Origin of the sequence: Glacieibacterium frigidum (assembly GCF_007097155.1) — a bacterium.
Lineage (GTDB): Bacteria > Pseudomonadota > Alphaproteobacteria > Sphingomonadales > Sphingomonadaceae > Glacieibacterium > Glacieibacterium frigidum.
Window position 1 is genome coordinate 835172 of the sequence record NZ_VJWA01000001.1, and the last position, 223324, is coordinate 1058495.

General features: G+C 69.0%; 228 protein-coding genes, 6 tRNA genes, 1 other RNA gene and 1 riboswitch (2 of these 236 cut by a window edge). Of the genes, 127 read left to right on the forward strand and 108 right to left on the reverse strand.

What is annotated here, in order from left to right; genetic code table 11:
• A protein-coding gene (locus tag FMM06_RS03980) for a choice-of-anchor Q domain-containing protein (protein ID WP_143554887.1) crosses the window boundary here: on the forward strand, positions 1-1159 show its 3' portion. It extends 197 nt beyond the left edge of the window; the window shows 1159 of its 1356 coding nt (coding positions 198-1356); its start codon lies off the left edge, out of view; the stop codon is at positions 1157-1159.
• Between the two features lie 56 nt (positions 1160-1215).
• Here FMM06_RS03980 and FMM06_RS03985 read toward each other — a convergent pair whose 3' ends face one another.
• Complete coding sequence (locus tag FMM06_RS03985) at positions 1216-2883, reverse strand: MFS transporter (RefSeq protein ID WP_143554888.1); 1668 nt, start codon at positions 2881-2883, stop codon at positions 1216-1218.
• A 207-nt stretch (positions 2884-3090) separates the two neighbouring features.
• Between FMM06_RS03985 and FMM06_RS03990 the strand changes: the two genes are divergently transcribed.
• The 3 genes from FMM06_RS03990 to FMM06_RS04000 are packed head-to-tail and all read left to right on the forward strand — an operon-like array spanning position 3091 to position 7155.
• Positions 3091-4509, forward strand: a complete 1419-nt coding sequence (locus tag FMM06_RS03990; RefSeq protein WP_143554889.1) for a DcaP family trimeric outer membrane transporter — start codon at positions 3091-3093, stop codon at positions 4507-4509.
• A gap of 18 nt (positions 4510-4527) precedes the next feature.
• Positions 4528-6471: an acetate--CoA ligase gene (gene acs, locus FMM06_RS03995; protein ID WP_143554890.1), complete on the forward strand. Its 1944-nt coding sequence runs from the start codon at positions 4528-4530 to the stop codon at positions 6469-6471.
• A gap of 45 nt (positions 6472-6516) precedes the next feature.
• Positions 6517-7155, forward strand: a complete 639-nt coding sequence (locus FMM06_RS04000) for a response regulator transcription factor (protein ID WP_268900663.1) — start codon at positions 6517-6519, stop codon at positions 7153-7155.
• 83 nt (positions 7156-7238) lie between these two features.
• Here FMM06_RS04000 and FMM06_RS04005 read toward each other — a convergent pair whose 3' ends face one another.
• The 4 genes from FMM06_RS04005 to FMM06_RS04020 all read right to left on the reverse strand — a co-directional run bounded on the left by FMM06_RS04005 (position 7239) and on the right by FMM06_RS04020 (position 12824).
• A complete protein-coding gene (locus FMM06_RS04005; RefSeq protein ID WP_185965024.1) occupies positions 7239-7610 on the reverse strand; it encodes a nuclear transport factor 2 family protein in 372 nt (123 codons plus the stop codon).
• Positions 7611-7775: 165 nt separating this feature from the next.
• Positions 7776-8579 carry an imm11 family protein gene (locus tag FMM06_RS04010; RefSeq protein ID WP_143554892.1) on the reverse strand — a complete coding sequence of 268 codons (804 nt, stop codon included), beginning with the start codon at positions 8577-8579 and terminating at the stop codon, positions 7776-7778.
• A gap of 4 nt (positions 8580-8583) precedes the next feature.
• A complete protein-coding gene (locus FMM06_RS04015) occupies positions 8584-11946 on the reverse strand; it encodes a PAS-domain containing protein (RefSeq protein ID WP_143554893.1) in 3363 nt (1120 codons plus the stop codon).
• Between the two features lie 35 nt (positions 11947-11981).
• A complete protein-coding gene (locus FMM06_RS04020; RefSeq protein WP_143554894.1) occupies positions 11982-12824 on the reverse strand; it encodes an alpha/beta fold hydrolase in 843 nt (280 codons plus the stop codon).
• Positions 12825-12964: 140 nt separating this feature from the next.
• Between FMM06_RS04020 and FMM06_RS04025 the strand changes: the two genes are divergently transcribed.
• Positions 12965-15334: a TonB-dependent receptor gene (locus tag FMM06_RS04025; protein ID WP_185965025.1), complete on the forward strand. Its 2370-nt coding sequence runs from the start codon at positions 12965-12967 to the stop codon at positions 15332-15334.
• 33 nt (positions 15335-15367) lie between these two features.
• On the opposite strand, the gene FMM06_RS04030 is transcribed toward FMM06_RS04025, so the two are convergent.
• The 18 genes from FMM06_RS04030 to FMM06_RS04105 all read right to left on the reverse strand — a co-directional run bounded on the left by FMM06_RS04030 (position 15368) and on the right by FMM06_RS04105 (position 28770).
• A complete protein-coding gene (locus FMM06_RS04030; protein ID WP_143554896.1) occupies positions 15368-16180 on the reverse strand; it encodes a hypothetical protein in 813 nt (270 codons plus the stop codon).
• 25 nt (positions 16181-16205) lie between these two features.
• Positions 16206-17996 carry a LysM peptidoglycan-binding domain-containing protein gene (locus tag FMM06_RS04035; RefSeq protein WP_143554897.1) on the reverse strand — a complete coding sequence of 597 codons (1791 nt, stop codon included), beginning with the start codon at positions 17994-17996 and terminating at the stop codon, positions 16206-16208.
• Positions 17997-18067: 71 nt separating this feature from the next.
• On the reverse strand, positions 18068-18772 hold the full coding sequence (locus FMM06_RS04040) for a DUF6683 family protein (protein WP_143554898.1): 705 nt from the start codon (positions 18770-18772) through the stop codon (positions 18068-18070).
• A 23-nt stretch (positions 18773-18795) separates the two neighbouring features.
• A complete protein-coding gene (locus FMM06_RS04045) occupies positions 18796-19317 on the reverse strand; it encodes a hypothetical protein (protein ID WP_143554899.1) in 522 nt (173 codons plus the stop codon).
• 182 nt (positions 19318-19499) lie between these two features.
• Positions 19500-20069, reverse strand: coding sequence for a GNAT family N-acetyltransferase (locus FMM06_RS04050; protein ID WP_185965026.1), 570 nt, complete (start codon positions 20067-20069; stop codon positions 19500-19502).
• Entirely contained in the window at positions 20066-20776 is a 711-nt protein-coding gene (locus FMM06_RS16675) for a hypothetical protein (RefSeq protein WP_185965027.1), read from the reverse strand. The genes FMM06_RS04050 and FMM06_RS16675 overlap by 4 nt, the downstream gene beginning before the upstream one ends.
• Positions 20777-20805: 29 nt before the next feature.
• Positions 20806-21561 (reverse strand): hypothetical protein, encoded by a 756-nt coding sequence (locus FMM06_RS04055; protein ID WP_143554901.1) that lies wholly within the window; start codon positions 21559-21561, stop codon positions 20806-20808.
• A complete protein-coding gene (locus FMM06_RS16680; protein ID WP_185965028.1) occupies positions 21558-21716 on the reverse strand; it encodes a hypothetical protein in 159 nt (52 codons plus the stop codon). Before FMM06_RS16680 ends, FMM06_RS04055 begins: the two co-directional genes overlap by 4 nt.
• 105 nt (positions 21717-21821) lie before the next feature.
• Entirely contained in the window at positions 21822-22553 is a 732-nt protein-coding gene (locus FMM06_RS04060; protein ID WP_143554902.1) for a hypothetical protein, read from the reverse strand.
• A gap of 107 nt (positions 22554-22660) precedes the next feature.
• The gene (locus FMM06_RS04065; protein ID WP_143554903.1) at positions 22661-23413 is read right to left on the reverse strand and encodes a hypothetical protein; all 753 of its coding nucleotides are present in this window, start codon (positions 23411-23413) and stop codon (positions 22661-22663) included.
• A 71-nt stretch (positions 23414-23484) separates the two neighbouring features.
• Positions 23485-24195, reverse strand: coding sequence for a hypothetical protein (locus FMM06_RS04070; protein WP_143554904.1), 711 nt, complete (start codon positions 24193-24195; stop codon positions 23485-23487).
• Between the two features lie 147 nt (positions 24196-24342).
• Positions 24343-24693 carry a helix-turn-helix domain-containing protein gene (locus FMM06_RS04075; protein WP_143554905.1) on the reverse strand — a complete coding sequence of 117 codons (351 nt, stop codon included), beginning with the start codon at positions 24691-24693 and terminating at the stop codon, positions 24343-24345.
• Between the two features lie 3 nt (positions 24694-24696).
• The gene (gene sctT, locus FMM06_RS04080; protein ID WP_235889059.1) at positions 24697-25482 is read right to left on the reverse strand and encodes a type III secretion system export apparatus subunit SctT; all 786 of its coding nucleotides are present in this window, start codon (positions 25480-25482) and stop codon (positions 24697-24699) included.
• Between the two features lie 4 nt (positions 25483-25486).
• On the reverse strand, positions 25487-25759 hold the full coding sequence (sctS, locus tag FMM06_RS04085; RefSeq protein ID WP_143554906.1) for a type III secretion system export apparatus subunit SctS: 273 nt from the start codon (positions 25757-25759) through the stop codon (positions 25487-25489).
• Positions 25756-26427 carry a type III secretion system export apparatus subunit SctR gene (sctR, locus tag FMM06_RS04090; protein WP_143554907.1) on the reverse strand — a complete coding sequence of 224 codons (672 nt, stop codon included), beginning with the start codon at positions 26425-26427 and terminating at the stop codon, positions 25756-25758. Before sctR ends, sctS begins: the two co-directional genes overlap by 4 nt.
• Before the next feature lie 2 nt (positions 26428-26429).
• Positions 26430-27344, reverse strand: a complete 915-nt coding sequence (locus FMM06_RS04095) for a FliM/FliN family flagellar motor switch protein (protein WP_143554908.1) — start codon at positions 27342-27344, stop codon at positions 26430-26432.
• A complete protein-coding gene (locus FMM06_RS04100) occupies positions 27341-27655 on the reverse strand; it encodes a FliO/MopB family protein (protein ID WP_143554909.1) in 315 nt (104 codons plus the stop codon). Before FMM06_RS04100 ends, FMM06_RS04095 begins: the two co-directional genes overlap by 4 nt.
• Positions 27652-28770, reverse strand: a complete 1119-nt coding sequence (locus FMM06_RS04105; protein ID WP_143554910.1) for an EscU/YscU/HrcU family type III secretion system export apparatus switch protein — start codon at positions 28768-28770, stop codon at positions 27652-27654. Before FMM06_RS04105 ends, FMM06_RS04100 begins: the two co-directional genes overlap by 4 nt.
• A 382-nt stretch (positions 28771-29152) precedes the next feature.
• On the opposite strand from FMM06_RS04105, the gene FMM06_RS04110 reads away from it, so the two are divergent.
• From FMM06_RS04110 to FMM06_RS04165, 12 genes are read left to right on the forward strand one after another with little or no spacing between them, the layout of a single operon-like run.
• Positions 29153-29701, forward strand: a complete 549-nt coding sequence (locus tag FMM06_RS04110; RefSeq protein WP_185965029.1) for a lytic transglycosylase domain-containing protein — start codon at positions 29153-29155, stop codon at positions 29699-29701.
• Positions 29698-31680 carry a flagellar biosynthesis protein FlhA gene (locus FMM06_RS04115; protein ID WP_143554912.1) on the forward strand — a complete coding sequence of 661 codons (1983 nt, stop codon included), beginning with the start codon at positions 29698-29700 and terminating at the stop codon, positions 31678-31680. Before FMM06_RS04110 ends, FMM06_RS04115 begins: the two co-directional genes overlap by 4 nt.
• A 28-nt stretch (positions 31681-31708) precedes the next feature.
• Positions 31709-33487 carry a type III secretion system outer membrane ring subunit SctC gene (gene sctC, locus FMM06_RS04120; protein ID WP_143554913.1) on the forward strand — a complete coding sequence of 593 codons (1779 nt, stop codon included), beginning with the start codon at positions 31709-31711 and terminating at the stop codon, positions 33485-33487.
• Positions 33487-34599, forward strand: coding sequence for an EscD/YscD/HrpQ family type III secretion system periplasmic domain-containing protein (locus tag FMM06_RS04125; RefSeq protein WP_143554914.1), 1113 nt, complete (start codon positions 33487-33489; stop codon positions 34597-34599). Before sctC ends, FMM06_RS04125 begins: the two co-directional genes overlap by 1 nt.
• Before the next feature lie 42 nt (positions 34600-34641).
• On the forward strand, positions 34642-34956 hold the full coding sequence (locus tag FMM06_RS04130; RefSeq protein WP_143554915.1) for a hypothetical protein: 315 nt from the start codon (positions 34642-34644) through the stop codon (positions 34954-34956).
• A 59-nt stretch (positions 34957-35015) separates the two neighbouring features.
• Positions 35016-35420 carry a hypothetical protein gene (locus FMM06_RS04135; RefSeq protein ID WP_143554916.1) on the forward strand — a complete coding sequence of 135 codons (405 nt, stop codon included), beginning with the start codon at positions 35016-35018 and terminating at the stop codon, positions 35418-35420.
• Positions 35420-36151 carry a type III secretion system inner membrane ring lipoprotein SctJ gene (gene sctJ, locus FMM06_RS04140; RefSeq protein WP_144237077.1) on the forward strand — a complete coding sequence of 244 codons (732 nt, stop codon included), beginning with the start codon at positions 35420-35422 and terminating at the stop codon, positions 36149-36151. Before FMM06_RS04135 ends, sctJ begins: the two co-directional genes overlap by 1 nt.
• Positions 36148-36618 (forward strand): hypothetical protein, encoded by a 471-nt coding sequence (locus FMM06_RS04145; protein ID WP_143554917.1) that lies wholly within the window; start codon positions 36148-36150, stop codon positions 36616-36618. Before sctJ ends, FMM06_RS04145 begins: the two co-directional genes overlap by 4 nt.
• Positions 36606-37211: a hypothetical protein gene (locus FMM06_RS04150; protein WP_143554918.1), complete on the forward strand. Its 606-nt coding sequence runs from the start codon at positions 36606-36608 to the stop codon at positions 37209-37211. The genes FMM06_RS04145 and FMM06_RS04150 overlap by 13 nt, the downstream gene beginning before the upstream one ends.
• Positions 37201-38523, forward strand: a complete 1323-nt coding sequence (locus tag FMM06_RS04155) for a FliI/YscN family ATPase (protein WP_143554919.1) — start codon at positions 37201-37203, stop codon at positions 38521-38523. The genes FMM06_RS04150 and FMM06_RS04155 overlap by 11 nt, the downstream gene beginning before the upstream one ends.
• The gene (locus tag FMM06_RS04160) at positions 38520-38987 is read left to right on the forward strand and encodes a hypothetical protein (protein ID WP_143554920.1); all 468 of its coding nucleotides are present in this window, start codon (positions 38520-38522) and stop codon (positions 38985-38987) included. The genes FMM06_RS04155 and FMM06_RS04160 overlap by 4 nt, the downstream gene beginning before the upstream one ends.
• Positions 38984-39640 (forward strand): hypothetical protein, encoded by a 657-nt coding sequence (locus FMM06_RS04165; RefSeq protein ID WP_143554921.1) that lies wholly within the window; start codon positions 38984-38986, stop codon positions 39638-39640. Before FMM06_RS04160 ends, FMM06_RS04165 begins: the two co-directional genes overlap by 4 nt.
• A 79-nt stretch (positions 39641-39719) precedes the next feature.
• Here FMM06_RS04165 and FMM06_RS04170 read toward each other — a convergent pair whose 3' ends face one another.
• From FMM06_RS04170 to FMM06_RS04185, 3 genes are read right to left on the reverse strand one after another with little or no spacing between them, the layout of a single operon-like run.
• The gene (locus tag FMM06_RS04170) at positions 39720-40634 is read right to left on the reverse strand and encodes a hypothetical protein (protein ID WP_143554922.1); all 915 of its coding nucleotides are present in this window, start codon (positions 40632-40634) and stop codon (positions 39720-39722) included.
• Positions 40635-40693: 59 nt separating this feature from the next.
• Positions 40694-42178, reverse strand: a complete 1485-nt coding sequence (locus tag FMM06_RS16685; protein WP_185965030.1) for a VgrG-related protein — start codon at positions 42176-42178, stop codon at positions 40694-40696.
• Between the two features lie 16 nt (positions 42179-42194).
• Complete coding sequence (locus tag FMM06_RS04185) at positions 42195-42707, reverse strand: hypothetical protein (protein WP_143554925.1); 513 nt, start codon at positions 42705-42707, stop codon at positions 42195-42197.
• 151 nt (positions 42708-42858) lie between these two features.
• Between FMM06_RS04185 and FMM06_RS04190 the strand changes: the two genes are divergently transcribed.
• The 5 genes from FMM06_RS04190 to FMM06_RS04210 all read left to right on the forward strand — a co-directional run bounded on the left by FMM06_RS04190 (position 42859) and on the right by FMM06_RS04210 (position 48220).
• Positions 42859-43776: an alpha/beta hydrolase family protein gene (locus FMM06_RS04190; protein ID WP_185965031.1), complete on the forward strand. Its 918-nt coding sequence runs from the start codon at positions 42859-42861 to the stop codon at positions 43774-43776.
• A gap of 54 nt (positions 43777-43830) precedes the next feature.
• Entirely contained in the window at positions 43831-44649 is an 819-nt protein-coding gene (locus FMM06_RS04195) for an ankyrin repeat domain-containing protein (protein ID WP_143554927.1), read from the forward strand.
• Positions 44650-44746: 97 nt separating this feature from the next.
• Positions 44747-46138 carry a threonine synthase gene (thrC, locus tag FMM06_RS04200; protein WP_143554928.1) on the forward strand — a complete coding sequence of 464 codons (1392 nt, stop codon included), beginning with the start codon at positions 44747-44749 and terminating at the stop codon, positions 46136-46138.
• Complete coding sequence (locus tag FMM06_RS04205) at positions 46135-47361, forward strand: M16 family metallopeptidase (protein ID WP_235889060.1); 1227 nt, start codon at positions 46135-46137, stop codon at positions 47359-47361. The genes thrC and FMM06_RS04205 overlap by 4 nt, the downstream gene beginning before the upstream one ends.
• Position 47362: 1 nt before the next feature.
• Positions 47363-48220, forward strand: a complete 858-nt coding sequence (locus tag FMM06_RS04210; RefSeq protein ID WP_143554929.1) for a class I SAM-dependent methyltransferase — start codon at positions 47363-47365, stop codon at positions 48218-48220.
• Here the strand turns inward: FMM06_RS04210 and FMM06_RS04215 are convergent.
• The 3 genes from FMM06_RS04215 to FMM06_RS04225 form a co-directional block, all read right to left on the reverse strand.
• Positions 48217-49509, reverse strand: coding sequence for a M20/M25/M40 family metallo-hydrolase (locus FMM06_RS04215; RefSeq protein ID WP_143554930.1), 1293 nt, complete (start codon positions 49507-49509; stop codon positions 48217-48219). The two genes, FMM06_RS04210 and FMM06_RS04215, sit on opposite strands and share 4 nt — an antisense overlap.
• Before the next feature lie 584 nt (positions 49510-50093).
• Positions 50094-51143 (reverse strand): serine hydrolase domain-containing protein, encoded by a 1050-nt coding sequence (locus FMM06_RS04220; RefSeq protein ID WP_143554931.1) that lies wholly within the window; start codon positions 51141-51143, stop codon positions 50094-50096.
• Between the two features lie 51 nt (positions 51144-51194).
• Positions 51195-52937 carry an N-acyl-D-amino-acid deacylase family protein gene (locus tag FMM06_RS04225; RefSeq protein ID WP_143554932.1) on the reverse strand — a complete coding sequence of 581 codons (1743 nt, stop codon included), beginning with the start codon at positions 52935-52937 and terminating at the stop codon, positions 51195-51197.
• 77 nt (positions 52938-53014) lie between these two features.
• On the opposite strand from FMM06_RS04225, the gene FMM06_RS04230 reads away from it, so the two are divergent.
• On the forward strand, positions 53015-53455 hold the full coding sequence (locus tag FMM06_RS04230; protein WP_143554933.1) for a DUF3224 domain-containing protein: 441 nt from the start codon (positions 53015-53017) through the stop codon (positions 53453-53455).
• Position 53456: 1 nt separating this feature from the next.
• Here the strand turns inward: FMM06_RS04230 and FMM06_RS04235 are convergent, their stop codons facing one another.
• Together FMM06_RS04235 and FMM06_RS04240 are read right to left on the reverse strand one after the other, a co-directional pair.
• Positions 53457-54473 carry a zinc-dependent alcohol dehydrogenase gene (locus FMM06_RS04235; RefSeq protein ID WP_207790235.1) on the reverse strand — a complete coding sequence of 339 codons (1017 nt, stop codon included), beginning with the start codon at positions 54471-54473 and terminating at the stop codon, positions 53457-53459.
• Entirely contained in the window at positions 54470-54838 is a 369-nt protein-coding gene (locus FMM06_RS04240) for a hypothetical protein (protein ID WP_207790236.1), read from the reverse strand. Before FMM06_RS04240 ends, FMM06_RS04235 begins: the two co-directional genes overlap by 4 nt.
• Before the next feature lie 101 nt (positions 54839-54939).
• Here FMM06_RS04240 and FMM06_RS04245 point away from each other — a divergent pair, with 101 nt between their 5' ends.
• From FMM06_RS04245 to FMM06_RS04255, 3 genes are all read left to right on the forward strand, one after another.
• Entirely contained in the window at positions 54940-55806 is an 867-nt protein-coding gene (locus FMM06_RS04245; protein WP_185965032.1) for a LysR family transcriptional regulator, read from the forward strand.
• A 47-nt stretch (positions 55807-55853) separates the two neighbouring features.
• Positions 55854-57209 (forward strand): glutamate--cysteine ligase, encoded by a 1356-nt coding sequence (locus FMM06_RS04250; protein WP_143554935.1) that lies wholly within the window; start codon positions 55854-55856, stop codon positions 57207-57209.
• A 142-nt stretch (positions 57210-57351) separates the two neighbouring features.
• Entirely contained in the window at positions 57352-58242 is an 891-nt protein-coding gene (locus tag FMM06_RS04255) for a manganese catalase family protein (protein WP_235889061.1), read from the forward strand.
• A gap of 3 nt (positions 58243-58245) precedes the next feature.
• Here FMM06_RS04255 and rlmB read toward each other — a convergent pair whose 3' ends face one another.
• The gene (gene rlmB, locus FMM06_RS04260; RefSeq protein ID WP_143554937.1) at positions 58246-59007 is read right to left on the reverse strand and encodes a 23S rRNA (guanosine(2251)-2'-O)-methyltransferase RlmB; all 762 of its coding nucleotides are present in this window, start codon (positions 59005-59007) and stop codon (positions 58246-58248) included.
• Between the two features lie 87 nt (positions 59008-59094).
• On the opposite strand from rlmB, the gene FMM06_RS04265 reads away from it, so the two are divergent.
• A tRNA-Tyr gene (locus FMM06_RS04265) sits at positions 59095-59180 on the forward strand.
• An 8-nt stretch (positions 59181-59188) separates the two neighbouring features.
• Here the strand turns inward: FMM06_RS04265 and FMM06_RS04270 are convergent.
• The 3 genes from FMM06_RS04270 to FMM06_RS04280 form a co-directional block, all read right to left on the reverse strand.
• The gene (locus FMM06_RS04270) at positions 59189-60268 is read right to left on the reverse strand and encodes a GGDEF domain-containing protein (protein ID WP_143554938.1); all 1080 of its coding nucleotides are present in this window, start codon (positions 60266-60268) and stop codon (positions 59189-59191) included.
• Between the two features lie 58 nt (positions 60269-60326).
• A complete protein-coding gene (locus FMM06_RS04275; protein WP_143554939.1) occupies positions 60327-60539 on the reverse strand; it encodes a hypothetical protein in 213 nt (70 codons plus the stop codon).
• A 232-nt stretch (positions 60540-60771) separates the two neighbouring features.
• A tRNA-Gly gene (locus tag FMM06_RS04280) sits at positions 60772-60845 on the reverse strand.
• Between the two features lie 121 nt (positions 60846-60966).
• Here FMM06_RS04280 and FMM06_RS04285 point away from each other — a divergent pair.
• The 19 genes from FMM06_RS04285 to fumC all read left to right on the forward strand — a co-directional run bounded on the left by FMM06_RS04285 (position 60967) and on the right by fumC (position 81027).
• Positions 60967-61042, forward strand: a tRNA-Trp gene (locus FMM06_RS04285).
• Between the two features lie 114 nt (positions 61043-61156).
• Positions 61157-61354 (forward strand): preprotein translocase subunit SecE, encoded by a 198-nt coding sequence (secE, locus tag FMM06_RS04290; protein WP_143554940.1) that lies wholly within the window; start codon positions 61157-61159, stop codon positions 61352-61354.
• 8 nt (positions 61355-61362) lie between these two features.
• The gene (gene nusG, locus FMM06_RS04295) at positions 61363-61908 is read left to right on the forward strand and encodes a transcription termination/antitermination protein NusG (protein ID WP_143554941.1); all 546 of its coding nucleotides are present in this window, start codon (positions 61363-61365) and stop codon (positions 61906-61908) included.
• Between the two features lie 63 nt (positions 61909-61971).
• Complete coding sequence (gene rplK, locus FMM06_RS04300; protein ID WP_143554942.1) at positions 61972-62406, forward strand: 50S ribosomal protein L11; 435 nt, start codon at positions 61972-61974, stop codon at positions 62404-62406.
• A gap of 2 nt (positions 62407-62408) precedes the next feature.
• Positions 62409-63107 (forward strand): 50S ribosomal protein L1, encoded by a 699-nt coding sequence (gene rplA / locus FMM06_RS04305; protein ID WP_143554943.1) that lies wholly within the window; start codon positions 62409-62411, stop codon positions 63105-63107.
• Positions 63108-63257: 150 nt separating this feature from the next.
• The gene (locus FMM06_RS04310) at positions 63258-63860 is read left to right on the forward strand and encodes a hypothetical protein (protein ID WP_143554944.1); all 603 of its coding nucleotides are present in this window, start codon (positions 63258-63260) and stop codon (positions 63858-63860) included.
• Positions 63861-64094: 234 nt separating this feature from the next.
• On the forward strand, positions 64095-64610 hold the full coding sequence (rplJ, locus tag FMM06_RS04315; RefSeq protein ID WP_143554945.1) for a 50S ribosomal protein L10: 516 nt from the start codon (positions 64095-64097) through the stop codon (positions 64608-64610).
• Between the two features lie 48 nt (positions 64611-64658).
• Entirely contained in the window at positions 64659-65036 is a 378-nt protein-coding gene (gene rplL, locus FMM06_RS04320) for a 50S ribosomal protein L7/L12 (RefSeq protein ID WP_143554946.1), read from the forward strand.
• A gap of 301 nt (positions 65037-65337) precedes the next feature.
• The gene (locus tag FMM06_RS04325) at positions 65338-65922 is read left to right on the forward strand and encodes a helix-turn-helix domain-containing protein (protein ID WP_207790237.1); all 585 of its coding nucleotides are present in this window, start codon (positions 65338-65340) and stop codon (positions 65920-65922) included.
• Between the two features lie 70 nt (positions 65923-65992).
• Complete coding sequence (locus FMM06_RS04330; protein ID WP_185965033.1) at positions 65993-66370, forward strand: hypothetical protein; 378 nt, start codon at positions 65993-65995, stop codon at positions 66368-66370.
• Positions 66371-66428: 58 nt separating this feature from the next.
• A complete protein-coding gene (locus tag FMM06_RS04335; RefSeq protein WP_143554948.1) occupies positions 66429-66842 on the forward strand; it encodes a hypothetical protein in 414 nt (137 codons plus the stop codon).
• A gap of 247 nt (positions 66843-67089) precedes the next feature.
• Positions 67090-71238 (forward strand): DNA-directed RNA polymerase subunit beta, encoded by a 4149-nt coding sequence (gene rpoB, locus FMM06_RS04340; protein ID WP_143554949.1) that lies wholly within the window; start codon positions 67090-67092, stop codon positions 71236-71238.
• A gap of 85 nt (positions 71239-71323) precedes the next feature.
• Positions 71324-75511, forward strand: a complete 4188-nt coding sequence (gene rpoC / locus FMM06_RS04345) for a DNA-directed RNA polymerase subunit beta' (protein WP_143554950.1) — start codon at positions 71324-71326, stop codon at positions 75509-75511.
• A 74-nt stretch (positions 75512-75585) separates the two neighbouring features.
• Complete coding sequence (locus FMM06_RS04350; RefSeq protein WP_143554951.1) at positions 75586-76329, forward strand: tetratricopeptide repeat protein; 744 nt, start codon at positions 75586-75588, stop codon at positions 76327-76329.
• Between the two features lie 384 nt (positions 76330-76713).
• The gene (locus FMM06_RS04355) at positions 76714-77862 is read left to right on the forward strand and encodes a glycosyltransferase family 4 protein (RefSeq protein WP_185965034.1); all 1149 of its coding nucleotides are present in this window, start codon (positions 76714-76716) and stop codon (positions 77860-77862) included.
• Positions 77839-78182: a transfer-messenger RNA gene (gene ssrA / locus FMM06_RS04360) on the forward strand. Before FMM06_RS04355 ends, ssrA begins: the two co-directional genes overlap by 24 nt.
• A 96-nt stretch (positions 78183-78278) precedes the next feature.
• The gene (locus tag FMM06_RS04365; RefSeq protein ID WP_143554952.1) at positions 78279-78749 is read left to right on the forward strand and encodes an SspB family protein; all 471 of its coding nucleotides are present in this window, start codon (positions 78279-78281) and stop codon (positions 78747-78749) included.
• Between the two features lie 132 nt (positions 78750-78881).
• Positions 78882-79526 (forward strand): FxDxF family PEP-CTERM protein, encoded by a 645-nt coding sequence (locus tag FMM06_RS04370; RefSeq protein WP_185965035.1) that lies wholly within the window; start codon positions 78882-78884, stop codon positions 79524-79526.
• A 115-nt stretch (positions 79527-79641) separates the two neighbouring features.
• The gene (gene fumC / locus FMM06_RS04375; RefSeq protein ID WP_143554954.1) at positions 79642-81027 is read left to right on the forward strand and encodes a class II fumarate hydratase; all 1386 of its coding nucleotides are present in this window, start codon (positions 79642-79644) and stop codon (positions 81025-81027) included.
• Here the strand turns inward: fumC and FMM06_RS04380 are convergent.
• Positions 81024-82004 (reverse strand): CDP-alcohol phosphatidyltransferase family protein, encoded by a 981-nt coding sequence (locus tag FMM06_RS04380; protein ID WP_143554955.1) that lies wholly within the window; start codon positions 82002-82004, stop codon positions 81024-81026. The two genes, fumC and FMM06_RS04380, sit on opposite strands and share 4 nt — an antisense overlap.
• Before the next feature lie 41 nt (positions 82005-82045).
• Between FMM06_RS04380 and FMM06_RS04385 the strand changes: the two genes are divergently transcribed.
• Entirely contained in the window at positions 82046-82483 is a 438-nt protein-coding gene (locus tag FMM06_RS04385; RefSeq protein ID WP_143554956.1) for an HIT family protein, read from the forward strand.
• Here the strand turns inward: FMM06_RS04385 and FMM06_RS04390 are convergent.
• The 3 genes from FMM06_RS04390 to FMM06_RS04400 form a co-directional block, all read right to left on the reverse strand.
• Positions 82438-83220 carry a phosphocholine cytidylyltransferase family protein gene (locus FMM06_RS04390; RefSeq protein WP_143554957.1) on the reverse strand — a complete coding sequence of 261 codons (783 nt, stop codon included), beginning with the start codon at positions 83218-83220 and terminating at the stop codon, positions 82438-82440. The genes FMM06_RS04385 and FMM06_RS04390 overlap by 46 nt on opposite strands.
• An 85-nt stretch (positions 83221-83305) precedes the next feature.
• Complete coding sequence (locus FMM06_RS04395; protein ID WP_143554958.1) at positions 83306-83995, reverse strand: class I SAM-dependent methyltransferase; 690 nt, start codon at positions 83993-83995, stop codon at positions 83306-83308.
• Positions 83996-84034: 39 nt separating this feature from the next.
• A complete protein-coding gene (locus FMM06_RS04400) occupies positions 84035-85477 on the reverse strand; it encodes a M23 family metallopeptidase (protein WP_143554959.1) in 1443 nt (480 codons plus the stop codon).
• Between the two features lie 256 nt (positions 85478-85733).
• Between FMM06_RS04400 and FMM06_RS04405 the strand changes: the two genes are divergently transcribed.
• From FMM06_RS04405 to FMM06_RS04425, 5 genes are all read left to right on the forward strand, one after another.
• A complete protein-coding gene (locus FMM06_RS04405) occupies positions 85734-88250 on the forward strand; it encodes a helicase-related protein (protein ID WP_143554960.1) in 2517 nt (838 codons plus the stop codon).
• 3 nt (positions 88251-88253) lie between these two features.
• Positions 88254-88559 (forward strand): RNA-binding S4 domain-containing protein, encoded by a 306-nt coding sequence (locus FMM06_RS04410; protein WP_235889062.1) that lies wholly within the window; start codon positions 88254-88256, stop codon positions 88557-88559.
• Positions 88560-88589: 30 nt separating this feature from the next.
• Positions 88590-88925 (forward strand): ferredoxin FdxA, encoded by a 336-nt coding sequence (gene fdxA / locus FMM06_RS04415; protein ID WP_143554961.1) that lies wholly within the window; start codon positions 88590-88592, stop codon positions 88923-88925.
• A 241-nt stretch (positions 88926-89166) separates the two neighbouring features.
• Positions 89167-89673 carry a CarD family transcriptional regulator gene (locus tag FMM06_RS04420; protein WP_235889063.1) on the forward strand — a complete coding sequence of 169 codons (507 nt, stop codon included), beginning with the start codon at positions 89167-89169 and terminating at the stop codon, positions 89671-89673.
• A 179-nt stretch (positions 89674-89852) separates the two neighbouring features.
• Entirely contained in the window at positions 89853-90536 is a 684-nt protein-coding gene (locus FMM06_RS04425; RefSeq protein ID WP_143554962.1) for a head GIN domain-containing protein, read from the forward strand.
• Here the strand turns inward: FMM06_RS04425 and FMM06_RS04430 are convergent.
• Positions 90533-90943 carry a DUF1489 family protein gene (locus tag FMM06_RS04430; RefSeq protein WP_143554963.1) on the reverse strand — a complete coding sequence of 137 codons (411 nt, stop codon included), beginning with the start codon at positions 90941-90943 and terminating at the stop codon, positions 90533-90535. The genes FMM06_RS04425 and FMM06_RS04430 overlap by 4 nt on opposite strands.
• The gene (mgtE, locus tag FMM06_RS04435) at positions 90943-92334 is read right to left on the reverse strand and encodes a magnesium transporter (protein WP_143554964.1); all 1392 of its coding nucleotides are present in this window, start codon (positions 92332-92334) and stop codon (positions 90943-90945) included. Before mgtE ends, FMM06_RS04430 begins: the two co-directional genes overlap by 1 nt.
• Positions 92335-92417: 83 nt before the next feature.
• Between mgtE and FMM06_RS04440 the strand changes: the two genes are divergently transcribed.
• On the forward strand, positions 92418-93785 hold the full coding sequence (locus FMM06_RS04440) for an L-serine ammonia-lyase (protein WP_144237083.1): 1368 nt from the start codon (positions 92418-92420) through the stop codon (positions 93783-93785).
• 39 nt (positions 93786-93824) lie between these two features.
• On the opposite strand, the gene FMM06_RS04445 is transcribed toward FMM06_RS04440, so the two are convergent.
• A complete protein-coding gene (locus tag FMM06_RS04445; RefSeq protein WP_143554965.1) occupies positions 93825-94046 on the reverse strand; it encodes a hypothetical protein in 222 nt (73 codons plus the stop codon).
• A gap of 197 nt (positions 94047-94243) precedes the next feature.
• Here FMM06_RS04445 and FMM06_RS04450 point away from each other — a divergent pair, with 197 nt between their 5' ends.
• From FMM06_RS04450 to FMM06_RS04465, 4 genes are read left to right on the forward strand one after another with little or no spacing between them, the layout of a single operon-like run.
• Entirely contained in the window at positions 94244-94879 is a 636-nt protein-coding gene (locus tag FMM06_RS04450) for a PEPxxWA-CTERM sorting domain-containing protein (protein WP_143554966.1), read from the forward strand.
• Between the two features lie 19 nt (positions 94880-94898).
• Positions 94899-96311, forward strand: a complete 1413-nt coding sequence (leuC, locus tag FMM06_RS04455; protein WP_143554967.1) for a 3-isopropylmalate dehydratase large subunit — start codon at positions 94899-94901, stop codon at positions 96309-96311.
• Positions 96311-96916, forward strand: coding sequence for a 3-isopropylmalate dehydratase small subunit (gene leuD, locus FMM06_RS04460; protein WP_143554968.1), 606 nt, complete (start codon positions 96311-96313; stop codon positions 96914-96916). Before leuC ends, leuD begins: the two co-directional genes overlap by 1 nt.
• On the forward strand, positions 96913-97236 hold the full coding sequence (locus FMM06_RS04465) for a hypothetical protein (RefSeq protein WP_143554969.1): 324 nt from the start codon (positions 96913-96915) through the stop codon (positions 97234-97236). Before leuD ends, FMM06_RS04465 begins: the two co-directional genes overlap by 4 nt.
• A 20-nt stretch (positions 97237-97256) precedes the next feature.
• Here the strand turns inward: FMM06_RS04465 and FMM06_RS04470 are convergent, their stop codons facing one another.
• Complete coding sequence (locus FMM06_RS04470) at positions 97257-98042, reverse strand: hypothetical protein (protein WP_143554970.1); 786 nt, start codon at positions 98040-98042, stop codon at positions 97257-97259.
• A 118-nt stretch (positions 98043-98160) separates the two neighbouring features.
• Between FMM06_RS04470 and leuB the strand changes: the two genes are divergently transcribed.
• On the forward strand, positions 98161-99216 hold the full coding sequence (gene leuB / locus FMM06_RS04475) for a 3-isopropylmalate dehydrogenase (RefSeq protein WP_143554971.1): 1056 nt from the start codon (positions 98161-98163) through the stop codon (positions 99214-99216).
• Here the strand turns inward: leuB and FMM06_RS04480 are convergent.
• Positions 99211-100593 carry a pyridoxal phosphate-dependent decarboxylase family protein gene (locus FMM06_RS04480; RefSeq protein ID WP_143554972.1) on the reverse strand — a complete coding sequence of 461 codons (1383 nt, stop codon included), beginning with the start codon at positions 100591-100593 and terminating at the stop codon, positions 99211-99213. The genes leuB and FMM06_RS04480 overlap by 6 nt on opposite strands.
• Before the next feature lie 131 nt (positions 100594-100724).
• Here FMM06_RS04480 and FMM06_RS04485 point away from each other — a divergent pair, with 131 nt between their 5' ends.
• Together FMM06_RS04485 and FMM06_RS04490 are read left to right on the forward strand one after the other, a co-directional pair.
• Positions 100725-101978, forward strand: a complete 1254-nt coding sequence (locus tag FMM06_RS04485) for a dicarboxylate/amino acid:cation symporter (protein ID WP_143554973.1) — start codon at positions 100725-100727, stop codon at positions 101976-101978.
• 271 nt (positions 101979-102249) lie between these two features.
• A complete protein-coding gene (locus FMM06_RS04490) occupies positions 102250-102762 on the forward strand; it encodes a PEPxxWA-CTERM sorting domain-containing protein (protein ID WP_143554974.1) in 513 nt (170 codons plus the stop codon).
• Here FMM06_RS04490 and FMM06_RS04495 read toward each other — a convergent pair.
• Positions 102755-103516, reverse strand: coding sequence for a hypothetical protein (locus tag FMM06_RS04495; protein ID WP_143554975.1), 762 nt, complete (start codon positions 103514-103516; stop codon positions 102755-102757). The two genes, FMM06_RS04490 and FMM06_RS04495, sit on opposite strands and share 8 nt — an antisense overlap.
• A 95-nt stretch (positions 103517-103611) precedes the next feature.
• On the opposite strand from FMM06_RS04495, the gene FMM06_RS04500 reads away from it, so the two are divergent.
• The 5 genes from FMM06_RS04500 to FMM06_RS04520 all read left to right on the forward strand — a co-directional run bounded on the left by FMM06_RS04500 (position 103612) and on the right by FMM06_RS04520 (position 107726).
• Positions 103612-104640, forward strand: a complete 1029-nt coding sequence (locus tag FMM06_RS04500; protein ID WP_143554976.1) for an aspartate-semialdehyde dehydrogenase — start codon at positions 103612-103614, stop codon at positions 104638-104640.
• Positions 104637-105083: a GNAT family N-acetyltransferase gene (locus FMM06_RS04505; protein ID WP_185965036.1), complete on the forward strand. Its 447-nt coding sequence runs from the start codon at positions 104637-104639 to the stop codon at positions 105081-105083. The genes FMM06_RS04500 and FMM06_RS04505 overlap by 4 nt, the downstream gene beginning before the upstream one ends.
• A gap of 47 nt (positions 105084-105130) precedes the next feature.
• Positions 105131-106138 carry a helix-turn-helix domain-containing protein gene (locus FMM06_RS04510; RefSeq protein ID WP_143554978.1) on the forward strand — a complete coding sequence of 336 codons (1008 nt, stop codon included), beginning with the start codon at positions 105131-105133 and terminating at the stop codon, positions 106136-106138.
• 95 nt (positions 106139-106233) lie between these two features.
• Positions 106234-106965: a PEPxxWA-CTERM sorting domain-containing protein gene (locus tag FMM06_RS17120; RefSeq protein ID WP_235889066.1), complete on the forward strand. Its 732-nt coding sequence runs from the start codon at positions 106234-106236 to the stop codon at positions 106963-106965.
• Between the two features lie 65 nt (positions 106966-107030).
• Complete coding sequence (locus FMM06_RS04520) at positions 107031-107726, forward strand: PEPxxWA-CTERM sorting domain-containing protein (protein WP_235889068.1); 696 nt, start codon at positions 107031-107033, stop codon at positions 107724-107726.
• Here the strand turns inward: FMM06_RS04520 and FMM06_RS04525 are convergent.
• The 5 genes from FMM06_RS04525 to FMM06_RS04545 form a co-directional block, all read right to left on the reverse strand.
• On the reverse strand, positions 107723-108610 hold the full coding sequence (locus FMM06_RS04525; protein WP_185965037.1) for a nuclease-related domain-containing protein: 888 nt from the start codon (positions 108608-108610) through the stop codon (positions 107723-107725). The genes FMM06_RS04520 and FMM06_RS04525 overlap by 4 nt on opposite strands.
• A 262-nt stretch (positions 108611-108872) precedes the next feature.
• Positions 108873-109595 carry a PEPxxWA-CTERM sorting domain-containing protein gene (locus FMM06_RS17125; protein ID WP_143554980.1) on the reverse strand — a complete coding sequence of 241 codons (723 nt, stop codon included), beginning with the start codon at positions 109593-109595 and terminating at the stop codon, positions 108873-108875.
• A 94-nt stretch (positions 109596-109689) separates the two neighbouring features.
• Positions 109690-111150 carry an Asp-tRNA(Asn)/Glu-tRNA(Gln) amidotransferase subunit GatB gene (gene gatB / locus FMM06_RS04535; protein WP_143554981.1) on the reverse strand — a complete coding sequence of 487 codons (1461 nt, stop codon included), beginning with the start codon at positions 111148-111150 and terminating at the stop codon, positions 109690-109692.
• 37 nt (positions 111151-111187) lie between these two features.
• A complete protein-coding gene (locus FMM06_RS04540; RefSeq protein WP_143554982.1) occupies positions 111188-112342 on the reverse strand; it encodes an acyltransferase family protein in 1155 nt (384 codons plus the stop codon).
• Positions 112343-112766: 424 nt separating this feature from the next.
• Positions 112767-113174, reverse strand: a complete 408-nt coding sequence (locus FMM06_RS04545; protein ID WP_185965038.1) for a GtrA family protein — start codon at positions 113172-113174, stop codon at positions 112767-112769.
• A 325-nt stretch (positions 113175-113499) separates the two neighbouring features.
• On the opposite strand from FMM06_RS04545, the gene FMM06_RS04550 reads away from it, so the two are divergent.
• On the forward strand, positions 113500-114339 hold the full coding sequence (locus FMM06_RS04550; protein WP_185965039.1) for a class I SAM-dependent methyltransferase: 840 nt from the start codon (positions 113500-113502) through the stop codon (positions 114337-114339).
• 7 nt (positions 114340-114346) lie between these two features.
• On the opposite strand, the gene gatA is transcribed toward FMM06_RS04550, so the two are convergent.
• Both gatA and gatC read right to left on the reverse strand, forming a co-directional pair.
• Positions 114347-115816: an Asp-tRNA(Asn)/Glu-tRNA(Gln) amidotransferase subunit GatA gene (gatA, locus tag FMM06_RS04555; RefSeq protein WP_143554985.1), complete on the reverse strand. Its 1470-nt coding sequence runs from the start codon at positions 115814-115816 to the stop codon at positions 114347-114349.
• On the reverse strand, positions 115816-116103 hold the full coding sequence (gene gatC / locus FMM06_RS04560; RefSeq protein ID WP_143554986.1) for an Asp-tRNA(Asn)/Glu-tRNA(Gln) amidotransferase subunit GatC: 288 nt from the start codon (positions 116101-116103) through the stop codon (positions 115816-115818). Before gatC ends, gatA begins: the two co-directional genes overlap by 1 nt.
• Positions 116104-116205: 102 nt before the next feature.
• Between gatC and FMM06_RS04565 the strand changes: the two genes are divergently transcribed.
• A complete protein-coding gene (locus FMM06_RS04565) occupies positions 116206-117285 on the forward strand; it encodes an alpha/beta fold hydrolase (protein WP_143554987.1) in 1080 nt (359 codons plus the stop codon).
• On the opposite strand, the gene FMM06_RS04570 is transcribed toward FMM06_RS04565, so the two are convergent.
• The 9 genes from FMM06_RS04570 to FMM06_RS04605 all read right to left on the reverse strand — a co-directional run bounded on the left by FMM06_RS04570 (position 117282) and on the right by FMM06_RS04605 (position 122082).
• A complete protein-coding gene (locus FMM06_RS04570; RefSeq protein WP_143554988.1) occupies positions 117282-117860 on the reverse strand; it encodes a 2-hydroxychromene-2-carboxylate isomerase in 579 nt (192 codons plus the stop codon). The two genes, FMM06_RS04565 and FMM06_RS04570, sit on opposite strands and share 4 nt — an antisense overlap.
• On the reverse strand, positions 117854-118573 hold the full coding sequence (locus tag FMM06_RS04575; protein WP_143554989.1) for an SDR family NAD(P)-dependent oxidoreductase: 720 nt from the start codon (positions 118571-118573) through the stop codon (positions 117854-117856). Before FMM06_RS04575 ends, FMM06_RS04570 begins: the two co-directional genes overlap by 7 nt.
• Positions 118558-119568, reverse strand: coding sequence for a zinc-binding dehydrogenase (locus FMM06_RS04580; protein ID WP_143554990.1), 1011 nt, complete (start codon positions 119566-119568; stop codon positions 118558-118560). Before FMM06_RS04580 ends, FMM06_RS04575 begins: the two co-directional genes overlap by 16 nt.
• Positions 119569-119590: 22 nt before the next feature.
• Complete coding sequence (locus FMM06_RS04585) at positions 119591-120055, reverse strand: PaaI family thioesterase (RefSeq protein ID WP_207790238.1); 465 nt, start codon at positions 120053-120055, stop codon at positions 119591-119593.
• A complete protein-coding gene (locus tag FMM06_RS16690) occupies positions 120052-120354 on the reverse strand; it encodes a CC_3452 family protein (RefSeq protein WP_185965040.1) in 303 nt (100 codons plus the stop codon). Before FMM06_RS16690 ends, FMM06_RS04585 begins: the two co-directional genes overlap by 4 nt.
• Before the next feature lie 16 nt (positions 120355-120370).
• The gene (locus FMM06_RS04590; RefSeq protein ID WP_143554992.1) at positions 120371-120820 is read right to left on the reverse strand and encodes a MarR family winged helix-turn-helix transcriptional regulator; all 450 of its coding nucleotides are present in this window, start codon (positions 120818-120820) and stop codon (positions 120371-120373) included.
• 72 nt (positions 120821-120892) lie between these two features.
• Positions 120893-121096, reverse strand: coding sequence for a hypothetical protein (locus tag FMM06_RS04595; protein ID WP_143554993.1), 204 nt, complete (start codon positions 121094-121096; stop codon positions 120893-120895).
• 62 nt (positions 121097-121158) lie between these two features.
• Entirely contained in the window at positions 121159-121788 is a 630-nt protein-coding gene (locus FMM06_RS04600) for a glutathione S-transferase family protein (protein WP_143554994.1), read from the reverse strand.
• 15 nt (positions 121789-121803) lie between these two features.
• Positions 121804-122082, reverse strand: a complete 279-nt coding sequence (locus tag FMM06_RS04605) for a chorismate mutase (RefSeq protein ID WP_143554995.1) — start codon at positions 122080-122082, stop codon at positions 121804-121806.
• Between the two features lie 100 nt (positions 122083-122182).
• Here FMM06_RS04605 and FMM06_RS04610 point away from each other — a divergent pair, with 100 nt between their 5' ends.
• The 3 genes from FMM06_RS04610 to FMM06_RS04620 all read left to right on the forward strand — a co-directional run bounded on the left by FMM06_RS04610 (position 122183) and on the right by FMM06_RS04620 (position 123587).
• Complete coding sequence (locus FMM06_RS04610) at positions 122183-123199, forward strand: polyprenyl synthetase family protein (RefSeq protein ID WP_143554996.1); 1017 nt, start codon at positions 122183-122185, stop codon at positions 123197-123199.
• A gap of 19 nt (positions 123200-123218) precedes the next feature.
• Positions 123219-123497, forward strand: coding sequence for an NADH dehydrogenase ubiquinone Fe-S protein 4 (locus tag FMM06_RS04615; protein WP_143554997.1), 279 nt, complete (start codon positions 123219-123221; stop codon positions 123495-123497).
• 13 nt (positions 123498-123510) lie between these two features.
• Positions 123511-123587: transfer RNA gene (locus FMM06_RS04620), tRNA-Arg, on the forward strand.
• Between the two features lie 6 nt (positions 123588-123593).
• On the opposite strand, the gene FMM06_RS04625 is transcribed toward FMM06_RS04620, so the two are convergent.
• Genes FMM06_RS04625 through FMM06_RS04635 form a run of 3 tightly spaced genes read right to left on the reverse strand, consistent with a single transcriptional unit; the run spans position 123594 to position 125949 of the window.
• Positions 123594-124328, reverse strand: a complete 735-nt coding sequence (locus tag FMM06_RS04625; protein ID WP_143554998.1) for a DUF3011 domain-containing protein — start codon at positions 124326-124328, stop codon at positions 123594-123596.
• A 22-nt stretch (positions 124329-124350) separates the two neighbouring features.
• Positions 124351-125091, reverse strand: a complete 741-nt coding sequence (locus tag FMM06_RS04630) for a DUF3011 domain-containing protein (RefSeq protein ID WP_143554999.1) — start codon at positions 125089-125091, stop codon at positions 124351-124353.
• A 51-nt stretch (positions 125092-125142) separates the two neighbouring features.
• Positions 125143-125949 carry an ATP-binding protein gene (locus FMM06_RS04635; RefSeq protein ID WP_143555000.1) on the reverse strand — a complete coding sequence of 269 codons (807 nt, stop codon included), beginning with the start codon at positions 125947-125949 and terminating at the stop codon, positions 125143-125145.
• An 86-nt stretch (positions 125950-126035) separates the two neighbouring features.
• Here FMM06_RS04635 and yajC point away from each other — a divergent pair, with 86 nt between their 5' ends.
• The 7 genes from yajC (at position 126036) to FMM06_RS04670 (ending at position 134514) form a co-directional block, all read left to right on the forward strand.
• On the forward strand, positions 126036-126380 hold the full coding sequence (gene yajC / locus FMM06_RS04640; protein ID WP_143555001.1) for a preprotein translocase subunit YajC: 345 nt from the start codon (positions 126036-126038) through the stop codon (positions 126378-126380).
• Positions 126380-127969, forward strand: coding sequence for a protein translocase subunit SecD (gene secD / locus FMM06_RS04645; RefSeq protein WP_143555002.1), 1590 nt, complete (start codon positions 126380-126382; stop codon positions 127967-127969). The genes yajC and secD overlap by 1 nt, the downstream gene beginning before the upstream one ends.
• Before the next feature lies 1 nt (position 127970).
• Positions 127971-128915: a protein translocase subunit SecF gene (gene secF, locus FMM06_RS04650; RefSeq protein ID WP_143555003.1), complete on the forward strand. Its 945-nt coding sequence runs from the start codon at positions 127971-127973 to the stop codon at positions 128913-128915.
• Complete coding sequence (locus FMM06_RS04655) at positions 128916-129605, forward strand: phosphocholine cytidylyltransferase family protein (protein ID WP_143555004.1); 690 nt, start codon at positions 128916-128918, stop codon at positions 129603-129605. It begins immediately after the preceding gene.
• Positions 129606-129615: 10 nt separating this feature from the next.
• Entirely contained in the window at positions 129616-131088 is a 1473-nt protein-coding gene (locus FMM06_RS04660; RefSeq protein ID WP_143555005.1) for a capsule assembly Wzi family protein, read from the forward strand.
• A 70-nt stretch (positions 131089-131158) separates the two neighbouring features.
• Positions 131159-132787, forward strand: coding sequence for a CTP synthase (locus FMM06_RS04665; RefSeq protein ID WP_143555006.1), 1629 nt, complete (start codon positions 131159-131161; stop codon positions 132785-132787).
• Positions 132784-134514, forward strand: a complete 1731-nt coding sequence (locus tag FMM06_RS04670; protein WP_143555007.1) for a DUF4153 domain-containing protein — start codon at positions 132784-132786, stop codon at positions 134512-134514. The genes FMM06_RS04665 and FMM06_RS04670 overlap by 4 nt, the downstream gene beginning before the upstream one ends.
• A 28-nt stretch (positions 134515-134542) precedes the next feature.
• On the opposite strand, the gene FMM06_RS04675 is transcribed toward FMM06_RS04670, so the two are convergent.
• Complete coding sequence (locus tag FMM06_RS04675) at positions 134543-135145, reverse strand: glutathione S-transferase family protein (RefSeq protein ID WP_143555008.1); 603 nt, start codon at positions 135143-135145, stop codon at positions 134543-134545.
• Positions 135146-135484: 339 nt separating this feature from the next.
• Between FMM06_RS04675 and proS the strand changes: the two genes are divergently transcribed.
• The 4 genes from proS to FMM06_RS04695 all read left to right on the forward strand — a co-directional run bounded on the left by proS (position 135485) and on the right by FMM06_RS04695 (position 140046).
• The gene (gene proS, locus FMM06_RS04680) at positions 135485-136795 is read left to right on the forward strand and encodes a proline--tRNA ligase (protein ID WP_143555009.1); all 1311 of its coding nucleotides are present in this window, start codon (positions 135485-135487) and stop codon (positions 136793-136795) included.
• Positions 136792-138039: a lipoprotein-releasing ABC transporter permease subunit gene (locus FMM06_RS04685; RefSeq protein ID WP_235889069.1), complete on the forward strand. Its 1248-nt coding sequence runs from the start codon at positions 136792-136794 to the stop codon at positions 138037-138039. The genes proS and FMM06_RS04685 overlap by 4 nt, the downstream gene beginning before the upstream one ends.
• On the forward strand, positions 138032-138703 hold the full coding sequence (locus FMM06_RS04690) for an ABC transporter ATP-binding protein (protein WP_143555010.1): 672 nt from the start codon (positions 138032-138034) through the stop codon (positions 138701-138703). Before FMM06_RS04685 ends, FMM06_RS04690 begins: the two co-directional genes overlap by 8 nt.
• Positions 138704-138846: 143 nt before the next feature.
• A complete protein-coding gene (locus FMM06_RS04695) occupies positions 138847-140046 on the forward strand; it encodes a right-handed parallel beta-helix repeat-containing protein (RefSeq protein ID WP_143555011.1) in 1200 nt (399 codons plus the stop codon).
• A gap of 7 nt (positions 140047-140053) precedes the next feature.
• Here FMM06_RS04695 and FMM06_RS04700 read toward each other — a convergent pair whose 3' ends face one another.
• Complete coding sequence (locus FMM06_RS04700; protein ID WP_143555012.1) at positions 140054-140923, reverse strand: DUF817 domain-containing protein; 870 nt, start codon at positions 140921-140923, stop codon at positions 140054-140056.
• Positions 140924-141020: 97 nt separating this feature from the next.
• On the opposite strand from FMM06_RS04700, the gene FMM06_RS04705 reads away from it, so the two are divergent.
• Complete coding sequence (locus FMM06_RS04705) at positions 141021-142067, forward strand: hypothetical protein (protein WP_143555013.1); 1047 nt, start codon at positions 141021-141023, stop codon at positions 142065-142067.
• Here FMM06_RS04705 and FMM06_RS04710 read toward each other — a convergent pair.
• Positions 142064-142399 carry a DUF2794 domain-containing protein gene (locus FMM06_RS04710; protein ID WP_144237087.1) on the reverse strand — a complete coding sequence of 112 codons (336 nt, stop codon included), beginning with the start codon at positions 142397-142399 and terminating at the stop codon, positions 142064-142066. The two genes, FMM06_RS04705 and FMM06_RS04710, sit on opposite strands and share 4 nt — an antisense overlap.
• 2 nt (positions 142400-142401) lie before the next feature.
• Complete coding sequence (gene epsC / locus FMM06_RS04715; protein WP_143555014.1) at positions 142402-143070, reverse strand: serine O-acetyltransferase EpsC; 669 nt, start codon at positions 143068-143070, stop codon at positions 142402-142404.
• Between the two features lie 139 nt (positions 143071-143209).
• On the opposite strand from epsC, the gene FMM06_RS17365 reads away from it, so the two are divergent.
• The 3 genes from FMM06_RS17365 (at position 143210) to FMM06_RS04730 (ending at position 145462) form a co-directional block, all read left to right on the forward strand.
• Positions 143210-144013, forward strand: a complete 804-nt coding sequence (locus FMM06_RS17365; protein ID WP_328591547.1) for a PRC-barrel domain-containing protein — start codon at positions 143210-143212, stop codon at positions 144011-144013.
• Positions 144014-144118: 105 nt separating this feature from the next.
• Positions 144119-145096: an NADPH:quinone oxidoreductase family protein gene (locus FMM06_RS04725; RefSeq protein ID WP_143555015.1), complete on the forward strand. Its 978-nt coding sequence runs from the start codon at positions 144119-144121 to the stop codon at positions 145094-145096.
• Between the two features lie 9 nt (positions 145097-145105).
• On the forward strand, positions 145106-145462 hold the full coding sequence (locus FMM06_RS04730; protein ID WP_143555016.1) for a hypothetical protein: 357 nt from the start codon (positions 145106-145108) through the stop codon (positions 145460-145462).
• Here FMM06_RS04730 and FMM06_RS04735 read toward each other — a convergent pair.
• The 4 genes from FMM06_RS04735 to pgsA are packed head-to-tail and all read right to left on the reverse strand — an operon-like array spanning position 145459 to position 147073.
• Positions 145459-145794 carry a hypothetical protein gene (locus tag FMM06_RS04735; protein ID WP_143555017.1) on the reverse strand — a complete coding sequence of 112 codons (336 nt, stop codon included), beginning with the start codon at positions 145792-145794 and terminating at the stop codon, positions 145459-145461. The genes FMM06_RS04730 and FMM06_RS04735 overlap by 4 nt on opposite strands.
• Positions 145795-145818: 24 nt before the next feature.
• The gene (locus FMM06_RS04740) at positions 145819-146265 is read right to left on the reverse strand and encodes a molybdenum cofactor biosynthesis protein MoaE (protein ID WP_143555018.1); all 447 of its coding nucleotides are present in this window, start codon (positions 146263-146265) and stop codon (positions 145819-145821) included.
• A complete protein-coding gene (gene moaD / locus FMM06_RS04745) occupies positions 146262-146507 on the reverse strand; it encodes a molybdopterin converting factor subunit 1 (protein WP_144237089.1) in 246 nt (81 codons plus the stop codon). Before moaD ends, FMM06_RS04740 begins: the two co-directional genes overlap by 4 nt.
• Positions 146508-146512: 5 nt before the next feature.
• Positions 146513-147073: a CDP-diacylglycerol--glycerol-3-phosphate 3-phosphatidyltransferase gene (pgsA, locus tag FMM06_RS04750; RefSeq protein ID WP_144237090.1), complete on the reverse strand. Its 561-nt coding sequence runs from the start codon at positions 147071-147073 to the stop codon at positions 146513-146515.
• 59 nt (positions 147074-147132) lie between these two features.
• Here pgsA and FMM06_RS04755 point away from each other — a divergent pair, with 59 nt between their 5' ends.
• A complete protein-coding gene (locus FMM06_RS04755) occupies positions 147133-147489 on the forward strand; it encodes a DUF1428 domain-containing protein (protein ID WP_143555019.1) in 357 nt (118 codons plus the stop codon).
• A complete protein-coding gene (locus FMM06_RS04760) occupies positions 147486-148157 on the forward strand; it encodes a nitroreductase (RefSeq protein WP_143555020.1) in 672 nt (223 codons plus the stop codon). The genes FMM06_RS04755 and FMM06_RS04760 overlap by 4 nt, the downstream gene beginning before the upstream one ends.
• Here the strand turns inward: FMM06_RS04760 and FMM06_RS04765 are convergent.
• The 3 genes from FMM06_RS04765 to uvrC all read right to left on the reverse strand — a co-directional run bounded on the left by FMM06_RS04765 (position 148154) and on the right by uvrC (position 152644).
• Positions 148154-149971 carry an energy transducer TonB gene (locus FMM06_RS04765; RefSeq protein ID WP_143555021.1) on the reverse strand — a complete coding sequence of 606 codons (1818 nt, stop codon included), beginning with the start codon at positions 149969-149971 and terminating at the stop codon, positions 148154-148156. The genes FMM06_RS04760 and FMM06_RS04765 overlap by 4 nt on opposite strands.
• Entirely contained in the window at positions 149968-150657 is a 690-nt protein-coding gene (locus FMM06_RS04770; protein ID WP_207790239.1) for a glutathione S-transferase family protein, read from the reverse strand. Before FMM06_RS04770 ends, FMM06_RS04765 begins: the two co-directional genes overlap by 4 nt.
• A gap of 61 nt (positions 150658-150718) precedes the next feature.
• Positions 150719-152644: an excinuclease ABC subunit UvrC gene (uvrC, locus tag FMM06_RS04775; RefSeq protein ID WP_144237091.1), complete on the reverse strand. Its 1926-nt coding sequence runs from the start codon at positions 152642-152644 to the stop codon at positions 150719-150721.
• A gap of 173 nt (positions 152645-152817) precedes the next feature.
• Here uvrC and FMM06_RS04780 point away from each other — a divergent pair, with 173 nt between their 5' ends.
• Positions 152818-153558, forward strand: a complete 741-nt coding sequence (locus FMM06_RS04780; RefSeq protein ID WP_143555022.1) for an SDR family NAD(P)-dependent oxidoreductase — start codon at positions 152818-152820, stop codon at positions 153556-153558.
• A complete protein-coding gene (locus FMM06_RS04785; RefSeq protein WP_185965041.1) occupies positions 153555-153956 on the forward strand; it encodes a dihydroneopterin aldolase in 402 nt (133 codons plus the stop codon). Before FMM06_RS04780 ends, FMM06_RS04785 begins: the two co-directional genes overlap by 4 nt.
• On the opposite strand, the gene FMM06_RS04790 is transcribed toward FMM06_RS04785, so the two are convergent.
• A complete protein-coding gene (locus FMM06_RS04790; RefSeq protein ID WP_143555023.1) occupies positions 153953-154741 on the reverse strand; it encodes a hypothetical protein in 789 nt (262 codons plus the stop codon). The two genes, FMM06_RS04785 and FMM06_RS04790, sit on opposite strands and share 4 nt — an antisense overlap.
• Positions 154742-155022: 281 nt before the next feature.
• Here FMM06_RS04790 and FMM06_RS04795 point away from each other — a divergent pair, with 281 nt between their 5' ends.
• The 5 genes from FMM06_RS04795 (at position 155023) to FMM06_RS04815 (ending at position 158028) form a co-directional block, all read left to right on the forward strand.
• The gene (locus FMM06_RS04795; protein WP_235889073.1) at positions 155023-155667 is read left to right on the forward strand and encodes an energy transducer TonB; all 645 of its coding nucleotides are present in this window, start codon (positions 155023-155025) and stop codon (positions 155665-155667) included.
• A gap of 71 nt (positions 155668-155738) precedes the next feature.
• Positions 155739-156440 (forward strand): MotA/TolQ/ExbB proton channel family protein, encoded by a 702-nt coding sequence (locus FMM06_RS04800; protein ID WP_143555025.1) that lies wholly within the window; start codon positions 155739-155741, stop codon positions 156438-156440.
• 25 nt (positions 156441-156465) lie between these two features.
• Complete coding sequence (locus FMM06_RS04805) at positions 156466-156930, forward strand: ExbD/TolR family protein (RefSeq protein ID WP_143555026.1); 465 nt, start codon at positions 156466-156468, stop codon at positions 156928-156930.
• A gap of 57 nt (positions 156931-156987) precedes the next feature.
• The gene (locus tag FMM06_RS04810) at positions 156988-157404 is read left to right on the forward strand and encodes an ExbD/TolR family protein (RefSeq protein ID WP_407925194.1); all 417 of its coding nucleotides are present in this window, start codon (positions 156988-156990) and stop codon (positions 157402-157404) included.
• A 213-nt stretch (positions 157405-157617) separates the two neighbouring features.
• Entirely contained in the window at positions 157618-158028 is a 411-nt protein-coding gene (locus tag FMM06_RS04815) for an ExbD/TolR family protein (RefSeq protein WP_143555028.1), read from the forward strand.
• A 63-nt stretch (positions 158029-158091) separates the two neighbouring features.
• On the opposite strand, the gene FMM06_RS04820 is transcribed toward FMM06_RS04815, so the two are convergent.
• The 3 genes from FMM06_RS04820 to FMM06_RS04830 are packed head-to-tail and all read right to left on the reverse strand — an operon-like array spanning position 158092 to position 161939.
• Complete coding sequence (locus FMM06_RS04820) at positions 158092-159870, reverse strand: ABC transporter transmembrane domain-containing protein (RefSeq protein WP_143555029.1); 1779 nt, start codon at positions 159868-159870, stop codon at positions 158092-158094.
• A 30-nt stretch (positions 159871-159900) separates the two neighbouring features.
• Complete coding sequence (locus FMM06_RS04825; protein WP_143555030.1) at positions 159901-161562, reverse strand: M61 family metallopeptidase; 1662 nt, start codon at positions 161560-161562, stop codon at positions 159901-159903.
• The gene (locus FMM06_RS04830) at positions 161559-161939 is read right to left on the reverse strand and encodes a hypothetical protein (protein ID WP_143555031.1); all 381 of its coding nucleotides are present in this window, start codon (positions 161937-161939) and stop codon (positions 161559-161561) included. Before FMM06_RS04830 ends, FMM06_RS04825 begins: the two co-directional genes overlap by 4 nt.
• A 91-nt stretch (positions 161940-162030) precedes the next feature.
• On the opposite strand from FMM06_RS04830, the gene FMM06_RS04835 reads away from it, so the two are divergent.
• The 3 genes from FMM06_RS04835 (at position 162031) to FMM06_RS04845 (ending at position 165201) form a co-directional block, all read left to right on the forward strand.
• Positions 162031-163332: a polyhydroxyalkanoate depolymerase gene (locus FMM06_RS04835; protein ID WP_143555032.1), complete on the forward strand. Its 1302-nt coding sequence runs from the start codon at positions 162031-162033 to the stop codon at positions 163330-163332.
• Between the two features lie 43 nt (positions 163333-163375).
• Positions 163376-163466, forward strand: a riboswitch (yybP-ykoY riboswitch).
• 77 nt (positions 163467-163543) lie between these two features.
• A complete protein-coding gene (locus FMM06_RS04840; RefSeq protein ID WP_143555033.1) occupies positions 163544-164122 on the forward strand; it encodes a manganese efflux pump MntP in 579 nt (192 codons plus the stop codon).
• A gap of 5 nt (positions 164123-164127) precedes the next feature.
• Positions 164128-165201, forward strand: a complete 1074-nt coding sequence (locus FMM06_RS04845; RefSeq protein WP_143555034.1) for a calcium:proton antiporter — start codon at positions 164128-164130, stop codon at positions 165199-165201.
• Between the two features lies 1 nt (position 165202).
• On the opposite strand, the gene FMM06_RS04850 is transcribed toward FMM06_RS04845, so the two are convergent.
• The 6 genes from FMM06_RS04850 to FMM06_RS17135 form a co-directional block, all read right to left on the reverse strand.
• Complete coding sequence (locus tag FMM06_RS04850) at positions 165203-165949, reverse strand: hypothetical protein (protein WP_143555035.1); 747 nt, start codon at positions 165947-165949, stop codon at positions 165203-165205.
• 63 nt (positions 165950-166012) lie between these two features.
• On the reverse strand, positions 166013-167788 hold the full coding sequence (locus FMM06_RS04855) for an ABC-F family ATP-binding cassette domain-containing protein (RefSeq protein WP_143555036.1): 1776 nt from the start codon (positions 167786-167788) through the stop codon (positions 166013-166015).
• A gap of 302 nt (positions 167789-168090) precedes the next feature.
• Complete coding sequence (locus tag FMM06_RS04860) at positions 168091-169464, reverse strand: amidohydrolase family protein (RefSeq protein WP_143555037.1); 1374 nt, start codon at positions 169462-169464, stop codon at positions 168091-168093.
• Positions 169465-169586: 122 nt separating this feature from the next.
• Positions 169587-170297, reverse strand: a complete 711-nt coding sequence (locus FMM06_RS04865) for a PEPxxWA-CTERM sorting domain-containing protein (protein ID WP_143555038.1) — start codon at positions 170295-170297, stop codon at positions 169587-169589.
• A 49-nt stretch (positions 170298-170346) separates the two neighbouring features.
• Entirely contained in the window at positions 170347-171021 is a 675-nt protein-coding gene (locus tag FMM06_RS04870; RefSeq protein WP_185965042.1) for a PEPxxWA-CTERM sorting domain-containing protein, read from the reverse strand.
• 91 nt (positions 171022-171112) lie between these two features.
• Positions 171113-171724 carry a PEPxxWA-CTERM sorting domain-containing protein gene (locus FMM06_RS17135; RefSeq protein WP_185965043.1) on the reverse strand — a complete coding sequence of 204 codons (612 nt, stop codon included), beginning with the start codon at positions 171722-171724 and terminating at the stop codon, positions 171113-171115.
• A 170-nt stretch (positions 171725-171894) separates the two neighbouring features.
• Here FMM06_RS17135 and FMM06_RS04880 point away from each other — a divergent pair, with 170 nt between their 5' ends.
• The 4 genes from FMM06_RS04880 to FMM06_RS04895 all read left to right on the forward strand — a co-directional run bounded on the left by FMM06_RS04880 (position 171895) and on the right by FMM06_RS04895 (position 177288).
• On the forward strand, positions 171895-172449 hold the full coding sequence (locus FMM06_RS04880) for an ECF-type sigma factor (RefSeq protein WP_143555041.1): 555 nt from the start codon (positions 171895-171897) through the stop codon (positions 172447-172449).
• The gene (locus FMM06_RS04885) at positions 172446-174806 is read left to right on the forward strand and encodes a serine/threonine-protein kinase (RefSeq protein WP_143555042.1); all 2361 of its coding nucleotides are present in this window, start codon (positions 172446-172448) and stop codon (positions 174804-174806) included. Before FMM06_RS04880 ends, FMM06_RS04885 begins: the two co-directional genes overlap by 4 nt.
• A gap of 43 nt (positions 174807-174849) precedes the next feature.
• Positions 174850-176118 carry a CDP-alcohol phosphatidyltransferase family protein gene (locus FMM06_RS04890; RefSeq protein WP_143555043.1) on the forward strand — a complete coding sequence of 423 codons (1269 nt, stop codon included), beginning with the start codon at positions 174850-174852 and terminating at the stop codon, positions 176116-176118.
• Positions 176119-176184: 66 nt separating this feature from the next.
• Positions 176185-177288, forward strand: coding sequence for an inositol-3-phosphate synthase (locus tag FMM06_RS04895; RefSeq protein ID WP_143555044.1), 1104 nt, complete (start codon positions 176185-176187; stop codon positions 177286-177288).
• Between the two features lie 197 nt (positions 177289-177485).
• Here FMM06_RS04895 and FMM06_RS04900 read toward each other — a convergent pair whose 3' ends face one another.
• Positions 177486-178163, reverse strand: coding sequence for a S24 family peptidase (locus FMM06_RS04900; protein ID WP_143555045.1), 678 nt, complete (start codon positions 178161-178163; stop codon positions 177486-177488).
• Between the two features lie 136 nt (positions 178164-178299).
• On the opposite strand from FMM06_RS04900, the gene FMM06_RS04905 reads away from it, so the two are divergent.
• The 5 genes from FMM06_RS04905 to FMM06_RS04925 all read left to right on the forward strand — a co-directional run bounded on the left by FMM06_RS04905 (position 178300) and on the right by FMM06_RS04925 (position 184025).
• The gene (locus FMM06_RS04905) at positions 178300-178476 is read left to right on the forward strand and encodes a hypothetical protein (RefSeq protein WP_407925183.1); all 177 of its coding nucleotides are present in this window, start codon (positions 178300-178302) and stop codon (positions 178474-178476) included.
• Positions 178473-178841 carry a tail completion protein gp17 gene (gene gp17, locus FMM06_RS04910; protein WP_143555047.1) on the forward strand — a complete coding sequence of 123 codons (369 nt, stop codon included), beginning with the start codon at positions 178473-178475 and terminating at the stop codon, positions 178839-178841. The genes FMM06_RS04905 and gp17 overlap by 4 nt, the downstream gene beginning before the upstream one ends.
• Before the next feature lie 76 nt (positions 178842-178917).
• Positions 178918-179949 (forward strand): efflux RND transporter periplasmic adaptor subunit, encoded by a 1032-nt coding sequence (locus tag FMM06_RS04915; protein WP_185965044.1) that lies wholly within the window; start codon positions 178918-178920, stop codon positions 179947-179949.
• Positions 179950-179983: 34 nt separating this feature from the next.
• Entirely contained in the window at positions 179984-183043 is a 3060-nt protein-coding gene (locus FMM06_RS04920) for an efflux RND transporter permease subunit (protein ID WP_143555049.1), read from the forward strand.
• Positions 183044-183056: 13 nt separating this feature from the next.
• Complete coding sequence (locus FMM06_RS04925; protein WP_143555050.1) at positions 183057-184025, forward strand: DNA topoisomerase IB; 969 nt, start codon at positions 183057-183059, stop codon at positions 184023-184025.
• 58 nt (positions 184026-184083) lie between these two features.
• Here FMM06_RS04925 and FMM06_RS04930 read toward each other — a convergent pair whose 3' ends face one another.
• Together FMM06_RS04930 and dgcA are read right to left on the reverse strand one after the other, a co-directional pair.
• Positions 184084-184710, reverse strand: coding sequence for a PEPxxWA-CTERM sorting domain-containing protein (locus tag FMM06_RS04930; protein WP_185965045.1), 627 nt, complete (start codon positions 184708-184710; stop codon positions 184084-184086).
• A gap of 135 nt (positions 184711-184845) precedes the next feature.
• Complete coding sequence (gene dgcA, locus FMM06_RS04935; protein ID WP_143555052.1) at positions 184846-185826, reverse strand: N-acetyl-D-Glu racemase DgcA; 981 nt, start codon at positions 185824-185826, stop codon at positions 184846-184848.
• A 47-nt stretch (positions 185827-185873) separates the two neighbouring features.
• On the opposite strand from dgcA, the gene FMM06_RS04940 reads away from it, so the two are divergent.
• Positions 185874-186251: a YkvA family protein gene (locus tag FMM06_RS04940; RefSeq protein WP_143555053.1), complete on the forward strand. Its 378-nt coding sequence runs from the start codon at positions 185874-185876 to the stop codon at positions 186249-186251.
• A complete protein-coding gene (locus tag FMM06_RS04945) occupies positions 186245-186565 on the forward strand; it encodes a hypothetical protein (RefSeq protein ID WP_143555054.1) in 321 nt (106 codons plus the stop codon). The genes FMM06_RS04940 and FMM06_RS04945 overlap by 7 nt, the downstream gene beginning before the upstream one ends.
• Before the next feature lie 7 nt (positions 186566-186572).
• On the opposite strand, the gene FMM06_RS04950 is transcribed toward FMM06_RS04945, so the two are convergent.
• Positions 186573-186646, reverse strand: a tRNA-Cys gene (locus tag FMM06_RS04950).
• 154 nt (positions 186647-186800) lie between these two features.
• On the opposite strand from FMM06_RS04950, the gene FMM06_RS04955 reads away from it, so the two are divergent.
• The 3 genes from FMM06_RS04955 to FMM06_RS04965 are packed head-to-tail and all read left to right on the forward strand — an operon-like array spanning position 186801 to position 189114.
• A complete protein-coding gene (locus FMM06_RS04955; protein ID WP_143555055.1) occupies positions 186801-187433 on the forward strand; it encodes a protein-L-isoaspartate O-methyltransferase family protein in 633 nt (210 codons plus the stop codon).
• Positions 187434-187459: 26 nt separating this feature from the next.
• A complete protein-coding gene (locus tag FMM06_RS04960; RefSeq protein ID WP_185965046.1) occupies positions 187460-188869 on the forward strand; it encodes a TolC family outer membrane protein in 1410 nt (469 codons plus the stop codon).
• The gene (locus FMM06_RS04965; RefSeq protein WP_235889074.1) at positions 188866-189114 is read left to right on the forward strand and encodes a DUF2497 domain-containing protein; all 249 of its coding nucleotides are present in this window, start codon (positions 188866-188868) and stop codon (positions 189112-189114) included. Before FMM06_RS04960 ends, FMM06_RS04965 begins: the two co-directional genes overlap by 4 nt.
• Here the strand turns inward: FMM06_RS04965 and virB11 are convergent.
• The 9 genes from virB11 to FMM06_RS05010 are packed head-to-tail and all read right to left on the reverse strand — an operon-like array spanning position 189111 to position 197433.
• A complete protein-coding gene (gene virB11 / locus FMM06_RS04970) occupies positions 189111-190094 on the reverse strand; it encodes a P-type DNA transfer ATPase VirB11 (RefSeq protein ID WP_143555057.1) in 984 nt (327 codons plus the stop codon). The two genes, FMM06_RS04965 and virB11, sit on opposite strands and share 4 nt — an antisense overlap.
• Positions 190091-191161 (reverse strand): type IV secretion system protein VirB10, encoded by a 1071-nt coding sequence (gene virB10, locus FMM06_RS04975; protein ID WP_143555058.1) that lies wholly within the window; start codon positions 191159-191161, stop codon positions 190091-190093. The genes virB11 and virB10 overlap by 4 nt, the downstream gene beginning before the upstream one ends.
• The gene (virB9, locus tag FMM06_RS04980; protein ID WP_143555059.1) at positions 191158-191958 is read right to left on the reverse strand and encodes a P-type conjugative transfer protein VirB9; all 801 of its coding nucleotides are present in this window, start codon (positions 191956-191958) and stop codon (positions 191158-191160) included. Before virB9 ends, virB10 begins: the two co-directional genes overlap by 4 nt.
• Complete coding sequence (locus tag FMM06_RS04985; RefSeq protein WP_143555060.1) at positions 191955-192713, reverse strand: virB8 family protein; 759 nt, start codon at positions 192711-192713, stop codon at positions 191955-191957. Before FMM06_RS04985 ends, virB9 begins: the two co-directional genes overlap by 4 nt.
• A 3-nt stretch (positions 192714-192716) precedes the next feature.
• Complete coding sequence (locus FMM06_RS04990) at positions 192717-193931, reverse strand: type IV secretion system protein (RefSeq protein WP_143555061.1); 1215 nt, start codon at positions 193929-193931, stop codon at positions 192717-192719.
• The gene (locus FMM06_RS04995) at positions 193928-196312 is read right to left on the reverse strand and encodes a VirB4 family type IV secretion/conjugal transfer ATPase (protein WP_143555062.1); all 2385 of its coding nucleotides are present in this window, start codon (positions 196310-196312) and stop codon (positions 193928-193930) included. Before FMM06_RS04995 ends, FMM06_RS04990 begins: the two co-directional genes overlap by 4 nt.
• Before the next feature lies 1 nt (position 196313).
• On the reverse strand, positions 196314-196598 hold the full coding sequence (locus FMM06_RS05000; protein WP_143555063.1) for a type IV secretion system protein VirB3: 285 nt from the start codon (positions 196596-196598) through the stop codon (positions 196314-196316).
• On the reverse strand, positions 196595-196903 hold the full coding sequence (locus FMM06_RS05005; protein WP_407925184.1) for a TrbC/VirB2 family protein: 309 nt from the start codon (positions 196901-196903) through the stop codon (positions 196595-196597). The genes FMM06_RS05000 and FMM06_RS05005 overlap by 4 nt, the downstream gene beginning before the upstream one ends.
• Positions 196900-197433 (reverse strand): lytic transglycosylase domain-containing protein, encoded by a 534-nt coding sequence (locus FMM06_RS05010; RefSeq protein WP_143555064.1) that lies wholly within the window; start codon positions 197431-197433, stop codon positions 196900-196902. The genes FMM06_RS05005 and FMM06_RS05010 overlap by 4 nt, the downstream gene beginning before the upstream one ends.
• A gap of 129 nt (positions 197434-197562) precedes the next feature.
• Here FMM06_RS05010 and FMM06_RS05015 point away from each other — a divergent pair, with 129 nt between their 5' ends.
• Positions 197563-198417, forward strand: coding sequence for a helix-turn-helix domain-containing protein (locus tag FMM06_RS05015; protein ID WP_143555065.1), 855 nt, complete (start codon positions 197563-197565; stop codon positions 198415-198417).
• A gap of 211 nt (positions 198418-198628) precedes the next feature.
• On the opposite strand, the gene FMM06_RS16695 is transcribed toward FMM06_RS05015, so the two are convergent.
• The 5 genes from FMM06_RS16695 to FMM06_RS05035 all read right to left on the reverse strand — a co-directional run bounded on the left by FMM06_RS16695 (position 198629) and on the right by FMM06_RS05035 (position 202223).
• Complete coding sequence (locus FMM06_RS16695; RefSeq protein WP_185965047.1) at positions 198629-198796, reverse strand: hypothetical protein; 168 nt, start codon at positions 198794-198796, stop codon at positions 198629-198631.
• 68 nt (positions 198797-198864) lie between these two features.
• Positions 198865-198941: transfer RNA gene (locus tag FMM06_RS05020), tRNA-Pro, on the reverse strand.
• 44 nt (positions 198942-198985) lie between these two features.
• A complete protein-coding gene (locus tag FMM06_RS16700; protein WP_185965048.1) occupies positions 198986-200257 on the reverse strand; it encodes a hypothetical protein in 1272 nt (423 codons plus the stop codon).
• Positions 200254-201537, reverse strand: coding sequence for an FAD-dependent oxidoreductase (locus FMM06_RS05030; RefSeq protein ID WP_143555066.1), 1284 nt, complete (start codon positions 201535-201537; stop codon positions 200254-200256). The genes FMM06_RS16700 and FMM06_RS05030 overlap by 4 nt, the downstream gene beginning before the upstream one ends.
• 2 nt (positions 201538-201539) lie before the next feature.
• Positions 201540-202223 (reverse strand): peptidylprolyl isomerase, encoded by a 684-nt coding sequence (locus FMM06_RS05035; protein ID WP_143555067.1) that lies wholly within the window; start codon positions 202221-202223, stop codon positions 201540-201542.
• 74 nt (positions 202224-202297) lie between these two features.
• Here FMM06_RS05035 and lepA point away from each other — a divergent pair, with 74 nt between their 5' ends.
• Together lepA and FMM06_RS05045 are read left to right on the forward strand one after the other, a co-directional pair.
• Positions 202298-204091, forward strand: coding sequence for a translation elongation factor 4 (gene lepA, locus FMM06_RS05040; protein ID WP_143555068.1), 1794 nt, complete (start codon positions 202298-202300; stop codon positions 204089-204091).
• A gap of 36 nt (positions 204092-204127) precedes the next feature.
• Positions 204128-205354, forward strand: a complete 1227-nt coding sequence (locus tag FMM06_RS05045) for a sulfotransferase family protein (RefSeq protein ID WP_143555069.1) — start codon at positions 204128-204130, stop codon at positions 205352-205354.
• A gap of 4 nt (positions 205355-205358) precedes the next feature.
• Here the strand turns inward: FMM06_RS05045 and FMM06_RS05050 are convergent, their stop codons facing one another.
• The gene (locus FMM06_RS05050; RefSeq protein WP_143555070.1) at positions 205359-206195 is read right to left on the reverse strand and encodes a MurR/RpiR family transcriptional regulator; all 837 of its coding nucleotides are present in this window, start codon (positions 206193-206195) and stop codon (positions 205359-205361) included.
• A gap of 90 nt (positions 206196-206285) precedes the next feature.
• Here FMM06_RS05050 and FMM06_RS05055 point away from each other — a divergent pair, with 90 nt between their 5' ends.
• Both FMM06_RS05055 and FMM06_RS05060 read left to right on the forward strand, forming a co-directional pair.
• Positions 206286-207545, forward strand: a complete 1260-nt coding sequence (locus tag FMM06_RS05055) for a Xaa-Pro dipeptidase (protein WP_143555071.1) — start codon at positions 206286-206288, stop codon at positions 207543-207545.
• Positions 207542-208960, forward strand: a complete 1419-nt coding sequence (locus FMM06_RS05060) for an MATE family efflux transporter (RefSeq protein WP_235889076.1) — start codon at positions 207542-207544, stop codon at positions 208958-208960. The genes FMM06_RS05055 and FMM06_RS05060 overlap by 4 nt, the downstream gene beginning before the upstream one ends.
• 214 nt (positions 208961-209174) lie before the next feature.
• On the opposite strand, the gene FMM06_RS05065 is transcribed toward FMM06_RS05060, so the two are convergent.
• Complete coding sequence (locus FMM06_RS05065; protein ID WP_185965049.1) at positions 209175-211271, reverse strand: acylase; 2097 nt, start codon at positions 211269-211271, stop codon at positions 209175-209177.
• 95 nt (positions 211272-211366) lie between these two features.
• Here FMM06_RS05065 and FMM06_RS05070 point away from each other — a divergent pair, with 95 nt between their 5' ends.
• From FMM06_RS05070 to FMM06_RS05090, 5 genes are all read left to right on the forward strand, one after another.
• Complete coding sequence (locus FMM06_RS05070) at positions 211367-212266, forward strand: cation diffusion facilitator family transporter (RefSeq protein ID WP_143555072.1); 900 nt, start codon at positions 211367-211369, stop codon at positions 212264-212266.
• Complete coding sequence (locus FMM06_RS05075) at positions 212263-212934, forward strand: phosphatase PAP2 family protein (protein WP_207790241.1); 672 nt, start codon at positions 212263-212265, stop codon at positions 212932-212934. Before FMM06_RS05070 ends, FMM06_RS05075 begins: the two co-directional genes overlap by 4 nt.
• Positions 212931-214109, forward strand: a complete 1179-nt coding sequence (locus FMM06_RS05080; protein WP_143555073.1) for a hypothetical protein — start codon at positions 212931-212933, stop codon at positions 214107-214109. Before FMM06_RS05075 ends, FMM06_RS05080 begins: the two co-directional genes overlap by 4 nt.
• 112 nt (positions 214110-214221) lie before the next feature.
• On the forward strand, positions 214222-215517 hold the full coding sequence (locus FMM06_RS05085) for an NAD(P)/FAD-dependent oxidoreductase (RefSeq protein WP_143555074.1): 1296 nt from the start codon (positions 214222-214224) through the stop codon (positions 215515-215517).
• Between the two features lie 71 nt (positions 215518-215588).
• Positions 215589-216461 carry a LysR family transcriptional regulator gene (locus FMM06_RS05090; protein ID WP_143555075.1) on the forward strand — a complete coding sequence of 291 codons (873 nt, stop codon included), beginning with the start codon at positions 215589-215591 and terminating at the stop codon, positions 216459-216461.
• On the opposite strand, the gene FMM06_RS05095 is transcribed toward FMM06_RS05090, so the two are convergent.
• Positions 216439-217077: a peroxiredoxin-like family protein gene (locus FMM06_RS05095; RefSeq protein WP_185965050.1), complete on the reverse strand. Its 639-nt coding sequence runs from the start codon at positions 217075-217077 to the stop codon at positions 216439-216441. The genes FMM06_RS05090 and FMM06_RS05095 overlap by 23 nt on opposite strands.
• Before the next feature lie 217 nt (positions 217078-217294).
• On the opposite strand from FMM06_RS05095, the gene FMM06_RS05100 reads away from it, so the two are divergent.
• From FMM06_RS05100 to FMM06_RS05120, 6 genes are read left to right on the forward strand one after another with little or no spacing between them, the layout of a single operon-like run.
• On the forward strand, positions 217295-217744 hold the full coding sequence (locus FMM06_RS05100; RefSeq protein WP_143555077.1) for a YHS domain-containing (seleno)protein: 450 nt from the start codon (positions 217295-217297) through the stop codon (positions 217742-217744).
• A 37-nt stretch (positions 217745-217781) separates the two neighbouring features.
• A complete protein-coding gene (locus tag FMM06_RS05105) occupies positions 217782-218258 on the forward strand; it encodes a hypothetical protein (protein WP_143555078.1) in 477 nt (158 codons plus the stop codon).
• 24 nt (positions 218259-218282) lie between these two features.
• The gene (locus FMM06_RS05110; RefSeq protein ID WP_143555079.1) at positions 218283-218855 is read left to right on the forward strand and encodes a DedA family protein; all 573 of its coding nucleotides are present in this window, start codon (positions 218283-218285) and stop codon (positions 218853-218855) included.
• A gap of 14 nt (positions 218856-218869) precedes the next feature.
• Positions 218870-220126, forward strand: coding sequence for a tetratricopeptide repeat protein (locus FMM06_RS05115; protein WP_143555080.1), 1257 nt, complete (start codon positions 218870-218872; stop codon positions 220124-220126).
• Positions 220127-220175: 49 nt separating this feature from the next.
• Positions 220176-221276 carry a D-alanine--D-alanine ligase gene (locus FMM06_RS16705; protein ID WP_185965051.1) on the forward strand — a complete coding sequence of 367 codons (1101 nt, stop codon included), beginning with the start codon at positions 220176-220178 and terminating at the stop codon, positions 221274-221276.
• Positions 221273-222331: a serine hydrolase domain-containing protein gene (locus FMM06_RS05120; RefSeq protein ID WP_185965052.1), complete on the forward strand. Its 1059-nt coding sequence runs from the start codon at positions 221273-221275 to the stop codon at positions 222329-222331. The genes FMM06_RS16705 and FMM06_RS05120 overlap by 4 nt, the downstream gene beginning before the upstream one ends.
• On the opposite strand, the gene FMM06_RS05125 is transcribed toward FMM06_RS05120, so the two are convergent.
• Positions 222317-223114 carry a transporter gene (locus FMM06_RS05125; RefSeq protein ID WP_143555082.1) on the reverse strand — a complete coding sequence of 266 codons (798 nt, stop codon included), beginning with the start codon at positions 223112-223114 and terminating at the stop codon, positions 222317-222319. The genes FMM06_RS05120 and FMM06_RS05125 overlap by 15 nt on opposite strands.
• A 14-nt stretch (positions 223115-223128) precedes the next feature.
• A protein-coding gene (locus FMM06_RS05130; protein WP_143555083.1) for a hypothetical protein crosses the window boundary here: on the reverse strand, positions 223129-223324 show its 3' portion. It continues 1016 nt past the right edge of the window; 196 of the gene's 1212 nt are visible here — the last part of the coding sequence; its start codon lies off the right edge, out of view; it ends in the stop codon at positions 223129-223131.

Below are 223324 nucleotides of genomic sequence, written 5' to 3' on the forward strand. Positions count from 1 at the left end.
GGGCGACCCGAAGGCGCGGGGCGAAGGCTCGGCGCTGCTGACGATCCGGGCGTCGGGAAAGCCCGGCGCATGGATCACCTGGAAGGCGAAGGCAGGCGAGACGCCCGAACTGCGCCCGCGGCAATGGTCGGGTATCCAGATCCACGGCTCCTACCATGTCATCGAGGGGCTGACCCTGATCGGCGGCAACGACGAAGTCACGCTGGTCGAGGCGCTGGCGGCTGCCAGGGTTTCGCCCAAGCAGTCGCGGTACAACACCAACGGCATCTTCGTCGAAGGCCGGCCCAATGCGCCCGATGCCAAGCCGCACCACGTCATTATCCGGCGCAACACCGTCGGCAAGATGCCCGGCGCGGGGATCGTCGCGATCGAGGCCGATCACATCACCATCGAGGACAACAAGGTCTTCGAGAACGCCTGGTTCATGGAATATGGCGGCTCGGGCATCTCGCTGCTCAACAACTGGGCGGTCGACGATGCGCCGGGCTATCACGTCGTGATCCAGCGCAATCTCGTCTGGAACAACAAGACGATGGTGCCGTGGGAGAAGATCGGCAAACTGAGCGACGGCAACGGCATCATCCTCGACGTCACCGACCAGACGGTTGCGGGCGGGGCAACCAATCCGAATGCCGACGCGGTGGTCGGAGCCCCCGCGCCGGCAGCCGAGAAGCCGAAGCGCCCGATCTGGAAGGCGCGCTCGCTGATCGCCAACAACGTCAGCGCCTTCAACGGCGGGTCCGGCATCCACACCTTCCGCACCTCGCACGTCGATATCGTCAACAACACGACCTACTGGAACGGCGCGGTGGTCAATTACGAGGAGCTGTTCGCCAACCGCTCGACCGATATCGTCATCCTCAACAACATCATCGTGCCGCGACCCGGCGGGCGCGTGACCTCGAACAACCGCAACACGAATGTCCGCTGGGACTATAATCTCTACCCGAACGCGCAGAGCGTCGTCAGCGGGCCGAACGACATCGTCGCCGATCCGCGCCTTGTTCGCATCGACCGCGACATGCTGCGCGCCGACTTCCGCGTTGCGAAGGGCAGCGCAGCCCGGGATTCCGGGACTGACGAATTGGCGCAGCCGGCCGACCTGCGCGGCGTGCGCCGTCCGATCGGGCGCCGCGATCGGGGCGCCTACGAGCAGTAAACGAGAGGGGCCGGCGGCATCGCTGCCACCGGCCCCCTTTTCACATGCGCTGGAGCCTAGTCGGTCAGCGCGCGGTTCCGCGTCTCGGGCAGGAACAGGATGCCCGCGACCAGCGTGATGATCGCGACCACCACCGGGTACCACAGCCCGTAGTAGATATCGCCCGTGGCGGCGACCATCGCGAAGGCCGTCGTCGGCAGGAAGCCGCCGAACCAGCCGTTGCCGATGTGGTAGGGCAGCGACATCGAGGTGTAGCGGATCCGCGTCGGGAACAGCTCGACGAGCAGCGCCGCGATCGGCCCGTAGACCATCGTCACATAGGTCGCGAGGATGAACAGGATCAGCACGACCAGCGGCTTGTTGATCTGCTCCGGGTCGGCCTTGGCAGGGTAGCCGACCGCGGTCAGCGCCGCCTTGGTATTATCCTGGAACGCCGTGATCGCCGCCTTCTTCGCGTCGCCGGTCAGCGCCTTGGTGTCGACGCCCGGGATCACCGTGTCGCCGATCTTGATGCTGGCGATGGTCCCCGCCGGTGCCTCGACGTTGGTGTACGACACCGACGCCTTGGCGAGGTACGACTTGGCGACGTCGCACGACTGGGCGTCGAACTTGTTCTTGCCGACCGGATCGAACTGGAACGAGCAGTCGTCGCCGTGCGCGATGACCGACACCGGTGCCGTCGCCTGTGCCCGGGCGAGTGCCGGGTTGGCCGCCTCGGTCAGTGCGCCGAACAGCGGGAAGTAGGTCAGCGCCGCAAGCGCACAGCCCGCCATGATGATCGGCTTGCGGCCGATCTTGTCCGACAGCCAGCCGAAGAAAATGAACAGCGGCGTTGCGCAGGCCAGTGCGATGGCGATCAGGATGTTGGTCGTCGCGCCGTCGACCTTCAGCGTTTTTTCGAGGAAGAACAGCGCGTAGAACTGCCCCGTGTACCAGACCACCGCCTGGCCCGCGACAGCGCCGATCAGCGCGATGATGACGATCTTCAGGTTGGGCCACTTGCCGAACGCCTCGGTCAGCGGCGCCTTGGAGGTCTTGCCGGCGTCCTTCATCTCCTTGAACACCGGGCTCTCGGCGAGCTGCATGCGAATCCACATCGAGACGCCGAGCAGGATGATCGAGATCAGGAACGGCACGCGCCAGCCCCAGTCGAGGAAGGCTTCCTCGCCGAGATAGGTGCGGACGCCGATGACGACGAGCAGCGCCGCGAACAGGCCGAGCGTCGCGGTTGTCTGGATGAAGCTGGTGAATAGCCCGCGCTTACCTTCGGGCGCGTGCTCGGCGACGTAGGTCGCCGCGCCGCCATACTCGCCGCCGAGCGCGAGGCCCTGCAGCAGGCGCAGCACGACGAGGCAGATCGGCGCCGCGACGCCGATGCTGGCATAGTTCGGCAGCAGGCCGACGATGAAGGTCGACAGGCCCATGATGCCCATCGTCACGAGGAATGTGTTCTTGCGCCCGACGAGATCGCCGATGCGCCCGAAGAACAGCGCGCCGAACGGGCGCACGGCGAAGCCCGCAGCGAACGCTGCGAGCGCGAAGATGAAGCCCGTCGTCTCGTTGACGCCCGAGAAGAACTGCGCCGAGATGACGGTGGCGAGCAGGCCGTACAGATAAAAGTCGTACCACTCGAAGATCGTGCCCAGCGACGATGCGCCGATGACCATCGCGTGGCTTTGTTTGGCTTGGGGTACCGCGGCCCCCGCCGGTGCACTTGTCGCCATGTCCCTCTCCCCGTTTGGTGCAGCCACGACGCAGGCGCGCGCCAAGGCAGCGTTCGTTCGGGGCGGACACTAGAAGGCGCGGACGGCCGCGCCAGAGCGACTTTAGTCTTACGCGGGCACCACTACGACCAAAGCCCAATAGCGGCGCGCGCGCCGCCCGCGCTAATCCCGCCGCAATAACAAGGCTTCACAAAGGGGGAGGTTGGCATGGCCATCAACAGAATCGCGGCTGCGTTGCTGGCGACGAGCGCACTCGCTGCGCCGGCGTTCGCGCAGGCTCCCGCCCCCGCACCGCTCGAAAAGCGCGTCGAGCGCCTCGAGGCGCTGCTGCAGGGCGTCATCGACCGCCTCGACCGCCAGCAAGGCGCGACGCTGACCCCGGCCGAGGGCCAGGCGGTGCGCGAGGCGCAGGGCGTGCTCGCCGATCGCGGCGCGACCACCGGCGCCACCCCCGTCGCTGCCGACCAGCGCGCCGCAGCCAGCGCGAGCGGCCTCGCATCGCGACTCGACGCGATCGAGAAGGGCCAGGGCCTCGGCTTCCGCGTCGGTGCCAGCACGATCAAGATCGGCGGCTATTTCAAGTTCGACGCCAACGTCTCGAAATACAGCGGCGGTGACCCGACCCCGACCAACAGCGCGATCCGCTTCTACAACTCGCCCGCCGGCATCCCGGTCGGCGGGGCGAAGGAAGGCTATCAGCTCGCCTACAACGCCCGCGAGACGCGCTTCAGCATCAACACCGAAACCCCGATCGGCGACGAGAAGCTGACCGGCACGCTCGAGCTCGACTTCTTGGACACCCCGACACTCGGCAACGAGCGCGTCACCAGCTCCTACGTGCCGCGCATCCGTCAGGGCTTCATCACCTACGGCAAATGGACCTTCGGCCAGACCTGGTCGACCTTCCAGAACGTTGCCGTGCTGCCCGAGCGCACCGACTTCATCGGCCCGACCGAGGGTGTCGTTTTCGTCCGCCAGCCGATCGTGCGCTATACCAACGGCGGCTTCCAGATCGCCCTCGAACAGCCCGAGACGACGGTCCAGCAGGGCGCGACGAGCCTTGAGGCCGACGACGACAAGGCGCCCGATCTCGTCCTGCGCTACAATTTTAAGGGCGACTGGGGCACTGCGGCGGTGGCGGGCATCGGTCGTTACCTGCGCTACGACGCGAGCACCGCGGGCGGCGTCGACGACGAGGCGGTCGGCTACGGCGTCAGCGTCTCTGGCGTCATCAAGGTCGGGCCGAAGGATAACTTCAACTTCATGATCACCGGCGGCGAGGGCATCGGGCGCTACGTCGCCTTGAACGTCCGCGACGACGCGGTGGTCGATGTCCGCGGCCGGCTCGACACCGTCGGACTGATCGCCGGCTTCGCGTCGTTCCGCCACTTCTGGACCGACAAGTGGCGCTCGGTGCTGACCGGCGGCTATTACAAGGCGTACAACCCGTCGGCCGCCGGGCTGCTGGTGACCGACAATGTCGGCAGCGCGAGCTTCGAGACCTTCTATTCGCCCGCCAAGCCGCTGACCTTCGGCCTCGGCTATCGCTATGCGCGCCGCGAGCTCGAGAACGGCCTTTCCGGCAACCTGAATCGCGTGCAATTCTCGGCGCAGTATAATTTCTAAGTCCCCCGGGGAGCGAGCATGACCGATCTATATCCCGTGCCGCCGGCGTGGGCGGCGCGTGCGCGTGTCGATGCCGCGAAGTACGACGCGATGTACGCCGCAGCGCGCGACGACGGCGAGGCGTTCTGGGCCGAGCAGGCGCGCGCGCGGCTCGACTGGACGACGCCCTTCACCCGCGTCCGCGATGTCTCCTTCGACAAGCAGGATTTCCGCATCGAATGGTTCGGCGACGGCGCGCTCAACGTCTCCGCCAACTGCCTCGACCGCCATCTCGCGGCGCGCGGCAACGAGGTTGCGATCCTGTGGGAGGGCGACAACCCCAACGAGCAGCGCCGCATCACCTATCGCCAGCTGCACGAGATGGTGTGCCGCATGGCGAACGTGCTGCGCTCCTACGGCGTCGTGAAGGGCGACCGCGTCACCATCTATTTGCCGATGATCCCCGAGGCCGCGGTCGCGATGCTGGCGTGCGCGCGCATCGGTGCGATCCATTCGGTGGTGTTCGGCGGCTTCTCGCCCGACGCAATCGCCGGCCGCATCCAAGACTGCGATTCGAAGCTGGTGATCACCGCCGACGAGGGGATGCGCGCCGGCAAGGCGGTGCCGCTCAAGGCCAATGTCGACGAGGCATTGAAGCACTGCACGTCGGTCGAGACCGTACTGGTCATCGCGCGCACCGGCACCGCCGTACCGATGCAGGCGGGCCGCGACGTCGCCTATGCCGATGCCGCGACGAGCGCCTCGATCAGCTGCGCGTCTGTGCCGATGAGTGCCGAGGACCCGCTGTTCATCCTATACACCAGCGGCTCGACCGGCAAGCCCAAGGGCGTGCTGCACACCGGCGGCGGCTACCTGCTGTGGGCGGCGATGACCCATGAGCTGGTCTTCGACTATCGGCAGGGCGAGGTGTTCTGGTGCACCGCCGACGTCGGCTGGGTGACCGGGCACAGCTACGTCGTCTACGGCCCGCTGGCGAACGGTGCGACGGTGCTGATGTTCGAGGGCGTTCCCAACTGGCCGACGACGAGCCGGATGTGGGAGATCGTCGACCGCCACCAGGTCACCACCCTGTTCACCGCGCCGACCGCGTTGCGCGCCTTGATGCGCGAGGGCGACGGACCCGTGACGCGGACGTCGCGCAAGTCTTTGAAGCTGCTCGGGACAGTCGGCGAGCCCATCAACCCCGAGGCGTGGCGCTGGTACCATGACGTGGTGGGGGAGGGCCGCTGCCCGATCGTCGATACCTGGTGGCAGACTGAGACCGGCGGTGCGATGATCACCCCGCTGCCGGGTGCGCACGCGCTCAAGCCCGGCTCGGCGACGCGGCCGTTCTTCGGCGTCGCGCCCGAGATCGTCGATGCCGAAGGCGTCGTCCAGCACGGTGCGGCCGAGGGCAACCTCGTCATCGCCGATTCGTGGCCGGGGCAGATGCGCACCGTCTACGGCGACCATGCACGCTTCTTCGAGACCTATTTCACCACCTATCCGGGCAAGTATTTCACCGGCGACGGCGCGCGCCGCGATGCCGACGGCGATTATTGGATCACGGGCCGCGTCGACGACGTGATCAACGTCAGCGGCCACCGCATGGGCACCGCCGAGATCGAGAGCGCGCTGGTGCTCCACCACAAGGTCGCCGAGGCCGCCGTCGTCGGCATGCCGCACGACCTGAAGGGGCAGGGCATCTATGCCTATGTGACCCTGAACGCCGGGGTCGAGGCGACGCCCGAGCTGCGCGCCGAGCTGGTCAAATGGGTGCGCCACGAGATCGGGCCGATCGCGACCCCCGACGTCATCCAGTTCGCCCCCGGCCTGCCCAAGACGCGATCGGGCAAGATCATGCGCCGCATCCTGCGCAAGATCGCCGAGAACCAGGTCGACGCGCTGGGCGACACCTCGACGCTCGCCGATCCGGGGGTCGTCGACGATCTCGTCGCCAACCGCGTCCATGCGGCCACTTAACAGTCCCCCTGCCGCGGCCTAGGGTCGGCACGGGGAGAACGCTGAGTGGCCGACGAAGTCGTGCTCGTGGTCGATGACCATCCGCTGTTCCGCAGCGCGATGCGGGTGGCGACGCTGCGCGCCGCGCCGGGGGCGACGGTGATCGAGGCGGGCAGCATCGCCGCCGCGGTCGACCGGCTGCGCGGGACACCCCGCCTCGACCTGATCCTGCTCGACCTGCGCATGCCCGACGCCGTCGGCTTCTCGGGCGTCGCCACCGTCCACGCCGAGCGCCCCGACGTGCCCATCGTCGTAGTCTCCGCCGCCGACCCGAGCGAGGCCGCCGGTGCCCGCCGCTACGGCGCCGCGGGCTTCCTCGGCAAGGACGCCTCGCTCCCCGAGATCGAGGCGACGGTGCGCGCTGCACTCGGCGGCACCCGCGTCGTGCTGGAGCCGAGCAACGACGACGAGACCGACGCCATGGCCGCCTCGATCGCCTGCCTGACGCCGGCACAGCTGAAGGTGCTGATCGCCATGCTCGGCGGCCGCCTCAACAAGCAGATCGCCCACGACATCGGCATATCGGAAGCGACGGTGAAGGCGCACGTAACGGTGATCTTCCGCAAGCTTGGTGTGCAAAACCGCACGCAGGCGGTGATCGCGGCGCGGGCTTTGGGGCTGGAGGCGGTCGAGCAGGCGGCGTGACGAATGTGCGCTTCGGGTTGAAAGCGGACCATGATCGGTCGACAGGAAACCGCCGCCTCCAAGACAATCGAACCCGCTTTCCGCTACTTTGCCTCGGCGATGGTCGCTTGACGCGCTATGAGCTGCCAACCGACGCTGCGTTTCGTCCAGACATCGGTGAAGGGGCGCGTTACCTGCTTGCCGGCACCAGGACCCTTTAACGGGATCATCGTGTCGTAGCCCATGACTATAGTCACCTCCGGCTTTTCGCCAACAAAGGTGATGTGTTTCTGGAAGTCTCGATAGTCGAGAAAGTCTTGCTCCATGACGGCGATCACATCATCGCGGCGGAGCACCTCGTTATTGGGCGAATTGACCACGAAGTCTTCTGCCCAAACGGTTCTCACACCAGCTGCATCGCGAGCCATCATAGCCTTGCCAAGTCTCCCGTAAGCAGCCCCGATCTCGGGTGGCATCCTAACGCCTGGCGCAAGCTGCGCGAGTGTCGGTGCGGAGGCGAAAAGCGCGCCTACTATGAGCATCTTCCTTAGCACGAACCTTCGCCTCCGAAGTCAACAAGCGTCGTTAAGTTGCGCCGGATAGCTGCAGCTGGCAACGTCCGGTTTGGGGCGAGAGCGCACTCAGTACACGCCCTCATACAGTGGCACGAACTGTAGGTTTCGCAGCTTCGGTTTGAGCCGGTCGAGCCGGTGCTTCAGCGCCGCGCTGACGAAACAGCCGCGGGCCAGCCCTGCTCCGGGATCGCCGTGGCGGAAGATGTGCAGGTCGCCGTCGAGGTCACCCCGGAAGCGCGCCGATGGAACCGCTTGGACCCGGGCCGGGAGCCGCTCGCGGTCGTGCATCTCGGGGCCATAATACTCGACGACCGAGTTGGCGTAGTCGACGGCTGGCACCACGCGGACGATATCGACCAGGTGATGGTCGCGGTCGAAGACTTGGACGTCCGGCCCTCGCATCTCGATTGGGCGGTGCGCGACCGCGCCGGGGTCGGCGTCGAGGAGCATGTCGAGGAAGCGGCTGCTCAGCACCAGCAGTCCGGGCCCGCGCGCCTGCCAATGGTCGGGCGGGCCAAGCTTGCGCGGGCTCGGCTTGAAGCGATACTCGACGAGCGGCGGCACGCGGTCGAGGCCGTGGCCGAAGCCGACGACCGGCTGGCCCGGGCCGGGATCGTTCTTCCAGGCATTCAGCGTATCGGTGGGATGCTGGTTGTTCTCCGCCAGCTGCCAGTAGCGCGCATCGAACTGCGGGAACTCGTGCGGCGCCTTGCGCAGCCGGATTGCCTCGATCGTGTCGGGCCGCCACGGCGCGACGGGCGGCACGACCCTGACGATCTCGCCCTCGCCGATGTCGGCCGGAATGAGGGGCGCGGCGCTTGGCGGCAGAAGTCCGTCGCCCGGGGTCTGGATGATGCGGACCGATTTCACTCGCCTACTCCGCCGCCAGCGCCACCGGACCGCTCAGCACGCGGCGCAGGTGGGCGGGGTCGCCGGGCTTGCGGATGACCGTCGCGCCGAGGGCCGAGGCGGCCGCGGCGACGGCGGGGGAGGGGTCGGCGGTGACGAGCGCGAGGCGCATGTCGGGGTGATCGGCGCGCAGGACCCGAAGCAGGTCGAGGCCGTTCCGGCCGTCGCCGAGGTGATAGTCGACGAACGCCGCATCGAAAATGCCCGCGCGCGCTGCTACGGCCGCCTCGTCGTGGCTGCGCGCGGTCGTCGTCGCGCATTGCCAGCTAGTCAGCAGCGCAGCGACGCCCGCCAGGATCGCCGCGTCGTCGTCGACGCACAGCACCCGCGTTCCGCCGACCGGCAGGCGCGGGTCGGCGGGTGGGGGTACCGCCGCCAGCGCGGGGGCTAGCGCCACCGGCACCTCGACCGCGAACATCGAGCCGCGCCCAACGACCGAGCGCATGTCGAGCCTCGCGCCGAGCAGCCGCGCGATCCGGTCGACGATCGCGAGGCCCAGCCCGACGCCGGCCTCGTCGCCGCTGCTCGGCGCGAGGCGGTGGAATTCCTCGAACACCGCGGCGTGCTGCGCGGCGGAAATGCCGATGCCGGTGTCCCAGACCTCGATGCGCAGCCGGTCGCCGCGCCGCCGGCAGCCGATAAGCACGCTGCCCGACGCGGTGTAGCGCAGCGCATTGCCGAGGAAGTTCTGCAGGATCGAGCGCAGCAGGGTGCGGTCGGTGAACGCCGTGCCCTCCCGTCCGCCGACGCGCAGGCGCAGCCCCTTGTCGGCGGCCTGCGCGGCGAACTCGCTCGCCAGCTCGTCGATCAGCGCGGCGACCGCGAACACCTCGGGCACCGGCTTGACCCCGCCCGCATCAAGCTTCGAGATGTCGAGCAGCGCGCGCAGCAGCCGGTCGGCCGCGTTGATCGACCGGTCGATGTTCGCCACCAGCGGCTGCGCCGCCGCATCTACTCCGCCGTCGAGCGCCGCGCAGAACAGCCGCGCGGCGTGCAGCGGCTGGAGCAGGTCGTGGCTCGCCGCCGCGAGGAAGCGCGTCTTGTCGCGCGTCGCGTCCTCGGCGACCTGGCGGGCGTCGCGCAGCTCGCGGGTCCGCGCCTCGACCCGCGCCTCCAGCTGTTCGTTGGCGACCTCGAGCGCGCGCTTCGCCTGTTTCTCGGCGGTCACGTCGGTGAAGCACATGACATAGCCGCCGCCGGGCATCGGGCCGCCGACGGTCTTGAGCACCTTGCCGTCGGCGCGGTCGCGTTCGAAGCTGTGCGCGCGGCCTTTTCGCATATGGTCGAGGCGGCGCTCGACGTGCGCCTCGACCTCGCCGGGGCCGCACTCGCCGCGCTCGGCATTGTAGCGGATCAGCCCGGCGACCGGCGCGCCGACATAGACGAGGCCGGGCGGGTAGCCGAACAGGTCGAGGTAACGGCTGTTCCAGGCGACGAGGTTCAGGTCGCGGTCGACGACGCTGACCCCGGGGTCGATATTCTCGAGCGTCGCCGCCAGCAGCCCCTTCGAGAAGCGCAGGCTCTGCCCGGACTCGTCGAGCATGCGCGCGACATCGGCGAACTTCAGCGTCGTGCCCGACAGCGCCGACGCCATGATCGCGCGCGCCGAGGGGGCGCCGATGACCGAGGCGATCAGGCGCTCGGCGGTCTGCGCGCTGCGCCGGTCGACGGGGGCGGACGGCTGGACGGCGGCGGCCCCGAAGGCGTCGCGGACGACGCCGGCACCGACGAAACGCTCGACCATCGCCAGCAGCCCGCCGATGTCGCGCACCTCGGCGATGCGGGGCCCTCGCCACAGGTCGAGCGGCAGGGCGGGGGCACGCACCCGCCGCGCCGCGACCAACGCGAACGCCGCGAGATTGCCGCCGACGCTCCACAGCACGCCATGGGTCAGCGGGCTAAACCCCGTCACGCCGAACAGCGCCAGCGGGTCGGCGAGCGTGCCCGCCAGCGGCACGAGCATCGCGGGTGCGGCGATCGTCGGCCACAGCAAGGTGTAGAGCCACAGCACGAGCCCCGCGGTCAGCCCGGCCTTGGCGGCGGCCGCATCGCCGCCGGGGCGCTGCACCGCGAGCAGCAGGGCAGGGGCGAACTGCGCCATCGCCGCGAACGCCACCAGCCCGATCGACGCGAGGCGCTGGCTGGCGGGGATCAGCAGCGCATAGGCGAGCGCCGCACCCATCACGATGACGATCGCCGCGCGCCGCACCCACAGCAGCGCGGCGCCGAAATCCGCGCCCGCCGACAGGCGGCGGTGGCGCAGCAGCAGCGGCGCGATCAGGTCGTTCGACACCATCGTCGACAGCGCAATCGTCTCGACCACGACCATCCCCGTCGCTGCCGAGAAGCCGCCGATGAACACCACCATGGCGAGCAGGCTGGCGCCGTTCTCGAGCGGCAGGTCGAGCATGAACAGGTCGGGCACGCTGTCGGCGGGCAGCACGGTCAGCCCGGTCAACGTGATCGGCAGCACGACGATGGTGGTGATCAGCAGGTACCCGATGAAGGCGAAGCGCGACCGCGACACGTCGCTGGGCGCGCGCGCCTCGATGACACCGACGTAGAATTGGCGCGGCAGGCAGACGATCGCGGTCATCGCGAGCAGGGTGATGACGACGAAGTCGCCGTCGAGCTGGCCCAGATCGAAATTGTCGCGCAGCCGTGCCAGCCCCGCGACCTGCGCCGCCGGGGGTGCCGCGCCGTACAGCCAGATCGCGAAGCCGCAGACCGCGAGCAGCGCCGCAAGCTTAACCAGGGACTCGACCGCGACGGCGTAGAGGATCGCCTCGTTGCGCCCCGATGCCTCGAAACGTCGCGTGCCGAACAGCATCGCAAACAGCGCGAGCGCGATGGCCGTCAGCGTCATCGGCATCAGCGTGCCGCCGGTGCCGACGATCTCGGCATAGCTGGTGCCGACCGAACGCAGCTGGAGCGCAAGATAGGGGATGGTGCCGAACAGCGCGAGGGCGGTGACCAGCGCCGCGACCCCGCGCGACTTGCCGAAGCGCGACCCGATGAAGTCCGAGATCGACGTGGCGCCCTCCGCCTGCACCGCGGCGATCAGGCGGCGCAGGAAGCCAGGGGCGCAGAGATAGACGAGGATCGGGCCGAGGTAGATCGGCAGGTAGCTCCAGCCGTCGGCGGCGGCACTGCCGACCGCGCCGTAGAAGGTCCAGCTGGTGCAATAGACTGCGAGCGCCAGCGTATAGGCGGGCAGGCGGAAGCGCGGCTCGGCACCCAGATGACGGCGACGGTCGACCCATGCGGCGACCGCGAACAGTCCGGCCGCATAGGACAGCGCGACGACGAAGGGCAGCAGATCGTTCACGTCGCCGGCAGGTTAGCCCGGCGCAAGGTTTCGGCCTAGGCCCGCTGGCTGCTGTCCGGAACGGCGAGCGCGGCGAAGGGGTCGGCGGCGTCGAGGAAGCTCTCGACCAGCCGCGCCGCGTCGTCTGTGAAGCCGTCGAGGAAGCCGTGACCCCAGCCGGGCACCTCGAGGATGCGGCCATTGCGGATCAGCGGTGCGGCGCGGCGCGTCTCGACCTGCAGGTCGTCGTTCGGGTTGAGCACGAGCACCGGCTGCGCCACCTCGGGCAGGCGCATGTCGGGGGCGAAGGCGAAGGCCGCGCGGTGCCCCCACCAGCCGTCGGCGCGACCGAGCAGGCGTTCGGGGAACATGTCGGCGACATCGTCGAGGCTCAGCCCGCGGCCGAGGTTGTGGTGCACGAAGCTGTTCCAGCGCTCGACGAGGTGGCTGCCGTCGCGCCGCGGCGGGGTAGGGCCGTAGTGCGCGCGCATCGCCTCGCGCTCGGCCTCGGTGAAGATCGGTGTCGCGACGATGACCAGGCGGCGCACCCGATCGGGCCAGCCGGCGGCGAGGTCGGCGGCGATCATCGAGCCGGTGTGATAGCCCATCAGGTCGACCGGCCCGGCGATGCCGAGCGCGTCGATCGCGGCCAGCATCGCGCGGCTGTAGTCGGCGATCTCCGGCGGTCCGGGCGGCGCGTCCGACATGCCGAAACCCGGCGTATCGATGGCGATCGCGCGCCTGCCGGCACCCATGCGCGTGACGAACCGCTCGTAGATCCGGCTGCTCATCGGGCTCATGTGGAAGCAGATCAGCGGCGGGCGCGGGTCGCTATGCTCGCCCGCCATACGCAGGTGGATCTGGCCGAACGGGCCGTCGACATACAGGCGCCGCGCCATGGCTAAGCTTCCTAACGAACTGTTGCGCTGGCGCGACAATGCCGGGCTCACTGTCCCGAGTCCAAGAATTTGTCTGGACAAATTCTCGCCGTAGTGCTGCCCTCATACGCCTGATCGTTACACCTATGGGGGCGTGCGCCATGACGAAGTTTACCCGGGTCGGACTGCTGTGCGCGGTGTCGCTACTGCCGGCGATGGCGCTCGCGCAGGAGGTTGCGGCGACGCCGCCGGACAACAGCGCCGGCCTCGCCGCCGCGACCGACGCTGGCGTGCTGGAGGACATCGTCGTCACCGCGCGCAAGACGTCGGAGAAGCTGCAGGACGTCCCCGTCGCGATCACCGCGTTCAGCGCTGCCGAGATCAAGTCGGCGCGCATCGAGCGCCTGTCCGACGTCGCCAAGCTGACCCCGGGCCTGGTCTTCACGCCGCTGTTCGGGCGTCAGAACCAGCTGCCGATCATCCGCGGCGCGGCGCAGAGCCTGGGCGCGCTCAACGTCGGCGTGTTCATCGACGGCATCTATCTGTCGGGCAAGGGCGGCGTCGATACCGAGCTCAACGACCTCGAGCGCGTCGAGGTGGTCAAGGGCCCGCAGTCGGCGCTGTACGGCCGCAACACCTTCTCGGGCGCGATCAACTACGTCACTAAGCGCCCGGCCGACGAGTTCGGCGGTACTGCGGAGGCCACCGTCGGCACCGACGACCTGTACAAGGTGCAGGCCAGCCTGACCGGGCCGATCAGCGACAAGATCCGCTTCCGCGTCGGCGGCTTCTACCGCTCGTTCGACGGCTGGTACACGAGCGCCATCGATGGCGGGAAGGTCGATTTCGAGGAGAGCTACGGCGCAATCGCGACGGTCGAGTTCCAGCCGGTCGAGCAGTTCACCGCGACCTTCCGCGCCAGCTATTCGAAACAGGACGACGGCCAGCCGCCGTCCAACGTCGTGCGCACCAACGCCTTTTCGGGCACGCCGTCGGGCGGCTCGGCGACGCAGCCGCGCAACCTGCTGTACGTCGGCGAGCTGCCCTCGATCGCCAAGAACGGCGTCACGGTGAACACCCGCCCAGTGACCGGCCTGCCCGGTGGCAGCTACGGCGACCGCGAGAAGACCGTGCGCGCCAGCGCGACCTTCGAATACGACTTCGGCAACGTGCTGCTGACCTCGATCACTTCGTTCAGCCGCCGCGACGCTGAGTACACCTATGACGGCGACAACACCGTCTGCGACCGCACCGGCGGCTGCCCCAACTTCGGCTTTCCGTTCGCGCCGGCGATCGCGCAGGGCAAGAGCGACTTCGCGCTGTCGTCGAACGACGGCTACCTGCGCGACCTGAGCCAAGAACTGCGCCTCGCCTCGACGGGCAACGAAAGCTTCGACTGGCTGGTCGGCATCTTCCGCTACGACAACCGCACCACCGGCATCGACCGCGGCATCACGATTCCCAGTGCGCTGGCGATCACCGACTACACCGCCGCCGCGGCCGCCTACCGCTACCCGCGCTCGACCTTCGTGACCAAGAGCACCGCGGTGTTCGCCTCCACGACGTGGCACGCGACCGAGCGCTTCTCGGTGATCGGCGAGCTGCGCTACGAGTATGAGTCGCAGAAGTTCGAGCAGTTCCCGACGCGCACCGGCACCACCGGCTCGACCGCGGTGTTCGACCTCGAGCAGCATTTCGACTTCGTCACGCCGCGCCTGATCCTCAACTACAAGCCGAGCGAGGACGCGCTGGTCTATGCGAGCTATGCGCGCGGCGCGAAGACCGGCGGCTTCAACGGCGGGCTCAACATCTTCGCCAACCAGCGCACCTATGAGCCCGAGTATGCGAACAACTACGAGATCGGCCTAAAGAGCGACCTGCTCGACCAGAAGCTGCGCCTCAACATCGCGGCGTTCTACATCGACTGGAAGGACCAGCAGGCGGCGTGCCAGAACCCCGCCGCGCTGTTCCCGGGCGCCAGCTCGACCAACCGCACCTATCAGTGCAACGTCGCCGCCTCGACGATCTACGGCACCGAGGTCGAGGTCGCGGCGCGGTTCAGCGACTGGTTCTCGCTATCGGGGAACTACGCGTACACCCACGCCCGCTACGACCGGTTCGTCGACGACTCGCTGGCGTTGACGCTGGTCGCGCTCGGCCAGCCGGCAATCAACTTCGACGGCAAGCACCTGCCCTATGTCCCCGACCACAAGCTGGTCGTCACGCCGCGCTTCAACATTGACATGGGCGAGTTCGCGGTCGAGGCGCGCGCCGACCTGCAATACCAGTCGCGGACCTTCGTGCGTGCCGACAATCTGCAGAACTTCGGCGACAAGACCAACGTCGACCTGCGCCTGACGGTCACCCGCGACGCGCTGAGCCTGCAGCTGTGGGGGAACAACGTGTTCGACAGCAAGCGGCCGGTGGCTGCGGTGCGGTTCTTCGATTCCGTGAACTACTCGGTCGCGGCGCCGCTGGTGACGGGGGCGAACCGTCGGCAGATCGGTGCGACCTTGGGCTACCGCTTCTGACCTACCCCCCTCCCTGGAGAAGGGAGGGCAGGGTCAGCGCGCGGCGATGTAAGCCTTCATCTGGTCGCGGAAGCGCGCCGCCTGCTCGTCGCTCACCGCCAGCCGGTCGAGCGCGGCGAAGGCGTCCGCACCGTGGCGGCGGCTGGCGAACAGCGCGGCGGCCTGTTCGGGAACGAAGGGATCGCCGCCGATCTGCGCGGCGAGGCAGCTGAGGTCGGTGACGATGCGGGTCAGCGTCGCGGGCGCGATGCGTTGGCCCTCGACCAGAGCCGGGCTGACCAGCGGCTTCGGATATTCGGCCTCGAACTTCGCCAGCATCGCGTCGGCGGCAGCGGCGTCGACCAGCCCCTCGCAGCGGAAGGTCGGGGCATATGCCAGCGGCGCCGTGGTGGTGGCAGGCTGGGGGCTCGTCTCGTCGGTCGCGGTCATGCGATCTCCCTGCAGGCGAAAGGTCCGCGCCGGACCGGGCGCGCCGATATTGCTGAAGCCGGGCATGGTGACCACGACCTTGCCGTCCTGCGCCTTCAGGGCCGCGCGCGAGCTGCACGTTCCGAAGGGCGGAGTGGCAACCCCGCGCCCGGCTTTCACGGTCACCACGACATAGCGCATCGGGCACGCCGATCCGCCGCTGGGTGCCTCGATCAGATAGACTTGGCCCGTCGGTATGTCGGCCTGCGCGCCGACCCTGAAGCGCGCCGCCTCCTCGGCCTGCGCCGCTGTCAGCACGACCTGCCCCCCAACCAGCACGACCGGCGCGCCGTCGCGCACCGCAATCGTCGGGCGAACGACCGCGGGCGGCGCAGCCCCGGCCGCACCGCCCGCCGCGTCGCATCCCGCGACGCTCACTGCCGTCAATGCAAGAAACGCAACCCTAGCGAACAAGCGTCGAAACCGATGCCGGGCGCACGCTGCCGCTGTCGTTCATGAAGCGGGTCACGTCGATCCGCGCGTTGGTATAGTCGGTCAGCCAGGCGTGATAGGCCTGTGCCCGGTCGCCGCCCGACCGCGCCAGATAATCGGCACGCTGGCTGGCGGGGACGTTGCCGGCCCACTTCGAATCGACCGACACGATGTCGCCGCGGAAGAACGACCGCGCGCCGCCCAGCCCCTCGTGATGCGCGATGTACGCCACCTTCGCGGTCATCGCGGCGTCCAGGTTGCGCGGCACGACGCCGCTCGCCTGCAGGCTGGCGATATTGCTCGTTGCGTAGCTGACGCCCGCGACGATCGACAGGCGGGCATCGGTGCGCAGCGCCAGCAGCGCGCTGTCCGAGGTGTTCGCCGGGTCGATGCCGCGCGACTTCAGCTCGGCATTGAGCAGCGAGCTTCCGCTCCGCGCCTCGCCGAGCCAGGTGCCCGAGACGAACTGCGTCAGCCCGGTCGCGCCCGAATCGGCGTTGTAGCTGTCGGCACGCCACTGGCCGTTGCGATCGGCGGCGGCCTCGGCCGAGATCACCGCCGCCACCGTCTGCGGCGGCAGCCCCGACACCGTCGCGGCGTGCAGAATGTCGGCGCGATAGGTCTCGTTGACCCCCAGCGTCAGATTGGCCGCGGTCATTTCGCCGCTGCCGCCGGTGCGGGGCGGCGTGACGGGGGCGACCTGCGCGCCCGCATCGGGCTTGATGTAGACGCCGATCAGCACCCGGCCGCGTCCCTCCAGCCCGGCCTCAGCCGGACCAGTGCGCGCGCGCGCCGAGGCATAGTCGCTGGCGAAGCCGCTGTTGGTGCGGATCTCGATATGCCCATACTGCGCGTTGCGGTCGGTCGCGCCGGGTGCCGCGCCATAGACGAGCACCGCCCCGACGGGGGCGTCGTACGGCGAGCGAATATTGTGGCGCGGGTCGTTCAGCACGTTCTGGAAACCGCGCGCCTCGAGCGCCGGGCCGGCCCCCTTGGCGGCGACGCCGGGCATATAGTCGCGCGTCGCGCCGCTGTGCTGCAGCGCTTCCTTGACCCAGGCGTAGCAGCGCCCGATCGACGGATGGCCCGCCGCCTGCTGCTCGGCATAGCGTGCCGCCTCTACCGACGCGCGGCCGGGGGTGATGACGCCATCGGCCGGCGGTGCGCTGGGAGTGACCGCGGTCGTCTCGGGCACGCGTGTCGGCGCACGCGGCGCGGCGTCGGCACCCGCCGGCAGGCGCAGTACCGTACCGATCGACAGGCGGTCGGGGTCGGAAATACCGTTCAGCCGCGCCAGCGTCGGCCACTCGGTGCCGTGCCGCGACGCGATCCCCGACAGCGTATCGCCCGCGACGACGGTGTAGCTCGACGGCGACGCGGCCCCCAGGCGCACGACGTCGCCGGGCCGGATCAGGTCGGCGTGCTTCGCTAGCCCGGGGTTGTTCGCGAGCAGGGTCTCCAGCGACTGGCCGTTCCGCGCCGCGATCCCCGACAGCGTGTCGCCCGAGCGCACGGTGTAGGTCGACGGGGCAGGGCGGTACTGGTCGAGGCCGCCGGGGCTCGCGACGAGCCGGTCGACGGGGGAGGGCGAGCTGACCAACCGGTCGATCGACGACGGCGGCACCTCGATGCCGAACGTGCGCGCCACCGAACGCAACAGGCTCTCTCCCAGCGAACCGGCCGACGCCGCACGGTCGCCCGTGCCAGCGCCTGTCCCCGGATTGCCCGTCGTGGTCGTGCGCGATTCCTGAATTGCAGTCATGTCAGCTGCTCCTCAACTCGTTACACGACAACGATAAGCGCGACGCTTCTTTCCCGTAATAGTCGGAACGATTAGCCCAGCGGGCGCAGCCCCGCGGCGGTCAGCGACATCTTGCGCAGGTCGAACCCGAAGGTCGCGCGCGCGCCCTGTGCAGTGGCGGCGGCAACCTTCTCGCGCAGCGCCGGCGTCGCCTTGGCAGCGGTCGCGGACTGCGCGACGAGCATCGCCTGGACGAACATCACGTCGCTCAGCTCTTGCTTCGCCGCCGGGCTGGACGCGGCGATCGTCGGGCCGATCGAGCGCGCCAGCTGGTTGCGGACCCCGTTGATCTGGGCGCGCGACGGCGTGTCGTCGCGGCCGCGCGTCGCGAACCACGCGGTCGTCAGATAGGTCGTCGTCGCGTCGAGCGCGTCGTTGGTGCGCAGCCCCATCGGCGCCAGGTCCCGCTCGATCCCGGCGATCGGGTCGCGCGCGGCGAACATCTTCTGCAGTTCGTCGGCCGCTTTCGGATCGACGGCCCGCGTCTTGGCGACAATCGTCGCGAAGACGCGCTTGCGGACCGCCGGCGACGGGGTGAAGCGCGTGTCGGGCCGTGCCGCGGGCGACTTGGCGAGCGGATCGGGCTTGCCCTGCCGCTGCGCCCGCGCCCTCTCCGACTGGGTATTCGCATCCATCGACAGCGTGTTGGTCAGCGCACCCATGTCGAACACGCCCTGCGCCGACGCGGCGACGGGAAGGGCGAGCAGCAGGCCCGCGATCAGCCGGTTGAGTATCATTCTGCGCATTCCCCGTTCAAACTTCATCGCGGCCGGAAACCGGCACTGGTCAATCGCAGCGCGCGAAGGTCGGTCCCGGATCGCGCCTTGAACATCGCCGCGATGCTGTCGCTGTACGCCTTGGTCCTGCCCTCGCGGGTGGCGCTCTGCCAGCCGGCGTGGATCGTCACGCTGAGCAGCTTCATTTCCTCGCCGAGCGCGGTTCGCATCGCGGGCTGCAACAGGCGCGGGTCGGCCGACAGACGCGCGGTCAGCTGGTTGCGCAACGCCGCGACCGTAGCGTTGCCGATGTCGGTCGCGTCGCGGTTGGCGATCTGCCAGCTGAACAGGGTGTAGGCGGTGAAGACATCGCCCAGGTCGTCCGGCTGCAAGCCGCTGCCGCTCAACAAGGTCCGCATGATCAAAGTCGTGTCGTGCTTCGCGAGCTGAACGGCGAGCGTCTTCGCCGCTGCCGGGTTCGACTTGCCGAGTCTGGCGACAAAGGCGCCCTGCGCGGCCTTTGCAGATGCAGCAGTCGACCGGAAGCCCAGCCGGGGCGCCGTCACGCGCGACACTGTGGGTGACGGCGGCCTGGGGCGCACCTGAGGAGCACGCTCACCACTCGACATCATTTCGGAGCGGGTGTTGTCGTACAGCATGCTCATCGCGGAATCGGAGAGCTGGGCAGCCGCCGCCGCTGGCATCGTCCCTAGCAGCACGGCAGCTGCAATGTGTCTGGCATCCACGATCATCTCGCCTCCCCCATCCGTCCCCCGCCGCGCGACGGCGGCAGCGCCCGGCCGCCCAGCGCGCGCCATGTCGCGACGTCCAGCCGGTGCACAATCGCCGAACGCCCGAACACCGTTTCGGGTGCCGGATTGCCGAAGCCGAGCCGGGCCAGCGCGGCGGCGGCGGCGCGGTTGTCGGGGTGGTGTGCGCTGACCAGTTCGCGGCGCCCGAGGCCCTCGAACGCATGGTCGATCAGCGCTGCGCCGGCCTCGACCGACAGCCCGCCCGGCCACGCCGCGCGCGCCAGCCGCCCGCCGAACTCGAGCAAATCGTCGTCGCCGTCGTTGAAGGGGGTCAGCGTGTACAGCCCCAGGAAGCGCCCGTCGCCCTGCCGCCGCGCCGCCCACGGCCCGATGCCGCGCGCGTGCAGCTTTGCCGCCCAGTCGAGATAGATGCTGACCTTCCACGGCTCGTCGGGGATGCCGTCGATCAGCTGCGCGACGACCCGCGGATCGCGGTGCAGCGCGATGATGTCCCCGGCGTCGTGCACCCCGACCGGGGTCAGGACCGTGCGGCGGGACAGGATCACCTCCGCACGAACCCTCGCTCGGTCAGCCGCATGGCGCGGAGGTCGTTGCCGGTGAAGCGCTGGAACATGCGCGCCACGCCGTCGGCGTAGGGACGAAGATTTCCCTCCTTCCGGGCCGACTGCCAGCCGGCATGCAGTGTGACGAAGAGTAGCTTAATCTCTTCCGCCAGTTCGGCGCGGGTGCGTGGATCGCTGAAGCGGCGGTCGTTCGCGAGGCCGGCTGCGACCTGCGCACGCACGGCTGCCGCGTCGGCCCGGCTGGGATCGGGCGCGCCGTTGGCGATAAGCCAGCCTAGCAATGTATAGGCGGCCAGTGCGTCCACGGCGTCGTCCGTACGGTAACCGAACGGTGCGACGATACCTGCATAGACGCGGCTGTAGTCGTGCTGGGCGAGCTGGGCGGCGATTGCCTTTCCCGCTGCCGGGTCGCTCTTGGTCGTCCGCTGGATGAACGCGTCCGCCGCAGCCCGGCGCAGCGCGCTCGTCGAGCGATAGGGGAACGCCGTCGCGGCCATGCCCGGTGCTGCCGGTCGCGCCAGGTAATTGCCACCGGTGCGGGTGTCCGGAACAGACGGCCTGCCATAGGCCCGCCCGGAACTCGCTCCCGGCGCCACCGCTCCACGCATCAAGACCTGGAGATTGCTCGTTACGTTAACGGCGTTGTAGTCGATGTATTGCGCCCATGACGCCGACGGCGCGGCGAACATGGCTAAAATCATTCCGATTCGGACTACACTCATCGCCGCACGAATCCTGCGTCGGTCAGGCGCACGCGGCGGAGGTCGTCGCCGCCCTGCTGGGCGAACATACGCGCGACCCCGTCGCTGTATTGGGCGAGATTGCCTTCGCGGCGCGCCGACTGCCACCCTGCGTGCAGCGTGACGAACAGCAGTTTGAGCTCCTCGCCCAGCTTAGCGCGTCCGGTCGGTGAGCTCAGCCTCGTGTCGGCGGCGAGGCGGGGAGCGATCTGGTTGCGCAGCGCGCGCACCGCGGCCGGCGAAGGGTCGGCGTCCCCACTGCCGATCAGATAGCCGAGCGCCGTATAGGCAGTCAGGATGTCGGCGGTATCGTTGTCGCGCAGGCCGAAGGGGGCGACGACGCCGCGATATACCTTGCCGAAATTCACGCGCTGAAACTGCACCGCCAGGGTCCGGGCCGCCTCGGGATTCTTCGCGCGCAGTCGCGTGAGCATTTCAGACTGCGCCTGCTGTTGCAGCGCCGCCGTCGGCGTATAGGTCAGGCGCACCGCCTGTCCGTTCGCGACCGGCCGCGCACGGCTGAAAGCGATGCTCAGCGGATTGCTTGCATAGCTGGTGGTAGCGGCCGCCGGAGCGCGCCGCGAACTGCCACGTACTCCGGCAGCATTGTCGTAGCGCTCGCGGAGCATATCCGCCTGCACCTGCGCGCCCAAGTAATCGACGCTGTCCTGAGCGATCGCGGGCGCCGCGATAGCGAACACGGCTGCGATCAATACTGCACGCTTCACGGTCATCGTCGCCCCCGCACGAACCCGCGCTCGGTCAAGCGCATCGCCCGCAGGTCGTTGCCGGTGAACTGCTGGAACATCCGCGCCACGCCATCGATGTTTTGCGCCGCAGCAGGCGCGGCGGTCGATAGCAGACCGATGATCAGCGCCCTGCGATACATTCCCCACCTGCCCGTAAGCTCGAACCAACTGACCAACGTGCCGCGAAATCAGCAGCTTCTAACCGCATCGGCTGCGTTCCGGTTCCGCGCCCGACGACAGTTTCGCTACGCGGCGACCAACCCATCGGGCGTGAGCCGCAGCGCACGCAGGTCGGTGCCTTGCTGGGCAAACGTTGCAGCGACCCCGTCACTGTACTTGCGCAGATTGCCCTCGCGCCGGGCCGACTGCCAACCGGCATGGAGCGTCACGAACAACAACTTCAGTTCCTCACCGACTCTCGCGCGGTTGGCAGGCGTGCTCAGCGTTGGATTGGCCGCCATGCGTGCTCCCAGCTGCTGCCTGGCAGCAGCGACCGACGCATGTCCGGGATCGCCGGCACCCGTCGCGATCATCCAGCCAAGGACGGTATAGGCTGTGAGGGCGTCGGCGGCATTGTTATCGCGCAGCCCGAACGGTGCGACGATGCCGCGATAAATCGAGCCATAGTCGTGACGGCTAAACTGCTCGGCAACAGCCTGCGCCGCTGCGGGATCCTTGCCAAGTAGCCGGCTGACGAAGCCTTCGACGGTCTCCCGGGCGAGCGTCCGGCTGGGCTGGTAGGCCAGCGCCGCCGATGAAAAGGCGGCCGTCGACATAGCACCGCCCGCCGCGACCTGCCCGATTGTAGCCCCACCGGCCGCGCGCCGCGCCTTTGCACGGGCAAGGGCCGCCTGCTGCCGCACCGGCTGCATCGTCAGGTTAGACATCGCCTGTGTAGGCGCAAGGTTGAAATACATCTGCGCCGGCACCGCACTGGGCGTCAGCAGAAGCAGTACCGCACCGAGTCTACGCAGCATTCCGATTACCTCCGAACGCCCAAGCGCTGTCTTGAATCTAGGCTGCCTGCTGACGCACCGGTTGCATCGCCAACAAGGAAGTCGGCCCGATGGCATAGTGATTATTCTTATCTCCCCACGAATCCGCGCTCGGTGAGTCGCATCGCGCGCAAATCATTGCCGGTAAAACGCTTGAACATTGCGGCAACGCCGTCGGCATAAGTCCGCAGATTGCCCTCCTTCCGCGCCGACTGCCAACCGGCGTGAAGGGTGACAAAGAGCAGCTTCATCTCCTCCGCCAATTCGGCGCGCGTGCGGGGATTGGTGAACTTGGGGTCGTTGCTCAAGCCTTGCGCGACCTGTTCACGAACCGCGCGCGCTGCCGCCGGACTTGGGTCCGGCGACCCGGTGGCGATCAGCCAACCCAGCAGCGTATACGCGGCGACGGCATCTGCCGTATCATCGGCGCGATAACCAAACGGCGCAACGATCCCGGCGTAGATTCGGCTGAAGTTATTCTTGGAAACTTCCGCGGCAATCAGCTTCCCCGCCTGGGGATCACTTTGCATGACACGCTGCACATATGCATCTGCTGCGCTTTTCCGAAGTTCCGGCGTCGACCTATAGCGCAGATCGATAGCGGCCGCGCCGGGATTTGGTGGGCTTAGCAACGCGCCGCCTGCAGCAGCGTACGAAGATTTTAGCTGCGGCTGCTGCGCCGTTCGCGTCGAAGCGGCAATCTGATTGTCCCGGCGACGAAACATCTTCTTGTACATTTCGCCGGTTTGCATGCTCTGCGCATGCACGCCGATATAATCCATCTGGGCCACCGCGGCGCTTGGCAATGCAAGTGAAATCGCGAGTATAAAAGTCAGCCGCATCTTCAAACTCCCGACAACAAAAAATTGCCGGAGCAGGCAACGCCTGCTCCGGCCGTAATGTTCCGAAAGGCTTAGCTCTTACGGGCCAGCGTCTGGACAGCTTCGCCGATCGCCTTCATCGACGTGTTGAGCGCGTTGCTCATGATGCCGATCTCCTGACCCAGAGCCGTCAGCTTGGCACCATCGGTCGCAACCGTCGACTCGTTCCCGGAGCTCTTCTTGCCGTCGATCTCCTTGGCGAGGGCAAGCTGGTCCTCCATCTTGCCGTCGATGACGCCACCGAGTGCCACGGCGAGACGCATCAGGAAGCTCTCGCCGCTGCCACCGGCTGCCTTACCCATGGCGCGCTTGCCCTGGTTCGAGTTGCCGTCCTCGTCACGGCCGGCAAGACCTTCCTTGATGTACGCCGCCATCTGCTCCTGGGCGAGGGTCTTGAAGGCGTCAGCCTGGCTCTCGACTTCGCGCGTCGCCTGACCGATGGCGGCCGGGCTGGAGCCGAAGGCCTCGCCAGCCGACTGCATCAGACCACCGAAGCCACCGGCTGCTTCGCTATACTCCTGCGCGGCCTGACCGGGCTGGCCGGCAGCGGCGAACATCGCGCCCTGCGCCATGTCGATGATCGGCTGCGGCAGACCGAGCTGCTGACCGACCTGCTGGATCACTTGGCTCGCGATCTGCGTCGCGACCTGCATCGCGATCTGGGCGACGAGGCTGGTGCCGCCGGTCGCAACCGCGAGGGCTGCCTGCGAGACCAGATTAACGGGATTGAAACCACCGGACATTAAAATTCTCCCTCTGAGTAAAAAACCATCGTCAGGTCGGAGGGCGGTGAGGGCGCCGCCCTCGCTGTCCGACCGACACCAGAACAACTATCCTGTGTTGCGGCTCCACGCGCTCAGCGGAACGACTAGCCCGCCTAGTCGAAACGATTAGTCGGACGGGTAGAACAGCAGCCCCGCCAGCGCCGCGAGCTCGCGCATGCCGTCGAGTTCGAGCTTGCGGCAGACGTTGCCGAAGTGGACGCGCACGGTGTTCTCGCTGATCATCAGCAGCGTCGCGATGTCGGGGTTGGCGCGGCCCCAGCCGAGGAAGCGCATGCAGGTCAGCTCGGCGGGCGTCAGCTTGAGCAGCGCCTCGCGGTGGCGGGCGGGCACGCGCGCCGCCTCGACGATATGTTCGCCCAGCGTCACCGGCGCGGCGGCCGGCGCGGCGACGGCATCGGACGCCTTGAGCAGCGCAGCGATCGCCGCCAGCCGGGGGTCGACGGCGGTGTCGGTCATGGCCTAGCGCAGCGCGCCGAGCAGCCCGCGCAACGCCGCCGGCCGCGTGATGACGTCGTTCAGCACCGCCTGCACGAAACCGCCGAGCAGCAGCAAGATCATCGCGGTGCCGACGAACGACTTGATGCTGAGCGACAGCTGGAAGACGTTGAGCTGCTGCGCGAAGCGGTTGACGAGGCCCAGCCCCAGATCGATGACGAACAGCACCGCGAGGATCGGCGCCGAGAGCAGGGTCGCGAGCACCATCAGCCGCCCGAACTCGGCCTCGAACAGCTCCAGGCCTACCGGGGCAAGGCGCGGAAACACGTTGGCGATCGGCCAGATCGCATAGCTTTCGATTAGCACGCCGACGAGCAGCGACAGGCCGCCCGAGAAGATGAAGACGAAGTTCGCCAGCCGCCCGAGGAAGGCGCCGTTGAGCGAGGTTTGGTGCCCGGCGAGCGGATCGACGACCTGCGCCATCGTCGCGCCGATCTTGGCATCGATGATCTGCCCCGCAGCCTCGAGTGCATAGAGCACCGCGCCGAAGAAGAAGCCGATGACGAAGCCAACGAACGCCTCCTTCGCCAGGATCGCGATCCAGTCGAAGGCGGTGAAGCTGGCGAAATCGAACGCGGGCTGCAGCGCCAGGCTGACCAGCCCGAGCGAGATCAGGATCGAGTTGCGCACCATCGCCGGGATCGTCTCGGTCGAGAACAGCGGCAGCATCGCGAACGCCAGCGCGATTCGCATCGTCGAGATGCCGAGCAGCAGCAGCTGGTCCGCCCAGGGGCCGATCTCGAAGTTCACGGGGTCAGCGCCGGACCATCGCGGGGAATTCGGTGAAGATGCGGTCGGTGAACTGGTACAGCGACCCTGCGAGCAGCGACGCGGTGACGAAGATCGTGATGACGATCGCCACGAACTTCAGCGTGTACTGAAGCGTCTGTTCCTGCAGCTGGGTCGCGGCCTGGACGATCGCGACCGCAAGGCCGACGACCGATGCCGCGACGATCGGCGGCGCCGACAGGATCAGCACCAGCCACAGCGCGTCGATGGTCAGCGAGACGACGTCGGACCCGATCATGTGTAGCTCAACACGAGGCCGTGGGCGAGCTTCACCCAGCCGTCGACAAGGACGAACAGCAGCAGCTTGAAGGGCAGCGAGATCGTCGTCGGGGACAGCATCATCATGCCCATCGCGAGCAGGATGTTCGAGATCACGAGGTCGATGACGAGGAAGGGCAGGAAGATCAGGAAGCCGATCTGGAAGGCCACCGACAGCTCGTTGACCACGAAGGCGGGCACCACGATGACGAAGTCGCGCTCGGTCATGTCGGCGGACCGCGCCGGATCGACCTTCTGCGCGGTGCGGAGGAAGAAGGCGCGCTCGTTGGGGCGGCTGTGCTTGATCAGGAAGTCGCGCAGCGGCTCCTTCGCCAGATTGACCGAATTGAGCATCGAGTCGGTCGACTGCGACGCGCCCGCGATCGCGCCGATCGAGCCGCCGGGGCCGGCGACCGCCTCCGACATGCGCGCCGCGACGGGCTGCATGACGTACAGCGTCAGGACCAGCGCGAGGCCGTTCAGGACGATGTTCGGCGGCACCTGCTGCAGGCCGAGCGCGTTGCGGAGCAGGCTGAGCACGACGACGATCTTGGTGAAGGACGTCACCATGACCGCGAAGAACGGCGCGATCGCGAGCGCGATGACGACCGCGAGCGCGGAGCCGGGGGTGAAGGTCGAAAGATCCATCGTCAGTCGACCAGACGCCGGGTGATCAGCACGCCGTATGCGTCGCCGATCGCCACCAGTTCGCCGTGCGCCACCGCGCCGCCGCCGATCGACAGGGTGACCGGCAGGGTCGCCCCGGTGATGCCGAGCGGCACGACGCTGCCCGCGACGAGGCCCGACAATTCGCCGAGCGTCGCAGTGCCGCCGCCGATCTCGACGGTCAGCGGCAGGCGGAGATCGGGGTCGAGCGGTGTTTCGGCTTCGGACATGGGGTTGGGTCCTTGGATGGTCAGGGTGGCGTCGGCGGGCCGGAAATGCGCGGGGCGGGTCGTGCCGCCATAGTCGATGGTGCCTTGCAGGACCGCGCCGCCGAGCAGCACGACATCGCCGACCGCTAGGGCGGCGACGCGTGCGGGGCTCAGCGCCGGGCCGTCGGCGAGGAAGCGGAAAGGTGCGCGCAGGCGCGGCGCGAAGGCCGGTGCGACGGCGGGGGCGGGGGGCAGGCGCAGATCGTCGGCGATCCCGAGCAGCGCGACGTGGCGGACGATGCCTTCGGCGTCGCACGCCTCGACCCGCAGCCAGTGCGCGGCGGTCGCGGTGCCGACCCCGGTGGGGCGCAGCGCGAGGCGCAGCGCATGCTCGACCGCGGCGACCAGCGGCTCGAGCGCGGCGAGGGCGGCGACTGCAGCGACGGCATCGGGTGCGCCGTCGTCGGCGACGAGCGTCGGCACCGCGTCCGCCGCGATCACCGGCGAGATCTCGAAGCTCCCCGCGTCCGACGCCAGCACGATAACCGCGTGTGGGGCGTGGCCCGGCGCGACCGACAGGCGCAGGTCGCCCGCATGGTGCCCGTCGAGCAAGGGCAGCAAGCGCGACAGCAGCGCCGCCCGCGCCGGGTCGAGTGCGGGCAGGCGCTTGCGCAGCGGTTGAGTCGTCATGGCTGATCCCCCGGTAGCGTCGGCGGCACTGCGCCCGCTGGCCAGCGGGCGAGCAGGGTGATGCCGCCTGCGGTGACGCCGATCAGCAGCCGCTCGCCCTCGGCCTCGATCAGCATGACGCGCTCGCGCGTGCCGACTGGCAGGGCGCGCAGGAAGCGCAGCGCCTGCGTCTCCTCGCCCTTGACCCCGCCGATCTGGCGGTCCTGCATGTACTTGAGCAGACGCAGCGCCCCCCACGCCAGCGCCAGCACGATCAGCAGCGCGACGATGGTCGTGACGATGCTGGTCAGCACGCTGGTCTCGCCGGTCATTTGCGGCGTTCCATCATCGCGTCACGCTCCTTGCGCGCCCACAGGATGATCTCGGCGATCGCCTCGAACATGTCGCGCGGCACCAGGTCGTTGATCTGGCCGCGCTCGTACAGCGCGCGGGCTACGTCGATGTTCTGGATGATCGGCACGCCCGCCGCCTCGGCCGCCTCGCGCATCGCCTGCGCCAGCGGCCCCTCGCCCTTCGCGGCCAGGATCGGCACCGGGCAGGTCTCGGGGTCATAGTCGAGCGCAAGCGCGAGGTGGGTCGGGTTGATCACCAGCACGTTGGCGGTACGCGCCGCGCCGATGGCGTTCTGCTCGGCATATTCCTGGTGCATCGCCTTGCGCTGCTGGCGGATATACGGGTCACCCTCGTTCTCCTTCACCTCGTCGCGGATGTCGCGCAGGCTCATCTTCAGCTTCTTGGTATAGCTGTGCTTCTGCCAGGCCATGTCGACCGCGGCGACGACGACGAAGGCCGCCAGCGTCCACGCCAGCATGCGCGAGGTCAGCACCCCGGTCTCGCGCAGCGCCTCGGATGCGCCGGCGCGGCCGACACCCTGCATGGTCGGCAGGGCACCCGTCGGCAGCCCCGCCGCGATCTCGGGCAGCGAGGCGCGCAGCACCAGATAGGTGATCAGCAGCATCAGCGCCGCCTTGGCCACGGTCTTCACCAGCTCGGCGAGGTTGTCCATGCTGAACATCTTCTTCAAGCCCTCCATCGGATTGAGCTTGTCGAGCGAAGGTTTCATCTTTTCGAAGGTCAGGATCGCGCCGGTCTGGAGGAATTCGGCCGCGAGCCCGACCAGCGCGGCGGGGATCATCGCCAGCGCGGTGAGCAGGACGAACAGCCAGAACGCCGCCATGCCGACGTCGACCCACGCCTGCGCAAACGGCAGGCCGCGGGCGACCGCCTCGAAACTCGTGTTGAACAGCGCGGCGAGTCGGTCGCCTGCAAAACCGGCGCCGAAAGTCGCGAGCAGCAGCCAGACGAACAGACCGGCGACCGACGTCAGGTCCTTCGATTTGGCGACGTCGCCCTTCTTGCGGGCGTCACGAATCCGCTTCTGGGTAGGGGCTTCGGTCTTGTCGCCGCCGTCGTTCTTGTCGGCCATCTACCCCCCTTCCGACGTCGGGCTGGGCCGGCGTTCACCGGCGCGGTTGCACTGCTTTGGCCAGAGCGCGCAAGGCCGAAACTTGTTCCGCAGGCGAACCGTAACATACTGATCGGAATTAATAGTTCATCACTCGGGAGTCCCTGTTCGTTAACGCTTTCGGTCTAGCGGACAGGGAACCGGAGGGCCGTCCGGAGGTTCGTTGCAGTACCGTTTGCGTAATATTAGCGGGGCATACATCGTGCAGTACCGGGGTAAATCGGTCCTATTCGTCGTTGCGTTTCTGGGGTTTGCAGGTTCGGCGAACGCCGGCTGCGCAGGTCTGTCGTCGGGCGCAATCTCATCGAAGTTCAGCGAGGCGATGGGCGCCTGCGAACGCCCCGTGGTCGCTGTCGCCGCCCCGATCGCGATCACCCCCGACAGCAGCCCGATCGTCGTCGTGGCGCCGCCCGCCGACCTGCCGACATCGGTCGGCGTGCCTTTCTCGGTAACCCGGACGACGGCCCGCGCGGGCAAGCGGCGGCCCGGCAATTCGACCCTGCTCGCGGTCGCGGCGCGGCACCGGATCGACCCGCTGCTGCTCCACTCGATCGTCGCCAAGGAGTCGGCGTTCCGGCCCGGCGCGGTGTCGAACAAGGGTGCGCTCGGCCTCATGCAGATCATGCCCGGCACGGCGCGCGGCCTCGGCGTGCGCGATCCGTCGCGGCTGCTCGTCGACCAAGAGCTCAACCTGGTTACCGGCGCGACCTACCTGAAGCAGCTTCAGCGCCAGTTCGGCAACGACGTGCCTGCGGTGCTGGCAGCCTATAACGCCGGTCCCGGCGCGGTGAAGCGCTATCGCGGAACGCCGCCCTACGCCGAGACGCGCGATTACGTGAAGACGATCATGAAGCGCTACCGCGGCGCGCGTGGTGAACGGACGGCGCGATGAGCGCCCGCCGGTTCCTCGACCTGGCGCCGGGCGCGACGCGCTCGTCGAACGCGAGCCGCTTCGCCGACGTCATCTTGGTGGCGGGTGTCGTGTCGATTATCGGCATGATGATCCTGCCGCTGCCGGTGTGGCTGGTCGACACGCTGGTGGCGTTCAACATCACGTTCGGCGTGCTGCTGCTGCTGACCACGCTGTACGTGAAGACGCCGCTCGACTTCAGCTCCTTCCCGTCGATCTTGCTCGTCACGACGCTGTTCCGCCTCGCGCTCTCGGTCGCGACGACGCGCATGATCCTAATCGACGCGCACGCCGGCAAGATCATCGAGGCGTTCGGTACGATGGTCGCGGGCGGCAATCTCGTCGTCGGCCTCGTCGTCTATATCATCATCGTCGTCGTGCAGTTCATCGTCATCGCCAAGGGCGCCGAGCGCGTCGCCGAGGTCGCGGCGCGGTTCAGCCTCGACTCGATGCCCGGCAAGCAGCTGTCGATCGACAGCGACCTGCGCTCGGGCCTGATCGACAAGGACGAGGCGCGCCGCCGCCGCCGTACGCTGGAGCTCGAGTCCAAGCTCCACGGTTCGCTCGACGGTGCGATGAAGTTCGTGAAAGGCGACGCGATCGCCTCGATCATCATCGTCATCATCAACCTGATCGGCGGCATGGCGATCGGCGTGTTCCAGCGCGACATGGCGTTCGGCGACGCGGCGCGCACCTATTCGATCCTGACCATCGGCGAAGGCCTCGTCGCGCAGATCCCGGCACTGCTGTCCGCGATGGCGGCGGGCCTGCTGGTGACGCGCTCGACCGACGAGGAAAAGTCGCAGCATCTGGGCGAGGCGATCCGCTTCCAGCTGGCGGCGAACCCGCGCGTGCTGCTGTTCGTCGGCGGCATCGCGCTGCTGATGGCGCTGGTCCCGGGCTTCCCGAGTGCGGTCTTCGTCGGGCTGGGTGCGGCGCTGCTGATTGCGGGCGCGGCGACCCATCCCCGCCTCAAGCCGCGCTTCGACCAGTATACCGCGCCGCTGCGCGCGCAGATCCAGCGCGGGCCCGAGCCGGCGCCGGTTAGCCTGCTCGCCGCGCCTGCCGAGCCGCGGCCGCTGGTGCCGCTGCTGCTGCAGGTGACGATGCCGCCGAGCGCCGCCGAGGCGAACGCGCTGCGCACCGCGCTGACCGAGATGCTCGACACGCTGCAGTACCGCGTCGGCCTGCCGCTGCCGTCGATCTCGGTGCATTTCGAGCCCGGCGAGGCGCGCCACTGGGAGCTGCTGGCGTTCGAAAGCACGATCGGCGGCGGCGAGATGCCCGAGTCCGACGTCGCCGCGCTGGTCGCCGCGGTGCGCAGCGCGCTGCGCCACAATCTCGCGATGTTCATGGGCGTCCAGGAGACGACGGCGATCCTCAACAAGGTCGGCGCCGACTATCCGGAAGTCGTCAAGGAAGCGGTTCGTACCGTGCCGACCACGCGCATCGCCGAGGTGCTGCGCCGCCTGATGGAAGAGGAAGTGCCGCTGAGGAACATGCGCGATGTGCTCGAGGGCCTCGCCGAGGCGGGTGCGCAGGAGCGCGAGCCCGCACGCATCGCCGACCTGACGCGCGTCGCGCTCAAGCGCTACCTGATCGGCGCCTATGCCGAGCCCGACGGTTCGCTGAAGGCGCTGGTGGTCGCGTCGGAGCTCGAGGCGATGATCCGCGGCCAGGTGCAGACCGTCGACGGTGTCGAACGTGTGGCGTTTGAGCCCGACCAGGCGCGCGAACTCGTCGCCGCGGTCGCCGCGATGGCAGCCGAGACGGGGGCCAAGGTCGTGCTGACCGGGTTCGACATCCGCCGGGCGCTGCGCAAGCTCATCGAGCCCGACATCTTCGATCTGCCGGTGCTGGCCTTCAACGAACTGTCGAGCGCGACGCGCCTTGAGGTCGTCGGCCAGGTCCGACTGGGCGGCCGCACGCTGCCCAGCGCCGCCTCAATCGCCGCCGAATAAATCAGAAAAATAATCGGGAAGGGTAAACATGCTTAGAACGAGACTGTCTTTTGCGGCCGGCGTCCTGCTGGCGTCCGCCGCAGTCGCCGCACCGCTGCCGTCGGGCCTGCCGTCGGTGACGATCACCGCGCGCGACGAGCCGATCGCGGCGTTCCTGCGCAACCTGTTCAACCAGGCCGGGCGCTCGGTGATCACTGCGCCCAGTCTGACGGGCACCGTCAACGGCAGCTTTACCGGCCCCGCCGACAAGGTGTTCCGCGACATCAGCCGCGCGTTCAACTTGACCGGCTATTACGACGGCAGCGCGGTCTATATCTATCCGTCGACCGAGCTGACCTCGAAGAGCTTCGACGTCGGCACCGGCGGGTCGAGCCGGGTCATCAAGGGCGTCGCGGCGCTCGGCGTCACCGACGCGCAGAACTTCGTGCGCCCGACGGGGGCGGCGACCGTCGTCGCCACCGGCACCCCGCGCTTTGTCGAGCAGGTCGCCGACGTGGCCCGCGCCGGCGGGGCGCCGACGACCGGCGGCATCGCGTCGCTCAACCAGGCACCCGCTGAACCGCGGACCGTGCCGCTCGAATTCCGCGTCTTCTACCTGCGCTATGCGCGCGCCGAGGACACGATCGTCTACGCCGGCAACCGCGAAGTGCGCGTACCCGGAATCGCGACGATCATGCGCGGGCTGGTCGTCGACGAGCGCGGGCGCGGTGCCGCGACGAGCTATGGTTCGCGCCAGATCCGCAGCTCGGCGCAGCGCGTCGGCGGCACCGGGCTCGGTTCGGTCGCCCCCGACGACACCCAGTCGTCGGTCCTCGGCCTGCCGCCCGTCGGCAGCGTCGCGGCTGGCGGCGGCATGGGGGAAGAGGGCGGCGTCGTCCCTGCATCGACCGCCGATGTCGTCCGTATCGAGGCCAATCCATACATGAACGCGGTCATCATCCGCGACGCGCCGCAGCGCATGGCGGCGTACGAGAGCCTGATCCGCGCCATCGACGTCGAGCCGCAACTCGTCGAGATCGAGGCGACGATCATCGACATCAACACGACTCGGGCGCGTGAGCTGGGCATCGACTTCCGCTTCGGGTCGGGCGGCTTCGGCGCGCTGTTCGGGCGCGGCGACTCGAGCGACCTGCAGCTGCTGCCCAACACCGGCATCTCGCGCCAGCAGCAGGCGCAGGGCATCGCCCCGACCGCTCGCGGTCTCGCGATCTCGACGGTCATCGGCGCCGAGCGCGAGTTCCTGTCGCGCATCACCGCGCTTGAGACCAAGGGCGCGGCGCGGGTCGTGTCGCGGCCGCAGGTGATGACGCTGTCGAACATCGAAGCAGTATTCGACCGCACGCGCACCTTCTACGTCCGTGTCGCCGGGCGGCAGAACGTCGACCTGTTCAACGTCACCGCCGGCACGACGCTGCGCGTCAATCCGTCAGTGTTCCGCGACCAGGGCCAGACGCGCATCCGTGTGTTGATCGGCATCGAGGACGGCAGCATCAGCAGCCAGAGCGTCGATGCGATCCCGATCGTCGACCGCGCCAGCGTCAACACCCAGGCGCTGATCCTGGAGGGCGAATCGCTGCTGCTCGGCGGGCTGACCTCGGACGTCGATTCGAACTCGGAGGACAAGATTCCGCTGCTGGGCGACATCCCCGTGGTCGGCAACCTGTTCAAGAAGCAGCGGCGCCAGCGCGACCGGATCGAGCGGCTGTTCCTGATCACGCCGCGCCTCGCCTCGCTGACGCCGCGCCTGCCGACGTCCGCCACCCCCGCCGCACTCGCCGCGCCGCTGCCGATGCCGCGCAAGCCCTGATGTCGGGATCAGAGGACCTCGTCGTCCGTGTCCTGACGGGCACGCGCAGCGGTGCGGAGGCCGGCTTGCCGGCCAACGGCCGCGCGACCATCGGCCACGAATACTGGCACGACGTGGTGATTCGCGAGGATGCGACGCGCGGCTGCGCGCTCGAACTCAACCTGGGCGACGACGGCGTCGCGCGGCTGACGGTGCTCGAAGGCAGCGCGGTGCTGCTGGGCTCGACGCTGCAGGCGGGCGATACCGCGGTGCTGCCGCCGTTCGTGCCGGTCACCATCGGCGGCGTCGCGGTCGCCTTCGGGTCGGCCGAGTCCGATCGCTGGGCGGAAGCCGGCGCGATTGCCGGCAGTCGCGCGCCGGCAGAGGCCGATCCCGATGCCCCCGCCTCGCTTGCGGCGAGCTGGCGCGACGCGACCAAGGGCCGGCTGGGGCGCTCTCTCCGGCCCAAGGCGATCATCGGCGTCGTCGTGCTGGTGGCGCTGCTGCTGCTCGTCGGACCCGCGATCGAGGCGCTGCAGATCGGCGGCGGTCCCGCCGAGCGGACCGAGCGCGCGATCACCGCCGCAGGCTACGGCGCGGTCAAGGTCCGCGAGGCGCAGGATGGCACGCTGTTGCTCAGCGGCTATGTCGCGACCGACGCCGATCGCCAGCGCATCCGCGGGCTGGTCGAGGCGAAGGCGATGCGCGCCACGCTGGCGATCGAGACGGGCGAGGAGAATGCGCGCGGCGTCGCCGACGTGGCGCGGGTCAACGGCGTCGAGGCGCGCGCGCGGTCGATCCGCGCGGGTGTCGTCGAGCTGACCACCGCGCCGCTGACGCCCGAAGTGCGTGGCAAGGTTACCGCCCTGATCCGCCGCGACGTGCCCAGCCTTCGCCGCCTGATCTACAAGGACGATCCGTCGATGGACCGCGAAAGTGAGATCAAGACGATCGCCGACGCGACCAAGCGCGTGTCTTCGGTCGTCGCCGGCGACCCGGCCTATATCATCACCGCGGATGGGGCTCGTTACTTTCCCGGGGCGGTCATGCCGTCGGGGCACCGGCTCGTCGCGATCCAGGAACAAACTGTCGTTCTGGAGCGTAACGGTCGGCAGATCAGGCTGAAGTTCTGATACGGTTGAGAAGCGCGTAACTGTTTGTAAAGGGAGTACGACATGACCGACGCGATCAATACCACGACGCAGCAGCTGCAGGCTCTGGCGGGGTCGCCCGCATCGTCGCAGCGCCCCTCCAAGGAGAACGGCGGCAGCTGGTACGAGGCCATGGCGAACGCCTGGGGCCAGACGCTCGACAATCAGGCGAACACCATCTCGACGATGTCGGACTCGCTCGGCGAGGGCATGGATTCGCCGTCGCAGATCACCAAGCTGACTGCTGAGTCGATGCGCATGGGCTTCATGTCGAACGCCTCGCACTCGTCGCTCGATTCGGTCGGCAAGGCGCTCGAGACGATGGCCCGCAAGGGCTGACGACGCCGGGGGCGGTACGCCGCCCCCGCGTTCTCGAGAAGCAAACGGGGAGCCAATTTATGTCGATCGAAGCCGTCGCGGCAGCCGCGATGCCGCAGCAGATGCCCGTGCAGACCGTCCAGGCGGGCTATGGCGCGGGTGTATCGGACGTCAACAGTTTCGAGGGTGCGATGCGGACCGCCGCAAACCCCGGCGTCGGCAACGTCAATTCGGTGTCGGGCCCGCCCGAGATCAGCCCGGTCATGAAGTCGATGTTCGGCCAGCTCGAGAAGGTCAACGGCGAGGCCAAGTCGGTATCCGACTTCGCCAAGGCGTCGGAAGCCAAGGCCGGTGGCATGACGCCGGGCGAAATCGTTCAGCTGACCGTGCGCTGCCAGGAATTCATGTTCCACTGCCAGTTGACGTCGAACATCGCCAACCGTACGTCGGACGGCGTCCAGCAGCTGTTCCGCCAGCAGTCGTGATGTTCAAGCGGGGGCTGGCTATCGCCTTGCTGCTGCTGGTGACAGCATGCGGCAAGGCGGAGCTGTATGGAAAACTGACCGAGACGCAGGCGAACGAGATGGTCGCCGTGCTCCAGAACGCCGGCATCGACGCCGACAAGATCAGCGCGGGCGAGGCTGGATTTTCGATCGCCACGTCCAAGGAGGACTTCGGGCGCGCGGTGCAGCTGCTGCGCGCGCAGGGCTATCCCCGCGACGAGTTTGCGTCGCTCGGGACGGTCTTCAAGAAGGAAGGCTTCGTCTCGTCGCCGCTCGAGGAGCGCGCGCGGCTGGTCTATGGCTTGAGCCAGGAGCTATCGAATACCGTCAGCCAGATCGACGGCGTCGTGCAGGCGCGCGTCCAGCTCGCGATGCCCGAGGCCGATCCGCTGTCCGACAAGATCAAGCCGTCGTCGGCATCGGTCTTCATCAAGTACCGCCCCGGCTCCAGCCCTGAAAAGCAGGTCGGGCAGATCAAGTCGCTGATGGTCAACGCGGTCGAGGGGCTGACCTACGAGAACGTCACCGTCGCGATGTTCCCGGCGCAGCCGCTACCGCTGGCGGTACCGCCGTCGCCGGTCGAGCGCATTACCGGCAATGCTGCGCTGCTCGTCGTTCCGATCGTGCTGATCGGCGCGGTGTTCCTTGGCTGGCCGACCTTCCGCCGCTGGCAGATGCGCCGCCGTTCGCTCGTGCCGCGGACCCCCGAGTGACCCGCGCGACGCTCGGCGAGCGGGCGACCGCGATCCAGCGCAAGAGCGGGGGTCGCGCGGCGTCGCTGGAGCGGCTGCTCGCCGGGTCGCCGCGCAATGCGGCGCTGTTCGAGGATCTGATGAAGGCGCCGGATTGGCTCGGCTGGGAGAATGCGCGCCGCCAGCGGCTGGGTCGCGCTGCGGCACTCGCGGCGATCGCGCCGAAGCTTGCGGCGTCGGTCGACGGGCGCTGGCTTGGCGCCTTGGCCAAGACGGCGGGTGATGATCTGCTCGACTGGGCGCGGACCTTGCCCGCGCCGCACGCCGCGATCCCCGCGTTTGCGGCCGACGAGATTGATGCGGTGGGCGCCTCGGCTTTGCGCGATGCGGTGCCGGTTTCCTTGCGTGACCATGCCGCCCCACATGCGCCCGATGCCGGCGTGCCCGAGGCGGCGCTGACCGCGGCGCTCGTGCAATGCTCTATTTGATTTCCGCCAACCGCGCCGCGACGCTCGCGGCCGACGATGCCGTCATTTCCGCTGCTGCCGTCGCGCCGCTGCGCGAGGCGGCGAGTGTCCTGCAAACCGTCGAACGGCTGCGCAACGAGGTCGCCGGCGAGTGCGCCGCGGGCGTCGAGCGCGCTACTGCCGAGGGCTATGCGGCGGGCGAGGCAGAGGGCCGCGCCGCCGCCTCGGCAAGTGCTGCGCACTCGCTGTTCGATCTCAACGTCCGCGCCGCCGCCGAGCGCCAGGCGATGCGTGCCGATGTCAGCCGCCTCGCGCTTGAAGTCGTGCGCCGCATCACCAGCGATCTCGGCGACGATGCGACCGTCGCGGCGCTGGCGGACCGGGCGGCGCGCGACCTCGCGCCCGACACCGTCGCGGTGGTGCGCGTCGCGCCGGGCGCGGTCGAAGCGACCAGCGAGCGGCTGCGCGCCTATTCCGGCCTGACCGTCGTCGGCGACGCGGCACGCGGCCCCACCGACTGCATTATCGAGACGCCGCTCGGCGCGAGCCATGCGGGCCTCGACGTCCAGCTCGCCGCGGTCGAGCGCGCCTGGGGTCCGCCCGATGCGGACTGACGTATTCGACACCGACCGGCTTCTCGATGAGCTCCAGCGCTCGGTGACCATCGAGCGGCGCGGGCGCGTGGTCGCGGCGCTCGGCACGACGATCCGGGTGACGGGCATCGACGCGCGTATCGGCCAGAGCTGCGACCTGTACGAACCCTCAACCGGTCTGACCGTCTCGGCGGAGGTCGTCGGCCTGGCGGGCGACGCCGCAATCCTGACGCCGGTCGGCGAGTTGCGCGGCCTGTCGGCGGGTGCCGAGGTGATCGTCCGCGACTCCGAAACTCTGGTGCCGTTCGGCGACGCGCTGCTGGGCCGCATTCTCGACGGTCGTGGCCGCCCGATCGACGGGCAGGGGCCGCTGCCGACCGGCCTCGCGACGCGCCCGCTCTACGCCCCCGCACCCGACCCGATGACCCGCGCGACGATCGACGAGGCGCTGCCCACCGGCGTGCGCGTCATCGACGGTCTGCTGACCCTAGGCCTCGGCCAGCGCCTCGGCGTGTTCGCGGCGGCCGGCGGCGGCAAGTCGACCCTGATGGGCATGCTCGCTCAACGCGCGCAGGCCGACGTGATCGTCATCGCGCTGATCGGCGAGCGCGGCCGCGAGGTTCGCGAATTCGTCGAGGATGCGCTGGGTCTCGAGGGCCGCCGCCGCTCGATCGTCGTCTGCGCGACCTCCGACCGTTCGGCGATGGAGCGTGTCCGTGCCGCGCATCACGCGACCGCCATCGCCGAAGGATTTCGCGAGCAGGGCAAGCGCGTCCTGCTGCTGATGGATTCTGTGACCCGCTTCGCCCGCGCGCTGCGCGAGATCGGCCTTGCAGCGGGCGAGCCTGCGGTTAGGCGCGGCTTTCCGCCGTCGGTTTTCGCCGAACTGCCGCGCCTGTTCGAGCGTGCCGGCAGCGACGCCACCGGGTCGATCACCGCGATCTACACCGTGCTGCTCGAGGACGAGGAGGGCGGCGACCCGGTCGGCGAGGAGGTCCGCTCGATCCTCGACGGGCATATCGTGCTGTCGCGCAAGCTGGGCAGTGCGGGGCATTATCCGGCAGTCGACGCGCTCGCGAGCCTCAGCCGTCTGTTCACGCGCGTCGCGACGCCTGATCACCGCGCCGCGGCGACGCGGGTCCGCGCGCTGCTGGCGAAGCATGCCGAGATCGAATTCCTGGTGCAGGTCGGCGAGTACAAGCCGGGGAGCGACCCGCTCGCCGACGCCGCGCTGGCGGCCAAGCCCGGCATCGATGCACTGCTCAAGCAGGGATCGGACGAGCCCGCTGACTTCGCCGCGACGGTCGCGCGCCTGCGCGGGCTGGCGGCATGAGCCGCGACGACATCAAGCGCGCGCAGCGGCTGGTCCAGCTGCGCGATCTGGCGCTCGAGGCAGCGATGCGCCGCCTTGCCGAGGCGACCGCGGCAGCCGCCGATGCGGCAGCGGCCGAGGCGGCGGCGCTGAAGGTGCGCGACGACGGGATCGCCGCGCTCGCGCATTCACGCGCCACCCTGGTCGATGATCCGCGCGACGCGCCGACGGGGCTGGCGCGCATCGCCCTTGCCGACCAGCGGCTCGTTGCGGCGCGCGAGCGCCTTGCGGAGGCGGCCGGGATCCGTGCCGCCACCGACGCCGAAGTCATCGAGGCGCGTGCCGCCGCACGCCGGGCACAGGCGCGCCGCGATGCGATGTCCGACCGTGCCAACAGGCTGAAACGCGCCCACGCGACCGCGCAGGAAGAACGCGCGGCAATCGAGGCCGAAGAGGGAGCCGCAGCGATGCGGAAAGCAGCATGAGCGTCAACCCCGTCAGCGCACCGACGCGCACCGCCGATCCCGCCCCGTCACGGGGCGTCGACCGCGCACCGCCCGCCAGCCGCGACGCCAAGGCTCTTGCCGACGAATTCGCCGCTGCAGCACGCAAGGGCGCCTTGCCGATGGGCGGGCGCGATGCCAAGGCGCCGATGCAGGACGGCAAGGGCGTGAAGGGCATGCCGATGCCCGCCGAGGGCCGCGCGCCACCGCAGCTGGCGAACGCGCTCGCCCGCGGCGAGAAGATGAAGTCTTACGACGGGCAGAGCGAAGTCCGCCGCGACGACAGCCAGACCGCGATGCTGCAGATGCAGACCAACGGCCCGGGCCTCGCGCAGCCGATGCAGGCGCCCCCGCCGGTCGCCGCGCACGTCGATCCCGGCGCCTTTGCCGACATGCTGACTAAGCTGTGGACCCGCGAGCAGGGCCGCACGGCACGCGAGGTCCGCGTCAGCTTCGGCGACGCCGCGTGGCCGGCCACGGGCGCGCGACTGCTGCGGCTCGACGACGGCAGCCTGCAGGTCACGGTCTCGATGGGCCAGCGCGGCGGCGACATCGGCGGCGGCCTCGATGCCCTGCGCGAGCGGCTGACCGCGCGCGGGCTGAACGTCGCCGATATCGCGTACGAGGACGCCTGAGTTCACTCGTCATCCCGGCGAAAGCCGGGACCTATCACCCGATCCTGGAGATAGGTCCCGGCTTTCGCCAGGTCGGGCGTTACCGCAGGCGCGGATCGTCGATGCGGAAGCGCATCTGCGCGTGCAGTTGACGCGCGGCGGCCCGGATCGCGGGGTCGACCGTGCTGCCGCGCGCGACCTCGTCGAGCTGCTCGAACGCCGCGCGGCCGTGGCGGCGCGAGGCGAACAGCGGGCGCGCGGTCTCGATCACGACGCTCTCGCCGCCGGGCAGCGCCGACAGGCACGACAAGTCGGTGACCAGCGAGCGCAGCGCCGCAGTCTCGAACGGCTGGTCGCCGAGGCGGCCGCGGGTCTGCCAGTCGCGCGGCCAAGTGCGGCGAAGGTCGGCGAGATACACGTCGGCAGGCACGCCGGGCTCGGCCCGCGCGATCGCCGCGCAGGCGGGCGGCGCGGTCCAGGCGGTCACGCGGAAGCCGCGCCGGTCCTGCTTGACGACCTGCACGACGACGGGCGGGCGCGGCGGCTGGACCGCGGCAACCGCCTCCAGCCGTCCGGCGGCATAGCGATAGGCGATGGTCTCGGGGCGCGCCGGGCCGGCGGGCATCGTCACCACGACGCCGCCGTCGGCGAGCCTAGCGGTCGCGCCGTCGACGCAGCTGCCGAAGCGGCGGCTGAGACGCAGCGGCGCTGCGCCGCGTGCCTCGACGACCTGGTACTGGACCGGGCAGGCGGCATCGTTCGCGGCGACGGCGAGCAGCATGTAATCGACACCGGGCGCCTTGCACGCCGCGCGGATCGTTGCCGATGCGACGTCACGGCCCAGGGCCGTGGCACGTGCGCCGACTCGTACGATGCGGCGGCGCTCGGTGCCGGCGATGGTCGCGGTGCCGCCGGTCAGCAGCGTGCTGCCGACACCGCCCATCGGCAGCTCGGCACATCCGGCCTTGGCGGTAGCGTCGACACGGGCCACCTCGGCGGTGGCCGGCGCAAGCATCAAGGCGACAAGCGATCCGAAAACGAACGACATGTAATAAGCCCCCGAAAACTGGTTGGTCAGGCAGTAACGATCCGGCGCGCGGCTTGCTCCGCCTCATCGGTCAGGCGCGCGACGACGCGCTCCTGGTCGAAGGGCAGCACCTCCGGGTAGTGCGGCATGCCGCCGTCCTCGACGCGGCTGCGCTCGGCGAACAGCGCCGAGATGATCACCCCGTCGTCGGCGGTTGCAAGGTCGATCTGCGTGGCGACGAGGCTCAGCACATCGCTGCCGTCGGCGGCGGCGAATGGCCCGTGCTCCATCGCGGTCGCCCAGACGACATCGCGCAGCGCGGTCGAGCGTTCGAGCAGCGATACGCCCGCCGCCTCGAAGCGCAGCGCCAGAATGTCGTACCAGATCGCGTGGATATACGGCCGGTCGGACGCATCGGCATTGGGCGTCGCGTCGCCGAAGCCCTGGCGCGCCTCGCCCGGCACTGCCGGCTGGCCCGCGGGGATGTTCGAGCCGTCGGGCGGAGGGACGGCCTGCGCGCCGCCCGCATCGGCGGCGACGCGGCCTGCACCGGGGCCTTCACCGCCGGCCAGCATCGCGGCAGCACCGCCGGCGACGACGGGGACGGCAACCGCATGGGTGTCGGTGGGGACGAGCACGCCGGTCAGCGTCACGCCCTCACCCGCCCGGCCCGGCGCGACGCCGGTCAGCGGCAGGGCGCTCAGCGTCGTGGCATTGGCGAAGCCGCCCGCGACGCGCAGTTCAGCCGCGGTGCCCCCGTCGGCGCGCGCGTAGATCAGGATCGACCCGAGCGGCGCGTCGCGCGCGGTGGCAATCGGCGCGCCTGCCCGGTCGAGGACGTTGACGAGGCCGCCCAGCGAGACGTTGACCGTGGTCGCGGCAGCGACCGGCGTGCCGGCGACGGCCGAACCCGCCACAGCGCCCGGCGCAGTGCCGACCGTCGCGCCGACAGTTGCCGCGGGGGTGCCGACGTTCGCGGCAGTGTGCCCGCCACCCAGCCCCACGCTGACCCGCAGCCCACGGTCGCCGGCGCTCGCCCCGGCGGGTCCTTCGATCCGATGTGGCAGCGCCGCGCTCTCGGCCGCATTGCGCACCGCGCCGACCCCGCGCGTATCGGCGCCGATCGCGACGCGGGCGGTCAGCAGCGTGTCGTTCCCCGACGTCGTCGCGGTGCGCGTCGACCCGGTCTCAAGCGCGCGCATGCCGCCGATGTCATGGCGGGTCGCGATCTCGGCATGGATGTCGCCGACGCGCGCGGTCATTCCCTTGGTCATCACCGGCGACGGGTCGGCAGGTAAATTGCCGGCGCGAAACTTCGCCAATGGGTCAGGGCTGTGCAGCAGCCGGTCGATCGGGGAGGTGGAATGGAGCAGCCGGTCGAGCCCGAGGTGCAGCGTCACGCCCGCCACCGGGGTTGCGATCTGAAGGTCGACGCTCGACCGTGACAGGCCGACGTCGACGTCGGCGCCGCGGTCGCTCGTGCCGAGCTGGACCGTCCTGATATTCAGGTCGATGCCCGGCAGACTGACCATCGTCGACTATCCTGTTCTAGCGATTGAGCTTCTCAACCATCGTCGCCGCCGATTCGATCCGTGCCGTGACGCCGCCGATCCCATCGCCCGCGCCGCTCGCGACCGCCTGGTCGAGTGCGTCGAGGACGCCACCCAGCATCGTGTCGGTCGGCGCATCGGCGAGCGCGTTGAAGCGCAACGCGACCCCGCGCGCGAAATCCTCGATGGCACGGCCCAGCGCGCCCTCCTGCGCCGGCGTCGCACCGAAGCCCTGCGCCAGTTCGCCGGTCAGCGCGCGCAGCTGATACACATCGCCGCCCCGCGCCAGCTCGGCCCGGTCGGGCGTGAAGCTCGACGGCAGACCGGTGCGACCCTGCCAGGTCGCACCGGCCGCCCCGTCGCTCTTGAAGCTCTGCGCCGACCAGGCCAGGACGCGATCACCAATCGTCGCCATCGCGGTGCGCGCGGCGTTGCCCGCGTCACGCGGTCCGACAGCCGTCGTGGTGGCGGTGATTGGCGGTGTTCCGCCGATGCGTTCGAACCCGGTCATAGCCCTTGCCTCGTCTCGACACGGCCGAATGCCGCTCGATTGCGGTGCGTTATGCGCGTGTGTCCGCCCCGTCACCATAATCGGAACGACTATGGCTGGCCTCCGCCCGCGGTGCGACAAGGCTGCAAGGATACGCGCAAGGACCGTGGCAATGATCCAGTCGATTTCATCCAGTCGCCCGATCGAGGCGGGCTCGGTTCCCGAGCTGCGGCAGACCACCGCCGATCGCTTCGCCGCAGATTGGGCCGCTCCGAGTGCGACGCGCGCCGCATCGTCGGCGGCGCCGCAGGTCGCCGCGACCCGCGGTGCCGAGGGCGGCAGCATCCCCGCCTCGACGGTGCGCACGCAGGAGAGCGCGTTGCTTGCCGCCGACGTATATCGTGATACCCCCACGCCGCCCACGGGCTTCCGCGTCGCGAGCGCCGACGATCTGTCGCGTCTCGGCATCGCACCCGAGCAGCTCGAGCGGGCCGGGTCGAGCTTTCGCGCGCGCGTCTATGTCACGGGCAGCGGCGAGACCGAGCGCTTCGTGGTCGCCTTCCGCGGCTCGTCGAGCGGCGAGGACTGGCGCAACAACTTCCAGCAGGCAGCGGGAGCGAACTCGCAGAGCTACACCAAGGCACTGATCATCGGCGAAGCGCTCGCGCGCAGCGATGCCTCGGTAACCATCGCCGGGCACTCGCTTGGCGGCGGACTCGCCTCGGCGACGGCAGTCGCATCGGGGCGCGAGGCCGATACCTTCAATGCCGCCGGGCTGACCGACAAGACCATCGATCGCGCGCAGGCGATCAGTGCCGCCAACGGCCGCGGCGGTGGCGACGTCGCGGTGCAGGCCTACCAGGTCCCGGGCGAGATCCTGTCGTACCTGCAGGACGGCGGCGACCGGGTGCTCGGCGCGGTGCTGTTCGGTGTTCCCGGTGCGCTGCTCGCCGATGCGCCATCGGCCTATGGCAGCCGCCACGAGCTTCCCGATGTCGCGCCCGAGGGCAAGAACTGGTTCGAGCGGCACAGTCGCATCGATCGCCATATGATCGATTGGGTTGTCGCCGGGGCAGGCAGCTTGCGCTAGACCAGGTCAGGCAGCCGGTCGCGCGAGCGTCCGTGCATCAGGAAAGCCGCGCGTGTGCTTCGATACCCCGTTCTGCTCGGCCTGGTCCTGCTCATGACGAGCGGGTGCGCCGACGCCGGTGCCGGGTGCTTCATTCCCGAAACCGTGCTGCCCAAACGCGAGGCAGTGATGACGCGCGTCGATAACGGCCAGGCAGGGCGAGATCTGATGGCGGCGGTGTTTGACGGCGATACTGCGACGGTCGGGGCTATGCTGGCGCGCGACCCGCGATTGCGGAACACGCAAGGCGGTGTGCTCGGTGACCTGCTGAGCGTCGCCATCGCCCGATGCGACAAGCCGATGCTGACGCGGCTACTGGCCAGCGGTGTCCCCGCCGACGGCCCGCCCGCCAACGAGCCGCCGCTGACGCTGGCGTTGCGCGTTACCGAGCCGTGGTTTGCCGAAACGCTGTTGAAGGCCGGCGCGTCGGCCAACCGGCTGACTAAGGCGGGCGGTCGACCGCTCGACGATGCCATCGTCATCGGCTCAGCCGGTGCCGTGCGGATGCTGATCGAATATGGCGCGAAGCTCGACGATCGCAGCAGCACCGGGGCGACGCCGCTGCAGACGGCGCTCGACGGGCATCGTTTCGCGATTGCCGAGCTGTTGATCGCACGCGGCGCAGACCCCTGGGCGGTCGACAACAGTGGCGGCAATCTGGGCTGGGCGGTGTCGCGGCCGTCGCTTGCCCAGACGGCGGAGGACGATGCGGCGCACGCCCGGCTCGCGGCAAAACTACCCGCGATGGGCTGGCCCAGCCCCGCGCCTTCGCCAAAGGAAGTGCGTGCGCTCGTCGCGGCGGGCCGCTGGCCGCCGGCGCGGGCGCGCAATTGAAGCACTGATGCAGCGTCGCTTGCCGCTGGCCGCCGGCCCGCGCGCGACACTGACGTTGTTTGCGCTTCGGGCGGTCAGGCGTTAAGCCCCGCCTCCGATGCGCTATCTCAGCACGCGCGGCGCCGCGCCGATCCTCGATTTCGAAGCCGTGACGCTCGCCGGGCTCGCCAGCGACGGTGGCCTGTACGTGCCCGAAAGCTGGCCGCAATTCTCTGCCGACGAGATCGCGGCGCTTGCCGACCTGTCCTACGTCGAGACCGCAGTGCGGATCACCCTGCCATTCCTGGGCGGCGCGCTGACCGAGGACGAGCTGCGCAGCCTGCTGACCGAGGCGTATGCCAGCTTCGACCATGCCGCGGTGACGCCGCTGGTGCAGCTCGATGCGCGCCACTGGCTGCTCGAGCTGTTCCACGGCCCAACCTATGCCTTCAAGGATGTCGCGCTGCAGGCGATCGGCCTGTTGTTCGAGCGTTTCCTCGGCCGCCGCGACGAGCATCTGACGATCATCGGCGCGACCAGCGGCGATACCGGGTCGGCAGCGATCGCCGCACTTGCCGGGCGCGAGCGGCTCGACGTCTTCATGCTCCATCCCGAGGGGTTGGTCAGCGACGTCCAGCGCCGCCAGATGACGACGGTGATGGCGCCGAACGTCTACAACATCGCGGTTCAGGGCAATTTCGACGATTGCCAGGGCTTGGTGAAGGCGATGTTCAACGATCCCGCGTTCGCTAGCCGTTTCCACCTGTCGGCGGTGAATTCGATTAACTGGGCGCGGCTGCTGCTGCAGATCGTCTATTATTTCTACGCCGCCGTCCGCCTCGGCGCGCCCGGGCGGCGGGTCAGCTTTTCGGTGCCGACAGGCAATTTCGGCGATGTCTTTGCAGGGTACGCTGCGGCGAAGATGGGCCTTCCGATCGACCGGCTGATCGTCGCCACCAACGTCAACGACATCGTCGCGCGCGCGCTGGGGCACGGCGATTATTCGCGCGGGGTGGTGACCGCGACCTCGACGCCGTCGATGGATATCCAGGTCAGCTCGAACTTCGAGCGGCTGTTGTTCGACCTGCACGGGCGCGACGGGGCAGGGTGCGCCGCCGCAATGGCCGGGTTCGAGCGCGACGGGCGGCTGACGCTCGACGCGGCACAGCGCACGCAGGTCGCGACGCATTTCGACGCGGCGCGGATCGACGCCGATGAGCTCGCGCTGACCCTGCGCTGGGCGCACGACCGCGCCGGGCAGATCCTCGACCCCCACACCGGGATCGGACTAGCGGCGGCACGCGCCGCCCCCGGCGACGGGCCGGTGGTGACGCTGGCGACCGCGCACCCGGGCAAGTTCCGTGACGCCGTCGAGCGCGCCACAGGCGTCTGTCCGGGCCTGCCGCCGCGTGCGCAGGGGCTGTTCGACCGGGAGGAGCGCTACGACGTGCTGCCGAACGACCTGAGTGCCATCGAAGCGTTCGTCGCCGTGCGGGCGACACCGCGGTGACCCCGGTCACCACCCTCGCCAACGGCCTGCGCGTCGTCACCCGCGCGATGCCGCACGTCGAGACGGTCGCGGTCGCGCTGCACGTCGACGCGGGCGCGCGGCACGAGGGTGCGAACGTCAACGGCGTCGCGCATCTGTTCGAGCACATGGTGTTCAAGGGTACGCAGAGCCGTGACGCGCGTGCCATTGCCGAGCAGATCGAGGACGTCGGCGGGTCATTGAACGCTTACACCGCGCGCGACATGACGGTCTTCCACGCGCGGCTGCTCAAGGCCGATCTGGCGCTGGGGGTCGAGGTCATCGCCGACCTCGTGACCAACCCGCTGTTCGACGACGCCGAGACGGCGCGCGAGAAGCAGGTCGTGCTGCAGGAGCTCGGCGAGGCGCGCGACACGCCCGACGACATCGTCTTCGACCATCTGCAGGAGGCCGCATTCGCCGGCCAGGCGCTCGGCCGCTCGATCCTCGGGTCGGACGACAGCATCGCGGGGCTCGATGCCGGCGCGCTGCGCGACTGGCTCGCAGCGCAGTACCGCGGCGGCGGCTGTGTCCTCGTCGCGGCGGGCGCGGTCGAGCACGACGCAGTGGTGGCGCTGGCGGAGACCTGGCTCGGCGGGCTGCCGGCGGGAACGCGCGAGGCGACGACGGCGGCGACCTTTACCGGCACCGCGCACCACGACCGCCGCAAGTTCGAGCAGGCGCACCTGACCCTCGGCCTGTCGGCCCCCGGCCACGGCGACGCGAGCCATGATGCCGCGATGCTGTTCGCGCAGGCCGCAGGCGGCGGCGCCTCGTCGCGGCTGTTCCAGGAGGTGCGCGAGGCGCGCGGGCTGGCATATTCGGTATTCGCGAGCACGACGCCGTACGCCGACACCGGGCTGTTCTCGGTCTATCTCGCGACCGCCAAGCGCGACGCGGCGCGCGCGCTGAAATTGACCGAGGACGTGCTCGCGGCGACCGCGACCGGCCTCGAACAGCCCGAACTCGACCGGGCGCGCGCGCAGGTCCGTGCCGGGCTGCTGATGGCACTCGAATCGCCGGGCGGCTGGTCGGAATATCTGGCACGCTCGCTGCTGGTGCACGGGCGGGTCGTGCCCCCGGCGGAGGTCGTCGCGCGCCTCGACGCGGTGACCGTCGACCAGGTCCGCGCGGTCGGCACCGCAATGCTGAGCGGCCCCCGCGCGCGCGCCGATGTCGGGGCACCGCTGCTGAAGGCGGCGTGAGGTGCAACTCGAAACCCTCATCGCCGAACCTTGGGACGACTTCGAACTCCTCGACTCGGGCCACGGCCGCAAGTTCGAACGCTACGGCCCCTACCGCTTCATCCGCCCCGAGCCGCAGGCGCTCTGGGCCCCCGCGCTCGCCGACTGGCCGGCCGACGGCGAGTTCGTCGGCGGGTTGGAGGAGGACGGCGGCGGGCGCTGGAACCTCGCCCCCCACGTGCCGCCGTCGTGGCCGCTCGCGCGCGGGCCGCTCAAATTCCACGCCGCGAACACGAATTTCCGCCACCTCGCCTTCTTCCCCGACATGGCGGCGCACTGGGACTGGATGGCGGCGCGCCTTGGCCCCGACACGAGCGTCCTCAACGTCTTCGGCTACACCGGCGTCGGCAGCCTGGCGTGCGCGCAGGCGGGCGCCGCGGTGACCCACGTCGACGCGTCGAAGAAGGCGGTGGCCAGTGCCCAGGCGAACCAGCAGCTGTCGGGCATGGGAGCAGCACCCATCCGCTGGCTGACCGACGACGCGCTCAAGTTCATGCGGCGCGAGGTACGGCGCGGGCGGCGCTACGACGGCATCATCCTCGACCCGCCGAAATACGGCCGCGGCCCCGACGGCGAGGTGTGGGAGCTGTACCGCGACCTGCCCGAACTCGTGGGTTGCGCGCGGTCGCTGCTCGACGCCGACAGCCGCTACCTCGTGCTGACGGTCTACGCGATCCGACTGTCGGCGGTGGCGATCGCCGAGCTGGTGAAGGCGCATTTCGCCGACCTCGGCGGAACGATCAGCGCGGGCGAGATGACGATCCGCGAAGGCGGGGGGCGGCTGCTGCCGACCGCGATCTTCGTACGCTGGGAGCGCTAACGCCGCTCGCTCGCTAGCCGCGACATCAGGATCGCGGCGCGCTTCGCCTGGGTGAAGATGCTGGGGATGTCGACCGTCTCCTCGGGCGAATGGTCGCCGGTGCTCGTCGGCCCCAGCCCCACCAGCCCGTCGACGTCGGCCGCGACGAAGGCGATGTCCCCCGCGCCGCGCTTGAGCGGGTCGAGCTCGGGCATCTCGGGCAGGGTGAGGTCGCGGTTCACCACGTTGAGCTTCGCCAGCAGCGCGCGGTTGCCCGCCGTCGGCGCCATCGGCGGATAGCCTTCGTCGAAGTCGATCTCCGCCCCCGTCAGCGGTGCATGGCGCGCGACGATCGCGGTCATCTTGGCCTTCACCCGGTCGGTCTGCTCCTGCGAGAGCGTGCGGAAGTCGCCGCGCGCCACCCCCGTGCCGGGGATGATGTTGGGCTTGCCGGTCGCCGTCGCGCGTGTCTTCGCTTCGTCGAGCGCTGCGGTCGCGCCGCCGGCGATCAGTCCGACGTTGAAGGTCAGATTGGGCTCGGGCAGCTCGGCGCGGAAGGCGGCGACGATTCGTGCCAGCTCGTTGACCGCGCCGTCGCCATACTCGGCGTTGAAGATCAGGCTCGAATGGCCCGACTTGCCGGTGGTGCGGAGCGTCCAGCTGTTCGACGAGCGCCGCGCGATCGACCCCATGTCGCGCCCGTCGATGCGCACCAGCCCCTCGAAGTCGAGCGCCGCGTCGGCGCGCTTGCCCGCCGCGATCAGGTCGGCGCGCGCCGCCTCAATGGGCTTGCCGGTGCTCTCCTCGTCGCCGGTCAGCACGATCTCGAGGTTCGCGGTCTTGAGCGTCCCCGCCGCCTTCATCGCGGCGAGCGCGCCCAGCATCGTCACCATGCCGCCCTTGTCGTCGGCGACGCCGGGGCCCTGCGCCTTGTCGCCGTTGCGGACGTACTTCTGGAAGGGCGAGTCGGGTTCGAACACCGTGTCGAGGTGGCCGATCAGCAGCAGGTGCTTGGTCCCCGCCTTGCCCGCGTTGGTCGCGACCAGATGCCCGGCGCGCCCGGTCTGGGTCAGCGGGATCCAGCGAGTCTTGAGCCCCAGCGCATCGAGCTCGCGCCGCATGATGACCCCGACCGCGGTGACGCCCGCGATGTTGTTCGACCCCGAGTTCTGGTTGACCAGCTCCTCGAGCAGCGCCAGCGACTTCGCCTGTCCCGCATCCACGGCCGCGACCATCTTCGCCTCGGGCGGTGCCAGAACCGCAGCGGCAGGCGAGGCGAGTAGGGCGGCAAGCAGCAGGGTGCGGATCATGCGCGCCTTCTAGGTCGTGCGGGCTTGTATGGAAACGTCTGCTTTGGATGGATAGCGGACATGGCCCTCTGATCCGTCTTCCTGTAAGTTGGGACACAACGGCAGGAGAGGCGATGACTGAGCAGCGACTCCTTTCTTGGGTTCCATGCCCGCTCGTTAAAGGTAGGACATCGTCCTTCGGTGATATGAAGATCGAGAGCGCAAATAGTCAGACGATCGATCTCACCCTCCCATACGAGGAAGGCAAACTGATAATCCACTTCAATGATGTCAGAGCGTTCGCTACGAGTTGGGACGGCGACCCTAATCCGTTCGTAACTAACGAAGAAGCGATGCAGCGTCCAAGCGACTTGCTGCGCGTCGAGCGATCTCGCTGGTTAGCTTCCGAGCATTTCTGCTTAGATGTTGAAAGCAGCGTAGAGGTGCGTAACGATCCGTGGCAGCACTTTTACATTCTTGCGCAGGATCGTTGCGTCCATATCGCAGCACGGGATGACATCGTAGCGAATTGGTCCTCTGGGTCATGGATAGGTGGGGCGGGAAACTGGACATTCTGTCCCTCAGCATGATGTCGCACGTGGGCGCTAGCTGCCGCCACGCTCCGCCGCAGGGATGATCCCGTCGGCCAGCAGCCGGTGCAGCGACTGCACGTGCCCGCCGTCGCGTGCGGCGTTTGCGACCGAGGTCATGACGACCGTCAGTTGCAGGTCGGGCACGACATAGATCATCTGCCCCCCGTACCCCCAGGCGAAGCGGACCGGATGGCCGCGCATCTCGGTGAGGAACCAGCCATAGCCATAGCTCTGCCCGCTCCACGGCGAAACGGTGCGCGGCGTCCAGCTCTCGGTAATCCAGGCGGCGGGCAGGATGCGCCGGCCGTCGATCGCGCCGCCGCGCCGGTAGAGTTCGCCGAAGCGAGCCATGGCGCGCGGGCTGAGGCGCATCTCGTTCCCGCCGAAGTAGATGCCCTGCGGATCGGCCGACCAGCTCGGGATGGTGATCCCCAGCGGCTCGCCGAGCCAGGCCCGCGCGTTTGCCAGGGTGCTGCGGCCCGACGCGCGGGTCAGCAGCGCCGACAGGAGGTGGGTCGAGCCCGTCGAATACAGCATGGCACCGCCGGGCTCGTCGACGAAGGGGCGCGACAGCGCGTAGCGAACCCAGTTCGGGCTCGACACCCAGCGACCGTAATATTCGCCCGACGTGCGCTCCAGCCCGGCCTGCATCGACAGGAGGTTGCCGACGGTCAGGCGGGCAAGGCGCGGATCGGGATCGTGGGGAGCGTCGGCGCGCAGCACCGGCAGGACCGGCTGGCCCGCGCCTTCGAGGACGCCGCGGGAGATGGCAATGCCGACCATTGCTGAAATCACCGACTTCGACGCCGACTTGATGTTGACCGGCACGTCGAGCGCCGGCCCGCCGTTGAAGCGCGCCTCGGTGAGCGGGGTGCCGTCGCGCAGGACCACGAGCGACTGCAGGCGTGGCAACCGGCGTGCGGCCTCCAGCGTGGTCGCCATCGTCGCGGCGTCGAGTCCGCGGGTCGGCTGGGTGCGCGCCTGCGGCACGGCCACCTCGGCGCGAGGCTCGGCGGAGCCACAGGCCGACAGCAGCAGGAGAACGACGAAAATGACCCTCATCACGAGGATATAGGGTCGGGGCGCCGGGCGCGGAACCCGGCGGCCCCTGCGCTACTCCGCCGCGAGGGCCAGCGCGGGCGCCGCCTGCGGCCCGCGCACCAGCCCGCCGGGCAGCGCGCCGGTCGGCACGCCGTCACGGAAGGTGACCTCGCCGTTCTTGATCGTCAGGCGATAGCCTTCGGCGCGCTGCAGCAGGCGCTTGCCGCCGGCGGGCAGGTCGAACGCCATCCACGGGGCGCCCAGCTTCAGCGCGCCCATGTCGATCACGTTCAGGTCGGCGCGGTAGCCGGGCGCGATGCGGCCGCGGTCGTGCATGCCGTACAGGCGGGCGGTGTCGCTGCACTGGCGCTTGATCGCCTGTTCGAGGGTGATCGTCCCCCGCGCCCGGTCGCGCACCCAGTGCTGGAGCAGGTAGGTCGGCGACGCCGCGTCGCAGATCGTCCCGCAATGCGCTCCGCCGTCGCTGAGCGAGATCACCGTGTCGTCGCGCTCCAGCAGCCCCTTCACGAAATCGAGGTTGCCGTCGGCATAGTTGAGGATCGGGAAATAGATGAACCCGGTGCCGTCGCCCTCCATCAGCAGGTCGTAGGCATAGTCGGCCGGGTCGCGGCCTGCCGAAGCCGCAAGCGCGGCGATGGTGCGCGACTGCGGCGGCTCATAGTCGAAGCCCGGCTCCATCGCGAACTGCAGGCCGAAGCCCATCGCGACGGCATGAAGCAGCGGCAGCACGTCTGACTCGGGGAACACCGGTGCCTCGGCCAGCATCCGCGCCTTGAACTCAGGATCGCGCAGCCGGGCGAGCTGCTCGTCCCACGGCAGCGCCGCGATCTCCTGCCAGCCGGGCTTGAACAGGAAGGGGTGCACCGTGCCGCGCCAAGCCATCAGGATGCCGGTGCCGCGCAGCGCGATCTGCGCGACGATGTTCGCGCCTTTCGCGTTCCACTCAGCGGTCGCGGCCATCTGCTCCTGCCAGGTCATTTCCTTGGCGATCGACTGGAGCATCGCATAGGTCACCGGCAGGCCGGTCTCGCGGCTCAGCTCGCCCATCCAGCCGAACTCGTCCCATTCGTACTTCAGGTCCGACGCCATCTCGAACACGCCGTGCCCGGCGCGGCCCATCGCGCGGCCGATGCCGATCAGCTCCTCCTTGGTCGCCGTCGTGCCGGGCACGAGGACGCCGTCGACCGACTTGTGCAACACGGTGCGCGACGTCGAGAAGCCGAGCGCCCCGGCGCGCAGGCCCTCCTCGACGATGCGGCTCATCTGCGCGATCTCGTGCTCGGTCGGTGCCTCGTTGTTCGCGCCGCGCTCGCCCATCACATAGGCGCGCACCGCGCCGTGGGGGACGTGCGTCGCGACGTCGATGGTCCGCGGCCGCGCCTCGAGCGCGTCGAGATATTCGGGGAAGCTCTCCCAGTTCCACGCCATGCCCTCGGCGAGCGCCGTGCCGGGAATGTCCTCGACACCCTCCATCAGGCCGATCAGCCACTGGTGCTTGTTGGGCTTGGCGGGGGCGAAGCCGACGCCGCAATTGCCCATCACGACGGTGGTGACGCCGTGCCAAGCGGAGGGGGCCATCTCCGAATCCCACGTCGCCTGGCCGTCATAATGGGTGTGGATGTCGACGAAGCCCGGCGTGACGTGCAGGCCGGTCGCGTCGATTTCCTCGCGCCCCGCCTGGGTCACGATGCCGACTGCCGAGATGAGCCCCTTGTCGACCGCCACGTCGCCGACGAACGCGGGCCGTCCGCTGCCGTCGACGATCGTCCCGCCGCGGATCACCATGTCGTGCATCGTCGACTCTCCCCAGAGTTTCGAGGAGGCTAGCACAGGCCGCTTGACGCGCGAAACGACGCGCATAGAAAGAACAGATGCGAAACATCATTCTAGCGGCGGCGCTGATCGCCATGCCCGTGGAGGCAGCAGTGCAGCATGCGACGGGGACATTCGAGGTCAAGATGACGCCGCGGACGGGCGACCTGCCCGAGGGGCTGGCGCGCATGGTCAACATCAAGACCTTCGCAGGCGGCTTTGCCGGCGCGTCGTGCGGCGACATGCTGACGGCGATGGGCGGCGTCGAGGGGTCGGCGGCCTATGTGCTGATCGAGCGGCTGACGGGCACGCTCGATGGCAGGTCGGGCAGCTTCGTGCTGATGCACAGCGCGACGATGGACCGGGGCACGCCCGACCAGCGGATCACCGTCGTGCCCGACTCCGGGACGGGGGCGCTGACGGGGCTGAAAGGGGCGATGACGATCCGTATCGAGGACGGGAAACACTTCTACGACCTGGCGTACGAGTTGCCGAACTAACTCACGGCACGAACACCAGCTTCGGCCCCGGATCGGTCATCGCGTCGGCCGCGTCGTCGAAGCGCAGCGTCCGGTGGCGGACGAGGTCGGGCCTGAGCCGTCCTTGCGCGCAGCAGTCGAGGACTGCGGGCAGATGCGCGCGTGCGTCGGCGCGGCTCGTCTCGAAGCGCAGGCCCTTGTAATAGGCCTCGGTCAGCGGGACGGGCGTCGTCGCGCCAAGATGGATGGCGACGCTGGTCAGGCTGCCGTTGCGCGCGGTCGAGCGCACCGCGAAGGCCAGGGCGGCCGGGCTGCCCGCCGCCTCGCAGACGATCTCGAACTGCTCGACGGGGTCGCGGTCCGCCAGCGGCGCGGCGTCGGCGCCGAGCTCGACCGCTCGTGCGCGCCGGCCGGCATCGACGTCGAGATACAGCACGCGCCCCGCGCCGAGCGCCACTGCAGCACCCGCCGCGTACAGCCCGACGCTTTGCGCGAGGCCGCCGATCACCAGCACGCTCGCGCCCGGCCGGGCCGCGAGCTGCGGCGCGACGGCGCGCCAGCCATCGGGGATATTGTCGGCTGCACTCGCCGCAGCGACGGGGTCGAGGCCCTTGGGCAGCGGTACGAGCATGTGATCGGCGAAGGGCACGTGCATCAGGTCGCTCAGCGCGCCGCCGCGGTCAGGCCGCCCGGGCCGGCCGAGGCCGTAGGCGGTCAGCCAGGGATAGGCGTCGCACGTGCCGGTCAGCCCGCGCCGGCAGTTGTCGCAGCGCCCGCACGACAGCTGGAAGGGCACGACGACACGCTGGCCCGGCGCGACGCCGGCCGCATCGCCCGCCTCGACCACCTCGGCGACGGCCTCGTGCCCGAAGGCGAACGGCCCTGCGAACGGCACGACGCCGGTCGCGATGTACAGGTCGAGATCGCAGCGCGCGACGGCGATCGGCCGGACGATCGCGTCGGTGTCGGCGGCCAGTCGCGGCGCGGGCACGTCGCGCCATTCGAAAGCGCTGGGCTTCAGAAAGTGCAGCGACCTCACCGCGCGCCCGCCGCGGCGTTGGCGCCGTCGAGGACGATCGGCACATCGAAATAGCTGACACTGGCGGGCTGACCCCAGCGCTTCTGCACGCCGGCGCGCCACGCCTCGGTGTAGAAGGCCTCGGCTGCGGCGCGGCTGGTCCAGAGGTAGATGCCCCCGGCGCGCTTGTCGTCGCCGATGGTGTAATATTTGCGGATCAGGCCGGGGATGGCGCGGTACTGCGGCTGCGACGCGTCGAACAATTTCTCCAGCGCGGCGCGGTCGACCGACGGCGGCACGGGGATGGCGACGAGCGTCGCGACGGGCGCGGCGGCGGCGGCAGGGACAGCGAGCAAAGCGGCGATCAGGACGGGCAGGGCGCGCATGGCGGGTCTCCTCGGTTAGTGTCCGCACGCTAGCGCCGGCGCTCGAGCGCGCCACGGCGATTGACGCAAACCAGTTTGGCGCTCACGCAAAAGCGATGGATATGGACGCGGTCGCCACGCTGATCGGGGTCGGGCGCGGCGGCTCGCTGAGCGCCGCGGCGAAGCAGCAGGGAATCGCGGTCTCGACTGCCTCGCGGCGCATCGCGGGGCTCGAGGCGGCGCTGCACCTGACCTTGCTCGACCGCCGCGCCGATGGGGTGCGCCTGACCGCCGATGGCGCGCGGATCGCGGCGCTTGCCGAGCCGCTCGGCGACCAGCTCGCGGCGATCGAGCGCGCGGCAGCGGCCCTGCGTGCCGGCGGCGGCCCGGCGGTGGTGCGCGTCTCGGCGACCGAGTCGGTGATCGGCGACGTCCTCGCCCCGGCGCTGCCCGCGCTGTGGGCGGCGTCGCCAGGCATCGGCGTCCAGCTCCAGTCGCAGGCCGAGGTGGTCAGCCTCGCGGGGAGAGACGCCGATCTGGCGATCCGCATGAGCCGTCCGCAGGGGGCCAGCCTGCTCGCGCGGCGGCTCCCCGAACAGCGGCTCGGGCTGTACGCATCGCGCATCTGGCTGGCGGGGCGGGACCCGGCGTCGATCGATCTCGCGGCCAGTCCGCTGCTCGCCTACGACGACAGCTTCGGCCGCCTGCCCGAGCTCGCGTGGCTCGACCGGCTCGGCCTTACTCACGCCATCGCACTGCGCACCGGCAGCACGCGCGCGCTGGTCACCGCGACGGTCGCGGGGGCGGGCATCGGCCTGCTCGCGCCGCTGTTCATCCGGCCCGAGCATGAACTGGTCGAAATCCCGAGCGGCGGCGACGCGCCGGTGCGCACCCCCTGTCTGGTCAGCCACCGCGACGTGCGGCGCGTCCCCGCCGTCGCCGCGGTGCACCGCTGGATCGTCGCGACTTTCGCGGCAACGCGGGGTTAGAGTCGCGCTCAATTGCGCAGGCACGGCGGCAGGTCTAGGACGCCGGAATGACCACAGATCACGACCTTATCGAGACCCGCGCCCAGCTGATCGCGCCGTTCGAGGCGGGGTGCAAACCCGCCGACGCCTGGCGCATCGGCACCGAGCACGAGAAGTTCGTCTACCGGCTCAGCGACCATGCCGCGCCGTCGTACGATGAGCCCGGCGGCATCCGCGATCTCCTGACTGGCATGGAGGCGTTCGGCTGGGAGCCGGTACGCGAGGGCGACACGGTCATCGCGCTGAAAGGCCCCGACGGTGCGATCAGCCTCGAGCCCGCCGGACAGTTCGAGCTGTCGGGCGCACCGCTAGCCGACATCCATGCGACCTGCGCCGAATCGAATCGCCATTTGCGCCAGTGCCGCGAGGTCGGCGAGCGGCTGGGGCTGGGGTTCCTGGGCCTCGGCTTCTGGCCCGACAAGCGCCGCGACGAGCTGCCGGTGATGCCCAAGGGCCGGTACGAGATCATGCGCCGCCACATGCCGCGCGTCGGCGGGCTGGGCCTCGACATGATGCTGCGCACCTGCACGATCCAGACCAACCTCGACTATGCATCCGAGGCCGACATGGTGATGAAGTTCCGCGTCTCGATGGCGCTGCAGCCGCTCGCCACCGCGCTGTTCGCCAACTCGCCCTTCACCGAAGGCAGGCCGAACGGCTTCAAGAGCTTCCGCAGCCATATTTGGACCGACACCGACCCGGCGCGGACGGGCACCTTGCCCTTCGTGTTCGAGGACGGCTTCGGCTTCGAACGCTATGCCGATTATGCCCTCGACGTGCCGATGTACTTCGTCTTCCGCGACGGCAAGTACATCGACGCGGCGGGACTGAGCTTCCGCGACTTCCTCGCCGGCAAGCTGAGCGTGCTGCCCGGCGAATTGCCGCGTGCCAGCGACTGGGTCGACCATCTGTCGACGGCGTTCCCGGAGGTGCGGATGAAGTCCTACCTCGAGATGCGCGGCGCCGACGGCGGGCGCTGGGACCGGATCTGCGCGCTGCCCGCGCTGTGGGTCGGGCTGCTCTACGACGCCGATGCGATGGCGGCGGCGTGGGACGTCTGCAAGCGCTGGACGCCCGCCGACCACGACCGGCTGCGCGCCGAGGTGCCGCGCCTCGGGCTGCAGGCTGCGAGCCCCAATGGTGGCACGCTGCAGGATCTCGCGAAGCAGGTGCTCCACATCGCCGATGCCGGCCTCGCCCGCCGTGCCCGCCTCAACGGCGCGGGCGACAGCGAGCAGGGGTTCCTGGGCGTCCTGCACGAGATCGCCGACAGCGGCTGCACCAACGCCGACCGCATGCTGACCGCTTATGAGGGCGAGTGGGGCGGCGACGTCTCGCGGCTGTATGCGGCGGAGAGCTACTAATTCGCGTCGTCTTTTGGTGCGATAACAGACAAACCAAATAAATATTGATGCAAATCAGATAAAACGCGCACGTAACATCTAACTTTGTCGAAAAGCGCACGTTCAGTCCGGGTCATCCACTCAGGAGCCCAAGTCGATGTTCATGCATAACAAACGCCTGATGTACACGGTTCGCGTCAGCGAGCCCAATCCCGGCCTTGCGTCGATGATGCTCGAACAGTTCGGCGGCGCCGACGGCGAGCTTGCGGCAGCGATGCGCTATTTCACCCAGGCTCTCGGCGAGGAGGATGCCGGTCGCAAGGACCTGCTGATGGACATCGCCACCGAAGAGCTGAGCCATCTCGAGGTCATCGGGTCGATCGTCGCGATGCTCAACAGGGGGGCGAAGGCTCAGCTCGCCGAGGCGCAGCTCGAGGAGAACGAACTGTACCTGACGATGAACCAGGGCGGTGCCAGCCACATCTCGAACATCCTGTACGGCGGCGTGCCGCTGACCAACTCGGTCGGCCTGCCGTGGCGCGCCGAGTACATCGACTCGCGCGGTGATCCGACGTGCGACCTGCGCTCGAACATCGCCGCCGAGAGCCGCGCCAAGATCGTCTACGAGCGGCTGATCGCGATCACCGACGACCCCGGCATCAAGGACGCGTTGAGCTTCCTGATGACGCGCGAGATCGCCCACCAGAAGTCGTTCGAGAAGGCGCTCTATGCCATCGAGGACAACTTCCCGACCGGCAAGCTGCCGGGCATGCCCGCCTTCACCGACAAGTTCATGAACAGCTCGCAGGGTCCGGGCGACACCGAAGGTTCGTGGAACACGGGCCCCCAGTGGGAGCGGATCGACGACTATGATGACCAGATGGCGGTCGACGGCGGCGACGGCACGGCCAGCGTCAATCTCGGCGCCAGTGATCTGGCGGCAGTCGAGAAACTGGCACTGCGCACCAAGTCGATGCCGGACGAGGACCCGGTGACGGGTGTCGACCTCGGTGCGGGTCCCGGTGCGGGCGCCACCACCGCGATCCGCCACTGACCCCTAGCTGCGCCGCGCCGCGGCGTAGAGTGCGATCGCCGCGGCGTTGGAGACGTTCAAGCTCTCCATCGCCGCGCTGATCGGCAGGCGCGCGATCTGGTCGCAATGCTCGACCGTGTTGTGGCGCAGTCCCTCGCCCTCGGCACCGAGCACGAGGCAGGGCCGCGTGTCGGCGAGCGCCTCCTCGAGCGTCGCGGTTCCCTCGCCGTCGAGGCCGATGCGCCAATAGCCTGCATCCCCAATCTCTCCGAGCGCACGCGCGAGGTTGACCACCCGGCACCACGGCACGGTTTCGAGCGCGCCGCTCGCCGCACGCGCCAGCGAACCCGATTCGCTGGGCGAGTTGCGGTCCTGCGTGACCAGCGCCACCGCGCCGAAGGCCGCTGCCGAACGCAGGATCGCCCCGACGTTGTGCGGGTCGGTGACCTGATCGAGGACGATCAGCGGACGCTTGCCGGTGTCGGTGGCGAGGATGTCGCCGAGGTACGGGCCTTCGAGCGGCTCGACCTCCAGCACCAGCCCTTGGTGCGGCGCATCGGCGGGCACCAGCCGCCCCAGGTCGCCGTCGTCGCCGAACTGGACGTTGAAGCCCTTCGGCAGGTCGTAATCGGCCTGCAGCAGCTTCATCGCATTGTGCGTCGCGTGCAGCTTGCGGTGCACGCGCTCAGGGTTCGACAGCGCGGCGATGACCGCGTGGCGGCCGTAGATGCGCGGGTAGGGGCTGCGTTGTCCGGCAGCGTTGCGGGGGTGTGGTCTTCTGCCCATTGGCGGCGTGTAGCCTGCTAGCCGTTGACTATCCATCGGCCTTTCGCCACTAACCCGCCTCCGCGCATGCCAAGGCGCGGATCCCGTGGAGGGGTGGCCGAGCGGTCAATGGCAGCAGACTGTAAATCTGCCGGGTTTTCCCTACGTTGGTTCAAATCCAACCCCCTCCACCATTTGCCTCTCAATTCGCCGGAACGACGCGGTCGCGGCCCATGCGCTTGGCGGTGTACAGCGCGGCGTCGGCACGCTGGATGATCTCCGTCGGCGCTTCGTCGGCGCGGGCGAGCGCGGTGCCGGCTGAAAAGCTGATCCGCCCCATGCTGCTGCCGTCGTCGCTGCGCCGGATGATCCGCGCTGTCAGGCTGGCCCGCGCCCGGTCGACGATGCCGGTCGCGTCGGCCAGGCGCGTGTCGGGCAGCACGACGACGAACTCCTCGCCGCCCAGCCGCCCGACGACGCCGGCGGGCGCGACCGACTGGCTGAGATGCTGCGCGACGTAGCGCAGGACCTCGTCGCCCATGACATGGCCGTAGCGGTCGTTGACGCGCTTGAAATGGTCGATGTCGACCATCGCGATGCTCAGCGCCGAGGCGGCTGCGCTCGCCGCCGCCTGCGCCGCTTCGAGCCGTTTCAGCGCGCCGCGACGGTTGAGGACGCCGGTCAGCGGGTCGGTCACCGCGGCGGTCTCGGCGGCGCGCAGCCGGTCGTGCAGCCGGCCGGTCTCCTGCGCCGCGTCGGCGAGCTCGTGGTTCAGACGTGCGGTCGCCGCGATCATCGTCGCGGTCGCCGCGCCCAGCTGCTCGATCAGCCGCGCCAGCGCGACGACACCGAGTGGATCGGGCGCACCCAGCGCCACCTTGCCGGCAGCGAGCACGCCGCCATAGGTCGCCAGCTCGGTCACACCCGCGCTGAGCCGCGCGCCGAGCGCCTCGGCTTGGCAGTGTGCCGCCTCGACAAGTGCCGCGACCTCGCCGGTCGGCTGGTCGCCGCAATAGGCCTGGCGCAGCGCATAGACGGTCGCGAGGTCGAAGGTGCCGAGCGCCATCGCGGCCGCCACCGCTGCCGACAGCACGGGGTCGTCGCCCTCGACGTGGCGCAGCAGCAGGTCATAGACGGGCGTCTCGGGCGGCAGGCCGGTGGCGACGAGCAGGTCGCGGATGCGGTCGAACAGCGCCAGCCGCGGATGGCCGAGGCCGCTGCTGTCGCTCCCTTCCGCAAGCGCGGTGGCGCCGTCGCGCCCCGCCGTCCATGTCTGGTCCATTGCCGGTCCCTTCCCGCAGCCTGTGCTACGGCAGCGGGCAGGCGGGCTTAATCGGGTTTCAGCTGGTGACGACCTGGCCGCGCCGGCGGCGGCGCAGCGCGAGGCCGAGGATCGCGACGCCCAGGAACAGCCCCCAGCCGCCGCGCTCGCCCAAAGTCATCGAGGTGTCGGCCGAAACCGGCCGCTCGACGGCCGGCGTCTCGCCGCGCGGCGCGGCGGCCAGCGGCGCACCGGCCACCAGAACGGCGGCGATCGCAAGACGATGCAACATCGCGAGATCTCCCGAATGTTTCACACACGCGCACCAAAGCCCGCCAAAAAGGCACTAGCCATGCTGCAATGCAACAATTTCGAGACGCCCCCGCCGGCGCCCTGCAGACCCGGCAACGCACCGCCGGACCGCGACTCCGGTGTACCGCGCCCATGTTACCGTTGAGTTTAAGCCCAAAGATATATTCGGCATCGATACGCCGCCGCAGCAATCATGCTGCATCTGCGAAGGCTGGAGCGGGTAGAGGGAATCGAACCCTCGTATGAAGCTTGGAAGGCTACCGCTCTACCATTGAGCTATACCCGCGTGCGGGACGGGGTTAGCGGCGCGGGCGGCGGGGGACAAGCCCCCGGGCGTTCGGCCCGCGCGTCATAACGCTATTGCCGTGAACGCGCGCGATGCGTATAGCCGCCGGTCTCGGAACCGGAGGAGTGTAGCTCAGCTGGTAGAGCATCGGTCTCCAAAACCGAGGGCCGGGGGTTCGAGCCCCTCCACTCCTGCCAGCCGCAAGGTCGGCGGCGAAGGGTTCGAGAGTTTCTAGGGTCCAGCCGAAGGCTCCGGTTTTGCGGGGCAGGCGGCTGGCCCTTGGTGTTTGAGACGGGACGAATAGAGAGCCGATGGCGAGAGTTTCACCCGGGGAGTTCGTGCGGCAGGTTCGCGCCGAGACGGCGAAGATCGTCTGGCCGACGCGCCGTGAGACGCTGACCACGACGATCATGGTGCTGATCATGACGACGATCCTGGCGGTGTTCTTCCTGGGCGTCGACGCGGTGCTGGGCAGCGTCGTGAAGTTTCTGCTGTCGTTGGCGGGCTAAGGAGCGGCATGTCGCGCTGGTACATCATCCACGCCTATTCGGGTTTCGAGAACAAGGTTCGCGACGCGATCCTGACCGAGGCAACGCGCATGGGCCTCGACGCCTTCATCGACGCGGTCGAAGTGCCGGTCGAGAAGGTCACCGAGGTGCGCCGCGGCAAGAAGGTGGTCAGCGACCGCAAGCAGATGCCGGGCTATGTCCTCGCCAAGCTCGAGATGACGGACGACGTCTATCACCTCGTCAAGAACACCCCGAAGGTCACCGGCTTCCTGGGTCAGCAGGGCAAGCCGCAGCCGATCAGCGAGTCCGAGGCGAGCTTCATGCTCAACACCAAGGCGGAGGAGGCGGTTTCGCCGACCGCCAAGGTCAAGCTGAAGGTCAATTTCGAGATCGGCGACCAGGTTAAGGTGCTCGACGGTCCGTTCGCGTCGTTCAACGGCATGGTCGAGGAGCTCGATTTCGATCACGGCCGCGTCAAGGTCTCGGTCTCGATCTTCGGGCGCGCGACGCTCGTCGAACTCGGTTTCGAGCAGGTCGAGAAGCCGAAGAACTAAGCTTTTTGGAAGTGGGAGGCAGCCTTCGCGGCTGTCGTTCGAACCACATTTAGGAGTGCCGTCATGGCAAAGAAGATTACCGGATACATCAAGCTGCAGGTGAAGGCGGGTGCCGCCAACCCCTCGCCGCCGATCGGCCCTGCGCTCGGTCAGCGCGGCGTGAACATCATGGAGTTCTGCAAGGCGTTCAACGCCAAGACGTCGGAGCTCGAGAAGGGCATGCCGATCCCGACCGTCATCACGGTCTATGCCGATCGTTCGTTCAGCTTCGTCACCAAGACGGCGCCGGCGAGCTATCTGATCAAGCAGGCCGCGGGCCTCAAGGCCGGCAGCACGACGCCGGGCAAGGGCGCTTCGGTTGCGAAGATCAAGCAGTCGCAGCTTCGCGCAATCGCCGAAGCGAAGATGACCGACCTCAATGCCAACAGCATCGAGATGGCGATGAAGACGATCGAGGGCAGCGCGCGCTCGATGGGTCTCGAAGTGGTGGAGGGCTGATCATGGCCGACAGCAAGAAGCAGAAGGCCCAGAAGGCCGCCGTCGACCGTGAGAAGCTCTACGAGCTCGACACCGCGCTGGGCATGGTCAAGGCCAACGCCACCGCGAAGTTCGACGAGACGATCGAGGTCGCCATCGGCCTGAACGTCGATCCGCGCCACGCCGACCAGATGGTCCGCGGCGTCGTCACCCTGCCCAAGGGCACCGGCAAGGCCGTTCGCGTCGCGGTGTTCGCTCGCGGCGCCAAGGCCGACGAAGCCACGGCAGCGGGTGCCGACATCGTCGGTGCCGAGGACCTGCTGGAGATCGTCCAGGGCGGCAAGATCGATTTCGATCGCTGCATTGCGACGCCCGACCTGATGGGTCTGGTTGGCCGCCTCGGTAAGGTGCTGGGTCCCAAGGGCCTGATGCCGAACCCGAAGCTCGGCACGGTGACGATGAACGTCGCTGCTGCGGTCGAAGCCGCCAAGGGCGGTCAGGTCGAGTATCGCGTCGAGAAGGCCGGGATCATCCACGGCCGCCTCGGCAAGGCGAGCTTCCCGGCCGAAGACCTGCGCGCCAACTTCGACGCGCTGCTCGACGCGGTCGTCCGCGCCAAGCCGTCGGGTGCCAAGGGCAAGTACCTGCAGAAGGTCGCGCTCAGCTCGACGATGGGCGTCGGCGTCAAGGTCGACACCGAGACCGTCGGGCACAGCATCTAGTCTGCATCCTGCAATGACGTTTGAAAGGGCCGCGAGCGATCGCGGCCCTTTCTGCGTCTGGCGCCGGTTGACACGGGACGTGCGCGAAATGATCTAGGGCCGGGCTGCGGGAGGATCGGCGTGCGGACGGACGTGACCGGTAGGGCCGGCGTGACCTGGCGGTCCCTCCTCGAACTTGCGGCGATCACCGCCGCCACCACCGTCGCGGCAACCGTCCTGCACGAACTCGGCCATTGGCTGACGGGCGCGGCGCTGGGCTATAAGCCCGTGCTGCACGCCGGCAGCGTGAGCGGAGTTCCCGAACTCGAGGACCTTGCGACCACGCCGGGCTGGCATGTCGGCGCGATTGCCCTTGCCGGGCCCGCAGTTACAATCGCGCTGGCGGCTATTGCGGTCGCCACGCTGCGACGGCGGCCGTCGAGCCGCTGGGCGCTCGCCCTGGCGTGGGTCGCACCGGTGCGGATGGCGACCAATTTCGCTTATGCCCTGCACGTCATCATCGTCGCGGTCAGCGGGCTCAAGGCCGAATCACGGCCCAATTTCGACGAGTATGTCGGCGCGGTGGCGCTCGGCATCCCGCCTGGAGTGGTGTGTATCGTGGTCAGCGTCGCGGTGCTGGCGCTGTGGGGCTGGCTGTTGTTCAGGCAAATGGCCCGGGCAGGCCGCTGGCTGCGCCTGCTGGCGATCGTCATCGGCTTCGCCGTCGGGCAGTTCGGCTGGCTCGCGCTGCTCGGGCCGGCGCTGCTCGGCTGACCGAATTGATTGACGGCGCAGTGCCGCACGTGTAGGGGCCGCACCGTCAACCGTCCGAGACAGTGAGTGCGGCGCCCCGGCGTCGCTTGATTTCTCACCGAGACGGGGAAGTATTCGGCGTGGCCCCCGGTTCGGGTGTCCGCCCTCGGGGTGCCGCCTGGTGCCCGTCTCTCCCCATCGGAAACGACCGTGCGCGTGGAATGGTCCGCGCGCGCGCACCAATGAGGAGAGAGCATGGATCGGCTTGAAAAGACCGAGCAGGTTACCGCGCTCGCCAAGACGCTGTCGGAAACGGCGGTCGTCGTCGTCACCCGTAACCACGGGCTGACGGTCGCGCAGGTTACCGACCTGCGCAACCGCATGCGGGCGGCAGGCGCGACCTTCAAGGTCACCAAGAACCGGCTCGCGCGGATCGCTCTGGAGGGCACGCCCTACCAGCCGATCGGCGACCTGCTGACCGGACCGACGGGCTTTGCCACGTCGCCCGACCCCGTCGCCGCGGCGAAGGTCGCGGTCGATTTCGCGAAGACCACCGACAAGTTCGAGATCGTCGGGGGTGCCATGGGCGCCACCGTTCTCGACCCTGCCGGCATCAAGTCGCTGGCATCGCTGCCGTCGCTCGATGAGCTTCGCGGTCGGATCGTCGGGCTCGTCGCAGCGCCCGCGACCAAGCTCGCGCAGCTGGTCAATGCGCCTGCCGGCAAGCTGGCACGCGTGTTCGGGGCCTACGCCACCAAGGAAGCGGCATAACGCCGAAGCAACCCGGGCGAATGCCGCCCTATCACTGGAGATATTACCATGGCTGACCTGCAGAAGATCGTCGACGACCTGTCGGCACTGACCGTTCTCGAGGCCGCTGACCTCGCCAAGATGCTCGAAGAGAAGTGGGGCGTCTCGGCCGCCGCTGCCGTCGCCGTTGCCGGCCCGGCCGCTGGTGGCGCCGCTGCCCCCGCCGTCGAGGAGAAGACCGAGTTCGACGTCATCCTGACCGGCGACGGTGGCAAGAAGATCAACGTCATCAAGGAAGTCCGCGCCATCACCGGCCTGGGCCTGACCGAAGCCAAGTCGCTCGTCGAAGCCGCGCCGAAGCCCGTCAAGGAAGGCCTCAACAAGGCCGAGGCCGAGAAGCTGAAGGCTCAGCTCGAAGCCGCTGGCGCGACCGTCGAACTCAAGTAAACACGTCGCCTGTATCGGAAAGGGCGGTCCCGCCGGGGCCGCCCTTTTTGCTGCACGGCCGACCGCTTGCGGCATAGACGCCCGCAAAGCATTGCCGCCCTGTCCGTTATGTCATGATTAAGCTATAAGACGGGTCCGGGAGTGATCGGTTAGCCGGCGGTCGAGGATGAACGCCATGTCAGCTTTTGCCGGAACGGCCCGACTGCGCGGAGGCGCTGCGTATGACCGCACTAATACGGTTGACGCGGTCCGGCATTCGCCGCATGCGAATGCACGTGCCGATGTCGCCTCCCATGGATTCGTGAGCGACCTTGTCGCCCAGTTGACCGAGGGTCAGCGCGATTGCCTGCGCCTGGTCTATCGGCACATGACGTCGAAGGACATCGCGCGCGCCCTCGATATCTCGCCGCATACCGTCGACATGCGTCTGCGTACGGCGATGAAAACGCTCGCCGTTGCCAGCCGCATCGATGCGGCCCGCCTGCTCGTCGAGAGCGAGAGCCAGAACAGCGGCTATCAACCGTTGATATACCAGTCGTCGGATGTTGCCGGATCGATCGGCGAGGTGACAATTGCATCACCGGCCTCGACCACGAACGACGATGATGCTGACCAGCTGTTTTCGCCGCGGTCCAGTCCGGAAGACGAACCGCCCGCCGACGGCCCTCCCCGCTCGGCGGGCGCATCGTTCCGCTACGATGACGCCAGGTACGACAACTACGAACGCCAGCTTGGCGCTGCCAATCCGGAGCTTCTGCCCTGGGGCCGCCGCAACACTCTGTCGCCGGGTGCACGTCTCGCCTGGATCGCGGGCATAGCCATCGGCTCCGCCCTCGGCTTTGGGGCCATCGTCGGCGCGCTCGAGGCACTGAAGAACTTGTTATAGACCCTGTGGGCGCCGCCCTCAGGGGGGGTCGTCTGCAACCACGCGCATTGCCGCGAACGAAAGGGTCGTCATGCTCAAGGAACGCCGTGCCGCTGCTCAGCAGGTCGCCGATCAGCTGTTTGCCGCTGAAGCCGCCATCGATGCCGCCATCGCCGCGACCGCGACGCTCGCCGCGCTGATGCCGACCGTCCGCACCCAAGCGGGTGCCGGTGCCTGCATCGGCCAGGATGCGCTGCTCAAGGCCGTCGCCACGATCGGCAAGCTCAGCGACGCCCGTACCGAGATCGTCGCGACGCACGCCGCGCTGCGCGTCGCCCAGCGCCAGATCGGCCTCGACGCCGTCGCGTTCGGCGGCATGGTCGAGAAGATCGGCACGCCGCCCGGCGAGAACGGCCCGCAGGGTCGCCTCAAGGTCGTCGAGACGCAGCAGGCGCGGGTCGCGGCCTGACGCATCGTTCTGATCATTCCGGCGGGGCCTCGCCCCGCCGGTCATAAGGTCCTTTGCGATGCCCCATCAGTTCAATCAGATCATCTTCGACGTGTTTCTCGCGGTGACCTGCGGGACCGCGCTGTGGTTCGGCCGCGACAGCGAACGCTGGACGGCGGTCGTGCTCATCTCGGCGGCGGTCGCGTCGCTGCTGGCGCAGACCAGCCGGTTCTTCCAACCCGAATCGGGTATCCTGCTGATCGACCTGGCGCTGCTCGGCTACCTGATCTGGCTTGCCCTGCGCAGTGACCGGTTCTGGCCGCTCTACGCCGCCGGGTTCCAGATCATCGGAACGCTGATCCATGTCGCGCGGATCACCGACGATTCGATCTTCCAGACCGCCTATGCCACGGGCCAGGTCCTTTGGGCTTATCCGGTGCTGGCGACGCTGGCGATCGGCACCTGGTTCGAGGCGCGCCGCCGCGAGTGGTAAAAGGTTCCACAAAGGCCTTTGCCAAATCGCGTCCGGCGCCTATATAGCCGGTCACACGACATTCCGGCCCGCGTTCGCGCGGGCCACCTTTCCCGGCCTCGGGACACGGCGCGCGTCGCGAGCGCGCCGCGACGAATTGGGGCAGGGCGCTAGGGTTTCATCACGCTGACGCTGCGGTCCGGTCGCCCGGATACGCGGCTTTTCGCGTTTCGGGGCTGTCCCGGACGCGTCGGGAGCAGGGACTTAAATGGCTACACAGCTGTCGAGCTTCACCGCCAAGAAGCGCATCCGCAAGACCTTCGGCAAGATCCACGAGGTCGTGCAGATGCCGAACCTCATCGAGGTCCAGCGCGAATCCTACGAGCATTTCCTGCGCTCGCGCCCCCAGGACGGCTATGTCTCGGGCCTCGAGAAGACGCTGCGCAGTGTCTTCCCGATCCGCGACTTCGCCGGCACCGCCGAGCTCGACTTCGTCAATTACGAGCTCGAGGATCCGAAGTACGACACCGACGAGTGCCGCCAGCGTGGCATGACCTATGCCGCGCCGATGCGCGTCACGCTCCGCCTGATCGTGTTCGAGGTCGATGCCGACACCGAGGCGCGGTCGGTGCTCGATATCAAGGAGCAGGACGTCTACATGGGCGACATGCCCCTGATGACGGGCAACGGCACCTTCATCATCAACGGCACCGAGCGCGTCATCGTGTCGCAGATGCACCGTTCGCCGGGTGTCTTCTTCAACCACGACAGCGGCAAGACGCACGCGTCGGGCAAGTTCCTTTTCGTCGCGCGGGTCATCCCGTACCGCGGCAGCTGGCTCGACTTCGAGTTCGACGCCAAGGATATCGTCTACGTCCGCATCGACCGGAAGCGTAAGCTGCCCGTCACGACTTTGTTCTACGCGCTGAACTACAACAGCGAGGAAATCCTCAACGAGTTCTACAACCGCGTCACTTGGGTGCGCGGGTTCGGGTCGTCCAAGGGCGGTACGCAGGGCGAGGCCGGCTGGGTCGTGCCCTTCGTCGAGGCCAACTGGCGCGGCCAGAAGCCGTCGTTCGACATCGTCAACGGCGAGACCGGCGAAGTCGTCTTCCCGCTCGGCACCAAGATCACCCCGCGCGTCGCGCGCAAGGCGGTCACCGACGGCCTGAAGACGCTGCTGATCCCGACCGAGGAAATCTTCGGCCGCTATTCGGCGTACGACCTGATCAACGAGACGACGGGCGAGATTTACATTGAGGCCGGCGACGAGTTGACCGCCGAGAATCTCGAGAAGCTCGACGCCGCGGGTCACACCTCGATCGAGCTGCTCGACATCGATCACGTGTCGGTGGGTCCGTGGATCCGCAACACGCTGATGGCCGACAAGGTCGAGGAGCGCGACCATGCGCTCAGCGAGATCTATCGCGTCATGCGCCCCGGCGAGCCGCCGACGCGCGAGACCGCCGAGTCGATGTTCTACGGCCTGTTCTTCGATGCCGACCGCTACGACCTGTCGGCCGTCGGTCGCGTCAAGATGAACATGCGCATGGGCCTCGACGTCGCCGACGACATGACCGTGCTGCGCCGCGAGGACATCCTCGAGGTCGTCAAGACGCTCGTGAACCTGAAGGACGGCAAGGGCGAAATCGACGACATCGACAACCTCGGTAATCGTCGTGTCCGCTCGGTCGGCGAGCTGCTGGAGAACCAGTACCGCGTCGGGCTGCTGCGCATGGAGCGCGCGGTCAAGGAGCGCATGTCGTCGGTCGACATCGACACCGTCATGCCCAACGACCTGATCAACGCCAAGCCGGCGGTGGCCGCGGTGCGCGAGTTCTTCGGCTCGTCGCAGCTCAGCCAGTTCATGGATCAGACCAACCCGCTGTCGGAAGTCACGCACAAGCGTCGCGTCTCGGCCCTCGGGCCGGGCGGTCTGACGCGTGAGCGCGCGGGCTTCGAAGTCCGCGACGTCCACCCGACCCACTATGGCCGCATCTGCCCGATCGAGACGCCGGAAGGCCCGAACATCGGTCTGATCAACAGCCTCGCGACCTTCAGCCGCGTCAACAAGTACGGCTTCATCGAGACGCCGTACCGCAAGGTTGTCGACCACAAGCTGACCGACGACGTCGTCTATCTGTCGGCGATGGAGGAGGCCAAGCACACGATCGCGCAGGCCAACGCCGAGACGACCGCGGATGGCAGCTTTACCGAGGACCTGATCTCGTCGCGTGAGGCGGGCGAGTTCCTGATGAGCCCGAAGAACAACATCACGCTGATGGACGTCAGTCCCAAGCAGCTGGTGTCGGTCGCGGCGTCGCTGATCCCGTTCCTGGAAAACGATGACGCCAACCGCGCGTTGATGGGCTCGAACATGCAGCGACAGGCGGTGCCGCTGGTCAAGGCCGAGGCACCGTTCGTCGGCACCGGCATGGAGGGCACCGTTGCACGTGACTCCGGCGCCGCGATTGCCGCACGTCGCACGGGCATCATCGACCAGGTCGATGCGACGCGTATCGTCATTCGCGCCACCGAGGACGTGGCGGCGGGCAAGTCGGGCGTCGACATCTACACGCTGATGAAGTTCCAGCGCTCGAACCAGTCGACCTGCATCAACCAGCGTCCGCTGGTCACGGTCGGCGACATCGTGCGCAAGGGCGACATCATCGCCGACGGTCCGTCGACCGAGCTGGGCGAACTGGCGCTGGGCCGCAACGCCCTCGTCGCGTTCATGCCGTGGAACGGCTACAACTACGAGGACTCGATCCTCATCAACGAGAAGATCGTCAAGGAAGACGTCTTCACCTCGATCCACATCGAGGAGTTCGAGGTCATGGCCCGCGATACGAAGCTCGGGCCGGAGGACATCACGCGCGACATCCCGAACGTCGGCGAGGAAGCGCTGCGCAACCTCGACGAGGCGGGCATCGTGTACATCGGTGCCGAGGTCGAGCCGGGCGACATCCTGTGCGGCAAGATCACGCCGAAGGGCGAAAGCCCGATGACGCCGGAGGAGAAGCTCCTCCGCGCGATCTTCGGTGAGAAGGCGTCGGACGTGCGCGACACCTCGCTCAAGCTGCCCCCCGGCGTCGCCGGGACGGTGGTCGAGGTGCGCGTGTTCAACCGCCACGGCATCGACAAGGACGAGCGCGCGATCCAGATCGAGCGTGACGAGATCGACCGGCTCGACAAGGACGCCGCCGACGAAGCGGCGATCCTCGACCGTGCGACCTATGCCCGCCTGCGCACCGCGCTGCTCGGCCAGACGGCTGCGGCAGTACCCAAGGGCGGCAAGAAGGGCGCGGTCATCGACGACGAGACGCTCGAAGCCACGCCGCGCCGTGAATGGTGGAAGTTCGGTGTCACCGACGATGCCGTGCAGGCCGATCTCGAGGCCCTGAAGGGCCAGTGGGAAGAGGCGCAGGGCTCGATCGACGCGCGCCTCGACGACAAGAAGGGCAAGCTGCAGGCGGGCGACGAGCTGCCGCCGGGCGTGCTCAAGATGGTCAAGGTGTTCGTCGCGGTGAAGCGCAAGCTGCAGCCCGGCGACAAGATGGCCGGCCGCCACGGCAACAAGGGTGTCATCTCGCGCATCCTGCCGCAGGAGGACATGCCGTTCCTCGAGGACGGTACGCCGGTCGACATCGTGCTCAACCCGCTCGGCGTGCCGAGCCGGATGAACGTCGGGCAGATCTTCGAGACGCACCTTGGCTGGGCTGCGCGCGGTTTGGGCAAGCAGATCGGCGCAATGCTCGAGGACATCCACTCGAAGGCGAAGGGCCTGCACCCCGACAACACCGGCGAACTGCGCGACAAGCTCAAGTCGATCTACAACGGTCAGTACGAGAGCGACATCGCCGGGATGACCGAGGAGGAAGTCGGCGAGCTGGCGCAGAACCTGTCGCTCGGCGTGCCGATGGCGACCCCGGTGTTCGACGGCGCGCGCGAGGCCGACGTGTCGGGCATGCTGGAACTGGCCGGGCTCGATGCCTCGGGTCAGGTCGAGCTGTTCGACGGCCGTTCGGGCGAGATGTTCGATCGTAAGGTCACGGTCGGCTACATCTACATGCTGAAGCTACACCACCTGGTCGACGACAAGATCCACGCGCGTTCGATCGGGCCGTACAGCCTCGTCACCCAGCAGCCGCTGGGCGGTAAGGCGCAGTTCGGCGGGCAGCGTTTCGGCGAGATGGAGGTGTGGGCCTTGCAAGCTTACGGTGCCGCCTACACGTTGCAGGAAATGCTGACGGTGAAGTCCGACGACGTGATCGGGCGCACCAAGGTCTACGAGGCGATCGTCAAGGGCGACGACACGTTCGAGGCCGGCATCCCCGAGAGCTTCAACGTGCTCGTCAAGGAAATGCGGTCGCTGGGGCTCAACGTCGAGCTGCAGAACGCCGAGAAGGTCGAATAGCGGAAAGCGAGGGAGGGGCGCGGTTCAGGCCGCTGCCCCTCCGTTTTCCCGCCGCCGCGCGGCCTCGAATTAAAAGGATTGGTTTATGAACCAGGAACTGATGAACTTCTTCAACCCGGCCGCGAAGCCGGAGACGTTCGACCAGATCCAGATCACGCTCGCCAGCCCGGAGAAGATCCGCAGCTGGTCGTTCGGCGAGATCAAGAAGCCCGAAACGATCAACTACCGCACGTTCAAGCCCGAGCGCGACGGCCTGTTCTGCGCGCGCATCTTCGGTCCGATCAAGGACTACGAGTGCCTGTGCGGCAAGTACAAGCGCATGAAGTATAAGGGCATCGTCTGCGAGAAGTGCGGCGTCGAGGTTACCGTCTCGAAGGTCCGCCGTGAGCGCATGGGCCATATCGAGCTCGCCGCCCCGGTCGCGCACATCTGGTTCCTGAAGTCGTTGCCGAGCCGCATCGGCATGCTCCTCGACATGCCGCTCAAGAACCTCGAGCGCGTGCTGTACTTCGAGCAGTATGTCGTGCTCGAGCCCGGCATGACGCCGATGAAGAAGTTCGACCTCCTGACCGAGGACGAGCTGGCGACAGCGCAGGACGAGTATGGCGAGGACGGCTTCCGCGCCGGCATCGGCGCCGAGGCGATCCGCGAGCTGCTCGCCGAGATGGATCTCGAAGGCGAGATGGAGATCCTGCGCGAGGACCTGCGCACGACCAAGTCGGAGCTGAAGCCCAAGAAGATCATCAAGCGGATGAAGGTCGTCGAGAGCTTCATCCTGTCGGGCAACAAGCCCGAGTGGATGGTGCTGAACGTCGTGCCGGTCATCCCGCCCGAGCTGCGCCCGCTGGTGCCGCTGGACGGCGGCCGCTTCGCGACGTCGGATCTCAACGACCTGTATCGCCGCGTCATCAACCGCAACAACCGCCTGAAGCGGCTGATCGAGCTGCGCGCCCCCGACATCATCGTGCGCAACGAGAAGCGCATGCTGCAGGAGGCGGTCGACGCCCTGTTCGACAACGGCCGCCGCGGCCGCACGATCACGGGTGCCAACAAGCGTCCGCTGAAGTCGCTGTCCGACATGCTGAAGGGCAAGCAGGGGCGTTTCCGCCAGAACCTGCTCGGCAAGCGCGTCGACTATTCGGGCCGCTCGGTGATCGTCACCGGGCCGGAACTCAAGCTGCACCAGTGCGGCCTGCCGAAGAAGATGGCGCTCGAGCTGTTCAAGCCGTTCATCTACTCGCGCCTCGATGCCAAGGGTCTGTCGATGACCCTGAAGCAGGCGAAGAAGTGGGTCGAGAAGGAGCGCAAGGAAGTCTGGGACATCCTCGACGAGGTGATCCGCGAGCATCCCGTGCTGCTGAACCGCGCCCCGACGCTTCACCGCCTCGGCATCCAGGCGTTCGAGCCGGTTCTCATCGAGGGCAAGGCGATCCAGCTGCACCCGCTCGTCTGCTCGGCGTTCAACGCCGACTTCGACGGCGACCAGATGGCCGTCCACGTTCCGCTGTCGCTTGAAGCGCAGCTGGAAGCGCGCGTCCTGATGATGTCGACCAACAACATTCTGTCGCCCGCCAACGGCAAGCCGATCATCGTGCCGTCGCAAGACATGGTGCTGGGGCTGTACTATCTGTCGATGGACCGCGAAGGCGAGCCGGGCGCAGGCATGAAGTTCGCGAACATGGCGGAGGTCCACCAGGCCCTCCACGCCGGTGCCGTGACGCTGCACTCCAAGATCACCGCGCGCGTCGAGACGACCGACGAAGCCGGAAACATGGTGCTGCGCCGCGTCGAAACGACGCCGGGCCGCATGCTGCTGGGTGAGACTTTGCCCAAGAACCACCGCGTGCCGTTCGAGACGATCAATCGCCTGTTGACCAAGAAGGACATCGGCGACGTCATCGACGAGGTCTATCGCCACACCGGCCAGAAGGAGACCGTGCTGTTCGCCGACGCGATCATGGCGCTCGGCTTCCGTCACGCCTTCAAGGCCGGCATCAGCTTCGGCAAGGACGACATGGTCATCCCGGCTTCGAAGGAGAAGACGGTCAACGACACGCGCGCCTCGGTGAAGGACTTCGAGCAGCAGTATCAGGACGGCCTGATCACGCAGGGCGAAAAGTACAACAAGGTCGTCGACGCCTGGGCGCGTTGCGGTGACCAGGTCGCCGACGCGATGATGAAGGAGATCAGCTCCAAGAAGATGGGTGAGGGCGGCCGCGAGAAGCCGATCAACTCGATCTACATGATGGCGCACTCGGGTGCCCGTGGTTCGCAGGCGCAGATGAAGCAGCTCGCGGGCATGCGCGGCCTGATGGCCAAGCCGTCGGGCGAGATCATCGAAACGCCGATCATCTCGAACTTCAAGGAAGGCCTGACCGTCCTCGAGTACTTCAACTCGACCCATGGCGCCCGCAAGGGCCTCGCGGACACCGCGCTGAAGACCGCCAACTCGGGCTATCTGACGCGGCGTCTGGTCGACGTGTCGCAGGACTGCGTCGTCTTCGAGGACGACTGCAAGACCGAGCGCGGTATGATCATGAAGGCGATCGTCGAGGGCGGCAGCACCATCGTGTCGCTTTCGGAGCGTATCCTCGGTCGTACCGTGCTGCTCGATGTCGTCGACGCCAAGACCGGCGAGGTCATCGCTCCGGCGGGCATGCTGCTCAGCGAAGTCGATGTCGCGCGGATCGAGAAGGCGGCGGTGCCCGAAGTCAAGATCCGTTCGCCGCTGCTCTGCGAGACCAAGATCGGCGTCTGCGCCACCTGCTACGGCCGCGATCTCGCGCGCGGTACGCCGGTGAACACGGGCGAAGCGGTCGGCGTCATCGCGGCGCAGTCGATCGGCGAGCCCGGCACCCAGCTGACGATGCGAACCTTCCACATCGGCGGTGCGGCGCAGGTCAGCGAGCAGTCGACGCTGGATGCTCCGGTCGACGGCAAGGTCGTGCTGCGCAACCTCAACACGATCTCGGACAGCCGCGGGCGCAACATCTCGATGGCGCGCAACGGCGAACTCGTGCTGATGGACGAGGACGGCCGCGAGCGTTCGGTGCACCGTCTGCCTTATGGTGCGACGCTGCTCCATCTCGACGATGCGATCGTCGCGAAGGGCGATCGCCTGGCCGAGTGGGATCCGTACACGCTCCCCGTCATCACCGAGAAGTCGGGCCGGGTGAAGTACCAGGACCTGATCGAGGGTGTCTCGATGTCGGAGAACGTCGACGACGCGACCGGCATTGCCCAGAAGGTCGTGCAGGACTGGCGTCAGGTCAACAAGAAGGACGACCTGAAGCCGCGCATCACCCTGCTCGACGAGGGCTCGGGAGAGAGCGCGCGCTATCTGCTCGCGGTCGACGCCATTCTGTCGGTCAACGACGGGCAGGAGGTGTTCGCCGGCGACGTGATCGCGCGTATTCCGAAGGAAGCCGCCAAGACGCGCGACATCACCGGCGGTCTGCCGCGGGTGGCCGAGCTGTTCGAGGCGCGTATCCCCAAGGACAACGCGATCATCGCGCGCATCAACGGGCGGGTCGAGTTCGGCAAGGACTATAAGACCAAGCGCCGGATCAGCATCCGTCCCGAGGACGGGTCGGGTGAGGTCGCCGAGTATCTGGTGCCCAAGGGCCGCCACGTCTCGGTGCAGGAGGGCGATTATGTCCGCCGCGGCGACTACCTGATCGACGGCAACCCCAACCCGCACGACATTCTCGACGTGCTGGGGATCGAGCCGCTTGCCGAATATCTGTGCGCGGAGATCCAGGAGGTCTATCGTCTGCAGGGCGTGAAGATCAACGACAAGCACATCGAGGTGATCGTTCGCCAGATGCTGCAGAAGGTCGAGATCACCAAGTCGGGCGACACCACCATGCTGGTCGGCGAGCAGGTCGACCGGCTGGAGATGGAGGCCGAGAACGCCAAGCTCGACAAGAAGGGCGTGCCCGCCGAGGGCAAGCCCGTCCTGCTCGGGATCACCAAGGCGTCGCTGCAGACCAAGTCGTTCATCTCGGCGGCGTCGTTCCAGGAGACCACGCGGGTTCTCACGGAAGCGGCGGTGCAGGGCAAGATCGACACGCTGACGGGCCTCAAGGAGAACGTCATCGTCGGCCGCCTGATCCCGGCGGGCACGGGTGCGGCGATGGCGCGGATGCGCGTCACCGCCACCTCGCGCGACGCCGCGCTTCGTGCCAGCCAGGCGCAAAAGCTGGCTGCCTCGCAGCCGGTGCCGGTCGAGATGGCCCCGGTGCCGAGCCCGCTGGGCGAGGTTGCGGGCTGACGCAAGCCGCTGCATAAACTGACGAAGGGCCCCGCTGGAGCGATCCGGCGGGGCTTTTTGTTGGGGGCAGCAAAATGGGTTTCGTCGTTCTGTCGGTCCTCGCGCAGGTGCTGACCGTCGTTCACATCATTCGCACGGGCCGCAACCAGCTGTGGATCATGGCGGCGGTGTTCCTGTCGATCCCGGGCTGCATCGCCTATTTCATCGTCGAGGTCGGCCCCGAGATCTGGGGCGGCCGCGCAGCGCAGGGGGCGCGGACCAAGGCGATCAAGGCGATCGACCCGGAGCGCGAACTGCGCGCCGCGCGCGATGCGCTCGACCTGACCGACACCCCTGCCACTCACCGGCGCGTCGGCGACGCGCTGTGTGAGCTCGGCCGCCCGGCCGAGGCGGTGCCGCATCTCGAGGCGGCACTGACCGGCGTCCAGGCCGGCGACCCGCGCACCATCTACCGGCTCGCGAACGCGCTGCTCGCTGCGGGCAATGCGGCGCGCGCGCTGGCGGCGATCGAGCCGCTGCCGGTCGACGGATCGAGCGACGGCGACCGCGCCGGGGTGCTCCGCGCGCGCATCCTCGAAGCACTGGGCCGCGCGCCGGAGGCGATGACCCTGTATGCCGACCTCGTCAGCCGCGTCCCCGGCGAGGAAGTCCGCTGCCGCTACGCCAATCTGCTGATCGAGGCGGGCCGCGCCGACGAGGCACGCGTCCTGCTGACCGAGGTCGCCGCGCGGGCGCGCCGCCTGACGCGCCAGCAGCGCGCCGCCGACAAGCCCATGTACGACTGGGCCGCCGACCAGCTCCGCCAGCTCCAGGCTTGACATTACGAACCGTATCGGTTAGTAACTCATCATGCGCTGCGTGAGAGGCGGCGCTGTCCGGCCTGCAGGCGCGCTACCTGTAACCGGACTGGCGATCGATGCAGGGGCTTCACGGGATACGCGCCGCCGACCGGCACCAACCAGCTTCCGCGCCCGCCCTGGCAAGGCAGGCGCATCCGACGACCCGCCGCGAAGGCGTCCCGCCCCTGCATCATCGCCGCCGCATCGACTGTTTCGAGGCTCCCCATCCGAGTTAGCGCCGGACGGGAGATGGCCCTCGCAGGCGACGGACCGGACAGGTACTCCCGATGGCGCAGGATCGCCGGCGGGGGTTTCGGCGTACGCCCGAATGACAGCGGGGAAGGTGCCTGCTAAGCGACACGCGTGAACCCGCCTGAACTCCGCGTCGCGCTCTTCTCGGGCAACTACAACTATGTCCGCGACGGGGCGAACCAGGCGCTGAACAAGCTCGTCGACTATCTCGAGCGCCAGGGCGTCGCGGTACGCGTCTATTCGCCGACCAGCGAGCGGCCGGCGTTCGAGCCGTCGGGGACGTTAATCTCGGTGCCGTCGTTCCGCATTCCCGGCCGCTCCGAGTATCGCTTCGCAATGCCGCTGAACCCCGACACGCGGCGCGATCTGGAGGCGTTCGCGCCGAACCTCGTCCACCTGTCGGCACCCGATGCGCTGGGCAACAGCGTCAAGAAGTGGGCGAAGGAGGCGGGCGTGCCCGTCGTCGCATCGGTGCATACACGCTTCGAGACCTATTTCGCCTTCTACGGCCTCGGCTGGGTGCGGCGCTGGGCAGAGCGGCACCTGCGGCGCTTCTACGGCGACTTGGCCGAGATCTATGCGACGTCCGAAGGCTTCGCCGACGTGCTGCGCTCGCAGGGCATGTCGGACCGCATCCGCGTGTGGAGCCGCGGCATCGACCGTACGCGCTTCTTCCCCGGCCGCCGCGACCTGGCGTGGCGCAAGACGATGGGCATCGGCCGCAGCGAGATCGCGATCGCCTTCGTCGGGCGGCTGGTGCTGGAGAAGGGGCTCGACGTCGTCGCCGCGACGATGGCCGAACTCACCCGCCGCGACATACCGCACCGGCTGCTCGTCGTCGGCGATGGTCCCGCGCGGGCGAAGTTCGCGGCGCAGGTGCCCGAGGCGGTGTTCACCGGCTTCCTGGGCGGCGACGCGCTGCCGCGGGCCTATGCGAGCGCCGACATGATGATCAACCCGTCGACCACCGAGACCTTCGGCAACGTCACGCTGGAGGCGATGGCGAGCGGCCTGCCGGTGGTCGCGGCGCGCGCCACGGGCAACGACTGTCTGGTCGACGATGGGGTCACCGGGGCGCTGGTGCCGCCCGGCAATGCCAAGGCGTTCGCCGACGCGATCGCCACGCTGATTGCCGATCCGGTGGCGCGCGCGGCGGCGGGGCAGGCGGGTGTCGAGCGCGCCAGCACCTACGACTGGGACGCGATCAACGGCGCGCTGCTGGGCCATTACCGCGCCGTGGTTGCAAATTTCGCCAGTTAGCCTATCTTGTCGGGGCGGGCTTAGCGGCCCGATATGGCGATAAAGAGTGTCGTGAAATAGACGTTCGGACCCGGGGGCGGTACCCGGCGGCTCCACCAAATCTCTCCGTTGTCGGGGGAAGCGAGGGGCCGAAACAGGATCGACGTGCGTTCAAAGACGAAGACTTTTGCCCGGCCTGAATGAGCCGTAAAACCGTTCATAACTCTAAATGCCAACGACAACGAGGCATTCGCAATCGCAGCGTAACCCGGTCCTAACGGACTAAGTTACACTGGCCGAAAGCGCGGTAGGGACTGCACCGGGCAACAGAAGCAGAAACCGGCGGTACGGGGAGCACCGAGCAACAGAAGCTCCCCACTGGCTTCCCGTCCGTGGCGCCTTCAAGTAAGCAAGCCGCCAGTACCGGAGCCTGAGTCGTGAACGACACCACTGCCGACAGCCTGATCCCCTATGACGAGATCGTGCAGGACGCGCTGCGTTCGGTCGTCCGGCGCGTACTCGACCGCATCGATGCGGAGGGCGGGCTGCCCGGCGGCCACCACTTCTACATCGCCTTCCGCACGCGCTTTCCGGGTGTCGAGATGCCGCGCCACCTGCTCGAGCGCTATCCCGACGAGATGACCATCGTCATCCAGCACCGCTACTGGGACCTGCTGATCGACGACGTGCATTTCGAGATCGGGCTGAGCTTCAACCAGGTGCCCGCCAAGCTGAGCATCCCGTTCGACGCGGTGATCGGCTTCGTCGACCCGGCGGTCAATTTCGCGCTACAGTTCCAGCCCAAGGAGGGCGAGGCGGTGATCGTCCCCGAACCCGCCCCCGCGCCGCACGTGCCGATCGAGGACGGGTCGAACGTCGTCACGCTCGACCGCTTCCGAAAGAAGTAGCGAAACCGTTAACGCGAAACTGTCGGCAGGGTTTACAACCTCTGAGGTTTCGGCACCGTAACTCCACGGTACGCCCGCATGGCACGGCAATTGCATGACTTTCCATGTGTTTTGCTTCGTGGAGGGTGTAGCGTGAAATTCATTCAGATCTTGTCGGCTGTCGCATTGACGGCTTCGACTGCGGCCAGCGCAACGACGCTGATCGACGGCAGCTTCGAGACCAAGGGCGCCAGCACCCCGGTCACCGATTATTGCTACGACACCTTCCCGGCTGCCGGTAACCCGCAGTGCGCCCCCAGCGCCTGGACCGGCACCAGCGGCGTGATTATCTCGAACAGCGGCCCGTGGGGCAACACGGCCGCCGCCGACGGCAACTACTACGCCTTCGTCCAGGGCCTGAGCACGCTGTCGCAGTCGTTCACCGCGACGGCGACTTCGAGCCTGACCCTGTCGTGGCTCGACGCCAACCGCACGAACAACGGCGGGCAGCAGAGCTACACCGTGTCGATCAGCGGCGGCGCGTCGACCATCGACCTGGGCACCTACACCAGCGGCTTCGGCAGCTTCGTGGCGCGCACCTCGTCGCCGTTCCTGGCGGTGTCGGGCACGACCTACACGCTGACCTTCACGGGCCTCAGCGCCGAGGACCGCACGTCGTTCATCGACGGCGTCGCGCTCGCCGCCGTCCCCGAGCCGGCGACCTGGGGCCTGATGATCGTCGGCTTCGGCATGGTCGGCTTCGCCGCCCGCCGCCGCCGGACCAGCGTCGCCGCCTGAACGTCGACGACGGACTGAGACAAGGGCGCGCCTTCACCGGCGCGCCCTTTTTCGTTTCGCGGCGACCCCGCCTCCGGTAGACGCGCGGGCAACAGCGCACCGGAGACAGCTACCCATGACCACCCGCATCGAAACCGACAGCTTCGGGCCGCTCGAGGTCGACGCCGACCGCTACTGGGGCGCGCAGACGCAGCGCAGCATCGGCAACTTCCCGATCGGCGGGATCGGCGACCGCATGCCGCTGCCGCTGATCCACGCGTTCGGGTCGGTCAAGCTGGCGGCGTGCAAGGTCAACCGCCGCCACGGCCTCGACGCCAAGCTCGCCGACGCCATCGAAGCGGCTGCCACCGAAGTTGCCGAGGGCAAGCACGACGGCGAGTTCCCCCTCGTAGTCTGGCAGACGGGCAGCGGCACCCAGACCAACATGAACGCCAACGAAGTCATCGCGGGGCGCGCCAACGAGATGCTGACCGGCACGCGTGGCGGCAAGTCGCCCGTCCACCCCAACGACCACGTCAACATGAGCGCGTCGTCGAACGACACGTTCCCGACGGTCATGCATGTCGCGGTGGCGACCGAGGCGAAGCGCCGCTTGATCCCCGCGCTGCGCGCCTTGGCGGCGTCTTTCCGGAAGCACGAGGCCGACTGGTCGGGGATCGTCAAGATCGGCCGCACCCACATGCAGGACGCGACGCCTGTCACGCTGGGGCAGGAGATGTCGGCCTATGCGCAGACGCTGGAGGACGGTGCGCAGCGCGTCGTCGACCTGTGGCCGCGCCTCAGCCGCCTCGCGCAGGGCGGCACCGCGGTCGGCACGGGGCTGAACGCGCCCAAGGGTTTCGGCGAAGAATTCGTCGCGGCGCTCGCCGAAGTGACGGGCGGCGTGCCGTGGGTTTCGGCGCCCAACAAGTTCGAGGCGCTGGCGACGCACGATACGATGGTCGAAGTCTCGGGGGTGCTCAACACCATCGCGGTCGGGGTGACCAAGATCGCCAACGACCTGCGCCTGCTGGGGTCAGGCCCGCGCTCGGGGCTGGGCGAGCTCGCGCTGCCCGAGAACGAGCCCGGCAGCTCGATCATGCCCGGCAAGGTCAACCCGACGCAGGCGGAGGCGATCACCATGGTCGCGGCCCAGGTCATGGGCAATCACGTCGCGGTCACCGTCGGCGGCCTGCAGGGGCACATGGAGCTGAACGTCTTCAAGCCGGTGATGGTCTACAACGTGCTGCGGTCAATCGAATTGCTCAGCGACGCGATGGACAGTTTCCGCCTGCGCATGGTCGACGGCATGACCCCGAACCGCGAGCGCATTGCCGAACTGGTCGAACGCTCGCTGATGCTGGTCACCGCGCTGGCGCCCGAGATCGGCTACGACAATGCCGCGTCGATCGCCAAGCACGCGCACAAGCACGGCACCTCGCTGCTCGAGGCGGCACTGGCGCTGAAGCTGATCGACGAGGCGCGCTTCCGCGAGGTCGTGCGCGCGGACGCGATGGTCTAGGCTAGGTACGACACCAGCGGCCCGCGCCGCCGGGTCCATTCGCTCTCGACGAGGTTCCACAGCTGGATGACCGCGCACACCGCGCACCATCCAGCCATGACCAGGTACGACTCCGCCGCGACGTCGGTGACGGCGCCCGCGGTCAGGATGATCAGGTTCGGGTTGCGCCGCGCCAGCACGAGGCGGAAGCGGGCGTCGCGCGGGCGCCAGACGAACGGCACGAAGCGGTGGCGGAGCTCGAACACGCCCTCGCACAGGCGGCCGACCAGATAGGTCGCGATCACCACCCAGAAGGCGATGGTCAGCTCGTCCGCCAGTTCGGGCGCCGCGTCCCGCAGGCCGATCATCGCTGCCCACCACCAGAGCGGCGGGAAGACGAGATCGGGGATGTGGTCGAAATAGCTGCCGAACTTCGAATAGCTGACGGTGACGCGCGCCAGCTTGCCGTCGACGGTGTCGAGGAAGGTCATCCCCCACGCGCACGCCAGCCCCCAGCCGAACCAGCCGCCCGCGAACAGCGGCAGCGCGGCGATCGACAACAGGATCGAGACGAGCGTCACCATGTTCGGCGAGATGCGCAGCGCCACGCAAGCGCGCACCACCGCCAGCGCCGGCACCGGCCAGGCGTATTTGGTGACGATGTCGGTCACGCCCTTGTAGCTGGCGTAGTAGAATGCATCCTCGATCTCGCGCACCGGCGTCTTGTCGAGGGCGAAGGCGAGGAAGGTCTCGCGCTTCTTCAGGCTGGTGTTGAAGAATCCGGCGGTGCCCGCGACCACGGCCGTGCCGCCGCCATCCCATTCGATCAGCGTCGCGCCGCTTGCGTCGACCACCGTCGCGGGCGGCCCGGCAATGAGGTGCGCGAGTGCGGGCGTGTCGACGACGACCCCGTCCGCGACGCGCAGCCGTTCGGGCGCGGCGAGACGCAGGCGCGCCAGCTGGCGTGCCAGCCTCTCCGGCGCGCTCAGCCCAAACACTTGCGTTGCGCTCAAGCGGCGGCTCGGGCAGCGTGTCGGCCATGCACGCGACACTCGAGAAATTCGGCTACGGCCCCGGCACGGTGTTTGAGGACGAGCACTGGGCCGTCGTCGTGCGCCCCGCGCAGCCGACGTTGGGCAGCATGGTGCTGATCGCCAAGCGCGATATCGAGAGTTTCGGCGCGCTGACCGCGGAGGAGGGCGCGGCGCTGCCCGCCATGGTCGCGCGCATCGAGGCGGCGCTGGCGCGCGTCGTCACGCCCGAACGGGTCAACTACCTGATGCTGATGATGGTCGACCGCCACGTGCATTATCATGTCGTGCCGCGCTACGCCGAGCCACGCAACTGGGGAAACCATGAATTTATCGATACAGGCTGGCCAAGCGTGCCGGCGCTGAGCCCGGCAGTGGCGCTCGACCCTGCGGAGATCGCTCAGCTGCGCGCCGACCTGGCGAACGGCACGACGCGCGGGGGCTGAGCCCAGGGGGCGCTGCGCCAGCGTGCGGTGAGCGCCCGGGCGCGCGGCAGGTCGGCGGGAAAATCGACCTCGGCCGACGCATGGCCGGTCACGTCGGCCGCCCCGACCAGCCCCGACTGCGCGAGTTCGGACACCGCGCTGAGGTAATAATTGCCCGTGCCGCCGTCGCGCGCGATTGCGCTGTCGACCGCACCGGCGAAGCGTGCGCCGCCGTCGCGGCGGAACACCAGCATGCCGATCGACTCGGCATCGGTCTCGCCGGGGGGCAATTGCTTCGACACCGCGGTGACGCGGTCGCCGGCCAGCGTGACCTTCATGTCGTCGGCGTCATACTCGGCCTTGGTCGCGGTGGTAACATTGACCGGCGCGACCGCGTGGCGCAGCGCCGCCGCGATCAGCGCCGGGCCGACGAGCGTATCGCCGTTGAGGATCAGCGCGTCGCCGCCGAGCAGCGCGTCGCGCGCCAGCCAGACCGACGAGATATTGTCGGCGATGCGGAAGAACGGATTGTGCAGCGTCGCGACGTGCGGCCAGTGCCCGCGCTCCAGCCGATCGCGCACCTGCGCCGCCTCGAACCCCGTGACCACGGTGACCTGCGCGACGCCGGCATCGGCGAGTGCGGCAAGCTGCCATTCGAGCAGGGTGCGGCCCGAAAATTCGATCAGGCACTTGGGGACGCTGGCGGTCAGCGGTGCGAGACGCGAGCCCTGGCCGGCGGAGAGGATGACTGCGTGCAAGGGCTACTTTCGGAGACAAGGCGATGACGATTACGTGTCTGTAGCATGACAACGTAATAAAATCGCCAATCACTCGTCGTTTTTATCAGCCCGGGTCGCGCATCTTGCAGGCGCGGATCGCCGACGGCCGCGGCCGTTGCCCGACGGGCTCGAAAACCGCGAGGTAACCCCCCGCAGCGCCGAGATCGAGGTCGCCGATGCGGCGGTAGCCGACTGCCGCCAGCTCGCACGCCAGCAGCGCGCGCGGCGTGCCGTGCTGCGCGGTGGGGCGGTCGATGTCGACGATCGCCACCTTGCCGCCGGGCTTGAGCGCGGCGCGCAGATGCCAGAGCAGCGCAAACGGCTGGCTGATCTCGTGGTACATGTGGACCATCAGCGCGGTATCGACCGACCGCGCGCGCAGGCGCGGATCGTCGGCGCGGCCCAGCACGACCTCGACATTGGTCAGCCCCGCCTTACGGACGCGGGCGCGCAGCTGGCGCACCGTGGCGGGCACGATGTCCTCGGCGATGACCTTGCCGGTCGGCATCAGGCGGGGGGCGAGGCGGACAGTGTAATAGCCGCTGCCCGCACCGATGTCGGCGATCGTCATGCCGGGCCGCGCGCCGACGAAGACCATCACCTGCTCGGCCTCGCGGGCGTTGTCGCGGCTCTTCTCGTCCGACCATTCGGCCGACACGATGCTGGCGACGGGGCGATCGGGACGCGGAAAACCGGGCGCCGCGCTCAGCAGCGGCAGCAGGGCGAGGGCGGAGACGACGCGAACACGGGACATGCGCGCAGTCCTAGCGGGAAAGGCCCCGCGCCTCAAACCTCAACCGCGCAGGCGTGCCATCTGGGCCTTGAAGCGCGCGAGCTCGCTGCCGCCGAGCTGCGTGCCGCCGAGGAACTTGATCGTCATCGGGTTGACCGGGCGCTTGTTGAGCCAGACCTCGTAATGGAGGTGCGGCCCCGTCGACAGGCCGGTCGACCCGACATAGCCGATCACCTGGCCCTGGCTGACCGTCTGGCCGTTGCGCACCGCGAAGCGCGACATGTGGCCGTACGCGGTCGACAGCCCCTTGTTGTGCGCGATGCGGACATAGTTGCCGTGGCCGCCGTGATAGCCGGCGAAGTCGATCCGCCCCGACGCCGCCGCGACGATCGGCGCCCCCGACGGCGCGCCGAAGTCGACGCCCTGGTGCAGGCGCGAATAGTTGAGCAGCGGGTGGAAACGCATGCCGAAGCCGCTGGTCAGGCGCGCGCCGTCGACCGGCGTGCGCATCAGCCCCTTGCGCGCCGACTCGCCGTTGGCGCGGAAGAACTGCGGCCTGCCGGCATAATCCCAGCGCATCAGCTCGACCTTGCCGAGCGAGGCGTAGAGCAGCGCGCCGGTCTCGGTCTCGCCGGTCGCGGCGCGGCGGTGCTCGGCGACCAGCTCGAAGCGGTCGCTGCGGCGGACGCCGTGCTGGAAATCAACCGCATAGCCAAGCTGGCGGATCGCCTCGGCGACCAGCGGAGTGGGCAGGCCGGCGGCCTTTGCAGCGCGCGCCAGGCTGCCGCCGACGGTGCCCGATACGCGTAGCGGCGTCTCGTCGACCGCGATCGGCACGCGCTTCAAACGCAGCTCGCCGTCGACGCGCGCGAGTTCGAGGCGCAGGTCGAAGGCGGCGCGGAAGCCCAGCGCCTCGAGCGGGCGGGGCACGCGCTTGCTCTCGCGGCGGCCCATGACGAGGTCGAGGTCGGTGGCCTTGCGGATCTCGTCGAGGCGGATTTCGGAGCCGACGAGGCGCGCGGCGGCATTCGCATCGGTCGGGCCGACCCCGGCGCGGCGCAGCGCGCCCTCGAAGCTGTCGGTGGTGCGGTAGCGCGCAGTGAGTTCGACGCGCGGGCGCTCGGGAGCCTCGGCGAGCGGACGGGCGAAGCGGGTTGGGGCGGTGTCGCGGCCGCTCGTCGCGCCGAGCGCCAGCGGGGCGATGGCGTCGGGGGCGGCATCCTCGGCCTGCGCGGTGGTCAGCGGCGCGGCGACGGGTGCGACCAGGCGCGTGGGCGCGCTGCCGAGCAGCATGGCACCGCACAGGCAGACCAAAGTCGCGGCACCGCGCCACCAGGTCCGCGAACCGATACGGTCGCCCAGGTCGACCGCAAAGTCGCCGCTACCGAGGCGATCGAGCGCGCGTTCGACATGCGGTGCAAAGCGTGGTGCGGGTACGATCCAGCCGGGCGCAAACGCGCTTTCCAGTGCCAGATCGCCGCCACGTCCCCCCGACTGAAACAAGCTCGCACCCCCCGCACGCTTCGTCGTTTAGCTGAGGTTCAGCCTTCACCTCGGGTGTCCGGACAAGTCAATCGCGCCCTCAACGTGGTATCAAGCGCTTGCGACGAATTGCCGTCTTTGAACGGTCACTTGAATCCCGATTTGCTTTATGCGACCAATACAGGGTCCGCAGCGTTTAAAAGGACAGGATGAGCAGGCAGAGTTTTCGCCGCTTGCCGGAGCCATTTCCGGCCCTTGCGCTCCCGCCCCGGGCCGCATGAGCGGACTTTCTGTCGCCAACCTGACCGCAGTCCTCGGACCCACCAATACGGGCAAGACGCACCTCGCTGTCGAGCGGATGTGCGGCCACCAGTCGGGCATGATCGGCTTTCCGCTGCGCCTGCTGGCGCGCGAGGTCTATGACCGCGTCGTCGCGATCAAGGGCGCGGCGCAGGTGGCGCTGATCACCGGCGAGGAGAAGATCCTGCCCGCCACCGCGCGCTATTTCCTGTGCACCGCCGAATCGATGCCCGCCGACCGCGAGGTGGCATTCGTCGCGCTGGACGAAGGGCAGGTCGGTGCCGACCCCGAGCGCGGGCACGTCTTCACCGACCGGATGCTGCACCGGCGCGGCTATGCCGAGACGATGATCCTGGGGTCGGAGACGCTGCGCCCGCTGCTGCGCCGCCTGCTGCCCGAATGCGAGATCGTCACCCGGCCACGCTTCTCGACCCTGAGTTATGCGCCGCCGAAGAAGCTGAGCCGGCTGCCGAAGCGCACCGCCATCGTCGCGTTCACCGCCGCCGAAGTCTATGCGCTTGCCGAGATGCTGCGGCGGCACAAGGGCGGTGCGGCGGTGGTCATGGGCAGCCTGAGCCCCCGCACGCGCAACGCGCAGGTCGCGATGTATCAGTCGGGCGAGGTCGATTATCTCGTCGCCACCGACGCGATCGGCATGGGCCTCAACATGGACATCGCCCATGTCGCGTTCGCGAGCCTGCACAAGTTCGACGGGCGGCGGCACCGGCGGCTGACGGTCCCCGAGATGGCGCAGATCGCCGGCCGGGCAGGGCGGCACCAGCGCGACGGGACCTTCGGCGTCGTCCAGATGGGTCACGACAGCGCCCAGACCTTCGAGCCCGAGGAGATCGAGGCGATCGAGGCGCACCGCTTCGCGCCGCTGACCCAGCTGACGTGGCGCAACCCGCGGATCGAGTTCAACACGCTGCCGCGCCTGATCGCGTCGCTCGACGAAATCTCGCCGTTGCGCGAGCTGGTCCGCGCCGACGATGCGATCGACTTCGCGGTGCTCAAGAAATTGAGCGGCGAGCCCTGGGTGATGGAGCGCGCGCACGGTCCGGGCCGCCTCAAGCGGCTATGGGCGGCGTGCCAGCTGCCCGATTACCGCAAGACCGGTGCCGAGCAGCACGCGCGGCTTGTCGGGCGCGTTTTCCGCCACCTAAGTGAGGGCGACGGCACGCTGCCCCCGGCGTGGCTGGCGAGTGAGGTCGCAAGCCTCGACAATGTCGCGGGCGATATCGCGACGCTGTCGGGGCGGATCGCCGCGGCGCGGACATGGACCTATGTCGCGCACCGGCCGGGCTGGCTGACCGACGCCGCCGAATGGGCCGAGCGGACTCGGGCGGTCGAGGACCGGCTGTCCGACGCGCTGCACCAGCGGCTGACGCAGCGCTTCGTCGACCGGCGCACCGCGGTGCTGCTGCAGGGCCTGAAGCTCAAGGGCGAGCAGCGCGTCGCGGTCGCCGACGATGGTGCGCTGGCGGTCGAGGGCGAGGTCATCGGCCATCTCGACGGCTTCCGCTTCACCCCCGACCCCTCGGCGCGCGCCGGCGAGCGCAAGCTGCTGCTCGCCGCCGCCGAGCGCCACCTGCCGCGCGAGCTGTCGCGCCGTGCGGTGCGGCTCGCCGACAGTCCCGACGCGGCGTTCACGCTCGCTTTCGACGGCGGCATGCCGCCGCGCATCCTGTGGAACGGGGCGAAGATCGCCAAGCTGCGCGCCGGGCGCGACGCGCTGCACCCGCGCATCGACCTCGACCGCGCGCTCGAGGCGGTGCCGACGCCCGAACGCGCGCGCGTCGTCGGGCGGCTCGCCGCATGGTTCGAGGTGGCGCGCGACGCGCATCTTGCGGCGCTGACCCGCGTCGTCCGCCTGACCCCGACCGTCTCGCCCGCGGCGCGCGGGCTGATCGTGCGGCTGGTCGAGACGATGGGGGTGATCCAGCGTGAGGCGGTCGCGGCCCAGGTCGAGGCGCTGACGCGCGCCGACCGCAAGCTGCTACTCGCCGCCGGTGTCCGCTTGGGCGTCGTCCATATCTACGTCGCCGACCTGCTGCGCCCCGAGCCGACGCGCTGGCGCCTCGCGCTGTGGAGCGTCGCGGCGCTCGCCGACGACCTGCCGCCGCCGCCGCTCGCGGGGCGCGTCACCATCGACGTCGCGCCGAACGTGCCGCCGGCCTTCTACGGCGTCGCGGGCTTCTGGGCGGTCGGCGCGCAGGCGGTGCGGGTCGACATGGTCGACCGGCTGGCGCGCGCCATGCACGGGGTGCGCGAGGGTCGGACGCCCTTCGTCCCCGACGCCAACTGGGTCGCGAGCGTCGGCATGAGCCACGACGGCTTTGCGCGGCTGATGCGCGCGCTCGGCTATCGCCCGCGCCTCGTCGACGGCTCGGCGGCATTCGCGTGGGGCGGCATCAAGCCCGACCGCGCTCCCAAGGTTTCCACCGTGTCTCCCTCCAACCCCTTTGCGGCGCTCGCGGAAATGAAAGGCAGGTAGGTCTTGGTCTACGGTCAGGGATTGCGGCTCGACAAATGGTTGTGGTTCGCACGTCTGTCCAAATCGCGCACTGATGCGCAGCGACTGTGCGAGAGCCGCCATCTCAGGCTCGACGGCCGCGTCATCGACCGGGCCTCGGCGCTGGTGCGCGCCGGATCGGTGGTCAGTTTCGCCCGCGCCGACGAGGTGATCGTCGTCCGCGTCGAGGGGCTTAGCGACCGCCGGGGGCCCTTCGTCGAGGCGCGCGAACTCTATACCGACCTGACGCAGCGTCGCGCCCCATTGACGGACGCGCTCGCCGCCGTTTAGCAGGGCCCCAAGTTTCAGGGGACGTGCGCGATGACCTATGTGGTGACCGAGGCTTGCATCAAGTGCAAGTACATGGACTGTGTCGAGGTGTGCCCCGTCGACTGTTTCTACGAGGGCGACAACATGGTCGTCATCAATCCGAACGAGTGCATCGACTGCGGCGTCTGCGAGCCCGAGTGCCCGGCCGAGGCGATCCTGCCCGACACCGAGAGCGGCCTTGAAAAGTGGCTGGAGCTCAACGCCTCGCTGTCCGCGACCTGGCCCAACATCACCGTCAAGGGCGCAACCCCGCCCGACGCCGACGAGCATAAGGGCGAAGAGGGCAAGTTCGACAAGTATTTCACCGATCAGCCCGGCAACAGCTGACCCTACTTGCCGCGCGCGTAAGGCGGCAGTGGAACTTGCGTGATTTTTCTGTTATAGGCTGTTTTGCGTAAGCATTCGCAGACACGTCAACCGGCCGCCATGCCCACTGCCGGGCACGGCAACGGCCTATAACAGTCGCCCAGGCAGGCAACGCTCAGGTTCGGCCTCCCATGTTCGCTTGTCAGCGGCGGGTGGCTTGCCTGTCCCGCCGGGCGGCGAGCGAGAGGATTACTTCCCGATGGTGGCAACCGCAGCAAAGACTCTGAATTTCGTTGCCGGCGACTATGTCGTCTATCCCAAGCACGGCGTCGGCAAGGTCGTCGAGGTTCAGTCGAGCGAGATCGCGGGCACTGCCCTCGAACTCTATGTGCTGCGATTCGAGAAGGAGCGCATGACGCTGCGCGTCCCCACCAACAAGGCCGAAGGCGTCGGCATGCGCAAGCTGTCGAGCCAGGCGACCCTGCTCGAGGCGATGACCACGCTGAAGGGCAAGGCCAAGATCAAGCGCACGATGTGGAGCCGCCGCGCGCAGGAGTATGAGGCGAAGATCAACTCTGGCGACCTGGTGTCGATCGCCGAGGTGGTCCGCGATCTCCACCGCGCCGAGGACCAGCCCGAGCAGAGCTATTCGGAGCGCCAGATCTACGAAGCCGCTATCGGCCGCCTGGCCCGCGAGCTCGCCGCGATGGAGAACATCGACGAGCCGGCAGCGGTGGTGAAGATCGAGTTGGTCCTGAAGGCGGCCTGAGCCAAGGCGAAATTCGCCCTTCGCGAATTTCGACCTGGATCTGGACTCGCCGAAGGGTGGCCGGCGGCCCGGGCGTCCATCGCCCGGTGCCGTCCGACGCCGCGGCTTCGCCGCGACTCCCCTTGCACCCTCCACCCCGTTGTGTATTATCCAGCCAATACACAACGGGAGCCCCGCCGATGATCCGCTTCGCCGCCCTCGCCCTGCTGACCGCCACCCCCGCGCTCGCCGCCGAGATGAACGTGCCCGTCGGCAGCTTCGACCGTCTGTCGCTCTCCGGGTCGCCCGAGGTGCTGGTGACGACCGGCAAGGCCGTCACCGTGCGCGCGTCGGGCGAGCAGAAGGCGCTCGACCGGCTCGATATCCGTGTCGAGAACGGCGTGCTGAAGATCGGCACCAAGAAGGGCAACTGGGACGTTACTTGGGGCAAATACGGCAAGGTGCGCGTTGCGGTCACCGTTCCGATGCTGCGCGGCGTCGATCTCGGCGGGTCGGGGACGATCAGCGTCGACCGCATCAAGGTGCCGAGCTTCGGCGCAGCGGTCGGCGGGTCGGGGTCGATCCGCGTCGCCAGCCTCGATGCCGAGCGCGCGTCGTTCGAGGTCGGCGGATCGGGCAGCATCGACGCCGCGGGCCGCTGCGGCGACACCCAGGCGAGCATCGGTGGGTCGGGCTCGCTGCGCCTCGGCGCGCTCAAGTGCGCGACCCTGACCGCCAGTATCGGCGGATCGGGTGACATCGACGCCTTCGCCAGCCGCGCCGCCAAGGTCTCGGTCGCGGGGTCGGGCGACGCGCGAATCGCCGGTGGCGCCAAGTGCAGCGTCTCGAAGGTCGGCAGCGGCTCGGTGACCTGCCCCGCCTAGACCAGCCACAACGACTGAAGTTCGCGCAGCATCGTCGCGGGCACGGCCTCCAGGTCGGCGTCGCCGGCGTGCAGGTCGCGTGGCGCGTCGGCGGGGTCGAGATAGCGCCAGCCCTGATGCCCGCGGCGCGGCTGGCCCAGCACCGCCACGGGGCCCGGTACCAGAGCGATCGCGCATTTCACGCCCCACGGCGTCTCGACCATGTCGAGCCCCAAGATCGTCTGGCGCGCCACCAGCCGGTGCTTGATGATCCAGAAGAGCGACCCGCCGACCAGCTCGGCCGCGCGCTTGGGCATGAAGCGCGTCAGGCAGCGCGCGGTGCCCGCCACCGGCGCGTTCTCGGCCTGGCGCGCCGCCAGTACGTCGATGTCCGCGCAGCCCACCGCGACCTTGGTCAGGTGAACCACTAACCCGTCAGCCCCGCGCGTGTCGCCAGCCACAGGAAACCCAGGAACCCCATCGTGTCGGTCGTCATGGTGACGAAGACCGACGACGACACCGCGGGGTCGAAGTTGAAGCGGTCGAGCAGCACGGGCACAATCACCCCCGCCATGCCCGCGACGAGAATGTTGAACAGCATGGCGGCGGCGATCACGCCGCCGAGCATCGGGTTCTGGAAGACCAGCGCGGTGCCGATGCCCATCAGCGTCGCGACCGTCAGCCCGTTGGCGGCGGCGACGCGCAGCTCGCGCCAGATCGTGCGGCGGGTGTTGGCCTCGGTCAGCTGGTTGGTCGCCAGCGCGCGCACCGCGACCGCCATGGTCTGCGTGCCGGCATTGCCGCCGACCGACGCGACGATCGGGGTCAGCGCGGCGAGCACGACGAACTTCTCGATCGTCGGCGCGAACGCCGCAATCACCGAGCTGCTGACCATCGCGGTACCCAGGTTGACGATCAGCCAGCGGCTGCGCGTCTTGTAGGTGTCGAATACCGGCTCGTTGATGTCGCCGTCGCCGGCGCCCGACAGCTTCAGGATGTCCTCGCCCGCTTCTTCCTGAATGATGTGCACGATGTCGTCGACGGTGATCACGCCGACCAGCCGCCCCTTCAGGTCGACCACCGCGGCCGAGATCAGCGCGTATTTCTGGAAGCGCAGCGCCACTTCCTCCTGGTCCATGTCGACCGGGATCAGCGTCTGGTCGCGCTGCATCAGGTCGGCGACCGCGATGTCGGGCGGCGTTGTCAGCAACCACGACAGGCGCATCGTGCCGACCGGCAGCATCCCCTCGTCGACGACGAAGATCTCCCAGAAGTCGGTCTGCAGGTCGGGGCGCTCGTGCAGGAAGGCGGTGACCTGCGCCACCGTCCAGTCCTCCGGCACCGCGACGAGGTCGCGCTGCATCAAGCGGCCTGCGGACTCCTCGGGGTAAGACAGCGCCTCCTCGATCGCCGCGCGGTCCTCGGGCGTCATCGCGCGTAGCACGTCCTGCGCGTCGCCCGCGTCCATGTCCTCGAGGATCGCGACGGCGTCGTCGGTATCCAGCGCCTGGGCGATTTCGGCGACCTGGCCGGCGTCGAGCAGGTCGAGCAGCTCGCTCTTCACCCATTCGTTCATCTCGGCGAAGACTTCGGCGTCGAGCTTGTCGCCCAGCGCCGCTGCCAGCCCGGCGCGGTCGTGCGCCGGCACCTGCTCGAAAAGGTCGGCGATGTCGGCGGGGTGCAGCGGCTCGGCCAGCGCGCGCGCCGCCTCGTTGTCGCCGTCGTCGAGCGCGGCGATGACCTGCGCGACGAACGCGCCGGTCAGCCGGTCGTCGGCATCGAGCGCCGAGGCCGCTTCTTGAAGGTCGGGATCGGCCATGGCGGGGTTATAACGCGCTCCTGCCGCACGTCACCCCGCGAAAGCGGGATGACGAAGCACGGACCGTGCCCTACACCCCGCGCATGGTCGCCAGCGTCTTCGAACTCTTCAAGATCGGCGTCGGGCCGTCGTCGTCGCATACGATGGGGCCGATGACCGCGGCGTGCGATTTTGCGGCGACACTACCCGCGGGCGTCGCGCGCGTCCGGGCGGAGCTGTTCGGCAGCCTCGCGCTGACCGGCAAGGGCCACGCCACCGACCATGCCGTGCTGCTCGGCCTGAGCGGCGAGCGGCCCGAGAACCTGTGCCCCGACGCCAGCGCCACGACGGTCGCCGCAATCCGGGCTACCGGGCGGCTGCGTCTGGGCGGCACGGCCGACATTGCCTTCGACGAAGCCCGCGACGTGCTGTGGCACCAGCGCGAGCGACTGCCCTTCCATTCCAACGGCATGCGCTTCACCGCCTTCGCCGCCGACGGCGCCGAGCTGTGCACGAGCGTCGCCTATTCGATCGGCGGCGGCGCGGTGGTGGGGGAGGCCGAGATCGCGCGCAACGCCCCGCCCGAGGGGCTGGCGGACGCGCCGCACAATTTCCATTCGGGCGACGAGTTGCTCCGCATGGCGGCGGCGACGGGCCTCGACATCGGCGGGCTGGCGCTCGCCAACGAACTCGCCGCGCACAGCGAGGCCGAGGTGCGGACGCGCCTCGCCGCGATCCGCGCCGCGATGTCGGACTGTATCGACCGCGGCTGCCGCAGCCTCGAAGCCGAATTGCCGGGCGGTCTCAGGGTCCGCCGCCGCGCCCCCGCGGTGCTGGCGCTGCTCCGCGACCGGCAGGAACGCGCGCTCGCCGATCCGCTGGCAGTGCTCGACTGGGTCAACCTCTGGGCGCTCGCGGTCAACGAGGAGAATGCCGCCGGGGGCAGGGTGGTCACTGCGCCAACCAACGGCGCTGCCGGCATCATCCCGTCGGTCCTGCGCTACTACGAACGCTTCGCCCCCGGCGCGACGGTCGAGGGCGCCGATCGCTTTCTGCTAGTCGCAGCGGCGATCGGCAGCCTGTTCAAGGAGAACGCCTCGATCTCGGGCGCCGAGGTCGGCTGCCAGGGCGAGGTCGGGGTCGCTTGCTCGATGGCCGCGGCGGGGCTGACCGCGGCGCTCGGCGGTACCGACATGCAGATCGAGAACGCCGCCGAGATCGGCATGGAGCACAACCTTGGCCTGACGTGCGACCCAGTCGGAGGCTTGGTCCAGGTGCCGTGCATCGAGCGCAACGCGGTCGGCGCGGTCAAGGCGATCGAGGCCGCGCGCCTGTCGCTGCTCGGCGACGGGACGCACCGCGTCAGCCTCGATCAGGTCATTGAAACCATGCGCCGCACCGGCGCCGACATGGGCGAGAAGTACAAGGAAACGTCGCTCGGCGGGCTGGCGGTCAACGTCGTCGCCTGCTGACCTCTCTCCCGCTTGCGGGGAGAAAGCGACCCGCAGTCTTCAGCCCGGCGGCAGCATCGTCAGCGAATTCTGGACGACCGTGTCCTCGCGCTCCTCGAGATCCGCCGTGCCGTCCGGATCGTCGTGGGTCCGCTCCTCGTCGTCGCCCAATGGCGCATCGAGCGGATCGGTCGTCTGGCCCGACGCCGCACGGTCGCCCGCCAGTTCCTCGACGCTAAGCGGGGCATCGGCATTTTCGGTGAATTTGGGCGGGCTGGCCATGGTCGCTCTCCAACGGGTTCGCCCAGACAACGAACATCGCGGTGCGGCGCTCCGTCGCAACTCCGTGAAATCTGTGTGTCACTGCGTCCGCGTGCGCGGTCGTTCCGTAATCAAATATTAAGGGGGCATTGTTGGTCGGGGACGGGCGGGGGCCTGCCGGGTTGCGTCGTTGCGTTGCGTTTAAGGGGTCTTCTGCCATGAAATCGATATTTGCCGCCGTCGCGTTGCTCGCGGCCGGTCCAGCCGCCGCGGGCGTGCTCTACCAGTCGCTGCCCGACCTGACCGTCGATCCGGTCGTCGCGGGCTATTGCAGCAGCTGCAACAGCTTTCTGCAGTTCCGCATCTACGACACCTTCACCCTGGCGCAGGACTCGACGATCGACAGCGTGACCTTCGCGCTCGACACCAGCTTCTATGCCGGCAATGCCGTCAACATCGGCTTCTTCAACCTCGCCGGCGCCCTGCCTGGAACGAGTATCGCCAGCTACACCTTCACGCCCGCCGAGTTCACCAGCAGTGTCGCCGTGCCGACCGCCAGCGAGCGCACGCGGTCGCTGGTCACCGTCGCGATCCCCGGCCTCGCACTGGCGGCGGGCAGCTATGACATCAGCTTCTTCAACGCGAACGGCCTGTCGATCCCCGGCTATGCCAAGGCGGGTGGCACGCTGTACCAGTCGGGCAATTTCTTCGATCCGGCCGGCTTCAAGCCGAACCAGTCGGCAGCCTTCTCGGTGTCGGGCGCCGTACCCGAGCCGGCATCCTGGGCGCTGCTGATCACCGGCTTCGGCCTTGTCGGCCTTGGCATGCGCCGCCGGGTCGCACTCGCCGCCTGACTTTGCTACGGGGGGCGGCATGTCCGCTCCCCGCACGCTCTACGCCAAGATCTGGGACGATCACGTCGTCCGCACCGGTGACGACGGCACTGACCTTATCTGGATCGACCGGCACCTGATCCACGAGGTCACGACGCCCCAGGCGTTCGAAGGGCTGCGGCTGGCCGGGCGGCGCGTCCATCGCCCCGACCTGACGCTCGGCGTGCCCGATCACAACGTGCCGACGACTGATCGCTATCTGCCCAATCCCGATCCCGCGAGCACGCTGCAGCTGGCGACGCTGGAGGCGAACTGCGCCGAGTTCGGCGTCGAGCTGATCGGCATCCATGCCGCCGCACAGGGCATCGTCCATGTCATCGGGCCCGAGCAGGGCTTCACGCTGCCGGGCCTGACTTTGGTTTGCGGCGACAGCCATACTGCGACGCACGGCGCCTTCGGCGCGCTGGCGTTCGGCATCGGCACGTCCGAGGTCGAGCATGTCTTCGCGACGCAGACTTTGCACCTCGCACGCGCCAAGGCGATGCGCGTCACGGTGACGGGGACGCTCGGCTTTTCGATCAGCGCGAAGGACGTCGCGCTCGCGGTCATCGGCCAGCTCGGCACTGGCGGCGGCACGGGGCATGTCATCGAATTTGCCGGGCCGGTGATCGAGACGCTTTCGATGGAAGGGCGGATGACGCTCTGCAACATGGCGATCGAGGCGGGCGCGCGGGCTGGCCTCGTCGCCCCTGACGCCAAGACCTTCGCCTATGTCGAAGGCCGCCCGCGCGCGCCGCAGGGTGCCGACTGGGACGCGGCGGTCGCGTATTGGCGGACACTGCCGAGCGACCCGGGCGCGGTGTTCGATACCGAGATCGTCGTCGACGGCAGCGCAATCGCGCCGCTGGTGACCTGGGGCACCAGTCCCGAGGACGTCGTGCCGATCACCGGCACGGTGCCCGATCCCGCCGGCTTCGCCGACGCAGGCAAGCAGGTCGCGGCTGCCAAGTCGCTGGCGTACATGGGCCTCGCGCCGGGCACGCGCCTCGCCGATGTCGCGGTCGAGAACATTTTTATCGGCAGCTGCACCAACAGCCGCATCGAGGACCTGCGCGCCGCCGCCGCCGTGGCGCAGGGCCGTCGCGTCGCGCCCAACATTCGCCAGGCGCTCGTCGTGCCGGGGTCAGGGCTGGTCAAGCGCCAGGCCGAATCTGAAGGGCTCGACCGCGTGTTCATCGAGGCCGGCTTCGACTGGCGCGAACCCGGCTGCTCGATGTGCCTCGGCATGAACCCCGACAAGGTGCCGCCGGGCGAACGCTGCGCGTCGACCAGCAATCGCAATTTCGTGGGGCGGCAGGGTCCGGGCGCCCGCACCCATCTGCTCAGCCCCGCGATGGCGGCGGCAGCGGCGGTGACGGGGCGCCTGACCGACGTGCGGGAGTTGATGGCCTGATGCAGCCTTTCCACACCCTCACCGGCACCGCCGTCCCGTTCGGGGCGGAGAATGTCGACACCGATGCGATCATCCCGGCGCGCTTCCTGAAGACTGTGACCCGGGCGGGGCTGGGCGCGCACGCCTTTGCGACGCTGCGCGAGGATCCGGCGAACATCTTCGATGCGCCGCAGAACAGGGGCGCGCCGATCCTGATCGCGGGCGACAACTTCGGCTGCGGGTCGAGCCGCGAGCACGCGCCCTGGGCGCTGGCCGACATGGGGTTCCGCGTGGTCATCGCGCCCTCGTTCGCCGACATCTTCGCGGGCAACGCCTTCAAGAACGGCATCCTGCTCGTCGCGCTGCCGCAGGAACAGATCGACCGGCTGATGGAGGTCGCGGCCGACCAGCCGCTGACCGTCGACCTCGAGAACCAGGTCGTGACGACGCCATATCAGGACCGCTTCGCCTTCGCGGTCGACCCGTTTCGGAAGGACTGCCTGCTCAACGGCAGCGACGAGATCGCGCTGACCGAGGCGCTGGGGCAAGACATCGCGGCGTTCGAGACGCGGCTGGCGAGCGCCCGGCCGTGGGTCGGCGGCGCTGCGGCACGGGTGGCGGCATGATCCTCGCCGTGACGCTCGCGATGGCCGCGGCGGCGAGCGGCTTCGATGCTACCGCCGATGCCTTCACCGGCTGCCTCGCAAGCAGCGTCCGCATGGGCATGACGATGCGCATGAAGCCCGACGACTTCGCCGTCGGCTTCGCCAAGTCGTGCCTTTCTGAACAGGCGGCGTTCCGCGCCGAGAGCATCAAGCGCGGCGTCGAGCTGGGCCGCACCGAGGCGGAAGCGACTGCCGAGACCGATGGCAACATCGCCAACGGCCGCCGCATCTACGCCGCCGATCAGGCAAAGTTCTACGCGACCGGCGAGGTGCCGCGCTGAGGCACCTCGCGCGGGACCGCCTATTGCTTGCGCGCGACCTCGACCGATTTGCGTCCGTTCAGGAAGTTCTCGGTCTCGCCGGTGAGCGTCTTGCCATCGGCCGAAACGGTCATGCGGTATGTGGCGATCTTCTTGCCGTCCCGGTAGTCGGTTTCGACCAGCGTCATCGGCCCCTCGCGCTTGATCGCCACCGATGTCCAGCCCGGATCGCCGGTCACCGGGGCCTCGGGCCCGTCGACCTTGGCGGTGTAGGTGACGCCCGTCGGGGTCGAGAATTTCAGCGTGTCACCGTCGAGCGCGAGGGTGAAGTTCAGTCCGCTCTCCGAAGCCTCGTTCCCCTTCAGGCCGCGCCACGACCCCGAAATCGCGTGTGCGCCCGCCACGGCAGTGCCGACGCGTTCGAACCTGTTGGTCCCCGTGACCGGTACCCCGTTCGTCGCGGACATGTCGGTATAGGCATTGGCCATCATCTTGCCGTCGGGTGAAACCGTCGCGGTCGATTCGCCCGCCGGCTTGCCCGCCTTGGTCGACATGCGCTTGATCGTGTTCGGATCGACCACGGTCACCGACATCATGTCGTAATAGGGATTGCCCTTCACCGCGTGGAACTTGCCATCGGCGGGGATTTTCACCGGGGGCGTGCAGGTCGAGCACGAATAGGTGCCGCCCGCGAGGCTGTAGACGATAGGCTTTTCCGACATCTGCGATGCGGCGGTGTCGGCCTTCCACGTCCCGTCGAATGGGCTGGCGGCGGTGGCGGGCGCGGCCGCGACTAGGGCGGCGACGGCGAACAGGTAGGATTTCATGGTCGGTTCCTCGGCTGGTGGCGCGGCCCTGCCTGACCCTGCGCCGAATCGTTGCGTGTCCGCAAGTAAATCCTCACGCGGCTTGGCGGCGACGGTCGAACCCCGCTAGGGGGGTGGCATGACCAAGACCCTCCTCCTCCTTTCCGGCGACGGCATCGGCCCCGAAGTCACTGCACAGAGCGAGCGAATCGTTGCCGCGCTCGACGCAGGCATCGTCACCTCGACCGCGCGCTTCGGCGGCGCGGGCATCGACGCCGACGGGGTGCCGCTGACCGACGCGGTGCTGGCTGAGGCCAAGGCCGCCGACGCGGTGCTGATGGGGGCGGTCGGCGGGCCGCAGTGGAGCGGACAGCCCTACGACAAGCGGCCCGAGGCAGGGCTGCTGGCGCTGCGTGCGGGGATGAACGTCTACGCCAATCTGCGCCCGGCGCGCTGCTTCGCGAGCCTTGCCGACGCGTCGAGCCTGAAGCGCGAACTGGTCGAAGGCCTCGACATATTGTTCGTCCGCGAGCTGACCGGCGGCGTCTATTTTGGCAATCCGCGCGGCATCGAGGATCTGGGCGGCGGCGAGCGGCGCGGGGTCAACACCCACAGCTATACCAGCGGCGAGATCCGCCGCGTCGCGCGCGTCGCGTTCGAGCTGGCGGCGGGCCGGTCGGGGCGCGTCTGCTCGGCGGAGAAGTCGAACGTCATGGAGGCCGGGCTGCTCTGGCGTGAGGAGGTGCAGGCGCTGCGCGACGCCGAATACCCACACGTCGAATTGAGCCACATGCTCGCCGACAATACCGCGATGCAGCTGGTGAAATACCCCAAGCAGTTCGACATCATCCTGACCGACAATCTGTTCGGCGATATCTTGAGCGACGAGGCGGCGATGCTGACCGGTTCGCTCGGCCTGCTGCCCTCGGCGGCGATCGGCGAGGCGGGGACCCCCGGGCTGTACGAGCCGATCCACGGCTCGGCGCCCGACATCGCTGGGCAGGGTGTGGCGAACCCCTGCGCGTCGATCCTCAGCCTGGCGATGGCGCTGCGCTATTCGCTCGGGCGGCCCGACCTGGCGACGCGCGTCGAGGCGGCGGTCGAGGCGGCGCTCGACGCAGGCGCGCGGACGCGCGATCTGGGCGGCACACTCGGCACCGCGGACATGGGCGACGCGATCCTCGCGCGGTTATAGCGCTGCGGCGACCGCTGCGACGGCGCGCGCCACGTCGGCGTCGGAAGTCCGCCAGTTGCACACGCTGATCCGCATCGCGCGGCGGCCGCGGTACAGCGTGCCGCTGAAGAACGCCTCGCCCCCGGCGTTGACGCGCGCGATCACCGCGTCGGTGCAGTCGGCTCCGTCCGCGCCGGTGAAGCGGACCAGCGCCTGGTTGAGCCCGGGGCCGCCGACCAGCGCCGCGCCGGGCAGTGCCGCGACGCCGTGCGCGAGCGCCGCGGCATGGTCGCAGCAGCGGTCGAACAGCGCCGCCAGCCCGTCGCGGCCCAGCTCGCGCAGCGCTGCATAGACGATATAGCCGCGCCCGCGCCGCGAGAATTCGGGCGTCCAGTCGATCGCGTCGCGCGCGCCGCCGTCGACGACCAGATAGCTCGCGCTGACCGTCATCGCGGCGCGGTGCGCGGCGGCGTCGCGGACAACCGCGATGCCGCAGTCGTAGGGCGTGTTGAGCCATTTGTGCGCGTCTGTCGCCCAGCTGTCGGCGAGCTCGACCCCGGCGACATGCGCACGCAGGCGCGGGCTGGCGGCCGCCCATAGCCCGAAGGCGCCGTCGACATGCACCCACGCCCCTGCGGCGCGCGCGATCGGGATCAGCGTCGCGAAATCGTCGCACGCGCCAATGTTCAGGTCGGCGGCGTTCAGCGCGACGATCGTCGGCAGGCCGCCCCGCTCGGCGAGCGCGGCGGCCAGCGTTTCGGGGCGCACCCGATCGTCGTCGCCGGTCGCCAGCGGCACCACGGCGCGCGAGCCGATGCCGAGCAGGCGCAGCGCGCGGTCGAGCGAATGGTGGCGCTGGGCGTTGGCCAGCACCGCGATCGGCGGCGCACCGTTGAGCCCGTCCGCCTCGACGTCCCAGCCGCGCGCCGCCAGCAGCGCGTGGCGCGCCGCGGCGAGCGCGGTGACGTGCGCCATCTGGCAGCCGGTGGTCAGCGCGAACGAGGCGCTGGCGGGCAAGCCGAGCACGTCTTTCAGCCACGCCCCCGCGACCTCCTCCGCCACCGACGCGGCAGGCGCGCAGCTGTACATCCCGGCATTCTCGTCCCAGGCGGCGGTCAGCCAGTCTGCGGCAAGCGCGGCGGGGAGCGCCCCGCCGATCACCCAGGCGAAGAAGCGCCCGCCGGTGCTGGCGTTGTGGCCGCCCTCGGTCGCGGCGACGAGCTCGTCGATGACGCGGTCGGGCGCTACGCCGGTCGCGGGCAGGCCGGTGTCGAGCCGGGCGCGCAGCGTCGCCAGGTCGACCGTCGCGCCGACCGGCGCGCTGTCGAGCCCGTCGATATAGACGCGCGCGGCTGCCACGGCCCGCTCCATCGCCCGCCAGCTGCTGTCGTCCGTCATGCCGATCCTCCCCTGCGGCGGCGTTCTAGCGCCGGTCCGGAGGTGCCGTCGCGCGGATTCCGGACGCCGCACGGGCAGCGCGCAAGAATAAGTTGGTTGCCATTATCCCGACGCCCGCGTTCATTCACCCAATGTCTCTCACCGTCCGTATCTTTGTCGCCCTCGTCCTGGGTCTGGGCGTCGGCATCGCGCTCGCGGCATTCGCGACGCCCGATGTGACAGCGCGCGTCGCGAGCATCGCCGAGCCGATCGGCAACATCTGGCTCGACGCGCTGCAGATGACGATCATCCCGCTGGTCTTCGCGCTGCTGTTCACCGGCATCGCGAGTGCAGCGGGCACCGCCAGCGCCAGTGCGCGCGCGGCGAAGGCGCTGCTGTGGTTCGCGGCCATCGTCATCGCGGGCGGCACGATGAGCGTCATCGTCACGCCGCTGCTGCTCCACCTGTGGCCGGTCCCGGCGGAGGCGGCGGCGCGACTGCTCGCCAGTGCCGGTGCGGCGCCGGCCGCCGAGCCGCTGTCGGCGGCGCAGTGGGTGCGCAGCTTCGTGCCGTCGAATGCCGTGGCAGCGGCCGCGTCGGGAAGCATGCTGCCCGTCGTCGTCTTCGCGATGGCCTTCGCACTCGCCGCGACGCGCATTCCGGAGGGGCCGCGCGCCTCGCTCGGCGGCTTCTTCGACGGCGTCGTGCAGACCATGCTGGTGCTCGTCGACTGGGTGCTGCGGGCGGCGCCGATCGGCGTGTTCGCGCTGGCGCTGCTCGTCGGCACGCGCGCCGGCATCGCCGCGATCGGCGTGCTCGCGCATTATGTGGCGATCGTCATCATCGTCCAGATCGTGCTGATCGCCGGGCTGTACCTGCTCATCGCGGTGGTGCGCCCGGTGCCGCTGCTGCGCTTCGCGCGCGCCATCCTGCCCGCGCAGATCGTCGCGCTCAGCACCCAGTCGTCGATCGCGACGCTGCCCGCGATGGTCGAGGTCGCGACGCAGGAGCTTCGCCTGCCGCAGCCGATCGCGCGCCTCGTTCTGCCGCTCGCGGTGTCGGTGTTCCGCGCCACCAGTGCGCCCGCCAACCTCGCGGTGGTGGTGTACGTTTCCTATCTCCACGGCGTCGCGCTCGACCCGTGGGCGCTCGCGGCGGGCGTCGCGGTGGCGTTCGCGGTCAGCATCGCCGCGGTCGGCCTGCCGGGGCAGGTGTCGTTCATCACGAGCGTCGCACCGATCGCGCTGGCGATGGGGGTGCCGATCGTCGTGCTGCCGCTGCTGATCGCGGTCGAACTTCTTCCCGACCTGTTCCGCACCATCGGCAATGTGACCGCAGACCTCGCGGTGACCACGGTGCTGGCGAAGGGCGAGGACGAGACCGAGCCTACTGCTGCGACAACTTGACGCGCCGGACGAACCGCCTAGTCTCCGCATGCGGTCTTGTCACGCCGTAACCGAGTGGGGCACCTGCTCAACGCCGGGTCCCACCCAACTTGGGGAGAGCGACCATGGAAATTCAGACGATCTGGATGTGGATTCTCATCGCGCCGGCCATCGGCGTCATCGGCCTGGGCATGATGCGCTAGCGCCGCCGCGGGCCGGCATCGTCCGGCCCGCTTGTCATCACCCTGCAATCCCGCGCGGCCTGACGCTCCGGTAACAACTGGAGGCGGGCATGAAACTGGCATTTGCGGTCGCGGCATTGTTGCTCGGCGCGAGCAGCGCGCAGGCAGCGACCTTCGCGTTCACCTATGTCTCGACCGGCGGCACGCTGACCGGCCGGCTGACGGGCACCTTGCTCGGCGACGGCAACACCGTGGCGATCGACGGGGTCGCGGGGCCGATCCGCTTCGACGGCGTTGCCGGGCCGGCGACGCCGGTGGTGATCACCGCGAGCACGCTGTACGGCGTCGAGCGCGCCCCGACGGTGACATTCGACGGCGCGATCCTCGACTTCTTCGCGATCACCGACCCCGACAATTTCGAGATCGGCGTGCTGTTCGACCCCGACATCGTCGACTTCCAGCCGCTGGTGTCGACCAGCCCCGAGTTCGGCAACATCCGCGAGCCCTATGAAGCCGGGCGCTGGTCGCTCGCCGCGGTGCCCGAGCCCGCGACCTGGGGCCTGATGATCGCCGGCTTCGGCCTCGTCGGTGCGGCGCAGCGGCGGCGGCGCCTCGCTATCTGACGCTGCCGTCGCGCGTCCAGGTGATGCGGATGCTGACCCACGCGCCGATCATCGGGCGGCCGCCCTCGCGCGGCGGGCGGACGCGGAACTGCCACGCCGCCTTGCGCAGCGTGCCCGCCAGCCGCGTGCCCGGCGTGTCCTCCAGCTCGAAACAATCCTCGACGCGGTAGTTCGCGACGGTGCGGCAGGCGATCATGCCATAGCTGTCGTTCGGCGCGCCGCCCTCGGGCAGGTAATAGGCGAGCTGCGCCGACGTCGGCTCGACCTGCCACTCGGCCGCGTACAGCGGCTCGCCGCCGGGGCCGGTGCGCTTGCCCAGTGTCGGGCCATAGGTCGGGCCGATCGCCCTGCTCGACGCGGTGCCGTCGGCGACCGCGGTGCCCGTGTCCTTGGTCGGCGCGGGCGGGGCCTTGGCGAGATCGAAGTCGATGTCGAGGATGGCCGTCGGTTCGGCTTTGGGCGCCGGCACCTTGGGCGGCGGCGCAACAGTGCGCGTCGCGCGCAGTGGGGAGGGGGCAGCGTCGACCTGCTCGGCCGGGGTCGGGGTGACACGTGTCGGCGGCGGCGGCCGCTCCTCCGTGACGTTCACGACCATCATGGCCGCGCGCTCGATGATCGGCGGCACCTTGACCTGCCCGAGCACGATCAGCGCGGTGATCAGCAGCGCATGGACGATCAGCACGATCAGCAGCGCGATGATACGCCGCCGGGCGCGCGGATCGTCCGACAGGGGCTGGGACGACGCCGCACGCATGGCCGCAGCGCCTAGAGCGCCCCGCCGCGCGCCGCAACCTGCCTTGCCGGTTCGAACAGCGCGGCCTAAGAGCGCGCCGCACAGGAGACCTTCCAATGGCCTATAAAGTCGTCGTCGTCGGCGCGACCGGCAGCGTCGGGCGCGAGATGCTCAACATCCTCGCCGAGCGGCAGTTTCCGATTGCGGAAATCGCCGCAGTCGCCAGCGGCCGCAGCCAGGGCGACATGATCGACTTCGGCGAGGCGGGCCAAGAGCTCAAGGTGCAGAATATCGAGCACTTCGATTTCACCGGCTACGACATCGCGCTGTTCGCCGCGGGCTCGGGCCCGGCGAAGATCTACGCGCCCAAGGCGGCCGCAGCGGGCTGCACGGTGATCGACAACAGCTCGCTGTTCCGCATGGATCACGACGTGCCGCTGATCGTGCCGGAGGTGAACCCGCAGGCGATCGACGGGTACAAGCGCCGCAACATCATCGCCAACCCGAACTGCTCGACCGCGCAGATGGTCGTCGCGCTGAAGCCGCTGCACGATGCCGCGACGATCAAGCGCGTCGTCGTCTCGACCTATCAGTCGGTCAGCGGCGCCGGCAAGGCGGGCATGGACGAGCTGTTCGAGCAGACCCGCGCGGTGTTCGTCGGCGACCCCAAGACCAGCTCCAAGTTCACCAAGCAGATCGCCTTCAACGTCATCCCGCACATCGACAGCTTCATGGACGACGGCTCCACCAAGGAAGAGTGGAAGATGGTCGTCGAGACGCGCAAGATCATGGCGGCCGAAATCGAGGTCACCGCGACCTGCGTCCGCGTGCCGGTGTTCGTCGGGCACAGCGAGGCGATCAACATCGAGTTCGAGCGTCCGCTGTCGGTCGCCGAGGCGCAGCGCATCCTGCGAGAGGCGCCGGGCATCATGCTGATCGATAAGCGCGAGGACGGCGGCTACATCACGCCGATCGAGTGCGTCGGCGAATACGCCACCTACATCAGCCGCGTCCGCAAGGACCCGACCGTCCCGCACGGCCTCAACCTGTGGTGCGTCAGCGACAACCTCCGCAAGGGCGCCGCGCTGAACGCGGTGCAGATCGCCGAACTGCTCGGGCGGCGGCATCTGCAGAAGGCGGCTTGATCGTCCTCGAGCCACTGCCCGCCGACCTCGACCTCGATCAGGCGGCGGACAATTGGGGTTCGGCCTATGGCGACCGCGACGGGCTTCGGGCGATAATCGGCGAACTGTTCCGCACCCAGCGGCCGCAGCCCTGGGGCAATTATCTCGCGCGGCGCGACGGCGAGGCGGTCGGCCTGTGTGCGTTCAAGGCGCCGCCCGCCGATGGTGCGGTGGAGATCGCCTACGGCACTTTCCCGCCTGTCCAGCGCCAAGGGGTCGCGCAGGCCATGGCGGCGGGCCTGATCGAGATCGCGCGGGGTCGGGGCGTCGTGCTGGTCGTCGCGCACACGCTTCCCGAACCCAATACGTCGAACCGCATCCTCGCCCGTCTCGGTTTCAGCTTTGCCGGCGACGCAGAGGACCCCGACGACGGCCACGTCTGGCTCTGGCAACGCCCCGCCTGACCAGCAAGGTCTTGGCGTGCTTCGTTTCGGCTGCTCTACAAGAGTGCATGGACCAGCCGGCGCCCGTCATCCCGACCATGCACCTGACCACCGCGGACCTGCCCGAGGACCGGCAGTTCGCGGCCTGGGCGTCGTTCACGACCCAGTCGCGGGTGACGCGGCCGGGGACGGGGCCGTTCTTCGCCGAGGCCGACTTCTGGAACCTCGACCGCATGCTCGTCTCAGTCCAGACCACCGATGCGTTCACGATGGACCGTGACGCGCAGTATCTGCAGTCGACCGCCGCGAACCACTTCCTGATCGTCGTGCCCTACACGGGCGAATATCGCTTCACCGCGCCGGGGATCGACGAAGCGCTGGGGCCGGGCGACGTCGTCGTCGCCAATCTCAATCGCCTCGGCCGCTGCGACATCGCCGGCCGCGCCCACAGCATCGGCATCACCATGTCGCGCGCCTTCCTCGAGGAAGCGGGCGGCATGGTCGACGTCCACGGCGTGCTGCCGCGCACCCCCGAGACGCGGCTGTTCGTCGCCTTCCTGCGCTCGCTGGTCGAGCAGCTGCCGTCGACCGCGCCGGCCAGCGTCGCGCCGCTGTCGCGCATCGTCCGCGACCTGTTCGCCAATGCCGTCGCCGGCATCGCGCGGCCCGAGGGCAGGGCGCTGGCAACGACGCTCCGGGCGCGGGCGCATGCCTATATCCGGGCCCAGCCGCCGGGCAGCCTCGACGTCGAGCGGATGATCGCCGACCTCGCGACGACGCGGTCGAGCCTGTTCCGCCTGTTTCGCGACGAGGGCGGGGTGCTGACCTTCGACCGGCGGCGGCGGCTCCGCCTCGTCCACCGCGCCGTCGCCGATCCCCTCGACCACCGCACGCTTGGGGAGATCGGCTTCGACTGCGGCTTCGAGGACGCCGCGCATCTGGCGAACCAGTTCAAGGCGAGCTTCGGCTATTCGATGAGCGACCTGCGCGGCCACATCAACGACCATCCCGTCGCCGAACCCGCCGGCGCGACCCCCGCCGAGCTCTACCGCCGGGCCGTCGCCGCGCTCGTCTGAGGCTGGCACGCAGGTCCAAGCGAATGGTCCGCCGGCTCAAACGCCCGGCGTGACGAAGCAGCTAGACGGCTCCCACACCAAAGGGGAGCCCGAACATGTTGAAAACCATCGCCATCGCCGCGGCACTCGCCGCCGTGCCATCGACGGCGCTTGCGGCCGCATCGACCAACAGCTTCGTCGCGTTGAACGGCTTCGGGCCCAACGGGATCGATGTCGACATCACGCGGTCGGGAATATTCGGCGGCAACAACGAGCTCTTCGCGCAGGCCCTGAACGTGACCGGCAGCTCGGTCATCGCAACCTATTCGGGCTTCGACAGCGCCCACCACGCCTATGCCTCGACGCGTTACCAGTACGACGCGCCAAGCGCGCAGCGCGTCACCCTCGATGCGCAGGGCTATATCGACAGCTTCGGCCTGGGGCACGGCATGGCCATCGCGGCAGCGTGGCACATGAGCGGCGCGGGCGACCTGTTGTGGGTCGATATCCAGCAGCTCGACAGCTGCAGCAGCGGCTGCGACGTGACCGGCTACTCGACCTTCGCCCGGTCGTGGACCCGCGTCGCCCAGGCCGGCGACAGCCTCTTCCTGACCATCACCGCGAAAAGCTTCGGCGACATGCCCGCAAACCCCGTGCCGTCGATCGGCGCGTTCACAGCCGGTCTCGCCAGCGACGGCTTTCGCTCGGCGCAAAGCATGATGACGCGCAGCATATCGATCAGCGCGGTCCCCGAACCGGCCAGCTGGGCCCTGCTGATCGCCGGCTTCGGTGCGGTCGGGTCGGCAGCCCGCCGCCGCCGCGCGACCCGCGCGACGGTCGCCGGCTGAGCGGCGGCGAAACCTCGAATTTCGATCGCAGGCCGGGCGCCCCGGCACGAACAAGGAAACAGACGATGAAGATGCCCATCCTCACGCTGCTGAGCTTCGCCCTGGCGGCGCCCGCGACCGCCACGGTCACGACCGCCGAAACTTTGGTGTACGTCCAGACCGCGATCGAATCGGAATTTCTGCCGGGGTACGGTGTCGACAGCGCGCGGACCCTGGTCAACGGCGACACCGCCGTCCGCGCCGAGAGCAGCGCCGACATCAACAGCGGCCTCTATGCGGGGTACTATGGCGACGGCTTTGGCTATGCGCTGGCCAACAGCTTCTTTAAGGTCCTCGTCGACGGTGCGCCGGGCAGCCTGTGGCACGTCGCTGTCGGCTTCGCCGCGCAATCGAGCCGTGACCGCAATGCCACCAGCTCGCTGTTCTATCAGCTCGAACACTTCAACGCTGCCGACGAGCTGCTGTCGCGACGCAGCTTCTACACCGCGCTGTGCAGCGGCTGCGCCAACGAGGAGTATTTCGAGACCAGCGACCTCTGGCAGCTCGACGCGACAGCGGGCGACCAGCTGGTGCTGCAATACCAGGCGGTCGTCGGGCAGGCGACCAGCGGAGGCGGCTTCGGCTATGCCAATAACTACATCTCCTCGAGCCTGAGCGTCACTGCGGCATCGGTCCCCGAGCCTGCAACCTGGGCGATGCTCATCGCCGGCTTCGGGATGGCGGGCGCGGCGATGCGCCGCCGGCGCAACGTCCCGGCCTAGGGCCGCGCCGCCTCCAGCTTCGCCTGCCGCAGCGCGTTGGACTGGCACGACATGCAGAAGATTGCGCCGCCGAAAAGCGGCTGGGTGGTGCAGTAGCGCGCGACACCCTGCGATACCGGAACCGCGCAATTCGTGCAGTGGCGCTCAGGCGCTGCTTGCGAGGCGGCGGCGGGGCCGATGCGGCGTCGTGCCAGCGTCGAATTCGCCGCGGCCTCCTGCGGTTCGGCTGCCGGAATCGGTGTATCGGACAGCCGGAACTGCGCCGCCCAGCGCCGCGTGATCGGACGATGCAGTGCGAGCATCTGGTGGCCGACCCCTTCGAGCGTCGCCTGCCCGACCAGACTGGTCAGCGCGAGGACGCCGACCTTGTCCAGTGCGCGATTGACCGTCGTCGACAGCTGGTCGTTCTTGATAACCGTCTCGATGCCGGGAACATGCGTGCGGGGGCGGTTGATTGCGCCTTGCGAGATCAGAACGAGGCTCTTCAGCTTGGGTTGCACGGTGAAGCCGATCCGGCTCGGCAGCCGGATCATGCCATCGGCGATGACGGTCTCCAGCACCTTGATGTGGCGCCTGTTCTGCTCGATCGGCGACGCTGCACCGCGCGGCACCCTATCATAAAAGGTCGTGAACTCGCCGTGCTCGTTAATTTTGACGCCATTGGCGAAACGCTTGCTTTCGAGCACCCAGAATTCGAGCAGGCGATTGATCATCAGGTGGTCGATTTGCGCGACGAAGCCGCGATGCTCGATCCTAAGGTCGTGAATGATCATCCAGTTCGGGCTTCGGCCGAAATGCAGGTCGATCTCGTAAGCCGCCTCGGCCTCGCCGCGGTCGCCCGAGCGAAGGTTGCGAATCTGGTCGCTGATCTGCTGGCGCTGCACGTCGGTCGCCTGCGGATGGCGCGCCAGCTGTTCGAGCGTCGCGATATCGTCGCGGCTGTTTTCCTGTGCCTTCAGGATCATGACCGGCGCCCGGGCGCCGTCGCGGCACGCGACACGAAGCTCATAAGCAACCCCCGAACCAGCGAGCCCCCTCGCCGGCAACCGTCCGCGACTCCGGACGGCGGGAGTTAAACTCAAATAGATTAAGAAGAAATAAGTGGTTGTTTCGGCGAGCTGGGGTCTCGGTCGGTGAGGCTCTAGGTCAGGCGGTAACGACCCTCTTCCGGCGGCGCGCGGCGAAGCCGACGAGGCCGAAGCCGACGATGAGCATCGCCCAGACGCCGGGTTCGGGGACGGCGCCGCTGACGGTGTCGATGCGGTAGCCCTGGCCCAGGTCGCCCATGTAGCGGGCGTCGCCGCCGACGCGGGTGGTGAACAGGTAGCGGGAGAAATAGGCGCTCGGGGTGGTCAGCGTGATCGCCGACGTGCCGCCGTTCGCCGCGGAGTTGACGACCGTGGCGCCGCCGAGGCTCGACTTGATGGTCCCTGCGAAGTCGAGCGAGGTCAGCGTGTCGTCGGCATTGACGCCGTAGATCTGCAGCGTATCGTTGGCGTCGATCTCGGACAGCTTGAGGCCCCGCAGCGAGAAGTTCGGGGCGCTGCTCGCGATCAGGATCGCCTCGCGTCGGCCGGCCTGGTTGGTGTCGATCTGGGGGTTCGACCCGCCGCCGCCGACGCCGATGCCCGACGTGCTGGCGCTGATCTGGACGCCTGCGCCGGTCGTCTGCGTGAGGCTGGTCAGGGTGTTCGGTGCTGAGGTGAAGCGGCGCGCCGTTGCGGTCAGGGTGACGCCGTCGACGGTCCGGGCGACCGACGCGGCGTTGCCCGTGCCACCGCCGAAGTTGAAGGTCAGCGTCGTGACCGCCGCCGCCGGCGCAGCGACCGACGCGACCAAGGCAGCAGTCGACAAAAGCCTGAGCAACATTCGACACACCCCGAACTTCGTGGACAGCAGGTGCCGTCCATAACGGTCGAGGATCGAAGCGATGTAATCGGATGAGAGTTAACGCCTCCGGCGGCTATGCGAGCGCCGCCTTCAGCCGCTCGTTGACCACCGCGGGGCTCGCCTTGCCGGCCATCGCCTTCATCGTCTGGCCGACGAAGAAGCCGAACAGCGCCTCCTTGCCCGCCTTGTACTGCGCGACCTTGTCGGCGTTCGCGGCGAGGATGGCCTGAATGGCGTCGTCGATCGCGCCGGTGTCGCTGACCTGGCGCAGGCCGCGCGCCTCGACGATGGCTCCCGGGGCTTCGCCGGTTTCGAGCATGATCTCGAAGACCTGCTTGGCGAGCGGGCCCGACAGCGTGCCGTCGGCGCTGAGCGCGAGCAGTTCGCCCGCCGCCGCCGGGGTGACGGGCGAGGTGGCGATGTCCTTGTCGAGCCGGTTGAGCGCGCCGAACAGGTCGCCGGTCACCCAGTTCGCGGCCCTCTTGGCCTCGACGCCGGTGGCGAGCAGCGCCTCGAACCAGTCGGCGGTGTCCTTGTCGGCCGTCAGCACCGCGGCGTTGTAGGCACTGATCCCCAGCACGGTCTCGAAGCGCGTGCGCTTCGCGGCGGGCAGTTCGGGCAGGCTCGCCTCGCACTCGCTCAGGAAGGCGTCGGTCAGCTCGACCGGTAGCAGGTCGGGATCGGGGAAGTAGCGATAGTCGTGCGCGTCCTCCTTCGACCGCATCGAGCGCGTCGTGCCCTTGTCGGGGTCGAACAGCCGCGTCTCCTGGACGATCGTGCCGCCGCCTTCGAGCACCTCGACCTGGCGCTTCGCCTCGAATTCGACCGCCGCCATGATGAAGCGGACCGAATTGACGTTCTTGGTCTCGGTGCGCGTGCCGAACGGCTCGCCGGGGCGGCGCACGCTGACGTTGACGTCGGCGCGCATGCTGCCTTCGTCCATGTTGCCGTCGCAGCTGCCGACGTAGCGCAGCACTTCGCGCAAGCTGCGGACGTACGCGCCCGCCTGCGCCGGCGAGCGCATGTCGGGCTTGGAGACGATCTCCATCAGCGCGACGCCCGAGCGGTTGAGGTCGACGTAGCTGAGCGTCGGCGACTGGTCGTGCACCGACTTGCCGGCATCCTGTTCGAGGTGGATGCGCTCGATGCCGATCGTCTTGGGCTCCTCGCCCTCGGGCTCGACGGTCAGAGCGCCCTCGCCGACGATCGGGTGGTACAGCTGGCTGATCTGATAGCCCTGCGGCAGGTCGGCATAGAAGTAGTTCTTGCGGTCGAAGCGCGACCAGCGGTTGATCTGCGCGCCGAGCGCCATGCCGGTGCGCACGGCCTGGCGCACGCACTCGCCGTTGAGCACGGGCAGCATGCCGGGCATCGCCGCATCGACCAGGCTGACATGCGTGTTGGGGGCGCCGCCATAGGTCGCCGCGGCGCCGGAGAACAGCTTCGACGCGCTGATCACCTGGGCATGGACCTCGAGCCCGACGACGATTTCCCAGGGGCCGGTCTTGCCGGCGACGGTGTAGGTGGCGGTCATGGGGCCGGGATAGCGCGCGCCGCGCGACAGGGAAAGCTCAACCGCGCACGTGCGTCCGGCCGGGATCGGCGGCGCGCCGCGACCAGCGCTGGGCGGGCACCTCGACGAAGCGATAGGTCAGCCACGACACCGCGACGACGACCGCGAGCATCAGGATAGTGAGCAGCACGCCCTGCACCGGGTCAGCGCCGGCAAGGATTTCCGGCGGGCCGTTATCGACGACCCGCGTGGTCAGCGGCGTACCGGTGAGCCGCTCGACGGCGAGCAGCACGTCGTCGAAGCGCGACTGGACGAAACTGTGCACCATGTAGATCGAGTAGCTGAGCGTGCCGAGCAGCAGCGGGACAGGCGTCGCAAGTGCGCGCGACACCGCGCCGCCCTCGCGTGCGAACACCAGCAGCGCCGCCGCGAACAGCGGCGGGCCGAGCAGGTTCCATGCGGTCGGACCAGCGTAGGTGACGAACAGCGCGACCGCGCCGCCTGCCGCAATCTCGAGCGCGGTCCAGCCGCGTGCGCGTGCCAGCAGCGCGTCGCCCCAGCGGCCCCAGATCGACCAGCACAGCACGCCGAGCGCGAAGCCGTAGACGCAGCGGATCAGGCCATAGTCGAAGCTGACGTTGATGCTCCCGGCGAGCGCGAACAGCAGCAGCGGCGCGACCACCACAACGACGACGAGTGCCGCGTCCAGCCCGCGACCGAAGGCGCGCACCGCGAGCGCGAACAGCAGATAGGCCCAGATCTCGACCGCGATGCTCCACGCCGGCTGGTTCCACGTCAGCCGGTCCTCGAACCCGACGCTCTGGATGAGCAGCAGGTTGCTGAGGATCGCGCGCGCCGAATGGGCCTCGTCGAACAGCGCGCGGCCAGCCGCACCGCCGCTGCCCAGCGCCAGCGCGGTCAGTTCGGTCGCGACGAAGACCGCGAGCATGAAGGCGTGCAGCGGATAGATGCGCCCCAGCCGGAGCAGCATGAACTGCCCCGTCGGCATGTGCGCCGCAAGCCGGTCGCGATAATTGGCGGCGATGACGAAGCCCGACAGGACGAAGAAGAAGTCGACGAACTGCCAGCTCTGGCGAATGAACGCCGCGTCGGCGACGGACGAGTTCGCCCTGAAATGGAACAGGCAGACGAGGCACGCGCACAGCCCGCGAAGCGCATCGAGCGCGGCGAAGCGCCTGACGCCTGGAATCATTCGGGCTCACCCACAGCGGATCCCCGGACCGGGACCGTCACGGCCCTAGCCGAAGGAGACTAACGCTACGATAATGTTGGGGCTGTGCGTCAGACGGATCGCACTTAAATCGCTACCAGTCGCCAAGCAGCTTCTTCGGCGCGAGTTTCGCCTTGCGGACGCGCGCGGCAATCCAGACGACGAGCAATGTCGTCAGCACGCCGATGATGAAACCCGTGATCATGCCAGTGCCCCCGGCCGTCCACCTGCCCTCATTTCAGTTTCGTTACCGAAACCGATTAAGTCAAATCCTTTGGTCCGGTTAACTCAACGATGCTTTGAACGTCGCGAAGAGCAACGCGGGTGCGAAAATTCGCACGTCGTGAAGCGAAAACAGCGGCGGACACGACGCGTGATCTCGACGACGGCCCGATCCCGCGTGCTTCTAGATGCTCGCGGCGTCGCCATCACGGGCGCGGAAGACGACCAGCACGTTCAGGGTGAAGTTGAAGACGAAGCCGATAGCGATGGCGATCACCTTGGCGAGGACCGGCGGCACCGGCGTGTGCGCGGCGATCAGCGCGGTCAGCGTGACGTTCAGGATCAGGCCGAGCGTCGCCACCGCGACGAAGAGAAGATAGCCGCGCAGCGACCGCTTCTGGCGGAACACGAAGCGTGCGCTGAGCCAATAGTTGACGACCGCCCCGACCATGAAGCTGAGGGTCGCAGCGGGGACAATGGCGATCCCGGCCTCCAGCGCGAGGGTGAAGCAGCCGATGTCGACGAGCGCAGCGGTGCCACCGGTGACGAGATAGCGCGCGGCCTTGCCGGCGAGCGGACGCCAGTCGGTCACGCGGCGTCGCCCCGCAACCGTGCGGTCCGGTCCGGCCATGTCTCACTGATCGTCGAATGGCCAGTCATCGCCGCTCTTTAACCCTTGCGCCACCCGATCCGCCATCCCTAAGGTCTGGGTGTGTCGCTTGGCGTCTTGTAGTCATCTTTTGGGTAGACGGGGGCCGACTGTCCCGGTCATTACAGCGCCGTAGGGACGGGACACATAGATGGCATCGAATCCGATCATACGAACTGCGGCCGATTACTTGATCGCCGGATTCACGACGGCGGCATCGCCGGTGCTGGGGGCGCTTGCGAAACATCGGCGGAGCTTGCCGCTGTCGGTGCGACGGGCCAACGCCGGCGGCTTCGCAATCGTGCCGCATCACTATTATTCGCCGATGGTAACCGGTCGTGACCTGCGCCACGAACTGCGCGAGGTGCGACAGCTGCCGGGACTGGTCCTCGATCTCGACGAACATCGGGCCTTTTTGGAAGGGCTGTGCTTCGCCGAGGAACTGCGCGCGATCCCGATGGAGCAGGCGTCGGACACCAAGTACGGGTTCAGGAACAAGTTCTTCTCATCGGGCGATGCCGAGATCCTGTATGGCGTCATCCGCCGCGACCGGCCGAAGCGCATCCTGGAGGTGGGGTCCGGCCGATCGACGCTGGTCGCGCGGATGGCGATCCTGCGTAACCAGGCGGACGATCCCGACTATACGTGCGAGCAGATCTGCATCGAGCCGTATGAAATGCCGTGGCTCGAGTCTGTCGGCGTCAAGGTGCAGCGCGAGCGGGTCGAGATGGTCGACCTGACCCTGTTCGATACCCTCGAGGCCGGTGACATCTTGTTCGTCGACAGTTCGCACGTCATCCGGCCGCAAGGCGACGTGCTGCGCGAGGTTCTGGAAATCTATCCGCGTCTCAAGCCGGGCGTCCTGATCCAGGTCCACGACATCTTCACGCCGCGCGACTACCACCACCGATGGGTCATCGACGACATGCGGATGTGGAACGAGCAGTATCTGCTCGAGGCGTTCCTTGCGTTCAATCCGGCATTCAAGGTGGTCTGCGCGCTGAACTGGCTGGTGAACGACCATCCCGAGCTGTTGCGCGAAGCCTGCCCCGTCCTGACGGAGCTGCTGCCGAACCAGCCGGGGTCGTTCTGGTTTCAGCGCGTCTAGCGCGCCATCACCACCAGCGGTCGGGCCGCGCCGCGAAGCCTGCGGCGCGCTCGATCGCATAGCCGGCGTTGAGCACCGCGGCTTCGCCCAGCGCCGGGCCGATGATCTGCAGGCCGAGCGGCAGGCCGCTGGGCGACAGGCCGGCGGGGACCGACATCGCGGGCAGGCCCGCCATCGACGCGGGCACGGTGAAGACGTCGTTGAGGTACATCTCCAGCGGATCGGACTTGTCGCCGGCGGCGAACGCCGCGCTGGGGGCGGTCGGGGTCAGCAGCAGGTCGCACGCCTCGAAGGCGTTTGCGAAGTCGCGCGCGATCAGCGTGCGGACCTTCTGCGCCTGGATATAATAGGCGTCGTAAAAGCCCGCCGACAGCACATAGGTGCCGATCATGATGCGGCGCTTGACCTCGGGACCGAAGCCCGCGGCGCGGGTCGCCTCGTACATGTCGGCCAGATTGCCCCCCTCGGGCGTGACGCGCAGCCCGTAGCGGACACCGTCATAGCGCGCGAGGTTCGACGACGCCTCGGCCGGCGCGACGATGTAATAGGCGGGCAGGGCGTATTTCGTGTGCGGCAGCGACACGTCGACGACCGTCGCGCCCGCGTCGCGCAGCCAGGCGAGACCCTGGTCCCACAGCGCCGCGATGTTCGGGTCCATGCCGTCGAGGCGATATTCGCGCGGCACGCCGATGCGCAGGCCCTTCAGGTCGCCGGTCAGCGCCGCCTCGAAATCGGGGACCGGCAGGTCGAGCGAGGTCGAATCCTTGGGGTCGTAGCCCGACATGGACTTGAGCAGGATCGCGCAGTCGCGCACGTCGCGCGCCATCGGTCCGGCCTGGTCGAGCGACGAGGCGAACGCCACGACGCCCCAGCGCGAGCAGCGGCCATAGGTCGGCTTGATGCCCGCAATGCCGACGAACGCGGCGGGCTGGCGGATCGAGCCGCCGGTGTCGGTCCCCGTCGCCCCCGCGCACAACCGCGCCGCGACGGCGCTGGCGGAGCCGCCCGATGAGCCGCCGGGCACCAGCGGCCGGTTCGACCCCGCGCTGCGCCACGGCGAGACGACGTTGCCGAACGCGCTCGTCTCGTTCGACGAGCCCATCGCGAACTGGTCCATGTTGAGCTTGCCGAGCATCCCCGCGCCGTCGGCGAACAGCTTGGCAGTGACGGTCGATTCGTAGGTCGGCACGAAGCCTTCGAGGATCTTCGACGCCGCTGTGGTCTGCACGCCGGCGGTGCAGAACAGGTCCTTGATGCCCAAGGGAATGCCCGCGAGCGGCCCGGCGCTGCCGTCCGCCAGCGCGGCGTCGGCCCGCTCGGCGGCGGCGCGGGCGTGGTCGGGGGTCTCGACGATGAAGGCGTTCAGCGGGCGTGCCGCTTCGACCGCAGCGATGTGCGCGTCGGCGAGTTCGACCGCCGAGAAGTCGCGCGCGCGCAGGCCCTTCTGCATCGCGGCAATGGTCAGGTCGGTCAGCATTATTCGATAACCTTGGGGACGGCGTAGAAGCCGAAATCGGACGCAGGCGCGTTGGCGAGGACGCGGTCGAGCGCGTCGCCGTCGGTCACCACGTCATCACGCCAGGCGCGCGTGATCGGAATGACGGCGGTCATCGGCGCGACGCCCGTCGTGTCGACCTCGCCGAGCTGCTCGATCCAGCCGAGGATGGCGTTGAGCTCGCCCTGCAGCGGCGCGGCCTCGGCCTCGCTCAGCTTGATCCGCGCGAGATGCGCGATGCGTTTGACGGTGGCGGCATCGACGGACATGGCTGCTCCAACGGGGTGGCTGCGGCGGTAGCACGCAGGGCGTCCGCGCTTCAAGGCGAGTGCACCCTTCGCAGGCGCGCGGGCGGACGCTAAACATGGATCATGATCCTCAGCCTCGCCCTGCTCCTCGCCGCCGCCACCCCCGCACCCGTCGCCGCCCCGCCCGCCGCCGCGGTCAGCGCGTGGCCGACGACCGAGGGCGACGTGACGATCCGCGGCTTCACCTTCGCCCCGGGCGAGACGCTCGACGTGCGGATGCACTACACGACGCTGGGCACGCCGCGCCGCGATGCGCAGGGGCGGATCGACAATGCGGTGATGGTGCTCCACGGCACCGGCGGGACGGGCAGGCAGTTCCTGCAGCCGCAGTTCGCCGACCGGCTGTACGGCGCCGGCGCGCCGCTCGACCTGGCGAAGACCTATGTCATCCTTCCCGACAGCATTGGGCACGGCAAGTCGTCGAAGCCGAGCGACGGGCTGCGCGCCAAATTCCCGCGCTACAATTATGCCGACATGGTGGCGCTGCAGCACCGGCTGCTGACCGAGGGGCTGAAGGTCGACCGGCTGCGCCTGCTGATGGGCACGTCGATGGGCTGCATGCACGCCTTCGTCTGGGGCGAGACCTATCCGGGCTTCGCGCGCGCGATGATGCCCACGGCGTGCCTGACCGTGGAGATCGCGGGGCGCAACCGCATGTGGCGCAAGCTGTCGATCGACGCGATCCGCGCCGACCCGGCCTATGCGGGCGGGGAGTACAAGACGCAGCCGGTAGCGGGCCTGCGCACCGCCGTCGCGCTGTCGATGATGGCGGGGTCGGTGCCGCTGCGCCTCCAGGCCGAGCTGCCGACGCGCGCCGCGGTCGATGCGGCGGTCGAGAAGCGGGTGCCGACCGATCTGGCGGGGCGCGACGCCAACGACCTGATCTGGCAGCTCGACGCCTCGCGCGATTACAACCCGTCGCCGGACCTCGCGAAGATCACCGTGCCGGTCGTGTGGATCAATTCGGCGGACGATTTCATCAACCCGCCGAACCTCGGCATCGCCGAGCGCGAGGTCAGGAAGATGCCCCGCGCGACCTTCCGCCTGATCCCCGAAAGCGTCGATGGCCGCGGCCACTCGACCCACACCTGGGCGGCCTTCTGGATCGACGACCTCAAGGCGCTGATGAAGGCGACCGACTAGGCGACGGCGGCCTCGACCCAGTCGAGCCGGTCCTGGCCGAAATACATCGCGCCATCGACGAAGAAGGTCGGCGCGCCGAACACGCCGCGCGCCACCGCAGCCTCGGTTGCGGCCTTGAGCCGGTCCTTCGACGCCTGCGCCTCGGCGATCGCCCCGAGTTCGGCCGGGTCGAGGCCGGCGGCTGCGAAGGCGGCCGCGGCAGCCGCGGGGTCGCCCATGTTCACCGGCTGCGCCCACATCGCGTCGAAGGTCGCGTCGACATAGGCCTCGAAGCGCGCATCGTCCTTCAGCCCTGCCGCGATGCGCATCAGCTGCAGCGTGTTGATCGGGAAGTGCGGATTGAAGTTGAGCACGATCCCCTCGCGCGCCGCGAAACGCCCCATGTCGGCGTTCATGTACGCCCCCTTGGCCGGCACGCTCACGGGCGAGGCATTCCCCGTCGCCTTGAAGACGCCGCCGAGGAGGACGGGCACATAGTCGACCGTCGCGCCGGTGCGGGCGATAATCGCGGGCAGCCGCTTGTGCGCGAGATAGGTCGTCGGCGACCCGAAATCGAAGAGGAACTCGATTACCATTTTTCGCTCCAGGGCCTGAGGTCGAGCTCGTGCGTCCAGGCGTCGCGCGGCTGGTCGTGGAGCATGGTGAAGATGGCGGCGATGCTGTCCGGGTTCAGGATGCCGTCGTCGGCCTTCATCGCATAGCGTTCGGGGAAGGTGTCGCGGATGAAGGCGGTGTCGATCGCGCCGTCGACGACGACGTGCGCGACATGCACCCCCAGCGGCCCGAGCTCGCGCGCCATCGACTGCGCCAGCGCGCGCAGCGCATGCTTGCCGCCCGCGAACGCCGCGAAACCGGCGCCGCCGCGCAGGCTGGCGGTCGCGCCGGTGAAAAGGATGCTGCCCCGCCCGCGGGGGACCATGCGCCGCGCCGCCTCGCGCCCGGTCAGGAAGCCGGCCAGCGCGGTCAGCTCCCAGATCTTGCGGTATTTGCGCGCCGTCTCGTCGCGGATGGGGGAGGGGACGTTGGCGCCGATGTTGAACACCGCGACCTCGCACGGTCCGATCTCGGCCTCGACGCGGTCGAAGAGCGCGACCATGGCATCCTCGTCGCGCGCGTCGCAGGCAATCGGCACGCAGGCGTTGCCGTCGGCCTCGATCTGCGCCGCGAGTGGCGCGAGCGCGTCCGCGGTGCGCCGCACCGGCACGGCGACGAGGCCCTTCGCCGCGAATGCGCGCGCGATTGCGCCGCCTGTCGCGTCGCCGGCACCGATGACTATTGCTGCGGACATATCACGATCTTTCCTTGCGCTGTCCCGGCGCCGATCATCCGGTGGCCGTCGGCGATGCGGTCGAGCGGCAGTTCGGCGGCGATTGCCGGCACGATCCTGGCCTCGGCGGCGAGGCGCAACACCTCGGCCAGATCGTCGCGGTAGAAATTCGGGTGTGCCGTCTGCCACTGGGTGATCAGATAGCCGCGCAGGCCCTTGCCGGTCATGAACTGCGCCTGCGCACTGCGCCGCGGCGAAGTCAGCATCGCCTTCGCCGCACGCAACGGATTGAGCCGCTCGCTGCCGCCCAGCGCGCCCTGGAAGCCGAACATCACGAGCGCGCCGCCGTCCCGCAGCGCCGCCTCGCTGATCCGTACATTGGGTCCGCCGACGCCGTCGAACACCGCATCGACCCCGCCGCCGCTCGCCGCGCGGACCTGCGCCGCGACATCGCCGCCGCGGTCGATCGGCGTTGCCCCGTGGTCGCGGACGAAGTCCCGGCGACTGCCGCTCGCGACGCCGTAGGTGTCGATGCCGAAGTGCCTGCCCAGCGCGAGCAGGATCGACCCGACGCCGCCCGCCGCGCCCCATACCAGCATTTTCTCGACCGACGGCTGCGCGACGCAGCGGGTCAGCATCTGGAAAGCGGTCAGCCCGTTCAGCACCAGCGCCGCCGCCTGCGCACTGCTGACGCCGCCAGGCACCGCCACGCAGTCGGCGGCACGCACCACGGCGAAGCGCGCGGCGCCGCCGGTCACGGTCAGCGCGGCGATGCGCGTGCCCTCGGCAAAGCCCTCGCCGCCGATCACCCGCCCGACGACTTCATAGCCCGGGGTGAAGGGCACCGTGACCCCCGGGTACACGCCCATCCGCATCACGACGTCGGCAAACGCGATGCCCGTCGCCTCGACCGCGACGAGGACTTCGCCCGGCCCGGGCATCGGCATCGGCACGTCGACGACCTCGATGCGCTCGGGCCCTCCGGTCTTGCGAACGATCGCGGCGCGGTTCTGCATGTCGGTCTCCCCGCCCGCGATGCTAGGCGCTGTCGCCGAGCGGGAACACCAGGCAACTCGTCGTCGCGGTGGCGATCAGCTTGCCGCGGGTGTCGGTCAAGGTCGCCCGCGCCGTCGCGACGCGGCGGCCCGAAGTGATGACCTCGCCGCGCGCCGTCACGCGCCCCGTCGCGGCGTTCATCGGACGCAGGTAGGTGACGTTCATGTCGATCGTCGTGTAGCCGATGCCGGCCTTCAGCGTCGTGTGTACCGCGCAGCCCATGCACGAATCGAGCATGGTCGCCGCATAGCCGCCGTGGACCGTGCCGAGCGGGTTGTAATGCTGTTCGCCGGGCACGCCGCTGAACTCCACCCAGCCTTCGCCGACGGCGCCGCCGTCGAAACCAAGCAGCAGCGCGATCGGCGCGCGCGGCAGGTCGCCCGCGAACATCGCGCGCATCAGGTCGATGCCCGGCATGGCGCGCACCGCGTCGAGGGGTAGGGTCACGACTTCACGTGGCGATTGCAGCGCGCCAGCTCGGCGGCGGCGAATTCGGTGCCGCCAGCGCTGAACGCAACGACGCGACCGTTGGCATCGGCGACCGCGCTGCATGCGGCGACGGCGAGACGGGCGCGCGTATCGGCGGGACCGGTGCACGTGGTGCCGCTGCAGCGCCAGACGCCGCCCTCGCCGACGATCTTCGTCTGGGCGGCGGGCGCAGCGAGCGTCGCGGTGCCGGCGACCGTCTCGGCAAGCGCCGGGGATGCTGCAATTGCAGCTATAAGGGCGAGAAGGGCAAAGCGCATGGCAGGTCTCCTGAGGTCAAAGATGGTCGAAGGCGTCGTCGACGATGAAGCGCAGCGCCGACAGTCGTGACTGGCCGAGCAGGTCGCCGACCTGGGCCTGCGCGGCGGTCCATGCGGGGGCGGCGGCGCGGACGCGCACCGCGCCGGCATCGGTCAGGCGCAGCAGCTTGGCGCGGCGATCCTCGGGGTCAGGCTCGATCGACAGCAGCCCGGCGCGCTCGAGGGGGCGCACGAGGCGCGACACGGTCGAGGCGTCGGTCGATCGCTGCTCGGCGAGCGCCGCGATGCCGACCCCGCGCGACCGGCGCAGCCCGGCCAGAATCCCGAGCTGTCCGACGGTCAGCCCGTGCGGCGCGAGGGCGTCGTCGTAGATCTGCGTAACCTTGCGCGCCAGCCGCCGCACCTTGAGCGCGATGCAGTCGTCGATCGTCGGGGCGTCGGGTCGAGAGGCGAGGGCGGCAGTCACCGGGCGACGCTAAACCAGCTGCAATTGCATGTATCGCACTATTTTCCTGCGGCGCGCGAAAGCCCTTCTATCTCACATTGCCAGTGTCGGCCGGTCGCGCGTCCAGCTGATTGCGATACCGAGCGCGAGGCCCGCGATCTCCATGCCCAGCTTGACCTGGCTTGGCGACGGATCGAAGCGGTCCTCGAAGGCCAGCGTCAGCTGCGCGCCGCGCTCGGTCTGCGCCGCGACGACCGTCGCCACTGCCAGCGCCGCCACGATCGCACCCTTACGCATCCCCGCCTCCACCTCGTTTCGCCTGCGCGGCATAGCCGATCGGCGTGCCCGTCACAACGGCCTCACATCTTGCCGCGCATTTCCTCGGGCAGCAGGGCGTCGTCGATCTCGCGGGCACGGGCGGCGGCGGGGCGGGCGTGGAGACGCGCGGCATAGGCCTCGAACGCCGGCGTCTTTGGCAGCGAGCCGAACGCCAGGCCCCAGGTGATCTGCGCCCCGACATAGACGTCGGCGGCGGTGAACTGCTCGCCCAGCAGCCAAGGTCCCTCGCCGAGCGCCGTTTCGAGGGTCGAGACGGCGGTTTCAAGGTTGCGATAGCCGACCATCTTCTCCTGCTCTGCGGGCACCTCGACACCGAGCGACTTGTTGACGATCGCCGCCTCGACCGGGCCGGCGGCGAAGAACAGCCAGCGGTAATAGGCGGCGCGGTCGGCGGGCGCAGGGGCCAGCCCGGCGTCGGGAAAGGCATCGGCGAGATAGGCGCAGATCGCCGCCGCTTCGGTGACGACCGCGCCGCCGTGGGTGATCGTCGGCACCTTGCCCATCGGGTTGATCGCCAGGAACTCGGGCGACTGCATCGCGCCCTCGTAACCCATGATCTCGGTCCGGTACGGCGCGCCGACCTCCTCCAGCATCCAGCGGACGATCCGTCCGCGCGACATCGGGTTGGTGTAGAAAACGAGCTCGGCCATGGGAAACTCTCCGGTTCAGGCTTGGGCGGCGGCGTGGTGGCGAATCACTTCGTCGATGATGAAGCGCAGGAATTTCTCGCTGAATTCGGGATCGAGCTTGGCCGACGCCGCGAGGGCGCGCAGCCGGGCGATCTGCGCCGCCTCGCGCCCCGGATCGGCGGGCGGCAGGCCGGCGCGCGCCTTGTAGGCCCCGACCGCCTGCGTTGTCTTGAACCGCTCGGCGAGCAGGAAGACCAGCGCCGCATCGATGTTGTCGATGCTGTCGCGGTAGCCGCGCAAGGTCTCGTCGCTCATCGTCTCTCCCCGCCTTATGCGCACCATCGCGACGGCGTGCCGCAAGCGCAAGGCCAGAGGGAGGGTTGCGCGACCGCCACCCGCCGTTAAGACAGCGCCCATGTCGGCGTCCGTTCACCCCCTGCGCCCGCGCGATGCGGCGCCGTCACTCTCGCCGCTGCTGGCGCTGTGCGCGCCGGGGCTGCACGCGGTGAACACCGTGATCCTGGAGCGCATGCACAGCCCGGTCGCGCTGATCCCCGAGCTGGCGGGTCATCTGATCGCGGGCGGCGGCAAGCGCCTGCGGCCGCTGCTGACGCTCGGTTGCGCGCAGCTGTTCGATTATGCCGGCACCCGCCACCACAAGCTGGCGGCGTGCGTCGAGTTCATTCACACCGCGACATTGCTCCACGACGATGTCGTCGACGGGTCGGACCTGCGGCGCGGCAAGGCGACCGCGAACACGATCTGGGGCAACCCGGCGAGCGTGCTCGTCGGCGACTTCCTGTTCAGCCGCTCGTTCGAGCTGATGGTCGAGGACGGCAGCCTGCGCGTTCTCAAGATTCTCAGCCACGCCTCCGCCGTGATCGCGGAAGGCGAGGTCGCGCAGCTGACCGCGCAGCGCGTCGTCGCGACGACCGAGGAGCGCTACCTCGAGATCATCACCGCCAAGACCGCCGTGCTGTTCGCTGCCGCGTGCCAGATCGCCGCTGTCGTCGCCGAGCGCGGCAATGCGGTGGAGGCCGAGCTCGAAAGCTTCGGGCGCAACCTGGGCATCGCCTTCCAGCTCGTCGACGATGCCATCGATTACGTCTCCGACGCCGGCACGATGGGCAAGGATTCGGGCGACGACTTCCGCGACGGCAAAGTGACCTTGCCCGTCATCCTGGCACACGCGCGCGGGTCCGAGGCCGAGCGGCGCTTCTGGCGCGACGCCATGCTGGGCCGCGCGGCGGGCGAGGAAGAACTGCGCCATGCCACAGCGCTGCTCCATTCGTCGGGCGCCATCGACGACACGCTGGCACGCGCCCGGCTGTACGGCGCGCGTGCGATCGATGCGCTGGCGTCGTTCCAGCACGGCGCGGCGCGCGATGCGCTGATCGAGACGGTCGAGTTCGCCGTGGCGCGCGCCTTCTGATCTGCTAGAGGCTGCGGCCATGACCGCGCGCATCTTCCAACGCCTGAAGTCGACCACCCAGTCGGGCCGTGCCCGTGTCGGGCAATGGGTGCTGGTGCGCGAGCGTGGCGAGGCGCAGCGCCACGACCCGCTGACCGGCTGGATCGGATCGGGCGACACCGGCACCCAGGTCGAGCTGAGCTTCGCCAGCGAGGCGGCGGCGGTCGCCTATGCCGAGGCGAACGGGCTCGCCTACCGCGTCGAGCGGCTGCCCGCCAAGCCGCTGCGCCTGCAGGCCTACGCCGACAATTTCAGATGATTTCCCGGTTTGCGCGCCCGTAGCTCAGCTGGATAGAGCGCGGGACTTCTAATCCTGAGGCCGCTGGTTCGAGTCCAGCCGGGCGCGCCACTCCAGTCACCCGAACGTCAGTTCGATCACCTTGCTCGGCGTTGCGCGGCAGTACATCGGCACGTCGCGGACGCCGTCGGGATAGGTCGCGCGTACTGCGGCACGCAGGCGCCAGCCGCCGTTGCCGGGCTCGAGCGACTGGGCGACGTCGTAGGCCAGCCGGGTCCCGCCGGTCGCACCGATCTGGCGCGCGGCCTCGAACAGGCAGGTCTGCACCGACGAGCGCGCGCCCGACGGGACCGCGTCGAGGTTGGCGACGAGTGCGGCGGGCGGCTGCGGCGGGTGGATGACCGGCCCGGCGTCCGCAGCGGCAGCGGCAGCCTCGCGCTCCTTCTTCTTCTTCTTGTTCGCGGCATTGCCGGCGAGCAGCGCGATCAGCCCGCCCGCGACCGCGACGCCGGCGATGACCGCCCCGGTCGACGGGCCCTTGCCGTCATTGTCGTTGCCGTTGTTGTAGCCGGTCGAGAAGATCGCGCGGCAGCCGTTGTCGACCCAGATCGAGCGGCGGTCATGGCCCCAGTTGCGCGAATTGCAGTCGCCCGCGATGCGCCGCGAGATCGACACGCCGCCGCGCGTGTCGATCGGACAGCGCTTGTAGCGATAGTTGAACGACTCGCAGCGGACTTGGCTCGCCCCGCCATAATTGCCGCCGCCGCCCTGATAGTAGCGGCCGTCCTGCGCCACCGCGCCCTGCGCCGTGACCAGCGCCACGACGACGGCGCCTGCGATCAGTCTCGTCATGTCAGTCCCCCGTTTCGAGTTGTCAGCCAAAGGTCCGGAAGCGCGCGCGGCAGCCCTTGTCGACCCAGATGCCGCCGCGCCGCGCGATGCCCCAGCCGATGCCCTGCTGGCACTGGCCGGCGATGACGCTGTCGAGCTCGACCCGCCGCGACGGCGTCGGGCATTCGGCGTATTTGTAGTTCCACGATTCGCACGTGATCAGCCGCGGCCCGCCGCCACCGCCGGGGAAGCCGCCACCCGGCCCACCGCCGCCGCCGCGCGACGCCGCGAAGATCGCGCGGCAGCCTTTGTCGACCCACACCTCGCCGCCACGCCCGCCCCAGCTCTGGCCCTCGACGCACTGGCCCGCGATGACGCGGACGAGGTCGGGGCGTCCGCGACCGGGCAGTTCGCAGGTCTTGTACTTGTACTTGAACGACTCGCAGGTCACCGTGTCGCGCCCGCCGCCACCGCCGCCCGGGAAGCCGCCGCCGCTACCGCCGCCACTGATCGCGAAGATCGCGCGGCAGCCGCCGCTGACGCTGATGCCCTGGCGGTCCCAGTTCCACGTCCGTCCCTCGACGCAGCGGCCGCCGAGCACCTGGACGACGTCGACATCGGCGCGGCGGCGCAGCTCGACCGGGCATTGCGCGGGCTTGTAGTTCCAGCTTTCGCACTTGATCTGGCGCGGGCCCCCGCCGCCGCCGTACTGGGCATTCGCGGGCGTCGCGATGCTGACGGGAATGGCGGCGAGGCTCAAGGCGATCGTCCAGCGCAACATCATCGGTCTCCCCTTTTGTTGCACGCGTAACGAACGATGCGCCGACAAGTGCCGTCAGTCCAGACGCCGACCTGCAGAACCAGCGATTTCCTCGATATATTGCCAAGCCACCCGCCCCGAGCGGTTGCCGCGCCCGGTCGCCCAGGCCAGCGCGGCACTCTCGTCAAAGGCCAGCTCGTGCGCAGCGGCATAGCGCGCGACGATCGCGAGATACGTGTCCTGATCGGCGTTGTGGAAGCCCAGGCTGAGCCCGAAGCGGTCGGCGAGCGCCAGCCGGTCGTCGAGCACGTCGCGCGGATTGATCGCGTCGCCATCGGCGTGGGCGCGCGGCACCAGATGGCGGCGGTTCGACGTGACGACCAGCCGCACCCCGTCCGGCCGCGCCGCGATGCCGCCGTCGAGGACCGAGCGCAGCGCCTTGTACTGCGTTTCATCGGCCTCGAACGACAGGTCGTCGGCGAACACCAGCGCGCGGCGAGGGGGCATGGCATCGAACAGCGTGCCCAGCGTGCCGATGTCGTCGCGGCCGACCTGCACCAGCATCAGGTCGTGCCCCGCGGCGCGCACCGCGGCGGCGACCGACTTGACCAGCGACGACTTGCCCATGCCGCGCGCGCCCCACAGCAGCACGTCGTGCGCGGGCAGGGCGGCGGCGTGGCGGCGCGTATTCTGGAGCAGGGCATCGCGCTGCGCATCGACGCCGGCGAACACGTCGAGCGGCTGAGCACGCGCCGCGGTCACCGGCGTCAGGCGGCGGTCAGCCCAGACGAAACTGTTGCCCGATAGGTCGGCGGACGGGGCGGGCGGCGGTGCCAGGCGCTCGAGCGCGGCGGCGATGCGGGCGAGAAGGTCGTCGGTCATTCCGGCCGCTATGCCGTGACGATTGCCTAATTGCCACCTGCGCTCTAAGAGCCGCCGCTTAGCCTCAGGCCATTCGAAAGACCTTCATGTTCGCATCCCCGGCCTTTGCCCAGGCCGCCCCCGCGCCGCCGAGCGGGCTCGCAATGTTCGGCCAGTTCGTGCCGCTCATCGCGATCTTCGTGATCTTCTATTTCCTGATGATCCGGCCGCAGCAGCGTCGCATGAAGGCGCACAAGGCGATGCTCGACGCCGTCAAGCAGGGTGACGAGGTCGTCACCGGCGGCGGCATCGTCGGCAAGGTGACGCGCATCAAGGACGACGAGCTGGAGGTCGAGGTCGCCCCCACCGTCAAGCTGCGCGTCGTGCGCGGCACGCTCAGCGAAGTCCGTTCCAAGACGCTGCCCGCGGCGGCGAACGACGGAAAGCGTTGATGCTCGACTTTCCGGCGTGGAAAGTCTGGCTGATCGCGCTCGTCTCGGCGCTGTGCGTCGGGCTCGCGGTCCCCAATTTCTTCCCCGAAAGCACGGTCAACAACTGGCCGTCGTTCCTGCCGAAGAGCCGCCTGAACCTGGGGCTCGACCTGCGCGGCGGGTCGCACCTGATGCTCGAGGCGGAGACGTCCGACGTCCGCAAGGCGAAGCTCGAGGCGCTGGAGGATAGCGTCCGCACCGAGCTGCGCGATGCCAAGGCGCCCTTTGCCGACCTGTCGACCGCCAATGAGCGGCTGAGCGTCACTATCACCGACCCGACGACCCTCGACCGCGCCGTCGAAGCGCTGCGCAAGCTCTCGAGCCCGACCCAGGGCCTGACCGGCGTGCGCGACATCGAGGTCAATGTCGTCGACGGCAACCGCATCGTCATCACCGAAACCGACGCTGGCACCGCCGAAGCGATCGACAGCGCGATGGCACAGGCGGTCGAGGTCATCCGCAAGCGCATCGACGAGCTCGGCACGCGCGAGCCGACGATTGTCCGCCAGGGCACCAACCGCATCGTCGTCCAGGTCCCCGGCCTGCAGGATCCCGAGGCGTTGAAGGCGCTGATCGGCAAGACCGCTAAGCTGGAGTTCAAGCTCGTCGACATCGCCGCCGATCCGGCGCTTGCGGCGCAGGGCCGGGCGCCCGCGGGCAGCCAGGTGCTGGGCTTCACCGATCAGCCGGGCGCGATCGTCGTCAAGCGCCGTGCCATCATCACCGGCGACCAGTTGATCGACGCCGGCCTGACCACCGACCAGAACGGCCAGCCCGCCGCCAGCTTCCGCTTTGACTCCAACGGCGGGCGCAAGTTCGCCAAGGCGACGCAGGACAATGTCGGCAAGCCCTTCGCGATCATCCTCGACAACAAGGTGATCTCGGCGCCGAACATCAACGAGCCGATCTTGGGCGGCAGCGGCATCATCTCGGGGTCGTTCACGACCGAGAGCGCGAACAATCTCGCGATCCTGCTGCGCTCGGGCAAGCTGCCCGTCGAGCTGAAGGTCGTCGAGGAGCGTACCGTCGGTCCCGATCTGGGGGCCGACTCGATCCGCGCCGGCACGATCGCGGGCATCGTCGCGGTGATCGCCGTGTCGCTGCTGATGATCCTGACCTACGGCCGCTTCGGCATCTATGCGGTGCTCGCGCTGATCCTCAACGTGTTCATGATCCTCGGGCTGATGTCGGTCGGCGGCTTCACGCTGACGCTGCCGGGCATCGCGGGCCTCGTGCTGACCATCGGTGCGGCGGTCGACGCCAACGTGCTGATCAACGAGCGCATCCGCGAGGAGCGGCGCAAGGGCAAGGGCGTCGTCCAGTCGGTCGAAGTGGGTTTCCGCGACGCGACGCGGACGATCTGGGACGCGAACTCGCTCAACATCATCGTCGCGATCATCATGTTCCTGTTCGGCTCGGGCCCCATCAAGGGGTTCGCTGTGGTGCTCGCGATCGGCATCGCGACCAGCGTGTTCACCGCGGTGACCGTGGTGCGCCTGATGGCATCGAACTGGCTGCGCACGCGGCGACCCGTGGCATTGGCGATCTGACATGACCCTCAAGCTCGTCCCCGACAACACCAACATCGGCTTCGTCCGGCTGCGCTACATCGCGTTCGCGCTGACGCTGGCGCTGACCATCGGCAGCCTGGCGCTGCTCGGCATCCGTGGTCTCAACCTCGGCGTCGATTTCGTCGGTGGTCTGACGATGGAGGTCGAGTTCAAGGCACCGCCGCCGCTCGACACGCTGCGCGAGCAGGTCGACGGGCTGGGTGTCGGTCAGTCGGCGCTGCAGGAATTCGGCAACGCCCGCACCATCCTCGTCCGCCTGCCGCTTCCCGAGGGCGACCAGGCCGCAGTGCAGCGTGTCGTCTCGAAGGTCCAGACCGACCTCAAGGCAAAGTATCCGGGCACCGAGATCCGCCGCACCGAATCGGTCAGCGGCAAGGTGTCGGGCGAGCTGATCCAGGGCGGGCTATGGGCGGTGGGCCTGTCGATGCTCGCGGTCGCACTGTTCACCTGGTTCCGCTTCGAATGGCATTTCGGCGTGTCGACCGTCGTCGCGCTGGTCCACGACATCACCGTGACGATGGGCTTCTTCGCGCTGACGCAGCTGGAGTTCGACCTCAACATCGTCGCAGCGGTGCTGACGATCATCGGCTATTCGCTGAACGACAAGGTCGTCATCGACGACCGCATCCGCGAAAATCTGCGCAAATACCGCAGCATGGACATCGGCCACATCATCGACCTCAGCGTCAACGAGACGCTGCCGCGCACGGTGATGACCTCGGTGACTTTGATCGCGGCACTGCTCGCGCTGCTGTTCCTGGGTCCAGACGTGATCTTCGGCTTCACCGCGGCGATGGTGCTCGGCATCGTCGTCGGGACATATTCGTCAATCTTCGTGTCGTCGTCGCTGCTCATCTCGCTCGGTGTCAAGTCGCGCGCCGAGGCGCCGATCGAACGCGGCGAGCGCGTGGTGCGCGCGAAGTAGGTGCAGGCGGTCATCCTGGCGGCGGGGCAGGGCACGCGGCTTCGCGATGCCTCGCCGGTCAAGCCGCTGACACCGGTGGCCGGGCGGCCGCTGATCCTCAACACGCTCGACCGGCTGCGCGCTGGGGGAGCGACGTCAGCGGTGATCGTGTTGGGCTATGCGGGCGAGCAAGTCCGCGCGGTCCTCGAAGCCGCCGACACGCTGCCGCTGACGCTCGTCGACAATCCCGGCTGGGCGGCGCCGAACGGCGTGTCGCTCGCTGCCGCCGCGCCGCACCTCGAGGCGCGCGCACTGTTGTGCATGGCCGACCATCTCGTTGCCCCGGCGCTGTACGCCGCGATGATCGCGCACGACCTGGGGGACGACGCGCTGGCGCTCGGCATCGACCGGCGGCTGGGGCACCCCTGGGTCGACGAGGACGACGTGACGCGCGTCGCGACGCGAGCCGCGCGGATCGTCGGCATCGGCAAGCAAATCCCCGTCTACGACGCCTACGATTGCGGGGTCTTCGTCATCACCCCGGTGCTTACGGACACGCTGGCCGGCCTCGACAACCCCGGGCTTTCGGACGGCGTCCGGGCGCTGGCGGCGCGCGACCGCGCCGCGACTGTCGACATTTCGCAACACGACTGGCTCGACATCGACGACCCGCGTGCGCTGGCGCTGGCGGAGGCGTGGCTGGCGGAGTAGGGCGGCGGGCATGAAGCGCCTCCTCCTCGCCCTGATGCTCGTCGCCGGTGCCGCCCAGGCGTCGCCTTGGGCCGAAGGCAACGACCGCCAGTTCCGGCAGGATATCGAGATGCTGAAGGCCGCGCGGATCATCCGCGGCCCGATCAATGCCTGGCCGCTGCCCTGGGCGCAGATCGACAATGGCATCGCGTTCAACGAGGGTGTCGCCCTGCCGCCGCACCTTGCCGCCGCACTCGCGCGCGTCAAGGCGCACAGCGACATGGCGCAGCGCCGCACCGTCTATGAATTCAAGGCCGCGGGCACCACCGACCCGCAGCTGGTCCGCGATTTCGGCGGCGGCGCGCGCGAGAATGCCGACGTGTCGGTGCGCGCCAGCCACGATGTCGGGCCGCTGTATCTCAGCTACGGCGTCGGCTATCGCAACGGCCAGCGCGGCAAGGACTTCCACCTGGAGCCGACCTATGCCGCGGTGCAGATCGGCAACTGGGCGCTGTACGGCGGTTACGTCGAGGAATGGTTCGGCCCCGGTCATGACGGCGCGCTGCTGTTCTCCAACTCGGCGCGGCCCTTCCCCAAGGTCGGCATCAAGCGCCTGTCACCTGACCCGATCGGCCTGCCGGTGCTGAAGTGGCTGGGCCCGATCCGCCTCGACGTCTTCGCCGGCGTGCTGACCGAGAAGCGCGACTTCGACAACACCGGCATCATCGGTATCCGCGTCGCCTTCGAACCCGTCCACGGGCTGGAGATCGGCCTCAACCGTGCGCTCCAGCTGTGCGGGCGGGGGCGACCGTGCGGCGCCAAGACGATCGGCAAGGCGCTGATCGGCTTCGGCAACGCCGACAACACCGGGACGCCCAGCGAGCCGGGTAACCAGCTGGCCGGGTTCGACATCAGCTTCACGCGCAACATCGGCAACGTCACCACGCAGATCTACGCGGAGGCCGAGGCCGAGGACGAGGACAATGTCATCATCGAACAGTTCGCGCGGCTGGCGGGTATCGCGCTGAGCGGCCCGTTGGGCAAGAAGGGCGCGAGCTGGAATGCCAATGTCGAGGTCACCGACACACTGGGATCGCAGCTGTTCGGCGGGCGGAAGTACCCAGGCTCGGTCTACAACAACTTCATCTACGTCGACGGCTTTACCTACAAGCGCGAGCCCATCGGCTATTCGCTCGACGGCGACACGCGGACGATCGCCGTGTCGGGGGCGGTCAACGATACGCGCAACCGGCGCTGGTACGCATCGCTTCGCGACATCGACCTGTACCGCAGCAATCTGGGCGGCATTCCGCCCGGCAACCAGCCGCGCAACCGCCTGACGCGCAACCGCGAGACGATCCAAGTCGCGACCGCGGGCGTCGAATGGCCATCGCAGTTCGGCGACGTCCGGGTCGAGGGGCGGCTGCAGAACGACGGCCCCGATACGCCGGGCACCTCGAAGCTGACGCCGGCGATCGAGATCGCCTTCCGCTCGCGCTTTTAGGCGTTGTCCACAGCCGATCGAGGGGGCTGCCCTAGCCATTCCGCCCCCCCTCGGCTAAGCCGTTTCTCCCATGACCCGGTTCATTTTCATCACCGGCGGCGTGGTTTCGTCGCTCGGCAAGGGCCTCATGGCAGCGGCGCTCAGCGCACTGCTTCAGGCGCGCGGCTACTCGGTCCGCATCCGCAAGTTCGACCCCTATTTGAACGTCGATCCCGGCACGATGTCGCCTTACCAGCACGGCGAAGTCTACGTGACCGACGACGGCGCCGAAACCGACCTCGACCTCGGCCATTACGAGCGCTTCTCGGGCGTCGCGTCACGCCAGTCGGACAACGTCACGAGCGGCCGCGTCTATCAGGACATCATCGCGCAGGAACGCCGCGGCGATTTCCTCGGTGCGACGGTGCAGGTCATCCCGCACGTCACCGACGCGATAAAGGCGTTCGCGGTCGCCGACACCGACGACCTCGACTTCGTGCTGTGCGAGATCGGCGGCACCGTCGGCGACATCGAATCGCTGCCATTTCTCGAGGCGATCCGGCAGCTTTCGGCTGATGTCGGCCGCGCCAACGCCGTCTACATTCACTGCACGCTCGTGCCGTACCTGGCGGCCGCGGGCGAGCTCAAGACCAAGCCGACGCAGCATTCGGTGGCCGAACTGCGCGGCATCGGCATCCAGCCGCACGTGCTGGTCTGCCGCTCCGAACACCCGCTGCCGGCCAGCGACCGCGCCAAGATCGCGCTGTTCTGCAACGTCGCGCCCGAGGCGGTGATCTCCGCGCTCGACGCCGAGAGCATCTACGGGGTGCCGCTGCAATACCATGCGCAGGGCCTCGACGTTGAGGTGCTGAAGGCGTTCGGCCTGCCGCACGACGCGGAGCCCGACCTGTCGCGCTGGGACGACATCATGGAGCGGCTGACCCAGCCCGAGGGCGAGGTGACGATCGGCGTCGTCGGCAAGTATACCGGCATGAAGGACGCCTATAAGTCGCTGACCGAGGCGCTTGTCCACGGCGGCATCGCCAACCGCGTCAAGGTCCACATGAAGTGGATCGACGCCGAGACCTTCGAGCGCGACGATGTCGCGTCGATCCTCGAGCCGATGCACGGCATCCTCGTCCCCGGCGGCTTCGGCGAGCGCGGCAGCCCCGGCAAGATCGCGAGTGTCCGCTTTGCGCGCGAACGCCAGGTGCCGTTCTTCGGCATCTGCTTCGGCATGCAGATGGCGTGCATCGAGGCGGCGCGGAACCAGGCCGGGGTCGAGGCGGCGTCGTCGACCGAATTCGGCCCGACCGAGGAACCCGTCGTCGGCCTGATCACCGAATGGATGAGCGCCGCGGGTCGCCAGACGCGCGCCGCCGGCGGCGATCTGGGCGGCACGATGCGGCTGGGCGCCTACCCGGCGCAGCTGACCGGCAACAGCGTCGCGGCGTCGGTCTATGGCGGCACCACGATAAGCGAGCGCCACCGCCACCGCTACGAGGTCAACGTCAACTACCGCGAGCGGCTGGAGGCGAACGGCCTGATTTTCTCCGGCATGTCCCCCGACGGCCTGCTGCCCGAGATCGTCGAGCGCCCCGACCACCCCTGGTTCGTCGGCGTCCAGTTCCACCCGGAGCTCAAATCCAAACCCTTCGACCCCCACCCGCTGTTCGCCAGCTTCATCGCCGCGGCGGTCAAGCAAAGCCGCCTCGTGTGAGTGACGAGGCCCGCGACTGGCCGCTACGTGCGGCGTCGCTCGCCTTGGCGGGGGCGGGCGTCGGCCTCGCGGTGCATTTCCTGGTCACCGGCGACGGGCCTTCGCAGCCGGTCACTGAGGCATGGCGGCTGGCGCTCGCGGCGCTACTGACCACCGCCGGGCTCGCGGTCGCGTTTGTCCTTGAGCGCCAGGGTCACCGGCTGACCGCGAGTTTCGCAGGCGCCGCCGGGCTCATCGTCGGGTCGGTGGTGTACTGGAATGGCCCGTCTTCCGGCTGGGATGCCGGCGAAGGCTGGCGGCTGACCTGCGCGCTGCTGACGGTCGCGATCGCGGCGCCGCTGTTCCAGGCATGGCGCGATGCCGGTGCTGCACGCACCATTCCCTATGTCGCGGCGCACGACCGCGCGTGGACCAACGTCGTGCTGTGGTTCGCGGCGATGGTCTTCACCGGTATCACGTGGCTGCTCGCGATGCTGCTCGGCGAGCTGTTCGCGCTGATCGGCGTGCGCTTCATCGAGGAATTGCTGCGCAAGGACTGGTTCGCCGCAGTCCTGACCGGTGGAGCGTTCGGCGGCGCGATCGGGCTGCTGCGCGACCGCGAGCGCGTGCTGGGCACCCTGCAGCGCGTCGTCACGACGGTGCTGTCGGTGCTCGCGCCCGCGCTCGCGGTCGGACTGCTCGCGTTCCTGATCGCGCTGCCATTCACCGGCCTGTCGCCATTATGGGCGGCGACGCGGTCGACCACCCCGATCCTGATCGGCTGCGTCATCGGCGCGTTGATCCTGGCGAACGCCGTGCTCGGCGATCGGCCGGAGCACGAGGCGCGGCGCGGCGTCCTGCGCTGGAGCGCGATGGGGCTGGGGCTGGCTCTGCTGCCGCTGGGGGTCATCGCTGCGATATCAACGGGCCTGCGCATCGCCCAGTACGGTCTGACGCCCGAGCGTCTTTGGGCGGTCGTCTTCACCGGCATCGCGTGCGCCTACTGCCTCGCCTATCTCGTCGCGCTGGTCCGTGCGCGGGGCGGGTGGGGCGAGCCGGTGCGCGCGGCGAACCTCCGCCTCGGCCTCGCCTTGTGCGTGCTGGCCTTCATCCTCTCGACGCCACTGCTCAGCTTCAACCAGATCTCGACGCGTGATCAATTGGCGCGGCTGGCGGACGGGCGGACCCCGCCTGCCAAGTTTGACTGGGCGGCGCTCCGCTTCGATTTCGGTGAGGCCGGCAAGGCGGCCGTGGCGCGACTGGCACGCGAGGGCAGCACGTCGGCAATCCGCATCGCGGCGTCGGAGACCCTCAAGTCGGACAATCGCTACGCGGCGCGCGAAGACGCCGAAGCACGCGAGCGCGCCGATACGCTCGATGCGCGCATCCGTATTCTGCCGAAATCGGTGCCGCTGCCCGCTTGGCTGCGCACCAGCATCGCGCGCAAAAGCGGCTGCGAACTGAAACGGCCGTGCGGTGTGCTGTTCACCTCCGGCGCGACCGAGGCATTCATTGTCTCGTCAGACCAATGGGGCGAGGAGGTGCAGCGCGTCGACCCAAGTTCGAACGACAAGTCGACGCCGATCCCGAAAATAACTGAGGACACAATCAAAAAGCGGCGTGCCGACGAAGCCAGGCGGCAGGCCGTCTTGCGGGCCGCGATCGAACGCGGCGACGTCGAGGTCCGCACCGTTCAGCGGCGGCAGGTTTTCATCAACGGCGAACCGGTCGGCTCTACATTCGAGTAACTGCGCCGGGCCGAGGCCTGACCCGGCCTCAGGCGTAGCGCGCCGTCGCCCGCGCCTGCCAGTCCGCCAGCGCCGGCGTGTCGCCCGGCAGCGCGAGCCCGATCCAGTCCGCAAAGTCGAGCGTCGTCAGCAGCACAATGTCGGCGATCGTGTAGCGGTTGCCGGCCAGCCACGTGCGGCCGGTCAGCTGCGTGTCGAACCAGCGCATCGCGTCGAGTGCGCGGACACGGGCGGCGTCGGCGGTGGCGGGGATCTGGGTGAGCAGCTTTGCAGTCATCGGGTGGCCGTGCTGCCACACCGTCGCGACGGGGACGCCGAGCGTGGACTCGACGCGGCGGACCCACATGTCGGTTTCGGCGCGCTGCCACGCATCCTGCCCGAACAGCGGCGGTTCGGGGTGGAGCTCGTCGAGGTAGCGGCAGATCGCCACCGTCTCGGCCAGCACTCGCCCGTCGTCCAGTTCGAGGAAGGGCACTTGGCCGCGCGGGTTGCGCGCTAGCGCCTCGACCGCCTTGTGCTCGCCGGCGAACAGCGACAGCTCGATCGCGGGCAGGTCGAGGCCCTTCTCCTGCAGGAACAGCCGGATGCGGCGCGGATTGGGGGCGGGGTCGGCGGCGGTATAGAGGTGCATCCGCAGATGCTAGCGCGCTTCCCGCACAAACGAAAACGCCCGGGGTAAACCCGGGCGTTAACGGTGACGAGACCGAACTTCGAAGTCCAGCGTCGGGAGCCCCCTCCGGGCTGCTGGACCAGCGACTTGCGGCCTTGTGGCCGTCTTCCCTGAACCCTGGCCGTTGGGCCGCGAATTCGATGTTGCGAGTATTTGACCCGGGGCCCGCTGTCATCGGCGAACGACTCGCAATAACGCGACAACTGATCTGTGTTGTCCGGCGGCAACACCCCCATTCGATGGGGTGATTGCCCGTACCCCTCCGCGTGCTACACGTCCGCGCCTTTCCACGGAGACCCCATGCGCCTGTCGCGATACTTCCTGCCCGTCCTCAAGGAGACGCCGGGCGATGCGGTGGTGGTCAGCCACCAGCTGATGCTGCGCGCCGGGATGATCCGCCAGACTGCGGCGGGCATCTATGCTTGGCTGCCGCTCGGCCTGCGCGTGCTCAAGAAGATCGAGGCGATTGTCCGCGAGGAGCAGGACCGCGCCGGCGCGATCGAGGTGCTGATGCCGACGATCCAGTCGGCCGAGCTGTGGAAGAACAGCGGACGCTACGACGCCTACGGCCCCGAGATGCTGCGCATCAAGGATCGTCACGACCGCGAGATGCTGTTCTCGCCGACCGCCGAGGAGCTGTTCACGACGATCTTCGCCAATGGTGCGCGCTCGTATCGCGATCTGCCCAAGAACATCTACCAGATCCAGTGGAAGTTCCGCGACGAGGTCCGCCCGCGCTTCGGCGTGCTGCGCGGTCGCGAGTTCCTGATGAAGGACGCGTACAGCTTCGACCTCGACTTCGACGCGGCGCGGCACAGCTACAACCGCATGTTCGTCGCCTATCTGCGTACCTTCCAGCGCATGGGGCTGCACGCGATTCCGATGCGCGCCGATACCGGCCCGATCGGCGGCGACCTGAGCCACGAGTTCATCGTCCTCGCCCCGACCGGCGAGAGCGACGTCTTCTACCACCGCAACTGGGAGAGTGCACGCGACCTGACGGTCGACGCCGACGACGCGCACGCCCTGGCGGGCTTCGTCGACGGGCTCAACGCCGATTATGCCGCGACCGACGAGAAGCGCGACGAGGCTGCCGAGGCCGCCGCAGGCGACGCCATCCTGCAGTCGAAGGGCATCGAGGTCGGCCAGGTCTTCTACTTCGGCGACAAGTACACCAAGGCGATGGGCGTCACGGTCCAGGGCGCCGACGGCCAGGCGGTGACGCCGCTGATGGGCAGCTACGGCATCGGCGTCTCGCGGCTCATCGGGGCGATCATCGAGGCGAGCCACGACAAGGACGGTATCGTCTGGCCCGAAGCGGTGGCGCCTTACAAGGTCGCGCTGATCAACCTGCGCGCCGATGACACCGCTTGCCGCGAGGCGGCGGACGCATTGTACGGACAACTCGAGGCGGCCGGCGTCGAGGTGCTGTACGATGACCGCGACGAGCGCGGCGGCACCAAGTTCGCCACCGCCGACCTGATCGGCGTGCCGTGGCAGCTGATCGTCGGGCCCAAGGGCGTCGCGGCGGGCACGGTCGAGCTCAAGCGTCGTGGGGGCGACCGCGAGGATGTGAGCGTCGACGCGGCGATGGCCCGCTTGACCGGATGATCACCTCCTACGAACGCATGATCGCGCGGCGCTACCTGCTGCCCGGGCGCGGCGAGGGGTTCATATTCCTCGTCGCGACGATCGCGACGGGGGCGGTGGCGCTCGGCGTCGCGGCGCTGGTCATCGTCATGTCGGTGATGAACGGATTCCGCGCCGAGCTGTTCGACCGCATCCTCGGCCTCAACGGCCACGCGGTGATCCAGGGTTATGGCGGCAAGCTGGAGGCGTGGGAGCCGATCTCGGCGCGGGTCCGCCAGCTGCCGGGCGTCACCAAGGCGACGCCGCTGATCGAGCAGCCGCTGATGGCGAGCTTCAACAACCGCGTCGAGGGCGTGCTGGTGCGCGGCATGACGATGGACGACATCCTCGGCACCAAGGTGATGACCGAGAACGTCAAGGCGGGCAGTCTGCGCGACCTGAAGCCCGGCGGTAACACCGTGGCGATCGGCGCGCGGCTTGCGGAGGCGCTCGGCGCGCGGGTCGGCGACACGATGAGCCTGATCAGCCCCCAGGGCGAGGTGACGCCGTTCGGCAGCGTGCCGCGCATCATCAGCTACCGCATCGTGTCGATCTTCGAGGTCGGCATCTACGATTACGACAAGGCCTTCGTCGTCATGCCGATGGCCGACGCGCAGACCCTCCTGTCGCTGGGCAACGCGGTCGGGATGGTCGAGGTGGTGACGACCGACCCCGACAAGGTCGGCGAGATCCTGGGGCCGTTCGCCGATACGGTGCGGCCGGTGGCGGTGATCAACGACTGGCGTAGCACCAACTCGTCGCTGTTCGAGGCGCTGGTCGTCGAGCGCACGGTGATGTTCTGGCTGCTCGCGATCGTCATCCTGGTCGCGGCATTCAACATCCTGTCGTCGCTGGTCATGCTGGTGCGCGCCAAGACGCGCGACATCGCGATCCTGCGTACGATGGGGGCGACGCGGGGTGCGACGATGCGTATCTTCATCTTCGTCGGCACGGTGATCGGCGCCGCCGGTATCGGCGCGGGCGTCATCGTCGGCTTCGTCGTGCTCAACTTCCGCGAGGCGATCACCGGCGGCATCGCGCGGCTGACCGGCGCGCAGCTGTGGGACCCCTCGGTGCGCTATTTGACCGAGCTGCCGTCGAAGACCGACCCGGTCGAGGTCGTCGGCATCATCCTGCTGGCGCTGCTGCTGTCGTTCCTCGCGACGCTCTACCCGGCATGGAAGGCGTCGAGCACCGATCCGGTCGAGGTGCTGCGCTATGAGTGATGTCCTGCACGTCGCCGGGCTGACGCGCAGCTTCCGGCAGGGCGAGACGGTCATCGAGGTGCTGCGCGGCGTCGACCTGTCGGTCGCGGCCGGCGAAATCGTCGCGCTGCTGGGGCCTTCGGGGTCGGGCAAGTCGACGATGCTGCAGGCGGTCGGGCTGCTGGAGGGCGGCTTCGGCGGTGCGATCAGCATCGCGGGCGAGCGCGTCGAGGCGCTCGACGCTGCGGGCCGGACGCGCGTGCGCCGCGACCGCCTGGGGTTCGTCTACCAGTTCCATCATCTGCTACCCGACTTCACCGCGGCCGAGAATGTCGTGCTGCCGCAACTGATCGCTGGCAAGGCGCACGCCGAGGCCGGCAGCCGCGCCGCGCAGCTGCTCGGCGACCTGGGGCTGGGGGCACGCCTCGATCATCGCCCGGCGCAGCTTTCGGGCGGCGAGCAGCAGCGCGTCGCCGTCGCACGCGCATTGGCGAACCGGCCCGTGCTGGTGCTGGCCGACGAACCGACGGGCAATTTGGATGAAGCAACCGCTGCCAAGGTGCTCGACGAACTGCTGAGCCTCGTACGCGGGCAGGGCAGTGCGGCGCTGATCGCGACGCACAATCTCGCGCTTGCGCAGCGCATGGACCGGGTCGTCACCCTGCATGAAGGCCGCCTCGCCTGACCGCCTGATACGGTAAATTCCGCACCTCGGCGCAAATTTGTCCGTACAACGCCCGCGTTAACCATATCCAAGTCAAGCTGTGTGATGACTTGCGTGTCGGCGCGGGGCCGACATGTATTCGTTGCGTATCGGGTGGGGAAATCATGACAGTCAAGACGATGGTGGTCGGCACCGAAGCCGCCCTGCTGGCCGCTTTGCGCGCTGCAAGTGGCGAGACCGAGATCCAGTTGCGGCCGGGTCTTTACGACAGCTTCATAATTGCCAATATCAATCCGACGGCCAAGGTAACCATTACCTCGTTCGATCCGTCGAACCGGGCGGTTATTGACACTTTATTTGTAAACGACTCGTCGAATTTGACCTTTGAGGACCTGTATTTTCACGATGTGACGCCGGCGGGGCCGCAACTTCGGATCATGCGGTCACATGACATCACCGTCGTAGACAGCGAGTTCGCCGGAAACATCGATGCGTCGAACCTGAACGACGCGAGCGGTCTGCAGATGACCGACAGCAACCGGATCAGCATCCTGAACAACGACTTCCACGACCTGACCTTCACGACCCTTGCGCTGCGCAGCAATAATCTGGTGTTCGCGGGCAACGTGGTGACGAAGGTCCGCGAAGGCATGGACTTCAGCGACGTCGATCACGTCATCATCGACCGCAACAGCTTCAGCGCCTTCCAGCCGATGCTGACCGGACCGGCGCCTGATCATCCCGACGCGATCCAGTTCTGGACGTCGGCGTCGCGCGGCTCGACCGACGTCGAGATCACCAACAACAGCTTCATGTTCGGCAACCACGTGCCGATCCAGGGGATCTTCATCCGCTCCGAACTCGGCGACGCCGCGCGGCACAGCGACTTCCTGATCGCCAACAACGTCTATCAGGGCCAGTCGCGTCACGGCATCACCCTGTGGGACACCGACGGCGGGCAGATCACCGGCAACACCGTGGTCAGCGCACCCAAGGGCGGCACCGGCTATTATCTCGACCCGGCGATCAACACGCAGAACACCAGGGGCGTCGAGGTCGACCACAACGTCTCGGCGATGATGTTCAGCGTTCGCGACACCGGCCGCATGGCTCATGACAATGTCGACGCGTGGGACAACCAGACCGGGGTCGGGGTGAAATATGCCGATCTGTTCGGCAAGACGCCGACAAGCACCGCGGTAGCCAGCGACTTCCTGGTCAAGGCGGGGTCGGTGGCCGACCTGCTGGATGCGGGCTTTGCCCCCCTGACCCGGCCCGGCGACCGCGGCGGCTTCTCCGAACTCCCGTACGAACGCTATCAGGACATGCTCGATTTCGCGCCTGCGACCTATCACATCCCGTGATTCATGGTCAGCGGGCGCTGCGGCGCTCGGGGCCGATGCCGTGGACGAGCGAGACCAGCACGAAGGAGATGATCATCAGCAGCAGCCACGCGCCGAGCTTGTCGATCGGCACGAGGGTCCAGCCGCCGGCCTGCATCGGGTACAGCCACGCGCGGCTGTAGGTCGCCAGATTCTCGGCGATCCAGATGAAGCCGGCGACGAGGACGAACCCGAGCAGGATCGGCATCCGCCGCTCGGCGCGCAGTGGGGTGAACACGAACCACGTCCGGCGGAAGATCCACGCGGTGGCTGCGAACAACAGCCACCGCGCGTCGGGCAGGAAGTGGTGCGTGAAGAAGTTGACGTAGATGGCGGCCGCCAGCACCGGCGGCTGCCATCGCGGCGGATAATCGACCGGCTCGATCCGGAAGATGCGCCAGATGCGCGCGATGTAGCTGCCGACGGCGGCGTACATGAACCCTGAGAACAGGGGTACGCCGCCGATCCGCAGCAGGCTGGGCTCGGGATAGACCCACGACCCCATGTATGTCTTGAAGACCTCCATCACCGTGCCGACGATATGGAACGCCAGGATGACCTTGGCCTCGGCCAGCGTCTCCAGCCGGAAGGCGAGCATGCCGAGCTGGATCGCTACCGCGACGACGACCAGCACGTCGTAGCGCGCGATGACCGCGTCCGCGGGATACCAGCGGTGCGTTGCAAGCAGGGCCACGAGCATCAGCGCGCCGAACAGGCAGGCCCAGCCCTGCTTGAACCCGAACAGCAGGAATTCGAACAGATACGCCTGCCAGGCACGCTCGAAGCGCAGCCCCTCCAGGTGGGCGCGGATGGCGGCGAAACGCGTGTGCTGTTCGGTGTCGCGCGGCGAGGAAGTCATTGCGCGACCATGACGCGCAATGGCAGCATCCGCCAGCGGCGGTTGACCGGCAAGCACCGCGACCGTATTGTCCGGATATAACAGTTGGGCGGCAGCAATGATCGACGAACGCGACCTCGACGCGGCGGTGACTTCGGGTGTCCTCGATCCCGCGCAGCGCGAGCGGCTGGTGCAGTTCGCCAGCGACCACAGGCGTGGCGAGGCGGGCCCCGACGAGGAGCAGTTCCGCCTGCTGACCGGCTTCAACGACATCTTCGTGACGATCGCCGTCGGCCTCGTGTTATTCGCGGTCGGCGCGCTGGGTGGGCTCGTCTCGCCGGTTCTCGGCGCGGCACTTGTCGCGGGCGCGAGTTGGGGGCTGGCCGAATATTTCACGCGTCAGCGGCGCATGGCGCTGCCGTCGATCGTCCTGCTGTTGTCGTTCGTCGCCTCGGTGATGACGGTGCTCGGGCTGCTCCTCGGCGGCGAGAGCTGGCGTGAGCGGATCGACGCCGCGCCGCTGGCCTTCATCTGGTCGCTGATCGCGATCGGCGGCGGTGGTGCCGCGGCGGCATGGCTGCACTGGCGGCGCTTCATGGTTCCGATCACTGTCGCCGCCGGTGCCGCCTCGCTGGTCCTGCTTGTGATCGGGGGCGGCGCGCTCGTGCTCGAAGCCAGCGGCTTCAAGGCGATGTCGCCTTTGCCATGGCTGATCCTCGTTTGCGGCCTGGCCGTCTTCGCGCTCGCGATGTGGGCCGACGCACGCGACAGGGCGCGGGTGACGCGCTGGTCCGACGTGGCGTTCTGGCTGCACCTGCTCGCGGCACCGCTGATCGTCCACCCGGTGTTCTCGCTCGCGGGCCTGATGGACGCGTCCCCCGCGCCCAGCGCCGCGGTCGCAGTAATCGCGGTTTATGCCCTGCTGACCATCGTCGCACTGGCGATCGACCGGCGCGCGCTGCTCGTCTCGGCGCTCGGCTATGTCATTTATGCGATCCAGGCGCTGATCGGGCGCGGCGGCGAGTTTTCGGCCAGCTTCGGGGTCACCGCGCTGCTGATCGGCGCGTTCCTGGTAATGCTGTCGGCGGGGTGGCGGCCGATCCGCAGCCGGGTCATCGCGCTGCTGCCGGCCGGCGTCGCGGGACGCCTGCCCGCCGCCGCCTAGTCGACCAGCCGCAGCAGCTTGCGCTCGAGTGGCGCGAGCACGGCGCGCAGGTCGTGGCCGCGCTTGAGGACTGCGCCGGCCTCACCGAGCAATGCGTACTGACCCTGCTTCAGGCGCAGCGCGGGCACCTTCAACACCTGCGTCTCGGGCCGTTCGCTCGCGCGGCGGAAGCCGGAAAACACCGCGGTGTCGCGCCCGAACTCGATCGCATAGTCGCGCCAGCGCCCGGCGGCGACCATGCGCCCGTAGAGGTCGAGGATCAGGTTGAGTTCGAGCCGGTCGAACACCGTCTGCGGCGGTGCCGCGACCGGCAAAGGCAGGACGTTCGACAGCGTCAGCCGACCATCTTGGCCGCGTCGCCGCTCAACGCGTCGAGGCGGGCGCGCAAGGTCTCGACCTCGCAGCGCAGGATTTCGAGCTTCTGCGTCTCGGGGTCGAAGCGCTGGCTGCACGGCGTGCCGTACGGCATGAACGGCTTGGCATAGGCCTCGGCATCGACGACGACCGCGCGCGCCGGAATGCCGACCATCGTCGCGCCGGCGGGCACGTCGCGCGTCACCACCGCATTGGCTCCGACGCGGGCGCGGTCGCCGACCATGATCGGCCCCAGCACCTGCGCGCCCGACCCGACGATCACGCCGTTACCCAGCGTCGGGTGGCGCTTGCCCGCGACCCCGCCCGAAGGGTCTGTGCCGCCCAGCGTCACGCACTGGTAGATCGTCACGTCGTCGCCGATCACCGCGGTCTCGCCGATCACCACGAAGCCATGGTCGATGAAGAAATTGCGCCCGATCGTGGCGCCGGGGTGGATGTCGATCGCCGTCAGGAAGCGGCCCAGATGGTTGACGATGCGCGCTGCCAGGAACAGGTCGGCGCGGTACAGGGCATTGGCGATGCGGTGGAAACCCAGTGCCCACACGCCCGGATAGGTCAGGATTTCCCAGCGCGAGCGCGGTGCCGGATCGCGGGCCTTCACCGAGGCCAGATAGTTTGCGAGCGCCATCGTCCGTCTCCGCCTGTTGGGCCCGATATAAGTCGCGACGTGCCGACACGCCAGAGCGCCGAACGCCCGGAACCCCACCGCCGCTCCACCGGTTTCATTGTCAGGCCGAACAAGGGCCATGAACTTGGAGGAGGCAGTCATGAACGATCAACGCTTCGGGCAATCGCAGGGCAGCCAGACCGGCACCGACACCAACGGCCGCAGCCCCGAATATGGCGATGTCGACAGCGGCCGTCAGGGCTCGACCAACGGCGACCTGTCGGGCGACACGAGCCCCGGCGCTGCGATGAGCGGCGCCAACCTGCCGACCGGCGGGATCGGTAGCGGTACCAGCTATGAGGCCGAGAGCGACCGTGCCGCCGGCATCGGTGGCGGCACCGGCGTCGGTGGCGGTACCGATTGGGACGGCGGCAGCGCCGCGACGACGACCGGTGGCGTCAGCAACGAACCCGTCGCGGGCGGTGCCTGGCAGGGCACTCAGGCGCGCGGCGAGACGCACGATCTCGGCGACAACACCGACGGGTTGGGCCGCGACCAGACCGAGCGCGTGACCGCCGACGAGACCAACACGCTGATCGCTGCCGACAAGGTGCAGGGCACGGCCGTGTACGATGCCAGCGGCGAGCGTCTCGGCACGATCGACTCGCTGATGCTCAACAAGCGCTCGGGCAAGGTCGCCTATGCCGTGATGTCGTTCGGCGGCTTTCTCGGCATCGGCGAGCGCTATCACCCGTTGCCGTGGGACAAGTTGACCTACGACACCGACAAGGGCGGTTACAACATCGGCTATACGCAGGACGAGCTGCGCGCCGGGCCGACTTACTCGCGTGACGAGATCGACGAGTTCGATGGCGACCGCAGCCGCGGCGTCGACGACTATTATGGTCGCAATTCGGCACTCGGCGGCGGCATCACCGGCGCAACGGGTGTGCCGATCGTCTGAGCCTCCGCGCTCAGGACGAGATCGGAGGGCCGCCCGGCAACGGGTGGCCCTTTCTCGTTTCTGCACGGGCGGCTAACGTGCGGTGAATTCCTTGGGAGCGTTTGCATGAAAGCCGTCCTCTGCGTCGAACACGGTCCGCCCGAGGCGCTTGTCGTGCGTGACATCCCGACGCCCGAGCCCGGCCGCGGCCAGGTCCGCGTCAAGGTGCACGCGGCGGGCGTCAACTTCCCCGACACGCTGATCATCCAGAACCTCTACCAGTTCAAACCCGCATTGCCGTTCTCGCCGGGCGGCGAGGCGGCGGGCGTCGTCGATGCGGTGGGGGAGGGGGTCGACGACCTGGCCATCGGCGACCGCGTCGTCGCGATGACCGGCAACGGCTGCTATGCCGAAGCCGTGGTCGCCAACCGCGCGCAGATCGTGCCGATCCCCGGGGAGATGCCGTTCGACGTCGCGAGCGGCTTCACCATGACCTACGGCACGTCGCACCACGCGCTGAAGCAGCGGGCGCGGCTGCAGCCCGGCGAGACGCTGCTGGTGCTGGGCGCAGCGGGCGGCGTCGGGCTCGCGGCGGTTGAGCTCGGCAAGCTGATGGGCGCGCGCGTCATCGCTGCCGCCTCGAGCGAGGAGAAGCTGGAGGTCTGCCGCGATTACGGCGCCGACGAGACGATCAACTATGCCACCGCGAACCTGAAGGACGAGGTCAAGCGCCTGACCGGCGGCAAGGGCGTCGACGTGATCTACGATCCGGTCGGCGACCGCTTCGCCGAGCCCGCGTTCCGCAGCATGGCATGGAACGGCCGCTACCTGGTGGTCGGCTTCGCGGGCGGGAACATCCCGACGCTGCCGCTCAACCTGCCGCTGATCAAGGGCGCCTCTATCGTCGGCGTCTTCTGGGGCGCCTTCACCCAGGCCGAGCCCGAACTGCACCGCGCCAACATGAACGAGCTGATCGCCTGGTACGCACAGGGCCAGCTGCGGCCGCACATCTCCAAGCACTTCACTCTCGACGAGGGACCCGCGGCGATCCGCTGGATGATGGACCGCAAGGCGACGGGAAAGGTCGTGCTCGACGTGGCGTAAAGGGGTGCGATGGTCGAACGGATCGCCTGGGGGCTGCTCGCCGCGCTGCATCTGATGCCGGCGCTCGCCTTCTTCAGTCCTGCCTTGATCGCGCGGCTGTACGGCGTCGAGGCGGGTGGGACCGCGTTCGCGTTGCTGCAGCATCGCGCCGCGCTGTTCGCCCTCGTGGTCGTGATCTGCATCGCCGCGATCTTCGACCCGGCGGTCCGGCGGCTTGCCGTCGTCGCGGTCGCGATCAGCATGATCTCGTTTCTGCTCGTCTATGCGACGAGCGGGCAGCCGCCGGCGCTGCGCGGCATTGCGATTGCCGACCTGATCGGGCTCGTGCCGCTTGCCTATGTCGCGTGGCGCGCGTTCGTGGCCTAGACGGCGGGCAGCAGCGTAAAGCGGTATTCGCTGATCTTGCCCGGTGCGACGTCGCTCGACCGCGCGCCCGACAGGATGAAGGATTTGCCCGCGCCGACTGTCGGCGTGACGCGGGCCCCGCTTGCATCGACGATGTCAAGGACCGCGGTCGGCTTCGTGTCGTCGCGGATGATGACCTCGAGGAAGGTCGGCTCGGACTCGTTGCCGGCATCGTCGACGACGACGAGGCGGAAGCGGTTGCGCCCGACCGGCAGCGGCTTCAACGGATCGGCGTCGACGGCGACCACCGGATCACGCTGGACCACCGGCACATTGGGTACGAACCGCGCCATAAGCTGCTCCCTCTGAGCGGCAGCCTAGCCCGGCTCGCGATCCCCCGGCAAGCCGCCCCAGCGCGCCGCCGCCTCGTCATCGCTCGCGTTCGCCGCGACCCACTCGTCCCCGGCGCGCTTCCAGAACGGCGCGCGGGTCTTGAGCCAGTCCATCAGGAAGCTCGCGGCCTCGAATGCGGCGGCACGGTGCGCGGCGGCGACCGCGACGAAGACGATCGGGTCGCCGGGGCCGAGGTCGCCGTAGCGGTGCACCACGGTGCCGGCGAGGACCGGCCAGCGGGCGCAGGCCTCGTCGGCGACGGCGCACAGCTGGCGCTCGGTCATGCCGGGATAATGTTCGAGGCTTAAACCATGATCGCGGACGAGGCCGGTGAAGGTCACGAGCGCGCCGATGTCGGTGCGTCCGGCGGTCAGCGCGGTGGCCTCCGCCGCGAGGTCGAAGGGCTCGGCCTGGACGCGAACCGCGATCATCCGCCGGTGACGGGCGGGAAGATCGCGATCTCGCGGGCGCCCGCTATCGGAGCGTCGAAGCCGGCGAAGTCCTGATCGACCCCGACCCGGACGGCGCTGCGGTCACTCAGCGCGGCGGCGTGGCCGGGCGAGCGCGTCGCCAGCCAGTCGAGCAGGTCGGCGACGGTGACCAGCGCAGGCGGCAAGTCGATCGTCTCCTCCGCCACGCCGACCCGCTCGCGCACCCAGGCGAAGTAAAGCAGCCGCGTCACGACATGTGCTTCAGGCCGACCCGCAGATAATCATAGCCGGTAATCAACGTCAGCAGCGCGGCGAGCCACAGCGCACCGATGCCGACCTCGTACGCCGGCAGCCACGCCAGCCACGCAGCGCCCGTGGTACCCGCCAGGATCAGCGCGCCGAGCGCGATCATCTGCGCCGCGGTCTTCCACTTCGCCAGCCGGCTGACGGGCAGAGAGACCTGCAGGCCCGCGAGATATTCGCGCAGGCCCGATACGGTGATCTCGCGCAGCAGGATGATCAGCGCGGCGATCACCGCCCAGCCGTGGACGATGCCGCTGTGCACCAGCATGACGATCGCCGCCGCGACCATGATCTTGTCGGCGACGGGATCGAGAAACACGCCGAGCTTCGACACCGTGCCGCGGGCGCGCGCCAGATAACCGTCGAGATAGTCGGTCGCGCCCGCGACGCTGAACACCACGAACGCCGCCAGCCACGCGCCCCAGCCCGGCGACCACATCAGGATCACGAGCAGCGGCACCGCCAGAATGCGGCTCAGGGTCAGCAGGTTGGGCAGGCTGGACAACACGGGCCGGGTCTAGGCTATGCTGGCACGCGGCTCAACGCCTGACGGGGAGAGATGCAGTGACTTATGTGGACGGCTTCGTAATTGCGGTGCCGGGCGACAAGCGCGCCGACTTCATCGCGCATGCCGAGTTCGTCGACGCGATCTTCATCGAGCGCGGCGCGCTGCGCGTCGTCGAGTGTTGGGAGGACGACGTCCCCGACGGCAAGCAGACCGATTTCCGCCGCGCCGTCGCTGCGACCGATGGCGAGAAGATCGCCTTCGCCTGGATCGAATGGCCATCGAAGGCGGTGCGCGACGAGGCCATGGCCGGCATCATGGACGACCCGCGCATGACCGGCGCACCGTCGGCGCCGTTCGACGGTAAGCGCATGATCTTCGGCGGTTTCACGCCCGTCGTGGACCTGCGCGCGTGATCGTCAGCGAAGCCGTCGCGTCGCGGCGTTCGGTGCGCGGGTTCCTGCCCGATCCGGTCGATGGCGCGGTCATCCGCCGCGTGCTCGAGCGCGCCGCCCGGGCGCCGTCGGGGGGCAATCTTCAGCCGTGGCACATCGACGTCGTCGGCGGTGCCGATCTCGATGCGCTGAAGGCGATCATGGCTAAGCGCGTGCCCGAGGCGCCGAAGGGCGAGCCGACCGAGTACGATATCTACCCGAAGGAACTGCCCGAGCCCTACAGCCGCTACCGCTTCGAAGTCGGCGAGGACCTGTACGGCGCGCTCGGCATCCCGCGCGAGAACAAGCTGGCGCGGATGATGTGGTTCGCGCGCAATTTCCAGTTCTTCGGCGCGCCGGTGGCGCTGTTCTGCTCGGTAGCGCGTACGATGGGGCCGCCGCAGTGGAGCGACCTCGGCATGTACCTGCAGACGGTCATGCTGCTGCTGCGCGAGGAAGGGCTCGATTCGTGCCCGCAGGAATGCTGGGCGATCTATCCGAAGACGATCGGCGAGTTCATCGGCATCCCGCCCGAGCGCATGCTGTTCACCGGCATGGCGATCGGCTTCAAGGACTCGGCCGACCCCGCCAACGCGATGCAGGCGCGCCGCGCGCCGCTCGGCGATTTCGCGAGTTTTCGGGGGATTTAGTCGCCCTCGAACTCAGCCAGTTGCCACCGGATACGCAATGGCTCGGCGGTGCACGCAAACGGCCGCCCGGCCAGCAGTGGAGGGGCGGCACGGGCCTTGGCGAACGCTGCGATGCTGGCCTGTCCGAACAGTCCTGCCGGCTGCTCGTAGACGACCCTTGCCTGGGTGGCGTCGCCATTCGCGAGGATGCGGGTTTCGACCGTCACCATCCCCTCGATTGTCCTGGCCCGTGCGTCCGGCGGAAAGCTGCTTTCACTGATATTGACCTCAGCGACCATCGGCTTGGACGAAGCGCGCACGCACAGATCCGCGGGCAAGCCTGCTGCCCGCAAAATGGACGTCGCCTCGGCAGTGCGACCGTCAGCGTCGGTAAGTTTCGCCAGTCTCGCCGCCGCATGCCGCCGCCCCTCGTCGTTGCTCGCAAGCAAGCCCGTGGGTCGTGCCAGGACCGACCGCAGACGTTCCTTGCCCGCCTGAATGTTCCCACGTTCGATATCGATTTGGGCAATCAGGATCGCTGACTCGATCGCGATAGGCCCGTGAGGATCGGCATCGCGCAGCAGCGTCAGATAGGACTCGCTCCGTCGACGCACTTCGTCTCGATCGGCAGCTGTACCACGACGATAAACGTCCGCCTGATAGGACGCGACAACCTTCGGCGGCGCTCCCGCCGCAATCGCGATTGCGAGCGAGCGTTCCGCATGAGCAAGCTTGGCAGCATCACTGACCCCATCTTTCGCTTGTAGCTCTAGCAGCACCGGCAGCAATTCCGGCGATTGCGGACCGGAGGTGAGTTCGCGCGCCGCGAGTTCCTCGGTGAGGCGCCGAACGGTGGCGATGGTGCCGTTTCCGCCAGCCGGAGTCGGCTCAAGTCTGCGAGTGACCATCCAGTCAAGCAGCGGGACGTCACGCCAGTCAGTCCACAGTCTCCTGCCGTTCCACGCGCACGCCACCGCAATGCGCACGCCCTGTTCCCAGACCGCTGCTCGATCGCCAGCGGGCCAGCGCCACATTTCGGGCAGATAGAGTCCGAAAAGTTCGACGGGTGCGCCGGGTCGACTGGCCCACATGGGCGATAGGCGGTTGATCACCCCTGCCGGGTTGACGATGACCTCGAAGATTACCCGGTCTTCAGCAAGAATACCGGCTTTCGGATCGCAGCGCGGCGAACTGCCGTCTTCCGGCATTTCGAGCGTCGGAGTCTGCATGCCATTTCCCGCGAGCGCGTAGTACGTCGCTGCACGCGCGGGGTCGCCGGACAGTGCCGCCGCCACGGCGAGATCCGCCTGTGCCGACTGGATCGTCGCCTTGGCTTCGGCATCGCCGATCTCGAGCGCCAGAGTCACCGCGGTGCGTAGCGCGGCCATCGCGCCCGCATAGTCGCCAGCGTTGAGCCGCAGACGTCCGCGAAGCTGCGCAACTGCAGGAGCGACTTCTGGCTCGCCATCAAGCGCGGTCAAGAGTGCCTGCGTGTTCTTCGGCGCGGAGAACAGCGACAGCCGGGCTAGACCCAGGCGCGCAGCAAGCGCATCGGTGCGCCCGGGCGTTTTGGTCAGGGCAACCTTATACCAGCGCTCGGCCTCTGCCGTCTCGAATATGGCCTCGTACAGTTCGCCAAAACCACGCGCACTCGCGGCCGATAGCGGACCGCGCGCCGCCGCGAGCCGTAGGCGCGTATGCAGGATATAGTCCCCCGCGGGTGGGAACGCGGTCAACTGACCTCCCGGCACTCCCACGCCGGGTGCTGCCTGCGCCATGATACCGAACGATGCGACCAGCGTCCCGAGCAATGCCCGGCGGATCAATGGCCTCACGGCTTCCCCGTCTCGACGATCGACCGCGCGTTCTCGGCGAACTTCTTGGCGGCGTCGCCTTCCTTCATCTTGGCGCTGGCGTCCTCGGGGACGACGATGCCGCGCTGGGCGCCGGGCCGGGCGGCGATGGCGGCGTGCCAGCGCGACAGGTTGGGCAGGCCTTCGGTGTCGATGCCGCTCCAGCTCGCGGTGCGGGTCCAGCACCAGTTGGCGATGTCGGCGATGCTGTAGTCGTCGCCCGCCAGATATTCGGTCTTGCCGAGCTGCGTGTCGAGAACGGTAAACAGCCGCCGCCCTTCGCCCTGATAGCGCGCGATCGCCGCCGGGATCTTCTCGGGGAAATAGCGGAAGAAGACGTTGGCCTGGCCCATCATCGGGCCGACGCCCCCCATCTGGAACATGAGCCACTGCATGACGCGGCTGCGGCCCTGCACGTCGGCTGGCATGAACTGCCCGGTCTTCTCGGCAAGATAGACGAGGATCGCGCCGCTTTCGAAGATCGCGAAGCCGTCGTCGGTCAGCGCCGGGATGCGCCCGTTGGGGCAGATGTCGAGAAACCACTGCTGCTTCTGCTCGCCCTTCATCAGGTCGACGCGGTGGACGTCGTACGCCAGCCCCATCTCCTCGAGGGCGACCGACACCTTGTATCCGTTGGGCGTCGCGGCGGTGTAGAGAGTGAGAGTCACGGCTGCTCCTCGGGCCAGTCGAACGGGGCGAGCCTCCTCGCCGTCGGGCAAGACTACCGTTTCACCCACGCGGGTGGAAGTGGCCGTGGATGCTCGCCGCCATGCCCTTCGAGATGCCGGGCGCGCGCTCCAGATCCTCCAGCGTCGCGCCCCGCACGGCGCGCGAGGTGCCGAAGTGCATCAGCAGCGCGCGCTTGCGGGCCGGGCCGATGCCGGGGACGTCGTCGAGCGGGTTGGCGACGATCGCCTTCGACCGCTTGGCGCGGTGGGCGCCGATCGCGAAGCGGTGCGCCTCGTCGCGCAGGCGCTGCAGGAAGAACAAGACCGGCGCGTTCACCGGCAGCGTCAGCTCGCGGCCTGAGGGCAGATGGAAGGTCTCGCGGCCCGCATTGCGGTCGGGCCCCTTCGACACACCGACGACGCAGATGCCGTGCGCGCCGAGCTCGCCCATCACCTCCATCACCGCCGACAACTGCCCCTTGCCGCCGTCGATGAGCAGCAGGTCGGGCCATTCGCCGCTGGTCTTGTCGGGGTCCTCGCGCTCCAGCCGCGCGAAGCGGCGTGCCAGCATCGCCTTCATCATCGCGAAATCGTCGCCAGGCGTGATGCTCGCGTCGTTCATGTTGAACTTGCGGTACTGGTTCTTGCGGAAGCCCTCGGGCCCCGCGACGATCATCGCGCCGAGGGCGTTGGTGCCCATGATGTGGCTGTTGTCGTAGACTTCGATGCGTTGCGGGGTTTCGCTGAGGTCGAACAGCTCGGCGAGCTCACGCATCAGCTGCCCTTGCGTGGTCGACTCCGCCAGCCGCCGTTCGAGCGCCTCCTCGGCATTGCGCTTGGCCTGCGCGACGAGCTGCTTCGCCGGCCCGCGCTGGGCATGGCGCAGCGCGACGCGCTTGCCGGCGCGCTCCGACAGCGCGTCGGCGACGAGTGCCATCTCGTCGAGGGTGCGGTCGATCAGGATCTCGCGCGGCGCCGGCACGTCCTCGTAAAACTGCGCGAGGAAGCTGGTCAGCACCTCGTCCTCGGGCACGTCGGCGGTGTGCGCGGGGAAGAAGCTGCGGTGTCCCCAGTTCTGGCCGCCGCGGATGAAGAACATCTGGATGCACATCGTGCCGGCATGGCAGGCGAGCGCGACGATGTCGGCGTCCTTGGCATCATCGCCCGCGTTGATCGCCTGGCTGCCCTGGATATAGGTCAGCGCGCGCAGCCGGTCGCGGAAGACTGCCGCGAGCTCGAAATCCATCGCCTCGGCCGCGGCCTGCATCGCCGCACCCAGCTTCTTCTGCGTGTCCTGGCTCTTGCCCGACAGGAACGCCTTGGCGTCGCCGACCAGCTCGGCATAGCCCGCCTCGTCGATGCGCCCGACGCACGGGGCCGAGCAGCGGCGGATCTGGTGCAGCAGGCACGGCCGCGAGCGGTTGGCGAAGAACGAATCCGAGCACGACCGCAGCAAGAACACCTTCTGCAGCGCATTCAGCGTCGTGTTGACCGCGCCGGCGCTGGCGAACGGCCCGTAGAACACGCCCTTGCCGACGCGCGCGCCGCGATGCTTGGCGATGCGCGGGAAGCCGTGATCCTCGCGCAGGAAGATGAAGGGGAAGGACTTATCGTCGCGGAGCAGCACGTTGTAGGCGGGGCGGAAGCGCTTGATCAGCTGCGCCTCGAGCAGCAGCGCCTCGCTCTCGCTGTTGGTCGTGACGATCGTCATGTCGCGCGTCTGGGCGACCATGCGCTGCAGGCGGCGGGGCAGGCGGGTGACCTGGGTGTAGTTGGTCACGCGTGCCTTCAGGTGCCGCGCCTTGCCGACGTACAGCACCCCGCCGTCGGCATCGGTCATGCGGTACACGCCCGGACGCTGGGGCAATGTTCTCAGCACGTTGCGGATCGCGGCTACGCCCGTTTCGAGGTCGGGCTTTTCGTTGCCGCGGACCGTGAAGGTCGCGGTTTCTTCGGAAAATCGGTCAATGATCGGGGGTTGCGCCATTGCCTTCGTCAGATAGGCGCGCGTGCCCCGATGCTCAACGCGCTTATCCACGCCTTCTGTGGACAAGTGGGTGGGTTCCGCACGCAAGCGGCGGGGACGCACGGGCGTGGGGCTTGGTCTGCCCTTTTTTCAGGCAGCTTGCCGGTGCGACCCCTCGCGGCTAGGTCGCCGCCATGATCACGCGTACGGCCATCGTCACCGGCGGAGCGAAGCGCATCGGCGCAGCGCTGGTCCGCGCGCTCGCCGCCGACGGCTGGCACGTCGTCATCCACTGCAACACGTCGGTCGAGGCTGCCGACGCGCTGGCGGCGGAAGTCGGCAACGCCACCGTGGTTTCGGCCGACCTTGCCGACCCGGACGCCGCCGCGACGATCCTCGCCGCGGCTTCAGGTCCGCTCGGCCTGCTGGTCAATTCGGCGTCGCGCTTCGCGTACGACACGATCGACGATTTCGGCCTCGCCGACTGGACCGCACACCTCGACATCAACCTGCGCGCGCCGGCGCTCCTGACGCGCGCCTTCGCCGCCGCAGTGCCCGCCGACGCGACGGCGTGCGTCGTCAACCTGCTCGACGCCAAGCTCAGCGCGCTGAACCCCGATTATTTCTCCTACACGCTGTCGAAGATCGGCCTGGCGGGCCTGACCGAGCTGGCGGCTCGCGCCTATGCGCCACGGCTGCGCGTCAACGGCATCGCGCCCGCCGTGACGATGGTCAGCGGGCCGCAGTCGCGCGAGAATTTCGAGGCGGCGCACGGGATGAACCCGCTCGGCCGCGGCGTCGAGGTCGAGGAGATCGTCGGCGCGCTGCGCTTCATCCTTGCGACGCCGACGCTCAACGCCCAGACGATCACGCTCGACGGTGGCCAGCGCCTCATGGGCCTGCCGCGCGACGTCGCTTTCATGGTGGACAAATGATACATCCGGTACGTCTCGACGGCCTCGTTCCCGACACGCTGCGCGCCCGCACGCGCAAGATCGTGCTCGATGATTTCGATTTTCCCTGCGACATCGGCTTTCACGATTTCGAGATCGGCACGCCGCAGCGCCTGCGCGTCAACGTCGAGGTGTGGCTCGATGCGGCGCACTTCCCGACCGGCGACGACCCCGCCGAAGCCTGGGACTATGACCGGCTGCGGACCGCGATCCTCGGCCTGACGCAGGGCCGGCGCTTCAACCTGCAGGAGACCGTGGCGCACGCGATCTACGACCTGATCGCGGCGCGGCGCGGCGTGACGGCGCTGCGCATCTCGACGCGCAAGCCCGACATCTACCCCGATTGCGCGGCGGTCGGCGTCGAACTTGCCTCGTTCTAAAGGTTGCGCGTGCAGGCCCCCAGCGTCTCGAGCACGAAGGCGTAATCGTCGGCCAGCGCGGCGCGGTCGTCGCCGCCGACCCGCTCGGGCAGGGTGCGCGGCAGGAAGCACGCGAGGCGGTACCACAGCAACGTGTCGCGCTGGATCGGCGCGGCGGCATCGTCGACGATCTCGCCGAGCGCCAGGCTGAGCGTCCGCGCCGCGCCCGGCCGCGTCAGCACGACGAGCGACACCGGGCGGCCCGCGGTGGTCAGGAAGAACTGGCTCTCGGCCTCGCCCGGGATCGCGCCCGGAACCCGGAAAGCGTTGCCGATGCCGGTGACGACGGGGATCGCCGGATCGCGCGCGGCGCCCAGCACCGCGCGCGCCGTCGCCTCGGCAGCGGGCGTGGCGCCGATCTGCGAGGCGGCGCTGACCAGGGTGAACTGGCCGGGCTCGGCGCCGGGGCGCAGGAACAGCAATACGCCCGCGCCTTTCAGCTTTGGCGGCTTGCCGCCGGCCAGCGGCACCTCGACGAGATAGCTGATCTCGGCCGGGACCGCGGCGGGGGCCTTGAGCGCAGCGGCCAGCGTCGCGCGCACCAGCAGGCGGGCGCGGCCCGGCGCGACGTCGGGCGCGTCCTTGCTGCCCAGCCGTTCGGCGCGGGTGATGGTGGCACGCACGATGACCGGGCTGACGAGTGTCAGCGCCGCGAGGTCGGCATAGGTCGGCACGGGTCCCGGCACGGCGGGCGGAGGCGCAGCGGCGATCAGCAGCGCAGCGACAGGCAGGCAAAGCAGACGCATGGCGGAAACAGCCCAATGACAGGCAGGTAGCGATACCGGGCCGTGCACCCGGCTGGCAAGCAAAGACACCGGTGGCATATCCTACGACAAAGCGGTTGCGGCACAGGGCGCACGCCGCTAACACTTGTGGCCGAACGGCGACCGGAACGGGGGAGCGATCCCTTCGTAACGGCGTTGTCTAGTTTGGACGGCCCGTTGCGGAGCGACCGGAACACCGGCGGGCCGCGCAACGACGATCTGGAGGGAGTGTCGCGCCGCTTATGGCTTACGCCGATCAGAAGATGAGCAATAACCGCATGATCGGCCTTGGGGCCGTCGTGCTGATCCACGTCTTGCTGGGTTGGCTGCTGGTGACCGGGTTGGCGCAGAAGTTCGTCAAGCAGATCATCGAGCCGATCGAGGCCGTGCAGGTCAAGGAAGAGGCGCCGCCGCCCGACGAACCGCCGCCGCCGCCGCCGAAGGAAGTGGAGATTCCGCCCTACGTGCCGCCGCCCGATGTGCAGGTTCAGACGGACTCGCCGCCGCCGCCGATCACCGTGCAGACGACGGTTGTGCCGCCTCCCCAGGCGTACCAACCGCCGGCCCCGGCAGCGCCGCCAGCGCCGCCCGCGGCGCCTGCACCTCCGGCCGGTCCGACGTCGAAGGCACAGCCGGCCAACGCCCGCATCTTCGAGGTCAGCGAGGACGATTATCCGCCGTCGTCGCTGCGTGCCGAGGAAGAGGGCGTGACGCAGGTCCGTGTCGCGATCGGTGCCAACGGCCGGGTCGAAAGCTGCGAGATCACCGCGCCCAGCGGTTTCCCGAAGCTCGACGAACGGACGTGCAAGATCGCTCAGTCGCGCTGGCGCTTCAAGCCGGCGCTGCAGAACGGCACGCCTGTCGCTGACTCGCTGACCAAGCGCATTCGCTGGCAGATCCGCAAATAATCTCGTTCACATAACAAACATCAGAATACGCAAGGGAAACGACGATGGAAACAGCTAGCAAATTCGGTCTGATGTCCGCGCTCGAAGAGGGCGGCCCGCTGACCTGGGGCGTGCTCATCCTGCTCGCGATCATGTCGCTCGGTTCGTGGTACATCATCATCACCAAGTATCTCGATCAGCGTAAGGTGCTCGCCGACGCCAAGGACCTCGAGAAGAAGTTCTGGGGCGCGCCGAGCCTCGCCGAGGGTGCCAAGAAGCTCGACAAGAATTCGGCCTTCCGCCAGATCGTCGACGACGGCCTGCGCGCCAGCGACCATCACGAAGGCCGCTTGACCGACAAGATCGACCAGCACGAGTGGGTGACGATGGCGCTCAACCGTTCGAGCGCGAACGTCCAGTCGAAGCTGCAGGAAGGCCTCGCGTTCCTCGCGTCGGTCGGTTCGACCTCGCCGTTCGTCGGCCTGTTCGGCACCGTCGTCGGCATCTACGGCGCGCTGATCGCCATCGCGGCGTCGGGCCAGGCGTCGATGGACAAGGTCGCGGGCCCGGTCGGCGAGGCGCTGATCATGACCGCCATCGGTCTGGCCGTCGCGGTTCCCGCGGTGCTCGGCTACAACTGGCTGATCCGTCGCAACAAGGACGTGTCGGAGCGTATCGGCAACTTTGCCGCCGACGTTCACGGCGCCCTGATGTCGGGTTCGCGCACGCCGCAGGCGATGCCGCCGATGGCCGCCAAGCCCGTCGTGACGCCCGGCAAGCCGGCGACCGCGTGATCGCCGGACAGGCAGGAGTATCCCAATGTCGATGAGTGTCGGGCAACCGAACGAAGACGGTTCCGAAGCGCCGATCGTCGACATCAACACGACGCCGCTCGTCGACGTCATGCTGGTGCTACTGATCATCTTCCTGATCACCATCCCCGCGGTGTTGCAGACGGTGCCGGTCAGGTTGCCGACGGTCAGCAACATCGCGACGGTGACCAAGCCGGAGAACGTGCTGATCTCGGTGACCAACAGCTGCGAGACCTTCTGGGGTCAGCAGAAGGTCGACTCGAAGGAAGAGTTGCGGACTCGCGGTGTCGCGGCATTGAAGGCGGAAATTGCCCGGCAGGAGGCCGCGGGCGGCAAGATCGAGCTGCCCGAGGTCCACATCCGCGGCGACAAGGACACGGAATATCGCTGCATCGGGGGCGTGATCTTCACGATGCAGCAGGCCGGCTTCCTCAAGATCGGCTTTATTTCCGAGCCCGTGCTCGCGGGCTGATTGATTAACACCCGGGCGCTGTAGCGCCCGGGTCGTCAGGAGACGATACGAATGTCAATGTCAGTAGGCGGCGGCGGCGGTCAGGGCGCCCCGATCATGGACATCAATACGACGCCGCTGATCGACGTGATGCTGGTGCTGCTGATCATGTTCATCATCACCATCCCGATCCAGACGCACGCGGTGAAGCTCGACCTGCCGGTGCCGAACAACACGCCGACGAATGTCGACCCGGTGTTCAACCAGATCGACATCGACTTCCTGGGCAACATCTATTGGAACAAGCAGGAGGTCGATGAGCCCCGCCTGCTTCAGTATCTGAAGACCGCGGTCGCGCTGCCCACCCAGCCCGAACTTCGCCTCAAGCCCGAGGGCCTGGCGCGCTACGAGGTCGTCGACAAGGTGATGGCGACGGCGCAGCAGGCCGGCGTCACGAAGATGGGCTTCGTCGGGAACGAGCAATACGCGAATTGAGCCACTGCGCGGCCGAGCCATAAGCGAGGAAACGCACCTTCGCGTTTCCTTGCTTGGGCGCGGACTCGCGCAAGACCGGACGGCGAGGCGGGCGCACTTCGCGCCCGAACTCGTCCGACGCCAGCCCCGGCTTTGCCGGGGCTTTTTTTCTGCCTTGCGTCCACGCCCAGACGGCTTAGCCTTTGCTATCGGCAAGCAGACGGAGGTCTCGTGATGGCGATGACGGCAGCAGCGGCGGGCAATGCGCCGATGATGGACATCAACACGACGCCGTTGATCGACGTCATGCTCGTCCTCCTGATCATGTTCATCATCACGATCCCGTTGAACACGCATGCGGTGAAGCTCGACCTGCCCTCCGGCGGCGGACCAGTCGCGGCCACGGCATCGAACCAGATCGACATCGACGTGCTCGGCAATGTCTATTGGAACCAGCAGATCGTCGACCGTACCGCGCTGCAGGACAGGCTGCGCGCCAGCATCGCCTCATCGAGCGAGCCCCTCCTGCGCCTGCGCCCCGATGCCTTGGCGCGGTACCAGATCGTCGACGAGGTAATGGCGACCGTCCAGCGGGCGGGTGTCACCCGGATCGCATTCGTCGGGAATGAGGCATACGTCAGGTAAGACGCGGATGAGCGAGCGACGATAGTCGTCGCGTTTCTTAGCTTACACCTAGCCCACTTGAGGTCAGGCTGCTTCCGCGAACTGCAACCGCGCCAGCCGCGCATACAGCCCGCCATCTGCGTACAGCGAGTCGTGCGTCCCCTGCGCGACGATCCGCCCATCGTCCATCACGACGATCCGGTCCGCCCCGCGCACGGTGGCGAAGCGGTGCGCGATGACCAGGGTCGTGCGCCCCTCCATCAGCTTCTCGAGAGCGCGCTGCACCAGCTGCTCCGACTCCGCATCAAGCGACGATGTCGCCTCGTCGAGTAGCAGGATCGGCGCATCGCGCAGCACGGCGCGGGCGATCGCGAGGCGCTGGCGCTGGCCGCCCGACAGGCGCGTGCCGGCCTCGCCCAGGAAGCTGTGGATGCCGTCGGGCATGGCGCGTAGGAAGTCGGCGGCATGCGCGGCCTCGGCCGCTGCCCAGACCTCGGCCTCGGTCGCGTCGGGTCGGCCGTAGAGGATGTTCTCGTATGCGGTCGCCGCGAACACCACCGTCTCCTGCGGGACGACGGCGATCCGAGCGCGCACCGCGACCGGGTCGGCCTGGGGCAGCGGCACGCCGTCGATGCTGATCGTGCCGCCTTGCGGGTCGTAGAAGCGCTGGACGAGCTGGAACAGGGTCGACTTTCCCGCCCCCGACGGGCCGACGACGGCGACGGTCTCGCCTGGGCGTACGTCGAGGGTGAAGTCGACGAGGGCCGGGCCGTCTGGCTTTGTCGGATAGTTGAAGGTGACGTGACTGAGGCTGAGGCGCCCCTGCGGCGCTGGCAGCGCCACGGCGTTCTCCGGCGCGCGGATGTCGGGGCGCGCGGCGAACAGTTCCTGCAGCCTGCCGCTGGCGCCCGCGGCGCGCATGAAGTCGCCGTAAACCTCGGTCAGCGCGCCGAACGCGCCCGCGACGAGCGCCGCCGCCAGCACGAAGGCAGCGATCGTGCCGCCGGTCATGCGGCCCGCGATGACGTCAATCGCGCCCTCCCACAGCACCAGGGCGATCGCGCCGAAGATCAGAGTGATGACCAGCGCGGTCATCAGCGAGCGCGTCAGGATGCGGCGCTTGGCGGCGTCGAACGCCGCCTCGACCGCGCGGCCGAAGCGTGCTGCCTCGCGCTTTTCCTGGGTGAAGGCCTGCACGACCTTGATTGCGCCCAGCACCTCGGCGACGATGCTTCCGACGCTGGCGATGCGGTCCTGGCTGGTCCGCGACATCGCCTTGACGCGCCGCCCGAGCAGCACGATCGGCAGGATGGTCAGCGGGATGACCAGCATCATGAAGCCGGTCAGCTTCGGCGACTGGAACGCCATGTAGACGATGCCGCCGAGCCCCATGAACAGGTTGCGGAGCGCGACCGACGCGCTGGTCGAGACGACCTGCTCGATCACCGCGGTGTCCGACGTCAAGCGCGAGGCGATCTCCGACGGGCGGTTCTCCTCGAAGAACGCCGGGTCGAGGGTCAGCAGGTGGACGTGCACGGCCTTGCGCAGGTCGGCGACGACGCGCTCGCCGATCCAGCTGACGAAGTAGAAGCGGAACGCGGTGGCCACGCCCATGACCAGCACGACGCCGAGCAGACCCCAGAAGAACGGCGCGATCGTCGCGGGGTCGCTACCCTCCTTGAAGCCGTTGTCGACGATTTGCTTGAACGTATTCGGGATGGCGAGCGACGCGCCCGCCGCGACGATCAGCGCGATCAGCGCGCACGTCAGCTGGAACGGATAGGCCCGCACGAACCCCCAGAGCAGCGACAGGTTCGACAGCTTGCGTGACGGCGGTGCGGCGTGCGGGGAGATTTCGGCCATGCGCGTCCCTAACAGGCGTTTGAGCGCCGCTCAATCGGCGGCGCCGCCCATCGCCCTCGCGCATCCGGCCGGCAGGGGGTGGGCGAGGACGAGCTGTTGCAGCGCGACGCGCGTGCGTCCGGCGGGCAACCAGGCGATGACGCGCTCGCCGGCGGCGTCGGCGATGCGGTAGCTGAGGGTTTTGCGCGAGTCCCCCTCGGTACCTGCGATGCGCGCCAGGCGCTTCATGCCGTCGCGCAGGCCCGCGGCATAGGCGGGGCCGGCAGGATCGACGCCGGTGATCGCGCCCGCCTTGGCGCTGGCGTCACGGTCGAAGCCGGGGTCGAAGACCGCGAGCTGGATGTTCTCGACGCGCACGCAGCCGCCGAACAGCGTGGGCGGCAGCACGACCGGCGCGCCCGCATCGACATGGCGCGTCAGCAGCGGCCGGGCGTCGAGCCCCGAGCGCCGCGCCGCGGCGATGAAGTTGGCGCGCAGCGCAGGCTTCGAGGGTCTCCGCATTGCGTCGCGCATCGCGAACAGGATGCGGTCGAGCCCGCCGCGCCCCCGCGTCCGCTCGTCGAGCAGCAGCGCGAGCACCGCGCCGCGCTGGTAGGGCAGCCGCTCGACGCGGCGGTCGCGCCAGAAGTCGGCGACGATGCGCGCGTTGGGCGCGTCGCGCACCGGCGAGGTCGCGAGCGCGACGAGGATGGCGTTGAGGTCGGCGACGAACTCGTCGGGCCCCCACAGCCCCGAGCGCAGCAAAGTGCGCGCAGCGTAGAAGTCGGTGAAGCCTTCGCTGAGCCAGTACAGCCCCGCCTCGCTTGGGCCGTCGGGCAAAGTGCCGAGGCGGCGCGCGATCCAGGTGTGGATATGCTCGTGCGCGATGTTGCGGAGCAGATCCGCCGCCTGGGTCTTGCCGCCGGCATATTGCGCGAATCCGTCCGACCGCCCGGTGCCGCCCGACGACAGGCTGCCGGGCGAGGGCGCCAGCTCGTACAGGGTCACGGTGAACGGCCCGCGCACGTCGCCCCAGAAGTCGCGCTGCGCGCCGATCACCCGCGCCATCGTGTCGGCGTAGGTGTCGAGGTCGAAATCCCAGCTGCCCCGCGTCGCGAGGCGAAGCGTGCCGCCGGAGATCGGGCGGGTGCGCACCACGACATCGGGCCCGGCGAGCAGGCTGCTGTCGCCGATCTCGCCGACCGTCAGCCCGGGATGATCGAGGTCCGATGCGGTGCGCCACGCCGCGGGCCAGCCCACCCATGCGAAGCGCGCCGCCGCGCCGTCACGCCCCTCCGGCGTTGCGAACAGGAACTCGCCGAGCGAGGCGAACCAGGCGGGGCGGATGACCGCGCCGCGGTAGGGGTTGCCCTCGGCCTCGGCGGGGTCGGCGGCATAGGCGGTGCGGACCGTGTAGCGCACCCGGATCGGCGCGCCGGGGCGGGCGGTCAGGGTGCGTTTCGCCCCCGTGCCGCTGATTTGCGCGCCCGTCGCCGTGATCCTGCCGAGCAGCTTCCAGTGATCGTCGACGCCGCCGAAATCGTCGGGCAGGGCGAGGACGGTGGTGCCGTCGGCGTCGCCGGTCAGGCCGATCTCGACGGTCACTGCGCTCAGCGCGCCGTCGGTCAGGACAGGCGACAGGCGATAGGTGACGGGTGCAGGCGCGGCTGCCAGCAGGGTGAGGGCGGCGAGTGCCGCGAAACTACGCCTCACTGCGGACGCTCCGCCGGCGCGAGCACGACGATCAGCGCAGCCGCGAGACCCGTGCCCACGACCGTCGCGAGCAGATCCCATGGATCGAATACCAGTCCACTTGTGCTGCGCTGCACCAGTTCCCACACGACCAGCCCCGACAGGCTGCCCGCCGCACACCAGGCAAAGGCGCGCAGCGTCGTGCGGCGGCCGGCGTCGCGCCGCTGGTCGACCCAGATGCCCAGCGCGACGAAGGGGATCGCCACTGCCGCGCACAGGTTCGGCGCGATGCCCATCAGCCAGTTGTCCCCGGCACCCGCGTCACGCACCGCGTGCACGCCGCTCAGCGCGGCGAGCGCGGCAATTCCGGTCAGGCTGTAGCGCAGGGTCGGCGGCATGTGTCTCCACTCGTTAGCGCTTTATGCTGCAAGTGCGTTGTGGCAAGGATGCGCGGTTGGGGCCCGCGCGGGCCGCGTTCGAGGACCATGCATGCTGTATAACGCCTATGAATTGCAACGCTCGTGGCTGGCTGGTGCGGGGGCGGCGGCGCAACAGGCGTCGGAATGGCTGCTCAGCCCGGCGAACCCGATGTCGTACGTCGGCACCTCGCCGGTCATCGCCCGCGCCCTCGAAGTCTTCGCGCATGCTACCGCGGCGCGCGGCAAGCCCGATTTCGGCCTGCCGACGACGCTGGTCGACGGCCAGGCGGTCACGGTCACCGAGGAGATCGTGCTGCGCAAGCCTTTCGGTCAACTCAAGCATTTCGTTCGTGAGGGCGGCTCGCGCGGCGACCCCCGCGTGCTGATCGTCGCGCCGATGTCGGGGCACTTCGCGACCCTGCTGCGCGGCACGGTCGAGCGCATGCTGCCCGGCCACGACGTGTGGATCACCGACTGGCGCGACGCCAAATACGTGCCGGTCAGCGAGGGGCGCTTCGACCTCAACGATTACGTCGACTATCTGATCGAGTTCATGGGCGTCGTCGGCCCCGGCGCGCACATGCTGGCGGTGTGCCAGCCCGCGGTGCCCGCCTATGCTGCGGTTGCGCTGATGGAGGCGAACGATCATCCGGCGCGCCCGGCGACGCTGACGATGATGGGCGGCCCGATCGACACCCGCAAGGCACCGACCTCGGTCGACGATCTCGCGACGCAGCGGCCCTTCGCGTGGTTCGAGCAGAACGTCATCGCGACGGTGCCGAACATCTATCCGGGCGCGGGCCGCAAGGTCTATCCGGGCTTCCTGCAGCTCAGCGGCTTCCTGTCGATGAACCTCGCCAACCACATGAAATCGCACTTCGAGATGTTCAAGCACCTCGTCGCGGGCGAGGACGACAGCGCCGATGCGACCAAGGCGTTCTACGAGGAATATCGCTCGGTGTCGGACATGACCGCCGAATTCTACCTGCAGACGATTGACGCGGTGTTCCAGCGCCAGCTCGTCGCCAAGGGCGAGTTCGAGCATCGCGGCCAGGTCGCCAACCCGGCCGACATCCGCCGCACCGCGCTGCTGGCGATCGAGGGCGAGCGCGACGACATCTCGGGCCTCGGCCAGACCAAGGCGGCGCTCGACCTCGCGGTCAACCTGCCTGCGGACGCCAAGGACTATTACATGGCCGAAGGTGCCGGCCATTACGGCATCTTCAACGGCAAGCGCTGGCGCGACAAGATCGCGCCGGTCGTCGAGGCGTTCATCCGCAAGCACGACGCCGCGGGCCGCGCGCCGATCGCGGTGCTGCCCGAGCCGAGCGCCAAGGTCGACGCGGACGTGGATGCGGTGGCGCACGCCTGAGCTTGTTGCACGCCGGCCCCCCGCGCGGTAATCAGGGCCTCCCTTGGGGAGTAGCTACCCGCGCGAGCGGGGCCTGCGTCAACATGCTTGGGCCGGTGACGGTCCGTGGCGCAGGCAGCGGCCGATGGCCGCCCGGCAAGACCAACGGCGGTGCTGCCCCCTCGGCCGGGGCGGTGCCCGCCGTTCGCTTGCCCTGGCCCTGGACTGCATCATGACCGGTCTCGTCACTCTCGCCGTCCTCGGGCTCAGCCTGTCGGTCGACGCCTTCGCGGCTGCCGTCGGCAAGGGGGCGTGCGCACCGGCGCGGCCGCGCCTCACCGATGCACTGAAGATCGGTGCGGTGTTCGGCTTCTTCGAAGCGCTGACCCCGGCGATCGGCTGGGCGATCGGGCTGGCGCTCAGCAGCTGGATCGCGGCGGTCGATCACTGGGTGGCGTTCGGGCTGCTTGCCGTCGTCGGCGGTCACATGCTGTGGCAGGCGGCACAGGCGCACGACGATACGGCCGACATCGCTCCGCGCAGTGGCGCGCCGCTGCGCCTCGTCCTGACCGCGCTGGCGACGAGCATCGACGCGATGGCGGTCGGGGTCAGCCTGGCGGTGCTCGACGTCGATATCGTCGTCGCCTGCCTGATCATCGGCGGCGTGACGACGCTGGTCGCGACGGGGGGCGTGCTGCTCGGGCGGCATGCAGGGCCGTATCTGGGGCGCTACGCCGAGGTGCTTGGCGGCGTCGCGCTGATCGGCATCGGCAGCTTGATCTTGTGGCAGCATTTGTCCGGACAGGCCTGATCCGCATGGGTAGCACCATCCGCCAGTGGACGTGGGCCGGGCCGGTGTTCGCGCTGGTCGTCGTGGTCGCCAGCCTGATGGTCGACGTGCCGATCGCGGTGCTCGGCGTCGCGCTGATCCTCGCGGTGCTGGCCGCCGTCCATCACGCCGAGCTGATCGCGCACCGCGTCGGGGAGCCGTTCGGTACGCTGCTACTGGCGCTCGCGGTCACGATCATCGAGCTCGGCCTGATCGTCACCCTGATGTCGGCGGGCGGGTCGAACGCCGCGACGCTGGCACGCGACACGGTGTTCGCGGCGGTGATGATCATCCTGAACGGCCTCGTCGGCGTCTGCATACTGGTCGGCGCGCTGCGCCACCGCGAGCAGGTGTTCCAGCAGTCGGGGGTCAGCGCCTCGCTCGCCACCTTGTGCGCGCTGACCGTGCTGACGCTGGCGCTGCCCAATTTCACCGTCAGCGAGGCGGGGCCCGTCTATGCGCCGTCGCAGCTGGCGTTCGTCGCGGTCGTGTCGTTCCTGCTCTACGCGACCTTCGTGTCGGTGCAGACGGTACGCCACCGCGACTATTTCCTGCCTGAGCCGTCGCTCGCTGCCGATGTCGAGGTCCACGCCGCCCCGCCGTCGAACGCGCGCACCGCGGTATCGGCGCTGCTGCTCGTCGCGTGCCTGGTCGCGGTGGTGCTGCTCGCCAAGACGCTGGCGCCGCCGATCGAGGCGGGGGTCGCAGCCCTCGGGGCGCCGCGCACCGTGGTCGGCGTAATCATCGCGGCGCTGGTGCTGCTGCCCGAAAGCGTCGCCGCGGTGCGCGCGGCGCTGGCGAACCGGCTGCAGACCAGCCTCAACCTCGGGCTCGGCTCGGCGTTGGCGACGATCGGGCTGACAATCCCCGCGGTCGCCGCGCTGTCGCTGCTGATCGACCTGCCGATCGCCCTCGGCCTCGATGCCAAGAGCATCGTGCTGCTGTTCCTGACTTTGCTCGTCGCGACGCTGACGCTCGGTACCGGTCGGACGACGATCCTGCAGGGGACCGTCCACCTGGTCATCTTCGGCGTCTATCTGTTCACGACGATAGTGCCCTAGGCTAGGGCGCTACCTTCTTCTGCACATACTCGACGAAGTCCTTCGCGAAGGCATCGCGGAGTTCCAGCTTCGCTGCCTCGACCATCTCCGGCGTCTTCGGCGGGAAATTCTCGAGCGGATTCTTGACCTGTCCGACCACTGTCTTGGTCGCCAATGGCTTGTCGCCGAACTCGCGGTAGGTCCAGCCGGTGAACAGGTTGCTGCCGTACATGGCCGCCTTGTGGTAGAAGATATAGGTCGTGATCAGCTCGGCGTAGCAGCCGTGGGTCGAGGCGCTCAGGCGCTGCTTGGCCTTGATCCGGGCGTTGTCGGCTTTGACCTTCGCTTTGAGTTCGGGGTTTTTCTTCACATCCTCGTTGAACGGCGTCGGCGGTTGGATCACGATCCTATAGCCGCGCAGCTTGAGTGTTTCGGCGATGCCGATCTTGTTGAGCTCAGCGAGCTGGACATCGGGGCCCAGATATTCCGCCATCAGATCCTTGACCGACTTGACGCGCCCGTCATGGGCAGCGGCATCGGCGATTGCCCCGATCACGCCGAAACCCGACAACAGGCCGGAGTTGAAGCCGAGATAGTTCTGGGTCGGCCATACGTGGAGTTCGCACGGGGCATCGACCGTCGGCGCGACCGCGGCCCCAGGTGCAGCAGGCGCTGCGTTGTCTGCCGGAGCCGCGGGCGTGGCCTGCTGAGCGGCAACGGGCGCCGCGGCGACGCCAAGCGTCATCGCCGCCAGAATCTGCAGTTTCATGTGTTTGCCTACCCCCGTAGCCCCGCACCAAACAGCGCGTCACCCCCGTTACAGGCAAAGTCGTTACGCTGCCAACCCCTCGGCCTTTTCGCTCAGGATCAGCCAGCGTTCCTCGACCACCGCGACCTCGCGGCGCTTGGCCTCGGCCTCGGCATTCAGCGCGTCGAACTTCTTGGGGTCGCGGGCATAGAGCGCCGGGTCGGCCATCGCGAGTTCGGCGGCCTTGATCGCCTTGCCCAGCGCCTCGATCTTCGCGGGCGCGCCGTCGAGTTCGCGCTGCTCGATATAGGTCAGCTTGACGGTCCGCTTGACCGCCACCGGCGCGGCAGCCGCGCGCGGCGGGGGCGGCGCGGCGTCGGCCTTGCGCTTGGCCTGCCAGTCGGCATAGCCGCCGACCACCACGTCGGCGGTGCCCGACCCGTCGAGGCCGACGACCATCGTCACCGTGCGGTCGAGGAAGTCGCGGTCGTGGCTGACCAGCAGCACCGTGCCGGCGTAGTCGTCGATGACCTCCTGCAGCAGGTCGAGCGTCTCGAGGTCGAGGTCGTTGGTCGGCTCGTCGAGGATCAACAGGTTCGACGGCCGGGCGAACTCGCGCGCCAGCAGCAGCCGCGACCGCTCGCCGCCCGAGAAGGTCTCGACCTTGGCGTCGAGAACGTCGGCGGTGAACAGGAAGTCCTTCAGATAGCCGACGACGTGCTTGCGCTCGCCGCCGACCTCGACCCAGTCGCCGCCGTCCGCCAGCACGTCGCGCACCGTCTTGCCGGGGCTGAGCAATGCCCGCTGCTGGTCGATCAGCACGCCCTGCAGCGTCTTGGCGCGGCGGATACGGCCCGAATCGGGCGCCAGTTCGCCGGTCAGCAGTTTAAGCAAGGTCGTCTTGCCCGCTCCGTTCGGCCCGATCACGCCGATGCGGTCGCCGCGCTGGACGCGCAGGGTCAGGTCCTTGATCACCGCGCGGTCGCCGAACGACTTGTTCACGTGCTCGGCGTCGATGACGATCTTGGTCTTGGTCTCCTCAGCGGTGACTTGCAGCTTGGCGACGCCCTGCGGCCCGGTCATCGCCTTGCGGGTGGCGCGCAACTCGTCGAGCTTGCCCAGCCGGCCCATGTTGCGCTTGCGCCGCGCCGTGACGCCGCGCGCCAACCAGTGCAGTTCCTGCTTGAGCTTGGTGTCGAGCTTTTCGGCGTTGCGCTCCTCCTCGGCCGTGACCGCGTCGGTCCATGCCTCGAAGCCGCCGAAGCCGATCTCGGCGCGCCGCATCGTGCCGCGGTCGAGCCACGCGCACGCCTTGGTCAGGCGCGACAGGAACATGCGGTCGTGGCTGATCGCGATGAAGGCGCCCTTGAAGCGCTGCAGGTGCGTCTCCAGCCATTCGATCGCGGTGATGTCGAGGTGGTTGGTCGGCTCGTCGAGGAGCAGCAGGTCGGGTGCCTGCGCCAGCGCGCGGCAAATTGCTGCTCGTCGGCGTTCGCCGCCGGACGCTGTTGCTGCATCGCGGTCGAGATCGAGCCCCAGCTGGTCGGCGATCGCATCGACCTCGTAGAACTCGGGCGCATCGGGCTCGGCCATCGCGAAATCGCGCAGGGTGGCGAAGCCCGCGACGCTCGGATCCTGTTCGAGCAGCACGATCTTCGCGCCGGGCCGCTGCACCCGCCGCCCCTCGTCGGGCTCGAGCGTGCCGGCGAGCAGCCGCAGCAGCGTCGTCTTGCCCGCCCCGTTGCGCCCGACCAGCGCCAGCCGATCGCGCTCCCCCACGAACAGGCCGAGGCCGCGGAAAAGCCACTTCGTGCCCTGGTTAAGGCCGATGTTTTCGAGGGAGAGAAGGGGGGCTGCCATTGCAGTGCAGCATGTAGGGGAGGGTGGGGGGAAGCGCCAGCGTGGCGTCCGACGTGGTTATGGGTTGAAAGCGGACGTTACGCGTGATGCGCTCTGCTAGTCGGGCTGTCCGGCGCGCTTGAGGAAGGTGCGGCGCATACCGTGTGCAGCGGCGATCCTGATAGTCTGCCCCTCTTCGTCGCTGAGTGAGGACGATTGATCCTCAGCAGGCTGATCGACCGAGGGCGCAGACCGGCTGCCGCGGAGGGTACTCAGGAGCGATCGAACAAGGCGCATCATGGCTGCCTTTCGATGGGAACCCCCTACTTCGCCCCCAGCGCCGCCTCCACCGGCTGCCCGTCGCGCTTGTAGACGACCCCGCCCTTCATCACGAAGGGCACGTTCTGCAGGAGGGCGATCGTCTCCAGCACGTCGCCGCGGACCGCGATGATGTCGGCGTGGCGGCCCGGCGTCACGGTGCCGCTGGTCTTTTCGACGCCCATGAACTTGGCGGGCCAGTAGGTCGCCGACTGGATCGCCTCCATCGCCGGCACGCCGAGCTTGTTGACCCAGACGTCGAGCTCGTTCCACGTCGACTGGCAGTGGAAGGTCATCGGGATGCCGCTGTCGGTGCCGATCAGCAGGATCGCGCCCGACTTGCGCAGCTGCGCGAACTTGGTGTCGAGCGTCGGTTTCCGCTTCGGCGTCAGCTGGTTGTAGTCGAGCGCGTCCGGCTTCGCGATCGACGCCTTGATGTCGGCGATCGTGTCGGGCTTCAGCCCGCGCGTCCAGCACTTGTCGTCGAGCTTCTCGGGGTTGGCGACGAGGCGGTTGAGGTTGAACAGCCCACTGATCGTCGGCGTCCAGTACAGCGGGCTGCCGCGCACGCGCCCCTCGGCAGCGCGCGCCTCGATCAGCAGCATGATGTCGTCGGGGTAGCGCGGCGCGGCGCCCAGCCCGGTATGCTCGAAATTGTCGACCCCGATGCGCAGGCCCAGGCGGATCTCCTCGGGCAGATGCGAGTGCCCGACGACCTTCAACCCCACCTTGTGCGCCTCGTCGACGAGAGCACGCGCGGTGGGTTCGCCGAGCTCGTCCTGGTCGACCATCTTGATGATGTCGACTCCCGCAGCCTTGAGCTGGCGGACCTTGGCACGCGCGTCGGCGGCGTCCTTGATGCCCCAGCGGAATGCCTCGGTGCCCGGATAGGGCTTCTTCTGGAGGAACGGGCCCGAGACATAGAGGCGCGGGCCCGGGATGCGCCCGGCGGCGACCGCGTCGCGCACGGCGATCGAATCGTCGAGCGTGCCGCCGAGGTCGCGCGCGCTGGTAACGCCGGCCAGTAGCAGCTGCGCCGCGCCCGCGGGCATGATCTCGTTCCGCCAGCGCTGGATGTACGCCTTGTCCCAATGAACATAGTCGGCATGGCCATTGAGCATCAGGTGGACGTGCATGTCCCACAGGCCCGGCAGCACATCCATGCCCTCGGTCGAGATCACCTCGGCTCCTGCCGGCACGGGCAGGGTGGCGACGGTGCCGACCGCGGTGATGCGCCCGCCGTCGACCAGGATCACGCTGTTCGCCAGCGGCGGCCCGCCGTTGCCGTCGATCAGCCGCCCGCCGACCAGCGCCTTCAGGTCGGCCGCCTGCGCCGCCGTCGCGATCAGCGCCGCCGCCAGGCCCATCCACACACGCATCGATATTCCCCCGCAAACCCAGCACCATCGTGCGGCGCGGCGCGGCGGCGTGTCAATCGGCAGGGGTGGCCAGGAAGGGCGCGCGGGCGGCAGGGTCCGAACCGCCCGCGCGCTCGCCCTGGTCAGGCGGCGACCGTCGCCACCCCGCGACGGCGCATTACCCCGCCGACCAGGCCGAAGCCGCCGATCATCAGCGCCCAGGTGCCGGGCTCGGGCACGCCCGGCACGACGGGCACGTCCAGCGCCTGGCCGAAGCGGATATTGTCGAGGGCGATATTGTCGCTCGCCCCGCCCAGCCCGGTCAGATCGATGACCAGCTCGAGCTGCGACCCCGTCAGCGGGTTGCTCGAAAAGTCGAAGCTGAACGGTGCGGCATTGGTGATCAGCGTCGAGCCCGTCTGGAACAGCACGGTCGAGGTCGCGAGATCGGTGATCCGCAGCCCCGGGATAGCCTGGTTCACGAAATAGGCACCCAGGTCGAAGCCGAACAGGCGAACGTCATAGCCGGCATCGGCGGTGAAGCGTGCGGTCAGCGTCGTGTCGCCGTCGACCTCGTTGTAATAGACGTTGGTCAGGCCGCTGTAATTGGTCGTCCAGAGCGCCGGCACTTCGCCCGTCGTGCCATAGTCGACGACGACATTGGCGGTCGTGCCCTCGCTGCCGAACCCGTAGCTGTGGCCGTTGGCGTCGGGCGACGTCGTGGCGCGGTCGCCGTAGGTCTGCGCGAGCAGCTTGCCGTCGCTGACGCCGCCCTGGACATTGAAGGTCAGGATCGTGGCGCTGGCGGGCACCGCGACGAGAGCGGCCGCGAATGCGATCAGTGTCTTCTGCATGGTTGAGTCCCCTAACTTGTGGTTGTCAGAAGTGCGGGTTCGGAGCGGATCAGGCGGCGACCGTCGCCAGGGCCGTGCGGCGCCGCATCGCGCCGCCGACCAGGCCGAAGCCGCCGATCATCAGCGCCCAGGTGCCGGGCTCGGGCACGCCGCCGACGGGGGGCGTCAGATCGATGAAGTTGATGCCGGCGACCGCGTCGGGATCGAAACCGTTATTGCCTGAAATCCCGCCCGAAGATGTTCCGTCGAGCCGTAAAAAGCGAAATTGCGATACGCCGAGCGCGGTGACTGCGGCTCCGAGATCGTACGAGCGTCGCCACGTCGCCACGCTGTGCGTCTCGTCGCCGGCGAGATCGACGGCGGCAACGCCTGTTCCTTCGACGTTGAAGAACGTTAAGCCGTCGGCGCTGACCAGGATGTCGGCGGAGGCGAACTCGACGGTTCCGAAATCGACCTCGTAGACGTTGAAATCGGCTCCCGCGCCGTCGACGAGGCGGAAGCTGCCGAAGTCATACGTGATGAAGCCGCTGCCGATGCCGGTATGCACGTCGTCGGGCCGACCGAGGAACGACGCCGTCTCCTCCACGGTGAGCGCCTCCGAAGCCGTCAGTTCGGACGGCAGCGTCAGGTACAGCGCCGTCGCTCCAGTGGTGCCGGCCGTGCCCGCAGCGACGATCTCCGCAGCCGCTGTCGGCACGGCCAAAGCCATGCCGCAGAGCGCCAAACCTGCCTTCAATTCATTCCGCATGACCAATCTCCCTGTTGCTCGATGGAGCGCAACCTGACCCGCCGGTCGGGCGCCTCGTCTCTGCGGCTTAAGCCGCTGCCCGTGACGCAAGACCGTCGGCGTTCGCGCCGCGGCGGCGCATCGCGCCGCCGACCAGACCGAAGCCGCCGATCATCAGCGCCCAGCTGGCAGGCTCGGGCACGCCGCCGACGGGCGGGGCGACGTCGAAGGTCAGCGTGTTGCCGCCGCCTGCGAGCGCGCGATTGTCGAGCTGGCCGCTGAACAGCGTCGCGCCGAGGCTGTCGAAAATCGTGATGCCGAACAGGTCGCGGCTGCCGAAGTCGGCGCGGCCGAAGACCGTCAGGCTGGAGAGACTGGTCGGCGCGGCAAGGGTGATCAGCAGGAACTCCTCTGCCGCTGCGCTGTCCGAATGATAGATCAAGGGGTAGGAGACGGGTGCGAGGCCGTCGATCGCCTTGTCGGGGGTCGAGGTCGTGTCGTAGTTGCCGCTGCCGGTCGCCGTGCCGCCGTTGCTCGTCAGCGCGACATTGGTGCCGGTCACTGCCTCGATCGCCTGCACCTCGCCGACCTGCAGCCAGGTCGGCACGAGGTTGGTGATGCGGATCGTCTTCGCGCCCGTCACCGTCACGGCGGCGGCGGGCCCGGCCAGCAGCATCGTCGCCGCAAGTGCGGCGGTCATCCCAGTCTTAAGCATCGCAATACCCCTGTACCCCGTGCACCGCGACCTTCGCGGGCCTCGCAGGGTCAAGGCTCCGCCGATCGGGCAAACGGCTCAGGCCGGTAAAGAATTTTTTGTGATGCGATAGTTTCGGGGTTCCCAAGTCTTCCCGCACCCTTAACGTAACGGCCATGTCGGTAGGGTACGAGTGCGATTCGCGGGCGCTGCTCGGCGCATGGCGTGGCGGTGACCGCGACGCACGCGACCAGCTGTTCGCAATCTTCTACCCCGATCTGCGGCGCTCGGCGGCGGCGATGCTGCGGCGCGAACGCGGCGTTTCGCTGTCGACGGGCGATCTCGTCCAGGAATCGGTGATGCGCCTCGTCGCGCTCGACCGCATCGCCTGGGCCGACCGCGCGCATTTCATGGCGCTGTCGTCGACGATGATGCGCCGCGCGCTGCTCGACCATCTGCGCGCCAAGCGCCGCAACAAGCGCGAGCACGAGAAGGTCGAGCTGCACACCGGCCTGCACGGCGAGCCCGACCTGAGCGTCGAGAAGCTGTCCGACGCGCTCGACGACCTCGCGCGGATCGATCGCGAGCGCGCCGAGATCGTCGAGATGCGCTATTTCGGCGGCATGGAGATCTCCGAGATCGCCGCCGTGCTCGGCTGTTCGGAGGCGACCGTGAAGCGGCGCTGGACGGCGGCGCGGCTGTGGCTGCTCGACGCGCTCAGCGAGACTTGAGGAAGGACGATCTCGACGGGCGCGCGCTGGCGCTGCTCGACGCCGCCTTCGACCGACCATCCGCCACGCGTGAGGCCTGGCTGCGCGACCAGTGCGGTGACGACGAGGCGCTCACCGCCCGCTGCCTGGCGCTGCTTCATGCCGGGACGGGGGCGGAGGCGCGGCTGCGCACCGGCACCGCGGGGCAGGGCGACGTCGACGCGCCGCTGCCGGACCGCATCGGCGCGTACCGCATCACCGGGCTGATCGGCCAGGGCGGCATGGGGGCGGTGTACCGCGGCGAGCGCGCGGCAGGCGATTTCGATCATGTCGTGGCGATCAAGCTGATCCGACCCGGCGCGCTGTCGGACACGCTCGTCGAACGCTTCCAGCGTGAGCGCCAGACCCTCGCCCGCCTGTCGCACCCCAATATCGCGCGCCTGTTCGACGGCGGCGAGACCGACGGCACCCCGTATATCGTCATGGAGCATGTCGACGGCGTCCGCCTCGACACCTGGCTGGTCGGCGCACCACCGCTGGCGGCGCGCACCGTGCTGTTCCTGAAGGTGTGCGCGGCGGTCGGCTTCGCGCATCAGAACCTGATCATCCACCGCGACCTGACGCCGTCGAACATCCTCGTCGATGCCGACGGCGAGCCCCGGCTGATCGACTTCGGCATTTCGCGGCCGCCCGATGCACCCACGGCGCGCACGCCGGTCGCGGGGCTCAGCCTGACGCCGGGCTTCGCGGCGCCCGAGCGGCTGGCCGGGCTGCCCGCGACGACGCTGACCGACATCTACTCGCTCGGCGTGCTGTTCGACCGGCTGCTCGGCGGGGCGGGCGACGACGATACGCGCGCGATCGTCGCGCGCGCCAGCGCCGCCGTGCCCGAGGACCGCTACCCCTCGGTCGATGCGCTCGCCGACGACGTGCGGGCCTGGGCGAGCGGCGGCGTCGTCGCGGCGCGGCGTGGCGGGCGCAGGTACGCGGTCGCGAAGTTCGTCCGCCGCCACCGCGTCGGCGTGGCCGCGAGTCTGGCGGCGCTGCTGCTCATCCTGGGCGCGCTGGCGGCAACGAGCTGGTCCTACGCCCGTGCCGAGCGCGCCCGCGTCGCCGAGGCGAAGCGCTTTGAGGAGCTGCGCTCGCTCGCCGGCTACATGATCTTCGACCTCGACGAGCAGCTGGCGCGCGTCGTCGGCAATGCCGCCGCACGGGTCAGGCTGGTCGGGCGCGCCCAGACCTATCTGTCGGCGCTGGCGGCGTCGCCGGGGACCAGCCCCGCGGTGCGCGAGGAGGCAGCGCGCGGCTTCATCACGCTGGCGCGGGTCCAGGGCGTGCCGACGCAGCCCAATTTCGGCGACAACGACCGGGCGCGCGCCAATCTCGACACCGCGATCGCCATGCTGCGCCCCGCCGCGCCGCGCGACCCGGCAGCGGCGGCGCTGCTGGTCGAGGGCCTGTCGCACCGCGCGATGATCAGCGCCCATGTCGATACCGACGGCAAGACGACCGCCACGATGCTTGAGGAGGCAGCGAAGGTTCTCGCCGCAGTGCCCGTGCCGGCGCGGGACATGGCGTGGATGGCGGCGCGCAGCCGCCTGCGCAAGTCGCAGTTCGAGGCCGCGGTGATGGACAACAAGCCTGCCGAGATGCTGCGCCTCGCCGAGCAGATGGAGATCGAGGTCGGCGAGTGGCCGCCGGCGGAGCGTAGCTCGCGCGCCGCCGCAATCGATTTTGCCACCGCGCAGCATTTCCGCGGCATGCACGGCTATTTCGCCGACCAGTACGAGACCGGCACCGCTGCGCACCGCCGCGCCGAGGCGATGCTGACCGCGCTCGACGAGGCCCAGCCCAACGACCCGATGGTCCTCTACCTGCTCGCCTACAATGGCTATGTCGGCTACGGCACGGCGTCGGGGAGCCCGGCGCTGACCGCCGACGCGAACCACTTCCTCGGTACCGCACGGGCGAGCGTCGACCGGCTGATCCGCATCGAGCCCAATGATCGTGCGCTGCGCGCCTTTTCGGGATCGATCCGCAATTCGGAGGCGCAGGCGCTCAGCGATGCCGGGCGGCAGGCGGAGGCGGTTGCGGTACAGCGCCGGGTGATCGCCGATTATACCGCCGCGATCGGCCCGAAGCGCAAGTCGGCGACGCTCAACCGCCTGCTGCTCGCGCACATCACGATGGGCAATATCGCGCGCAAGGCCGGCGACCGGGCGCTGGCGTGCGCCAGCGTCGCCGCGGCGCGCGCCGCGATGCCCGAGCTGGAGGCGACGGGCAGCCTGGTCGGCAATATAGCGGCCTTTCGCCCGACGCTCGCCGCCAACGCCCGGGCGTGCGCGAGCGGCGGCGCGCTGGTGCCGCTCACGACCTGAACCGATTGCATCGCGCCCGTCGCACCCCGTATGAGCGCGGGCGATGCCGCTGATCGCCCTGCTTGCCGCCGCGCCCGAGGTCCCGCTCAGCGCGCCGCTGACCGTCGTCGGGCGGCCCGTGCTCGACCGTCAGGTGCGGCAGGCGCGCCACGCCGGGGCGCAGCGCGTGCTGGTGCTGGGCGGCCCGTCGGGGTTCGGCGAGGCGGTGCCGGGGCCGGGTGCGGCGGCCGCGCTGATCGGCGACGACGATATGGTGCTGATGCTCGCCCCCGGACTGGTCGCCGACGAGCGCATCGTCGCGGCGGTAATCGCGGCCGCACCCGCGCTCGCGACCTGGCCCGACCGCGGGGTCGAGCGGATCGATGCCGGCGCGATGGCGGCGGGCGTCGCGGTCTATCCGGGCGCGCTTGTCAGGCGCGTCATCGCCGAGCTCGGCGAGTGGGACCTGAATTCGACGCTGCTGCGCGCCGCGCTGGGGGAGGGCCTCGCCCGCGTCGACCTCGCCGCGCTGCCGCTCTACGCGCCCGCCCGGCGGCGCGAGGTGCCGATGACCTGGGCGGTGCCCGCGACGTCCGAAGAGGCGGCGCAGGCGACGACGACGGTAATCAAGGCGGCGCAGAAGGGCTGCCTCGACTGGCCCGCGCGCTTCGTCCATCCGCCGATCGAGGACGGGCTGGTGCGGCTGCTCGGGCCGACGCCGATCACGCCCAACATGGTCACCCTGTTCGTGGCGGCGCTCAGCCTCGTCGCGGGCGTGGCGTTCGCCTATGGCTGGCTGTGGACGGGGTTGATCCTCGCATTGATCAGCGGCCCGCTCGACGGGGTCGACGGCAAGCTGGCGCGGTCGCGCATCGAATTCTCGAAGTGGGGCGATCTCGAGCACGTCCTCGACAAGATCGCCGAATATGGCTGGTACTCGGCACTTGCCGGGCATTTCGCCGTGACCATGGGGCACGCGCCGTGGTTGGTGGCGGCGCTGATCATCCTGTTCGCGCTCGCCGAGGCGCTGGGCGGCGAGTTCTTCCGGCGCTTCACCGGCGCCCAGCTCGACGACGCCGGCGACTTCGAGCGGCGCTTCCGGCTGGTGTCCGGGCGGCGCAACACCTTCTTCTGGACCCTGGTGCCGTTCGCGGCGTTCGGCGCCTGGTATGCGGGTTTCGTCGTCATCGCCGTCTATGCGGTGGTGACCTTCTTCATCATGCAGTATAGCCTGTACCGGCGGCTGGCCGAATATGGGCAGGCGCATAGTGAGACGGTCGCGGCCAACTTCGCCGCGAGCGCCTACGACTTCTTGCCGGGGGGCAAGCGCTAGTTTAGGGGCCGTTATTTGCGTCGCGGCCCGCTTGTCGAAGCGCGGATGCCGCCGGAGAGGACACTAATGCCCCAGATCAATGTCGCGATCGCCGGGGTCGGCAATTGTGCAAGCTCGCTCGTCCAGGGCCTCAGCCACTATGCCAACGGCGGATCGAACGACGAACTCGGCCTGATGCACTGGGACCTGGGCGGCTACCGCCCCAAGGACGTGCGCGTCGTCGCCGCCTGGGACATCGACGAGCGCAAGGTCGGCCGCGACGTGGCGGAGGCGATCTTTGCCAAGCCCAACAACACGGTGGTGTTCTGCGACCATGTCGGCGCGACCGGCACGACGGTCGCGATGGGCCGCCGCCTCGACGGCGTCGCCGACCACATGGCCGATTATCCCGCCGACCGCACCTTCCTGCCCGCCGACCTGCCCGAGGCCGACCTCGACGAGGTTGTCCGGACATTGCGCGAGACGCAGGCCGACGTGCTGATGAACTACCTCCCCGTCGGCAGCCAGCTGGCGACCGAATTCTATGCCGAGGCGGCGCTCAGGGCGGGCTGCGCCTTCGTCAACAACATCCCGGTGTTCATCGCCAGCGACCCCGTCTGGGCGCAGCGCTTCGCCGACGCGGGCGTGCCGCTGCTCGGCGACGACATCAAGGCGCAGCTGGGCGCGACGATCGTCCACCGCACGCTGACCGACTTGTTCGCCAAGCGCGGCGTGACGATCGACCGGACGTACCAGCTCAACACCGGCGGCAACACCGACTTCCTCAACATGCTGGCGCGCAGCCGCACCGCATCGAAGAAGATCAGCAAGACCGAGGCCGTTCAGTCGGTCGCCGCGCACCGGCTCGACGACGAGAACATCCATGTCGGGCCGTCGGACTATGTCGCGTGGCAGAACGACAACAAGGTCTGCTTCCTGCGCATGGAAGGCCGCATGTTCGGCGGCGTGCCGATGAACCTCGAGCTGCGTCTGTCGGTCGAGGACAGCCCCAATTCGGCCGGCGTCGCGATCGACCTGATCCGCTGCGCCAAGCTGGCCAAGGACCGCGGACAGGGCGGCGCGATCCTCGAGCCCAGCGCCTATTTCTGCAAGCACCCGCCGGTCCAGTCGACCGACGACGCGGCCCACAGCGCGCTCGAGGATTTCATCACGCGGATGACGCGGCACTAAGCTCGCATGGCGAGCGCCCCCTCCCCGCGGGGAGGGGCGAGAGACGGCGCAGCCGGCCCGGGGGTGGGTCTAACCACGGGCTGCTTGCTCGCCAGAGAGCTCCCCTCGCAACGCATCGCGTGCACGACACTTCCCACCCCGGGGCCACCGCTGCGCGGTGTCTCTCCGACCCTCCCCGCAGGGGAGGGTAGGTCGCGTCAGCTCAGCCGCCGCCCCACCCACACCACCCGTCCGATCACCGCGACGGTCGCGGGGTCGCAGTCGTCCCAGCTGGGATAGGCGAGGTTGTCGCTCTTGATCGACAGGCGGCGCGTGGCGGGGTTGACCGACAGGCGCTTGACCAGCAGCGCGTCGTCGGTGCGCAGCACGTAGATGCCGTCGCGCAGGCGCTCGCGGTCGTCGGTGTCGACGACGATCTGGTCGCCGTCCGCCAGTGTCGGCAGCATCGAATCGCCCTCGACGCGGATCACCGACAGCGCCTCGGGCCGCCCGCTGGCGATGGTGCGGACCCAGCTCGACTGGAACGCCAGGGTAGCAACAGGAATTTCCCCATCGTTGAGCGCGCCCGGTCCCGCCGAGGCGCCGATGTCGAGGGTTGGGATCAGCACATAGTCGCTGCCACGTGCGACGTCGGCGCGCGGCATCACCGCGGCGAGGCTGCGATCCTCGGGTCCGCCGAGCAGGCGTTCGGCGATCCCGAAATGCGCCGCGAGCGTGCGCCGGTCCTCCTCGCTCAGCCGGCGCGGCACCCCGCGCTTGACGAACTGCTGCACGTACGTCGGGTTGCGGCCGAGCAGCCGCGACAGCGAGGCATAATCCTCCCCGCGCGCGGCGATAAGCTCGTCCAACCGTTTCCGGATGGCCAGGTAATCCATACTCCGCGGGACCTCCTCTCCAAGCCCCACACGACCTCTATAGGCCTAGGTTTTTACCTAGACAAGTAGGATTTCACCGGCTTAACTCAGATTATAACGATTCGGGCTGGGGAGTTGCCAAGAAATGACACCATTGTTGACCAAAATCGAGAAGCACCTGCGCCTGAGCCGCGTCACGCCGACCCGGTTCGGCCGCGAGGCGGCGCGCGATCCGCGTTTCGTCTTTGACCTGCGGCGCGGGCGCGAGCCGCGGCCGCGCACCGAGGCGCGTGTCCTCGCCTTCATCGCCGCACGCTCCACGGTGGCGGCATGAGCGCGCGCCTGCTCGCACTGCGCGGCACGCCCGCGCGCCTCGTCAAGGCGTTCGCCCGGCTGGCCGCCCCGCCGGACACCGCGACGCCGATGTTCCCCATGCTGGTCGTCGAGGCCGTCACCTCGCGGCCCTGGTCGAGCGCGACCTTCGACGGCGAACGCCACCGCTTCGAACTTCGCCTGCACGGCGACGCGCTGGCCGTCGGCGACGCGCTCGACCGGCTGATCGAATTGCTGCCCGAGGCGGACTTCGACCTGCCCGGGGAGATCGTCGCGGAGGCGCGGCTGGCGTCGGTGCGCGTCGATCCCGATCCCGGCGTCGCCGCGCTCGCGCTGGTCATCGAGGTCGTCACCGTCGTCGACTGATTTCGCCGCCGATGCGACTTGCCATGTCGCCGCCCGCCGCATAAGTTGAGTCGCAATCAAATTGGCGGGGCAGCACGTGCGCAGGGCGGTGATCGGGTGCGCGCTGGCGGTCGCGGGGTGCGGTGACGGTGCGCCGCCGCCGGCCGCCGAAACCCCGATCGCCGTGCGCATCGCGCCCGCGGTGCCCGCCGGAACCGATGCCAGCCTCGACATCACCGGCACGGTGCGCCTGAAGCGCGAGACGCAACTGGGCTTCAACACGCCCGGGCGGATCGCCGCGATCGGCGTGCTGGAGGGGCAGCGTGTCGGCGCGGGGCAGGTGCTGGCGCGGCTCGATCCGACCGGCCTCGATGCCGCCAGCGCGTCGGCGCAGGCCGAGGCCGTACGCACCGCCGCCGACCTGAAACGCCTGCGCACGCTCGGCGAACAGGGCTGGGTGACGCGGGCGCGGGTGGAGAGCGCCGAGGCGGGTGCGGTGGCGGCCCGCGCACGGGTCACGCAGGCGGGCTTCGACGCGCGCCTCAGCCGGATCGTGGCGCCTGCCGCGGGCGTCGTGCTCCGCCGCGCCGCCGAACCGGGCCAGATGGTCGCCGCGGGCACGCCGGTGCTCGTGCTTGGCGAGACGGGCAGCGGCTATGTCCTGCGCCTGCCGGTCAGCGACGCCGACCTGGCGAAGCTGCGGCTGGGGCAGGGCGCGGCGGTTACGCTGCCCGCACTGTCGCCCAATCCGATCGCCGCGACAGTGGGCGAGATCGCGGCGCGGGGCGACGAGCGTACCGGCACCTTCCAGGTCGAGCTGCGCCTGCCGCCGGTCGCCGGGCTGCGCTCGGGCCTGATCGGCACCGCGCGGCTGCGCGTCGGCGGGCAGGGGCCGGCGGCGGGGCCGGTCGCGGTGCCCGCCAGCGCGGTGTTCGCGGCGCGCGCCGACGAGGGCTTCGTCTATGTCTACACGCCGGCCACGAACATCGTGCGGACGCGCATGGTCGGTGTCGGGCCGCTCGGCGACCGCGCGGTGATCGTGACGCGCGGCCTGAACATCGGCGAGAGCGTCGTCGTGTCGGGCGTCGACCGCCTGCGCGACGGCATGCGCGTCGCGGTGGCGCGATGACCGTCAAATTCGCTTACTTATTCATGTTCGCGCGATGAACCTGATCGATTTCGCGGTCCGCCGCTGGCAGATCACGCTGGTGCTGTTCGCGCTGCTCAGCGCGATCGGGATCAGCGCCTTCGTCGGCATCCCGCGCTCGGTCGACCCGCACTTCACCGGCCCCAACGTCCTCGTCATCGCGACCCAGCCCGGCGCCGATCCGTCGGACATGGAACAGACCGTCGCGAAGCCGATCGAGGACGTGCTGCAGGGCCTCGACGACATCGACCGCGTCCAGTCATTCTCCAGCGACAGCGTGTCGATCATCGCTGCCGAGTTCAGCTGGGAGACCGATCCCGAGCTTCACTACAATGACGTCGTGCGCGAGGTGAACGCGCTGCGCGGCAACCTGCCGGCGTCGCTGCAGCCACTCGAGTTCCGCCGTTTCCGCACCACCGAGGCGGCGGTGCTGCAGTTCGCACTGGTCAGCGAGACCGCGTCGTTCCGGCGTCTCGAGAAGATCGCGAAGGACCTGCGCGAGCGGCTGAACCAGGTCGACGGCGTGCGCGGCACGCGGATGTGGGGCGTGCCCACGCCCGAGCTGCGCGTCGCGATCGATCCCGGCCGGCTGGCGCAGCTCGGCCTGCCCGTCACCACGGTCACCGACGCGCTGAAGAACGGCGGCACCGACCTGCCGCCCGGCGCGGTGCAGTCGGGCAACCAGCGCTACAATGTCGAGGCAGGCGGCGCCTATCGCTCGGTTGCGGAGGTCGCCGCGACGCCGGTGCGGGCCGACGGCGGCCGCGTCATCCGGGTCCGGGACATCGCCACCGTCGACTGGGGCTACGAGGAGCGCCCGACGCTGACGCGCTTCAACGGCGAGCGCGCGATCTGGGTGACGCTGACGCAGAAGGCCGGGCTCAACGTCCTCGACATCCAGAAGGACGCGCTCGCCACGGCGGAGACGTTCCGCTCGACGCTGCCGCCCGACGTCAAGCTGGAGGTCGGTTTCGACCAGTCGCGCGACATCTCGATCAAGCTCGGCCACCTGACGCGCGACTTCGCCATCGCGCTGGCGCTGGTGCTGCTGACCCTGCTGCCGCTCGGCTTCCGCGCGAGCCTCGTCGTCATGGTGTCGGTGCCGCTGAGCCTCGCCATCGGCTGCGCGGTGCTGTCGTTCGCGGGCTTCACGCTCAACCAGCTGGCGATCAGCGGCTTCATCATCGCGCTCGGCCTGCTCGTCGACGATTCGATCGTCGTCGTCGAGAATATCGCGCGGCGGCTGCGCGAGGGCGAGGACCGCGAGACCGCGGCGATCAACGGCACGCGCCAGATCGCGGTCGCGGTGGTGGGCTGCACCGCGGTGCTGCTGCTCGCCTTCCTGCCGCTCGCCTTCCTGCCCGAGGGGTCGGGCAAGTTCATCCGCTCGCTGCCGGTCGCGGTGTTCGGCACCGTCGCGGGGTCGCTGCTGGTATCGCTGACCATCGTGCCCTTCCTTGCCAGCCGCATCCTGCCGCGCACCGAGAAGGAGCACGGCAACCGCGCGCTGCAGATCATCAACGGCGCGATCCAGCGCTTCTACGCCCCCGCGCTGCACTGGTCGCTGACCCACCCGCGGCGCGCGCTGCTCGCCGCCACGGCACTGTGCGCGGCGTCGCTGGGGCTGATCCCGCTGATCGGCACCAGCCTGTTTCCGCCCGCCGACACGCCGTACTTCCTAGTCCAGGTCAACGCGCCCGAGGGTGCGGCACTGGCGCAGACCGACCGCGCCGTGCGCTTCGTCGAGGCGGAGCTGAAGCGGGAGCCGCAGATCAAGACCGTCATGGCGAACGTCGGGCGCAGCAACCCGCAAATCTTCTACAACCAGCAGTCGAACGACCAGCGTACCAACATCGGCGGCGTCCTCGCAGTGCTCGACGAATGGCATCCGACCGAGGGGCCGGCGCTGGTCGAGCGGCTGCGCAAGCGCTTCGACGCCAGCCCCGACGCGCAGCTGGTCATCAAGATCTTCCAGAACGGCCCGCCGGTCGATGCGCCGATCCAGATCAAGCTGCGCGGCCCCGACCTTAAGGTGCTCAAGACGCTTGCGGCGCAGTCGGAGGCGATCACGCGCGGCGTTGCCGGCACGCGCGACGTCAGCAATCCCGTGGCGGTCGACCGCTCGCGCATCGACCTCGGCGTCGATGCCGACAAGGCGGCGCTGCTCGGCGTCGCGCCCGGCGTCGTGCGGCGCAGCGTCCGGCTCGCGCTGGTGGGCGAGACCGCCGGGCGCTTCCGCGATGTCGAGGGCGACAGCTACAACGTCGTCGTCCGCCTGCCGCTGGCCGATACCCAGCCGGTCTCGGCGCTCAACCAGATCTACATCCCGTCGACCAACGGCGGCGCGGTGCCGCTGCGCCAGATCGCGAGCCCCCGCCTCGACAGCGCGCCCGCGCAGATCGCGCGCGAGCGCCAGTCGCGGCAGGTCACTTTGTCGTCGCAGGTCGCGCCGGGCTTCCTGACGTCGCAGGTCAATGCCGACGTGTTGGCGGCGCTCAAGGCGGTGAAGCTGCCCGAGGGGTATCGCTACGTCGTCGGCGGCGAGGCCGACGCCAGCGCGCGCGCCTTCGGCGGGCTGGGACCGGTGATCGCATTCGCGGTCTTCGGCATCCTGGGCGTGCTGGTCATCGAGTTCGGCCGCTTCCGCGAGGTCGCGGTGGTCGCCGGCGTCATCCCGCTCGGCATCGTCGGCGGCATCGTCGCGCTGTTCCTGACCGGCAACTCGATCAGCTTCACCGCGGTCATCGGCTTCGTCGCGCTGATCGGTATCGAGATCAAGAATTCGATCCTGCTCGTCGACTTCACGACGCAGTTGCGCGCGGAAGGGATGGCGCTGCGCGAAGCCATCGAGAAGGCGGGCGAGATCCGCTTCCTGCCCGTGCTGCTGACCAGCGTGACCGCAGTCGGCGGGCTGCTGCCGCTCGCGCTGTCGGGGTCGGGGCTGTACGGCCCGCTGGCGTGGGTGATCATCGGCGGGCTGGTCAGCTCGACGATCCTGTCGCGCGTCGTTACGCCGGTCATGTACCTGCTGCTGATCCGCGGCGATGTGAAGCCGGAACGAGCCGCCGCCGCCTGACGTTCATCGGCCCATGCTCAACTATTGCGATGCGTCCGAACCCGGAATCGTGCGGAAGAAGCGGGGGGCGAAGTGGCACTTCTTCATGCCCGACGGCACGCGCATCACCGACGTCGAGGAGATCGCGCGCCTCAACAAGCTCGCGGTGCCGCCGGCCTATGAGCGCGTCTGGTACTCGCCCGACCCGAACGGGCACCTGCAGGCGATCGGCTACGATGCCAAGGGGCGCAAGCAGTACCGCTATCACGCCGCCTTTCGCGAGGCGCGCGAGGGGCACAAGTACGACCGCTGCGTCGATTTCGGCTCCAGCCTGCCGTTGGTGCGCGCGCGCGTCGACGCCGACATGGCACTGTCCGGCCTGCCGCGCGACAAGGTACTGGCCGCCATCGTCCGCCTGCTCGACCAGGGCCATGTCCGCGTCGGCAACGAAGGCTATGCACGCGAGAACAAGAGCTTCGGGGCGACGACGCTGCGGAACCGCCACGGCGCGGTGCGCGGTGACACCGTCAAGCTCGACTATCGCGGCAAATCGGGCAAGCAGCAGCGCGTCGCGATCACCGACAAGGCGCTCGCCCGCATCGTCCGCCGCTGCCAGGACCTGCCGGGCCAGGCGCTGTTCCAGTACGTCGGCGACGACGGCGAGCCGCACCGCATCGGCTCGGGCGAGGTCAATGCGTACATCCAGGCGGCGATGGGGGAGGGCTTCTCGGCCAAGCATTTCCGCACCTGGGGCGCGAGCGTCATCGCCTTCGAGACGATCGTCCGGACGCGCAGCCCGCTGACCCTGAAGGCGGTCCTCGAACCCGTCGCCGAGGCGCTGGGCAACACGCCGGCGATCAGCCGCAAGTCGTACGTCCACCCCAAGCTGATCGACCTGGTGAACACCGGCCAGGCGTTCGAACTGGCGGGGGCGACCCTGCCGCGCGCGTCGAAGTGGCTGACCGGCGTCGAGCGCGGGTTGATCGGGCTACTCGAAACCTAGCGCCGACGCACAAAAACGCCGCCGGCACGGGGCCGGCGGCGCTTCAGACTTTGCGTGATCAGGCGGTCAGGACGGCGCGGCGGCGAGCGGCGACGCCGACCATCACGAAGCCGGCGATCAGCAGACCCCAGGTCGCGGGCTCGGGCACCACGGCGAAGGTGCCGGCGCCGTAGCTCAGCTGCGAGACCGTATCGAGCGTCGAGGCGATGCCGTCAGTGCCCGGGAAGTTGTAGTAGGAGCCGCTGAACGACAGCGCGCCGCCGAGCGTGTTGAACAGCACCGTCGCGGTGTTGCCGCTGTTCGGGTTATAATTGCCGTTCGCCGGGTTATTGTAGCGAGCGTTGATCTGGTACAGGCCCGCCGTTAGCAGGACAGGCCCGATCGAGGTGAAGGCGTAGTTCGACCCGACATCCGGCAGGCCGGTCACCGACGCGCTCGCCACGGCAGTGCCGGTCGAGGTCGAGGTCAGCCTGTACAGGGTGACGGTGATCGGGCTCGAGCCGTTGGTGAACGCGCCGAGGCTGTTGACGGTGACCGCGCTGTTGACGGTGAAGTTGATCCCGAGATCGAGATCGAGAAACTGGTTGGCAGGCGTCGGGTTCGACAAAGTGATGACCGTGGCCGCCGACGCACCCGTCGCGGTGAACGCGAGTGCTGCTGCTACCAGAACGCCAAGCTTCGTCATCATAATCTCCGAAAAATAAACTCGTCGCTCATGTCTCTGCAAGAAGTGTGCCGGGAAAATTTAGGCCGGTTTTCAGGGGGTCGGCGGATACGTGCTCATCGAAGTGTAAAGTGCTCCGACAATTGGGCGGGTCCGTCAGCCCCACAGCTCCCGCTCGGGCGGCCACACGTCGGAGCCCTCGAAGCGCATGCCCCCGGCCCGGTCCTCGATCAGCAGCGGCCCGTCGAGGTCGGCGAACTGGCTCAGCATCGCGACCGGGAACGCCGGTGCGATGCCGAGCGAGGTCGACAGCATGCAGCCCGTCATCAGCCCCAGCCCGCGCTGCTTCGCGGCACTCGCCAGCGCCCAGGCCTCGGTCAGCCCGCCCGCCTTGTCGAGCTTGATGTTGATGAAGCGGTAGCGCCCGATCAGTGACCCCAGGTTGCTGCGATCATGGCAGGATTCGTCGGCACACAGCGGAATGGGCGAGCGGACATGGTCGAGCAAATGGTCCTGGCCCGCCGGCACCGGCTGCTCGATCAGCTCGACGCGGTGGGCATCGAGGGCGTGCGCCAGTCGCTCGATATCCTGGGCACCCCATGCCTCGTTGGCATCGACGATCAGCCGCGCATCGGGCGCCCCGCGCCGCACCGCCGCGACACGCTCGACGTCACCCTCGCCGGATATCTTGAGCTTCAACAACTCGCGGCCCTTCGCAGCGCGCGCCGCCGCCTCCATCGCGCCGGGCTCGCCGAGGCTGATCGTGTAGGCCGTCAGCATCGGCTGCGGCTTCGGCAGGCCGAGAGTCTGCCAGACGGCCGCGCCGCTGATCTTCGCCTCGAGGTCCCACAGCGCCGCATCGAGCGCGTTGCGCGCCGCACCGGAAGGCATCGTGGTCAGCAGATCGGCACGCGTCGCTCCGCCAGCGACCGCATCGCGCTGGGCCTCGATGGCGGCCAGCGCCTGCTCGACGTCGTCGCCACGGTAATAGATCGGCGTACCCTCGCCGCGCCCGGTGTGCGCGCCGTCCGCCACCTCGGCGACCACCACGTCGACGTGCGTCTTGGCGCCGCGCGCGATGACGAAGGCGCCGCGCACGGCAAAGCGCTCGATGCGCGCGGTCAGGATGCGGGACATGCGCGGGGTGTAGCCGCGCGGACGCGCACTCGCTAGGCTGTGCGACGATGCTGACCCGCCTCCGCCACTGGGCCGAAGCCCTTGCCCGCGAGACGCACGCGGTGTGGATCGCGGCGCGCGACCCGCGCACGCCGTTCGCGGCGAAGGCGCTCGGCGTCGTCGTCGCGGGCTATGCGCTGTCGCCGATCGACCTGATCCCCGATTTCGTGCCCGTCCTAGGCCTGCTCGACGACCTGCTGATCGTGCCGGCCGGGTTCTGGCTGTTTAAGCGCATGGTCCCCGAGGCGGTGATGGCCGACGCGCGCAGCCAGGCGAACCGCGCCGACCGCCCACGCGGGCATACCGCGACAATCGTCATCGCCCTGATCTGGGTGCTGATCGCCGGTGCGCTCGCGTGGCAGATCGCGGGGTTCGTGTCGTGGTAGACCGGGATGAAGACGACGACGATGAGGAGGTCGAGCTCGACCCCGTCGTCACCGTGGCGCGCATCACCGCGCTGGAGATGATGGTCGGCCAGCTGACGATCACCCAGCTGCGCATCCTCGACAAGCTCGGCGAGATCAAGCTGACGCCCGCCTATATCCGCGAGCTGGCGGATGCGTACGGCGAGAAGGTCGACAGCTCGACGATCATCGAATCGTCGAGCACGCAGGTGAATTACGAGTTCAAGTTGAACGTCATCCACCACCTCGAACGCTTCTTCGAGGAGATGGCGGCGCACCTCGAGGCGAACCCGTAGGGGCCGCTGGAGGTCCGACCGGGAATCGAACCCGGGTGCACGGATTTGCAGTCCGTTACGTCACCACTCCGCCATCGGACCTCGATCACGGGAGCGCGCTCTTAGCAATGGCGCTTGGCGACCGCAACCGCGCTCGCTAAGGGGTGAGCCTGACTCAACTCTCCCGCTTGCGCGGTAGGTGTATTAGCACTACAACTCACTTCCCAACTGACTCGATGCGACGGGACCCTTCCGCTTGACCGATTTCACCAGCCTGCGCGCGACCATGGTGGCGAGCCAGTTGCGCACCGTGGGCGTCAACGATCTGGGCGTCGTCGCGGCGATGACCGAGGTGGCGCGCGAGAATTTCGTGCCTGCGGGTCGCGAGCTGCTCGCCTATGCCGACGCCGCTGTGCCGCTGGGGGGCGGCCGCGCGCTGGTCGAGCCACTGGTCACGGGTCTGCAGCTGACGCATGCGCGGATCACGCGCGACTGCCGTGTCCTCGTGATCGGTGCAGGAACAGGCTATGCGACCGCGCTGATCGGGCTGCTGGCGGGGCGGGTCGTGGGGGTCGAAAGCGACGCCGCGCTCGTCGCGCATGCGGCGGCACAGGGGATCACGCTGCAGCAGCGCGTATTGACCGAGGGCGCGCCGGAAGACGGCCCGTACGACCTGATCTACTTCGACGGCGCGATCACCACCGTGCCGGCGGGGCTGGCGGCGCAGTTGAAGCCCGGCGGGCGGGCTGCGGCGGTGGTGCGGCAGGGCGGTCCGGGGCGGGTGACGGTCGGGCGTTTCGTCGGCGATGCGCTGGTCGGCGAGACGTATATCGAGGTCGATGCGCCGCTGCTGCCGGGCTTCGAGAAGGCGCGCGAGTTCGTATTTTGATCGGGGTTCGGGGTTTGATGATGCGAATGACGTCCCTCGCCGCGCTGGCGCTCGTGCTTGCGGGCCCGGCGCACGCCGACACGCTGGCGCAGGCGATCGCCGCTGCCTACGAGACCAACCCGCTGATCGCCGCGCAGCGCGCGGTGGTGCGCCAGACCGACGAGTTCGTACCGCAGGCGCTCAGCTTCGGGCGTCCGGTCATCGACGCGACGGTGGCGCAGCAGCAGAACGGCCTCGACTTCCAGGACAACGGCCGCACGTTCGCCGCGGGCATCAACCTCAACCAGTCGCTGTATCGCGGCGGGCGCACGCGCTCGGCGACCAATGCCGCCGACAACCGCATCCTCGCGGCGCGCGCTCGGCTCCGCGCGACCGAGAACAACGTCCTGCTCGATGTCGTTACCGCCTATTCGGACGTGCTGCGCTACATCGCGGTGGTCGATCTCAACGCCAACCAGGTCAAGGTGCTGGAGCGCGAGCTGCAGGCGTCGAAGGACCGTTTCGAGGTCGGCGACCTGACGCGCACCGACGTCGCGCAGTCCGATGCGCGGCTGGCCAATGCGCGGTCGAACCTGATCTCGGCGCAGGGCCAGCTGCAGGCGGCGCGGGCCGCGTATGCGCGCACCGTGGGCCGCCCGGCCGAGGATCTGCAGCCGCTGCCGCCGCTGCCGCCGCTGCCCGGCACGACTGGGCAGGCGGTCGACCTCGCCAATGCCAACAACCCGGCGCTGCTCGCGGCGCGCTTCGACGAGGCGGCAGCGCGCTACGATGTCTCGACGATCGAACGCGAGCGCCTGCCCTCGGTCGGCGTCGGCGTCGGTCTCGACTATCAGAAATCGGCCGGCGGCAGCAGCGCCGCAAGCTTCTTCAACCAGGGCGCGTTCTTCACCCAGAACGCCGGTATCCAGCTCAGCGTACCGCTATACCAGGCGGGCGCGGTCAGCAGCCGCATCCGCGAGGCGCAGCAGCGCCGTTCGCAGCTGCTCGCGGTGATCGGCTCGACGGGTCGCGACGTCACCGAGCAGGCGACGAATGCAGTCACGCAGGTCACCACCGCGCGCGCGATCATCGCGTCGAGCCAGGTCGCGGTCGACGCCAACGCGCTGGCGCTCGAAGGCGTCACGCAGGAAAATCAGGTCGGCACGCGGACGATCATCGAACTGCTCAATGCGCAGCAGGAATTGCTGATCACCCAGGTCAACCTCGTGACCGCGCGGCGCGACGAATATGTCGGCGCGTACCAGCTGCTCGCTGCGGTCGGCGCGGCGGAGGCGGCGGCGCTCGGGGTGCCGGTGCAGGAGTACGACCCGACCGCCAATGCGAAGCGCGTGCGGCACAAGTGGAACGACTTCGACACCGATCCCAACCCGCCTGCGCTGCCGCTGCCCGACAATGACCGCGCCACCAAGTCGGCACCGATCGGCCCGCAGCTGTGAGCGACGACGCGATGGACGCGATCCGCGCCTCGCTGCGCGGCGCGGTGTCCATCAACGAGGTGCCCGACGAGACGGTCATCGCGGTACCGCCTTCGGCTGCGCCGCCAGCCGGTGGAACGACGCTTGAGGAGCTCGTCCGCTCGGCGCTCGCGCCGGTGCTGAAGGAATGGCTCGACGCCAACCTGCCCGAGATCGTCGACCGCGCCGCGCGCGACGAGATCTCGCGCCTGACGGGGCGGGGCTAGGTCAGCACGACCTCGCCGACGACGCGCTTGCCGCTGGCATCGCGGCGCAATTGCACCACGATATCGATCACCGACTTCGCGTAGGCGATGATCTCGGCGCGGCCGAGGTTGACGCGCGCCTGCAGCGCCAGCAGCGCGACCTGCTCGATCGCGCCCGCGCAGCTGTTGGCGTGGATCGTCGAGATCGACCCCGGGTGGCCGGTATTGACGGCGCGCAAAAAGCTGAATGCCTCCACGCCCCGCATCTCGCCGAGCAGCAGCCGGTCGGGGCGCATGCGCAGTGCGGCCTGCAGCAAATCTTCGGGCGTTACGTTCGCTTCGCCGGTCTCGCCGCGCACCGCCACCAGCCCGAGCGCGTTGGGGCGGTCGAGCGAGACCTCGGGCGTGTCCTCAATGGTGATGACGCGCTCGTGGGGCGCGATCTGCTTGAGCAGCGCATTGAGGAAGGTCGTCTTGCCGCTCGACGTGCCGCCGGCGATCAGGATGGTGCGGCGGGCGGCGACCGCGGCGGTGAAGAACGCCTGCAGGTCGCCCGTATCGAGCAGCGCGCGCAACTGGTCACCGGTGTCATCGGCCCCGCGCGGCGCGTCGAACGCCCCGCTCGCGGCATAATCGGCGAGGTCGAGGTCGACCTGCACGTGCTTGCGGATGGCGATGGCGAGGTGGGCACGCGTTGCCGGCGGCGCGACGATCTGGATACGCTCTCCGCCCGGAAGGAGTCCGGACAACAAGGGATGCGCGCGGTTCAGGCCCTGATGGTTGGTGCGCGCGACCTGTGCGGCGAGGCGCTGCAGCGCGGTTGCGCCGAGGTCGGGCACCGCGATCCGCTCCATGCGGGCGCTGGCGTTGGTCTCGATCCAGATCTCGTGCGGGCGGTTGATCAGGATTTCGGTGATGTCGGGGCGCGTCAGCCACGGCTCGAGGGGCTTCAGGAACGACCGCAGATAGACGCCGTCGCCGCCGAACTCGACGACGCTCATCGCGCGGCGCGCTCGACCGCGAAGTCGAGATCCTTGGCGACGAAGACGCGTACCGGGGTCCCTTGCGCGACCTTGATCGTCGGCGGGATGTCGATCTCGCGCTGCAGGGCGATGCCTGCAAGCTGCGTCGCCTGCTGCGGCGAGCCGATGGTGACTCCGCCGTTGTTGGCGGTCGCGACGAGGTAATCGATCCCGCCGGTGATCACCGACAGCAGCGCCGCCGACCCGAAGCGACGCAGGAAGTGGCTGTTGACCTTGCCCGTCAGCCCGGCGCTGCCCAGCGCGTCGGTCGCCGCCGAGCCGAGCTGCACCGACACGCCGTCGCTGCGCAGCACGCGCGTCCAGATCACGAAGGCGCGGCTCTGCCCCAGCGCGACGCCGTTCGAGTATTGCCCGATCAGGCGGCTGCCGCGCGGGATCAGGATCTTCGACCCGTCGAACCCGCGCACGTCGCGGCTGACCACCGCGCGTACGAGCCCCGGCAGGTCGGAGTTGATCGCGGTCTCCAGCACGCCGGTGATGATCGTCCCCTGCGGGATGACGAGGTCGGTCGACGACAGTCGGTCGGTGCCGACGGTATCGACGCGGTCGCGCGTGACGCGGTCGAGAAAGGCCTGGTTGCTCGCTACGCGCGGATTGGTGCGGCCTTCGCTGCCGGTGGCCGCCGCGGTTGCAGCCTCGGGCCTGTCGCCGGGCCGCTCGGGGACGCTCAGGTCGACGACGACGGCAGGTGTTACCGGGCGGATGACCGGCGGCACCGCGGCGGGTGGCGGCGGCGCGGGGAGCGGGGGCAGGGGGGCGGCGACCGGCGCGGCGATCACCGGCGCGGCGGCAATAGGAGCGGGGGCCAGCGTCGGCGGCGGCGGCAGGTCGGCGCTCGTCGTCGGCGCGCGCGTCGAGACAGCGAGCGCTTCCTGTGGTTTGGCGCCGGGTTCGTAGACCGCGGCGAAGGTCGCGACCCCCAGCAGCACGACCCCCGCGATGCCCGCCGGCAGCACCCAGCGCGATGGCGGCCGCCCGACCGCGGGGGCGGCGCGGGCACTGGCGCGGGCGAAGTCGTCGCTCATCCGCGCGATCCGAACAGGCCGCGCCGCTTCTTCTCGGGCTCGCGCGGGCGGGGTGCGCCGGCGCCGGGCTCGGGGACGCGCAGCGCGTCGTTGAACACCTGCGTAATTTGGGTGCCCGACCGCAGTACGAATTGCGCGCCGGTCTGCTCGACGACGAAGTAGCGGCCGCGCGTGGCATGGTTGACCAGCGCCTCCTTGCCGTCCGCGCCGACGGCGAACACCGCGGGCGTGTCGACCCCGGCGGGCCACTGGAAATAGGTGAAGCGCCCGTCGTCGAAGACCCGCGCCGGCACCAGCCCCTTGGCGCCGGCGTAGCTGTAGGCGAAGTTCCAGCCGTCGGGCGGCGTCGCGTCGCTGACAGGCGTCTCGGGCACCGCGAGGGTCTGCGCCGCCAGCTCCTCGTTCGGATAGACGAAGCGGATGTCGTAGGTCTGCGTCCGGCGCGCTGTGCGCGCCACGGCGATCAGCTCGAAATTATAGCGCCGCAGGTTGGTCACCACGGTCATGTTGGTGCTGGGCAGCTTGTCGATGGGCTTCAGGAACAGCAGGTCGGCCTTCTTGTTCGGGGTCACCTGCCAACCGAGCGAATCGCCGACCGAGATATTCTCGATCCGCTCGTTCAGACCGAACGAGACGACCATCTGGTACCCCAGCTGCCCGGTGATCGTGACCACCTCGCGCGGGTTGTAAACGACGGTGCGGATGCGCGGATCGACCGGGCCGGGCAGGGGGACCTGCACCGCGGCGGCGGGCGCGGCGATCAGCAGCGCGGCGACCAGCGCCTTGAGCGGGGTCATCGGCGCGGCTCCGGGGTCGTGATTGTCGTGGTGGTGACTGTCGTCGCCGGCAGCGCAGCGGGAACGATCACGGTCGGTGCCGCCTCGGCGTCGCGGCGGTAGTGGGTGACCTGGAAGCCGAGCGGGTTGATCAGCCGGTCCTCGAGGGTCAGCGGCCCGCCGGTAAAGCCGAACTGCAGCACCGCCGCCCAGTCGCTGCGCGTCACCGGCCCGTCGCCCTCGCGCCGGTCGGTCGAGAAGCGCACCAGCGCGCTCGTCGGCGACATCACCGTGACCTGCTTGACGGCGACCTGCACCAGCGTGGCGGCGGTGGCGCCGATCAGCACGCTCGCCGGGTTGCGGCGGTCCATCAGGCGCAGGTAATCGCTCCGTGCCGTACCCGCCGACCACAGCCCGACCTTGCGGTAGTTGGCGGCGAGGTCCGTGGCGTCCAATGTCTCGCGCGCGATCACATACTGCGCCAGCGCCGACTGGAGCAGTGCATCGTTCTGGCTCATCGGGCCGAGCACGACGCCCCGCGCCAGCTGCGCCGCGCCGGTCTGGCGGTCGACGATGATCGTGTAGGGCACGACGGTCTTGAGCGGCATCAGCAGCACGAGTGCGAGCGCCAGCAGCACCGCGACGAACACCGCCGCCCCGGCCACCCACCACGCCCGGCGGCGCGAGGCGCGCAGGGACGCGTGGACGTCCTCGGCCCAGGTCGCGGCTTCGGCGTAATAAGCCTGGCGCTCGGGTCGGATGGGGGTCTGGTCCATGGGTCAGCGCCTCGGGGCCACGGCGACGGCGAGGCGGCGATAGGTCTGGCCGAGGCGCGGTACGTCGGTGGTGCGGACCTCGGTGGCCGGTCCGGCGATGCTGCGTGTCGCGACGATCGCGGCGGGGGTCGTGCCGATGCTGCCCGGCGCGGTGCGGCGGTTGCCGGCGTCGATCGCGGCGACGATGGTCTGCGCGCGGGTCGCGGTCAGAACGCGTTCGTCGGCGGTCATTGGCGTCGCGGCGCGCGGCGGTTCGGGTACGGGGGCCGGGCCGCCGCGCGGCAGGCGGATGCCGGCAGCGATCCCGCGGCCGAGCTTCGCCGCCTGCCACATCACCGCGGCGAACACCGCGACGACCAGCAGGATGAGCAGCGCCGGGGAGTCGCGCACCGCCTCGACCGGCGCGTCGAGCGTCGCGACGACGGGCGCCAGCACTGCGACGACCACGGCGATCATCGGCAGCGCGAATAGCGGCACCAGCGCGAAGCGGACGGTGACGCGCAGCCATCCCTCCGCCACGCCGCGGGTCGAGCGGAACAGCGCAAACGCGATGAACACGGGTCCGAGAACGAGCAGCAGCGCGAGCACGATACGCACGACGAGCAGTACGCCGACGCTGGCGGCGACCAGCACCAGCGCACTCGACCACAGGATCGCGGCGACGAATTGCGATGCGCCGAGCGCGAAGGGCAGGGGGACCGCCGCGGGCGGTGCCACGGCGGGCGGTGCGCCGGGGACGACGGGCGCGGGCGGTGTCACCGCGACCGGTGCGACCTGCGCCCAGGCGTCGGCGGCGGCGTCGGTCAGCCGCTCGAACACCGCCTGCAGCGCCAGCATCGTCTCGCCTTGCCCCGCCGGGCCGCCCGCCTGGCGGACGATGACGTCGGCCAGCTGCTCGGGGCCATCGAACAGCAGGTCGAAGACCAGCGCCTGATAGCTCGGCCAGCTCGACGCCAGCGCCACGACCAGTCCGATCTTGACGAAATGCGGCACCACCTCGCCCAGCGTCAGCGACGACAGGCCGAGCATCAGGCGGTAGCCGAAGACCGCGACATAGATCGTCAGCGCGATAGTCAGCGCGGTCGCGAAACTGCCGCCGGGCGCAAGCAGCGCGGCATAGCCCTGCTCGACCTGGGTGCGGATCAGGCAGTCGGCGCCCGCCAGCACGTCGCGCAGCGGCGTGTCGCCGGTAAAAGTCGCGGCGCAGGCGTCGATCATCGCGAGCCTGCCAGTAAAGGTTCGAGCCAGTCGGCGGGGTCGTCGCCCAGTCGCGCGCGCAGTTCGTCGAGGCGGCGGACGCTCGCCTCGCGCCCCGACAGCACGGTCAGGATGCGGTCGAGCCCGGTCAGGTCGAGGCGCGCGATAACGCTGTCGTTGCCGTGCTTGACGAGGAAACAGTGCGACGTGTCGGGTAACGAACGGATCAGGTCGAGCTCGTGTTCGCTTAAGCCGAAGCCGTCGCGGTAGTCGCTGCCTTGCGCCTTCGGGTTTGGCATGAAGATCTGCGTCGCCGCCTGCTCGATGATCGCCGGGCCGATGCGACTGTCGAGCGCGTCGCGGGCGTTCTGCGTCGCGAAGCCGACGATGCCGCCGCGCTTGCGGATGGTCTTCTCCCAGTCGCGGATGCGCGCGACGAAGACCTCGTCGTCGAGCGCCTTCCAGCCCTCGTCGACGACGATGATCGTCGGCGTGCCGTCCAGCCGCTCCTCGACGCGGTGGAACAGGTACATCATCGCGGGCGTGCGGCTGACGGGATCGTCGAGGATCGTCGTCATGTCGAACCCGAGGTTGGCGCGGTCGATGTCGAGCGTGTCGGCCTCGTTGTCGAACAGCCAGGCGCGCTCGCCGTCGCCGAGCCACGCGCCGAGGCGGTGCGCGAGGTCGCCCGCGGTCGGGCGGTTGGCGCCGGCGAGCAGCTCGCGGAAATAGCGCAGGCGACGGAAGGGCGGGGCCTGCTCGAAATTGGCGTCGACCGCGCCCGCCACTAGCTCGCGGTCGGCGGGGCTGAGCCCGCCGCCGAGCAGCCGCTCGATCCATTCGACGAGGAAGCGGCGGTTGCCCGGGCTGTCGGGCAGCGCAAGCGGATTGAACCCCGTCGCGTGGCCGGGTCGCAGCACGGCATAGGTGCCGCCGGTGGCGCGCACGAAGATCTCGGCGCCGCGGTCCTTGTCGAAATAGACGCTACGCGGGTTCAGCTTCGCGGCTTGCGCGAGCAGGAAGGTCAGCACGACGGTCTTGCCGCTGCCCGACGGGCCGATGACGGTGAAATTGCCGAGGTCGCCGACGTGGAAATTGAAGTGGTACGGCGTGCCGCTCGTCGTCTCGAGGACGGTGATCGCGTCGCCCCAGAGGTTGCCGGTGGCGCGCCCGACGGGGAAATTGTGGAGCGAGGCGAGGGCGGCAAAATTGCCCGTCGAGATCAGCGCGCGCCTTGCGATATCCTTGAAGTTGCCCGGGAACTGCGCCCAGAACACCGGCTCCATCGCGACGTCCTCGCGGACCGCGATCAGCCCTAGGTCGGTGAAGCTCGACAGCACGTCGGCAACCGCGGCGTCGAGGCTGGCGAGGTCGGGGACGCGCACCTGCACGCTCAGGTGATGCTCGCCAAAGCCCGATCGCCCGGCGGCGACATTGTCCTTGGCCTGGGTCAGGTCGGTGCGGAGCGACAGCGCGTCGTCATCGGTGGCGCGCATGCGGCGCAGCGCGAGGTTCATGCGGCCCAGCGCGGCGCTGCGGTCGACGAAGCCGAAGCTCTGGCTGACCACCATCTCGTGCGGCAGGCGCAGCAGATTATCGAGCAGCCCCGGCGCGGTGGCCGGCGGATAGTCCTTGATCGACAGCATCGCCGCGAAGCGCCGCTCGGCGGCGGTCGCGCCGGTCAGGTCGATCGCGTCGGTGCCGAAGCTGACGCGGCGGTGCGGCAGGTAATGCCCGATGTCGGCGCGCGGCAGCAGCACGGGGCGAAGCTCGCCGTTGTAGAGGAACGACAGGAACTCCAGCGCCTCCGAACAGTCCCCCGCGCGCGTCGCATAGACGCCGAGCCGCCGCGCACCATAGGGGGCGAGGCTGCGCAGCATCGCGTCGACTGCGGTATGCAGCTCGCGCCGCCCGACCAGGTCCTCGCCGTTCGGCTTGCTTCGGAACAGGTCGGCGACACCGTCGAGCAGCCCGGCGCGCCCCTGCAACGGCCGCCGCACGACGGTCAGGAACAGCTCGTTGACGAACATCTGCTTTGCCGCCAGCCGCGCCCGCCACGCGGTGTCGATCTCGCGCGCGAAGGCGTTCGACGGCTCGCCGGGCAGGACCGCGGTGACGGGGCGGCGGACGATATGGTGGTAGATCCCGAAGTGCGGGCTCGCGACGGCGCGCAGCATCGTCTCGCGGATCGCGTGGCGATAGTTGAGGTCGTCGGTGTCCACAGTCTCGAACGGCAGGCCGGCGAGGTGGACGAACTGGCACAGCATGCCGTCGCGCGTCGCCACCGTGAAATCGTCGACGTGGTGCGACCAGGGGAGGCGATCGCCGACGCTGTTCTCGCGGGCGCTCAGCGCCTTGCGGGCGGAGACTTCGGCGCTGCGCGAGCGGGCCGCACTCGCCATCTCAGGGCCTGTACGAATTGCAGCGCCACAGCGCGAAGCCGCGCGTGCGCTGGGCGCGGCGGGCGCGCAGCAGCCACAGGTCGAAGATGCGCGGCTCGCGCAGGCAGGCGATCGTGCCGATGCCGTGCAGCACCAGCGCCACGGGCAGCACCCAGAACGACTTGGTGACCAGGAACAGCTCCATCGTCACCACGGCGTTGAGGATGAAATAGGTGTAGGTCACCCCGCCAAACATCTGCGGCCGCGTCAGCGCGGTGAAGACGGGCTCGCGGACCAGCTCGGTCATTGCTGCGTCGCCACGGTGCGAATGCCGCCGACGATCGCGCTCGCGCCGAACAGGATGAACAGACCCAGCACCACCGTCGCGCCGAAGCGCCAGTTCATGCGCCCGGTCAGCATCAGCAGCCCGACGCTCGCCACCGCGATTACCGCCACTGCGGTCGCGACCGAGCCGAGCAAAGTGCCCTGGATCCACGCCAGCGCGCCGGTGATCGCGCCGGACCCCTGCGGATCGAGCGTCACCGCCTGCGCGAGCAAGGCGCTCGGGCTGAACAGCGCGGCAAGGCCGGTGATCGTGCGCGCCTTCATCATCGTGCCCCCGCCGCCAGCCGGTCGAGCACCGCCGCGACATAGGCGCGGGTCTCGGCGTAGCGCGGCACGCCGCCGGCGCGCAGCACCGCCCCCGGTCCGGCGTTGTACGCGGCAATTGTCCGGACAACATCGCCGTCGAAGCGGTCGAGCAGCTGGCGCAGATACGCCGTGCCGCCGCGGATATTGGCGCCCGCATCGGTCGCATCGACACCCAGGTCGCGCGCCGTGCCGGGCATCAGCTGCATGATCCCGCGTGCCCCCGCGCGCGAGACGGCGTCGGCGCGGTAGCGCGACTCGACGTGCGCGATCGCGTCGATCAGCGCGGGGCTGAGCGCGTAGCGGTCGCCGGCCTGCTTGACCTGCGGGTGGAAGCGGTTGGCGCGGGGTGCCACGGGCGCGGCCGTGACGGGCGTTGCGGCGACGGGCTGCGTATCGAGCCGGTCGAGCGATCCGTCCGCCCCGACCTCCCATACCGCTGCCGACACCGGGCACGCGGCGGCGAGCAGTAACAGCCCCGCAATCAGACGCATGCCTACCCCTCCCCAAACCCGTGGGACAGCCTAGACCCCGATCGTTTCCGTCACAATTGCCGTTTCGCTGAATGCGTTGACCCGTGATGGCCGGCCGTCGCAATCTGCCGGGACCGCTGGGGGGTTTCGATGGACTCGCGCAACCGGATCGACAGGGCGGCGCTCGACCGGGTCGCGGGCGAGTTGCGGCAGCATCCGGCGTTCGCCGACGCCAAACTGGCGTTCTGCACCGGCGTCACCGACTGGTGGCTAGGCGTGCCGATCAACCGCGCGCTGATGTCCGACACCGGGGCGATCGCGGTCGCGGTGACGATCACCGGCCTCAGCCGTACCAGCGCCGAGCGCGGCGCGTCGCTGCAGACGGTCATCGACGCGCTGTCGGCGGGCGGCCTCGCGAGTGCGACGCGGATCCGAGCGATGATCGACATTTTGGCGGCCAAGGGCGCGGTGGCGATCACCCCCCACCCCAGCGACAAGCGCCGGCTGGTCATCGCGCCGACCGAGGTCATGCTCGAATCGCTGCGCCTCTGGCTGCGCGCGGTGCTCGATCCGGTGGCGCGCCTGTTCGACCTGCCCGCGGCACCCGACGAGATCGCGGCGATACCCGGGATCGCCGAGCGCTATTTCACCACCGTCATGCTGCGCTCGGGCGTCGACGGCTTCTCGATCTTCGACAATTGGCCCGAGGCGCAGGTCTTTTCCGACCGGCGGCAGGGCTATGTGCTGATGCTCCACCTCGCTGCCGCCACCGGGGCCGAGATGGCCGTCCCGCGCGCCGCGCTCGCCGCGCGCTACTTCGTCTCGGCGTCGCAGATCACGGCGCTGCTGGTCGAGGCCGAGCGGCACGGCTGGCTCGAACGCCTGCCCGGCGGCATGGTGCGCCTGACCCCGGTTTTCGCCGACCGCCTCGAGCTCTGGGTGGCGCGCGAGATCGCTGTCGTCGGCATGTGGGTCGAGCAGAAACTGGCGCCTCGCCCGGCCTGAAATATCGCTATCAATTATGAGGTTGTTCGCCGCCGCGGCCGGATTAGAACCCACTTGTCCGCGGCCAGCAAGCACGGACGCCCGCAGCGCCGGCCATGATCAGAGCATGTCGCGTCCCCGACAGCCGGTCATGGCCAGGTGGCCAAAACATCGCCGGCCATGACCAGTGCATGTCGCGCCCTACGACAGCCGGTCATGGCCAGGCAGTTCCCTAGCGGCGGTTGGTCGCCCGGCGACGCGACCGCCGCTTCTTGCGCTTCGAAACGACGAGCGTCGCCGCGGTCGAGACCGCTGCCAGCACCGCCAGCTTGGTGATCAGGCCGGTGCGGTTGTGCTGCCACTCGGCAGCGATCCCCATCTCGGCGGGCACGTTCGGCACGCGGCCCCCGGCGAGATCGCAAGAACGGCGAAAGGGAGGGCCGGGAACCCTTAATCCCTTGGTTTAGATGGTCGGGGCGAGAGGATTCGAACCTCCGGCCCCTGCCTCCCGAAGACAGTGCTCTACCAGGCTGAGCTACGCCCCGACGGCGCGAGCCTATAGACCGCGGCTTTCGGCAGGGCAAGCAATCTAGCGCGCGGCGCGCAATACCGGGTCGCGGTCGAGCAGCGCGTCGATCCGCCGGACCGCGCCGTCGAAGTCGCGCGTGTCGAGACTGCCGTAGGCCGCGACGAATTCGTCGTTGGTCATGCCTTCGCGCAGGCCCGTCACCGCGAGCGGCAACAGGGCGGCGTCGCTCGCACCCGCCAGCGCCTTGCGGATCGCCTCGGCCTGTGCCGGCCGGCCGGCGGCGCGCCCGATGCGCAGCCCGGCGCGGTCGGCGGCAAGATCGACGAACGAGAAGCCCGATCCGCCGGGCAGCGAATCCGACAGTTCCTTCCACTTGCCCATCGCGCCCGTCACATCGTTGCCGACTGTCGCGCCGAGTGCCGCCGACAGGCTCCAGTGCTTGGCGAGATCGGCGCGGCCGGCAAGCGTCAGCCCGGGCGGCGCCCGTCGGCAGCGCTGCAGCTGTTCCCTTGCGCCCTCGGCAAGGTCGGTAGCGCGGTCGCCGACGGTCAGGACCGCCAGCGCGACGAGCAGCGCGCGGTTCTCGGCTGCGGGCTCCGCGTCCGGCGGGGCGGCCGCGACGCCGCGGCGCACCGCGGACGCGAGGGTCAGGTCGGGCTTGCCGGGCTGCGGCTTTACCATCGCGCAGTACAGGCTGGCGACGCGCGCGCCGTCGACCGGCGCACTGCCCAGCCCGACGAACTGGCGCACCACGCCCGTGGCGTTGAGCGGCGTGCCGAGGCGGAAGGCGACCGTCCGCTCGCCGACCGCGGTGCCCAGCACGATCCGGTCGAGCGGCGGCAGTCGGCCACCGCGCAGCACCAGCACGCCGCGCACCGCGCCGATGCCGGCGCGCGTCAACCAGCGCGGGATGCCGAGATCGCCGACTGCCACGTCGAGGGGCGGAAACCCGGGCGGGCTGGCGGGGACCGTCGCGACGCTCAGGTTGAGCCACAGGCCGAGCGGCAGGTCGAGGCTTGCCGCCATGCGCGCGCGCCCGCCGGCGATGCCCGCCCCGACGCGCCGCAGCCCCGCGACATCGCCGATCAGCGCGGCGATGCCGGTCAGGTCGTCGGCGCTGAAATCGACCGTCGCGGACGGGGAGGGCGCACGCATCGCGGTGCGCAGGCGCCGCAGCGCATCGCGCCCCTCGCGCACCTGCGTCGCGGTCGGCGCTGCAGCGGGCGGCAGGGCCGGCGACAGGTCGATCGCCAGCACGAGCGTCAGCAGGACGAGCAGACCCGCCACGAGCGCCGCAATGCGGCCCCGCCCCATCCCGCGCCGCGGGCTCATCGCCCGGCGGCGGTCAGCAGATGGTCGCGCAGGACGAACTTCTCGCGGGGCGCGCCGGGCCGGGCGGCGGCGATCTCGGCGGCGTCGATGAGCTGCCAGTCCGCGAAGCAGGTGGCGCGCACGTTGCGCGCGGCGAGCAGCGCGTCGAGGCCCGGGCCGCCCGGCTTGCCGCTTGGGGCGATCTCGGCGGCGATGCGCGCGGCGACCGCGAAGCCGTCGGGCCGATTGGTGCCAATGGTGCCCGATGGCCCGCGCCGCGCCCAGCCGGTGGCGTACAGCCCCTCGGCGATCCGCCCCTCGTCGTTCGGAAAGCGCCCGGCGCGCTCGTCGAACGGCACGCCTTCGATCGGGCTGGTGCGATAGCCGATGCACGACACGATCAGGCCGCACTCGATGGCGCGCAGCTCGCCGGTGCCGACCGCCGCCTCGCCCTCCAGCCGCGTGCGCTCGACGATCAGGCGCAGGTGGCCGTCGTGCTGTTCCACCGCCACAGGCCGCGTCAGGAAGTCGAAGCGCACGGCGATCGGCTTGCCCTGCGGGGGCGTCTCCGCGAAGGCGCGCAGGTGGCCGACGGTCTTGCGCAGGCCCGGCTCGAGCGCCGCGTCGCCTTCGAGCGGCGGCAGGTGCGCTGGATCGACGAACGGCTGCGCACGCGTCAGGTGGCCCAGCTCGCCCATCTCCTTGGGTGTGAAGCTCGCCTGGTACGGCCCGCGCCGCCCGATCAGGTGGATGTCGGTGATGCGGCTGTGCTCGAGCGCGTCGCGGGTGTGCTTCGTGATGTCCGACGCGCCCAGTTCGGCGTCGGTCTTGGCGAGGATGCGCGCGACGTCGATCGCGACATTGCCGTTGCCCACCACGCACGCGCCGGGGTGGCCGAGCGGCACGGTCAGGTCGGCGAAATCGGGGTGGCCGTTGTACCAGCCGACGAACGCGGCGGAGCCCAGCACGCCCGGCAGGTCCTCGCCGGGCACCCCGAGTTTGCGGTCGTGCGGCGCACCGGTGGCCAGCACGACGGCGTCGTACAGGCCGTGCAGCTCGGCCATGCTCACGTCCTTGCCGACCTCGACATGGCCGACGAAGCGCACGCCGGGCAGCTGCGCGGTGACGGCGTAGCGCCTGTCGACCGCTTTGATCGACTGGTGATCGGGCGCAACGCCGGCGCGGATCAGGCCGAAGGGCGTCGGCAGCCGGTCGATGATGTCGACCTGCGCCCCCGTCTTGGCCAGCGCCTCGGCGGTGTAGAAGCCCGCGGGGCCCGAGCCGATGATCGCGACGTGCATGCTCACCCCCGCCGCGCAGTTGTGATCTTGACCGGCGCCTCGATCATCTGCCCCTTCATCACGCCGACCCCCTTCGTCTTGGACACCGGCACGGCGAGGATACGGCGCACCACGTCCATCCCCTCGACGACGTGCCCGAACACCGCATAGCCGTCCTTGTCGCCGCCGCCCGCATCGAGCCCGGTCAGCGTGCCGACGATGATGAAGAAGTTCGCGGTCGCAGTCCCTGGTGCCGCGCGCGCCAGCGAGATTGCGCCGTCGGTGTGGCTCAGCCCGGTCTTCGACGTCGGCTCGTGCGCAACCGGCGGCAGCAGCTTCTTCGGGTCGCGCACGCCGCCCTGCACCAGCCCCACCGAGCCATCGGGTGCGACCTTCATCGCCCGGTAGAACTCCGCCCCGTCGAGCCGCTTGCCGTCGATATACTTCAGGAAATAGGCGGTGCTGACCGGCGCCCGCTGCTTTTCGAGTGCGATGACGATGGGGCCGAGGGCCGTTTTCAGGGTGACACGGGTGGTGGCGTAGACCTTGGCGGGGGCCGGCGGCGGTACGACGACGGGCGGCGGCGCGGGCGAGGCAGGTGGAGCAGCAGCTTCTGGCGGTGCCGCGGGCGGGGCAGGCGGTGCCTCGGGTGCCTGCGCGAACGCGGGCGCGGCGGCGAGCAGGGCAAGCAGCAGGGTGCGGATCATCGCTTCTTTCTACGCATCGTCGCAGCGAACGCCAGCCGCATGACGAGCGCGTCACGGGATGCTAAGCGCCTCCGATGACCGCACCGCTCGACAAAATCCGCAACTTCTCGATCATCGCGCATATCGACCATGGCAAGTCGACGCTCGCCGACCGGCTGATCCAGCATACCGGCGGGCTGACGGCGCGCGAGATGAGCGAGCAGGTGCTCGACAATATGGAGATCGAGCGCGAGCGCGGGATCACCATCAAGGCGCAGACGGTGCGGCTCGACTACAAGGGCCATGTCCTCAACCTGATGGACACGCCGGGGCATGTCGACTTTGCCTATGAAGTGTCGCGGTCGCTCGCGGCGTGCGAGGGCGCGCTGCTCGTCGTCGATGCGGCGCAGGGGGTGGAGGCGCAGACGCTCGCCAACGTCTACCAGTCGATCGAGCACGACCACGAGATCATCCCCGTCATCAACAAGGTCGACCTGCCCGCCGCCGAGCCCGAGCGCGTCAAGCAGCAGATCGAGGACATCATCGGTATCTCGACCGAGCACGCGGTGCTGGCCAGCGCCAAGTCGGGGCTGGGGATCGAGGCGGTGCTCGACGCGATCGTCGCGCTGATCCCGCCGCCGAAGGGTGATGCGACCGCACCGCTGAAGGCGATGCTTGTCGACAGCTGGTACGATCCGTACCTCGGCGTCGTCATCCTGGTGCGCGTCATCGACGGGTCGCTGCGCAAGGGCCAGGAAATCACTTTCATGGCGCAGGGGACGAAGCATCTCGTCGATCGCGTCGGTTGCTTCCGGCCGAAGATCGAGCAGCTCGATGCGCTGGGGCCGGGCGAGATCGGCTTCATCACCGCGCAGATCAAGGAAGTCGCGCAGACCAACGTCGGCGACACGATCACCGACACCAAGAAGCCGACGACGACCGCGCTGCCGGGGTTCAAAACAGTACAGCCGGTAGTGTTCTGCGGGCTGTTCCCGACCGACGCGGCGGACTTTGAGAAGTTGCGGGACTCGCTCGGCAAGCTGCGCCTCAACGATGCGAGCTTCAGTTTCGAGACCGAGAGCAGCGCCGCGCTGGGCTTCGGCTTCCGCTGCGGGTTCCTCGGGCTGCTGCACCTCGAGATCATCCAGGAGCGGCTGACGCGCGAGTACGATCTCGACCTCATCACCACCGCGCCGTCGGTGGTCTACAAGCTGCTGCTCCGCGACGGCACGTCGAAGGAGCTCCACAACCCCGCCGACATGCCCGACCCCTCGACGATCGAGCTGATCGAGGAGCCGTGGATCGAGGCGACGATCTTCGTGCCCGACGAGTATCTCGGGTCCTTGCTCAAGCTGTGCCAGGACCGGCGCGGCATCCAGAAGAACCTCACCTACGTCGGCGGGCGCGCGCAGATCGTCTACGAATTGCCGCTCAACGAAGTGGTGTTCGACTTCTACGACCGGCTCAAGTCGATCAGCCGCGGCTACGCGTCGTTCGACTATCACCAGATCGGCCACCGCGAGGGCGACCTCGTCAAGATGACGATCATGGTCAATTCGGAGGTCGTCGACGCGCTCAGCATGATCGTCCACCGCGACGCCGCCGAGGCGCGCGGCCGCCACATGTGCGAGCGGATGAAGGACCTGATCCCGCGTCACTTGTTCAAGATCCCCGTCCAGGCGGCGATCGGCGGCAAGGTGATCGCGCGCGAGACGATCGCCGCGATGCGCAAGGACGTGACCGCCAAGTGCTACGGCGGCGACATCAGCCGCAAGAAGAAGCTCCTCGACAAGCAGAAGGAGGGCAAGAAGCGCATGCGGCAATATGGCAATGTCGACATCCCGCAGGAGGCGTTCATCGCCGCACTGCGCATGGGCGACGCGAACTAGGCCGCAACTTCCACGAGTCGAACGGGTTGAGCGACGATGTTCGATACCGCCATCGCCCTTCGGCCGTCGCCCCAACCGGCAACGCCCGGCAATTCCAACCGCCGCGTCGCCGCGCTCAACGGGCTGCTGGCTCGCAGCTGGGCGTCGGGATTGCTGTCGACGCCGAGCCTCGACCCCGCCGAACTCGTCGCGACCGCGGTGCGCCAGACCGGCCTCGACGACCTGGGGCGCGATCACTGGCGGCCGGCACTGGAACAGCTGTGCCGCTCGCTCGAGACCGAGGCCGACCTCAACCCGTTTGGGCGGACGGTGGCGCACGGGCAAATCGTCGGCGCGCTGAAGACCCGGCTGCGGGCGCATGCGCTGTGGCAGCGGCATCCGGAGATCCTCGAGACGCCGCTGTCGGCGCCGATCGTCGTGCTGGGTCAGATGCGGTCGGGGACGACGCGGCTGCAGCGGCTGCTCGCTTGCGATCCGCGCCTCGATCACACGCGCTTCTTCGAGAGCAGCCACCCGCTGCCGCAGCGCGGTCGGAAGTTGCGCGCGGCGGTCGCGCTGCAGGCGATGGCGGCGCTGAACCGCGACTTCGCCGCGATCCACCCGACCGGTGCCGGCCTGCCCGACGAGGAGATCGGCCTGTTCGCGCCTGGCCTGATCAGCTCGCAGTTCGAGGTGCAGTGGCGCGTTCCCGGCTATGCGCGATGGTGCGAGGCGGCCGACACGCGCGCGGCCTACGCCGAATTCCGCGCCCTGCTGCAGACCTTGCGCTGGCTGCGTGGGCGTCGCGACGACCGGCCGTGGGTGCTCAAGGTGCCGCAGTTCACGCAGGACCTGCCCGCGCTGCTCGCGAGCTTTCCCGATGCGCGGCTGCTGTGCGTCGAGCGCGACCGCGCGGCGGTGGTCGGTTCCGCCGCGTCGCTGGTCCACAACCAGATGCAGCTCCAGTCCGACGCCGCCGACCCGCACTGGATCGGCCGCGAGTGGCTGGGCAAGGTCGTCCACCGCGAGGGCGTCGTCGCGCGCACGCTGGCGCAGCGACCGTGCGTGCCCCGCCACACCGTCGACTATGCGCGCATGGACGACGACTGGCTGGCTGAGATGCAGCGGGTCTACGATTTCCTCGGCCTGCCGCTCACGGCGCCGGTCGCGGCGGCGATGACCGCCTACATTGAGCGCAGTGCGCAGGGCCGGCGGCCGCACCGCTACGCCATCGCGGACTTCGGCCTCTGCCCTGACACGATCGCCGATCGCCGCGCCGCCTGAGCGGCTACTTCCGCCCCTGGAAGCCGACGAAATCGTCGTAGGCGCCCGACAGCGTCGCCAGCCGCTCGTGCACCCGCTCCTCGCCGATCGCGCGCACGACGCCGTCGACGAGCAGGTTAAGCAGCGACCCCAGCGCCGAGTTCATGTCCCAGAAGTGCCCGAAGCTGACTTCCGCCGACAGGATATGGTCGGTCAGGTCGCGCGCCCAAGGGCAATAGGGATCGGTGACCACGACCACGGGCACCCCGCGCGCGTGGCCCGCCTCAGCCAGCCGTCGGAAATGCTGCGAATACCGGCGGATGTCGATCAGTACGAGCGCGTCACTGGGCCCGGCATCAAGCACCTCCGAGAAGGTCCCCGCGCTCGCATCGACCGGCCGCACGCCGGGGCGGACATAATCGAGGTGCGCGGCGAAACCCTGCGCCAGCCCCCGCTCGGTCTGGAAGCCCGCGACGAAGACCTGGCTCGCGCTCGCCAGCAGGTCGACGATCGCCGCCCAGCCCGGCGTCGTCGCCAGCCGGTAGACGTCGGCGAGCGCCGCGGTCTCGGCCTGCAGACGCGTATCGAGATCGGCGCGCGACGCCGGCTGGACGAGCCAAGGTGCCTCGCCCCCCATGCTGCCGCGCAGATCCGCCTTCAGCGCGCTGAGCTTCGGATAGCCTAGGCCTTTGAGGAAACGCCCGACGGTCATCGCGCTGACCCCGACGCGGGCGCCGATCGACGCCGCGGTCTCGAACGGCACGGTGCTGAGATTGTCGAGCAGATAGCTCGCGATCATCCGCTCCGACACCGTCAGCCGGTCGTAGCGTTCGCGCAGCAAGGCCTCGATACGGTTGGGCATGCTGCACTGTGTAGCATCGCAAGCGGGCGGGGGAAGGGTGGCGCTGGCCGCGCGCGCTCGCTAGGTCGGTCGCGAAACAAGGAAATTTCGATGCTGCTTCGCATAATCGCCGCCGCGCTGACCGTCGCCGCACCCGCGGCCGCCGAGACCGTCGCCTTCACCGCCGCGCGCATGCTCGACGTGACGACGGGCCGGTACGTCGCCTCGCCGGTCGTCGTCGTCACCGACGGGCGCATCGTCGCGGCGGGCGCGAAGGTCGTGGTGCCGGTGGGAGCGAAGCGCGTCGACCTGGGCGGGCTGACGCTGCTGCCCGGGCTGATCGACATGCACGTCCACCTCGACAGCGTGCCGCGCTGGGGCGGCTATTCGGGGCTGCAGTTCAGCGATTCCTACTTCGTCGTCGCGGCGACGGCGAACGCGCGCGCGATGCTCGACAGCGGCTTCACGACGGTGCGTAACGTCGGCTCGACGAACTACAGCGACGTGGGCCTGCGCGAGGCGATCGACGACGGGCTGGTGCCGGGCCCGCGGATCGTCAGTGCGGCGTATGCGCTGGGCGCCACCGGCGGGCACTGCGACGAGACCTATTTCCCGCCCAGCTTCGCGCGCCAGTCACCCGCGGTGGTCAACGGGGTCGACCAGGCCCGCGTCCGCGTCCGCGAGCAGCGCAAGTACGGCGCGCAGGTCATCAAGGTATGCGCAACCGGCGGCGTCTTCTCGCGCAACACCGAGCCCGGCCAGCAGCAGCTTCACGAGGCCGAGCTCGCGGCGATCGTCGACGAGGCGAAGCTGTGGGGCCTGCGCGTCGCGGCGCACGCGCATGGCAGCACAGGCATCAAGGCGGCGATCCGCGCCGGGGTGCACACGATCGAGCACGCCAGCCTGATCGATGCCGAGGGCATCGCGCTGGCGAAGGCACGCGGGGCGTATCTGTCGATGGACATCTACAACACCGACTACACCCAGGCCGAGGGTGCGAAGAACGGGGTGATGGAGGACAACCTGCGCAAGGACCGCGAGGTGGCGCAGATCCAGCGCGACAATTTCCGCGCCGCGCACAAGGCCGGGGTGAAGCTGATCTTCGGCACCGACGCCGGGGTCATGCCGCACGACCAGGCAGCACGGCAGTTCGCGACGATGGTGCAGTACGGGATGACACCTGCGGAGGCGATCCGCGCCGCGACCGCGACCGCCGCCGAAGCGCTCGGCATGGCCGACCGCGGCACCATCGCCCCGGGCCGCTGGGGCGACATGATCGCGGTCGCGGGCGACCCGCTGGCCGACGTCGGCACGCTCACCAAGGTCGCGGTCGTCATCAAGGGCGGCACCGTGGTGAAGGACGCCCGTTGAGCGGCCTGGCGGCGGCGGGCCGCGGCGGCCGCGACCTGACGCAGGGGCCGATTGCCAAGACATTGCTGCTGTTCGCGCTGCCGACGCTCGGGTCGAGCATGCTGCAATCGCTCAACGGCTCGATCAATGCCGTCTGGGTCGGGCGCTTCCTCGGCGAGGCGGCGCTGGCGGCGACGTCGAACGCGACGCTCGTCATGTTCCTGATGTTCTCAGGGATCTTCGGCTTCGCGATGGCGGCGACGATCCTCGTCGGCCAGAACATGGGGCGGCGCGACATCGATTCGGTGCGCCGCGTCGTCGGCACCGCGGTGACACTGTTCGCCGTCGTCTCGGTGCTGATCGCGGCGCTCGGCTGGATCTTCACCCCCGCATTGCTGCGCCTGCTCGGCACGCCGGATGACGTCTACCCGCTGGCACTCGCCTATCTGCGCGTCATCTTCCTCGGCTTCCCGTTCAGCTTCCTAACCGTACTGCTGACCATGTCGCTGCGCGGCACCGGCGACTCGCTGACGCCGCTCTGGTTCTTTCTCGGCTCGGCGGTCATCGACGTGGCGCTGAACCCCGTCTTCATTCTGGGCCTCGGGCCTGCGCCCGCGATGGGCATCGCCGGGTCGGCGGTCGCGACCTTGATCGCAGGGGCGGTCGGGCTGACCGCGCTGGTCATTTATATCCAGGCACGCGGGCTGACGATCCGGCTGAAGGGGGCCGAATGGGCGTACCTCCGCCCCGATCCGGCGCTGCTTCGCGTCATCCTGTTCAAGGGCGTGCCGATGGGGCTGCAGATGGTCGTGCTGTCGGTCTCGGCACTTGCGATGATCGGGCTGGTCAACCGCCAGGGCGTCGTCACCGTCGCGGCGTACGGCGTCACGTCGCAGCTCTGGGCCTATATCCAGATGCCGGCGATGGCACTGGCGGCGGCGGTCAGCGCGATGGCGGCGCAGAACATCGGGGCAGGGCGGTGGGACCGCGTCGAGCGCATCGCGTGGTCGGGGTCGGGCATCAACGTGCTGATGACCGGCGCAATGGTCGTGCTGATCACCCTGATCGACGTACCGGTGCTCGGCCTGTTCCTAAGCGCCGACAGCCCGGCGATTGGCATCGCGCGCCATATCCATCTGCTGGTGTCGTGGAGCTTCATCCTGTTCGGCGTGTCGATCGTGCTGTCGGGCGTGGTGCGCGCCAACGGCTCGGTGATCGCGCCGCTGATCATCCTCGCGGTCGCCGCGCTGCCCGTGCGGCTGGGCCTCGCCTATACGCTGGAGCCGCGCTTCGGCGCCGACGGCATCTGGTGGAGCTTCGGTGCCGGGTCGGTCGTGTCGGTGATCCTGATCCTCGCCTATTTCCGCTGGGGCCGCTGGCGCGAGGGCAAGTTGCTGGCGGGCGCGCCGCCGCTCGCGGAACCGACGACGCCATAGGGGCTTGACATCGATGTGCCGATCTGGTACATTTCATGTCGGTTGTTCGTGTATGCTCTTTCTCAGGTCTGCCGACCCGACAGCGACCGCGCGACGAATCTCACTTCATCGCGCGACCGTAAAATTCGTAAAGTTATTCATCTTGGGCTGAGGGATGCGCCTTCGAAGCGCTGTGCGTGGGCATCGCTTTAGAGTGGACTTCCGCCCGAGCGGATCACGGTCGATAGCTGCGCTCGATATGGCCCGCTAGCGCCTTCTCGTCGAACCACAGCGGTTTCCACTGCTCGTTGGCGAACAGGCGCACCTGATCGGCGTAGTGCCGCGAGTCGGTACGCAGCGTCGCCGCGCCGAACTGGTGGATGCTGCGCGACGCCAGCGTGCCATCGGGCGCCCATTCGACGAGCTGGATCCAGCTGTCGCCGTTCATCGCATAGCGCACGCCCTTGGCATCGTCCTTCGTGCTGTACAACGCGCGCAGCGTGTCGGGGCCGCCATAGACGGGGACGCTCAGCTTGCCGCGCACGATGCGCTGTACGTCGCCGAGTGGCGGGTCGAGCCGGCCGAAGTGTTTCATCAGCCAGGCGCTCTCGCTCTCCACCACCGTCGCCGCATCGGGCAGCGGATCGCCGCGATAGATCGACCGCGCCGCCGCCCCGATGACCATGGCCGCCATCGCATCGGCCTTGCCGCGCCCGTCCTGCACCCAGTCCCACTCGCGCAGCAGCACCCGCGCCGCCGCAGCGTCGGACCCGGTCGGTGACGACGCCTCGATGGCCGCGAACCAGTCGCCGATCGTGCCTTCCCTCGCATAGGCCTTGTCGAACTTGATGCGCAGCAGGTCCTCGCGGCTCACCCGCGCGGGCGCGGCGGCGAACAGCGTGATCCAGCGCCGCGCGCGGTTGGTCATGTTGGTCTCGATGCCCAGCTCGTCGGCGAAGGCTTCGCGCTTCAGGTCGTCGGCGGGAGCGGTGGTGTGGAACGGCGTGTTGTTCGAATCCGCCACCCACCCCGACGGCGGGTCGATCACCGCCGGATAGGCCGCGAACGGGACATAGCTCGTCCACACCGCCTTCGACGTGTCGCCGGGCAGCACGCCCTTCCAGTCGAACCCCTTCGCGCGCGCCGGGAAGCGCGCGTTGTAGAAGCGCGCGACGTGGCCCGCCGCATCGGCATAGACGAAGTTGGTCGCCGGCACCGCCTGCATCGCCATGATCTGCCGCCATTCGGCGAAGTCGCGTGCCTTGTTGAGCCGGTAATATTGCTCGACCTGCCGCACGTCGCCGAAGCCGGTGTAGCGCAGCGCGAAATAGCCCAGGTCGTTCTTGATCACCGGGCCGTGCCTCGACCGGTAGATCGTGCGCGGCACCGGGAGCGTCAGCGGCCCGAACTTGACCCGCAGCCAGACGCGCTTCGTCTCCAGCGGCAGCCATGCGCCATCGTAGCGGTACGACTTGCCGTCCTCGCTCATCGCGAGCTTGTATGTATCGACCAGGTCGGGCCGGTTGACGGTGTTGGTCCAGCCCAGCACCTTGTTGTGGCCGAGCAGCGGGAAGGGCGCCCCGGGGAAGGTCGCGCCCGCGAAGTCCCACCCGTCCTGCGAATGGACGACGACCTCCCACCACGCGACCCCGCCGGTCCACGGCTGGTGCGAATTGGAGATCAGGCGCGTCACCCCGTCGCTCGACTTGCGCGGCGCCAGCGCAAAGGCGTTCGACCCCTTCTCCTCGGCCGGGCCGCTGTCGCGCGGCGGCAGCTTGTTCTCGACCAGCGCACCGAGCGTCCGGTCGAGGCCGAAGAAAAACGGCGAGCGCAGCGCGAACCCCGTCACCACGTCGCGCCCGGTGACCGGGAACAGCCCGCGAAGCCGCATCTCGCCGGGGTGCTTCTCGGCATAGCGGTTGAGGCCCGCGGCATAGGCCTCGACCAGCGCGCGTGTCGCGGGCGACAGCTGCGTCTCGTACCCCCGGTCCGCATCCCGCCGCGCGTCGAGCAGCGCGAGTGCGAAGTCGAGCGTCGCGCCGTCCTTGCCGCTGATCGCCGCCGCCCGCCCGCGGGTTGCCGCGACCACCTCCTCCAGCGTCGGGAAGTCGTCCTCGGCATGGGCATAGGCCAAGCCATAGGCGACGTCGGCGTCGGTCTTCCCGAAGATGTGCGGCACGCCGTAGCTGTCGCGGACGATGCGCACGTCGTGCGTGACCTGGGGGTCGGCCTCGGGCGCCCGCGACGACAGATTGTCCCAGCTCGCCAGGCCGACCAGCACTACGGCGAGCAGCGCAACGAGCAGCCCCAAGATCTTCAACCAGCCGCGCATCGCGTGCCCCCCATTTGCCCGCGACTTAGCGGCAAGGCGCGGCGCGGAGCAATGGGGCTTGACCGCGGCGGCCGGGCAGGGTGTGACCCTGCGCAATGGCCCACGACCACGCCCACGACCACGCGCCCGCCGACTTCGGCCGCGCCTTTGCGATCGGCATCGCGCTCAACGTCGGCTTCGTCATCGTCGAGGCGGGGTACGGGCTGGCGTCCGGGTCGCTCGCGCTGGTCGCCGACGCCGGTCACAATGCGTCGGACGTGCTCGGCCTGCTGCTTGCCTGGGGCGCCGCCTGGGCGACGAAGCGCCGGCCGACAACCGCCTTCACCTTCGGCTGGCGGCGCTCGTCGATCATGGCGGCGCTGATTAACGCGGTCGCACTGATGATGGCGGTGGCGGTCATCGCGGTGGAAGCGGTGCAGCGCTTCAACGACCCGCGGCCCATCGCGACGACGACTGTGATGGCGGTCGCGGCCGCCGGCATCGCGGTCAACGGCATTACCGCCTGGCTGTTCGCACGTGGCCGCAAGGGCGACCTCAACATTCGCGCCGCCTTCCAGCACATGGTCGCCGACGCCGCGGTCTCGGCGGGCGTCGTCGTCGCGGCCTTCGCGATCTCGCGCACCGGCTGGCTGTGGCTCGACCCGGTCGTCAGCATCGCCATCGCGGCGCTGATCGCCGTCGGCAGCTGGGGGCTGCTGCGCGAGTCCGCGCGCCTGTCGCTCGACGCGGTGCCCGAGGGTGTCGATTGCAAAGGCATCGAGGCGTACCTGCAGGGCCTGCCCGGCGTCACCGCGGTTCACCATCTCCACGTCTGGCCGATCAGCACGACCGAGGTGGCGCTGACCGTCCACCTCGACGTCACCGACGCCGGCCCGCACGACGCACTGCTTCACCGCATCGGCGACGACCTCGAGCATCGCTTTAAGATCGCCCACCCGACGATCCAGATCGAAACCGACGCCGCCGCCTGCGCCTTCGGGCACGCACACGCGTGATCCCGCGCCGGTTCGGGGTCCGCAGCGCCGCGCTGGGCGCCGTGACGGTCGCGCTGGCGGGCGTCGTCGCGCTGGCGGCGCAGATCGCCGACGGCGACACGCGCGCCATCGATCGAGCCATCATGACCGCGCTGCGCCGCAGCGACGACCTTGCGCAGCCGATCGGCCCGACGTGGCTGCAGAATGCGATGCTCGACTTCACCGCGCTGGGCGGCGTCTCGGTGCTGACCCTCCTGACCATCCTCGCGGTCGGACTGCTTCTCGCGCAGCGCAAGTGGTGGCGGGCACTGTTCCTGGTCGGCGCGATCAGCGGCGGCGCGCTGCTCAATGCGGGGCTGAAGATCGGCTTCGCGCGCGAGCGTCCCGACCTCGTCGCGCACCTCGTCAAGGTTCACGACCTCAGCTTCCCCAGCGGCCACGCGATGAACTCGGCGGTAGTCTATCTGACGATCGGCGTGCTGCTGGCGCGCGCCGAGAAGGGGCCGCGGGTGAAGGCCTATCTGCTCGGCGGCGCGGTGCTGCTGACGCTGCTTGTCGGCTGCTCGCGCGTCTATCTGGGGGTGCACTTCCCGACCGACGTGCTCGCGGGCTGGACGGTCGGCGCCAGCTGGGCGACCTTGTGCTGGCTGGTCGCCGAGTGGTGGCGGCAGAGGGGGACGCGCGTATGAAGCGGATCGTGCTGGGCCTGCTGCTGATCGCCGCCGCCCCCGAACAGCGCGAGACCGACGCCTACACGCGCTACGAGCTGCTCGCGCCCGCCACCCACAGCTTCCGCATCCTGTACGACATCACCGCCACGACGCCGGGTGCCACCGCCTATTTCAACCCGATCCGCCCCGGCAGCATCGCACGCGACGAAAGCGTCCGCGACGCCGCGACCGGCAAGCCGCTGAAGTTCGCGGAGGTCGGCGGCGACGTGGCGCGCGCCGAGGGCCTGCCGCGCGCCAAGTCGGAGGACAAGTACATCCGCGTGGCGCTCGCGCAGCCAGTGCCCGCCGGCGGCGGCGCGCGCATCGTCATCGACAAGACGTATGAGGACGCCGCGAGCTACCGCACCGAGGGCGACGAGATCGTCTTCGACCGCTCGCTCGGCATCAAGCGCAACGCCGTCGTCCTGCCCCCGGGCTATGAGCTGACCGCGTGCAACGTGCCGTCGCAGGTGCTGCAGGAGCCCGACGGGCGGATCAAGATCAGCTTCTGGAACGCCGCCCCTGGCTCCGCACCGCTGGTGCTGCGCGCCCGCCGCGTCGGACCGCTCGGCACCGGCGCGACGTCGGTCAAGCTCGACGAGCGAGCGCGCCAGACGCGCAACATCGTCTACGACCTGCAGCAGCCCGAAACGCACAGCTTCGCGCTGACCCACGACTATACCGAGACCCGCCCGGGTGTGGCGACCTACGTCAACATCGTGCGCGCCGGCAGCACGGTCGCGAATCCCTCGGCGCGCGATCTCGATACCGGCGCGGCCCTCGCGACCGAGACGCTGCGCGGCGCCGCCGCCCGCTTCGCTGCGCCCGACGCAAAGGGGATCGAAGACACGACCGAGGCGGTGATCTTCCGCTTCGCCCCCGTCGCCGCAGGCCAGACCCGCCGCATACGCATCGCCGAGACGTATACCGACGCCGAACGCTACAGACTGGTGGGCGACGAACTCGTCTGGCACCGCAGCTTCGGCCGCCCAGACAACATCGTCGTCCTTCCCGCCGGCTGGGCGCTGACCAACAGCTCGGTCCCCGCGGTGGTGACGATGACGCCCGGGGGCCGCGTATCCCTGCGCTTCGTCAACCCGCGCACCGACGAGATCGACGTCATCGTCACCGCGCGGCGCCGACCGAAAGTCTGAGGGGGTTGGTAGAAAGTCCCGCCTGCCGCATGAGCATGGACTTCATGCCGAGTAGGCATTTCCGCTGACTCCGGCGGCGCCATAGGACGGTTCCCAGTCGGGAGCTGTCACCATGTCCAAGCATCACGTCGTCATCGTCGGGGCCGGATTCGGCGGGCTTGCGGCGGCGCGCGGGCTGCGGCGCGACGATGTCCGCGTCACCATCATCGACAAGCAGAACCACCACCTGTTCCAGCCCCTGCTGTACCAGGTCGCGACCGCCGGCCTGTCGCCGGCCGAGATCGCCGCGCCGATCCGCACCATCGTCAAGGACCATGGCAACACCAGCGTACTGCTCGACGAGGTCTGCGGCGTCGATGTCGCGACGCGGCGGGTGCGCCTCGCCAGTGGCGCGACGGTCGAATACGACTCGCTGATCCTGGCGACCGGCGCGCGGCACAGCTATTTCGGCAACGACGCCTGGGAGGCGCATGCGCCGGGCATCAAGACACTCGACGACGCGGTGCGCGTCCGCCGCTCGATCCTGATCGCGATGGAGCGCGCCGAGACGCTGCGGCAGGAGAATATCGGCGAGCGCATGGATTTCCTGACCTTCGTCGTCATCGGCGGCGGGCCGACCGGCGTCGAGATGGCGGGAGCGATCTCCGAACTGACCCGCCATGCGGCCGAGATGGATTTCCGCCACATCACGCCGAAATGCCTGCGCATCGTGCTGATCGAGGCGGGTCCGCGCCTGCTCGCGACTTTCCCCGAGGCGCTGGGCGAAGCGGCGCAGCAGTCACTCGAACAGCTGGGCGTCGAGGTGCGCCTTAACTCGCGCGTCGAACAGATCAGCGCGGGCAGCGTGACCGTCAGTGGCAATATGCTGCGTGCCGCGACGATCGTATGGGCGGCGGGCGTCCAGGCGTCGCGTGCCGCAGCGTGGCTAGGTGTCACCGGTGACCGCGCCGGTCGGGTGGCCGTTGACCCTGACATGAGCGTGCCGGGCTGCCCCGGCGTCTATGCGGTCGGCGATACCGCCTCCATCGCGCGCGCCGACGGGCGGCCGGTCCCCGGTATCGCGCCGGCGGCCAAGCAGCAGGGCGGCTATGTCGCGTCCGTCGTCGCGGCGCGCATCGCCGGCGCCGCACCGCCGCCACCGTTCCGATACCGCGACCATGGCAATCTCGCGACGATCGGGCGGAAGCGCGCGGTCGCCGACTTCGGCCGCGTCCGCCTGTCGGGCTTTCCCGCCTGGCTGCTGTGGTCGACCTCGCACATCTACTTCTTGGTAGGCTTCCGCAGCCGCGTGACGGTCGGGCTGCACTGGCTGTGGAGCTACCTGACCTTCGAACGCGGCGCCCGGCTGATCACCGGCCTCGCCGACATGCCCGACAGTATCGCCGTGCCGCAGCAGCGCGCCGCCTGACTTTCGTGATCTTGCTATTGCCGCCGGCGCACGCTTGGCGTGCCGCGCCACGCTCGTGCTAGCTGGTCGCGATGGAGATGCATCAGATCCGCTATTTCCTGGCCGTCGCGCGGACGCTCAATTTCACGCGCGCTGCCGAAGAGTCGAACGTCACCCAGCCGTCGCTGACGCGCGCCATCCAGAAGCTGGAGGATGAGTTCGGCGGGCTGTTGTTCCGCCGCGAGCGGTCGCTGACCCACCTGACGGACATGGGCCGCCAGATGCTGCCCCACCTCGAGCGTACCTACCAGGCGGCGCAGGCGGCGAAGGACCTGGCGCGCGGCATCGGCAGGGAGGCGGTCGCGCCGCTCAACCTGGGTCTCGCGACGCCGCTGACCACGCCGCAGCTGGCGGCAGCGTTGGCCGAGGTCGGGGCGGGCCTGCCGGGGTTCCAGCTGCGCGTCGTCAGCGGGCAGGGCGACGCGCTGCTTGACGACATGCTGAAGGGCGATCTCGACATGGTGATCGCCGCCGAGCCGCGGGACCGCCACGACCGGCTCGATGCGATCCCGATGTTCGCGCTCGATTACGGTGTCGTCACGCACGAGGGGCACGCGCTGCTGGAAAAAGGCGAGGCGACGCTGGCGTGCCTGCATGGCGTCTGCTGGATCGCCGTCGGCGGCGACCTCGACGCCGAATTCCGCGAGGTGTGCGCAGCCGAGGGGGTCGAGCCCGACCATCGCCACGCGGCGGGATCCGAGGCCGATGCCCTGCGTCTCGTCGCGGCACGGCTGGGCAGTGCGCTGGCGGTACGGGCGGCGCCGTTGCCCGAAGGCGTGCACATGGTCGACGTCGCGGGCGTGCACCTGACGCGCCGCGTCGTGATCGCGACGGTTTCGGGGCGTCAGCGCCCGCCGGCGGGCGACGCGCTGATCCGCGCGATCAGGAGTAGGGCCTGGCCGTGACGCCCAGCGCCTCGACCACCGCGATGACCACGGCGGGATCGGCGCGGATGCGGAAGTCGGGCTCGACGAAGGCGTAGCGCACCGTGCCGTCGCCTGCGATGACGAAGGTCGCCGGGATCGGCAGCAGCCGCCCGGTGTCGCCGTAGATGTCGGCGAGGTCGAGGCCGGCGCCGCGATACGCATCGTGGACCGCCTCGCCGACGATGCTGGTCAGGCCCAGCGCGGTCGCGAGACCATGGTCGACGTCGCACAGCATCTCGGCACCGGGCGCGAGGCTGCAGCGTGTCGTCTCGGCGCGGCCGCCGATCTCGCTGCTGACCGCGATCAGCCGGCCGCCGACGGCCTCCAGCCGCGGGATGGCGGCGGCCCAGGCGGCGAGCTCGGCGCGGCAATAGGGGCACCAGCCGCCGCGGATGAAGTTGAGGACGATCGGCCCGGCGCCCAGCAGGTCGTCGAGCGCGACGTAGCGCCCCGACGAGTTGGGCAGCACGAAGGGCTCGAGCCGGTCGCCCAGTCGCGGCGCGCTGCTGCCGGTGCCGCGCGTGCGCAGCTCGGCAATGAAGCCGTCGTAGAGGCTCGCCCAGTCGGGCGCGGCGGCGGCAGGGGTCATCGTCATCATCGCCCGATAGTGCGGCCGGCGGGCGGGCGAGGGCAAGCACCCGCGCGCGCATCGGTTCCATGCCCGGCGGCAATGCTGCCGCGTGCCGTGCATCGAAAGCATAGCGCACCGGCATTTCACGCAGCCCTCCCCGACCGGCATTCAGGGTGACAGGAACCCGGCGCCGTTTCCCCTGGCGGCGACCGGGTTCCACCCAACCGAAGGGACGAACCCCATGCGCCTCAAGACCCTCCTCCTGGCCGTCGCACTTGCCGTCGCGCCCGCCCCGGGCTTCGCCAAGATTGCGCCGGTCTATACCGGCACGTTCAGCAACGTCGCGGTCTCCGGATACGACCCGGTCGCCTATTTTACCCAGAAGAAGCCGGTGAAGGGTTCGCCCAGGTTCAGCACCAGCTGGCAGGGTGCCGAATGGCACTTCGCCAATGCCGCCTACCTCGCGGCGTTCAAGGCGAACCCGACGAAGTACGCGCCGCAATACGGCGGCTACTGCGCCTGGGCGGTCAGCCAGGGCTACACCGCGTCGGGCGACCCGATGGTTTGGAAGGTCGTCAACGACCGGCTGTACCTCAACTACAACGCCGACATCGGCGCCAAATGGTCGAAGAACATCCCAGGCTTCATCGCCGCGGGCGACACCAACTGGCCCAAGCTGACCGCGAAGTAAGCGCGTCCCCCGACCCCTTTGAAGAGGAGTGACCGCGATGGCCACGATCCGCAGATATCAGTTCGTTTTCATTCTCTACATCGCCTTCGTGTTCATCCAGTCGCTCTTCTTCAAGTTCACCAACTCGCCCGAGACCCAGTACATCTTCGGCACGCTCGACGTCTGGGCCGCCGGCCTGGGCTTCGGCGGGGTGTTCGCGCCGGGCGGCATCTTCTCGCAATATGTCATCGGCAGCTTCGAACTGATCGCCAGCGTCGCGCTGCTGCTCAGCCTGTTCCCGGCGCTGCGCCTGATCCGCCCCTATGCCGCGCTGCTTGCGCTCGGCGTCATCTCGGGAGCGATCTTCTTCCACCTGTTCACGCCGCTCGGCGTCGCGGTCCAGAACACCGACGGCACCAGCGACGGCGGCGAGCTCTTCGCCCTCGCCTGCGGGGTCTGGGTATCGGCAGCGTTCCTGGTGGCGCTCAACCGCGACCGGCTGCCGATCGTCGGCCGCCGCGCCGCCGCCGCCTGACCCCCCGAGAACCGGAGACGCACGATGGACAATTGGCTGATCGCGACCCTCGACAATGCGATGCTGTCGCCAGTGTTCCTGTTCGTCGCGCTGGTCGCTGCGACTTTCGTGCTGGAGGATGTCGCCACCGTCGCCGCCGGCATCCTGGCGGGGCGCATGTCGATTGATCCTTTCACTGCGGTCGCTGCGGTGATCGTCGGCACCATCGCCGGCGACCTCGCGCTCTATGCGGTCGGCCGCTGGCTCGGCACGTCGCGTCTCGCGACCCAGTTCCGCGCGCGCAGCGACGGTCGGCTCGAGGACCGGTTGCGCCGCCATGGCCTTATGGCCGTTGCCGTGGCGCGCTTCGTGCCGGGCACGCGCCTGCCGATCTTCTTCGGCAGCGGGGTCGTGCGCACGCCACTCGCCAAGCTGACGCTGGTGATCGTCGGAACGACCTTGGTCTGGACGCCTGCGCTGTTCGTCGCGAGCAGCCAGGCGGGCGGCGCCCTCTTCACTAACCTGAACGCCGGCACGATCGCACTCGCTGCCGGTGTCCTTGCCGCAGTGATGCTCGCGCCCCGCCTGTTCGCGCGCCGCAGCGCCGCGCTCGCCTGAACCGGACCCCGACCATGCTGCAACGCTCGAACGGCCTTGTCCTGACCACCGCCGATCCGCGTGACGCGGTCGCCGTCGACGCCGCGGAGGCGGCGCTGCTGCGCTACGGCAAGGACGTCGCATTGTACCTCGACAGCCCGGCCGCATCGGGTGACTGCGTTTACGGGCTGGCACTCGCCGCGGCGTTCAACCTGATGGCGATGACCGCGCCTGCCGCGGCCCGCGCCCGGCCGCTGATCGCCGCCGCCGAGCGCCATGTGCGCGGTGCGACGCCCCACGAGCGCGCCTTCGTCGCGGCCGTCGCCGACTGGGGCCGCGGCGACCTGACCGCCGCCATTGCTCGTCACCGCCGCATCGCCGAGGCGTGGCCGACCGACCTGCTGTCGGCGAAGATTTTGCATTTCCACCAGATCAACACCGGCGACTTCGCCGGAATGCTGGCGTCGCTCGGCCCCATCGTCGCGGCGCAGCCGGGGCTGCATTATGTCCACGGCATGCGCGCCTTCGCGCTCGAACAATGCGGCGAAACTCGCGCCGCCGAGATCGCCGGCCGCCATGCCGCATCGCTGGGCAACGATCCCTGGGCGCATCATGCCGTCGCGCATGTCCTCGATACCGAGGGCCGGGCGCGCGAGGGGCGCGACTGGATTGCAGCAACCAGCGCCGGGTGGGAGGGCTGCTCGTCGTTCATGCTGACCCACAATTGGTGGCATGCGGCGCTGTTCGAGATCACCCTCGGCGATCATGACGCCGCGCTCGACATCTTCGACACGCGCGTTTGGGGCGTGCGGCGCGACTGCTGCCAGGATCAGGTCAACGCCGTGTCGCTGCTGGCGCGGCTTGAGCTCGTCGGGCTCGACGTCGGCGACCGCTGGCACGACCTTGCGCCCCATCTAGCGGCGCGCATCGACGACCGCGCCAATCCGTTCGTCGACCTGCATTATGCCTATGGCCTGGCGCGGGCCGGGGCAGACGAACCGCTAGGTGCGCTGTTCGCCGATCTCGCCATCAGGGCGGAGCTGCGACGGCCGCTCGATATCGCGGCGGCTACCGCGGCGCGGGCGATGACCGCGCACGCGCGACGGCGCTATGACGAGGCGGCGGAGGCCTTCGCGACACTCGGCCCCACGATCGGGCTGGGCGGCAGCCACACGCAGCGCCAGCTGATCGACCTCTGCGCCGTCGATGCCCGCGCACGCCGCACCGACAGCGGCCGCGTCATTCATGGCGGCTGGTCGCGCCCTTACCGGCCCACCGCATGCGCCGCCTGATCATGGGCACACGACCCGCCTACAGGATGCTCGCCAGGGAGGCCGCGCCATGCTGATCGCCGAGCCCAATCGCGGCATGCCGCCGCTCGCGCCCGCGCCGGCGCTGTCGTTCTTCGAATTCTGGCCGGCGAAGCTCTTCTATCTCCCCGTCTGGGTCTGGGTGCTGTGGCTGTCGCTGCGCCATGGCGGGCTGCGCTTGCCGCTCGTCGCCAATCCGCTGTTTCCGGCGGGCGGGCTGTTCGGTGAGGTCAAGTCCGACATCCTCGATCAAATTGGGGGATCGGCGCGGCGCTGGGTGGCGCGCTACGTGAAGATCGCGCGCGGCGACGGGTTGAGCGACACGGTGGCGGAGAAGGCGATCGCGGCCGCGCGTGCCGACGGCCTCGACTTCCCGCTCGTCGCGAAGCCCGAGCTCGGCTGCCGCGGCGCGGGCGTCCGCCCGGTGCATAGTGCCGCCGACCTCGCCGCCTATGTCGCGGGCTTTCCGCACGGCGAGAGCTTCCTGCTCCAGCAGCTGATCGACGTCGAGGGCGAGGCGGGCGTGTTCTACGTGCGCGAACCCGGCGCAGAGCGCGGCGAGATCATCTCGCTGACCCTCAAGTATTTCCCGTATGTCATCGGCGACGGCCGCCGCACGCTGGCGAAGCTGATCCGCGCCGATCCGCGCGCCGGTCGGCTGGCGCACCTCTATCTGCCGCGCCACACCGCGCGGCTGGGCCAGGTGCTGGGCGACGGCGAGACCTTCCGGCTGGCGTTCGCGGGCAGTCACAGCCGCGGCGCGATCTTCCGCGACGGCACACCGCTCGTCACCGAGGCGATGCGCGCGCGCTTCGACGCGATCGCGCGCGAGGTGCCCGAATTCTGGTTCGGCCGCTTCGACGTGCGCTTCGCCAACTTCGCCGACCTGCAGCGAGGGCAGGGCTTCACCATCCTCGAATGCAACGGCGCCGGCTCGGAATCGACCCACGTCTGGGACAGCCGCACGACGTTGTTCAGTGCCTATGCGGCGCTGTTCCGACAGTATGCATTGCTGTGGCGCATCGGCGCCGCGAACCGCAGGCGCGGCTTCCGGCCCGAAGGCTGGGGTGCCTTCCTGGCGCGCCGCCGCCGCGAGCTCGACGCGACGCCCGCTTATCCGATGACCGCGTGACGCGCCCCGCGGGCATGACGGCCGCCAACTGGCGGGCTCATCCGTACGCGCCCTGGGCGTTCCGCAACGTCGCGGCGTTCCTGCCGGTGGCGACGGTGCCCGCCGGGCGCGCCACGCCGCTGCCGGATGGGCGGCCGCTGGACGGCGTCGACCTCGCCGGCACGCATGTGGACGGCCTGATCGTCGTGCACCGCGGCGCGGTGGTGCAAGAGACCTATGCCGAAGGAATGACGGCGGCGACGCGGCACCTGTGCTTCTCGGTCACCAAATCGCTCGTCGGGCTGCTCGCCGAGCTGCTAATCGCCGACGGCGCGATAGACCCCGCCGCGACGGCGGACACGCTGGTCCCCGAGCTGGCGGGCACGGCGTTCGGCGGCGCGACGCTGCGCGCCCTGCTCGACATGGTCGATGGCGTGCCGTTCGACGAGACCTATGCCGACGACAGCGCGCAGATCCACCATTACTCGAAGCATTTTTGGGGCGACGGCGAGGGCGGCGTGCTCGCTGCCCTGCAGGCGCTTCCGAGTGCCGCTCCGGGCGCGGGCTTCGCCTATCGCACCGCGGTCAGCGACGTCGTCGGGCTGATGCTCGAACGATCGACCAACCAGCCGCTCGAGGTACTGGTCGCGCGCCACATCTGGGGCCCGGCGGGCGCGGCCGACGACGCGCACTGGGTCCGTGACACCGGCGGGCGGGTGATCGCGTCGGCGGGCTTCGCGTGCACGCTGCGCGACCTCGCGCGCGTCGGGGTCTGGTTGCTGGGCCTCGGCGGACCTGCCGCTGCGTCGATCGCACGCGGCGGCGACCGCGCCGCCTTCGCCGCGTCGGGGCAGTGCACGCGGCCGGGCTATTCGTACCGCAGCCATTGGTGGATCGACCATGCGGCAGGTGCGTGGAACGCGCTCGGCGTGTTTGGCCAGCGGCTGCATGTCGTGCCCGATGCCGACCTCGTCATCGCGCGCTTCGGCTCGCACCCGGTGGCGAGCAACGTCGGCACCGACGCCCTCCACGCCCGCGCCTTCGCCGCTGTCCGCGCTGCCCTAGAAGCGCAATGATACCCCGACGAAGGGCGCGAAGCGGTCGGCGTCGCCGCTGACGCCGACCTGGACGCCGGTGTCGAACTGCAGGTCGTCGCGCGCCTGCCAGGTGATGCCGGTGTTGAGGCTGGTCGATGCCTGCCCGTCGCCGATCTCGGCTGCGGCCTCGAAATAGCTGCCGACCGTGTCGCTCCAGTCGACCGACAGCGAGGCGGTGGCGATGCCGAAGGCGCGGTAGCCGCGGTCTGCATCGGGCCGCCGTGCCACGACGCCGCCGTTGAGGCCGAGGCCCAGTCCGCCGCCGAAATCGAGCGCCAGCGGCACCAGCACGCCATATTCGACATCGTCGGGGCCGACGCCGCTGCCGGGGTCGAGCGGGATGCTGACGAAGGGCAGCAGCGCCAGCGCAGTCGGCCCGCCGTCGTCTCCCCAAAGGTTCAGCTTGGGCCGCAACTCGATTGCGCCGACGCCCTGCCGGCGCGGCCCCGTGCCGGGATCGAAGATGCCGTACGGTGCGATGCCGACATCGATCTCGAGCGCCGAAGTCACGCCGAAGCGGACGTTGGTCGTCGCGAACTCGTACGACCTCGGGCGGGCGCCATCCTCGCGCTTGCCCAGCGCATAGCCGAACAAGGTCGTCTCAACCTGGAAATGCCCGGGCTCGACGGTGAACGGGCTCTCGGTCGTGTCGGGACGGTCGGTGGTGAAGTCGCGCCGCGCCGGCTCGGCGGCAAAAAGCGGGGCGGCGCCGATCAGCGCCGCCCCCAGCAGGGCAATGACAGGGCGGGGGTTCGGTGCCATGTCTGCCACTTAGCCTAGTTGATGCGGTAGACCACCGGGCAGTTGACGACGAAGCCGACAGCCCGGAACGCCCCGCCGTCGAGGCTCTTCAGGAAGCCTCGCGTCGCCATCTCGGCCGCCTGCAGTGCGCTCGTCATGCGGTAGCGATAGCCTTTCTGGATCGCCTCGTCGGTCCACACCGCCGGGAACAGCCGCCACATCGGCGAATAG

Coding starts and splice junctions, on each gene's coding strand:
- FMM06_RS03985 (WP_143554888.1), bottom strand. CDS start 2,883: ATGGCGACAAGTGCACCGGCGGGGGCCGCGGTACCCCAAGCCAAACAA.
- FMM06_RS03990 (WP_143554889.1), top strand. CDS start 3,091: ATGGCCATCAACAGAATCGCGGCTGCGTTGCTGGCGACGAGCGCACTC.
- acs (WP_143554890.1), top strand. CDS start 4,528: ATGACCGATCTATATCCCGTGCCGCCGGCGTGGGCGGCGCGTGCGCGT.
- FMM06_RS04005 (WP_185965024.1), bottom strand. CDS start 7,610: ATGCCACCCGAGATCGGGGCTGCTTACGGGAGACTTGGCAAGGCTATG.
- FMM06_RS04020 (WP_143554894.1), bottom strand. CDS start 12,824: ATGGCGCGGCGCCTGTATGTCGACGGCCCGTTCGGCCAGATCCACCTG.
- FMM06_RS04025 (WP_185965025.1), top strand. CDS start 12,965: ATGACGAAGTTTACCCGGGTCGGACTGCTGTGCGCGGTGTCGCTACTG.
- FMM06_RS04035 (WP_143554897.1), bottom strand. CDS start 17,996: ATGACTGCAATTCAGGAATCGCGCACGACCACGACGGGCAATCCGGGG.
- FMM06_RS04040 (WP_143554898.1), bottom strand. CDS start 18,772: ATGATACTCAACCGGCTGATCGCGGGCCTGCTGCTCGCCCTTCCCGTC.
- FMM06_RS16675 (WP_185965027.1), bottom strand. CDS start 20,776: ATGTTCGCCGCGCCGTCGGCGTCATGGGCGCAATACATCGACTACAAC.
- FMM06_RS04055 (WP_143554901.1), bottom strand. CDS start 21,561: ATGACCGTGAAGCGTGCAGTATTGATCGCAGCCGTGTTCGCTATCGCG.
- FMM06_RS16680 (WP_185965028.1), bottom strand. CDS start 21,716: ATGTATCGCAGGGCGCTGATCATCGGTCTGCTATCGACCGCCGCGCCT.
- FMM06_RS04060 (WP_143554902.1), bottom strand. CDS start 22,553: ATGCTGCGTAGACTCGGTGCGGTACTGCTTCTGCTGACGCCCAGTGCG.
- FMM06_RS04065 (WP_143554903.1), bottom strand. CDS start 23,413: ATGCGGCTGACTTTTATACTCGCGATTTCACTTGCATTGCCAAGCGCC.
- FMM06_RS04070 (WP_143554904.1), bottom strand. CDS start 24,195: ATGTCCGGTGGTTTCAATCCCGTTAATCTGGTCTCGCAGGCAGCCCTC.
- FMM06_RS04075 (WP_143554905.1), bottom strand. CDS start 24,693: ATGACCGACACCGCCGTCGACCCCCGGCTGGCGGCGATCGCTGCGCTG.
- sctS (WP_143554906.1), bottom strand. CDS start 25,759: ATGATCGGGTCCGACGTCGTCTCGCTGACCATCGACGCGCTGTGGCTG.
- sctR (WP_143554907.1), bottom strand. CDS start 26,427: ATGGATCTTTCGACCTTCACCCCCGGCTCCGCGCTCGCGGTCGTCATC.
- FMM06_RS04095 (WP_143554908.1), bottom strand. CDS start 27,344: ATGACGACTCAACCGCTGCGCAAGCGCCTGCCCGCACTCGACCCGGCG.
- FMM06_RS04100 (WP_143554909.1), bottom strand. CDS start 27,655: ATGACCGGCGAGACCAGCGTGCTGACCAGCATCGTCACGACCATCGTC.
- FMM06_RS04105 (WP_143554910.1), bottom strand. CDS start 28,770: ATGGCCGACAAGAACGACGGCGGCGACAAGACCGAAGCCCCTACCCAG.
- FMM06_RS04115 (WP_143554912.1), top strand. CDS start 29,698: ATGAGCGCCCGCCGGTTCCTCGACCTGGCGCCGGGCGCGACGCGCTCG.
- sctC (WP_143554913.1), top strand. CDS start 31,709: ATGCTTAGAACGAGACTGTCTTTTGCGGCCGGCGTCCTGCTGGCGTCC.
- FMM06_RS04125 (WP_143554914.1), top strand. CDS start 33,487: ATGTCGGGATCAGAGGACCTCGTCGTCCGTGTCCTGACGGGCACGCGC.
- FMM06_RS04130 (WP_143554915.1), top strand. CDS start 34,642: ATGACCGACGCGATCAATACCACGACGCAGCAGCTGCAGGCTCTGGCG.
- FMM06_RS04135 (WP_143554916.1), top strand. CDS start 35,016: ATGTCGATCGAAGCCGTCGCGGCAGCCGCGATGCCGCAGCAGATGCCC.
- sctJ (WP_144237077.1), top strand. CDS start 35,420: ATGTTCAAGCGGGGGCTGGCTATCGCCTTGCTGCTGCTGGTGACAGCA.
- FMM06_RS04150 (WP_143554918.1), top strand. CDS start 36,606: ATGCTCTATTTGATTTCCGCCAACCGCGCCGCGACGCTCGCGGCCGAC.
- FMM06_RS04155 (WP_143554919.1), top strand. CDS start 37,201: ATGCGGACTGACGTATTCGACACCGACCGGCTTCTCGATGAGCTCCAG.
- FMM06_RS04160 (WP_143554920.1), top strand. CDS start 38,520: ATGAGCCGCGACGACATCAAGCGCGCGCAGCGGCTGGTCCAGCTGCGC.
- FMM06_RS04165 (WP_143554921.1), top strand. CDS start 38,984: ATGAGCGTCAACCCCGTCAGCGCACCGACGCGCACCGCCGATCCCGCC.
- FMM06_RS04170 (WP_143554922.1), bottom strand. CDS start 40,634: ATGCTTGCGCCGGCCACCGCCGAGGTGGCCCGTGTCGACGCTACCGCC.
- FMM06_RS16685 (WP_185965030.1), bottom strand. CDS start 42,178: ATGGTCAGTCTGCCGGGCATCGACCTGAATATCAGGACGGTCCAGCTC.
- FMM06_RS04185 (WP_143554925.1), bottom strand. CDS start 42,707: ATGACCGGGTTCGAACGCATCGGCGGAACACCGCCAATCACCGCCACC.
- FMM06_RS04190 (WP_185965031.1), top strand. CDS start 42,859: ATGATCCAGTCGATTTCATCCAGTCGCCCGATCGAGGCGGGCTCGGTT.
- thrC (WP_143554928.1), top strand. CDS start 44,747: ATGCGCTATCTCAGCACGCGCGGCGCCGCGCCGATCCTCGATTTCGAA.
- FMM06_RS04215 (WP_143554930.1), bottom strand. CDS start 49,509: ATGATCCGCACCCTGCTGCTTGCCGCCCTACTCGCCTCGCCTGCCGCT.
- FMM06_RS04220 (WP_143554931.1), bottom strand. CDS start 51,143: ATGAGGGTCATTTTCGTCGTTCTCCTGCTGCTGTCGGCCTGTGGCTCC.
- FMM06_RS04225 (WP_143554932.1), bottom strand. CDS start 52,937: ATGCACGACATGGTGATCCGCGGCGGGACGATCGTCGACGGCAGCGGA.
- FMM06_RS04230 (WP_143554933.1), top strand. CDS start 53,015: ATGCGAAACATCATTCTAGCGGCGGCGCTGATCGCCATGCCCGTGGAG.
- FMM06_RS04240 (WP_207790236.1), bottom strand. CDS start 54,838: ATGCGCGCCCTGCCCGTCCTGATCGCCGCTTTGCTCGCTGTCCCTGCC.
- FMM06_RS04245 (WP_185965032.1), top strand. CDS start 54,940: ATGGACGCGGTCGCCACGCTGATCGGGGTCGGGCGCGGCGGCTCGCTG.
- FMM06_RS04250 (WP_143554935.1), top strand. CDS start 55,854: ATGACCACAGATCACGACCTTATCGAGACCCGCGCCCAGCTGATCGCG.
- FMM06_RS04255 (WP_235889061.1), top strand. CDS start 57,352: ATGCATAACAAACGCCTGATGTACACGGTTCGCGTCAGCGAGCCCAAT.
- rlmB (WP_143554937.1), bottom strand. CDS start 59,007: ATGGGCAGAAGACCACACCCCCGCAACGCTGCCGGACAACGCAGCCCC.
- FMM06_RS04270 (WP_143554938.1), bottom strand. CDS start 60,268: ATGGACCAGACATGGACGGCGGGGCGCGACGGCGCCACCGCGCTTGCG.
- FMM06_RS04275 (WP_143554939.1), bottom strand. CDS start 60,539: ATGTTGCATCGTCTTGCGATCGCCGCCGTTCTGGTGGCCGGTGCGCCG.
- secE (WP_143554940.1), top strand. CDS start 61,157: ATGGCGAGAGTTTCACCCGGGGAGTTCGTGCGGCAGGTTCGCGCCGAG.
- nusG (WP_143554941.1), top strand. CDS start 61,363: ATGTCGCGCTGGTACATCATCCACGCCTATTCGGGTTTCGAGAACAAG.
- rplK (WP_143554942.1), top strand. CDS start 61,972: ATGGCAAAGAAGATTACCGGATACATCAAGCTGCAGGTGAAGGCGGGT.
- rplA (WP_143554943.1), top strand. CDS start 62,409: ATGGCCGACAGCAAGAAGCAGAAGGCCCAGAAGGCCGCCGTCGACCGT.
- rplJ (WP_143554945.1), top strand. CDS start 64,095: ATGGATCGGCTTGAAAAGACCGAGCAGGTTACCGCGCTCGCCAAGACG.
- rplL (WP_143554946.1), top strand. CDS start 64,659: ATGGCTGACCTGCAGAAGATCGTCGACGACCTGTCGGCACTGACCGTT.
- FMM06_RS04330 (WP_185965033.1), top strand. CDS start 65,993: ATGCTCAAGGAACGCCGTGCCGCTGCTCAGCAGGTCGCCGATCAGCTG.
- FMM06_RS04335 (WP_143554948.1), top strand. CDS start 66,429: ATGCCCCATCAGTTCAATCAGATCATCTTCGACGTGTTTCTCGCGGTG.
- rpoB (WP_143554949.1), top strand. CDS start 67,090: ATGGCTACACAGCTGTCGAGCTTCACCGCCAAGAAGCGCATCCGCAAG.
- rpoC (WP_143554950.1), top strand. CDS start 71,324: ATGAACCAGGAACTGATGAACTTCTTCAACCCGGCCGCGAAGCCGGAG.
- FMM06_RS04350 (WP_143554951.1), top strand. CDS start 75,586: ATGGGTTTCGTCGTTCTGTCGGTCCTCGCGCAGGTGCTGACCGTCGTT.
- fumC (WP_143554954.1), top strand. CDS start 79,642: ATGACCACCCGCATCGAAACCGACAGCTTCGGGCCGCTCGAGGTCGAC.
- FMM06_RS04385 (WP_143554956.1), top strand. CDS start 82,046: ATGCACGCGACACTCGAGAAATTCGGCTACGGCCCCGGCACGGTGTTT.
- FMM06_RS04395 (WP_143554958.1), bottom strand. CDS start 83,995: ATGTCCCGTGTTCGCGTCGTCTCCGCCCTCGCCCTGCTGCCGCTGCTG.
- FMM06_RS04405 (WP_143554960.1), top strand. CDS start 85,734: ATGAGCGGACTTTCTGTCGCCAACCTGACCGCAGTCCTCGGACCCACC.
- fdxA (WP_143554961.1), top strand. CDS start 88,590: ATGACCTATGTGGTGACCGAGGCTTGCATCAAGTGCAAGTACATGGAC.
- FMM06_RS04425 (WP_143554962.1), top strand. CDS start 89,853: ATGATCCGCTTCGCCGCCCTCGCCCTGCTGACCGCCACCCCCGCGCTC.
- mgtE (WP_143554964.1), bottom strand. CDS start 92,334: ATGGCCGATCCCGACCTTCAAGAAGCGGCCTCGGCGCTCGATGCCGAC.
- FMM06_RS04440 (WP_144237083.1), top strand. CDS start 92,418: ATGGTCGCCAGCGTCTTCGAACTCTTCAAGATCGGCGTCGGGCCGTCG.
- FMM06_RS04445 (WP_143554965.1), bottom strand. CDS start 94,046: ATGGCCAGCCCGCCCAAATTCACCGAAAATGCCGATGCCCCGCTTAGC.
- FMM06_RS04450 (WP_143554966.1), top strand. CDS start 94,244: ATGAAATCGATATTTGCCGCCGTCGCGTTGCTCGCGGCCGGTCCAGCC.
- leuC (WP_143554967.1), top strand. CDS start 94,899: ATGTCCGCTCCCCGCACGCTCTACGCCAAGATCTGGGACGATCACGTC.
- leuD (WP_143554968.1), top strand. CDS start 96,311: ATGCAGCCTTTCCACACCCTCACCGGCACCGCCGTCCCGTTCGGGGCG.
- FMM06_RS04465 (WP_143554969.1), top strand. CDS start 96,913: ATGATCCTCGCCGTGACGCTCGCGATGGCCGCGGCGGCGAGCGGCTTC.
- FMM06_RS04470 (WP_143554970.1), bottom strand. CDS start 98,042: ATGAAATCCTACCTGTTCGCCGTCGCCGCCCTAGTCGCGGCCGCGCCC.
- leuB (WP_143554971.1), top strand. CDS start 98,161: ATGACCAAGACCCTCCTCCTCCTTTCCGGCGACGGCATCGGCCCCGAA.
- FMM06_RS04480 (WP_143554972.1), bottom strand. CDS start 100,593: ATGACGGACGACAGCAGCTGGCGGGCGATGGAGCGGGCCGTGGCAGCC.
- FMM06_RS04485 (WP_143554973.1), top strand. CDS start 100,725: ATGTCTCTCACCGTCCGTATCTTTGTCGCCCTCGTCCTGGGTCTGGGC.
- FMM06_RS04490 (WP_143554974.1), top strand. CDS start 102,250: ATGAAACTGGCATTTGCGGTCGCGGCATTGTTGCTCGGCGCGAGCAGC.
- FMM06_RS04495 (WP_143554975.1), bottom strand. CDS start 103,516: ATGCGTGCGGCGTCGTCCCAGCCCCTGTCGGACGATCCGCGCGCCCGG.
- FMM06_RS04500 (WP_143554976.1), top strand. CDS start 103,612: ATGGCCTATAAAGTCGTCGTCGTCGGCGCGACCGGCAGCGTCGGGCGC.
- FMM06_RS04510 (WP_143554978.1), top strand. CDS start 105,131: ATGGACCAGCCGGCGCCCGTCATCCCGACCATGCACCTGACCACCGCG.
- FMM06_RS17120 (WP_235889066.1), top strand. CDS start 106,234: ATGTTGAAAACCATCGCCATCGCCGCGGCACTCGCCGCCGTGCCATCG.
- FMM06_RS04520 (WP_235889068.1), top strand. CDS start 107,031: ATGAAGATGCCCATCCTCACGCTGCTGAGCTTCGCCCTGGCGGCGCCC.
- FMM06_RS17125 (WP_143554980.1), bottom strand. CDS start 109,595: ATGTTGCTCAGGCTTTTGTCGACTGCTGCCTTGGTCGCGTCGGTCGCT.
- gatB (WP_143554981.1), bottom strand. CDS start 111,150: ATGACCGCCACCTACACCGTCGCCGGCAAGACCGGCCCCTGGGAAATC.
- FMM06_RS04540 (WP_143554982.1), bottom strand. CDS start 112,342: ATGATTCCAGGCGTCAGGCGCTTCGCCGCGCTCGATGCGCTTCGCGGG.
- gatA (WP_143554985.1), bottom strand. CDS start 115,816: ATGCTGACCGACCTGACCATTGCCGCGATGCAGAAGGGCCTGCGCGCG.
- gatC (WP_143554986.1), bottom strand. CDS start 116,103: ATGTCCGTCGATGCCGCCACCGTCAAACGCATCGCGCATCTCGCGCGG.
- FMM06_RS04565 (WP_143554987.1), top strand. CDS start 116,206: ATGATCCTCAGCCTCGCCCTGCTCCTCGCCGCCGCCACCCCCGCACCC.
- FMM06_RS04570 (WP_143554988.1), bottom strand. CDS start 117,860: ATGGTAATCGAGTTCCTCTTCGATTTCGGGTCGCCGACGACCTATCTC.
- FMM06_RS04575 (WP_143554989.1), bottom strand. CDS start 118,573: ATGTCCGCAGCAATAGTCATCGGTGCCGGCGACGCGACAGGCGGCGCA.
- FMM06_RS04580 (WP_143554990.1), bottom strand. CDS start 119,568: ATGCAGAACCGCGCCGCGATCGTTCGCAAGACCGGAGGGCCCGAGCGC.
- FMM06_RS16690 (WP_185965040.1), bottom strand. CDS start 120,354: ATGCGCTTTGCCCTTCTCGCCCTTATAGCTGCAATTGCAGCATCCCCG.
- FMM06_RS04595 (WP_143554993.1), bottom strand. CDS start 121,096: ATGCGTAAGGGTGCGATCGTGGCGGCGCTGGCAGTGGCGACGGTCGTC.
- FMM06_RS04600 (WP_143554994.1), bottom strand. CDS start 121,788: ATGGCCGAGCTCGTTTTCTACACCAACCCGATGTCGCGCGGACGGATC.
- FMM06_RS04605 (WP_143554995.1), bottom strand. CDS start 122,082: ATGAGCGACGAGACCTTGCGCGGCTACCGCGACAGCATCGACAACATC.
- FMM06_RS04610 (WP_143554996.1), top strand. CDS start 122,183: ATGTCGGCGTCCGTTCACCCCCTGCGCCCGCGCGATGCGGCGCCGTCA.
- FMM06_RS04615 (WP_143554997.1), top strand. CDS start 123,219: ATGACCGCGCGCATCTTCCAACGCCTGAAGTCGACCACCCAGTCGGGC.
- FMM06_RS04625 (WP_143554998.1), bottom strand. CDS start 124,328: ATGACGAGACTGATCGCAGGCGCCGTCGTCGTGGCGCTGGTCACGGCG.
- FMM06_RS04630 (WP_143554999.1), bottom strand. CDS start 125,091: ATGATGTTGCGCTGGACGATCGCCTTGAGCCTCGCCGCCATTCCCGTC.
- FMM06_RS04635 (WP_143555000.1), bottom strand. CDS start 125,949: ATGACCGACGACCTTCTCGCCCGCATCGCCGCCGCGCTCGAGCGCCTG.
- yajC (WP_143555001.1), top strand. CDS start 126,036: ATGTTCGCATCCCCGGCCTTTGCCCAGGCCGCCCCCGCGCCGCCGAGC.
- secD (WP_143555002.1), top strand. CDS start 126,380: ATGCTCGACTTTCCGGCGTGGAAAGTCTGGCTGATCGCGCTCGTCTCG.
- secF (WP_143555003.1), top strand. CDS start 127,971: ATGACCCTCAAGCTCGTCCCCGACAACACCAACATCGGCTTCGTCCGG.
- FMM06_RS04660 (WP_143555005.1), top strand. CDS start 129,616: ATGAAGCGCCTCCTCCTCGCCCTGATGCTCGTCGCCGGTGCCGCCCAG.
- FMM06_RS04665 (WP_143555006.1), top strand. CDS start 131,159: ATGACCCGGTTCATTTTCATCACCGGCGGCGTGGTTTCGTCGCTCGGC.
- FMM06_RS04675 (WP_143555008.1), bottom strand. CDS start 135,145: ATGCACCTCTATACCGCCGCCGACCCCGCCCCCAATCCGCGCCGCATC.
- proS (WP_143555009.1), top strand. CDS start 135,485: ATGCGCCTGTCGCGATACTTCCTGCCCGTCCTCAAGGAGACGCCGGGC.
- FMM06_RS04685 (WP_235889069.1), top strand. CDS start 136,792: ATGATCACCTCCTACGAACGCATGATCGCGCGGCGCTACCTGCTGCCC.
- FMM06_RS04690 (WP_143555010.1), top strand. CDS start 138,032: ATGAGTGATGTCCTGCACGTCGCCGGGCTGACGCGCAGCTTCCGGCAG.
- FMM06_RS04695 (WP_143555011.1), top strand. CDS start 138,847: ATGACAGTCAAGACGATGGTGGTCGGCACCGAAGCCGCCCTGCTGGCC.
- FMM06_RS04700 (WP_143555012.1), bottom strand. CDS start 140,923: ATGACTTCCTCGCCGCGCGACACCGAACAGCACACGCGTTTCGCCGCC.
- FMM06_RS04705 (WP_143555013.1), top strand. CDS start 141,021: ATGATCGACGAACGCGACCTCGACGCGGCGGTGACTTCGGGTGTCCTC.
- epsC (WP_143555014.1), bottom strand. CDS start 143,070: ATGGCGCTCGCAAACTATCTGGCCTCGGTGAAGGCCCGCGATCCGGCA.
- FMM06_RS17365 (WP_328591547.1), top strand. CDS start 143,210: ATGAACGATCAACGCTTCGGGCAATCGCAGGGCAGCCAGACCGGCACC.
- FMM06_RS04725 (WP_143555015.1), top strand. CDS start 144,119: ATGAAAGCCGTCCTCTGCGTCGAACACGGTCCGCCCGAGGCGCTTGTC.
- FMM06_RS04730 (WP_143555016.1), top strand. CDS start 145,106: ATGGTCGAACGGATCGCCTGGGGGCTGCTCGCCGCGCTGCATCTGATG.
- FMM06_RS04735 (WP_143555017.1), bottom strand. CDS start 145,794: ATGGCGCGGTTCGTACCCAATGTGCCGGTGGTCCAGCGTGATCCGGTG.
- FMM06_RS04740 (WP_143555018.1), bottom strand. CDS start 146,265: ATGATCGCGGTTCGCGTCCAGGCCGAGCCCTTCGACCTCGCGGCGGAG.
- uvrC (WP_144237091.1), bottom strand. CDS start 152,644: ATGGCGCAACCCCCGATCATTGACCGATTTTCCGAAGAAACCGCGACC.
- FMM06_RS04780 (WP_143555022.1), top strand. CDS start 152,818: ATGATCACGCGTACGGCCATCGTCACCGGCGGAGCGAAGCGCATCGGC.
- FMM06_RS04785 (WP_185965041.1), top strand. CDS start 153,555: ATGATACATCCGGTACGTCTCGACGGCCTCGTTCCCGACACGCTGCGC.
- FMM06_RS04790 (WP_143555023.1), bottom strand. CDS start 154,741: ATGCGTCTGCTTTGCCTGCCTGTCGCTGCGCTGCTGATCGCCGCTGCG.
- FMM06_RS04795 (WP_235889073.1), top strand. CDS start 155,023: ATGAGCAATAACCGCATGATCGGCCTTGGGGCCGTCGTGCTGATCCAC.
- FMM06_RS04800 (WP_143555025.1), top strand. CDS start 155,739: ATGTCCGCGCTCGAAGAGGGCGGCCCGCTGACCTGGGGCGTGCTCATC.
- FMM06_RS04805 (WP_143555026.1), top strand. CDS start 156,466: ATGTCGATGAGTGTCGGGCAACCGAACGAAGACGGTTCCGAAGCGCCG.
- FMM06_RS04810 (WP_407925194.1), top strand. CDS start 156,988: ATGTCAGTAGGCGGCGGCGGCGGTCAGGGCGCCCCGATCATGGACATC.
- FMM06_RS04815 (WP_143555028.1), top strand. CDS start 157,618: ATGGCGATGACGGCAGCAGCGGCGGGCAATGCGCCGATGATGGACATC.
- FMM06_RS04820 (WP_143555029.1), bottom strand. CDS start 159,870: ATGGCCGAAATCTCCCCGCACGCCGCACCGCCGTCACGCAAGCTGTCG.
- FMM06_RS04830 (WP_143555031.1), bottom strand. CDS start 161,939: ATGCCGCCGACCCTGCGCTACAGCCTGACCGGAATTGCCGCGCTCGCC.
- FMM06_RS04835 (WP_143555032.1), top strand. CDS start 162,031: ATGCTGTATAACGCCTATGAATTGCAACGCTCGTGGCTGGCTGGTGCG.
- FMM06_RS04840 (WP_143555033.1), top strand. CDS start 163,544: ATGACCGGTCTCGTCACTCTCGCCGTCCTCGGGCTCAGCCTGTCGGTC.
- FMM06_RS04845 (WP_143555034.1), top strand. CDS start 164,128: ATGGGTAGCACCATCCGCCAGTGGACGTGGGCCGGGCCGGTGTTCGCG.
- FMM06_RS04850 (WP_143555035.1), bottom strand. CDS start 165,949: ATGAAACTGCAGATTCTGGCGGCGATGACGCTTGGCGTCGCCGCGGCG.
- FMM06_RS04855 (WP_143555036.1), bottom strand. CDS start 167,788: ATGGCAGCCCCCCTTCTCTCCCTCGAAAACATCGGCCTTAACCAGGGC.
- FMM06_RS04860 (WP_143555037.1), bottom strand. CDS start 169,464: ATGCGTGTGTGGATGGGCCTGGCGGCGGCGCTGATCGCGACGGCGGCG.
- FMM06_RS04865 (WP_143555038.1), bottom strand. CDS start 170,297: ATGCAGAAGACACTGATCGCATTCGCGGCCGCTCTCGTCGCGGTGCCC.
- FMM06_RS17135 (WP_185965043.1), bottom strand. CDS start 171,724: ATGACCGCCGCACTTGCGGCGACGATGCTGCTGGCCGGGCCCGCCGCC.
- FMM06_RS04880 (WP_143555041.1), top strand. CDS start 171,895: ATGTCGGTAGGGTACGAGTGCGATTCGCGGGCGCTGCTCGGCGCATGG.
- FMM06_RS04890 (WP_143555043.1), top strand. CDS start 174,850: ATGCCGCTGATCGCCCTGCTTGCCGCCGCGCCCGAGGTCCCGCTCAGC.
- FMM06_RS04895 (WP_143555044.1), top strand. CDS start 176,185: ATGCCCCAGATCAATGTCGCGATCGCCGGGGTCGGCAATTGTGCAAGC.
- FMM06_RS04900 (WP_143555045.1), bottom strand. CDS start 178,163: ATGGATTACCTGGCCATCCGGAAACGGTTGGACGAGCTTATCGCCGCG.
- gp17 (WP_143555047.1), top strand. CDS start 178,473: ATGAGCGCGCGCCTGCTCGCACTGCGCGGCACGCCCGCGCGCCTCGTC.
- FMM06_RS04920 (WP_143555049.1), top strand. CDS start 179,984: ATGAACCTGATCGATTTCGCGGTCCGCCGCTGGCAGATCACGCTGGTG.
- FMM06_RS04925 (WP_143555050.1), top strand. CDS start 183,057: ATGCTCAACTATTGCGATGCGTCCGAACCCGGAATCGTGCGGAAGAAG.
- FMM06_RS04930 (WP_185965045.1), bottom strand. CDS start 184,710: ATGACGAAGCTTGGCGTTCTGGTAGCAGCAGCACTCGCGTTCACCGCG.
- dgcA (WP_143555052.1), bottom strand. CDS start 185,826: ATGTCCCGCATCCTGACCGCGCGCATCGAGCGCTTTGCCGTGCGCGGC.
- FMM06_RS04940 (WP_143555053.1), top strand. CDS start 185,874: ATGCTGACCCGCCTCCGCCACTGGGCCGAAGCCCTTGCCCGCGAGACG.
- FMM06_RS04960 (WP_185965046.1), top strand. CDS start 187,460: ATGACGTCCCTCGCCGCGCTGGCGCTCGTGCTTGCGGGCCCGGCGCAC.
- virB11 (WP_143555057.1), bottom strand. CDS start 190,094: ATGAGCGTCGTCGAGTTCGGCGGCGACGGCGTCTATCTGCGGTCGTTC.
- virB10 (WP_143555058.1), bottom strand. CDS start 191,161: ATGAGCGACGACTTCGCCCGCGCCAGTGCCCGCGCCGCCCCCGCGGTC.
- virB9 (WP_143555059.1), bottom strand. CDS start 191,958: ATGACCCCGCTCAAGGCGCTGGTCGCCGCGCTGCTGATCGCCGCGCCC.
- FMM06_RS04985 (WP_143555060.1), bottom strand. CDS start 192,713: ATGGACCAGACCCCCATCCGACCCGAGCGCCAGGCTTATTACGCCGAA.
- FMM06_RS04990 (WP_143555061.1), bottom strand. CDS start 193,931: ATGATCGACGCCTGCGCCGCGACTTTTACCGGCGACACGCCGCTGCGC.
- FMM06_RS04995 (WP_143555062.1), bottom strand. CDS start 196,312: ATGGCGAGTGCGGCCCGCTCGCGCAGCGCCGAAGTCTCCGCCCGCAAG.
- FMM06_RS05000 (WP_143555063.1), bottom strand. CDS start 196,598: ATGACCGAGCTGGTCCGCGAGCCCGTCTTCACCGCGCTGACGCGGCCG.
- FMM06_RS05005 (WP_407925184.1), bottom strand. CDS start 196,903: ATGATGAAGGCGCGCACGATCACCGGCCTTGCCGCGCTGTTCAGCCCG.
- FMM06_RS05010 (WP_143555064.1), bottom strand. CDS start 197,433: ATGCGTCTGATTGCGGGGCTGTTACTGCTCGCCGCCGCGTGCCCGGTG.
- FMM06_RS05015 (WP_143555065.1), top strand. CDS start 197,563: ATGGACTCGCGCAACCGGATCGACAGGGCGGCGCTCGACCGGGTCGCG.
- FMM06_RS16700 (WP_185965048.1), bottom strand. CDS start 200,257: ATGAGCCCGCGGCGCGGGATGGGGCGGGGCCGCATTGCGGCGCTCGTG.
- FMM06_RS05030 (WP_143555066.1), bottom strand. CDS start 201,537: ATGCACGTCGCGATCATCGGCTCGGGCCCCGCGGGCTTCTACACCGCC.
- FMM06_RS05035 (WP_143555067.1), bottom strand. CDS start 202,223: ATGATCCGCACCCTGCTGCTTGCCCTGCTCGCCGCCGCGCCCGCGTTC.
- lepA (WP_143555068.1), top strand. CDS start 202,298: ATGACCGCACCGCTCGACAAAATCCGCAACTTCTCGATCATCGCGCAT.
- FMM06_RS05045 (WP_143555069.1), top strand. CDS start 204,128: ATGTTCGATACCGCCATCGCCCTTCGGCCGTCGCCCCAACCGGCAACG.
- FMM06_RS05050 (WP_143555070.1), bottom strand. CDS start 206,195: ATGCCCAACCGTATCGAGGCCTTGCTGCGCGAACGCTACGACCGGCTG.
- FMM06_RS05055 (WP_143555071.1), top strand. CDS start 206,286: ATGCTGCTTCGCATAATCGCCGCCGCGCTGACCGTCGCCGCACCCGCG.
- FMM06_RS05065 (WP_185965049.1), bottom strand. CDS start 211,271: ATGCGCGGCTGGTTGAAGATCTTGGGGCTGCTCGTTGCGCTGCTCGCC.
- FMM06_RS05070 (WP_143555072.1), top strand. CDS start 211,367: ATGGCCCACGACCACGCCCACGACCACGCGCCCGCCGACTTCGGCCGC.
- FMM06_RS05080 (WP_143555073.1), top strand. CDS start 212,931: ATGAAGCGGATCGTGCTGGGCCTGCTGCTGATCGCCGCCGCCCCCGAA.
- FMM06_RS05085 (WP_143555074.1), top strand. CDS start 214,222: ATGTCCAAGCATCACGTCGTCATCGTCGGGGCCGGATTCGGCGGGCTT.
- FMM06_RS05090 (WP_143555075.1), top strand. CDS start 215,589: ATGGAGATGCATCAGATCCGCTATTTCCTGGCCGTCGCGCGGACGCTC.
- FMM06_RS05095 (WP_185965050.1), bottom strand. CDS start 217,077: ATGACGATGACCCCTGCCGCCGCCGCGCCCGACTGGGCGAGCCTCTAC.
- FMM06_RS05100 (WP_143555077.1), top strand. CDS start 217,295: ATGCGCCTCAAGACCCTCCTCCTGGCCGTCGCACTTGCCGTCGCGCCC.
- FMM06_RS05105 (WP_143555078.1), top strand. CDS start 217,782: ATGGCCACGATCCGCAGATATCAGTTCGTTTTCATTCTCTACATCGCC.
- FMM06_RS05110 (WP_143555079.1), top strand. CDS start 218,283: ATGGACAATTGGCTGATCGCGACCCTCGACAATGCGATGCTGTCGCCA.
- FMM06_RS05115 (WP_143555080.1), top strand. CDS start 218,870: ATGCTGCAACGCTCGAACGGCCTTGTCCTGACCACCGCCGATCCGCGT.
- FMM06_RS16705 (WP_185965051.1), top strand. CDS start 220,176: ATGCTGATCGCCGAGCCCAATCGCGGCATGCCGCCGCTCGCGCCCGCG.
- FMM06_RS05125 (WP_143555082.1), bottom strand. CDS start 223,114: ATGGCACCGAACCCCCGCCCTGTCATTGCCCTGCTGGGGGCGGCGCTG.